The organism is Arenibacter algicola (assembly GCF_018860365.1).
Lineage (GTDB): Bacteria > Bacteroidota > Bacteroidia > Flavobacteriales > Flavobacteriaceae > Arenibacter > Arenibacter algicola_B.
The window spans coordinates 1-230,686 of record NZ_JAHKPO010000007.1; the positions used below are offsets into that span (position 1 = coordinate 1).

The following is a 230,686-nucleotide window of genomic DNA, read 5'->3' on the forward strand; positions in this document are numbered from 1 at the left end:
CGTTTCCGATATCGGAATTTGTCCATGGAGAAGGTACCGGAGCACAATCCACCACGACATCCTCATCTACCGTGATGGTAACCGAAGCGGTGTCCTGAAGGCCTTCCGGATCCGTCACCGTAAGGGTAGCGGTAAAGCTGCCTACGGTAGTATAGGTGTAAACCGGGTTGGTAGCAGACGAGGTATCGCCGTTTCCGAAATCCCAAGCATAGACAAGTCCATTTGGATTTTCTGGGTCGCTAGATCCACTGCCGTTAAAGTTCACTTCCAATGGCGCCGTACCGGTCAACGGAGTAGCTGTTGCCACTGCGGTAGGGGCTTCGTTTTCTTCTACGTTGCCAATGACCTGAACATTCTCGTATACTGCATTGGTAAGTACGCCATCGTTATGTGATGTTGTCGCCAGACCTACAAAGATACTTTGTCCCATAGGTATGGAAGCACTTCCGATCTGTAACCAACTTCCATTGGTCTCGGATACGTAAGCTGTGAAGGCATTGCCCGAGCGTACCAACCTGAGGTAATGTGGGAATCCTCCCGGGGCAAGGGCTGGGGCGGTAAAGTTGCCGCTGCCCATATTTGCGCCTTTGGTAGGTCTATGTTGGAAACTGTATCCAGGACCTCCAACACTGTTGGGGTTCGGTGACATGATCATCATCGCCATTGCGGAGTTTGCATCAAGGTCGCTCCTCATCATCACCCCTGCCTTGGCCCAACCGTTGGTCTGTTCCAGGCTCATTAACTGGGCTATGATCTCCCCGTCGCCCTGTAGTTCCTGATAGACATAGTGGAACTCGTCGGCACCGCCAAAGATGTCCGCGCCCGAGGCTTTGACCTCGAAACGACCGTTGTCGAAACAGGCCTCGCCATTGGCGGCAACGTTTCCGATATCGGAATTTGTCCATGGAGAAGGTACCGGAGCACAATCCACCACGACATCCTCATCTACCGTGATGGTAACCGAAGCGGTGTCCTGAAGGCCTTCCGGATCCGTCACCGTAAGGGTAGCGGTAAAGCTGCCTACGGTAGTATAGGTGTAAACCGGGTTGGTAGCAGACGAGGTATCGCCGTTTCCGAAATCCCAAGCATAGACAAGTCCATTTGGGTTTTCTGGGTCGCTAGATCCACTGCCGTTAAAGTTCACTTCCAATGGTGTCGTACCGATCAAAGGAGTAGCTGTTGCCACTGCCGTAGGGGCAATGTTAGGTTCGGCTAGACCAAATATTTCAATAGCTGATAGTTTCGGTTGGTTTACACCATCGGGTGCTGTTGCATCGAAACCTAGATTCAAAATACCGTCTTCAACTACAACATCAAAGGTTCGGGTTGTAATGGTCTGTGGACCTACGGCCGCATTGATATCAAAATCGTCCAATATGGTGCTGCCTTCCATGACCACATCGAAAATTCGTTGGGCCGTTCCTAAGGTACCGCCTCCATTTGCTCCGAAATATATCTCTGCAAAATGAAGCGTTACCCTGTACTCTCCATTGGCAAGCGGTATTTCATAACCAAAGGTCGGTGGTGAGGCACTGCGTTCCGTTTGGTACAAGGCCGGCACCGTAGCACTGGTATTAGTATATGTTTTTCCACCAACAAAGTTCTGGTCAGCAGAGAAGACATTGCCATCATGACTAAGCTCTGGCCCACCGGCGTTGATCCTTAGGACAAAATCTCCGGTTATTGGGTTATCTACCGTAATGGTAAGGGTGGCCGAATCGGTCAATTGTCCTTCATCGGTTACAGTGAGTGTAACGGTATAGACACCATTTGTTGCAAAGGTGTGAGTTGGTGAAACAACGTTGGATATAGGTGTTCCGTCTCCAAAATCCCACAGGTAGGACAAATTGCCCTCGGTATCGGACGAACCGCTACCATCAAAATTCACTTCCATCGGAGCAATCCCGTTTAATACATCTGCCGAAGCAACCGCTATTGGATCTGTATTAATTGGTTCCGTAACATTAATCTCAATTGTCTCGGTATCACTTTCGCCTTCTGCATCGGTAACAGTAAGAGTAACACTGTAAACCCCAGCAGTATCAAAGGTATAAGTTGCTGTTTCAGTGGATGAGGTGGCTTGGTCAATATCAAAGTTCCATAGGTAACTTTCAATACCCTTGTCATCACTTGAGCCGCTTCCGTCGAAACTTACCTCCAATGGTGCCGTACCGGTCAAAGGAGATGCAGTTGCCACTGCCGTAGGGGCAATGTTAGGTTCGGCTAGGCCAAATATTTCAATGGCTGATAGTTTCGGTTGGTTTACACCATCTGGTGCCGTTGCATCGAAACCTAGATTCAAAATACCGTCTTCAACTACAACATCGAAGGTTCGGGTTGTAACGGTCTGTGGACCTACTGCCGCATTGATGTCAAAATCATCCAATATGGTGTTTCCTTCCATGACCACATCGAAAATTCGTTGGGCCGTGCCTAAGGTACCACCTCCATTTGCTCCAAAAAATATCTCTGCAAAATGAAGTGTCACCCTGTACTCGCCGTTGGCAAGCGGTATTTCATAACCGAAAGTGGGCGGTGAGGCACTACGTTCAGTCTGGTACAATGCGGGTACCGTAGCACTGGTATTAGTATATGTTTTTCCACCTGTAAAGTACTGGTCCGCAGTGTAGACGTCCCCATCATAACTAACCTCTGGGCCACCTGCGTTGATCCGCAGTGCAAAGTCCCCAATAACCGGTTCTTGTGTGTCCACTGTTATGGTAGTACTATCTGTCAAAGCTCCTTCATCGGTTACTGTTAGTCTTACAGTATAGATTCCGGATACCGCATAGGTATGTGTTGGAGATACTCCTGTTGCTAGCGGAGTACCATCCCCAAAGTCCCATGCATAGGTAAGATCACCTTCGGCATCATTGGAACCGGCACCATTGAAGTTAAACTGTAATGCAGATGAACCACGGGTAGCGGTAGCCACTGCTACAGGATTGGTGTTAGGTGGTGTTGATACCGTAATGGTTACCGTAGCCGTATTGAACAGACCTTCTGAATCCGTAACACTTAGACTTGCCGTGTAGACCCCTGCAGAGGTATAGGTATGTTCGGCAATCATATCATTTGAATTGGCCGATCCATCTCCAAAGTCCCATAGGTATCCTACAATGTCATTTTTGTCATCCGTAGATCCACTTCCATCGAAGGCTACAACTAAGGCAGCTGGCCCTTCATTAATGTTTGTGGATATTATAGCCAAAGGTGCTTGGTTCTCTTCATTCACGGTAATCAGAACATTTGCTGTTGCGGTAAGCCCTGATTCGTCCTCAATAGTATATGTAAAACTATCCGGACCAAAATAATCGTTATTTGGCGTATACAGTACCTCGGTACCTTCGGAGTTTAATTCCGCTGTTCCGTTTTGAGGAGTATCCACAGAGACTATTAGTATATCCTCTCCATTTGGTTCGGAATCATTGCTGAGTAACTGATCTAGGTTTATCGCCAAATTCTTTTCAGTAACCGCTTCGTCATCTACTGCAACTGGAGGTTCGTTTATGTTCACTACCAGGGTAGTGGATGCTGTAAGTCCGTTGGCATCTTCTGCTTCCAACAAAATTGAGAAGCTTCCAGTGGTACCTAATGGTGCTGTACCTTGCAATACACCAGTAATTGAATTATAGCTCATCCAGGATGGCAAAGCACTTCCATTTGAAGTGGCAGTAAAATCCAATGTGTTTCCAGGATATCCATTGTCAAAATACTGGTTGACATCCACATTGAACAATTCGTCCACATTCACCAAAAGGTCTTCTATAGGTTGTGCGCTGGGTACTCCTTCCGGTCTAATATTGATAAAGTAGAAGGTGTTGTCGTTCCAGTCACAATTGGCTGAACCTGCTCCACATCCTCCCTGAACGAAATCTTGCAATACAATATATTCGTTCGGAATTACATTGCCATTATGGTCGATAACCTTGTAAACCCTTGCTCCTAAAAGATCAGGTCTATTGCCATTTATATTATTGCCGCCGGAAGTCAAGTATCCGGAAACAGCTATCCTAAAGGCGCCAGATATGTTATTGGCAGTGTCATAATTGATGACTCCTCCATTGTTTTTAGGCAATAAAGTCTGATAATAACTGGCATTATGGGAGAAGTTAATTCCACCCACGGTATTGGTTCCGCCAACAGCAACAAACTGGGCGCCGTTGGAACTTGGTCCACCATGTAATGCGGACAATTGTATTCCTATTACCGGTTTGGAAGGATCTGCCTGAACAAAATTGCTGGACAGAATCATATCTCCCTCATAACCTGCATCAATATTAGCTGCAACGGGATAATTGGAGCTTGGATTAGTGGTCTTCGTATTTGGAGGAACAATAGTGCCCTCATCATTTACGATACTCAACATACTGGTTTGGAAACCGAAGGCATCAAACACTTCTTGGGCATTAATTTCATCACCACCTTCTGGTTGTGGGGAATATGCCCCATGTAGGGTTGCCTTATTTTCCAATGCATTATCGGCGTTTGAAACTATTTCAATACTTTCAACGAAAATACCATTTGAGCCGGTGCCCGTTGTACCTATAAAAGTTATATCCAAATCTGCATAACTTCCAGCTGCTATATTTATGGGTAAACTAGCTGAAGTACCTGTAGCATCCAATAATTCGAAGGTATAATCATTGCTATCCGAAAGATTGATTGCGGTAACAACCAAGTCCCCAGTACCGGTATTGTTCAATCGCATCACATTTGCATCATGAACCAAAGCCTGTCCTAGTGAACCTAATCTATGGAAGGTGTAATAATCATCTGCAGGGAACCCTCTGTCCGTACCTGGAACCTTGGTCATGTTTTCAATGGCCAAGAGGGCACCTGTTGGGGTCTCAATGGTGAAGTTGAAGGTTTTTTCGGAAGTATTTCCGTTGTTGTCTTCAGCGCTCACTATCAAAGTGTGGGTACCTTCTGTGGTTATATCCAACGGATCTGTGTAAATCGCCGTAGCATTGCCATCCAACACATATTCCAATCTGGCAATTCCACCGCTATTACTTTCGTCTATAGCCTCTAAACTCACCTGAACACTACCTCTATAGGTATTTGTTGCACTATTGTTTCCATCAAAATTGGCCACAATAGTTGGAGGAATCAAGGAACTATCAAATGGTGCCAGTCGGATATAATTTGGTTTAGCATTCACACCTCCGGTACCTAAGGATAATCTTAGGGTACCGTCTATGACATCTACCAATTTGGTTTCTTCAAAATTGCTATAATCGTCAGGGGCATCATTCTCTTGGTTATAATCAACAATGGTCACTCCGTTCACATCCAACACGTGATTACTGTCGGTAAAATCGGGATCACCAACACTGATATTTACGGAATAGGTGCCATTGGGAACATTTACTACCCAATCAAGCTGCGGGTAAGTGACCGATGAACTATGTCCTATTATGGTAAATGTTTTTAATAAAGCATTGTCATTGCTGCCATTATTTCTATTTCTGGCATTAACACTAGCATCGGCAGGAATAAAAGTGCCTGGATCCACCCATCCAAAGGTCATATCGCCCAAAGATGTGCTTTGGGTACCATATGGCATTCCAATGTCGTCTACATAACCTACTGGTGAAGTCTCAATATCATCAGGATCTTGGAAATTAAATTGATAGGTATAGACCAACTCATTTGTAATTCTTAAACTAACATTTATAACGGCATCCAGATAGTTTGGTGCTGTAGCGGTTATTGTTGCTTCATATGTTCCTAATGCCAGTCCTGTTGCATCAATTCCTAAATCGAACGGAGAATTAAGTTCGAAATCAGTTGGAAGCACAACCCAATCTTCGGAAGCTGTCAAATTGATTTGTCCGGCTGTAACCCCACCATTTCCAAAAAGTGTTAACTGTTGTGCCGGCACATCTTCTTGATTTCTGGAAGCGACAAAATCTATGTTCTGCTCATCAAAATTCAATACCAAGGTGCCATCCTCGAAAGGAAATACATTGTCTATAATAAACATGTAATCTTGATAATCACCATTAGTAGCGTCTTCAAAAGTAATTAGATAGCTGTTTTCAATAGGGTTGCCTTCCCGATCTGTCATCGGGTATATTCTTGTTCTGTGGGCTATCCCAGTGTTAATGGCATCTTCTGTATAGTTAAACCTTCCGAAAGTTTCAGATTCTACGTAGAAACCAAAAACGGCACCTTCTGGGTCAAAAGACGAATCTCCGGATCCAACTGGCGGGAACAAGGTCTGAGCATTGGCAAGTCCGCTAGCCAAAATTCCGATTTCATGGTGGGTAACGCCGCCATTATTGGTATACCAACCGAACGGTAATTCCTCTTGGGGAGAGTAACGACCTACCGGTGTTACGTTTACAGGGCCATCGCCTGCCTTTACCCATAATTCTACCTCTACTTCGTCACCTACCGGATCTGGATTGGTAGAGCTTGATAGAGATGGCCAACCTACATTGATACCAATACCCAAAGCATCCACTACATCTTGTAGTGCAGGCTCCTGTCCGCCTTCAAATCCTGCTTTTTTCAAGCCATGAAGACCTACCTCAAAAGTTGGGTTTACAGCATCATTGCTTACAATGGTCAAACTTGCTTGTTGATATCCTAAATTGGAACCATTCAAATCTGGGGCAAAGGTTACCGTGTAATCCTGATTTTCGCCTGGATTCAATGATATAGCCCCTGAAGGAACAACATTCTCGAACTGATCAGCATATGCACCAGTGATACTCGCACTGGAAATATTTAATACTGCATTACCGTCATTAGTAATAGTAACCACCTTGGTATCTGTGTTACTGCCTTCGTTATTAACGGTCATCTCGAAAATCAATTCGTCCGGTGTAGCCGCAATTTCAGGTCCTAAGACGGCAGGAACTGTTGCCCTCAATAGGGTTAGTTTTGGTGTTCCATTGTTATCCCTATCGTATTCCGAGATATACATGTTACCTGTTCGAGGATCTTCCACTACGTCCAAAGGATCATCAAAACCACCAAGCCCGGTTACATCTCCATTTGTATTGGCTATATCCCCATTTGGTTTAGGCTGCATTACCAACAAATCATCTTGACCGCTAAAACGAACTACCATTAACAGGCCTTTTAGTTTTCCGCCAAAGGCATTACTTTGATATTCAATGGCCCCATTTGGAGACTTATTTTTTCCAAAGTCGTATGCAGGCTCCCTGTAGTTAGGATCGGGCCCTAGATTATCTGGATATTTGGCAACATCGGTATATGATGTCTCTTCTTGTCCTGGCAATCCACTATAAGGAGCGCCACCGTGATTTAATACGAATTCTCCCCTATATGGATTTGGATGACCGTGGTATGAACCTCCTTGCGTTTTAAACAGCCAGTCTTTCTGTGTTTCTCCACCGTTCAATGCCGGAGCAAACGGAATAGTAGTCAGCCCATCAATACGCCTTGCCAAGTCATAGTTGGCCGTAGACGGCGAGTTTGGCGAGTTGTTATTGTTACCTGCCGTTCCGTTTGTAGGAATGTATAACCAACCATTTGAATGCCAAACCAAGTCATAGGCGTTACGTATACCCGTGGCATAGATGGTCAAAGGAGAGTTGGTGGCATAAGGATTGTAAGATCCGTCGCTCATGGTTAGGCTCGCAGATGACGCACTATTGATTATTCCAATATTGTCAGTAGTAAAAGCGCTTAAAGGAAGTGTTGACGGCATTTTATTGAAATCAACTTTTAAGACCGCTGCCGATAGCAATCTTTCTGGTCGGTTCACCCAGTTGGGATCCGGTTCACCACCTGCGGAATTACTTCCTTGGTTTATATATAAATTTCCTTGTGGGTCGAAGACAATACTGTTTGTTAAATGATCTTTACCAGATCTTGGTAAGTGAATGATCAAATCCTCCACGTTGGAAAGTGTTGGTCCGGTAAGTTTGGACAAGATGCCATCCCATTCCGGACCATCTGTAATAGACGCTGCACTATGCGTAACGTAAGCAATTAAATTGTCGGCAGTAGAGGCTGGGTCAAAGACCAGGCCAATAATCAATCTGTCGTTATTATTTCTAGGACCGGATACTGGATGTGCTGCGCCTTGTAGTTGCGGAGATAGTATTTCCAAATTCTCCAAGGTACCATCCGTTGCCATATCCCATCTATAGATCTTACCATCCGAATTAAAGTTGCCAATGGTACTTGCATATAGTTTACCATCGGGTCCTATTACAAGACTGGAGAAACGTTGATTAGTGGTGCCTTCGCCCAATAGGGGGCCTCCTTCTACTTTAAAGAATTCTACACCTGTTAAATCCAAGTTTACAACCACATCTTCATCACCTGTTGTGAATTGGGATTCAAACGGCATAAATGGCAAACGATCATTGATATCGCCGACTACATTTGCCTCAATGTTACTAGTAAGTCGGAAAGTATATGTGGTGAAGGTTTTAAGGCTGCTTAAAGGTGTTAGCGTTATTGCATCCCCACCTCCTGTGTCATTTGAATTTGAAGGAACCAATACCTCTCCGGCGTTTGTTACTTCGTAAAGATTTATGTTTCCGGCCAAAGTGGCTTTATCAAGCTCGTAGCCCACAGGGGTTACCACCTCAACATTGATCTGAAAGTCCGTTATGGCCACATTGTTACTGTTGTTCGCTGGCGTAACATTGGCGAAGAACGGTTGTGTTATTGTACCATCTTGGGTTATGGTCAAAGAGTTGATCTTGGTATTGAAACCACCAGATGCATCTATGGTCAATCGGCCGTCTGTTACGGTTACCGTAGCGGAACCAGAAGTAAATCTGGTAGATGCGCCTACCGCGCCTGTTGGAGAATAGCGATCAATAGCATTTATTCCTTCAATATTAATGGAATGGAAAGGTTCAGTACCTTCCTGACCATCTATATTAGGATCTCCAACCCCTACGGTTACATTGTAATTTCCGTTTGGTACCTCAATTTCCCATATACCTTCGGTTAAAACTCCGGTTGATCCTCCTACATTGCCATATTGCATGTGCAATAGCGTATTTCTTAAAATATCAACATTGGTAACATTTCTGTTTCTTACATTTTGTGATAAATCCAAAGGAGTAAGTCCATTCGTTGTCAACCATCCGTAACTGTAGGTGTTGCCTCGATCTCCAAAGCCCAGTCCAGAATCCACCAAATAACCTGTTGGAGGAACATCTTCCGGTAGGGAGAAGTTAATATTGATCGGTTCAAAGGCGACTGGAATATTATCAGGAGTAATGGCAAAATCGGATATCGTATATACAACTTCCGTTGCTGCAGCTTCACGTCTTTTGGTAGCAAAAACACCAGCAAAACTTAAGTTGTCATAAGCAGTGTTGCCATTGACATATACATTGGGCAAGGGCAATGACCCTAACTCTAGCTCAGCACCTCCGTTCAAGGAATAGAAGGCCGCAAGTTCATTATTGTCAATGTCTACATATAATCGAAGTTGCACGGTGCTCGCATTTAAATTGGGCACTACGTCTATCACTTGATCTACATTATTGGAAACTGCATTTACCTCTGATCGCAATTCTATTTGTGAAGCGCCATTGGCAATCAGTTTAACAAAATTATCTTCATTCAGACCGAACCAAATACCTGCCTGCTCCGAGTTATTGGTGCTATCGGTATAAGGATTTATTATTGTAGTTGTGATACTGAAATTGCCATAATCGTCAGCATCTATTCCCACTCCAAGAGTATTGATTTGTGAATTTACCTCCGTACTTGATGAATTGGAGGAGAAGGCAATTCCCTTATTGGCCGTTAGCAATAAATTACCATTTGAGAAATTTATTTGCCCAGGCTCAAATCCAGGTACGTTGGCATTAAACACTGCCCCATCTTCTGCCAGTCTTGCAGAAGGATTATCTACCATAGTAAAGCCGGTATTGGCCAAGCCACCTTCGGCGCCATCAAAATCCAAGGAGAATGGAAGTGCTGCTTCCAGCTCGATACAGTCCAAGGTACTTATAGGGGAACATGCCACAACAGGTGTACCGCCAACTGGACGAATATTTCTTGCTATAACCACGATATCCTGATAGTCGAATCCTGAGATATGTTCTTCTGTGGCTATAATGTATGCGTTGCTCTCGCCGGGAAGTTCGTACACCCGTACATGATGTGGAATAGCTCCGGTGAAGGTATTTAAGGCATCTTCACTGAACAATTGTCGATTGTTGAAGGCAGGCCATCTGCTGTAGAAGCCAAAACTTTCTACGCCCGGATCGAATTCGGCAACGCCTGTAATAGGAGCATTTAAGGTCTGTCCATTACTTGTAGGCGAATTTGTAACCGTAAACAGTTCGTTCGTAGAAGCGGCATTTCCGCTATTGTACCATCCAAAGGCAACAACCGGATTGCTGGTAGTAGGGCCATAAACGCTCAATAATTCCAAGGTTACCGGAGCATCAATGGCACGCTCGAATTGCTGTAGGGCCACTTCATCCCCCAATAAATCATTATAAGTTGATCCATTTGGCAGGTCTATAAGGTTTGTTGCCGTATTGGTGTCACCAACGTTTACCGTTCCTGCTCCCAAATGCGTATCCAATATCCATTGTAACGAAGGTTCGTTATTGCCACCGGTTCCAGTTTTTCCCAAACCATTTAGGGATATAACTACAGGTTCAGCATTAGTACCTGTAATGGTTAACTGTGCAACCTTAGGCCCATTGGAGGTGGGTGTAAACAATACATCAAAAGAAGCTGAGTTCTGTGAATTTATACTGGAAGGCATGCCAACAACAGTAAATTCACCAGCATTGGCACCTGTCAATTCAGCTTGTATATTGGTCAAGGAAGCATTCCCTAAATTGGAGAATAGCACCTCTTGCGTAAACGTACCCGAGTTGGCTATGGCATCACCGATAACTTCATCGGTATTTAAAACGATAAGTGGTGTTGGTGCGGCCTGGTTGCTCGGTTTCAATAATACGATTTCATTTCGGGCATAGTCAGATACATAGATGTTTCCATTTGAAACATCCTCTACTAGATCTAAAGGATCTGTAAATCCGGTAAATCCTGGTATACCTGCCTTATAGGTTAAAATATCACCGTTTGGACCATCTGGCACCAATGCTATGATGTCGCTGCTGCCACTATATCTCACAACCAATAGGGCACCCTGCAGGTTGCCATTTTCGGCATTACTCCTATATTCAATGACACCGTTGGGTGATTTGTTAAATTCGAAGTCAAATGCAGCTCCACGATAGTTGATGTCTGCTTCCACACCGTTATATGCACTATTATTTACATCGGCATCACCTCTGTTTAGCACAAATTGTCCCAATAAAGGGTTGGGGTGTCCGTAAAAGCCTAAGCTAGAATTAGGGTCCACTCTGAACAACCAATCCCTTTGAACATTGTTGCCATTGGAAGAAGGAATTACAGGATAAAGAGGATTGCTATGGTCATAAAAAGTACCATCCGGTCTTCTTGTTCCATTGATCGATGCAGGGGCATTACTTCCCCCTGCTGTACCATTGGTAGGGATGTATAATTGGCCATTGCTATGCCATACCAAATCGTAGGCATTTCGAATACCAGTTGCAAATAACGTTAATGGCGCATTAACATAAAATGGATTATAAGTTCCATCATCTGCAAAAGTTTGACCATCTTCAGTATAGGTTGCAACTGTAGAAGTCAGGGTAGGGGAATTAACATTAACATTGTTAATCGCCACAGGGTCCATAGTAGTTTTTACATTTAAAGGCCATTGACTTTCGGGAAGTTTGTCTAGGTCCAGACGTAATGCGGCACCGGAAAGAAGACGTTCCTTTCTATTTCCCCAGGCATTGTCCGGTGCTCCTGCGGCACTATTGCTTCCTTGATTAAAATAGATAACCCTAGGTTCTCCATCTTTGAAGTCCATGCTGTTTGTTAAGTGGTCCTTTTTAGATCTTGGTAAATTGGTCAGGATAAGATCGTGAACTTCAAGATTGGCTCCTGTTAAACGGGAAAGATTTCCATCCCAGGCAGGGGCATTGTTCAAACCACCGGAATCGTGGGTTATATAGGCAATTAAATTATTGGCTGTTGCAGCGGGGTCAAACGTAAGACCAACGGTTGTACGACTACTATAATTACCTTGTGCGGCACTCTTCCAGGTATTTAAAATTTCTTTGTTGGCCAAGGTGCCATCTGTATTGATACTCCATCGGTGAATGTCACCGTTTATTACCAGACCATATAGTTTTCCGTCAGGGCCTATGGTCAATGTGGAATATCCAGCACCATTAGCACCACCATTATTGGCTACTGCGCCAGCATTTGTAAAGGCCACGTTGTCAAGGTCCGTTACAGGACCGGTATTTCCACTGCCTGTTGTAAAGGAGGATGTGAAGAATTCAAAAGGTTCCCCTACTAGATCCAAAACGCCATCGATTACAAGGACATAGGTGGTATTGGCTTCCAAAGGTTGGTTTGGCGCTAAGTTGATGGCATCTCCGCCCCCTGTACCATTAACACTGGCTCCAATAGGAGTTGTGTTTCCTTGTTTGAACAATTTAACGGTAGTGGTGGTAATCGTTGTATTGTCCACACCAGCATTTCCTTCATTGTCAAAATTTGGAAGGAAGAGCTCGTTAGCTGAAATTGTTGGTGTTACGGAAACATTTATGGCTCCGTCGGATGGGGTTACACCGGCCACTCGTGGTGTTTGTATAGCCGTTGTTGTCGAGACAATCTGAATACTATTTATTTTGGTATTGTGCCCTCCGTTTAGGGGGTCAATGGTCAATCTGCCGTCGGTAACATTGACTGTTGCACTTCCGGAAGTAAAACGAGTACTGCTGCCTATGGCTCCTGTTGGGATATAATTATCTACCAAATTTACACCTTCGGCATTTATCCGGTGTGCGGGAATATTTGCAGCAGGATTATCTACAGTAGGGTCACCTACGAATACGGTTACCAAATAACTACCATTTGGTACTTCAATTTCCCATTTGGCATCTGGTAAATATCCATTGGCAGCATTTGTTGATACATTGCCATATTGCAGATGTATCAAGGTGTTGTTAAGATCACTTACTCCAGTAATTTCTCTGTTTCTACCATTTTTGGTAAGATCTGCCGGGGCAGAGGTATTGGCATCCAACCATCCGTAACTATAACCGTTGCCCCTATCGGCGTAGGCATCACCGGCATCTTTCTCGTAACCCGAAGGGGCTGCGGAGGCCGCATCCGAAAAATTAACATTAACGGCAAAGTTATTTATGGGCTCCGTTATTTCCAGATTAATCGTCATTTCGGCGTTGGAATAGCCCATATCCGGTTGGTCAACAGCAAATAGTGTGGTGCTGTAGTTCCCTACTGGAAGATTGGGAAGGATACCCAATTCTAAAGTTCCCAACTGCGGGTCGGTGGGTAAAACCAACCATCCACCAGCATCGGGGTCATCTGAGAGCGTAATAGTTGGGTTGCCTGAATTTGCCGTAACTGTAACTGTCTGTGGGGCAATGTTTTCACCAACTGCACCGGAGAAATTAAGTACTGGTGTATCAAAAGTCAATGCAAGTGCAGGTTGCTCGGCATCAATTTCAAATGCTTTAAATAGAACTGTTATTGACTGATCAACTGCAGCATTGCGATGTGTTGTAAATATTCCGGCGAAATTTAAAGTTTCCGAAGGATTAGCTGTATCGTATGAAGTACCTGCAAAGTAGTTGGCCGGAACAGGAAAGAAATCTACTCCCTCTTCGGAAACCAAGATTTCGTTACCGCCCTCAAGCGTATAGTATCCTTTCACCGTATTGTTCACAGGATCCAATTCCATTCTCAAGGTAATCTCTCCAGTGTTGGAGGCTATATTAGGGGTATCTAGTTCCAAAAATGCCGTTTGTGTGGTATTTTGGTCCATATTCTCTACCTGTAACTGTACTTTTTTGGTAGTAGAAGTGCCTGTTTTTATAAGGGCCAATTTAATATAATGGTCCTCGTCTAGGCCGAACCAAATACCAGCCTGTTGGGCGCCATTCCCCGTACTGCCTGAAAAATCCGGATTTTCCAAAGTTGATGAAATACTAAAAGTAGTAGTGGGGGTGGTTATACCTACTCCTAAGGCGTTCATTTGAGAATTGGTATTTGCACTACTTGGCGTTCCTTGGGAAGCCAACTGGCTATAAAAGATACCTTTGGTACTCGTTAGGGCCAAGCCTGAATTACTCTGAGAAATGAGGCTTGGTGCATAACCCAATACATTGGGATCTGCAATTGCCACATCTTCCGATAATCTCTCACTAGGTTCCAAGACCATGGTCATACCAGATTGTGATAGATTGCCATTGTCCGTTGTAAAGTCAAGTGACAACGGTAGCGTGGTTTCAATTTGGTCACATGGCAAAGTACTAAGTGGACTACAGGGAAGCACTTCTACTGTATCGGTGACATCAATGGTAATAATTGCAGAATTAGTATTGGTGCCATCGCTTACTTCAACGGTCAAGACATATTGTGGTGTTGTGTCATAGTCAAGTGCCGTTAATAGTGTAATCTCTCCGCTGATACCATCAATGGCGAACTCTCCACCATCATTACCTGCTGTAATGGAATATGTAAAGGAGCCATCGTCCGTTGCTACAACGGTACCGACTACGCTATTTAGCGCTGCATCCTCAGCTACTGCAAAATTCTGGTCAACGATTACCGGCGGATTGTTCTCTTCTGAAACTGAGAAATAATCAAATGCGGTGTCAAAGCTTGCACCATTCCTATAGGTAGTATAAACTCCGGCAAAGCTTGCAGAACCATTTTCTATACTTAACTGTTTGCCGTCCAAGTATGCTTGGGGAAGGACAAGATTATTATAGTTGGTCTTGGTGAGCTGAACAAATGCGCCATTGTCAATGGCATAATAGGCGGTCAGGGTTGATGCTATAGGGTCAATTAACAATCTTAATGTAACATCATTACCGGATACTCCTGCATTGGACAATGCAATTTGATCTGGTGAAGTACCTCCGTTTAGGGAAACTCCTCCAATTTCACGACGCATTTCAATATTGTCACCGTTCACATTCAGTTTTACGAAATTTTCATCGTCGATACCAAACCAGATTCCTGCCTGTGCCGAACCACCCCCTGTAGCGATACCTAATAATTTGGTCTCTATAGTCAATGGTGTATTAATATTCTGCAATCCAACTCCCAAGGTATTCACTTGGGCATTGTTATCTACATAGGCAATCCCTTTAGAGGAGGTTAGCACTAGATTGGAATTGACAATATTTAGCTTTGAAGGCTCATAACCATTTATATCCGAGGTGCTGATAGGTAAATCTTCAGTAAGTCTATTTCCTGAATGAGGATCTGCCATAGTAAAGCCGGTACCATTTCCATTGTTGTCTATCAATCCTCCTTCAGAACCGTCAAATGCCAGGTTCAAGGGCAATGTTGTTACAATTTGATCACAAGGTAGGGTACTCAGTGGATTACAAGGTTCTATTTCAATTACATCCGAAATGTCTATTGTTACAATAGCGTCATCAGTTAGCTCCCCGTCAGAGACTTCTACTGTCAACAAATACTGATTGGTAGTCTCAAAATCAAGTGAGGTCAAAACCGTGATTTCCCCGGTTGTCTCGTTAATTCCAAATACTGCACTTTCATTACCAGCGCTTATGCTGTAAACTAGGGTGCCATCGTCTGTTGCAATAACCGTTCCCACAACAGTATTTAAAGTGGCATCCTCTGCTACCGAAAAAGTCTGATTATCTACAACGGGCGTTCCGTTGGCAGGGGAAGCTTCGGTGATAGTTACTTCCCAAACTTGGGTAGTGGTTTCATCCTCTGCGGTAACCGTATAATTTATTGGAGTGCTGAAATCCTGTGAGATATCAGATAGTGGTGATATGGTAGCACCGTCGGACAAGGTTATCGTAGGCGTTAAGGTTAGACCTGTACCGTTAGGAACTTCAAGAGTCACTGTATGGTTATCAGTGTCAATGTTTGCTGTTGCAGTATCTTCAGTTAATACAAAGGTTAGAATATCTGTCTCGATTGATCTTGGATCTGTTGTTTGCGAGATAACTGCAGAATTGATTTTAGTATTATTGGCCAGAGGATTATCTGCATCAATAGTCAACTTGCCATCCAATACTTGCACCACAACGGTTCCAGTAGTAAAACGTCCAAGGTCACCATTTGGCAAATCGGAATCTACATCATATATATCAATGGCAGTTGTTCCCTCCACGCTTATAAAATGGTCTGGGGTCTCATTTAGGTTGCCATCTTGATTTGGATCTCCAACACTAATGGCAACTTCGTACCAACCGTTGGGTACTTCAATTTCCCAAACACCTTCATTGGCTCTGTTACCTGTCCAACTTCCAATGTCGTTACCTTGAAAATGGACCAGGGTCTGCTGTGATAAATCCAATCCAGGATATGAACCACGATTACGGCCAACGCCATTGCTCGGTGTTGTCAGGTCTATTGGCTGGCCATCGGATAGTTTGATCCAACCATAGGTAAGACCGCCTTCATTGGCGCCATAGGGTAATCCATAATCTTTAACATACCCCGTGGGTGGAGTTGTAGCGGCATCCTGAAAATTCACTCTATAGGGAAAGGAAGTAACAACCAATGGCGCTTCCACCGTCACCTCTTGAATTGCAGCGGAACTCGTAAGACCCTGGTCATCCGTTACCGTTAAAGATATTGTGTATGTGCCCGCAGTGGGATATTCATAGGACAGGGTTGCACCATTTGCGGTGTCACCATTTCCAAAATCCCAATCATAGGCAGCAATAGAACCATCGTCCTGAGAGGCAGTAGCATCCAAATCAACGGTTAAATCCGAAATAGAAGTAGTGAAACTTGCATTTGGCACATTGTTCATTAATTCGGTGACTACCTCTGAATAATCAGTGCTCAAGCGAATAGGACCAATTTTCCCTGTATTGTTGGGTGAAGTGGAACCGATAAAGATACGTCCCAATTTCGGCGTTCCGGAAGTGGAGTGATCTGTTGTTGCCGTAAGCCATGAATTGTCACCTTCCGTTAGGGTAGGAGACAAAGTATATTGGTATGTTATGGTCCCTATGCCATCCCATACACCTCTTACAACAAATTGTAATAATTGGTCTTCATTAAGCACTTGCTCGCCGGCGTTGGAATTTGCACCACCTAAACCTAATCTAGCTTTTATATTTCCGTCGTATCTACCTATAATCTGTCGGATCCATTGGTCGCCCGGTGCATCGTCGTCTACTCGTATAGCGACACGGACCCTATTTAAATTTCCAGTTCCTATTTCGGAGAACTTAAAATAGGTTCCAAAATAGAAAGGAACATTGGCAATAAGGTCGGCAGGATTATTTACAAGGGTTAAATAATCTATCGTAGTGTTCAGATTTTCTATATTCAAGGAGTGGGTGGTGCCACTTGTAAGACCTTCTGCTACAACAGGGGCATCGGGCAGCTCAACACCGCTGGTATTATTGACCTCAGGAGTCCAGGCTCCACCAGAAACGACTTTAAGATTGCCTGGAGTGTATGTGAAATTCTCGATATAGGAAAAAGAGGTGGTCGGGGCTTCAAATTCATCCACCACAGTAATGGAAATATCTTGGGTAATTGAAAGACTTCCTGAGTCCGTAACAGTTACCTGTATATCGTATACATTATCGGCATTGGAGTCTGCTGGCACCTCAAAATCGGGTGCTATTACGAATGTAACTACTCCAGTACTCGCATCAATATCAAATTGTCCATCATCATTACCTCCACTAAAGGAAAAAGTCAGGCCTGAGCCTTCTGAATCGTTATCGTCAGTGGCATCCACATCAATAGCCGCTGTCTGATTTTCTGCAACCTCTATGGTATTCGCTGTTGTTATTTGAGGTGCTGCGTTGAGAGGCGCAGCCTCGGTCACTGTCACTGCCCATAGCTGGGATGTGCCATCCTGGGCCGTTACAGTGTAATCAGCTGGGTTCGTGAAATCATTGGACACACCCGTATCAGGATTTATCGTTGCATTATCTGAAATAGTTATGGTTGGGACAAGGTCGGTAATATCAGTGCCGTTGTTTACTTCGATGGTCACAGTATAGTTGCCTGCGTCAATAGTGGCGTCACCGGTTTGTTCCGCCAAGGCGAAAGTCAATATGTCGTTCTCGTTACTTTGTACCGCTGGCAATATTTCAATAGCCTGTACTATAGCTTTATTGGTAGATGCTAAAAAATCTATATTCAGTTCGCCATCCAGCACTTCTACTTCAAAACTCAATAGAGCCAAAGTCCCTTGGCCGTAGGTAGCAAAAAGATCTAAGTCGTCTACAACGGTGTTCCCTTCTATAGAAACATCAAAAACCCTTGCGCCAGCGGTATCAAAGTAATTCTCTAAACTATGAATAGCTATAGTGTAGTTGCCATTGGCAATGGGAAAATTATAACTAAATTCCGTGCCGAACCTCCTAGGATGGTAGAGCTCGGTATGACCGCCTGCGACGGTATAGGGCGTATTGGATGTTTCAGTAGGCTGTGTCTCCACTAAATAACCCGGAGTCTCCGCGATATATAGATCCGAATCTTTCGTATAGTCTTGTCCAAAAACGTTCATGCGGAAAGGTGCCGTAATTTCTGAAACGGTAACAGCCGTTGCCGTTAAATCAGCATCTAATTCTGCGGGGATAAAACCCTTGGCTGTGGCAATTATTTTGTTATTTCTGGTATCGCCTACTGCCAAGTTGGTAGCGTCTATTGCGAAATCAAAAAGGCCTATAGTATTGGTCGTGGGAATAGTCAGCCAATCATTGGATCCTGTGATATTCTTATCAACGGCATTTATATTGTCATTGATTGTTAAGCTAATATTGGTTGCTCCAGCACCGGAAAGCGTACTGGAAAAAGTGCTTGAAGTACCAGCTTCTAAAGCTTCGCTAATGGAGTTTGGTGAGAAAGTAAGAACACCATTTACAGGAGTCCCCGTACTTTCAACTACATCAATATGTGTAATCTTGGAGTTAAAGCCCCCAACACCGTTCATTGTCATAAATCCATCGGTCACTTCAACAATCATGGTTTCAACCACTGTTTGACCTGGATTGGGGACAAAAGCGGGAATAATAGTATAACCCTCAATGGTGGCACTATGTCTACTGTCAATATTATTTACATCTTTATCACCTAGACCGATGGTAACTGCATAGGTGCCATTGGGAATTTCAAGTTCCCAAATTACTTCATTGCCTCTAGGTTGTCCTGCCCAGGATTGGTTGCCACCTGTATTGGACATGATATTATCACCTTGAAAGTGCATTAAGGTTCCTTCTAATTTTTCTTGGTCCGAAGCTCCAGAATAAGTTGTGGTTATTCTATTTCTGCCTGCACCTCCAGTTGCCCCGGAACCACCATTGTTGGCAGCTTCGTTGGATATGTCTGCCGGCGTAGTCCCATCGGAAGCCAGTTTCCAGCCATATTCATAGTTTTCCGTGCCTATGGTAACACTAGAATTCCCAAATGCTTTACCATAATCTGCGAGGTAACCGGCAGGTGGTGTTGTAAAACTTGGATTGTTTTGAAAGTTAATATGCGCTATGAAAGGAGTGATGTCTTCCGTCACAGAAAATGAATTGTATGAAATATCCATAGAGCCTCCCGTAGCCCTTCTGGTAGAGGTCATTATTCCGGCAAATGTTAGATTATTTGTGCCTATATTGTTATCGTGATCAATTCCATTGAGAAATGAATCTGGAGCTGTTAAAACATCGGTTCCCGACTGCGCCACTTGAATTTCGCTACCACCGTCCAAACTGTAAAATCCCCTTACCGAATTATCGGAGGGGTCAATGGAAATACGAAAACTTATTTGTGATACTCCGCTTGTATTAAAGTTGCCCGTATTTAATTCCGTTATAATCAAATTCGCAGCATTATTGGGGTCGGTCTGTTCCAGTGCAAACTGAATCTTTTGCTGGGTAGCATTTGCTTTTACCACGACCAACTTGGCAAAATTATTTTCATTTAATCCAAACCATATTCCTGCCTGTTGTGAACCGTTAGTAGCTGTACCATTAAGACTACCTGTAAAATTTGGCTGATCAATGACTGCTGAAATATCGATGACGTTGGAAGCGGCTTGAAACCCTACCCCAAGGGCATTGATCTGGGAATTTGTAAAGGTGCTGTTTGGAGATCCGGAAAGTTGACTGTAATTTATTCCGTTGGTGGCAGTAACGTTTAGAACCCCACTGGAAAGGGAAAGATTCTGGGCTACCAGACCGGGAACATCGTCATCATTAATGGCCTCGTCTCCAGTTAATACAGTGGAAGGTGGATCGACCATTGTGAAACCGGTAGACAGAATACCTCCTTGGTTTCCATTAAAATTTAAATTTACTGGCAGAGTAACTCCCACCTCGTTACAATCCAATGTGCTTAGATCGGAGCAAGGAGTTTGACTAAATGCGAGTAAGGAAAAAAGAAAAAGAATAGGGAGTAGGGTAATTTTTCTCATAATACGGCGTAAAAGAAATTGATTGAATATGGTGTTGGAATATATATAGGCGAAATGAAGACTATCCTGGGATCGGAGTCTTAATTCGGAACTAAAAAAGCGTACGGAAAAACATGGAGCAAAGTCCATGGAAAGCAGTTTGTATAATTTTCTGCTAAAGTAATTTCTAATCATTCAAAATGGTTTGGTTATTAAAACCAAAGCATTCTCGAGGCTAATTCATATTCGCATGTGGGGTATGCGATATAAATATTTTTTTGCGGGGGGAACTTTTAATCCTGAGGACCAAAAGCGCTATTAATATTTTTGACAAGTATATAAAAATCATTTTAACATCTTGCCTAAAGAGTCTTGCTAATCACCCAATTCTTGGTAAAATTCGTTGAGTTGTACACTAATTGGGATAAACTTATCGCAGTCTATTTATATTTTTTTTGTTTAATAAAGGAAAGGTCTTTTGAAATTATATTTATGTCAGCTTAATCGATAAATAAGAGTAGGAAAATAATACATATTTTATAATAATTAGTAATCATTAATATTAGAATTTAAGAAATATAGAGAACTTCCAATCCAAACATAGAGTTGAAATTATTGTTACAATTTTATGTGATTTCATTTAGATGTCGATAAATTTTACGCTTTCCAAAATGGGAAAGAGAGATTTATGTCAGTTAATTTAAATGGTCGATCCTATCTAGCGCACATGAGTTGACTCAATGGTCGAGTATAAAGGCCTTGCCTGCCAAATTGGATAGTTCCCCCGAATACCTTTTCAGCAAGCTGGCCAATATGCGTTTAATATGTGGTTAATTGTACATCAATGGTACATTGCAATCTAGACAATTAGGCAGCCCTTTATCATAATTTCATTGGGCAAACATATATTGATAAAAAGAAAGTCCCTTGCGGTTTTCCGCAAGGGATTGAATTCTGTTCCCGGAGGTTTGGAATTTTGTTTTATCATATTCTATAATGCATCAATTAGCCCGTTAGAATCAATTGCTTTTAATGGGGTTGGATGCGGAATAAGAGTGCATTCCCAACAAGTTTTGCTTCGGGCCTACCCGGTTATCAAAGAATACAAAATTCTCCAAACAGTTGGCCAGACCAATAAGGGTTTTAGGTTTTGTGCTAATACGGTATTGGAATCATCCACTAAAAATAATTTGAAGTCACTTAATTATTTGAACAAATTTCATTAGCTTAGGAGGTGTAGATCAGTATGGGAATCAACTATTTATGTTATTAGGATAAAAGATTACATGTAACTTCTAATAGCAACAAAAAGGGACATGTAAATCGTAAAATAACCCGTGGAATTTTAATTACACTTAACAATAGATTTAACTTTCTGGGTACCGAATAGGAAATATAAAGAAATGGCAGTTCTCCTCCGCTTAAAAAAGGTTCTATTTATGTTACTGTTTTCGGGCATTATGATGCAATGCACGAAAAACCTACCACCTGGAGATCCCGATAATGGGGGATTAGTACTGCCTGAAGGTTTTGAGGCGGTAGTGGTGGTGGACAGTATAGGACCCGCTAGGCATCTTGCTATAAATGACAATGGTGATGTTTATATAAAAATGCGATTTGCCCATGAGGACGGTGAGAATATTGGTCTGCGTGATACTAATAATGACGGAAAAGCGGACGAAATAGAGCGGTTTGGGGTATTTGATCAGCGTGGATATTACGCTACAGGGATGCGGATCAATAAGGATTATTTATACTATAGCACAGCAAGTACGGTATATAGGCAAAAGCTGACAAGGGGCAAGTTGGTACCTGAAAGTGAGCCAGAGGTTATGCTTACGGATGATTATCAAAATTCCCCTTTTGGTTATTCCCACATTGCCAAACCACTAACTTTTGATGATAACGGCCATATGTATGTCCCCTTTGGCTCTCCTGGTGATGTTTGCCAATCAAAAGAACAGAATAGAATGCCCGGGGCATTGGGTCAGGATCCATGTCCAGAGCTGGAATGGCATGCCGGGATATGGCAATTTGACGCCAATAAGCCGGGGCAGACACAAAAGGATGGATACCGCTATGCTACCGGAATTAGGAGTGTTGTGGGGATGGATTGGAATCCTTACGACAATACCTTGTATGTCCTACAACATGGACGTGACAACCTGAACCGTAACTGGCCCGAATACTATTCCCCATGGCAAAGTGCTATGTTGCCATCAGAAGAATTTCTGAGGGTCAAAGAGGGGACCAATGCTGGTTGGCCTTACTACTATTACGATCATATGCAGGGCAAAAAATTACTTAATCCCGAATATGGAGGGGATGGCAAAAAGGAAGGTGATGGGGCAAAATACGAGCAGCCCATAATTGGTTTCCCAGGTCATTGGGCACCCAATGACCTACATTTCTATCAGGGAGACCAATTCCCTGAGCATTATAAAAATGGCGCTTTTATAGCCTTTCATGGTTCAACCATCAGAGCGCCTTTTCCCCAAGCTGGCTATTTTATTGGTTTTGTCCCTTTTAAAAATGGGCAAGCTGGTGAGTGGGAAGTTTTTGCCGATGGTTTTACACAGGTCGATAAAATTGTTGATACAGACGATGCAGGATACAGGCCTATGGGTATTGCCATGGGACCCGATGGGTCATTGTATATAAGCGAAAGTGAACATGGTAAAATTTGGCGGGTAATGTACAAAGGGGACAAGAAGAATTTTGGTAAGGACCAACTTGCACAAATGGAAAAGCTCAAAAACTTACCGCATATCAAAACTCCGGATGAGATTAAGGATGATCTTACCCCGCTCAGGGCAGAAGCGGGAGCAATATTGTATAACAAATACTGTGGATCTTGTCATATGGCCAATGGTATGGGAGATGGCAGTAGGTTTCCGCCTATCGCTGGTTCCGAATGGGTCAAAGGGGACCAAAAAAGGCTTATAGATGTTGTATTGAGTGGATTAAGTGGGCCTATTGAAGTAAATGGCAAGGCCTTTGACGGCGTTATGCCACCAGTAGACTATTTGGAAGATGAAGAAATAGCCCAGATCCTAACCTATATTAGGAAGGAATTTGGCGATAATTCCCCTCCCGTTGGATCCTACTATGTAAAAGAGGGCAGATACTATGCAAGGAAGAAAAAGGAGGCATTAAAGAGTGGTATTTAGATGCCTTGGCAATTAAGCCCTCGCCTGTGAGATGATTTTTAGTTTGAAATTTTGGTGTCGTAAATTCTGCCTCAATCCTGTTTTTCCTGAATTTTTTATTGTATTCAATTTTTGTTATATGGCGTATTCAAGATCATAAAAGCTATTAGTTATTAAAGGTTTATAATTGGTTCTGGTATATATCCCTAGCTTGGATTAACTTTAGTGCCAAACCGATCAGTCTTATAAAATGAACAAAGCCATTTTCTTTCTTTTTCTTATTCCAATTTTGTCAATAGGCCAAAGCACGGACCTAAGATCCAAACCAAATGCAAATCCTATTACAGCTTATATAGATAAGCCTTTTGCTCAGGAATATCATGAGGCATTTATTATTGCCGAAAAAAGTGAAGACTCCAACAATGTTAGGGCCATTCAACCAGATTTGGAGGGAGGCATCTGGATTGCCACCAAAAATGGTATCTACCAAAAAGAAGTCGGTTCCAAGGAATGGAAGATAGTAATTAGCGGAGATAACCAAGGCCCGGCCTATGACGTAGAAATTGATAAAGATCAAAATGTTTGGTTGGCCACCTGGAACGGAGTTTATAGGAGTAGGTCCGGCGACATCCAAAAAATGGAAGGTCCTAAGCCGCCCATTGCCAAACTGCTATCGGCAAAGGAGGGCGTTTATGCCATGGGGCCATATGGAATATGGTTGTACCAAGATAAAAAATGGGTAAAAAGGGATTATAAAACAGCGAGAAGTATTCGCACCGTGTTGTCCGACAATAACGGCGGACTGTGGATAGGTACAGACGTGGGCCTTTACCACTGTACGGATGAAAAAACTACGGCATATCAGGGAAACGACGATTTAATCAGTGCTTATGTTCGGGGAATGGATTTTGACCAAGAGGGAAATATATGGATAGGGGGCTTGGGGGGAGTTTCCATTAGAAACAAAACTGCAAAAATTGGAGAAAAAACGTCTGAAGATGGGATTGTCAATGCCAATGTAACTGCTGTGGCAAAGGGTCCAGACGGCAGGATATGGGTGGGAACCCAATACGGGATAACCAGATTTGTCCCGGGAGAAAAAGAATATTCCGTTAGATTGGGCAGGCGTTGGTTGGTATCTAACGAGGTGAGGGATATTGCATTCGACCAACAGGGAAATGCATGGGTTGCCACTGCTAATGGAGTAAGTGCCATAAAGAACAGGCAAATGACACTTGAAGGTAAGGCGGACTATTTTTATGATAAATTGATAAGGCGCCATGTCCGCGAACCATGGATAATAGCCCGTTCCAAATTAGCGGTGCCTGGCGATACCACGACCATACAGCCGGAGGACGACGATAATGATGGGGAGTTTACCTCCAATTATCTGGCCATGGAATCCTTTAGGTATGCAACAACCAAAAATCCGGAAGCCAGGGAAAGAGCTGGAAAGGCATTCGATTTCTTACATTTTTTAAGGGAAGTAACGGGTGAAGATGGTTTTTTTGCAAGGACCATAATTCCAGCTTCCTGGGAACAATCCCATGATATGAACCGCACTTACACCGAGCGCGAATTGGCCGAGGAAATTATTGATAATCCCAGACAAAAGCCGGTAGAAAAGCGTTGGCATGTTTCCAAGGATGGCAAATGGAAGTGGAAGGGAGATACCAGTAGCGATGAGATTTCTGGGCACCTATTCGGTTATTATTGTTACTATAGCCTAGTGGCGGATGATAAGGAAAAAAAGCGGGTAGCCGATCATTTCAGCAAAATTATGGACCATTTGATGGAGAACGATTTTAACCTGGTAGATGTGGATGGAACCCATACCAAGTGGGGCGTTTGGTCCCCGAATATTCTGAACCACAATCCCGATTGGGCTCCGGAAAGGGCATTGAACTCTTTGGAGTTGCTAGCTTTCTTAAAGTTTGCCCATCACATTACCAAAAAAGAAAAGTATCAAAAGGAATATTTGAAATTGATAAAGGAAGAAGGGTATTTGGAAAACGCTAAAACCTTGCACAACACCAACCCTTCCTGGGAGACTTATTTTGACATCTTTTTGTCCCTATACATGTATCCAATTTTAATAAACTATGAGGAAGATCCAGCTTTGAAGAGGGAGTATCAAGACCATTTGGAGCAATGGTTCAAGAAGCATAAAAAAGCAAAGAGCCCCATGATCAATTTTACTTACAATCTTCTAACAGGGGGGTCCGATGAGTTGGATAGCTCTATAGGTTTCCTGAAGGACGCTCCCTTGGACTTGGTAGATTGGTATGTTGACAATGCACAAAGGGAAGACCTTAAGGTAGTTCGGCAGCCTATTCTTGAAGAGCTTCAGACAGCCTTGCGCCCACCAAGTGAATACCGAACCATGAGATGGGATCAAAACCCTTATGTTGCGGTCAGCGGCGACCCGTCTCAGGAAAAAGAACCTGTTTATTGGCTGTTACCGTACTGGATGGGACGATATTTAAACTTGATATCGGCGGAAAAGTAAAACTTAAAATAATCCAAAGCATTTGATATAATCCTTAAAAAAGATTCTTTTTTACCAGCTCATAATAACTGGCACTTACAGGAATGACCGCTTTTTCAATCAGCAGATCCCGGCCCTTTAAAGCGTTAACTTTTGCTTTGTTAACGATGTATGATCTATGGACCCTCATGAAACTTTGTGCTGGGAGCTTTTTCTCCAGAGCGCTAAGGCTCTGGTTGCTCATAATCTTTCCCTGTGGGGTGTGATAAATGACATATTCGCTATCGCTCTCAATATATAGAATGGAATCGAACTTAATTTTATGTAGGTCATAGCCCGATTTAACGATTATTGAATCCTCTGCGGCTTCCTGGTCAGTGTCTATTTTTATTTTGTTGACAGCCTTTAAAAAGCGTTCAAAAGTAATTGGCTTTAAGAGATAATCTATGGCATTTAGTTCAAAACCTTCCAAGGCGTATTCCGAGTATGCCGTTGTAAAGATGACCTGAGTTGATGGCGGAATCATTTTTGCAAACTCTGTACCTTTAATTTCGGGCATTTGGATGTCCAGTAGTAACAGATCTATTTTTTGTTCCTTAAGCACTTTTATGGCATCCAAGGGATTTTCGAAGTCGGCCACCAATTCCAAAAAATTCACTTTTGCAATATAGGTTTTGAGGAGGCTTCGGGCCAACTCTTCGTCGTCTACAATTAAACATTTAATGGTTCCCATTCAGATCTATGTGTAGTTGAACTTTAAAAGTAGTTAATTCTTTTTGGATCTTTAAGGTATGCTTTTTTGGGTATAGTATTTCCAATCTTTTCTTTACGTTTTCCAGGCCTATTCCTCCAATTTTGTCTTTTTGCATCGATTCCTTGGGGATGCTGTTTTCAATTTCAAAATTGATGTTTTTATCGTCGGAGAAGATACTTATTTTTAAAAAAGCATCTGTTATCTTTTCCAAATTACCGTGTTTTAGGGCATTTTCAACAAAGGGAATGAATAGCATGGGTGCTACCTGCACAGCATCGTTTTTTATTTGAAATTCAGTTTGTATGGGATAGGTTTTGCTACTTTTTAAGACGTACATGGCCAAATAGTCCTTTATATAGTCGACCTCTTTTCCTAAAGGTACAAACGCTTGTTCACATTCGTACAGAACATAACGCAACATATTGGAAAGGGTACTGATACCTTGTTGGGTCTTGTCCGAATTGGTAACCGAAAGCGCATAAATATTGTTCAGGGAATTGAACAAAAAATGTGGGTTGATCTGCGATTTCAGTAGTTTTAATTCAGTTTGCAAATTTTCATTCCTGTTCCTAATATTTTCTTCCTCCTTCTTTTGGGCAAACAAAAATGTCTCCATAAAAGTGGCTAGTACATAGGCAATGGACAATACCAAAAAATGGATCAAAAATTGGGGTGGAACCCTAGGGCGCATTGCGGGCGGTGGACCTGCCTGGCGAGGTGGTTGACCTGAAATCAGTCCCACAAAAGGTTCAGAAATAATTGATGCGCAAAAAACGATCAAGGCCAAGGAAATCAATATAAATGGTACATACCTTTTTTTGAACAAAAGTGCGGGTGCCGTGTAATAGATCAGAACGGCAATGACCACAATTTGCAAAAGAAAAGAGGGTGCGTTCTTTTTGGCAAAGACTACATCATCTGTCATAAGCAACCAGGCCATGAGCCATACGGCTAGCCATAATACCGTGTGAAAAAGAAATCGTTTTGTTCTGTCCATGGTACAAATTAAAGGAATTAATTTTCATCACAATGCAAAAATAGGCCCTCCGGGCCCTTCTTTATTTATTGTTCACTGGTGTAAACACTTTATTCGCTTAAAACCTGCGATGGTTCACAGAAAGAAGCCATTTGGCATTCAACCATGGGCCATCTTTGTAGTCCAAAGAATGAATTTAAAAAACAATAACAATGAAAAAAATGATAGTAAAATCGGCAATGTTAACAGCAATGGTAACCTTATTTTTTAGCGCTAATCTTAATGCACAACAACCTCAGGGTGGGCAAGGACAAAAAGAGCGGCCTTCCGTAGATCAAATTTTTAAGGAAATGGACAAGGATGAAGACGGAAAATTATCCAAAGAGGAATTGAAAGGCCCTATCAAGGATGATTTCGCCAAGATAGATACGGATGAGGATGGCTACATCACTAAAGAGGAGTTGGAGAAAGCGCCTAAACCTAAAGGACGTAAACGTGAATAGGGAATGAACTTAAGTGTAATTATAAAATTGAAATTATGACGAATAAATTTTCATATTTAATAGTAGGTGCCGTGCTCTTCATGTCCTACCTAAGCTGTAGCAATGATAGTGAGGATACTGCGGACGGCACGGATGATAGTGAAACAGTGGATGAATCTGCTGTGGTAAATGTTGATCCATCTTACTTTTATACGGCAGATGGATCGGTCACGATTACTACTGTACCCTGTACATTGTCAGATGGCACCGAAACGGATTGCTACCAAATTGTTACCTCCAGTTTGGCCGGAGATCACGAAATGGGGCCTTGGTGCCCGGACAATATCGACGACGATGCGGAGGCAGGGGGCATATGGCTGGAAGGCGGGGAAGTTTATGATGTGGATGGTGCCTTTGTTGAAAATTTGGCGACATTTTACGACGATACCAATTGGTTATTATATGATAGCAACGGAGATATTTATGTAACGGATACCGAAGAAGATTGTGAGAATGCCGCCAACCCAAATGTGGGCGCCGAGTATGAGAACTTCTGTGTAGAATGCCTCCCTTCCTATATTACCGATTTAAGTCAAACTTGGGTAATACCAGTAACGCCGGTAATACAGGCTAGTCCAACTTTATTTACTACCGCAGGAGGAGGGCCTCCGGGAGCGGGCAATTCGGCACCTTCGACTCGTGGAGTAGCTTTGAACGGTATTGAATTTTCTGCTCCTGCACCTGTGGATAATATACTTGGGGCATACACCCTTGCCCCTTTTGATGATGCTGGCGGACATATTAATGTACATCAGGGATACCACTACCATGCAGCTACAGGATTCGGGACACAAATAGCGCAGGACGATGGGCATGCAGCTTTGATCGGATACGCCTTGGACGGATTCGGAATATATGCTTTGGAAGATGCCAATGGCGATAGCCCTTCCGACTTGGATGAATTAAGGGGGCATACGGATGATGCTAGAGGGTATCATTACCATGTAGACGCTGCCGGCAATAATAATTTTATAAATGGTTTAAAGGGAGCTTACGTCAATTGAAAGTAATGGTTGGAAAGAGTCTTAATTAGATAGGAAGGCCATTCGAAAAATAGTATGGCCTGTTCCATCTAACCTTTTAAACATAAAAATATAAACAGATGAAAAAATACATGTTACTGCTAGTTGCTTTGGGGTTTTCAATGGCAAGTTTTGCCCACAATCCCAATGTTTCTACCACAATGCTGGTGGAAAAGGGGAATAACAGTTGGGTATTACAGATAAGTGCATCCCTAACCGCTTTTCAACAGGAAGTAAGGACCCATTTTGCTGAAACACCTTATCAATCTCCAGAGGAGTTTCAACAAATGGTGTTGGAGCATATTAAAAACAACCTTCATATCAGCTTCAATGGGGGAGAGGATATTTCTTTCGGGAACGGAGCCGTAAAACTTGGTCATGAAACCATGGTAGTTTTCGAAGTCTTGGATATTCCCACGGATATAAATTCGGTGTTGGTTACAAATACCGCCTTTAAGGACATCCACCAAAATCAGAATGCCCTAATACTTTTAAAGGAAGGATTTAGCAAAGAACATTTTGTTTTGAACAATGCCAACGATCACACCCTCTCGTTGGCGGTAGCTGGAAATGAATTTGTGGAAGTAGGCAAAAATGAGGCTAGTTTTTTTTCGACCGGTATAGGGGTCATTTTATTGGGTGTAGCAGCGATTTTGGTTGTGGGGCTTACTGTGTTGGGGGTAGGTCATGTATTTAACAAGCCCGATAAGTCTAAAAAAGTGCCTCTTACCGTAGTTCGTTGAATTAAATTATTGGGTGCACTAATGGAGATTTAAGGAGATAATAATTAAACAGAAGCAGATGAAAAGAAAAGTAATATCAAAGAGCAATATGCTAAGGCAATCCCTTGGAATTATCGTATTATTTATTGCGTTTCTCGCTTGCGGTGATGATAGTTCGGAATATGATGAAATTGAAGACGAAGAGGTAGCCGATGCTGTAATTCAAGAATCTTTTTTTAATTCCACTTCCCTGATTTCCTATACCAAGGTGGATTGTACCTTGGAGGACGGATCTACGGGCGACTGCTATAAATTGGTATTTTCCAGCAATCCAGTGGAAGATGGACCATATTGCCCAGAGACCATAGATGATATAGGGGGCTTGGGGATTTATGATGGTGCCACAGATCCTGGTTTTCAGGTGTTGAAGGCCACCTTGTTCAATGCGATGGAAGCGGATGGCTATGATATTATTGACGATGAGGGCAACATCAATATAGATGATTTTGCTTCTGGTCCTGCCGACCCTGATTTGGCATATTGTTTGGAAGCGGCTCCCGATAATGATCTTCAGCTTACCTTCCTGATTCCGGCAACCCCAAAATTGGGATCCACAAATGATGTTATTGGTACTATAGACCTGGTTGGTGTTTCACTCGATGGAGTTCCCATCAATGGTGCCCCACCTTCTGTTGCCAATCCAGGAAGGGAAAAAGCAGGAAATATTCCTTCCTTGGATCCTTGCGGAGGTCATAATGACCCGGCTGGTTATTATCATTGGCATTTTGTGGCAGAGACCATGAACCTAGTGCTGGACGCTTATAATATAACCGATGTATCCTGTACCTTGATAGACCAAGTTTCCGGAACCCAGTTAATTGGTTTTGCCAAGGATGGTTTTCCCATCTATGCCTATGAGGTAGAACCATCGGATTTGGATGATTGTGGGGGCAGAACTTCCAGTACCACGGAATACCCGGATGGTGTATATCATTATGTTGCCAGTAATACGGATGCTCCCAATGTTCCAAAATGCCTTAAAGGTGTAGCGGCAAGTAATAACTTTAGTTACCAATAAAAAGGATGACAAAAAAAATACTGATTTTTTGCATACTGATGGTGCTGTCCTCCAAAATGACACTTGCCCATAACCCATTGTCGGCCATGTATTATTTCGAGGTAAAAGGCGAGTTGGGGATATTGAATGTTAGCCTTAGTCAGGCTGGCCTGCAAGAGGCCTTGCTAAAACACTATTCAGGAACCGATTTCAGTCTATTGACGGAGGTGGACTACAAGCAATTGGCGGTGGATTATATAAAGGAGAATTTCCATTTGACTGTAAATGGCGATCCAATCTACTTGGAGAATGGAGGGTTGAAGCTGGGAAACCATCAAACGGATCTAAAATTTATAAGCTCCGAATTGCCCAAGGAGTTCAATAATCTTGATGTTGCCATAAATGCCTTTAGGGAAAATGACCATCATCAAACTATTTTCTCATGGTCATTAAATGACATTACGGACAAGCTTATTCTAAAGGAAGACAACGAATACAGGGCCTCAGTGGTATTTAAGAACAATAAAATGGTTGTCCAAAATAGGAGAATCAATACCAATTACTTGTGGTTCATCGCCATTGTTCCATTTTTTATAGTGGGTAGAAAGCTGCTGTTGTCACCTAAGCTGAATCAAAAGAAGTTGGAATAGCAGTCATTAATGGAATGTATTAGATATTCAATCCTAAAAAAACATCAAGACTATGAGATTATGGAAAAACATATGGGACCAGTTCAAGATTGCGGGTAATGAACCCAATCTCTGGTGGGCCTTTATTGTTTCCTGTGTTGTAATAGTACTGGCAGTATTGGTTATTTATAAAATGATCAAACCCGTAAAATAGCCTAAACCCATTAGGCTTAAAATTGGTTTACCGATCAATGCCCATTATTGACTTAAAAGAGTGGGCAGTTCATGGATTTGCAGATTTTGATGCTGCCTGATTTACGAGATTTGTCATAACACAAACACAGAATAAACAGAAGTAATAACGAAAACCCCCTAAATTAAAAGACATGAAAAAAGAAGTAAAAGTGAATAAAAGTATCATGACAATAGCAATGGGTGTGACCTTGCTTTTAACTACCCTAATTGCCTGTAGTGCAGATAGTGCTTCCGATGAGGATACTGAAGAAACTGTTGTAACCGAATTGCACGCTGCATTTTCAGCCTTTAATTCCGATGCCACCACTATTTATTTGGATGGGTCCAATGTAGTAATAGAAACTACTGGTTTGCCCAACCATGAAACGGTTTATTGGGGAGAAGGAAATTCCCTATATAAGGAGGAACCCGATGTGGATAGAACGCCAAGCATCATGTCCAGTAACAACAATGCTACTACCATTGTGGTGGATGCAACCCCTAATTTAACGGGAAGTACAGTATCCACTCAATTGAATACTATAGGCATTGCCGTAAGCGGGGCCTCCATTTTTAACGATCAAGAAGGAGGCGGCCCATTAAACCAGGCAGCGGCAAGTTTGGACTGGACAGGTGCCCATATTGGTCCTGGTGTTTATCACTACCACTTGGAGCCCAAAGCCTTCACCGATGATGATGAGAATCTAGTAGGGATACTCTTAGATGGGGTTTTTCTCTACGGTAGAAAATGTACTTCCACCGGGACCTACCCAACAGATTTGGATGCTTCGGGCGGACATACTACGGCTACCCAATATACAGATGGCGAAGAGGAGTACCACTATCACATCATCAATGAATTGTATTCAACAACAGGATCTTATTTGGCCTTTGCCGGTCCATATCAGGGATACTAAAAAAAAGGACTATGCGACCATTACTTTTATTAATTGTTACTGCCTTATCCCTTATAAACTGTAAAGACGCCACTGATATAAAAAGCGAGGAGGGGAAGGCTATTGTAATCTCCAATGTTGAGGTATCCAAACAGGATTTGGTTCTTAACCAAATTGAAGGGAAATGGTATTATAAAAACCAGCCTTACAATGGGTATTCGGTGAAATTTCATGCCAATGATACCTTGGCGGAAAGACTAGGGTTTCTTAATGGTAAAAGGGAAGGTATTGCAAGAAGATGGTCCGAAAATGGAGTGCTTAGGGTAGAATCTACCTATCATCAAAACAAATTGGTAGGAGTGTATAAAAGCTGGTGGGAAAATGGGGTGTTGGCAGAAGAATCCCATTACGTTAATGGCCTTAAGCAGGGTGAAGAAAAACAATGGTATGCCACCGGACAATTGTCCAAAGTTAGGCAAATGGCAGAAGGGAAGGAAGAAGGATTGCAAAAGGCCTGGCTGCCCAATGGGAAATTATATGTTAATTATGAAGCCAAAAACGGACGCATTTTTGGAATGCTAAGGGCTAATTCATGTTATAAATTGGAAGATGAAGTTGTTGTTAGGGATTAAGAATAAGGGGTTGGTGTTGGTTTGTTGGTTGGCATTTTTTACTAGTTGCAAGAATCAAGTAAAAAAGGAGACTGTTGAAGTAGTGGAGACCAGTAGGGTGGAATATCTTCCCTACTACAGCGATGAATCCTTTACGCCATATTGGTTAACCCCAAATAGTGAAGAGGAAAAGAGTTTCCATAAAATTCCGGATTTCAGTTTGGTAAATCAATTGGGGGATACGGTATCCCAAAATACATTTGATGATAAGATATATGTTGCGGATTTCTTTTTTACCACTTGTCCTGGTATTTGTTTAAAAATGACGGGTAATATGGTAAAAGTGCAGGAGGCATTTAAGGACGATCCAGAAGTATTATTGTTGTCACATTCGGTAACTCCCTCTATAGATTCTGTCCCCATACTTAAGAATTATGCCGAAAAAAATGGAGTAATGGATAATAAATGGCATTTGGTTACAGGGGATAAAACGGAAATTTACAACCTGGGAAGAAATCAATATTTTGTAGAAAACGATTTGGGGGTGCCAAAGGATATAAACGACTTTTTGCACACAGAAAACTTCTTATTGGTAGATAAAAACAAACATATTAGGGGTATTTATAATGGGTTGAACAGGGCATCCATAGCCCAACTAATTACAGATATCAAAGCCTTAAAACTGGAGTAGTTGCTATGCGTTTATTTGCGAAAATTCGACGGGGTTTCATAATTTCCGGCAAATTCAAAAACTATCTGTTATATGCCTTTGGAGAAATATTCCTAATTGTTATAGGTATCCTGATCGCGTGGAAAATCAACGATCTAAATGAAATCAGGAAAAATCGGATAGTGGAGATGAAAATCTATCATAGCCTGTATGAAGAATTGAATACAAATTTGAAAGTTCTTAATGAGGGCATTGTTAAGTACTCTGGCAATATTAACAGATTGGAAGCTACCATGAGCTACATTGGCCTGGCTCCCGAACAAATTACGCCAGGGGCCAAGGATACTATAGTGCACATTAATTATGCTCCAATGGTCTTGTTGGACGGGGCCTTAAATTCTGTTATCAATACTTCTAAATTTGAAATTATTGAAAGCGATTCGTTAAAAACCCTTATAGCCAATTATCCCACTGAAATTGCTGAATTTAAGATTACAGACTCAAAGATTAATGATATAGTGGTAAATCATTTGCAGCCGGTATTGGAAAAACATCTTGCCTTAGTAGATATACTTCCACAGGAAAACCCAAAATTTAATAACCTCCGGGACTTTGGACAAGTTTCCAATTATTACACATTATTGAATACAAAAGAATATCAGAACGCGTTGGTAGATAGATTGATACAAACTGAAAATCTTTTGACCCAGGCCAAAAAATTAAGGAATCGGACCCAGGTTATGGGCATAAAATTACGCCAGGAGCTGGGGTATCCTGAAGAATATTTACAATAGAATTTCATTGTGGACCAGTACGAATTAGTGCTATAATCGAGCTGTGTTTAATGGAGCCAGTTTAAGCTACTTCGGAAAGCAAAGATTTTGTTGGTGATTATGTAGGTTCCCATTAAGATAAGGGGAGATATTCCTCTTAGTTAGTTTAGTTAGATTTAATAGGGAGGTAGTTCCTCCCTTTTTTTATTCATTTGATACTAAATCTAAAAAAAAAATCAGGAAGTTATTTCAATCCAATTCAGGTTGTTTTAGCGTTTCAACCATTACCCTTGATCATAAAATGAAGTCCAGAAGGCATAAGCCCTCTAGGAAATAGCCTTCAAAAACAGCATAATTATGCCAATAATCAATGCTAGAAGCTATCTTTTATTTTTAAAAGTTAATTTTACAGATATTAAGTTTTAAAATAACTAAAACATGATGAAAATGAAATTCTTTGTAGCTGTTCTTGGTTCTGCACTATTATTAACAATCTCCAGTTGTAAGAATAAGACTGAAGAAAAAACAGTGGTCCAGTCGGAAAGACCCAATATTCTTTTTATAATGTCCGATGACCATACCGCTCAGGCTTGGGGGATTTATGGGGGCATACTCAAGGATTATGTGCATAATCCGAATATTAAACGGTTGGCTGCAGAGGGTTGCGTTTTGGAGAATTGTTTAGTTTCCAATTCCATTTGTACTCCCAGTAGGGCAACGATCCTCACCGGTCAATACAGTCACATTAATGGGGTTACCACCTTGGGGGCGGGCCTATCCCCAAACCACAATAATATAGCAAAAGAGCTGCAAAAGGGTGGTTATGCCACATCTGTTATAGGGAAATGGCATTTAAAACAGGAGCCGGCAGGGTTTGATTATTATGCCGTATTGCCAGGGCAGGGGGATTATTGGAACCCAAGATTGAAAACAGCGGATAACTGGGAAGACTACTACGGTGGAGGTAAAGTAGTGGAAGGTTTCAGTACGGATATCATTGCCGATAAAACCATGGAGTGGATAGAAAACAGGGACAAATCCAAACCCTTTATGGCCATGTGCCATTTTAAGGCTACTCACGAACCCTATGATTACCCTGAACGCTTTAGTCATCTATATCGCGATGAGGAAATTCCTGTTCCCGATTCTTTTTATGATCAAGGAGCGGAAACTACAGGCCGGGTATTTAAAGGACAATCCATAGATAACCTTCAAAAGCGCTATTTGGCTGCCACTGCCGATCCGGAATTGAGAAAAGATTATATGGCCTATCCGGAATTGCCTTTTTCGGTTGAAGGTCTTAGCGCAGATGAGGCAAGAATGAAAACCTATCAGAAATTTGTAAAGGATTTCATGCGCTGCGGAGCTGCCATTGATGACAATATAGGCAGGTTGTTGGATTATTTGGAAAAATCTGGATTGGCAGAAAACACCATAGTTATTTACACGGCTGATCAGGGTTATTTCTTAGGGGAACACGGTTGGTTCGACAAGCGTTTGATCTATGAGGAATCCATTCATATGCCATTTGTCATAAGATACCCAAAAGAGATTCCCGCTCGGACCCGTAATGCCGATATCATTGAAAATGCCGATTTCTCGGCCCTGTTTGCGGATTATGCCGGTATAGAGTATCCGGAAACCATGCAAGGCCATAGTTTTCGGGAGAACTTAAAAGGAAATACCCCTGCAGATTGGCGCAAGTATGGCTACTATAGGTATTGGGACCATAGCAAAGACCGACCTGGCCATTTTGGAATTAGGGGAGAGCGTTACAAGCTCGCATTTTATTATGGAAACGGACTCAAAGTAAATGAGTATACCAAAGAAGAACAACCAGATAAATATTGGGAATTCTTTGATTTGGAACAGGATCCCAAGGAACTTCGAAACGCCTATGATAATCCTAAATACAAGGATATCATCAAAGAAATGAAAGAGGAGATATTAAGGCAAAGGGAAGCCTTGGGGGATACCGATTCGGATAATCCGGAAATACATCAAATTATCGCTGACCATTGGGAAAGTTAGGAATACAAGGGTGCACTAAATAAGAATTGAGCAATAATGATCAGAAGTTAAACGGATGCAAAGAAGAAATATACTTACCTTATTTTTTGTCCTGTTCTTACTAATTGAAGGGACAAAGGCCCAGGAAAAATTAAAATTGTCCTATATACAACCTGCTACAGAATGGACAGAAGCGTTACCAGTGGGCAACGGTAGTCTTGGGGCTATGATCTATGGAGGTGTTTCACTAGAGCATATTCAATTTAATGAAGAAACGCTTTGGCGTGGACAACCCCACGATTATTCCAACAAAGATGCTGGAGATTATTTAAATGAAATACGGCAGTTGCTTACAGAAGGTAAACAAATGGAGGCCCAAAAATTGGCACAGCAAGAGTTTATGAGCGAACCCTTACAGCAAGTGCATTATCAACCATTTGGTGATATTTATATCGATTTCAAAAACCATGATAACTACACCAATTATAAGCGCGAACTCAATTTAAATAATGCCATTGGTTCGGTATCCTATACCGTTGAAGGTGTAGAATATAAGCGTGAGGTATTGTCCAGTTTTCCGGATCAGATTATTGCGGTAAACCTAACTTCCAGTAAATCCAAAGCCCTTAATTTCGATTTGTGGTTAGATGCTATTCATGAAGATAAAGCGGTGAAGACCAATGGTTCTACTCAAACCCTGGAAGTTAAGGTTAAAGATGGCGCTTTAAGAGGGGTAGCTACCCTAAGGGTTGAAACAAACGGTACCATAAAAACGGTGGGAGGGAAACTTCAAATCTCCAAGGCCTCAAAAGCCACGATCTATTTAACCGCTGCTACAAATTATATTGATTTTGAAGTCGTTTCAGGGGAGCCTGAAAAAATGGTGCCTGAAATATTGACTAAAGTTGCTAGTACAAATTTCAAAGCGGTAAAAGAAAAGCATATTTCAGATTACCAATCCTTATACAACCGATTTGAAATTAGTTTTGGGGATAACGGAAAATCCAAAAATCCGACCGATCAACGCATTTCCGATTTTAGCAGCGATCCAAACGATCCGCAACTGGTAGCCTTGTATGTAGCATATGCGAGATATCTAACCCTTGCCAGTAGTCGTCCAGGAACAAAGCCAGCAACACTTCAAGGTATTTGGAATGATAAATTAACACCCCCATGGTTTAGTAGTTATACCACGAACATTAATTTGGAAATGAATTACTGGCCGGTGGAAATGTACAATTTAAGTGAATGCCATGAACCATTATTCGATTTAATTGAAGACCTTTCTATTACTGGAGCCAAAGTGGCCAAAGCACACTACAATGCCGAGGGTTGGATTGCACACCACAATATTGATATTTGGCGTGGTGCAGCTCCGGTAAACGCATCGCACCACGGTATTTGGTTGGGTGGAGCGGCTTGGTTAAGTACCCACATTTGGGAGCATTATCTCTTCACCCAAGATAAAGACTTTTTACAAGAGAAGTACCCGTTAATGCGAAGTGCCGCCTTGTTTTACAGTCAGTTTTTATACGAAGACCCCAACACGGGTTATTTAATTAGTTCACCATCCAACTCCCCGGAAATTGGTGGTTTGGTGGCGGGCCCAACCATGGACCATCAGTTGATCAGGGCACTGTTTAGAAGTACTATTGAAGCTTCAGAAATTTTAAATACAGATCAGGAATTTGCTTCAACCCTGGAGCCTATGATTGCTAAAATTGCTCCAAACCAAATAGGAAAGCATGGACAATTACAGGAATGGTTGGAAGATAAGGATGACCCGGAAAATCATCACCGTCATGTTTCACATCTTTGGGCGGTGCACCCGGGGAATGAAATTAATTATGAGGACACGCCAGATTTAATGGAGGCGGCAAAGCAGTCCTTGGAATATAGAGGTGACAATGGCACCGGCTGGAGTTTGGCCTGGAAAATTAATTTTTGGTCTCGATTTAGAGATGGCGACCATGCTTACAAGCTATTGCATAAACTTCTAAGTCCTGCCGAAGGTGCGGATGGAAAAGAAGGTGGAGGTTCGTACCCCAATCTGTTTGATGCACATCCACCATTTCAAATTGATGGAAATTTTGGAGGTGCCTCCGGTATTTTGGAAATGATATTACAAAGCCATTTGGATAAAATTGAATTATTGCCAGCGTTGCCGACAGCCCTACCAGAAGGACGTGTTTCGGGTATTGTGGCCAGAGGAGGGTTTGAATTGTCTTTTTCTTGGAAAAAAAGTCAATTGATAGGCGTTTCGGTACTTTCAAAAAGTGGCATGCCATGTGTTTTAAAATACAAGGATAACACTATTGAATTTGAAACTGAAGCAGGAAGAACCTATCATTTTGATGGTTTGTTGAACAAAAAATAGAACAATATAATGTATAGAATAAAATTGATGGCGATTATTATTACGGCATTTTTAAGTTGTAAAACAGTATTGGTTGCCCAAAATAAAAATTCCAAACCAAACATAATCATTGTCTTTACTGACGATCAAGGGTATCAGGACGTAGGCGTTTTTGGTTCGCCCCTGATTAAAACCCCAAACCTTGATCAGATGGCTGGAAACGGTATGAAGTTTACCGATTTTTATTCGGCTTCACCCGTGTGTTCCCCATCAAGAGCGGCACTGTTAACGGGGGCTTACCCAACTCGGGTTGGGGTTCCTAAAGTGCTATGGCCAAACTTACCAGGTGGATTACCAAATGAGGAATTGACTATAGCCGATATGCTTAAAACCCAAAACTACGCTACAGCTTGTATTGGGAAATGGCATTTAGGGGATAAGGATCAATATATGCCAACTGCTCAAGGCTTCGATATGTATTATGGTATTCCATATAGCAACGATATGTCTGTATATCCTAAAGCCAAAGTCTCAGAAAACGTTTTGTACAGAGAGGGCATGACCGTCGATAGTTTGAGACAGGAAAAATGGAGAGGAGGCGTCGTGCCATTAACAGAACAAAATGAAATTATTGAATACCCCGTAGATCAATCGACATTAACACAGCGCTACACAAAAAAAGCTTTGGAGTTTATTGAGGAGAATAAAAAAGAACCGTTCTTCTTATATCTAGCGCATTCAATGCCCCATATTCCATTACATGCTTCCGCAGAATTTAAAGGGAAAAGCGCACGAGGTTTATACGGCGATGTCATTGAAGAGATAGATTGGAGCATGGGCCAAATTTTAAAGACTTTGGAAGCCTTGGATTTGGATGAAAATACCCTGGTGATTTTTACATCGGACAATGGTCCATGGAATCTCAAGAATGGTCATGGGGGATCTGCCCTACCCTTAAGAGGGTTTAAATTTGAGACCTATGAAGGCGGAATGCGGGTTCCCATGATCGCCCAATGGAAAGGAGCCATACCTGCTGGGACCGTTTGTTCCGAAATAGCCTCCACCATAGATTTATTGCCCACTATCGCCCATTTGACGGATAGCGATATGCCAGAGGAAAAAGTGGACGGAAAAAATATTTGGCCGTTATTGGCGGGAAAGAAAAAGGCTTCGCCACATAAGAAAGAGGGGTTCTATTATTACTCGGGCGAAACAGCGGAAGCTGTTCGAAAGGGAGATTGGAAACTAAGGAGGAAAGAAGGGGAAATAGAACTTTTCAATCTGGCCGAGGATATATCCGAAAGTGACAACTTAGCCGAAACCCATCCTAAAATAGTACAAAAGCTGATCAAGATGCTGGATGATTTTGACACCGAATTAAAAGCGGACAATAATAGGTACCAGTAAAGGAACATTTAAGGAAAGTGGTTAGGTACTGGTTGGGATGGTTCATATTGATCTGAAGCTTTCTTAGGGAGCTTCATTGACCCAATGCATTAGGAACTAAACATTCAGAAAAAAACGGAACTAAAACTTCATAGTTAAATAACAATCGTGAGATGAAACGACTGGATTTTTTAAAAAAAGCTGGTGCGGCCAGCGTTGGCTTAGCATTGCTCCCGCATGTAGTTTCCTGCGGAACCAATAAAAATATGGCCGAAACTGCCTGGTCCGGGTTAAGGGCACAGGACGGACCCGTATTTTCCTATGTACATCCAAAAAAAGGTGTGCCAAATGTCTTGCTCTACGGGGATTCGATTTCAATTGGTTATACCACCACGGTTAGGGAAGAACTGGCCGGGAAAGCCTCGGTTTTTAGAATTTTCAGCAATGGTATTTCTAGCCACGACTTTATTCCCAAAATGGAGAAACTTGAGCAAACTATGTTTAAACCGCATTTAAAGGGGGGTTGGGATTTTGAATGGGACGTGATTCATTTCAACGTTGGACTTCATGATATAAAGTACATGAGCAGTAAAGGAATGGATAAAGAAAATGGAAAGATCGTTTCCACTGTGGCGACCTACCAAGAAAACATGAAGGCCATATGTGAATACCTGAATGACCATTCTCCAAATGCAAAATTAATATTTGCCACTACGACCCCCGTTCCCGAAAATGCCAACGGGCGTTACGCCGGTGATGCCAAAAAATATAATGAAGCCGCTTTGGAGGTATTAAAGGACTACCCTTCGGTTATTATAAATGATTTATATGGGTATACCCTGCCCAGTCATGAAAAATGGATGGTAAAACCAGGTAACGTACATTATAATAAACTTGGAACAACGGAACAAGGAAAGAAAGTAGTCGAAGTAATCCTTGAACAACTAAACCAATAGTTAAATGTCTAAATATTTCACTTATATACTGTTTTTTTTATTAATAGGGTTCAACCTTCAAGTAGTAGCCCAAAACTATCATTTTGTACCACAACCTGAGTCGGTTTCCTTTACAGATGATGCATTTGTTTTGGACAAGAATACCAAAGTGGTGGTGCCCAAAAAGTTTCAAGGGGTTCTTATTCCATATTTAGCGGAAAAATTCCATAAGGATCTAGGGCTTAACCTTACCTATTCTTACCGAAATCCTGAGGTGGGGGAAAAGCATATTTTATTTAGGTTGGATAAAAGGTTGTCGGTAAGGGATGAGGGCTATTTGCTAGAGGTGCAACCAGCATCCATTGTGGTGACCGCCAAAGATTACGGAGGACTTTTTAATGGATTTCAGACCTTGCGCCAAACCTTCCCGTTGGAAAATTCCGGAACGGTCAAAGTGCTGGGTATGACGGTCAAGGACAACCCCAGATTTGGTTGGCGTGGCATTATGTTGGATGTTTCCAGACATTTTCAACCTAAAGAATTTATCTTAAAACATATAGATGTTCTTTCTTCCTATAAGGTGAACAAGTTCCATTGGCATCTGACCGATGACCAAGGGTGGCGTATCGAAATAAAAAAGTACCCAAACCTTACTGAAAAAGGAGCTTGGCGTGCCGATAGAACTGGCGTAAGCTGGTGGCAACGTGAGGAAGCAACGGCCGAAGAACCAAAAACGGTTGGGGGTTTTTATACCCAAGAAGACATTAAGGAAGTCATTGCTTACGCAAAAGTGCGCAATGTTGAGGTTATCCCGGAAATAGACATCCCTGGCCACAGCAAGGCCCTGGTAGCATCTTATCCCCACTTGTTTTGCTATGATGAATCCGATGCCAATTTTGAAGTTGCCGTAGGGGGCAAGGCGCCCGATAATGCCGTCTGCGCAGGTAAGGACACTACATATGAATTTTTGGAAGGGGTAATAGAGGAGGTTGCCGCACTGTTCCCATCAAAATACCTGCATATTGGTGGTGATGAGTGCAATAAAACCAATTGGAAAAAATGTCCGTATTGCCAAGGGGTAAAAACAGAAAACAACTTAAAGGACGAAGAGGAGCTACAGAGTTATTTTATACAAAAGGTGCATAAGATCGTAAAGGCCCAAAATAAGACCATGATAGGTTGGGATGAGATTTTAAGTGGGCAGGGCGCTCCTGGAGCAACCATTATGGCATGGAGAAGAGGAGGGCACAACCCTCAGATTACGGCGCCGAAAAATGGTTATCCCACCATAATGACGTCTTATAAATATATGTACCTCAGTCAGGTTCAAGGCCCCACTCAAATGGAGCCCGAAGGGCCAAAGGTGGTATTGCCCTTGTCCAAAGTATACGCTCATGAGCCCATTCCGGAAGAATTGACACCCGAGGAGGTAAATAGGGTTCTTGGTAATGAAGCCTGTTTGTGGGGAGAATTTACGCCCACTCAGGAACATTGTGAATATATGCTGTACCCACGGGCATTGGCCAGTGCAGAGGTGTCATGGAGTGATCCCAATGTTAAGGATTGGAAGCGATTTCAAACCGCTCTGGAAGATTCCCAATTTAAAAGACTGGACCGGGAACAGGTGAATTATGCCAAAAGTATGTACACGGTCTATGCTTCATATGCCCTAGATGAATTAAAAAGTGAGGCTTATGTGTATTTAAATACAGAAACTGTTGGGTATGATATATTTTATACCACCGATGGGGAAGACCCCACAACGGCTTCCGTTAAGTACAAGGGCAATTTTATTGCGCCTCCCAAAACCCTTGTTAAAGCTGGACTGTTTAATAAGGAAGGAAGACTATTGGGGAGCGTAACAGAAATCAGATTAAAATAAAATTTTCAAATTATCACCAATTGATTTTGTAAATGGCAAAAGCTTAAGAAGCTATTTTAAAAATAAGGGGAGGTATTGACTTACTAATAAAATAATAATGTTAAAAAGAAGAATTGCACTACGTAACTTATGTTCTACCCTGTTGGTGTTGTCGCTGTTTTCATGTTCGTCCTCCAAGGAAAACCAAGTATCGGGACCCGATCCGGTAGACTATATAGATCCCATTATCGGCGCGATTACTTATGGGGAAAAGACCAAGGATGCCCATGGATTTGGCAAGACATTCCCTGGGGCCGCTACGCCTTTTGGATTGGTTCAGCTTAGCCCTGATACGTTTACGGGAGGCGATAATGGATCTGGCTATTCCTATGAGCACAAGACTATGGAGGGATTTAGTTTTACCCATATGAGCGGGGTGGGTTGGTTTGGTGACCTAGGTAATTTTTTGGTTACCCCAACAACGGGAAAACTCCAGACCAATAGAGGGGTTCCTGAAAATCCTGAAGGAGGATATCGTTCCCGTTATTCACATGATACGGAGGTGACCAAGGCAGGGTATTATGCGGTAACCCTGGATGACTATAAGGTTAAGGCAGAACTGACAGCGGCACCTAGAGCAGGAATTATTCGGTTTACCTTTCCTGAAAACGATAGTTCCAGAATTCAGATCGATTTGTCGCGCAGGGTGGGGGGGACTTCAACGGAACAGTATATAAAAGTAGTAAACGAAAATACCATTGAGGGGTGGATGAAATGTCCACCAGAAGGTGGTGGCTGGGGTGGAGGAGATGGAAATGCCGATTATGTGGTGTACTTTTATTGTCAGTTTAGTAAGCCACTTAAGGATTATGGAATTTGGAGTGCCAAAATTCCGGATGTTCCCAGGAAAATGAAATTCATCAGACAGGATGATTACCAATTGGCGGTGAAGAATGCTGAAATATTACCATCCAAAGAGGAGTTGCAGGGAAAGCATTTAGGGTTTTATACCAACTTCAACACCAAGGAAGGGGAGCAAGTGTTGGTAAAAAGCGGTATTTCTTTTGTAAGTGCAGCCGGTGCCAAGGAAAACTTGGAACACGATATAGCTCATTGGGATTTTGATAGGACACATGAGGAGGCTAGAAATAGTTGGAACAAGGCTATTAAGAATGTTGTGGTTTCCGGAGGGACTGAGGGTGAAAAGACTATTTTTTATACCGCGCTATACCATACCATGATAGATCCCAGGACGTTTTCGGATGTGAATGGGAATTATATTGGTGCCGATAAGAAAATTCACCAAACCTCCAATTTTACCTATAGGACAATATTTAGTGGCTGGGATGTTTTTAGGTCGCAATTTCCTCTGCAGACAATTATCAACCCTAAGCTAGTGAACGACGAAATTAATTCCTTGCTACAAATGGCCGAGTTAAGCGGTAGGGATTATTTGCCACGTTGGGAAATGCTCAATTCCTATTCGGGGTGTATGTTGGGGAACCCTGCGGTCTCGGTCATTGTGGATGCCTATGAAAAAGGAATTCGCAACTATGATATTGAAAAGGCCTTTGCCTATTCAAAAAATACGGTTGATAATACGGGAAATGGAGAGTTGGGATATACCCATGGCAATATCTCCAAAACCTTGGAATATGCCTATTCTGATTGGGCCTTGGGTACCATGGCCAACTCATTGGGCAAAGGGGAAATAGCCCAGGAATACCTTGCAAAAAGTAAAAATTACCGCAACATCTGGAATGATGAAGTAAATTGGTTCCGGGCAAAGGATAGTATAGGCAACTGGTTGGAATGGAAGGGCAAAACGGTACATGGACAGGGCTGTATAGAGAGCAATCCTTTTCAACAAGGTTGGTTTGTTCCCCATGACATAGAGGGCTTAGGGACCTTGATGGGAGGGGAAGATGCCTATAGGGAGGAGCTGATATCCTTCTTTGAGAATACGCCTGAGGATTTTTTATGGAATGATTATTACAACCATCCCAATGAACCGGTGCACCATGTGCCCTTTATGCTCAATACTGCCGGCGTACCCCACCTGACCCAAAAATGGACCAGGAAGATATGTAACGATGCCTATGGGACGGATGCCTATGGTCTATGCGGTAATGAGGATGTGGGACAAATGTCGGCTTGGTACGTATTGGCCTCTATAGGAATTCACCCTATTAGTCCTGGGGATAATAAATACCAAATTACCAGCCCAGTTTTCAATGAAATTGAAATACAATTGGATCCCGATTATTATTCGGGCAAGAAATTCAGAATTCTAGCGAACAACAACTCCAGCATAAATATTTATATACAAGCCATGACCTTAAATGGCAGGCCCTTGGACAGGTTTTGGATTACCCATCAGGAAATAACCGAAGGTGGGGTCTTGGAAATGCAAATGGGGCCTGAGCCGGTAATTCATTCAATCAACTAGAAACATTAAATGCATAAACTAGTTATTTCTTTTGTTGTTAATATAGGCTTATTACAATCCCAAAAATGCAAAGAATTGTGTCTTATGACTTTCTCCTATAGGAATACGGGTGTCGTTAATTACAATCCGGTTCCTTTGTATGGTCTTGATCACGTTGACGTTGACTACGAAAGATTTATGTACTCTTATAAACTGGTAATTGGGTAGTTTTTCCATAAGATCCTTAAAGCTTAAAAGGGTTAAGATAGTCTTGTTGGTACCAGCAATATGAATCTTTAAATAATCCTTGAGACCTTGAATATATTCTATATCATCCAAGTTTATTTTGACATTCTCGTGTTCGGATTTTACGAAAATAAATTTTTGGTTATCGTTGTTTCCTCCAAAGGAAGGAAAAATATTGCCCTCCGTTGGTTTTACCTTTTGCGCCAAAATTTCTTTGGTCCGTGAGATGGCCTTTATAAATCTGTGGTAAGGGATCGGCTTCACCAAGTAGTCAACTGCGTTAAGCTCAAAACCTTCCACGGCATATTGGGTATAGGCTGTGGTAAAAACAAATAAAGGCCTGTTTTCCAGAGCGTTTATAAATTCCAGACCACTTATTTGGGGCATTTCAATGTCACAAAATATAACATCAACTTTTTTTTCCTTAATAACCGTAATGGCATCCAAAGGATTGGTAAATGTGCCAACTACTTCGGTAAAGTCTATTTTTTTGCAATAGTCTGCCAAAACATCTATAGCCAGGGGCTCATCATCAATGATTATGCAATTCATAGTTTTTTAAATTTAAAGTTAAATTTACCTCATAGGTCTTTCCGTCGTCATTAATCAGCAATACATGGGAATGTGGATATAAATAGTTCAATCTATTTTTTACGTTTTCAAGACCCACTCCACTACTTTTTGTTTTTGCCTTAAAAGATCCTATAATGTTGACTACCTGTAGATGTATTGACTCCTGGTTTACCAAAAGGTTTATTTTAACAAAGGTTTTTCCATTATAATCGGTGCCATATTTAAACGCGTTTTCAATAAAGGAGATAAACAAAAGTGGCGGTACAAATTTTCCTCTTTCCTCTCCCGATATTTTTAGAGTAACATCCTCGCTATTGGATAGTCGGAGTCGCTGCAAAGCCACATAACTTTTTATGTATTCCAGTTCTTTGCCCAATGGCACTAATTTTTTGTCCGCCTCGTAAAGCATATACCTCATAAGTTCGGACAGATTAATAACTGCTTCTGAGGTGTCCGGGGATTGTTTTACCGAAAGCGAATAGATGGTATTTAAGGAATTAAAAAGAAAATGGGGGTTCAATTGGGTCTTTAAAAATTGAAGTTCCGATTGTATTTTTTCCTTTTCTACCAATTTTCTCAGGTCCTCGTTTTTCTGCCATTCCGTATAGACCTTTAGCATGGTGCTGAAAATATAGGGCACGGCAAAGATTACGGTGGTCATTAAAAAAAAGCGGAATGCCCCTGGACCACCATCGCCGTGTTGTCGCATACGTACGGCCCTACGGGGAAGCTCATCGGGAGGAGATGGAGGGAAAGCAATATTTGTATAAAAGCCTACTGCCAAAAGCAGTAAAACCGAAAGTACAATATAGTACCACATACGGTCTTTGAGCAATAATTTTGGTACCAGGTAATAATAATTGAGGTAGAAGAGTGCCATGGCCAAGAGTAATTTTGCCAATAGACTATAGGGTAAGGACCTGGAACCAGTCAAAAAAGGATAAGACAGTAAGCCGTATAGCATGAACCATAATAGTGCGTGAACAAGCCATTGTGGAATATTTTTCTTATCAAGTACCATGCACTTTTTTAGTAAAGGTTAAATTCTGGAATCTGTAATTCTTTTAGTTCGGAAATTGTTAATATAGGGCTTTCTTTTTTTAATAATTTACTGATAACCTTATTGGCGGTACGTTCTGCATCCTCGGTGGTTGAAAACGGTCTTTTTCCTTCTAAAATAGGAATATACTCCTGTTTTATAAGGACTCTGTCCTCTAGGTCTATTTGATATCCGTAGCCATCACCTACCGGGAATATTTCGGATTGCAGTGGGATTTTACTTTTTGTGGTGCTAAAGGAGTAATCTGTGAACCTCAAAAACAAAAAACCCGTTGCTACCGCTATAAAAACATATGCTACTAGAATTCTTTTCATTTATTTATAATTTTAAAAGAGCTATGCCAAACAGCATAGCTCTTTTTGCTAATCAATAAGTAAACATAATCAAAATCACTAATCTTCGTCGTCGTACTCGTCATAAGGGAAAAATTGCTCCAAATCATCCAAATACAGACTTCCTGTGCGGCCTAGGCCTATAAATGCCTTTGCGTTATTGGAGAATACCACCGCATCCTGTCTGGATGTTCTCTCAAAATCTGTTTTGGATTCCCAAGTATCGGTACTAGGATCATATTCCCAAATAGATTGTAAGGTGCCCCCATAAGTTCCAGTGGCTATATATCCATAATCGTTTAAGGTAAAGCCTACGGCATTGCTTCGAACAATGGAGTAATCATCTTCTTCGTCTAGATCCAATTTCTGGGTCCAACTTTCTGTTGCCGAATCAAAAGCCCAAAAGTCATCCAAATAAATACCATTGGATACACCGGTTCCCATATATACATAATCCCCTATGGTAAAGGTAATCGCGGCCCTTCTTTTGTCACCGCCAAAGCCAACCAACTCGTGCCAGCTATCGGTAGTGGGATCGTATTTCCAAAAATCCTTCCTGTCGTTGTCACCGTCAAAGCCGGTACCGAAATAACCATAGCCATTTATTCCAAAGGCCACGGCACTTCTCCTTGGGGTAGATGGGAACGTTGCAATTTCGGTCCATGCATTGGTGGTTGGATCATAGGAATAAAAATCCGCCAATTCATCCAGGCCGTCATAACCAGAACCTATATATCCCTTGTCATTGATGGTAAAACCTACAGCGGCATTCCTTGCTGATCCCGGGAAGTCTGCTTTTTGGGACCAATAATCACCATCCATATCATAGGACCAAAAGGAGGTTAGATAATCATCCCCATCATAACCTACACCACTGTATCCTATATTTCCAATAGTGAAGTAGGCGCTGCCACTACGTGGACTCCCATCAAATACAGATTGGTCTATCCAGTTTCCCAAATCCTCATCTTCATCGTCATTAGAGCAACTAGCCATTAAGCAAAGTGTTACGCTGGCCATCGTTAACATTTTAATGTGGTTTACCCTTCCCTTCATGTTATAAATGTATTTCATTAGTTAATTTTTTTTCAAAACTAGATGGCGAACATGGTGTTTGAAACTTAAATAGATAAAGTCACCTATTTAACATATGAAAACGGCTATTTTATCTACCAATCGTAGACCCTATTTAATAGTTGAAATCCCCTATTTGGTCTTATAAGTTAGTGGATTGGTCTATTGAGGTTTCCGAGCTAGGGAAACGCATATACTTTTGGCATCAAATAATGAACGAATGAGAAAACTCCTTGGACTTATAGCATTGCCGATATTATTGGTTTCATGTAGTGAGGATACTATTAATGATTCTGATTTTGTGGCTGGCGGGACATTTACCAACAGTAATATACGGGTGGTGCAAATAGATACCATGAACGTGGAGACCTACACCATGAAGTTTGATAGTCTTGTAACTTCACAAGCCACCCGCATGCTGATAGGGAAATATATGGACCCCGTTTTTGGGGCCGTAAAAAGTTCGAGTTATGCGGAATTGTTGCCCAATAGCTATTTTATCGATTCCGACGCGGAATATGACAGCATCGGCTTCTTTCTTAAATATGACAATTACTACTATAATGACACCCTTAAAAGCAACACCATCCATATTAAGGAGTTAAGTGAAATATTATATCCGGCAGATGGGAGCAATTTCTACAATACCAGCGAGGTAGGGTTTTTAGAGGACAATTTAGGGTCAATAACCTATACCCCAAGACCCTTGGGAACAGATTCGTTATATATAAAATTGAGCGACACTTTAGGGCTTGGTCTTTTCGATCAGTTACAACAAAAAGATATTACAAGCACAGAGGAATTTAAGAATTACTTTCATGGGATTACATTTCAACCGGGCGAAGACGACGATGGGTCTATTGTAGGTTTTGATTTTTCTACCAGTGTAATGAGAATGTATTATAGCATTCCCGGAGGGGAAAGTAGGACACAATTTACTGCAGATTTTACCATAAACACGACCAGTAGTCCAATTCCATTCTTTAACCAGATGTCTGTGGTTGAAACCAACGAATATTTAAAGACACTAACAGATAAGGAAGTTGTTCTCAATAGTTCCGAATCGGATAACCAAAGTTTTGTGCAATCCGGTATTGGATACACCACCAAAATAGAATTTACGAATCTAAAAACGCTGTTCGATATTCAGGGACAGGGTACCTTGTTGAATGCTGTTCTTAAAATTAAACCAGTTGCCGGATCTTATAGTGATGAACTGGCTTTAAGGGATAATTTATCGGTTTATATAGTAGATCAAAACAACGATTTAACGGAGCAATTGGTGGGAACGGATAATGCAGCGGTACAAGCCACGTTAAACCTTGATGGTCAAGAATTTAACGACATTTATTATGAAATACCCCTGACTACCTATATAGAAGGAATATTGTCCACAGAAAGGGATGCCGACTATGCAATTATTCTTTTGCCAGAGAATTACAACAGCACTGTAGACCGTTTTATTTTAATGGGAAAAGAAGGCTCTGACCAAGGTGTAAAATTGGAACTTACCTATGCAATATATGATGAAGATGAATAAATTACCTTTTTTAGCCCTATTTCTAACACTTTTATCCGCAATTCCTGTTTTGGGCCAATCCGAGGGACTCACAAGTTCCCCTTATTCCCTATATGGCCTCGGTGTAATAAATCAGACCAGTATTGGGCGGACCAATGGGATGGGGTATTCTGGGATAGCATTGAAATCGGATACGGAAATTAATAATTTAAATCCTGCCAATTTCGCATTGACACCCCAAAATTCATTTTTTTATGATGTAGGTATAAGGGGGAAATACAACGATTATAGCAACAGGATAAACAAGGAATCCAAAACCACGTTCAACTTTTCCAATTTGGCCCTTGCCTTCCGCATAGCCGAAAGACTGGGAGCAGGTATTGCACTTGTTCCATATACCGATGTTGGTTATACCCTGATAGGAGTAAAAACCAATATTGAAGGATCTGAAGAATCCTTTGAAAGTAATGTAAGTGGACTTGGGGGAATGAGCGATCTTAAGCTCAACCTTGGGTATGGAATTACTGATAATTTGAGATTTGGAGCCAGTTTTTCCATATTATTTGGAAAAATTGAAGAGGAGGAATCCTTTCAGGTTTACAGTAGTGCCCTTATCTCCACAGAGGATACCAATTACAGCGGTGCCCGAGTTGGTCTTGGACTGCAATATGACCTCACAAATAAAATCACCATTGGAAGTACGGTGCAACTTCCAACGAGCCTAAAGGGTAGTGTAAGGCGCTCTGTAATTAAAAGTCTGAACGGGGTTGAAATAGATGTGGAAGAGGATGAAAGTGATACTGTTTCCGATTTCAATATGCCCTTGGAACTGGGCGTCGGGCTAAGTACCAACTTTCTAAAATCCTTTACCCTAAATGCCGATTATAAAAAGAATTACTGGAGTGATACCGAACAGACCGAGAATATAGGAACATACGTTGATCAGGATATCTATGCGGTTGGTTTGGAATTTGTAAGAAATGCTGCCAGTTATAAATTTAACCAGCGTATTCGATATAGAACCGGGTTCAATTATGACACCGGGTATTTGTCCATTAACGACGAAAAAATAGAAGGCTATAATTTTACCGCCGGTATTGGTCTGCCCATTGGTAGGGGGAATAATTCCATGCTAAATTTATCTTATTCCTATGGATCCACAGGATTAATAGAAAATATACTCGTCAAGGAAAATTACCATGTACTAACCTTGAATTTAAGTTTGGAGGACCTGTGGTTTAAAAAACGTAAGACCAATTAATACCAGGTCATTATGAAATTTATTCAAGACATTGAAATGCAATGGAAGAACAAACCCCGCTTTTTGGCGGGGTTTCTGTTTTATACTGTGGTCCTAAGTTTGGTTTCATCAAGGGGCCTAAGGCCAACCCCGAACCTAAATGTTATTCTTTGAGAAACTTGGAAGGGGGATTACAACCCCACAGATTTCGAAGTAAAAAAAATCAATCCAAACTATTTTTGGCAATGTAATCCAAAAATTCAGGTTTATAATTTTCCGAAACCGTAATACGTTGGTTTCCAATTATGATCTGACTGCGTTCTATAACATCTATGGCTTGTAAGGAAACAATGAAAGAGCGATGTACACGCATAAATTTATCCTTTGGAAGTTCTGCTTCCAAGCTTTTGAGATTCATTAAGGTTAAGATGGCCTTAGGCTGACCTTTAAGCCAAATTTTGATATAGTCTTTCAAGCCCTCAAAATATAGCACCTCTTCCAGGTTGATCTTTAGTTGCTTGTATTCAGATTTAACGTACAGGAACTTTTTGTCGGCAGAAGTAGCTTCTTTGCCGCTTCCCTTCACCAGGGCAAACCAATCTTTGGCCTTGGTAGCAGCGATCAAAAACTCCTCGTAGTCGAAGGGCTTTAACAAATAGTCCAAAGCTTCAACCTTATAACCTTCAAGGGCATACTCACTAAAGGCTGTAGTAAAGATGACACGGGTTCTTTTCGGGATTAGTTTGGATAACCCAATCCCTGTAAGATCTGGCATTTGTATATCCAAAAAAAGAAGATCAACTTCCTCGTTTTCCAAGAATCTCAAAGCCTCTATAGCACTGTCGCATTTAGTTTTGAGCTCCAGGAACGGAGTTTTTTGAACGTACCCCTCTATGAGTTGCAATGCCATGGGCTCATCGTCTACAACAATACAGCTTATCTTATTCGAGTTCATTTCAATTAGATTTCAAGCGTTAACACAGCGGTAAAGATTTCGTCCTTAACTTGATAAACAAAGCTATGGCTATCCGGATATAACAATTGCAGTCTTTTTCTTAGGTTTTCCAAGCCAATGCCAGAACCGCTTTTATCCGAATCGCTTTTGGGTAGATTCTGGTTCTTTGCGGTAAAGACAAGAAAGGTATCCGTTATTTCCATCTTAAAGGACAATGAGGCCTCACTACTGGCAGGTATACCATGTTTAAAGGCGTTCTCTACCAAGGTAATAAATAATAATGGTACTACTTTTATGTTTTGTGGAACTGTGGGAAAGGAATACGATATAGTAATCTTATCGGAAAATCTAAGTTTCATAAGTTCTATATACTGCGTCATAAAATCAATTTCCTTTTGCAGGGCTACTTTCTCGGTATCTGTATCGTAGAGAAGATACCGCATTAGTTTGCCCAAACTGTGGATAGTTTTTTTTGCAGTTGCAGGGGAACTATCTACCAAGGCATAAATATTGTTGAGGGAGTTAAAGAAGAAATGTGGCTGCAATTGATATTTTAAGTGCTGTATCTCTGCCTGCAACTTTATAGTCTGTGCCTCTTTGCGTTCGTTCTCGGATTTGTACCAGCGTTCTGTGGTTTTTAGGGCTACTGAAAATACAATGGGCACCATAGATGCGATCATGTCCACATAAAAAAATAAATTTTTCGGGGGCCCTTTATCGTTGCTACGATTAGGGATTAGCTGGTCCATTAAAAAGCCCTTAAGTTCATGGTTGGTAAAAACAAAAAAGGCAATTAAACCAGAATTGATCAATATGAACGGCAAAATTTCATTCTTAAAAAGAAATCTATCTATAAGATAAAGATAATTGAAGTAAAAAATAATTGCATAAAAACACAGCGGAATCCATGAGTGTATTAAGGTCCGATTAAAGATTTGTTCCTGATCTTGTCCCACAGAAAGCAAATAGGGTAGACCAATTAATATCGCCCACGTTAAAAGGTGGAGTAAAGGGATTAAATTCTTTTTTTTATTCAGTATCATCTACTTTGTTCTTATTCATATCGCAATGCAGTAATCGGGTCTAGAGCTGCAGCCTTTCTTGCCGGATACCATCCAAAAAATATTCCAGTAACGGCGCAAACGGCAAAGGAAATTATGATGGAGTATAATGCAACGTTGGTGGGCCAATGTAAGAATTTTTCAATAAATACGGTCGAACCAAGGCCTAGGATTACCCCTAAAAGTCCCCCTGTGATGCTTATTAAAATGGCTTCGATTAAAAATTGCATCAATATATCGGAACCTTTGCCGCCCACTGCCATTCGCAGACCTATTTCTTTTGTACGTTCTTTTACGGATACATACATGATATTCATGATGCCAATACCTCCGATCAACAAAGAAATTCCTGCAACCGCAACTAAAAGAATAGTAAGCATTTCACTGGTTGCACTAAATGTGGAAATTAATTCTTCCATAGAACGCACGTTAAAATCATCATCTTGATTATCTGTCAATTTATGTTGTGACCGTAAAATTTCTGATACTTGGGTTACGGCATCCGGCGCATCCTCCTCACTAATGGCAGAGGCAATGACCTGATTTAAATGATCAATGGCCAAAATACGCTTTTGAACCGTGGTATACGGGGCAATAACCACATCATCTTGATCTTGGCCAAAGGTGTTTTCCCCTTTTTCTTCCAATACCCCGATTACTTTAAACGGAATACTGTTAAAGCGGATCATTTTACCAACTGGGTCCTCCCCATCCGGGAATACATTATCTACAACGGTCTGGCCTATCAAAACTACTTTGGAGGCCGATTGTACTTCTGCATCGGTAAACATACTGCCGCTTTGTAGATCGATCATCTTAATATTTAGATAGTCGGGATTTACACCATAAATAGTAGAAGGCCAGTTGTTGGAACCATTAATAACTTGTCCGCCCCCATTTACCACTGGAGTTATATAAGTTAGTAGATCTGCCTGTTGCTTAATAGCCTTATAGTCGTTAAGAGTTAAAGATTCCATGACGCTACGTTCCTGTCTTACCCCTCCTCGCATATCTGCACCTGGTCTAATGGTTATCATATTAGATCCCATACTGGAAATGGTACTGCGAATACTGTCCTTGGAACCTTCTCCAATAGCGAGCATTGCGATTACGGACGCCACTCCTATGATAATGCCTAGCATGGTAAGCAGGGTTCTCATTTTGTTAAGAATGATAGCCTTAAATGCAATTTTAAATAAATTTAATAGTCTCATAATTAATGGTCTTCTATGGGTAATGAAGCCAATTCAGTTGCTGCTGATTGGATCTTTGCATTTAAATTGTCCTTGATAATATTCCCATCCTTTAGGATTATGGTTCTATTGCTAAAAGAGGCAATATCCGGTTCGTGTGTTACAAAGGTGATGGTAATGCCTTGCTTGTTCAATTCCTGAAATAGGGACATAATTTCATAAGAGGTCCGGGTGTCCAGATTACCTGTAGCTTCATCAGCCAGAATCATCACGGGGTTGTTCACCAAAGACCTGGCAATGGCTACCCGCTGTTGTTGTCCCCCGGAAAGCTGCGATGGGGTATGTTGCATACGATCTGCCAAGCCAACTTTTTTCAAAGCTTTTATGGCGCGTTCCCTCCGTTCTTCCGTGGATACCTTACTGTTGTACAAAAGAGGAAGTTCTACGTTCTCCAATGCCGAGGTCCTGGCTAGCAGATTATAGGATTGGAAAATAAATCCAATTTTTTCATTTCTAATGGTCGCCAGGGCGTTTTTGTCCAGATCTTTTACTTTTAGGCCATCTATCTCATAGGTTCCCGAAGTGGGTTGGTCCAGGCAGCCCAAAATATTCAATAAGGTACTTTTGCCAGAACCACTAGATCCCATTATGGTAACAAATTCACCTTCTTTGATGGAAAACGAAATGCCCTTCAATGCGTGGACGGTTTCGTTGCCCATGGTAAACTCGCGCTTCAGATCTTCAATTTTGATAATCTCTTTACTCATGGCTACTTATTTTTTTTTGTTGGCTCCCGGGGGTTTTGGCATAAACGGACTTTCGCCAGCGCCTTCGGGCCCTGAAAGTTCTTGGTTGCTGTCAGATTTTAAACTATATACCAGCTGATCACCATCATCAATGCCACTTAATATCTGTACGTTTACCCCGTCACTGGCTCCCAAAGTGACCTTTTTAGGTGAAATGGCCCCGTTTTCTCCAAGTACCCAAACCCTACTGCTATTTTCATCCTCGGGCCTAGCTTGTCCTTTATTTTCACCTTCTGGTCTTGGCTGTCCTTTTGGTGGTTCAACGGTTATATTTTGTTGCTCATTATAGGCCATCATCACTGGGGGCGTAGGTTTAAAATTAATGGCTTTGGCTTCGGCAGTCAAGACGTCCTTCAACTCTAAAGTGTATATGGAAATGGTGGCAGTAAGTCCAGGTTTTAATTTTAGATCTGGATTATCCGCTTTTATGACTACCGTGTAGGTAACTACGTTTGAAGTTACTGTTGGATCCAAACGTATTTGGGTTACGGTTCCTTCAAAAGTTTGCCCTAAATAGGCATCTACGGTAAAGGTTACCCTTTGTCCATCTTTTACTCCACCTATATCCGCCTCATCAACATCTGCCTCTACCTGCATTTCCCTTAAATCTTGGGCAATGGTAAATAGGGTTGGGGTACTAAAGCTTGCCGCTACCGTTTGTCCTTCGTCTATAGCTCTGGAAAGTACAACACCATCTATGGGTGAATAAATATCGGCATAGCTTAGATTGGTTCTGGCCCTTTCAAGGTCGGATAAGCGTTGGGTCACCGTGCCTTTTGCCGTTTCAAAATTATATTGGGAGTCATCAAAATCCGACTTACTGATCACCTGATTGTCATAAAGTGTCTTTTGTCGGTCGTAGATGGTCTGCATATAGTTCCTTTGGCTCACTGCGTTATCATAGGCTGCCTGTGCCTGGGTAAGTGCAGCCCGTAGGTTTGTTTTATCCAATTCTGCGATGAGTTGTCCTTCGGTGACCACACTGTTGTAATCCACATATATTTTTTCCACTACACCAGAGACTTGTGTACCTACTTCCACTTGGGTAATAGGTTCTACGGTACCTGTTGCCGTAACCAATGTGGTAACGTCCCCTTTTTTGGCCGCAATGGTCTTGGCTTCTATTACAGCACTGTTATCGTCTTTTATAAAGCTGTATGCTGCAATAGCTAGTATTACTGATGCAAGGCTGCCTAATATGATTCTTTTTTTATTTTTCATTAGATTAGATTTTAATGTCATTTCCCTGATAAAATTGAAGTAATTGGTTGTATAGCAGGCTAAGGTATTTGGCCTGGATATAATTTTGTTCCGTATTGGTATAGGTGTTCTGGCTTAAGATGAGGTCCGTAGTACTCAGAGCTCCCAATTCATATTGTTTCTGTGCCAGCCTGAAGGATTCTTTTGCCGCATTTCTGGCGATATCTGCCGCTTCCATTTCACTTTGGGAGGTAATGGCATTTTGCCAGGCTGTTTCTATTTTTTTGTATAGGTCTTTTTCTTCCTGCGCCAGTTCCAATTTGGCCATATCAATATTTATTTTGGCCGTTTGTACCTCAGATTTGGTCTTGTTTCTGTTAAAAATGGGGACGTTTAGGGATAACCCCAATCTTTGGTTGAAATTCAGGTCCAATTGATCGGTAAAATTATAATCCTGGGTGGAGGTGTAGCCAGAACCTAAGCTCCCCGTTAAGGATAAAGTGGGCAGGTAGCCTCCTTTGGCAATGTCCAAGTCTTTTTCGGAAAGGGAAACATTAATCTTGCCTGCATTTATTTCCGGAAGATTTTCCAAGGCTTCGGAATAGACTTCATTTAGGTCCGGGACAAGGTCCAGGATAATTTCATCTGCATCCGCAATCTCAAAATTAGTGTTGGGGGGCAATTCCAATTGTTGTTTTAACGATAAAAGCTGCAGCGCATAATCGTTTTTTGTATTTATAAGAAGGTACCGGTTTGTGGCGGTTTGCGACTGGGCATCGGTATATTCCTTTATGGCGATGGAACCGGCATCCAACCTGGCCTTGGCCCTCTCTTCTTCCTTTTGCGATACCGCAAGGTTATTTTCGGCGATCAGTATATTCTCTTTTGCATATAGCAATTGAATATAACTTTCTGTAATGCTCAGAGTTATATTGTTCTTGGCCTCTTCTTCATAAAGTGCATATTGATCAATAAGCAGCTTTCCCTGTTTTATTTGATTGTTGATCTGGTTCCCTTGGAAAAGGGTTAGCTGGGAGTTCAATCCCAGGCTGGTGGAATTGATCTGTTGGGAAACGAAATCGCTTGTAATGGGGTCTATGGAATTTCCGTTCGTGAAATTCTGGGAGGCATTGCCATTTAAATTGGGCAATCTTAAAGACTTTGTTGCCAGATAGCTGGCTTCCGTAATGTTCTTGGATAATTCGGCTTGTTTTACACTTATGTTGTTCTCTAGTGCGTAGTTAATACACGCTTCCAAAGTCCAAATTTTCTGGACAGAATCGATCTGTGTTTGACCTTGTGCAAACTGAACTACAAAAAGGATTGTTAGTAGGATATATTTTTTCATGGATTTTAACCTTTCAAATGAAAATTCATATCAAATCTCCCACTAAGGACACCTAGAAATAAATGAAATAGATTGATACGGGGATTCCCTATACCAATCGCCATATTTTATCGATGAATTTTTTGGGCAAAGGGACTCACCTGTCAAATTCTTTGTGGGTGAACAATGGTGGAAGAAATCTAAAATGGAGTATTGCAGACATTAAAAAATAAGCTGGGAATTTGTGTCGATGCTTGTTTTGCCTCAGAGATATATTTTAAAGATGAAAATAATTAACGTATTTTTCGGGAATAGTGGAATTTATAGAACAATCCCTGGTTTCATTTTGATGTATACAGGCCCCATAGAGGAATAAAAATCGGTGATGTTGAAGAGGGTTGTACCACAAATTCCCTTTACGATAATCCGATTAAATAAAAAGCAATTAAAGCACTATAACAAATATGGGGCTACCCGAAAATTTTATCAGTTGTGATTGGGGCACGTCCAATTTTAGGCTCCGTTTGGTGGATTCCCATTCATTGAAGGTGCTTTCCGAAATCAGGACGGATCTTGGAATTAAAAAGTGTTACCAACTATTTACAGCGCAAAGTGAACGGTCGCAAGAATCCTTTTTTGCCGATTATTTGTTGGAGCAGTTGGAAAAGTTGGATTTAGAGGGAGTGGAAAACTGCCATTTGGTGGCTTCCGGAATGCTGTCCTCTTCCATAGGGATGCAGGAATTGGAGTACTGTCAATTTCCCATTGCCTTTGGTGGTGAAGACCTAATAAGCAAAAGGCTTTCAATCAGTAATAAATTGGACCTGCTTTTAGTTTCCGGGGCAAGAACAAATAGCGATGTAATGCGAGGGGAGGAGATCCAGGCTATTGGACTTTCGGATTACCTGCCCAAGAAAGACAAGGGGGTTCTGTTGTTGCCTGGTACCCATAGTAAACATATCCATTTTGATGCTGGGAGATTTATGGATTTTACCACCTACATGACAGGTGAATTATTTGAGGTTATAGGGAAGCACACTATTTTGTCGGCTTCCCTGGAGGAATCGCCATGGAGCCCTTTAAATAAGGATATTTTTCTGAAAGGGGTACAAAAAGGAGTTGACAACCAACAGATGGCCTCGCTTTTTTCCATTAGGGCAAATAGTTTAATACATAAAACCTCCGCTAAGGAAAACTATTATTATTTATCGGGATTGTTAATAGGAGCGGAGCTAGGCCATTTGAAAAAAAAGAGCGAAACCGTGTACCTTGCAGTTACCGGAATACAGAACGAATTGTACCAATTGGCTTTGAAATCATTTATACCCGAGGCCCGAATCGTTTGTTTTGAGCCGCAAATTATAGAAACGGCCCTACTGGTTGGTCAGCGAAAAATTTTAGAATCACATGTCAAATAAAGAATCATTTTCCTGGGAACTTTACAATAGGGCACCCATTGTGGGTATTGTAAGAGGAGTATCCATGGATGTTATGCGGGATATTGCCAAGGCATATCTCAAGGCGGGGCTGCACACCATTGAAATAACTATGAATACCGCTGGGGCCACCGAAATAATTTCAAAACTAAGGAGCGAATTCAATGACCTCAATGTGGGTGCGGGTACGGTCTGTAATATGGAAGACTACGACAGGGCCGTGGCGGCAGGTGCCCAGTTTATTGTAACTCCGATCATAGATGAAGCGGTAATCAAGGGTGCTGTAGCCCAAGGGATACCGATTTTTCCGGGGGGTTATTCTCCAACTGAAATTTACAGAGCGTGGAGCTTAGGGGCATCTGCGGTAAAGATATTCCCGGCCTCTCAACTTGGGGTTCAATTTATAAAGGACATCTCGGCCCCACTTAACGAAATTAAGCTTTTACCTACTGGGGGAGTTTCTTTGGAAAATATCAAATCCTTTTTTGAGGCTGGTGTTGTGGGCGTAGGTATGGGCAGTTCACTCTTCGACAAAAAGTTGATTCAGGAGAGAGATTTTGAAGGACTTTCGGATCATTTTTCCAAAGTAAAAGCCGAAGTAAAGGGCTTTTAAATTCAAATAAATATATTTAACAAAATCAATTCCATTTTTATCATGAAACGACCTTCAAATTATTTAATGATTATTATTCTATTGGGGCTAGTGATCGGGTGTAAAGATCATCCCAAAAAAGCCAATTTGGCGAGCGGACAACAACAACAAATTCAAAACGAGGGACTAAAACTCTTGGTCGGTACTTTTGCCGAAGGGGATGATCAAGGCATTTATCAGCTCGACTTTAATACAGAAACGGGGGAGCTTACCAATAGTCGGCATGTAGCCAAAGAGAATAAGCCAGGCTATTTATACCTTTCAAAAGATGGGGAGAGGGTCTATTCTTCGAACGGAACAAAACCGGGGAGTGTATCGGCATTCCAATGGAACCAAGATAAAACAGCCCTGACCAGAGTGGCCAACCTTCCCAGTATAGGGGATGGAGCCTGTTATGTTGGGGTAAATTCCGATGAAAATCTTCTTGCTGCAGCAAATTATAGTTCGGGAGGTATCGTACTATATCCCATTGACAAAAAGGGGGTTATGTTAGATGAACCACAAGAGATACAACATACAGGAAGTGGTCCGCATCCCAACCAAAATTCGGCCCATGCACACTGTGTACAATTTTCCCAAAACGGAAAATTTTTATATGCCGTAGATCTAGGGATAGATCAGATTTTAACGTATCCAATAAATTCGGAAAGGAAATTGGGTAAGGCGGAAGTAGGGCTGCAAATGGATCCCGGAGATGGCCCCAGACATCTTATTTTCCACCCAACGGATAACAAGGTGTTTATTATCAATGAACTGTCCAGTACTGTTGTGTCGGCCACCGTGGATGAAGAGACCGGAGTTTTTACAAAAATCGATAAAAAGAGTACGCTCCCAGAGGATTACCAAGGACCAAATGCCTGTGCCGATATACATATTAGCAACAATGGGAAATTCCTGTATGCTTCCAATAGGGGGCATAATAGTATAGCTATTTATTCGATATCTGATAGCGGAGATTTAAAACCTCTGGCCATAGAACCTGTGCAAGGGGATTGGCCTCGAAATTTTACCCTATCACCCGATGGAAAATTTTTATTGGTGGCCAACCAGAAATCAGATAATATCACAGTTTTTAAAGTTGATGATAAGACAGGACTCCTTGAATTTACAGGAAATGAAATATCTATTTCACAACCTGTATGTTTAAAGTTCTAGATAAACAATCTATCTATTATGACCAACCACAAACCAAAATCGACCAACTTTTTAATCCTTCTATTATCAATATTTACATTATCCTGCTCCTCAAAAAAAGAAACTAAAAATGAAGAAGGGGAGCGCCCAAATATTGTATTGATCATTGCTGACGATATGGCCTGGGACGATAGCGGGGCCTATGGCCATCCAAATATACGTACCCCAAATATTGATAAACTTGCTGAGGAGGGAATGCGTTTTGATCAGGCCTATCTTACGGCCAGTTCATGTAGTCCTAGTAGGACAAGTATTATTACCGGACTCTATCCCCATAATACTAATGCAGAACAATTACATTGGCCCCTGACACCGGATAAGATAACTTTCGTGGAAAAGCTCAAAGCCTCTGGCTACTGGACAGCCCAGGCCGGCAAGTGGCATATGGGGGATGCCATTAAGGATCGATTCGATGAGGTCTATGATGTAGGTACCTCTGGCTTTCAATTGGCACCTGATGGTACTAAGGCCAAACAAAAAGGTGACGGCAGTGGTTGTGAAAATTGGGTTCCCGTGCTGCAGGCACGGCCAAAAGACAAACCTTTTTTTCTTTGGCTGGCCGCTGTTGATCCGCACCGACCCTATACTGATAATATTGTGGAGCATCCACAGACCATTGAAGATGTGATTGTACCTCCATATATGCCGGATACAGAAAATGTGCGAAAAAACTTTGTGTACTATTATAATGAAATTTTAAGGTTGGATGACTATGTCGGTAAGGTAGTGGAGGAGTTGGGTAGTCAAGGGATTTCCGAAAATACCATGATTCTTTTTATTAGCGATAATGGGAGACCTTTTCCAAGAGACAAGACAACCCTGTACGACGGTGGTATAAAAACGCCATGGATAGTAAAATGGCCCCAAAAAGTAAAACCTAAGTCGGTCTGTAATAACCTGGTAAGTGCTGTGGATATTGCCCCTACATTTCTAAAGTTGGCTGGGTTGGAAAGCCTTCCCTCCTTTGAAGGACAGGATTTTTCCGATTTGTTGACCAATCCGGAAGCAAAAATAAGGGATATGGTCTATGCCGAAGATCATTGGCACGACTACGAGGATTACACTAGGGCCATAAGGACAAAAAAGTTAAAATACATACGTAATTTTTATCCGGACCTTCCAAATACACCTTCGGCGGATGCCTTTGTCAGCGGCACATTTACCGATATGCTCAAAATGAAGGAAAAGGGAGAGCTCACTGAAGCACAATTGGCCTGCTTTATTATTCCACGCCCAAACGAAGAGTTGTATGATATGGTCAAGGATCCATACGAACTCAATAATTTGGCTGGAAACGCCGATTATCAGGAAAATTTGGAGGCCATGCGTTCAGAAATGAAAAAAATTAGACGACTTACACAAGATAGTTTGCCAGCTTTTAGGACTCCGGATGAATTTGATAGGGAAACAGGTAAATCAAATTCATTTAGGCGACGTCCACGCCCTTCCAAAAAGGAAATGGAAAAAATTATTTTGGAAACAGCTCAGCCCAATAAAAAGGGATGAATTAATGCTAAACTCGGCAATTAAATATGTCAGCATCTCCTAATCCATAAACCTTGCGATTAAAATAAATTTTACATGTAAATTTTACATTTAATAAAATTTTGTATATTTAGCTGATATATTGGTAATTAAACATGTTTAAGTTTATGTAATTCTTAATTCATAATGGAGAAAGAGCATTTAAGTTTGACAGATTTTCGCTTCCTACAATTTAGGGAAGGAGATCGCCGTGCTTTCGAATATTATTTTAAAGAATATTACAATAGTATTGTTGGGTTTGGAACTCAGTTTATAGGGGATAAGGACAAAGCTAGAAGCGTTGCACAAGACGCTTTTATCAAGCTATGGGAGAACCGGGAAAAAGTGCAAAAAATTAATGGAATCCCATCCTTTTTGTATCAGTCTGTAAAAACGGATTGTTTAAACCTAATTAGGCACCATAAGGTTGTACGGAAGTACAAATCCAGACAATTGCAGGAAAGGGAGAGCAACTTGCATACTGAAATTTTGAACTCCTTGAATTTTGATTCCGTAACCTTTTCGGAATTGGAAAATCTTATTGAAAAGTCAATTGAGGAATTACCGGACAAATGCAAGCAGGTATTTTTGAAAAAGCGATTTGAAAATAAGAAGAATAAAGAGATTGCTCAAGAATTGGGAATTACCATCAAAGCTGTTGAAGCCAACATAACACGGGCTACGAAATTCCTTAAATTGAGAATTGCAAACTACGTAATCATTACTTTTTTTTATGCTTTTTTGCATTTTTGATAAAAAAAATTAAAAATCAATGTAGGGTAAAGTACTTCTAAGGTGTACTTAATTGGAACGCAAAATTCCAGTTAATGGATTACGATTTAATTTCTAAGTATCTTTCAGGAAATGCCACGGAAGAGGAAGTCGCATTGATCTTTCAATGGATAGACGATTCCCCCGCGAATAAAAAGGCTTTTATACAATTCAAAAAAACCTGGGCCTTTAAAGCAAAGAGCGATGAAGATTGCGAAATGGCTTGGCAGGAACTGGAATCAAAACTGGACAACAATAAGTCGAAACCTAGGTTTTCAGGATTCATAAAGTATGCCGCTATCTTGGTACTTGTTGTGGGCATAGGGTATTTCTTTACCCAACAAAAATTAAGTTCTGATCTGCCGGTCATTGATAAGAACGCCATTACCTTGGAATTGGGCAATGGAAATATTCAGATAATAACCGAGAAAGAGCAAAGTGCCATACTTGACAAGAACGGAAAGGTGGTTGGGAAGCAGCAGGGAAGTGTTTTATCCTATAAGGATGTTGCCAATGAGGTTGTTTCTGCAGCACCTATTTACAACGAATTGACCATACCCTATGGAAAAACCTTTAAGTTGATTTTGTCCGATGGCACAGTAGTACATTTAAATGCAGGTAGTTCCATAAAATATCCAGTAAAATTTATAGAAGGTACAAAAAGGGAAGTATTTCTTCATGGGGAAGCCTTTTTTGATGTCACCAAAGATGCAGACCATCCTTTTGTAGTAAATGTAAATGATTTAAATGTTAGGGTTTTGGGAACAAAATTCAATGTTTCTTCCTATCCTGAGGAGGAAAATGTCAGCACCGTCCTTATTGAGGGGTCTGTGGCACTGCACGGGAAGGACAACGATTTTAATTCGGCAAATACAGTTTTATTGGAACCTGGATATAAAGGGGAATGGAATCAAAAATCAAAAGAAACATCCATAACAGAGGTGGATACAAAAATGTATACCAGCTGGGTGGAAGGAAGAATGATCTTCAGAAATACCCCATTTAAAATCATCAGAAAGAAACTGGAAAGGCACTACAATGTCTCTATTAAAAACAATAATAAAATTCTGGAGGAGAAGACCTATAATGCGGTTTTTGATGTTGAAAGTATAGACCAGGTGTTGCGAACTTTAAATGAAATTTATTCTATTGAGTACATCATTGATCAAAATGAAATAGTAATTAATTAATCTTAAAACAATTAAATATGAAGTGAATTTTTAGAGTCTAGGACACAATCTACTTTATAAAAAAAAACCAGAAAATGCTTGCGACATTTTCTGGCAGATTAAAGTGATTAAAATTTTTATTAACCACCAAACGTATTACTAAATTATGAAAAAATTTAACAAACCACGGAATCGTAATGGTTGTCCATGGCGATTCGATTTGAAAATGAAATTAACAACCCTATTTTTATTAGTTGCACTTTTTCAAGTTAATGCAAGTACCTATTCCCAAAGCACAAAAATAGACTTGAATCTTAACAATGTTAAGGTGTTTGACGTTCTCAATGAAATTGAATCCCAGACGGAATTTAAGTTCTTTGTGGACACCAAAGAAGTGGATTTGGAAAGAATGGTTTCCATAAAAGTGAAAAGGGAAACTATTGCCAAGATATTGGAGAAAGTGTTTAAGGGAACCAATATTGTTTATAAGGTTTTGGACAAACAAATAGCCTTAAAACCTGGGGTTAAAGAAGATAATGTTGACCAAAGTAGCACGCAGGAAATGGGATTGCAGCAACCTACCATTTCAGGTACTGTTGTGGACGATACCGGGACGCCATTGCCAGGGGCAAATATTGTGGAAAAAGGAACCACGAATGGGGTAACAGCCGATTTTGACGGTAATTTTTCTATTGAGGTAGCAGATGCCAACGCCACGTTGGTAGTTTCCTATATTGGATTTTCCACTATTGAAGTACCTTTAGATGGGCAAACCAGCCTTAGTATTACCCTTCAAGAAAGTGCGGCAGGATTGGATGAGGTTGTCGTAGTAGGTTATGGAACCCAGAAGAAGATCAACGTAATTGGCTCCATATCACAAGTATCTTCCAAGGACATTGAAAATAGGCCTGTAACACAGGCGTCCCAAGCAATAACGGGGCAGATGCCGGGAGTTACGGTAATACAAAGATCGGGAAGACCCGGACAAAGTGGAGGGGAGATCCGCGTTAGGGGAGTTGGTTCATTTGGAGCTGATGCCAATGCCCTTGTTTTGATAGATGGCATAGCAGGTACCATGAATGATATTAATCCAGACGACATTGCTTCCATCTCCGTTCTTAAGGACGCTTCTTCGGCAGCTATCTATGGTGCCAGATCTGCCAATGGGGTAATTTTAATTACTACTAAAAGCGGCAGTAACAAGAAATTTTCAGTTAGCTACAATAGCTATATTGGTGTTAACGAAGCCACTGAACTTCCCGAATTTGCCAACTCTTGGGAGTATGCGGAAATGTACAATATAGCTTCAGGGAGTACTAGTTTTACTGCTGATGACATTGACAGATACAGGGCGCAAAACGATCCTGATAATTATCCCAATACAAGGTTCTTGGAAGATCTGTTTTCTAGAAATGGAATTCAGACCTCCCACACCCTTACCGTAAATGGTGGTGATGAAAACAACAAGTACTATGTATCTGCAGGTATTTTGGATCAACAGGGGATAGTACCTAAGAATAGCTTTAACCGCTATAACTTTCGTATGAATCTCAATAATAAGTTGGGCGAAAAATTTGAATTGAACTCTAGATTTTTTGGAGCCTTGGAAGAACGAAAAGAGCCACAGGCCACGGCAAATAAAGGAGGTGGATTTTTAGATCAACTTGTTCAAAATGCAGTGCGTTATCCGGCAACTTTCTTGGGCCGGGATTCCCAGGGCAATTACGGAATAGGACCGGAAAGTGGAGGAACTCCAGTTGCTTGGTTGGATTCCAAGTCCTATTTGACCAATCCTACAACTAGGGTCGGGGTAAATGTAAAATTGGACTGGAAGCCTAATGATGATTTGGTCTTTTCCGCTATTGGAGGTTATAATTTTACGCTTTATGAGGAGCGCTCCTATCTGGGATCCCAAAGACTTAATGAGGATGTGTTTTTAGGTCAATCGTATTTAAATCAACAGAGCAACAAAACTATTTTTAAGACCATGCAGTTTACCGGGGAGTATTCCAAGGAATTTGGGTCGCACGATTTTAGCTTATTGGCTGGATATTCCTTTGAAAATGAAGAGCTATCCCTTTTCAATGGTTACCGTCAAGATTTTGCGAGCAATGACTATACTGTAATGGATCTTGGAAGTGCCGAAAATCAGCAATCTGGGGGCTATGACGCGGAATGGGCCTTGCAATCCTTTTTCTCCCGTCTTAAATACAGTATAGACCAAAAATATCTTTTTGAGGCTACTATGCGGTATGACGGATCATCGCGTTTTCCGGAGAATAATAAATATGCATTTTTTCCCTCTGCGGCTGTGGGATGGCGTATTTCCCAAGAAGACTTTATGCAAGGGGTATCTTGGATGTCCAATTTAAAAGCAAAGGCTTCATGGGGTATATTAGGAAACCAAAATATAGGTAATTATCCTTATCAAACGGTTTTGGCCTCAGGAAGGGATTATTCCTTGGGAGGTGGACTTGCAACTGGGGCAGCATATGCCAATTATAAGGATGCCAATATTAAATGGGAATCCACTGAAACTATTGACATAGGAATCGAATCCGGTTTTTTTGACGGACAGCTAACTTTTAATGCTACCTATTTCAATAGAAACACAACAGATGTACTATTTAAGCCTTCTGCAAGTGTATCCTCGGTCTTAGGAGTTGGTATAAGTGAGACCAATACCGGAGAAGTTAAAAATACGGGATGGGAATTTGACTTGGGCCATCGTGGAAAAGCTGGAGATTTTGGATATTCCATCAACGCTAATTTTTCGATCATCAATAATGAGGTTGTTACCTTGGGACTTGGTAATGTAGAGCAGCCCAATGGGTTTGTAGGAAATGGTTCCGACTTGTTTATAGGCTATCCCATGCAAATGTACTACGGCTATAAAGCCGATGGTGTGTTTTTAAATGATGGTGAGGTAGATAGCTGGCCAGATATGTCAGCGGTAAATCCTACCGCACAGGCAGGTGATTTTAGATATAAGGATATCAGTGGACCGGACGGGGTTCCGGATGGTAAGGTAGATCCTACTTATGACCGGACCTATTTGGGAAGCCGTATCCCTAAATATACTTTTGGAGCTAATCTAGGCTTTAACTATAAAAACTTCGACCTATCCGTTTTATTACAAGGAACGGCAGGGGTAAAAGGCCAATTGGACGGTTATGCCGGTTATGCTTTCTTTAATCTAGGGAATATTCAAACTTGGCAAATGGACGGTAGGTTCGATCCCGACAGCCCAGTCCGTTATCCAGATTATCCTAGACTGGAAGTATTGACCAATAGCGGATCGGCCAATACGGAAACATCGGACTTTTGGGTCATCAATTCTGGGTATTTGCGTATTAAGAATATTCAGATGGGATATAATTTTCCTGATGCGGTCAATGAAATTCTAGGGATAGATAATTTAAGATGTTATTTGGGCGCGGAGAATTTGCATTCCTTTAATTCCTATAGAAAGGGATGGGACCCAGAAATAACTGGGGGCGGAGCATATTATCCCATATTAACTACCTACACTTTTGGTATAAACCTAAAATTTTAAGATCATGATCAAAATATATAACAAACATTCATCTAAATCAAGGGTTCTGGGATTACTTCTTCTAGGAATTGTCTCCTTGGGAACAGTAATTTCCTGCGATAAGGAATTGGAACAATTTCCCAGTAACGCCTTTGCGGCCGATAATTTCTGGACTTCGGAGTCCAATGCCAACATTGCGCTGACAGGAGCCTACAGAGGGGCCGTGGAATATAGTACACAGGTTGTGCCTTCGGATTGGTGGACCTATTGTGGCATTGTGTTTATGGAATTTGCTACGGACAACGCCTATGATCGAAGAGGTGATAATTCCACCCAGAACCGATTGACAAATGGTACTTTGCTACCAAATAACAACGTTGTTAACGGATATTGGCAAGGGTCTTATAAGCGTATCGCCATTTGCAATGATTTCCTGGAAAATATTGAAAAAGTAGATATGGAACAGGCTAAGATTGATAGAATGAAGGCCGAAGTACAGTTTCTAAGGGCTACACAGTATTTTTATCTATCACAGTTTTGGGGTAGCGCTCCTTTAGTTACGGCTACTTTAACACCTGATGAGGCCAATAACGTGGATAAGGCCTCTAAAACGGAATTGGTGACATTTGTTGAGAATGAGCTTAAGGCTGCTGCAGCAGCACTTCCGGCATTCGGCGATTTAAAAGCAGGGGAAGCTGGTAGGGCCAGTAAACAGGCAGCATTGGCTTTTTTAGGGAGATTGTATCTCGGGGAGAAGAGATTTCCTGAAGCTTCTGTAGCATACAAACAGATTATAGATATGGGCGATAATATTATTGATCCAGATTATAGCTCACTTTTTATTCCTTCCAATGAAAATAGCAGTGAAAACATTTTTAGTTCCCAATATTTTGGTGGTCAGGCAGGTAATTCATTACCCCAGCACGCCTATCCGGCAGTTGCTTCGGGCTGGCATATCGTAAACCCTTTGGGTAGTCTTGCCGATGCCTATGGTTTTAATGATGGTACCCCTTTGTCCTATGATGACCCTAGATTTGACTATAACGACATGGGTGCAAACAGGGATCCAAGATTTAGGTACAATTTTATTTGGGATGGTGCTACGTTTGCTGGCAGGACCTATGATTGTAATCCGGATTCAACTGGTTCGGTAGATCAATTGACCTATTCCAAGCAGGCTACCAGGACAGGATATGGTTTAAGAAAATTCTTTGACGAGTCGTTCAGCGGTAACCTAAGGACCGATTATGGTGGCAATATTCCTATTATCAGGTATGCCGAAGTATTGTTGAGCTATTTGGAGGCCGAACTCGAAGCGGGTAATGCCATTACCCAACAATTGTTGGATGAAACTATCAATGCCGTTAGGGGTAGGGAGTCCGTAGGGTTGCCGGCTATTATGGAAACCAATGCGGATGCTCTTAGACCACTATTAAGAAACGAGCGAAGAATTGAGTTGGCTTTGGAAGGGCAACGTTTGTGGGATATCTTTAGATGGGGAATTGGAGATGAAGTGTTAGTGGGAGATTTCTGGGGTGCACCATTCCCAAACTCCACCTTATATCCAACCACATCAAAAAAAATAGATCCACAGTCTAGGTGGTATGTTACCACCAAGAATTTCCGGGAAGGTGTAGATGATGTATGGCCGATTCCAGAATCGGAAATCAATGTAAATCCTAAGTTAGGTAATTAATACTATTGCTAAAATGGTTTTAAAGAGAAGAAATTTTATTCAAAAAGTAGGGTTGGCAATTCCAATAATTGCCAACCCTTTCTCCAATATATTCGCCCAAAGTGGTGTGTTGGATAATGAGCTAAAAAGTAGTTCTGGAAAATCCATTGCCTTTAATTTTGAAAATTTAAATGAGAGAGTTTGGATTGGAAAGGATTTTTGGAGTATTCCCATGGAAGATTGGGAAATTGGAAATAAAAGGCTGGAGTTTAAAGGGACTATGCGAAATGCCCGTCTTCATCTATTGACTTATGTGCTTAAAAAGGACATGGGAGATTTTCGCATTAAAAGTAGAATTGGGATTTTAAAAAATAATAATGACAAAGGGAGTGTCGGTTTTTCTACCGGAATAAAGGATGCTACCGATCCAAAGAGTGTAAAAGCGGCCTGTTATTTTGGTGAAGGATTATCTACAGGTATTTCCTTGGAAGGCAAATTGTTTGTGGCCGACAAAGAAGCTGAGCTTCCGGAAAATTTCAATTTTAGCGATTTTACTCTGGAATTGGGGGTGTCACCAAAAAATGGAGATTACGAATGTACCTTGATCGCTGTGGACAAGGATGATCGTAAAGCGGAATTGGCATATCGCCACGCCGGAGAGATCGAAGGCCTGGTGGCTTTGGAACAGAACATGAACGAAAAGGAGGGGAGTACCTTCTGGTCTCGGTCAATTGCCCTTGATGGCACAAAGGTTGAATATGTCCCCGATAACAGTTTTGGACCTATCCTATGGGCCATGTACACGCTTTCAAAAGGGAAGCTTAAATTAACGGCGCAACTACCTCCTGTAAGCAACAGAGATTCACAAAAGGTGGAGCTTCAATTTTTTAAGAAGGGTAAATGGGTCAAGGAAGAAAAAGGCGAAATTGATCCTGTATCCTACAGTACTATTTTTTCAATAGAAAATTGGGATTCAGCCCAAGATACACCTTATCGTTTGGTCTATTCCATAGACAAGGAAAAGCATTATTATAAAGGCGCTATAAGACAAGAGCCAAATGACCGGCCACTGCGATTTGGAGGTTTAACCTGTCAGGAATGGGCAGGATATCCATATCGTCCCTTGGTGGAGAATCTTGAAAAATCCAACCCGGATATGCTTTATTTTTCGGGGGATCAATTGTACGAGGGCAATGGAGGATATCCTATAAAAAGACAGCCAGAGGACAGCGCAATTCTAAACTATTTGGGAAAATGGTATATGTTTGGTTGGGCTTTTGGAAATATTATGCGCGACCGGCCTACAATCTGCACGCCCGATGACCACGATGTTTATCAAGGCAATCTTTGGGGAGAAGGAGGTGAAGGCATTTCATTTGAAGCTTGGGAAAAGGTAAGGGATGCCCATGGCGGACTTGTGCAGACACCCAATATGGTCAATGTGGTTTTTCGCACCCAATGTGGTCACCTTCCAGATCCTTATGACCCATCACCTTTACCATCAGGGATTACCAATTGGTTTACCCAAATGGTTTACGGGAAGGTTAGTTTCGCTATTGTGAGTGATAGATTATTTAAATCCGGTCCAGAGATGCTTAGGAGTGGGGAAGGTAGGATAGATCATCTTACTGCCCCGGCCAAACCGGAAGAACTTGATTCAAATGACCTGGATTTCATTGGAAATCGACAAATGGAGTTTTTGAATGGCTGGATCGAAGATTGGCAGGGAGCGAATATGAAGGTGCTGTTAAGTCAGACTTTATTTTCCAATGTAGGTACCCATCATGGTCCCAAAAAGCAATTCTTATTTGGTGATTTGGACTCGGGAGGTTGGCCAAAATCGAAACGGGATGAGGTAATACGGACCATTAGAAAAGCTTCTGTTTTTCATATCAACGGAGATCAGCACCTGCCTTTTATGGTACAATATAGTGTTGATGAAGTACGGGATGGGGGCTGGACCTTCTGTACCCCGGCCATTTCAACGGGTTACCCAAGATGGGGACAGCCAGATTCGGTCAATGTACCTTTTACGGATAGACCAGCACATGGGCTGCCCAATACGGGTAGCTATCGAGATGGATTTGGAAATACTAATTATATCTATGCCGTTGGGAATCCGACAGATGATTTTGACCTAGAGAAAAACAGATATTTGAAAGCACAGAAAAAGGCATCCGGTTTTGGGATAATTACTTTTGATACCGGAGCAAGGACTATAAAAATGGAAGCAATTCGATTTTTGGCAGACCTTGATGTGGATTCCGAAGACAATACCTACCCGGGATGGCCATTGACCATTGCCCAAGATGACAACGATGGCAGAAGGGCCTTGGGCTACCTGCCTAGATTACAGCTTAAGGAATCTAACCAAGTTGTTAGGATTATTAATGAAGAGACCAATGAAATGGTAAAATCGTTGAGGGTTAAAGGAAAGGAATTTGTGCCAGAAGTATACTCTTTGGCCAAATATACCTTGATCATAGGGGAAGGGCAAAATGAAAAAGTCATTAAATCGGTTGCAATAAGTACGGACCCAAAGGAGGTTATGAAGGTCTAGGGCAATTGAATAAAATATAAGTAAAGGTGCGAATCAAAAATATATGGGTTGTACCTTACTAGCTTATAAATCCAAAATCATTAAAATTAACTAAATAGAAAAATGAAGATTATTAAAAGGAATTTGTTCCATACCGCCATAATTGTGTTGCTTTTGGTGGGATGTAAATCCAAGGAAGAGAAAGTAGTCGCTACTGATGAAACTGCTAAAAAGCCCAATATTGTATTTATTTATATGGATGATCTTGGGTATGGCGATATGAGTGCCTATGGGGCAACGGAAATCAGTACCCCTAATATGGATGCATTGGCAACGGGCGGTGTACAATTTACAAATGGTTATGCCTCCTCAGCTACTTGTACGCCAAGTAGGTATGCCATATTAACAGGTAGGTATCCCTGGCGTAATAAAGATGCCAAAATATTGCCAGGAACAGCTCCTTTGATAATTGATACGGCACAAATAACAGTGCCCAAAATGTTGCAGGGGGAAGGTTATGCCACCGGTATTGTGGGTAAATGGCATTTGGGACTTGGTAGCGGAAATGTGAATTGGAATGAAAGGGTGTCACCTGGCCCCAATGAAGTTGGTTTTGATTATTCCTATATTCTTGCTGCAACCCAGGATAGGGTGCCAACGGTGTATATTGCCGACGGTCACGTAGACGGTTTGGATCCAAATGACCCCATTGAAGTTAGCTACGAGAAAAATTTTGAAGGGGAACCCACGGGATTGGACAATCCTGAACTGACTACTATGAAATGGCATCACGGTCATAACAACAGTATAGTGAATGGAGTTCCAAGAATTGGCTTTATGAAGGGTGGGGAGTCTGCTAAATGGAGCGATGTTGATATGGCGGACCATTTTTTGGCCAAAGCCCAACAGTATGTAAAAGAGCATAAAAACAAACCTTTCTTTTTGTACTATGCCTTGCAACAGCCACATGTACCACGTACACCGCACCCGCGTTTTGCCGGAAAATCTGGAATGGGTCCAAGAGGGGATGTTATTTTGGAGGCCGATTGGATGATAGGGGAGTTTATGAAAACCCTGGAAGATGAAGGAATCCTTGAGAATACATTAATTGTCTTCTCAAGTGATAACGGCCCAGTAGTCAACGATGGTTATTATGACGACTCCGAAGAAAAATTGGGCAATCATACCCCAGCAGGAATTTTAAGAGGAGGTAAATATAGTTTGTTCGATGCTGGTACCAGGGTTCCATTTATTACCTATTGGAAAGGTACAATAGCCCCAGGTAAATCTGATGCCTTGGTATGTCAGTTAGACTTGCTTACTTCAATGGCCGCTTTGGTTGGAAGTGATAAGACAGGTGAGGATAGTGAGAATCTTTTGGATGCATTTATGGGTAAATCCAAGGACGGAAGGGAAGAGTTGGTATTGGAAGCAACCTCCAGAACAGCCTTTAGAAAAGGTAATTGGGCTATGATTCCTCCATATAAAGGACCAGCGATAAACAAAATGGTGAACATTGAGTTGGGTAATGCTGAAGAGTATCAATTATATAATCTGGAAAACGATCCAAGTCAAAAGGAAAATCTGGCTAAATCCAATCCTGAAAAACTTCAGGAATTAATTGCGGACTTTGAAAAAATCAGAGGCAATTCAAATGACGGAATCCAAGACTTGGAACTCAAATAAGGTGTGTTAATTACCCATAGCCAAGAAGAAAGAATTGAATCTTGATATATGAAAAAATCTGCCTTACATACCTTGTTGATCGGATGCTTGTTCCTGACTCTGGTAGCGAACGCTCAAAAAAGTAAGGAAAGGCCCAATATCCTGTTTTGCATTGCAGACGATGCATCCATGAAGAGTTTTGGAGCCTATGGGGATACTTTTATCCATACGCCTTCTATAGACAGCCTGGCCAAAGAAGGGGTTGTTTTTAATAATGCGTATAACGGCAATCCAAAATGTTCCCCGGCACGGGCCTGTATTCTTACAGGAAAATACAGTTGGCAACTCAAGGAGGCGGCGGATCACAATGGCCGTTTTCCTTCCGAGTTCAAGACCTATCCGCAATTATTGGCAAATGAGGGGTATAATGTAGGTTTTTCTGGTAAAGGATGGGGTCCTGGGGTGTATGATACTGCCGATAATCCGGCCGGACCGGAATACAACAGTATAAAAATAACACCCCCGTATGAGAATATAAGTAATATAGATTATGCCGCCAACTTTGGTGCATTTTTGAACGAAAAGGGAGAGGAAAAACCTTTCTGTTTTTGGTTGGGAGCCAAGGAGCCCCATAGGGCCTATGAACTGGATTCTTGGAAAAAGGCAGGGCGTGAATTGAAAGAAGCAGTTGTGCCCCCCTTTTATCCGGATAACGACATAGTTCGTGGAGACCTATTGGATTATGCCAATGAGGTGGAATGGTACGATACCCAAGTGGGTAAGGCCATACAAATATTGAGGGAAAAAGGTTTGTTGGAAAATACCATGATTGTGGTTACCTCAGATCATGGGATGCCATTCCCTAGGGTAAAAGGACAAATATACGAGGAAGGCTTTCACATTCCATTGATCTTTTATTGGAAGGGTAAAATCTACCCTGGTCGTACCGTCAACGATTTTGTGAGTTTTTCCGATTTGGCACCAACATTTATGGAAGTAGTGGGGGCTCTACCACATCGGCAAATGACTGGAGGAAGTCTTATAAAACAGTTACTCTCTCCAAAATCTGGACAAATAGACCCTTCCCGTGATCATGTATTATTGGGCAAGGAACGTCATGATGTTGGTCGGTCCAATGAGGACGGGACAGATTTGGCCTATCCCGTCCGTGCCATTCGGAATGATTCGTTACTCTACGTTCATAATATAAAACCAAAAAGATGGCCTGTTGGAAATCCCGAATACGGGTTTTTAAACTGCGATGGATCCCCAACCAAAACTTATCTTACAGATTTAAAACCTGGGGATAAGGAATACTTCTTTTTTGAGATGAATTTTGATAAAAGGCCGGAGCATGAGTTGTATAACATTCAAGAAGATCCACATTGTATCAATAATTTGGCCGATCTTCCCGAATATGCTGTGCAAATAAAAAAACTCCGCACTCAAATGGAAACAGAGCTTATAGCTCAGGGAGACCCACGAACCTTAGGTAATGGCGATATTTTTGATAATTATATCTACTACGGAAAGCGGTTGGATTATAAAACAGGGGAGCGTATATCTCCTTTGAATTATGTGAAGCAGGATGAATAATTTAGCACAGTTAAAGATATTGCTATGTCCCTATTCACACCAATGCTGCTGGTTCTCCCTGAATTAGGTCAGAACCTACTATTGCATAAGCCCAATGTGGTTTTGATTTACAACCGGATAGCGAGCGGAAGAAATTATGACTCTTGTTTATTCTATTTAAAACGATAATATATGAATTTTAGGCTAATTATTATATCCGCTTGTTTTGGTTTATTGTTGACGGGCTGTAATGAGAAAAAGGAAACACAGGCAGCCTCACAGAAGCAGGTAGAGAGGCCCAATATAATACTCTTTGTTGCTGATGACCATGGAACCGATGCCCTCGGGGCATACGGGAATAAGGTAATAAAAACCCCGAATCTGGATAAATTGGCCTCTGAAGGTGTACGTTTCAACAACGCCTATTGTACCACTGCCAGCTGTGCTGCCAGTAGATCGGTAATTCTTACCGGACTCTATGGCCATGCCACCGGTTCTTATGGTCATGTACACGACTATCATCATTTTAGCACCTATGACATCGTAAAATCCCTGCCCGTGCTGCTTGAAAAAGAAGGGTATACCACGGCTAGGATAGGAAAATATCACGTGGCTCCGGAATCCGTGTACCATTTTGAACAAGAGTTGAAGGCCGACCCTAGAAGTACCGTGGCCATGGCAGAAGAATGCAAAGATGTTTTGACATCCGACAAACCATTTTTTTTGTATTTCTGTACAGATGATCCGCATAGGGCAAATTCTACAGATCCCGAACAATGGGATGCCCCAAACAGTTTTGGGAACAAGTTGGAAGGCTATCCAGGGGTAGAGACTATTGTTTACGATCCGGCTGAGGTTGTGGTTCCGGATTTTTTGCCGGATACTAATGAAAGTAGGGAAGAAATTGCCCAGTACTACCAAAGTGTTTCCAGAATAGATCAGGGTTTTGGTAAGTTGATGCAGATGCTTCAGGAGTCGGGCAAGGCAGACAACACTATAGTTATTTATATATCTGATAATGGCATGGCATTTCCTGGTGCCAAAACCACCTTATATGAGCCAGGGATGAAACTGCCCTGTATTATTAAGGACCCTTTCTCCAAGTTGAAGAATACCACTTCGGATGCTATGATTTCTTGGGTAGACCTTACACCTACCATTTTGGACATGGCGCAAGTGGAAACAAAAGGATACTCGTTTCATGGGCGTTCTTTTAAAGAGGTATTGGATATTAAGGAACCTGAAGGCTGGGATGAAATATACGCCTCCCACACCTTTCATGAAATCACCATGTATTACCCCATGCGCGTGGTGCGGGACAAAAATTACAAGCTTATAAGGAACATAGCATGGCGATCGGAATATCCCTTTGCATCGGACTTATGGGCGGCTTCTACATGGCAGGAGGTATATAGAAACAAAAAAGAGTATTTCGGTAAAAGAAAGGTACAAGATTACCTGTTTCGCCCTGAATTTGAATTATTCGATTTGGAAAAAGATCCCGATGAAATAGTGAACCTGGCCAACGACCCCAATTATAAGGAAGTAATGGATGAAATGATAAAAAAAATGAAAGCCTTTCAAATTAAAACCCGTGATCCCTGGCTAATTACTTGGGATCATGATAACTCTCTCCAGGGCACAGGGGTAAATTTATAGAGTAACAATAAGTTCAAATCGCAATTAATAACTATAAGCTTCTCACATGTAGTCTTAATCTTTTTACTAGAAGTGAACTGGCAAAGGCTTATGACTGTTTAACCTGAGCAAAAAGGCAATAATTAGATTGTTAGTTTAGCCATAGGGAACATTTCTGATAGTGCATTGTAAAAGAAACAGAAATTAAGGAGAAACAAAGGTTTTAAAATAAGGAAATGAGAAAATTTCAACTATTAAATAGAAGTCCAAAAAATTACAAAATTGTGATGCTACTTGTCATTTCCCTTTTGTGTGGGACTGGTTTTTCACAATCGGAGGGGCTACTTTCGGAAAATGTAGTGTTCACAACTGAAATAGCCGAGGACGCTTCCCCAGCTGTTTTGGCCAGAATTCGTCAGGCAAAGGAATATCCCATTTCCAAAATTAAATTTGAAAAGGGAACCTATCATTTCTATCCGGACAAGGCCTTCGAAAAATTTACCCGTATTTCCAATCATGACGATGTGTTGGCGAAGACTGCCATGCCTATATTTGGGATGCAGGGCTTGACCATTAATGGCCAAGGTTCTACTTTTATCTTTCACGGGAGAATGATTCCATTTCTAATTGAGGATTCAAAAAATATTACCATTACGAATGTTACTGTCGACTGGGCAGTGCCTTTTCATAGTGAGGGACTAATAGTGGCCAATGATGTGAACAACAATTCCTTTGACATGGAGCTTTCAGAGGAGTATCCTTATGAGATTAGAAATGGTCAGTTGATTTTTGTAAAGGAGTATTACGAGCATAACTTGGGACAGTCCATTCTTTTTGATCCCGCCCGGAATGCCATCGCCTTTAATACCGAAGTTTATACACCAATATCCGCCACACGCAACTCTAGTGTTCAGCACAATCTTGATAAAATAAAATATAAGTATAAGACCGATCCCCGTTCCAAGGTGGAAAAAGTCCGTGGAAAAGAGGATAATTTAAGGGTAGAGGAAGTTAAGCCGGGTACTGTCCGTATTTTTAATCACAAACAGAAATTGCCCCCCGTGGGAATGGTTTTGGTCTGCAAGGGCGATCAGAGTCTAAACCGCCTGGCACCTGCCTTTCGGATTACGGGAACAGAAGGCTTTAATGCAAAAAATGTGAATGTCCACCATGCAGGAGGAATGGGGTTGATTGCAGAGAATTCATCAGACCTCATTTTGGACAGCTTTAATGTTACTCCTTCCCAGGGAAGAATGGTCTCTACCACAGCCGATGCTACCCATTTTGTTGGTTGTAGGGGCAAAGTGGTACTAAAAAATTGCACGTTTAACAATCAGTTGGACGATGCCACTAATGTCCATGGCACCTATCAGGAAGTGATGGATGTCATAGGTAAAAACAGCATCGGTGTCCGTATGGGACATGCCCAGCAACAAGGATTTACTATAGGGCGTGCCAACGATACTATTGGACTGGTGAGATTGGCGACTTCCTTTTTTCCGTATGATTATCTTACCCTAAAAAGTACAGAATATATAAACGGTAGGTACCAGATAATAAGCTTTAACGAAGATCTGCCAGCGGGGCTAAAGGTTGGCGATTTAATTGAAAATGTAGAGGGCTATCCAGAACTATTGGTGCAAAATTGTAATATTAGCCGTAATCGAGCTAGGGGACTTCTTATTTCCAATCCAAAGAAAACAGTTATTGAAAATAATTATTTTAGTACAGAAATGGAAGCCATTCTTATTCCTGTGGAAAGCAGTCATTGGTTTGAATCTGGTAATGCTGCCAACCTTATTATTAGGAATAATACTTTTCAGGACAATCAGCACAGCGGATTTAATAGGGGGGTAATTCGTTTTGTTACCGATAATGAAAATCACAATATAGCATTCAAAAATATTGAAATAACGAATAACCAGTTTCATCAATTCGACAATCTTATTTTGGAGATTTCGAATGTTGATGGATTGTTGTTTCAAGGGAATACGATAACCAATTCTGGCAGCTTCCCCATACTGTACCCCGATAATCCCGCCATTACGGTAAAAGCATCAAAAAATATCGTGTTCAAGAAAAACAAATATATGGGCAAGGCGAAACAAATACTATTGAAAGACGAATTGCTTCACAACCTTAAATTTAAATAACAACCAAATAATTTATAGACAATGTTTTACTTTAAAATAAGAAATCGCTACTCATTACCAATTGTTGTTTTAATGATAATGGGATTAGGCGGGAAAATAGCTTATGCCCAAGAGGCTGGGGCTATGGCCAATGATCAAAAACCAAACATTATATTTATCCTTACCGATGATTTGGGATATGGCGATGTGGGGGTATTTTTTCAAAATCAAAGACAGAAGATCAACGACCGCAGTGAACCTTGGGTCTTGACGCCCAATCTGGATAAAATGGCTTCTGAGGGCGCATTAATGCCCCATCACTATTCAGCTGCACCGGTTTGTGCCCCTTCTAGGGCTTCCTTATTGTCCGGTTTAAGTCAAGGACATGCCAATGTTAGGAATAATCAGTTCGACAAGGCCTTGGCGGATAACCACACCATGGGCAACGTACTTCAGAAATTGGGCTATACTACTGCCGCCATTGGAAAATGGGGTCTAATGGGTTCCAATAAATGGTCCGAAGATGGAGATAGTTGGCCTGCTCATCCCATAGATCGTGGGTTCGACTACTATTACGGCTATATGCGGCATAGGGATGGACACGAGCATTATCCCAAGGAAGGTCTTTATAGGGGAGCAAAGGAAGTCTATGAAAATAAAACAGAAGTAAGTAAGGATCTGGACAAGTGTTATACCGGAGACCTATGGACCGCCGTGGCCAAAAAATGGATTGTAGAACAAACAAAAGGTAAAGGGGGAAAACAACCCTTCTTTATGTATTTGGCCTTTGATACTCCACATGCCGTTTTAGAACTGCCCACCCAGGCCTATCCCGATGGGGGAGGATTAAATGGTGGGTTGCAATGGACAGGGAAGCCTGGTCAAATGATCAACACGGCTTCGGGAACCATAGATTCCTGGGTACATCCAGATTATAGCGACGCTACCTATGATCATGACAACAATGAAACTACGCCAGAAGTGGCCTGGCCCATTGTCTATAAGCGATATGCCACGACTACCCGGAGAATCGATGATCAGGTAGGTGATATTTTAAAGCTATTATCCGATTTAAATATCGATCAAAACACCTTGGTGGTATTTAGTTCTGACAATGGGCCCTCCATTGAATCATACCTGGACAATGAGCCCTATAAGGCCAATTTTTTTAACAGTTTTGGTCCGTTTGATGGAATTAAAAGGGATGTCCTGGAAGGGGGGGAGCGATTGCCCACTATTGCCAAATGGCCGGCACGGATCAAGGCTGGGCACGTGGTTGAATCGCCTTCAGTATCCTATGACTGGTTGCCGACTTTTACTGCTGCAGCGGGTACTCCTGCACCTGTAAATACTAACGGAGTTTCCTTGCTACCGTCCTTGACGGGAAAAGGGGACCAACAACAGAGTCTTATCTATGTGGAATATACCCAAGGTAACCATACACCAAATTATGACGAATTTGCACCCAATAATCGCGGTAGACTGAGGAAGGAAATGCAGATGATGCGAATCGGGGACCTGGTCGGACTCCGATATGATATTAAAAATGCCGATGATGATTTTGAAATATACAATGTTATCAACGATACACAACAGGCTAATAATTTAGCGGGTAATGGCAATATGAGAGAGTTACAGCAAACTTTTAAAGAAAGAGTACTGCAGGTGCGTATGCCAGATACTACCGCCCAAAGGCCATATGACAATGCCCCTATAGCTGCAAGTTCTGGGGAAGGACTGATCAACGGACTTAGTTGGAAAGCCTACCAAAATTCGGCTCCTTGGTTGCCGCAATTAAATTTGTTGCCGGCTACTGCAATGGGTAAAGTTACATCCCTTGATCCAGCAGGAATAAAGTTGAATAAAGGGGAGTTGTTACTTTTTGAGGGATACATTAATATTCCTGTGAATGGAGAATATACTTTCTCCATGAAGTCCGAAACTAAAGGTTTTTTAAAAATTCATGGGGCAAGTGTTATTGATGCGGATTATGGATATGAAGCTGGCACAATAAGAGAAGGGAGCATTACCCTTAAAGCAGGTTATCACCCTATTAAGATTTACTGTGGTAGAAATTCTAAGAGTCCCAACACTCCCGAATTAAGCTGGGAAGGTCCAACTTTTTCGAGAACCAAAGTCCCTGAAAATGCATATTTCACCAAGTAAAAAAAATATAGGCAATAAATAACCTAAAACTCATTTCCTATGAAAAATAGATTGGCATTGTTCTCTCTAATGTTGTTTGCCTTTTCCATGGTTGCACAAGAGCGTCCCAATATTATTTGGCTTATGGCAGAAGACATGAGTTTGGATCTGGAATGCTATGGTATGAAAGGAGTGAAAACGCCCAACCTAAATAGAATGGCCGAGGAGGGTGTGCGATTTGATAATTGCTTTGTTACCAATCCCATCTGTTCACCAAGTCGGTCGGCGATGCTCACCGGTACACACCAGTTAAAGATCAATGCCCACCACCATCGAAGCAATCGAGATGTACCCCTTAATGAAAATTATAAACCTTTTACCTTTTGGTTACGCAAAGCGGGATATACCACTATCCTTGGCCATCACGGGGTTATGGGTAAAGGGCGTAAAATAGATGCCAATTTTAAGCACGAAGCTTTAGGGCCTTGGGACGGAAAGACCCAATTTGGAATTTTTGATAAATACGATGAGTTTGAGAAAAAGGATGAGCCATTTTTTGCCCAGATTCAGTTATTGGCTAGCCATAGGGGCGATTGGTGGAACAAAGTTAGGGAGGAATCCAAGCACCCTGTAGATCCCGAGGAGGTGGAATTGCCCGCTTTTATGGCAGATGACCCTGTAATTAGACTGGATTGGGCCAAATACCTGGATCAGATAGAATACCTGGACAACGAAGTGGGCATGATCTTTAAGGAATTGGAGGAAAAGGATATGGCGGATAACACCGTGGTTATTTTTATAGGGGATAATGGCCGTTGTAATATCCGTGGAAAGGGGTATCTGCATGATCCGGGCCTGCATATTCCCTTTATTGTGTATTACCCCAAGGGGATAGAAGGAGGCCAAATCCGAAAAGATGTGGTAAGCGCGACTGATATTACAGCCACTGTATTGGATTTTGCAAAGGTGAAAGTACCGGATTACATGACCGGAAAGCCCGTGTTTGATAAGAAATTTGATAGGGACTATGTATAAGCTGCAAGAGACCTTTGGGACGAAGTGGAGGAAAAGTCAAGGGCGCTTACTTCGGGCAACTGGAAATACATCAGAAATGATAGACCTGAAATTCCCTTCGATGCACATCAGGCTTATTTGGAGTTTTATCGGCCAGCAGTCCATGTTATGCGCCGGTTAAAGGAGGAAGGCAAACTAAGTGAGCACGAAAGTATTTTCTTTGAACCGCATAAACAGCCCGAAGAATTATATAATTTAGTGGAGGACCCACAGGAATTGAACAATCTTGTGAATAAGCCTGAGTGTGCCAAATTATTGAAAGATCTTAGAAAAATGATCGTTCAATATGATAAAAAAATGAAGCCGGTAAGCAATATCTATCACCCTGTACATGCCAATGCCGTAGATTTATTGGAATGGGTTAAAAAGGATAGACCCGAACTGTACCAGCAAATGTTGGATGGTGTTGAAATAGGTTTTCAGACCCTTTCCAAGGAATATAAGGGTGTGAAATAGGCGAACGGGCGCAAGGTTTTAGAAAAGCGCAGGTTTCAACTTAGGGCCTAAAATCTACAAGCTTTTATGTAAGAGATTGCATTAAAATTTAGAACCAAATCCATAAATGGTTAATTTTGCACATGAATAACGCCAAGGTTTTAATGAATTTGAAATTCCAAGTTTTAATTTTTAGTTTAATCTTTTTTTTGGGCCTTCCAAAGTTGGAGGCGCAGACCCAAGCTCATGACACCATCAGTACTTGGGAAATGTTGGGGTATGACGGGGCAAGTGCCTTTGGAGGGTTAAAACATGCCTACTCCAGACCTTTTCATTGGGAAAAGGACGATTTTATAACCGCAGGCGCTATTATCTTGGGAACCGGGGCGCTGTATGCCTTTGATGAAGACAGCTCCGAGTGGTTTCGGAATCAGGAAGAGGACGTTCCTGGGGTATTAAAGGAGGCCGGCTATTACCTAGGAAAACCACTTTATAACTACTCCATCAACGGCGGGGTGTATTTAATTGGGCTTTTTACGAAGAATGAAAAATGGAGAAAAACAGGGGTGCTCCTAATTTCCTCGGCCACTACGGTAGGATTACTTCAATCTGTGAGTAAAACTTTTGTTGGGCGGGCCAGGCCTATAGCCAATGTGGGAAAAGGAAGCTTTAAGCCATTTAGCAATGAAGCTGCCTATCACAGCTTTCCCTCGGGGCACACTATATTGGCATTTACTACATTTTATGCCATAGGCAAGCAATTTAAAAATCCATGGGCCAAAGGTGGGTTTTACGCTTTGGGGCTTCTTTCTCCCGTTACAAGACTTTGGAGCGGTGCCCATTGGCTAACAGATGTAGCCTTGAGTGTAGCTGTAAGTGTAGTGGTGGTAGATTCAATAGATAAATACCTTAATAAGGAGCGGTATCCCGGGATTATGTCAAAGGACAAAATTAGCTGGAGACTTCAAGTTGGGCCTGGAACCATAGGCCTAAGAGGGACTTTTTAGTTTTTTAAAAAGTGAGTTCTTTTTTTAATGAAAATATAGTGTTTGTGGGTTTTGTATATTACCATTTATTTCAACACCAACTTTAATCTGCCAAGTAAATAATATGAAGTTTATAAAACAGTTTTTTTATGGCCTATCCTTATTAGTGATAGTGATTTTTAGCGTAATGTGTAAAGACGAAAAGAAAAAGGAAGTGACCCAAAAGATTGAAAAAGTGAGTATTGAAAAAAACGAATTTGGGACTACGCCAGATGGTGGGAAGGTAGACCGCTATACCCTTAAAAATAGTTCAGGAATGACGGTGGATATAATAACCTATGGTGGAATTATTACTTCCATCAAAGTTCCAAACAAAGAGGGTGTTTCGGAAGATGTGGTTTTAGGGTACGATAACCTTGGACAATACCTAGAAAGTAGCCCGTATTTTGGTGCAATTATTGGTAGATATGGAAACAGGATAGCCAAAGGAAAATTTTCTTTGGACGGAATGGAATATAGTTTGGCCGTTAATAATGGAGAAAACCATCTGCATGGAGGTATTAAGGGTTTTGATAAAGTGATCTGGGAGGCATCCGAGGAAACGGGCGAAAATTATGCAGCCTTAAAATTGGTTTATTTGAGCAAGGATATGGAAGAAGGCTATCCCGGGAGCTTGAATACCACGGTTACATACACGCTTAAGGAGGACAATTCTTTGGATATGGCCTATGAGGCAACCACAGATAAGAAAACAATAGTAAACCTTACCAATCACAGTTATTTTAATCTTTCAGGGGATTTTTCCAAAACTGTTCTTGATCAGGTCCTTAGTTTGAATGCGGATAAATATCTTCCGGTAGACAATACCTTGATCCCCACAGGGGAAATTGCTGATGTGGAAAACACTCCGTTCAATTTTAGAGAACCAACACCCATCGGAAGCAGGATCGAGGCGGACGATGATCAATTGAAGAAGGGCGGCGGTTATGATCACTGCTGGGTTTTAAACGGTCAGGACAAAGGACATCGATTGATTGGAACGGTCTATGATCCAGGAAGTGGCCGGGTTTTGGAAGTGTTCACCACTGAACCAGGGGTACAGTTTTATTCTGGTAATTTTCTGGATGGCACCCTTCCTGCCAAGCAGGGGGGAACCTATAAAAAAAGAAGTGGCTTTTGTTTGGAGACCCAGCATTATCCAGATTCACCCAATCAATTGGATTTTCCATCGGTGGTTCTAAATCCTGGAGAAAAGTATAGCTCAAAAACCACCTTTAAATTCTCTACTAAATAAGGGAAACATAGCCTTTAAGGCTGTGGTCATTTCCTATTGTATGGGGTTTTTCACATCCAATCCCTTCATTTTTACGTAAATAGGTGTTGTGTATTCAATTTTATTTTAAAAAAATCGTTATACGTAGTAACCCCAATCTACTAAATGAGGAACGATTGAAAAAATCAATACACACGGCATATATTATATTGATGGTTGCAATTACCGTAGTAGCCACGATTTACTTATTTTACACGGGTTATAGTTACTACAACACCTCTTTGGAGGAACGGTTTTATCATCCCCGCCATGATTGGTTTAAACCAAGTGGTATCTATGGTCAAGGTCTGGGTATTCTTGGAACCTTTATGATAGTTTTTGGGGTAGGGATTTATATAGCTAGGAAGCGTTATAATTTTTTGGCAAAACAAATACGGCTAAAATATCTATTGGAGTTCCATATTTTTCTTTGCACTTTAGGTCCCATATTAATATTGTTTCATACCGCCTTTAAGTTTGGAGGCATAGTCTCCGTTGCTTTTTGGAGTATGGTGGCTGTTGTTTTGAGTGGCGTTATTGGCCGATTTATTTATAACCAGATTCCTAAGACCATAGAGGGCAGGATAATGAGCATGACCGAAGTCCAGGAAATGAAAACCGATATGGCGGTAGTACTACATCAAAAATTTCACCTGGAATCGAATACTATAGAGATCGTCACCAATTTGATCAGTGAAGAAAATACCCAGGATAAGACCAAAAATTTTAGCTATTTGCGTAGGGTGCTTAGCCGAAAGGACCTGCCCAAATCAGAAAGAAATGCCATTTTAAAAATGGTAAAACATGAAATAAAGCTATCTAAAAAAATTGCCAGATTACAGACGATGCAAAAACTGTTCAAATACTGGCATGTAGTTCACATGCCATTTGCGTTGATCATGCTTATTATTGTCGTGATCCACGTGGCGGTAACCCTGGCCTTTGGCTATAAATGGATTTTCTGATGGAAGAGGTAATGTTGGAACAAATAGTGGTTTATGGGGCTGTATTTTTACTTTGCGGCATTATTATCCTGTTCTACCTTCGGCGGAAAAAGGGGAAATCGGCTGTAACAGAAAAAAAAGTGGAGGTGGCCAAGGAAGAAGGTCTTTTCGAGCCCATTTCGTTATATCCACACATTGATCTTAATCTCTGCATTGGCAGTGGGGCATGTATCACGGCCTGTCCTGAGAAGGACATTTTAGGCATAGTAGATGGGGTGGCTACCGTTATAAATACCTCCAATTGTGTAGGTCACGGAGCTTGTTTCCATGCTTGTCCCGTTGAAGCAATTACCTTAAGGATAGGAACAGAATCTAGGGGAGTGGAATTGCCACATGTCAGTGAGGATTATGAAACCAACATTAAGGGAATGTATATTGCAGGGGAATTAGGTGGGATGGGCCTGATTAAGAATAGTGTGGAACAAGGCCAACAGGCCATGAAGAATATTGCAAGTACAAAAAAACCATCTAAGGAAAATATTTTGGATGTTGTGATAATAGGTGCTGGACCGGCAGGGATCTCGGCCGCACTTGAAGCAAAAAAACAATGCCTTAGTGCCATTACTTTAGAGCAAGATTCATTGGGAGGGACGGTGTATACCTTTCCGAGATCCAAAATTGTTATGACGGCGCCTATGGACCTTCCCCTTTATGGTAAAGTCAAGCTATATGACACTTCGAAGGATGAACTTTTACAACTTTGGAAAAAAGTAATCAAGGAGTACGACTTGCAAATATTGGAAAATACGAAGGTAGAAAGAATAGTTCCTATAGAAAACGAGACTTTCAAGATAATAACCAACACTGGACAGGAGTACATTTGTAACCAAGTATTGTTATCCATAGGAAGAAGGGGTACCCCAAGAAAGTTGGGAATCCCAGGTGAAGATTCGCAAAACGTTGCCTACCGCTTGTTGGAACCAGAGAATATATCAGGAAAAAAAATTATGGTTGTTGGTGGTGGGGACTCCGCAATAGAGTCCGCTTTATTGCTTAAAGAGGCCAATGAAGTAGTTCTTTCCTATAGAAAAGACCAATTTGCTAGACTCAAACCAAAAAATAAGGAAAAAATAAAGAATTCTATAGAAGATAAATCAATTGATGTAATTTTTAATTCTAACTTAGTATCTATAAGCGCCAAAAGCGTGCTGTTAACTTCTTCAGAGAGCAGCGAAAGCAAGGAAATTGAAAATGACCTTGTCTATATATTTGCAGGCGGGGAATTACCTACCAAATTTTTACAGGATGTAGGTATTAAAGTGGCCAAACGATTTGGTCACATTATGAAAAAACACAAATAGATGTTTTGCATGGCATATTAAAACATATTATTCTTCTGGCATTTTTGTCATTTACTTGTGGATATGGGCAAATATCCCCTGGTGATCTTTCACAATCCCATGCCAAATTGGAAGGGATGACCAACTGTACACTTTGTCATGAACTTGGCAATAAGGTTTCTGATAAAAAATGTTTGGAATGTCATAAGGATATCCAATCCCTAATCAATAAAAAAAGCGGTTATCATGCAAATGCAGATGTAATTAAGCAAGACTGCTTTGAATGTCATAGTGAACATCATGGACGTAAATTCGACATGGTGCGTTTTAATGAAGATGCCTTTGATCATGACCTTACAGGATACGAATTGGAAGGAAAGCATGAGTCGGTAGATTGTAAAAAATGTCATGTTTCGGAAAACATTGCGGATAAGGAATTACAAAAGCGCGCAAAAACATTTCTCGGATTGGATGAAAAATGTCTCTCCTGCCATGAGGATTATCATCAGAATACTTTATCGAATACCTGTGTGGATTGCCACAATATGGAAGCCTTTAAACCTGCGCCAAAATTTGATCATGACAAGGCCGATTTCCAGTTAAAGGGAGAGCATATAAATGTGGATTGCATAGAATGCCATAAAATGACCACTAAGAATGGTCAGGAATTTCGGGAATTTACGGATATCCCCTTTGCCAATTGCGTTTCATGCCATGAAGACCCTCACAAGGGGCAATTGGAAGGTGCCTGTGTACAATGTCATACCGAAACTGCGTTCAGTGACTTTAAGGGGCTAGGTAATTTTGACCACAACAAAACGGACTTCACTTTAAACGGTAAACATAAGGACATTGACTGTTTTAGCTGTCATTCATCAACAAGCGAACCACTCCGTGTTTTTCAGGATAGGAAGAATATCGATGAAAACAACTGTGTAAAATGTCATAAGGATGAACACGATGGTAAATTTGGTACGGATTGCGTAAAATGCCATCGTGAAAGTAGCTTTTTGTCCCTGCGTTCCATGGATTTCTTTGACCATACCAAAACAGATTACCCATTGGAGGGCGAACATGTACAGGTAGATTGTAAGGAATGCCATAAAAAGCGATTTACAACTCCCATAGATTTCTCGGCATGCAATAATTGTCATAAGGATTATCATAGGGGAGAATTTATGGCAAATGGCGTTTCCCCGGATTGTGTGGAATGCCATGTTCTGGAACAAGGCTTTGATTATAGCCTTTTCACTTTAGAGGAACACCAAAAGACCAATTTTCCATTGGAAGGAGCACACACTGCAACTCCTTGTTTTGCCTGCCATGTTAGCGAAAAAGATAAACGCTGGACATTCCGTAACATGGGTTCCGAATGCGTAGATTGCCATACGGATGTTCATGAGGGCTACATTAGTGAGAAATTCTATCCGGATAATGAATGTGCCATGTGCCATGTTAATGATGCTTGGACATCGGTTGATTTTGATCATAACAAAACCGATTGGCCATTAACCGGAAAACATACCGAAGTAAGTTGTAGAGAGTGTCATTTCAACGAATTAAGTGATATTAAAACACCTAGGGAACAAAAATTCGCTACCTTGGAAACAGACTGTGTTACCTGTCATGAAAATGTACACGGCGATACCTTTAGTGTTGATGGAATAACGAATTGTTCCGAGTGTCATGTAACGAACAGTTGGTTCCCAAAACGCTTTAACCACGATTTAACGAACTTTCCTTTAGAGGGACAACACGCCAAAATTGCTTGTAACTCCTGTCATGAAGTTGCCAATGCAAAAGGTGAAATTGAAGTAGTGTACAAAATACAAAAGTTCAGATGTATAGACTGTCACTTGCAATAATTGTATTTCTAGGTTTTTGGCCCCTGTTTGCCCAATCTCCCCATGGTGAGGAGTTAAGGATGGATTGTGCAAAATGCCATAATCCTTCAAGTTGGACCATCAATTATCGAACCGTCCAATTTGACCATGACAAGACAGATTTTCAATTGGAGGGAACCCATGCCTTAACCGATTGTAAACTTTGCCATTCCTCATTAGTATTTAGTGAGGCCCCAATGGATTGTGCTTCTTGCCATGTGGACATACATAGTCAATCTGTAGGCAATGATTGCGTTCGCTGTCATACTTCCGAGACTTGGTTGGTAGATAATATTCCGGAATTGCACGAAGAAAACGGTTTCCCTTTAATTGGTTCCCACAGTAATTTAAGTTGTGTGGAATGCCATACATCCGAGACTACTTTGCGTTTTGATCGCGTAGGCAATGAGTGTATTAGTTGCCATAGGGATGATTACGCTGCTACCCAGAGCCCGAATCACGAAACTGGAGGATTTTCTACCAATTGTATTGAATGTCATAGTCCTCTAGGATTTGGTTGGGATTCGGAAAGTATAAACCACGACTTTTTCCCATTGACACAAGGCCATGATATACAGGATTGCGCCCAATGCCATACCACAGGGAATTATTCCGATGCCTCTCCGGATTGCGTGTCTTGTCACCAAGATGAATATGCAGGTACCCAAAATCCAAATCACGGTACTTCAGGCTTTTCCACGGACTGTGTTTCCTGCCACACTACTAATCCAGGATGGACGCCAGCGGTAATAAACCACGACTTTTTCCCATTGACACAAGGCCATGATATACAGGATTGTGCCCAATGCCATACCACGACCAACTATGCTGATGCCTCTCCGGATTGCGTTTCCTGCCACCAAGATGATTATGCAGGAACCCAAAACCCCAATCACGGTACTTCAGGCTTTTCCACGGACTGTGTTTCCTGCCATAGCACCAATCCAGGATGGACGCCAGCGGTAATAAATCACGACTTTTTCCCATTGGCACAAGGCCATGATTTGCAGGATTGTACCCAGTGCCATACCACGGCCAACTATGCGGATGCGTCACCGGATTGTGTTTCCTGTCACCAAGATGATTATGCGGGTACACAAAATCCAAATCACGGTACATCAGGCTTTTCTACAGACTGTGTTTCCTGCCATACTACCAATCCAGGATGGACGCCAGCGGTAATAAACCACGACTTTTTCCCATTGACACAAGGCCATGATTTACAGGATTGCGCCCAGTGTCATACCACGGCAAATTATGCGGATGCGTCGCCGGATTGTGTTTCCTGCCACCAAGATGATTATGACCAAACCAATAATCCAAACCATATTGCGGCTAATTTTCCAACGGATTGCGTTGCTTGCCACACAACAAACCCAAATTGGACACCAGCGACCTTTGATCACGACGCGCAATATTTTCCCATATATACGGGAAAACATAGAGAAGGAGAAGCATGGGACAATTGTGTAGAATGCCATGCAAATCCAGCCAGTTATGCAGATTTCACATGTTTCACTTGCCATTCCAGACCAGATATGGATGATAAGCATTCCGAAATGAATGGTTATGCCTACGTGAGCAGTGTTTGCCTACAATGCCATCCCGATGGTACTAAGGATTAATTATGAACTTTAAATATAGTTTAATACTAGGATTTATAATATTGACCTACAGCGGCTATGGGCAAGACAATGATGAAATACTTACTGGACAGATTTCATTTTTAACTTCCAATAACATATATGTACAATTTGATACTACCTCCAAGATCAGCCCTGGTGATACCCTACATTTATCCAATACCAATTCCGCTTGTCTATTATTGAAAAGTAAATCTTCAAGTTCTTGCGTGTGTTCAATTATCAATGATTGTGAAATAAAAAAAGGGGACAAGGTATATTTTAATTATTCCAATAAAGTAGAGGCTCAGCCCATTGAGAAACCCGTTGCTAAAACAGTATCCTTAGAGCGAGAACAAAACGTTGAGGAAGTGGAACCCTTGTATACGGAAAAAATAAGGGGAAGGCTATCCGCATCTACTTATAGCACTATATCCAGTGACAGGGAGGATAGACACAGGGCTATGTCCAGTTTTTCCATAAATGCCAATCATATTAATGATTCCAAATTTTCCTTTAATTCCTATTTAAATTATAGATACATTTTAGATAATTCAGAAAGTTCAAGCCTTCAAAAAAATAGTATTCTTCGGGTTTATAACTTGGGTCTTATCTATGACATAACTCCTACATTGTCCGCCACTATTGGTAGAAATATTAACCCTAAAATATCATCTGTGGGTGCCATTGATGGTCTGCAGGTGGAGAAATACTTTGGTAAGAATAATTATGCCGGAGCCATTTTAGGCTTTAGGCCCGACATTTATGATTATGGGTTTAATTCTAATTTGCTTCAATTTGGAGGTTATGTGGGAAAGGCTCTCAATAAGGAAAATCTCTACATGCAGACTACCATGGGATTTATAGAACAGCGCAATGGGGGTGAAACGGATAGACGTTATGCCTATTTTCAACATTCGAGCACTTTCTCAAAAAACCTTAACCTTTTTTCCTCATTAGAGGTTGATCTATACAGGAAGTTAAATGACGAAACGAGTTATGGTTTTCAGCTTACCAATTTATATGTTGCTGCCAGATATAGGTTTAATAGAAAGATAAATATGATGCTTTCTTATGATTCCAGGAAGCGGATATTATACTATGAAACCTATCAAACGGAAATTGAACGATTATTGGACGATGATATAGCCAGACAGGGTATACGCGCTCGACTTAATATAAGGCCGTTTAAAAACATATTGGCGGGGGCAAGTTATAGCAAAAGGTTCCAGAATGATTCTGAGAACAAATCGGATAATATTTATGGTTATTTAACTTTGTCAAGAATACCTGAAGTTGGCGGAAGATTATCCCTTACCTTTAATATGAATAGTTCCAATTATTTGGATAGTAAAATTGCTTCTGTTAGGCATTCAAGGGAATTTTTCAACGGTAGGTTAAATGCAGACCTGTACTATAGATTGGTATTTTATAATTATACAAGTAGTCCGGAGTCTTTAACGCAAAACTATTTTGGTTCCAGTATGTCTTATAATATAAATCGGAAGTTGCTCTTTAGCCTCTCTGGGGAACTGACTATGTATAATGACGAAAACAATATTAGAATCTATGCTAGGATTGTACAACGCTTTTAAAAATGAATAGAAATGGATACAATGTATAAATATGCTTTACTCACCATAACTCTGTTGGTGATGTTCAGCTGCAATAACGGACCAAAGGTAATAAGCCCCTCAACGGAAGATGGGAACACCCAAACGAAAAGCGGAATTTTTTCAGTTGATCCAGAAACTCAAGTGACCCCCAATAACAATGCTGCAATCAGCAATGATTTTCACAAGGTGGTAGTAAATGAAGTTCTGCCTACCTCAAGGTATGTTTATCTCCGGGTTACGGAAGGCGGGGAGAAATTTTGGATCGCTACCAGAAAACAGGAGGTTGAGAAAGGCGAAGTCTATTTTTACAGAAACGGACTCCTTAAAACTAATTTTGAAAGTAAGGAATATAACAAGGTATTCGATACCATATATTTAATTTCTAATTTGGTGGCGGAAGATCATGCCAAACATGTTGGTAATTTGCCGCCCAATACTGCCAAAACAGTTAAGACAAATACGCAGAAAGAGGACATACCCACACATACTAACAAAGTAGTGGAACACAAGGGTACTCTTAAAATAGCAGAACTGGTCAAAGATTTTAAAAAGTATGAAGGACATACGGTTCAAATAAGTGGTAAATGTGTAAAATCCAATGCAAATATTATGGGGCGAAATTGGATACATATCCAAGACGGCAGCAAAAACGATTTTGATCTGGTGGTAACCTCCAATACCTTTGTTCCTGAGGGTGAAGTGGTCACTTTCCGCGCAGTTGTGGGACTTAATAGGGATTTTGGTGCAGGTTATAAATATGACCTCATTTTAGAAAATGGAACCTTGGTTCAATAGGCAGTTATCCCTAAGAAATAATCTTGAATTTTCGCTTTTTAAAATAGGCTATAGTACTAATTATGACAATTGAAACAACCACAATGTATACCCATTGGGGTATGGGGACCGGATCTCCTGTGGCATAGGAATGTAGTCCGGACAGGTAATAATTTACTCCATAGTAGGTCATAATTACGGAGGCCATTCCAAAAATTGTAGCTAAATTATACGCAAAGAGCCCAGTTAATTTAGGTATGATTCTCATATGTAAAATAAATGCATAAACCAGTATTGTTACCAATGCCCAGGTTTCTTTAGCATCCCATCCCCAGTATCGTCCCCATGATTCGTTGGCCCAAACGCCACCCAAATAGGTGCCAATACTCACCATGAACAAACCGCCAACCAAGGTCAGCTCACTAATGTAGGTCATTTCTTGTACGATGCGCTTTATTCTTATTTTATTGGACTCCCTTAGGAATATCATCAATATTAAATTGATCAATCCAATAATTGCGCCCAGCATCAGGAATCCGTAACTACCGGCCTCCAAGGATACGTGTATAGTTAGCCAATAAGATTTTAAAACGGGAACCAAAGGGGTAATCTCGGGATCCAGAAAACTCAGGGTAGAAACAAAAAGTATGGTCGCAGCAAGCACCATTGTTGCTGCCAAACCACCAAACGATTTTCTGGTAAAAAGTATTCCGGCCAAGGTTGAGGTCCAGGCAATATATATCATGGATTCATAACCATTGCTCCAAGGGGCCCGGCCCGAAACGTACCATCTCAATCCAAGGCCAATGGTATGAAGGACAAAGCCTAAAACGATTAAAGAAAATAAAACGAGATATATTTTTTTTAATTGAATGTTCGGTTTGAAAACGGATAGGAACAAAAAGAACAATAGCGCAATCCCCAATATGATATACAAGCCTGCCAAACGTGTAAATACATTCATTTTATTGAGTAGTATTTCGGCTTTAATTTTTGTTGTGGATGGTAAAACAGCACCTCCATTTTTATTTTGGTACTCCTTTAACTCTTGTAAAAGATGTCCAGCTTGGGAGTAGTCGTTGGTTGTAACTGCTTTTTGTAGTGCAGCGGTGTAGGCACTAAAAAATTTGTCGGCCACGCTGTCGTGATTATGACCGTCATGATTGGAATGTGCATGGGAAGAAGTTGAAACCCAAGTATTGTTGGGGTCATTTGGGATGGGGACCAATTTAAGAAGACTGCCGGAAAATACCATGCTCAGGATATTGACCTTTTCATCTATTTTTAAAAGCTCCTTTTCATAGACTCCCCGATCTATGTTATCCAAACCATATACCCTCCTCACTTCATCATGCAGCTTGTATTCCCCATTGGTGGCAAAAAAATCTTTATAGGATGCGTATTTCCCACCAACGCTTAATTTCTTTTTAATGTCATTGTGCTCTCCCAATTTTAATACCGGCGCCCCATACCATTCCTGTTTGTTTATGAACATACTCAGAATAATCTGATCGGCGCTCAGCCCAAACAGGCTTTCCTTTCTGGCCAATTTCCGCATTATTTCACGTGAGAGGGTATGCATAGGTTTCATTCGGCCTTTAAAATCCTGAACGGCAAGTTTGCTAAAGGCATCAGCGTGTTCAATATTTACGGCGTGAGCTGCATAAGCTTTGTTTTCTGTTGATTGGGCAAATGAAAATGTAGAAGTTAAAAACAGGGCTATTACAAAAGTGGCGCTCTTGGCCCTTAATTTTTTAATTTTTTGGCTTACTTGATAAAATCGCGTTTTCCTACTGAAAAGCGTCCAAATCATTCCAATGGTCAATAGGGCATATCCCAAGTAAGAAATCCATGTGCCCCAAAAATCACTATTTACACTTAAATAGGTGCCCTTTTCATCCTTGTCAAAAGAGGACTGAAAAAACCGAAAGCCGTCGTAGTCAAGAATGTTGTTCATGAAAATTCTATAGTCGAAGGTTTCATTTTTTCTTTTGTCTATTAGGGTAACTTCACTGGCGTAGGAAGAGGCACTATTGGTACCTGGGTATTTTTCTAGGATAAATTCGTTCAACTTTATCTGAAAGGGTAATGTTGTTTCCTTGGATCCATAAGAAATGGATAAGCTTAAATCATCAAAATTCAGCACTTCCGGTCTTCCTTCCATTCCCCTACTTCCGTAAATGTAAACAGGGGTTGTATTACCATTTACAGTAACATCCATCAAAAGTGCGGTAAGGCTTTCGTTTCTCACCTTAGGGTCTTCGGACTCGATTCGCACAACTCCACTTTTGCTAAAGTCGGAAAAAACAAAACTGTTTACCCCATCAGTGTAAAGGGAACGCAGTATTAACGGTCTATAGGATCCAGAGGGATATATTGTGTCCCTCTTTTGAGTTGCCATTACAGTTTGTGTTAAGGTTTTGCTAGAGCTAAATACCAGCGAATCCTTTCGATATATAATGTTTATAGCGTCGGCTAAAGGTGTTTCCTTGAAGTTGTAAATTACATTGCCTATACGCTTGGTTTGTCCGGCTGTGATAAAATATTCTTCCCGACCATTGGATCCGGCAATAACAATTTTTAATGTTGGTTTTCCTTCAATGCTTTCGCTCAGCACTTGTTTGGGGTTGGCAATAAACTCCTTTACTTTGAAATCTATCAATGCGTTGTCTACCAAATAGGATTCATGCCAAGCGTTGTTGCCCAAGGCTGCAAATAGTACAGGCTCATCAAAATTGTAGGTCTGATTGTTTTTGTTTACTACAAATTTTAAATGAGTATTTGATGATAGGAAAGTATTTGCAGTGTTGTTTTCTCGTATGTGCATTACACCCTCATAACCAAAATACCGCGTAACACCCGCTCCTATCAAAATGATAATTATTGCTCCATGAAATAGAAGAAGGGACCATTTCTTTTGCGGAATCATGCGAAACCTAAAAATATTTGTGATTATGGTTATTCCAAATAAAGCGAGAAGAAGTTCAAACCACCACGATTTAAAAATAAGTTTTTGGGCGGCGCTGGTCCCATAATCATTTTCAATAAAGGTAGCTAGGCCTATGGCGGCTGCAAAAAGAATCAAATAAAGTCCAGCTGCCTTGGTATTGAAGAAAGGAGTGAGCAACTTTTCAATTTTTACAATAACGTTTTTCATTGAATATGTGTCGGGGCATATCAAAGTTAAACTAATTATTTTAAAAATATGGAAACCAATGAGTTGGTCGAACGCCTAACGGATTAAAGTAAAAAAAATCAATGTAACCAATAAATTATCTTTGGGGTAACCTACCTTGGTAAATCCCTAATGCTATGGTCTTAATTGATTATTTGATGTTGTTTTGGGTTGGTCAATGGCTTATTTGCCAACGGTAGAACTGCTTAATAAAATTACCTTGAAGTTTCAGTGAATTGATGAGGTCCTGACCATATTAGGGTCACTTTTTAGGATGGAGATTTAGGCTATATGCCAATAATGTAATTAGCTTTATTTATTAAATAGGGTTGATTTAGGGAATAAAAAGGAAATAAAAAGGGGAAGTGCATAAAGGCATTCTTCCCCTTTAATAATTATTTAATAGGTCCTTCTTTTAACTATTTTGTAGGTAATTAACGCTAAGGCTACAAGTAGACAAAACACAATAGAAATGAAAGGGTTATTGTCTATAAGCTTTACGATTGGGGCTACTATTTCCATAACATATAATGATTTCTGATTATCTAACAATTAGAGCAACTATCAACGATTTTTTTACTTAGATATTTTATCTGTACAAAGGTTGCTCCAAAACTTCTTAAATAAATTGCAAAACACTCCAAAACTTTGTTAAAACTGATTGGAATGCTACTGAAATATAGTTGGTGCAACAATTCCTTGGTAATAGTATGGGCAATTAAAAAGCGCTGAGGTGTTGTCTTGTTGTGCTGTTATCGGCCTCTTTGGAAATACAAAAAAGGGGCATTTAAAACACCCCTTTTTTAATAAATTGGTACTAGGTACTAAAGATTTGCCTTTGTTACTTAAAACACAAACCTCAGGAACAGCTCATTGGTGTTCTTGGCACTAGCCAGTTCACTTCTGGTACTTACCTCATAGGCAAATCCTAGGGTAAGTCGTTTCTGGATACTCAGGTTAACCAGGCCCGCAAAGGCCGAGTCGGTCCTGTAACTTGCCCCCAGTTCAAAGTCGTTGTTAAAGGAGAGCATGGTATTGAAATCGACCGACAACGGTGCCCCGCTTACTTGACGTAACATGGCCGAAGGTTTCAACATTAGGTTGCCGTTGTTGCCAAGGGGCAGATCATAGCCCACTGTGGCGTAAAGGTGGGGCTTGGCCACGGTGGCCGTGGCCGTACCGTTGCTGTTCTCCGCTCTGTCCGTGCTCAGCATCCTGGGCATGGCCAAAGAAAGGAACAGCGCCTCCCGTTTAAAGAGGATTCCCGCCCCTATATTGGGGTTGAAATCGGAGATCGATGTTATGCTGGGATCCGACTGAATATTATAGGTCTCCAGGCCAGCCGTATTTACGGAATAGGAATTACCGCCCGCCTTTAGCCCTAGGTACAGTTCCATTTTTTCTGACAACTGGAGTTTGTAGGAGTAGTCGATTCCAATAAAGGTCTGGCTCTCCACAAAGGTCTTGTCGTTCATTACGGATACCCCAAGGCCGGTCTTTTTTCCCAGTCGGGTGCCAAAGGAGACCACTATGGTCCTTGGCGCCTCTTCCACTCCCGTCCATTGTTGGCGGAAGCTGGAAGTAATGGCCGTCTTCCCCTCTGGGGAGACATAGGCTGGATTATAGGCGTTCATATGGTAACGATAATTGGTCAATAGCCCTTCCTGTTGGGCGAACAAGCTGCCCCCCGCTATAAAAATTAGGCCTAAAATAATTTTATTTAATATCTTCATTTTATTGATTTCTTTTACTGTAAATAATAGTTTGGTTAATGTGAAGTGATATATAGCCATCCGTCCTGGTCTACTTTGCCATCACCCTCATAATCGATCTGGAAGTAATAGGAGCTTGCATCCGGAAGTTTAGCTCCAAGGTCTTTGTAATGGCCATCCCACGTATTCTGGTAGTTCTTGGCCGAGAACACCTCCTTGCCCCAACTGTTAAATACACGAACAATGTTATTGGGGTAGTTCTCTAATCCGTAGATCGTCCAGGTATCGTTTATACCGTCCCCATTGGGAGTAAAGGCCTGGGATATTTTCACCGCATTTTCTTCAACCTCATCAATATCGCCCCCTGAGGTTTCACCGCCCACAGTTTCATCTTCGTCAGCTTCTTTTTGACTATCGGAACAACCTTCTGCATCCACGGTTTCTCCGGCCGGGGTGTCTGAACAATTATCCTCGGTATCGGCAACGCCGTCCCCGTCATCATCGGCATCGGCATTGTTGCCCGTGCCATCCCCATCGGTATCGGTATCCTCATTGGCATCCAATGGGAAAGCGTCCTCGGTATCCGGGGTACCGTCGTTGTCATCATCGGTATCTTCCCCATCTGCAGTACCGTCACCGTCCGTATCCTTTTGGCTATCGGCACATCCGTTGGCATCCACGGCCTCGTCTTCCGGGGAATCCGGGCATTGGTCCTGGGCATCGCTAACCCCGTCAAAATCAGTATCCTTTTGACTGTCCGAACAGCCTTCCGCATCTACTTCTTCTCCTAACGGAGTTTCAGGACAATTATCCTGGTCATCGGCCACGCCGTCACCATCGGTATCTTTTTGACTTGCAGAACAACCTTTTGCGTCAACTATCTCACCCGTTGGTGTAACTGGACACATATCCATAGCATCGTTCACACCATCGTCATCATCATCGGTGTCGGCATTATCACCCGTACCATCGCCATCGGTGTCGGTATCCTCGTTTGCATCCAATGGGAAAGCGTCTTCCGCATCCGGGGTACCGTCATTGTCATTATCGGTGTCCGCATTGTCACCCGTACCATCACCATCGGTATCGGTATCTTCATTTTCGTCCAATGGGAAAGCATCTTCCGAATCCGGGGTGCCATCATTATCGGTATCTTTTTGGGAATCGGAACAGCCATTGGCATCTACGGTTTCACCTGCAGGGGTGTCTGCACAGTTATCCATATCATCTGACACACCGTCTTCATCCGAATCGACAATGATACAGCTTAGACCAGCATCTGTAATCGTCCAACCATAGGTGTCAATTAAAGATTGTCTTGCTGTTGCTCCTTCACAGTAGATACTATTACCGCCTTCGAATGTGATTCCTGTTGGTATTTGTGTTTCCCCTGCGGCTGTATCTAAAGTGTTCCAGCCTATTAAGGTGTTGTCGTAATTCTCCTGTGATAAGCTAGTGGCATCGAACATTTCCTCCATATTCGTTACATTACTAATATCCCAACTACCTAAATCTTGGTCAAAAGCGGTTGTCCCTTGAAACAATCTGGACATATTCGTTACATTGCTTACATCCCAACCACTGATGTCTTGATCAAAAGCTACAGCATTAGAAAACAAACCACGCATGTTAGTCGCATTACTAACATCCCAACCACTAATATTTTGGTTAAAAACAGTTGTTCGTGAGAACATATAATTCATCTCAGAAACATTACCGACATCCCAATCGCTAATATCTTGATTAAAAGCATCAGTGCTATAAAACATAGACGACATATCGGTCACGTTGCTCACATTCCAACCACTAATATCTCCATTAAATTTAGTAGCCCTATTGAACATGGATTCCATGTTAGTTACATTACTTACATCCCAGCCGTCAATATTTTGTTTAAATCCTGATGCCTCTTGAAACATATAACTCATATTGGTCACATTGCTCACTTCCCAACCGCTGATATCTTGGTCAAAATTTGAAGCACCGCTGAACATAGATTCCATATTGGTTACACTGCTTACATTCCATCCAGCAATATTTTGATTAAAAGCTGTTGCATTAGAAAACATAAAAGCCATATCGGGCACATTGCTCATTTCCCAACCGCTAATATCCTGATTAAAAACTGCTGCCTCATTAAACATGGCACGCATATTATTCACATTACTTACATTCCATCTACCAATGTCTTGATTAAAAGCTGTTGCTCCGTTAAACATAGCAGGCATGTTGGTTACATTGCTTACATCCCAATCACTGATATCCTGATTAAAAACTGTTGCATTTTGGAACATATAACCCATATCGGTCACATTGCTCACATCCCAATCACTGATATCTCCATTAAATTTAGAGGCGTAGGAGAACATACTATTCATATTATTAACCAAAGAAAGATCTGGCACATCATTGGCATTATATTCTAAATTTGAACAATTTATAAAACTACCGGACATACTTTTCCATTGTTGCGTTCCCCATTGTTCTATGGATACTATTTCTTGTGACCCGTTAGTTTTCGCGAAATTAATTTGTGGGAAGGTACCCGTAATAGTTACAGTATAAATGCCCTGTTCAGCATAAGTATGACTTACATCACCATTATAAGTTGTATTATCCTCAGAACCATCACCCCAGTCTACTGTATAATTATAATAAAACGATGAGCTTGTAGGAATTGTAATCGATTGGTTCGGGTTATCCGTTTTCCAAGTGGTAATAAAAGGTAAAGAACAATCCTCGCCACCATCGGTAATGGTCCAGCCATGCGTAACTTCTAAATTTTGTCTTGCAGTTGCTCCTGAACAATATATACTATTACCACCATTAAAAGTAATATCTGTTGGTATTTGGGTCTCTCCTGCAGCGGTATCCAATGTGTTCCAGCCAATTAGGGTGTCGTCATAATTTGCAGTGGAAAGTCCTGCATTATTGAACATATCGTACATCCCGGTAACTTGGCCAATATCCCAAGTACTTAAATCCTGATCAAAAGAAGTTGCTCCTTGAAACATTCCTTGACCTATTCGAAACCCTGGTGGCATCATAGATTCCTCTACAGACCCCATATTTAAAACATTACTAACATCCCAACCACTTATGTCCTGGTTAAAGGCTGTTGCGTCCGCAAACATGCCACCCATTCCTAATACATGACTTACATCCCAATTGCCAATATTTTGGTTAAAAGCAGTTGCTCCTTCAAACATTCCCCTAGATGCCATTGCCATCCCCATGTATGGATCTAAATAAGTCCCCATAATTGTTACGTTACTTACATCCCAATTACCGATATCCTGGTTAAAGGAAATAGCATCTGCGAACATACCGGACATATCCTCTACTTTCGAGACATCCCAATTTCCGATATCTTGATTAAAACTGTTTGCACCATTAAACATATCTTCCATTTCTTCAACATTCGCTACATCCCAATTACCTATATCTTGGTTAAATTCATAAGCGTGTGTAAACATGTTGGACATGTTGGTAACATTACTGACGTTCCAGCTGCTAATATTTCCATCAAAAACGATAGCAGAATGAAACATAGTTTGCATATTAGTCACCTGGGATACATCCCAACCATTGAGGTCCTGATTAAAAGCAGAGGCCCCAGTAAACATTCTGTACATATTGGTCACATTGCCCACATTCCAAGAACTTATATCCCCATTAAAGGCTTTGGCCTGACTAAACATACTGCTCATATCGGTTACCTGAGAAAGATTAGGAACATCAATCGCATTGACCTGAACATTGGAGCAGTAATAAAAACTCTGTTCCATAGATTGCCAAATTTGGTCTCCCCATTGTTCTACAGAAAGTATCTTGTCATGATCTGAGTAATAAATGAATTTTAAATGCGGAAAATCCCCGCTGATACTTACCATATAAGTGCCTGCAGTTGCATAGGTATGGGTGGCATCACCCGTATACACGTTAGTATCGGTACTGCCATCGCCCCAATCTACAGTATAGGCAAAAGTGCCATTACCGGTAGGAATGGTAATTTGGTTGTCATTGGATTCTCCATCATTATCCGTTTTCCAGGTGGTGATGAACTCATCTTGTGCCTGCAGAAAGCCGAAGCTTAACAAAGCTAATAGGATAAGCAGGGGGTTTTTAAGATTCTTTTTCATAAAATAATTAATTGGTTTTGGATTAATCTGTACATACTGTATTGATTATACATTTTACTTAGAAAAACACTCATGTTATTTTCGCTCGATTTAGAACGGAGCATAAAAGAGAATGATATATATGGGACTTGGCGAATATGTGCCAACATCCGATTTGGACCCAAAAATCAACCTATAAAAGGAAAGAAAAGAAAGAGGTTTCTTACAATTCAAAACATTGTAAACAAGTAATTTAAATGCCTTTACAACCACTTGTAAAAAAGCAATACTTTGATAAAACCTTGCATTAAATATTCACCCATAAATATGTGTCCAAATCGGATTTGGATACATAAAAATGTAAATGAGCGTCAAAAATAGACAGGTTAACGGGGTTATTTTACACTCTAGACTCCGAAGGTCTTGGTGATAATTTTATTAATTGGGCAATGAGGTCTCGACTGCGCTCGCCCTGACAAACCTCGACTGCGCACGACCTGACAGACCCAAACCAAGCCCGACCTGATAAACCCCCACAGTAGCACGTTTGAAAAACCTTCTACAGGCATATCCCAAACACATTTATTACCAAAAAGATGAGCAAGGGCTTTTATCGACTATTAGAGCTAAATTCGGTTACGTTCAGGGTGGTAACTTTTTTAAAAGTCTTACTAAAAGAACTTCTATTGGCAAAGCCACATTGCTGTGCAAGGGCTTCCATGGTATTCCTATCAAGGTAGCCGAGATTGATCAATGCTTTGGCGTTATCTATGCGTACTTTGTTCCTGTAGGCTGAAAAGCTATGACCATGGTGCTGGTTCAGGAAATAGGATAAATGGTGTGGGGGAATTTCCATGGCCTTGGCGCATTGGGTAAGATCAAAATCCTTATTTAAAAACAGGCCTTCTTTTTGTAACTCTTTCAGTTTCTCATCTAAGGCGTCAACATCCAACCCAAATTTAAAATCCTCATCTTTTTTTAAAGATGGGTCTATGGCCGATTTATTTTTTTTGGTTCTTGGGTAGCCTTGTAAGATGGAGGGAAAATAAATGGGTATTATACCTATGGCAAATAGCACTACATAAAATACAAAGTTGACGGCTCGTAAAATTGGTCCGGTAGAACCTAAGAAATTAACCTTCAACAATTTTTCAAATGCGAACATTGTCGCCAATAAGGACATTATTAGAAATAAGACAAATAAAGAAATCGTCCAGAAAATTAATTTTCTATCTTTCTCTTTATACAAGTTTCGAATAAAATTAATCATTAAAGGCAATAAGCTGAGCAGTGACAAAAATTGCCATAAAAAACGCATGGCATAATGTTGGTTTATATTAAAAATTCCATACTGGACAGCAAGTCTTTCCCCTGGTTTTAAATTCGCATTATTAATGATGGTGTCATATACCTCCTGCGGCTTGGAATAAACATTCAACACATCAATAAAACCAATGATAAAGGGGGCAAATAAAATTAGATACCTCCAACGCCAAACAAAATCATCTTTGATAAGACTTACAAAATAAAAAAATATAGGTACGGCTATTAAATTATAAATGGGCAAGGGCCAAACATAAAACCAACGGAACTTTAAAAGTAGTCCGGATTCAATAATGTAGGTTTGAAATGTATAAATAGAGAATATGATATAAAATGCCCCTAAGAAGAAAGCGGAATTTCTATTAACGGATTTTCTGGTAAAAAATGAAATTGCCAATACCAACCCGAAAACAGCTAAGATTAAGAAAAAATTTTGCAAAATGTAAGGTATTACTTGTGTATTACAGTATTGGGCAAATTTAATTCTTTAAACCAAAAATAGACAATAAGTAGAATAGAATTAAGGATAAAAAACAATTTAATACCAATGGATTCTTTATAATTCGGTTTCTAATGGAACCCTGTATTTATCTCCAATTCCGTTATAAACCTTCCTTAAATTTGCTTTGACCCCAAAAAAACATACCAAATCAATCTATGTGTTGACCACTTCTATCAATTTTGTGCCAACGGGCAATAGCCTTCTTCCAATTTTTGGGCATCTGTTAAAACTAAATTGAAGCGGCTAAAGATGTTATTGGAAATGTTGGATAAAACTAATTCAGCCCTTAATGACCAGTTATTTTTGGTTTTTAAAAGAAGGGGAGTAAAAACCAATTGTCTCCAGATCTTTGTCTTTGGACCAGTTTTTAGTTTTAGGGACTTTACCCTAGGGTTGTTGGAATACCTGAATAGGGATTACTAATTGAGCAACCTATTTCCTTTGTCCTTTTTCATGACTTTGGAAACCAATTTAAATAGGCGCGATTTAAGTTCCCTGTATTGAACAGAGTACCTCGCCATTTCAGAATTCAATTCCCAATGGGTTTCCGTATATGCTTTTTCCATTTTCAACTGATCTATTTGATCCAGCATTATTTCCAATTGGTTCTCATGGGCTTGGACTTTTTTCATCAGTACGATTACCTCTTTTTCGGCAGTGGCGATGGCTCCTATGATTTCCTTACTTTCGTTGAACACGGCCGTATCCGTCAACTGTAAGGTGTATGATTTTACCAAATCATTTAAGAACAGTTGTTCATCCCTAATAAATTTTAATTCCGACATCCATTTTAGACTAGCCTCGTGCATTTCGTTGGGGTCCAGCCATTCAATCATTCTCTTTTTATTAATTGCAGCGCTCATAATGTTGTGTTTTAGATTAAATACATGACTCTTTAGGTTTTGATGTTCCCAATATTTGCCAGCTTAATTTGTGATGCCAAAAGCTGGGAATGGATAAAAATGGTCGGTAGTTGTAAATTTTATACCTGCAACCTTAAAGTTAGTAAATTGAAAAGCGCAGGTAAATGATTTTGGTCATTTTTAGGGATTGATCTTAACTTTTTTCTTACTTGTCAATGGACTTCCTTATTACCCGTGTCTTGGAAAGGTTTTGACTGTTATTTTTGTTGGTGATGCACAAGAAGAGAATAAAATATCCTTAACTTTTATATTCTCTTTCTAATCAAGAACTGTGGTTAATTAGTGGAAAATCAATAAATTAGATTGATTTTGAGCAGTATTAACAAATTCTTACCGTTTCATATTTTAGGGCAAAGGGTAAGTATTTTTAATTTTGGCGTACTAATGATAAAAAATCCCAAGTAATAAGTAATGGGTATTATTTGGAATACTTAAATCAACAACAGGATGAAATACCTTTCAAGATTTAAATTTCTCCCCTTTTACGCTATTTCCTTACTTCCGATGTGGGCTCTATATAGGGTCTCGGATTTAATGTATTTTTTAGTATATCACGTTGTTGGCTACCGAAAAAAGGTTGTATTCAATAACTTAAGGAATTCTTTTCCCTCTAAGAATGATGATGAAATAAAACAAATAGCCAAAGATTTTTACAGGCATTTCTGCGATATTGTTTTGGAATCCTTTAAAAGGTTGACAATAGGGGAGAAGGCTATAAAAAAACGTTTGCTCATTAAGAACCCGGAGTTGATCCAGCAATATGTGAATGAGGATAGAAGTATTCTCATGTATACAGGTCATCAGGGCAATTGGGAATGGTTGGTTTTTTTGCCATTGATGTTTCCCTATAGTTCAAATACGTTTTACAAACCTATCAAAAACAAATATTTTGAGGAGTTGTTCAAAAATATGCGGGAAAGGTTTGGTGTAAATTGTGTGGAATCGGACAAGGGATTTAGGACCATTATAGACAATCATCAAAGGAAGGTGCTTACCTTAAATTGTATGATCGGCGATCAAAGTCCAACTAAAAAGAGTTCCAAATACTGGTATAATTTTTTAAATCAGGAAACCGCCTTTTTTGTCGGTGCCGATAAAATTGCCAAAAAAACAGATCAGGTAGTTCTTTTTCCGTTCTTCAAAAAACTAAAAAGGGGTTATTATGAATTGGAATTTCGAATTATAGAGGATCACCCACAAATAAGAAACAATTTTGAAATTTTGGAGAAATACGCCCAACAATTGGAACAGGCCATTGTTAGTGCACCCGAGTTGTGGTTGTGGAGCCATAGACGATGGAAGTTGAAAAGGGAGGACTTTCCGGTTGTAGATAAATTGGAATATGTTACTAAATAAAGAAGGTGTACAGCCCTTGGATAGACCTCCTAATTACAAATTGAAGTTTTATTAAAAAATTATTGTTATTCGTACATATCATCTAAATCGGCATGGTGCAGCTCTACAAAAAAATCTGCAATACCGTCTGTCACTGCCCTAAAGTAGTTTGCTCCATTTTCCGGGCTGGCCATTTTAGGATTTCCTACACCAGTATCCTTTGTTACCGCAGTCCATTTACGTTGAGCGGAAACCCAACCCTCTTTTAATCCATTTATTTTGAAAGTTTTGGCGTTTCCATCTCCAGCTTGGTCCAAAGGCAATACCAAATCTGGGGTTAAGTGCATTACTACGGCTGTTTCCAATTCCCCGGCATGATCGCCTGGTTCGGTAAAAAATTGGGACCCATCTTTTACCTGCCACCAATTTAGGGAGCAAACAAAGACAGTGGGATATATTATGCTCAGTTCTCTAATAATCTGCTTGAAATTATTGCCTCCGTGTCCGTTTACGATAACTAATTTGTGAATACTATTGGCTTCCAGGACCTGAACCAAATCTTTTAATACTGCCATTTGAGTACTTGGATTCATGTTTATACACAGATCAACATCCATTTGTCCAGTATTGACCCCAAAAGGAATATTGGGCAGGACTATTACCTTCGCCTCTTTGGACCAGGCCTTTTTAGCAGCTTCAATGGCAGCATTTTCAGCTAAGATATTATCAGTTCCATAGGGTAAATGGTAGTTGTGGGCCTCAGTAGCACCCCATGGCAATATGGCCACAGTATATTCCTCTGTCTTTACATTTTTCCAATTGGTTTCGGCAAGTACGTAGGGTCTTGGATCAGACTTCATAATAAGGTTACTAAAGGTTTGATGAGTATTTTAACATTGAACTTATTGCTTTATTTTCCGGAATATAATTTTGGAAAGAACTTGCCTTCCATTTTATTGCCTTTGGGTACTCTGGGAACTCCTGCCAAAAGTTCATCGTCCGTATTGCTAACCGTGCCATCGGCAAACACATTAAGTACGAACGCCCGCCTACTTCTTTCCGACTTGTTTTCATAGGAGCCGTGTACCATAAGTGGATGATGAAATGTTGCATAGCCTTTTTTTAATTCGATGGGGGTGGGCTTAAATTGCTCTTTTTGTTCCGGGCTAAGATATTTCATTAGCCCGTCCATATCACCTGCCAATGAAGGCGCATCCAAAAGACCCCATTTATGGCTTTTGGGGATATAGTGAAGGCAGCCATTTTCTGTGGTGGCATCATCCAATCCCGTCCAGCAGGTAAGGTGTTGCATGGCTATTGTCCTGGTCCAATAGGAGTAGTCTTGGTGCCAAGCTACTACACCACCGTGAAGAGCAGGTTTACAGAATAATTGGTCGTGCCAAAACCTAACTGATTTGTTTTCCAATAATTGATGTGCGGCCATAGTAAAAGCTGGATTCCACAATACATCATGAAACCCGGGGGTTATCCGCCAATGTCCTAGGGAATGGAATAAAACTGAGTTTGGGTCTTGGGATTCGTTACTGTGAAATTCATAGAACAAATCATGTGCAGGATGATCTGGATCCATTATTTCTGCCAATTCCCGGTTTAACAAATCTACCTGCCATTCTTCCAAAAGTTTTATGCCGGAAACATAGCCGAATTCGTGAAAGTGGGCCAGCTGTTCATCGGATAATTTGTATTGTTCCCATTCCTCAGCTGTTTTGGGCTGTTGAAACATATCCGAGACAGGACTATGCCTATCTGCTAAATCTTTTATTGCTGACATAAATACGGATTTTAAATGTTATTTATTCGGTTTTTTGTATGTGTCTTTTCCATCGGTCAACCAATTCAATGAAAAGCTTACAAAGGCATTTTCGGTATGGTCGTCCTTTTCAAAAAACAGACCAATATCGCCATTGTCCATAATGGTCATAGAGGAATAGGCGGAATCACCCTCATAAATCGTTTTACCCTCGGACCAGGTTTTGCCCTCGTCATAACTTATTCTAACAGTCATGTTAACACGATCTTTATCACTTTTGGCATTGGAGAATAACAATCTATTTTTGTTATAACCATCTGCCTTGGCAGTAAAGCGAATAATACTGGCGTTGCATCCGGGATCGATCAAAAAAGGTTCCTCAATTGTTTTCCAGGATTTGCCTTCGTCCTGGGACCTGTGGATATGGCGAATACCAGTGTTGTTTGACCTTGAATTTACCATCCAGCTGCCATCAGCAAGTTCCACTATTTTGGATTCATCTGCGGGGAAAAGTGGGGTATCTCTAAAAAACCAAGTTTTACCATGGTCATTACTGCCAAAAACACGTAGCCCGTTATTTAGATTTACCATGCAGTGGAGAAGGGCACCAGATCTGGTCTGTATGCCACGACCGGAGGTGATAAACTTAAAATCGTTGTGCCATTCCTCTTTCGTAATTTGAGGGGTAATATCTTCCGGCTGGCTCCAGGTCTTTCCGTTGTCCTTACTCTTTATAACATGTAAGTAATATACGTCTTTCTCATTGTTCAAATCCATAAAATTGTAAAACAGAAATATTTCCTTGGTGATATTGTCCACGATCATAGAGGGGTCGGAAGCTGATTTTCCTGGTGGGAAATCTACTATTTTTTCTATTTCCGACCAGGTTTTACCGTTATCGGAACTTCTTCGAATCACAATATTGATATCCTTGCTCCATTTTAAATCGCCACAGGATGGTACCCGTTCATCAATGGCCGCAATAAGGTCGCCGTTGGCAGCGGTGGCCAAGGCAGGAATACGGTAGCAAGAGACATTGGGGTTATTGGAGGAGTTAAATAAATCCAGGTAATTTAATACTCCGTCTGCAATTTGGAAGTTTTTGTTCTGCCCAAATAAAGTAGCGACCATAAGAAGGAATATAATAGTGGATGTTTTTTTCATGAGTGGAATCACTTTTTTTCGTGCAATATTAAATGGCTAAATAAATTATCATTTAAAGATATTTTGAAAATATCACATTTGCTAATAAGGTTATTGCATATTCGTTTTTTTAAGTTCTCTGGGTAGATCAAAGGTTCTTCATAGGGTCTGCGCATACGGGTTTGTTTAAAAATCAGTTTCCCCACAACCTTTTTTGCTGCTTTTACAACAAAAATGTGGTCTGTTTTAAGGAAGACCCTAGATTTATGCCAACCAACAAAAACCAACATTTATGAAAAAAGTACTTGCAACCTTTGTTTTGGCACTTTTAAGTCTAGGCTTGTATGCCCAACAAGGAATGAAACTAGGAATCCATGGCGGTCTGCCATTGGATGAATTCCAGGATCAACTTAGCCTAGTTGCGGGAGTGGACCTTGGGTATCGCTGGGGTCTAAGCGAAATTGTAGACCTAGGGGTAATGGTAGGTTTCGTAAATGGATTTCCGGAGAAATATGATAGGGACCTCTTTGCCGAGGATCTGCCCAACATCCAATTTGTGCCCCTCGCCGCTTCGGTCAGATTTTGGACATCCAATTCGTTCTCTATTGGGGGAGATGTTGGTCAGGCTATAGGAATTAACGACGGCAATGACGGCGGATTATATTATAGGCCAACCATAGGTTATTTAATGGGGGCCCAGACAGAAGTGAATATTTCCTATACCGGGATAGCGTTGGATGGTGCTACTTGGTCCACCCTTACCCTAGGGGTGCTATACACTTTCGATTTTTAAAAGGCTTGTCTTAATAGGTAGGTCAAGGGGGTCAATATTCATTCTGAATACCTTATTGGTTATCCACTAGGGGTATTGTTTTGCCCAGATACTAAATAGAATTATTCCCCAATGCTCCCACTCAATTGGTTTGAGCCTTTTTACATTTCACCAAAACAACATGGTCAATACACTATAATGTTAAGTTAGGGTTACCGTGCCAAAAAAGTGAATACAAGTTACCGCAAAGGAATTGCAACCAGCCTGCTTCTTTGGGAAACATCACCATAAGAGCCCTAGAATGAACCACATGTGGTAAAAATTTAAATTTTTGACCGTATCTACTGTGCAAATCCATTTCTTTCCAATACCTATATATGTTGATTTTAAAAATGTTCTTGCAACAAAACCAGGCCGTTGTTATTAAAACGTAAAGCCAAGGTAAAATCATAAAACAGCTTCATTTTCGTACTTGCATTTATATAGTTTTGCCCCGATTAACCAAATAGCAATAATTAATCGGTAAAGATTTTTTGGGTCTTTTGTGTTTGGCTATTGTGAATTACTTTTTCTAGGTTAGAAAGGAAGAAGATCAAAAATGCAGCAATAGTTTGGAAATTTACTTTGTACTTGGATTCGAGGCCTTGATTAGAAGGACTAACCGGTACGGAAATTGTATCTGGGAATATGGTAATCATAACTGTAAGAAATTTCTGCCCAACTAGCAACATGCAAACCTTTGCATTGCTTTTGAAGCCTTAAAAATTCCGATATCGTTAATTTAGTGTTAAATTGGTTATGACAAAACTAATTTAAACCGTAAAAATATGAAGAAACTGAAATTTCTGATGTTTGTCTTTGCGATAAGCACAGCTATGACATCATGGGCACAGACTACCGTTAGTGGTACGGTGTCCGATGAGCAAAATGTTCCTTTGCCAGGAGCCACAGTGCTGGAAAAAGGAACTAAGAATGGAACAACGACAGACTTTGATGGTAATTTTACCATACAAGTGTCGGATGCAAACGCAGTACTTGCGGTGTCTTTTTTAGGATATGCTACCAATGAGATTCCTCTAAACGGGCAAACCAATGTGAGTGTAGCCTTGCAGGAAGACTCATCATTGTTGGACGAAGTAGTAGTAGTAGGTTACGGCGTTCAAAAGAAATCTGACGTAACCGGATCTATCGCTTCCGTTAAAAGTGAAGATTTTAATAAAGGAGTAGTGGCCAATCCCGGTCAGCTTTTGCAAGGTAAAGTCTCGGGTGTCAATGTAACTTCCGTAAGTGGGGAGCCCGGGGCATCACAGAACATTATTATCCGTGGATTGGGAAGTTTGCGATCAGGGACTACACCACTATTTGTCATAGATGGCTTTGTAATAGATAATAGTGGTACAGGAGTTGCCTCAAATCCACTAAACTTCATCAATCCTCAGGATATTGCCTCAATGGATGTTTTAAAAGATGCTTCGGCTGCTGCCATTTACGGAGCACGGGCCGCCAATGGAGTTATCGTTATTACGACTAAAAAAGGAAGGGATGGTAAATCTGAAATGAACTTATCCGTTTCTACAGCAATGGCCACCTTGAGCAATAAAATGGACGTCTTCAGTGCCGATGAATTTAGACAGCAGGTTCCTGCTGTAGGAGGAGTTTTATTGGATGGAGGTGCCAATACGGATTGGCAGGATGAATTAACTAGAACAGCCATTTCAAAGAATGTTAACTTTGCCATGAGTGGTGGGGCTGCAGATAAGTTTTCCTATTATGTCTCCACTGGGGTAGACGATCAAAAAGGGATTTTTAATACCAGTTCCTTAAAACGATACTCAGGAAGGGTTAATCTGACCCAGAAAGCACTGGACGGACGTTTTAATGTTGACTTAAATCTAACGGCTTCAAGAACAGTGAATGATAGGCCTAATATAGGTGATATGACGGTGGATATGCTTCAGTTGAACCCTACTATACCTGTTTATACAAATGGAGAGCCTACCTTGTTCGATGACAGATTAAATCCCATTGTCCGTAACCAGATTTATAGTGATGTTTCCAATAGTAACCGTATCTTGGCCAATATTGCTCCTTCCTTGGAAATTTTCGATGGGCTGACGTATAGGGCCAATCTCGGGGTAGATTACTCGGCAACGGATAGGGATGTTCAGACAAATCCGTATCCTATATTGGAAAGTTTGGTAGAGGGTACGCTTAGCTCATATTACACCAACAATAGGAACTCGCTGATAGAGAACACCTTAACTTACACCTATAATGAAGGTGTTCATAATTTTACCTTGTTGGCAGGACATTCCTATCAAGAAATTTATGTTCAGCAAAAACGATTCGATCTTAGAGGCTTCGCTACGAATGATATAGATCCTAAATTTCAGGATCAGATTAGTAGCCAGGAGAACCCAACGAGCCTGAACAGTTATGCATATAAGAATGAACTTCAGTCTTTCTTTGGTAGGCTTAATTATGGCTATGCGGACAAATATCTGTTAACAGCTACCATGCGTGCCGATGGTTCTTCAAAATTTGGTGCCAACAACAAATATGGATATTTCCCATCTGTAGCATTGGGCTGGAATATTAGCAAGGAAGATATACTGGCGGATAGCGATGTTGTCAACAATTTAAAGCTTCGTGCTAGTTGGGGACAAACGGGTAACCAGGAAGGAATTGATAATAAAGTAAGTCTGGCAAGTTATATAGACAGTAAGGCGGATAATGATACCTACCCTCTTGATCCAAATGCTAGTACCATAGATGATTATCCTTTTGGTACGGTTCCAGCCCGAACGGCCAACCCTGATCTTAAATGGGAAGTTTCTACACAGACTAACATTGGATTGGATTTTGGTTTTTTCAATAGTAAGTTGACCGGTACCTTGGATTATTTTCACAAAGTTACCAGTGATGTGGTACTGTTGGCCAATAGAATAGACCCCATACAGCCTACACCAAAAATCTGGACCAACATTCCGGATATGGAAATTATAAATTCCGGAATTGAATTTGCCTTGGATTATAGAATAATGCTCGCGGAGGATTTTATGTTTAATTTGGGAGGTAATATGAGTTTTACGGACAATACAGTTGAAAACTCCCAATTTGAGGTGATTACTACTGGTGCTGCCCAAGGAGCAGGGCAAACAGGAGCCACTATTAATGGGTATCTCAACAACGAACCTGTAGGTGCGTTCTATATGAAAGAATTTATGGGTATTGGTTCTGATGGCCTAAATCAATACAGGGATGTTAACGGTGATGGAGAAATTTTGGATAATGACCGTATAGTGGTGGGGAGTGCCCTCCCGGATTTCATCTATGCTTTCTATTTTAAATTCAACTATAAAGATTTTGACCTTGGCCTTAACTTTAATGGAGTTTCTGGCAACAAAATCTATAACCACACGGCCATGTCCCTATTTTCAAAAGGACAGTTGAGTAGAAATTTGAACGCCACGGATTTTGCAGTAGAATTCGCAAACGAGGACAACAGCAACTCTAATGAAGTGTCTACCCGCTATTTAGAGGATGGTAGTTTCCTTCGCTTAAACAATGCAACCTTAGGGTATAACTTAAAACCGCAAAAACTTGGTTTAGGAGATTTGATAAGTAATGTCCGTTTTACATTAACAGGCCAGAACTTATTTGTGGTTACTGATTATTCCGGATTTGATCCCGAGATCAACACCGGAAGTACTATAGACGGTATTCAAACTTTTGGGATAGACCGCTTCACTTACCCATCTCCAAGAACATTGCTTTTTGGCTTAAACGTATCATTCTAATAAAAAAAATGCTTAGTAATGAAAAATAAACTTATAATAACAATATTGGTGTATTGTTCCTTGTTGAACTGGAACTGTACGGACCTAAAAGAGGAATTATTCGATGAAACCCTTACGGGTGCACAAGCCGAAGTAATTAGTGGAGCCATTGCACCTGCCTACGGTTATGTTTCATGGACATGGAGACATACCAATTACTACGGACTTCAGCTTATTTCCTCGGATGAGGCCATTCTTCCTTACCGAGGCGGAACCGACTGGTTTGATGGGGGTAAATTTTTGGCCACACATTCGCACACCTACACCCCGAGTAATGATTTGATTTCCAGTAGCTGGAACGAACTTACTACTAATATTTCCAGAACATTGGCGGCCATTGAGGTGTTAACGCCATTGGCGGATGAAGGCAATATGGAAGCCGCTGGAGCCTTGTACGAAATGAAAGCGCTTAGGGCCTACTTAAACTTGTTGATGTTGGATAGTTGGGGAATGGTGTTAAAAAAGGAAGCATCCAATCAACTTTCAGAAGTGTTAAGGACCCAGGACGCCATAGATTATATACAAAATGAATTGTTGTCCGTGGTAGATGTCATTAATACAGATAAAGGACCGGGAAGGATGACACAGGCCGCAGTTTGGGGCTTTTTGGCAAGGTTACACCTCAATGCAGCTGTGTACAGGGATCCTTATGGCACGCCAAACTTTACGGATGCGGATATGGATAAGGTTATCGAGTACACCAATAACATTATCAATTCTGGGGACTTTGCATTGTCGCCTGAATATTTTGACCTTTTCAATGACGATAACAATAGTAACTCCGAGCTCATATTTGCCTTGGATCAACGAGGGGTGTTGAAAAATGAGGAGAGCCGTTGGTCTTATTGGTCTATAGCCGGATCCGTATGGGGAAGATTGGAATATCCTAGCTCCGATGGTACAGATGGTCCCGCAATAACCTCGGATTTTTATCAGACTTGGGTAGAAGCCTATGGTGCTGTGGATCCTGCCGAGGCGGATGCTAGATTCTATCAGCAAAACCAACAGATTCCAGCAGAGTTAATGGATTTAACAGGGCTTTCGCCTTTGAATGATGAAGATCATTATTATTGTGCTGATGTAGCCACTTATGAAATGAACCGCGGTATATTGCGCGGAATACAATGGGGTCCCAGAAAGGATTCCGGTGGTTCGTTTTTTACTTGCGACGGTGGGGTAAGGATCTATCCTGTGAAACAAATAAAAGGAAATGGTCCTGATAGGGATGTAGGTTATGTTAATCATACCGAAGAAATTAATTTTACCAATGAAGGTTCGTTGCACAATACGGGATATCGTGTTTCCAAATATCAATTTAGTAGAACTTCCAACAACGCCAATAATTTTAGCAGTATAGATCTTGTAATGATGCGATTGGGGGAAATATACTTGATGCGCGCAGAAGCAAAATTGAGGAAAAATGATGCTGCTGGAGCCTTAACTGATGTGAACTTTGTGAGGACCTCAAGAACATCGCGCCCAGATCAAACTCCCGAGGCTTTAACTTCTATTGATTTGGATACTATGTTCCGTGAGCGTGGTTTTGAATTGTACTGGGAAGGCTTTAGAAGGGGCGATCAAATACGGTTTGGTAAATACGAGGATTCTTGGACTGAAAAGACAGATTCCGATGTAAACAAGCGATTGTTTCCAATACCACAGAGTGCAGTGGATGCAGCTTCAGGTATTGATGGTTTTCTTCAGCAAAACCCTGGTTATTAGTGAAATAAATTAGAACAGGCTTTAAATTGAGGCGGACAAATATTTGTCCGCCCCAATTCTTTATGGGACTTGGCAGTTCATCTATTTAGTTATAAAAATTAGGATTCAGTGCTCCTTTTTAATAGTGCTTCCATCTATCTTTCTGCTTTATTTATCTTGAGTTCCACTCACCTGGTCCATATAGAAATTTTGTTGTATTTTGTCTTGAATGTTCAATTCCATAATTTGTTATTATAATTAAAGTAGGTTGGGGTCCAAAGAGACTGCATTTTATAATGAATGTGAATATGATAAGGGAAGTAAGGATTGTAAATAGGGGCTTATTATGAGGAAGGGGCGCGTTACAATTACAGATATAGCAAGAGAGCTCAAAATAGCTCCCTCTACAGTATCTAGGGCCTTGAACGATCATCCTGCTATAAAAAAAGAGACTAAGGATGCGGTTAAGGCACTGGCGGAAGCATTAGATTATCAGCCCAATCTTTTGGCATTGAACCTGCTGCAAAAAAAATCCAATACCATTGGGGTGATAGTGCCAGAGATTACCGGCCACTTTTTTTCCGCAATAATTACCGGGATTCAGGACGTAATTGTTGATTCGGAATACAATATCATGATTTGCCTGTCCAACGAATCCTATGAGGAGGAGCTGACCATTGTAAAGCGCTTATCAAAAATCCAGATAGATGGGGTCTTGGTGGCGCCCTCATCCGAGACCAAGAATTTTGATCATTTCCGTAGGCTTCAAAAAAGCGGTATTCCCGTGGTGGTTTTTGATAGGGACTGTCCAGGTTTGGAAGCCGATAAAGTATTGGTAAATGATTATTTTGGGGCATTCCAGGCTGTGGAGTACCTCATTGGCACGGGTTGTAAGAACATAGCGCACCTAGGAGGTCCTTTAAATCTTAGTACTACAGAACAAAGGCTTCAGGGCTATTTGGATGCTCTTGACAAAAATAAGGTTCCCATAAATAGTGATTTTATTGTACATGTTCCGGGGTTTTCCCATAAAGACGCTGTAAAGGCCACAAAAAAATTATTGGAATTGAAAGATCGGCCGGACGCCATATTCGCCTACAATGATAAAATTGCCATTTCGGCCATGCACATCGCCAAAAAAATGGGTTTGAAAATACCCGATGAGGTCTCCGTCATAGGGTTCGATGATGAGCCTCATTCGTCTTTTATTACGCCCTCTTTGTCTACCGTTTGGCAGCCGGTTTATAGTATGGGAATGCTCTCTGCCAGAATTTTGTTAAGTCATTTGAACAACAAGAATTCCATACTCGAGTTTCGAAAAGAAGTCTTTAAACCAGAACTCGTTATAAGGGCATCTTCCAAAGTAAATTAAGTGATACTCCCTTAGTCGAATATTTCTTTAATTGTGCAAACCTTTGCATTGACTTTTAATATGATATTCTTCGAAACATCAATTATTTATTGTTATTTGTATAAAATATTAAGGCTATAAATAATTATATCTAAATTTTGCATGCAAATTTCGCCCAAAAGTTTATTTGAACACTGTTATGGTAAATATGCCATTGCAGCCGTCAATGTTTTTACCATGGAACAGGTTCACGGACTTTTTAGCTCCGGGGAAAAGGCCAATGCACCATTTATGGTGCAAATTACACCGGCAGCACGGAATTACGCCCATCCTGAAATGCTTATGGCCATGATTACCGCGGCCTCCAAAATATATCCCAAAGTGGTCTATTCCGTTCATATGGACCATGGGAACGAGGAACATGCTTTTAATGCGATACAATCCAATGATTATGACTCTATAATGATCGATGCTTCCCATGATAGTTTTAATGGGAATGTAAAAAGGACAAGAGCGGTGGTGGTGGAGGCCCATAAAAAAAATATTGTTGTTGAGGCGGAACTGGGAGTACTGAGTGGGGTGGAAGATGATCTGTCCGTGGACGAAAAACACGCAAAATATACCCAGCCGTCAGAAGTTCAGGAATTTGTAGAATTAACAGGGTGTGATAGTTTGGCGGTGGCAGTGGGCACCAGTCATGGAGCTTATAAGTTTTCTGGTGGAGACGGTATTCAGTTTAAAATATTGGAAGAGATTCAAAGAAGATTGCCCAAATTCCCTATAGTGCTGCACGGCGGCTCTGCCGTTAATTTAGAGGAAATAGACCGGATAAACAAGGCTGGAGGGCATTTGAATGAAGGTGCCTCCGGGGTTTCGCCGGAAGAGATTGTCAAATCCATTGCCTATGGAGTTTGTAAAATCAATATCGCCACAGATACCAGACTATTGTGGACTAGGGTGCATAGAGAGTTTTTTAGGGATACTCCAGAGCTGTTCGACCCCGTAATTCCAGGGAAGACCTATATGGCGGAGTACGAAAAATTTATGCTGGAAAAGTTCGATCTCTTGGGCGCCACTGGGAAAGTAAGCGACATGAAATTTTAAAATTAAAAATTATGGAACATAAGTCACATTTGCAGATAAAACCAAAATCCAAAACAGGGGTATACCATCAAATTACACCGGCATCTGCCAACTGGGAATATCTCAATTTTGAGGCAAGGTTAATGAACAAGGGGGAAACTTGGCAACACGATACCAAGGATAATGAAATGGTCATAGTGCTGTTAAGCGGCAATTTTAAGGTGGAAAGCGATAAGGGAAACTGGGAAACAAAAAATGGCAGAAGGGATGTTTTTAGCGGGGTGGCCCATACCCTTTACCTCTCACGCAATAGCAAATTCACTTTAACGGCAATGAGTGATACCTTGGATATTGGATATGGTTGGTGCAAGGTAGATGAAGATTTTCCTGCAAAATTTGTAACTCCAGAGGATACGCCCGTGGTTATTTTTGGTGGTGACAATGCTACCCGACAGTTCAATGATCTGGTGCCACCAGGTTTTGGTTGTAGCAAAATAGTGGTGCGTGAGGTATATACCCCTTCAGGCAATTGGAGTTCCTTTCCGGCCCATAAACATGATGAGCGCATAGTAGATGCAGACGGTACGGTTTTGGAGCCAATACAGGAGGAAACGTATTTCTATAAATTTCAAAAACCGGAGGCTTATGCCATACAGCAGGTCTATACCAAGGATAGATCCCTGGACGAGATAGTAAGACCTAGACATAATGATGTGGTGATGATACCCAAGGGTTTTCATCCCGTAGTAGCGGAACACGGATTTCATTGCTACTACCTTAATTTCTTGGCCGGCACGGACCAATGCTTGGCCAATACCACAGACCCGGACCATGAATGGATCTATGATTCCTGGACATCAAAAGATAAACGATTGCCCTTGGTAACGGCGGAAATGAATAAACAATAATTTAAAATGAGCGATAAAAAGTTTGATGTAATCACGTTTGGAAGATCTAGTATTGATCTTTATTCACAGAATATTGGTTCGCCATTTAATGATATTAAAGGGTTTGATGCCTTTGTGGGAGGATCTCCGCTCAATATAGCCGTGGGATGTGCAAGATTGGGGGTCAATGCCAGTCTTTTAACTGCGGTAGGTAATGACAAGGTTGGTGAGTTTATTCTAAACTTCTTGAATGGGGAGGGAGTAAACACACATTGTATTCCCGTAAAAAATGGGACTAGGAGTAGTGCGGTTGTCCTGGGAATAGAACCTCCTGATAAATTTCCCTTGGTGTATTACAGGGATAATGCGGCCGATAGTCAGGTGGATATCGATGACGTGGACAAAGCCAATATTCCGGATTATAAAATATTGTTGATCAACGGTACTGCGCTAAATGTAGAACCTACTAGGAGTGCTACTTTTTATGCCACTGAAATCGCTAATAGAAATGATGTCGACGTAGTTCTCGATCTGGATTTTAGAGCGGACCAATGGCACGATTACAGGGCTTTTGGCTTAACCGTTAGAGCTATTTTGCCCAGGGTTAAAATGGCCATTGGCACGGAAGAGGAGATTCTTGCCGCCACCCTTATCGATTCCTCACAGGTGACCATTAAGGAACAACAGATTTCCGCTCCGGAAATCAAAGGGGATATAGATGTATCTATTAAGCAATTGCTATCCTCTGGCATAGAGACATTGATCGTGAAGCGAGGGGAGAAGGGCGCCAGCATATACCAAAAGGATGGTTCCAGGGAAGATGTTCCCGGGTTTCCCGTTGAGGTTTTGAATGTGCTGGGTGCAGGTGATGCCTTTGCCAGCGGATTCCTATATGGAATACTACAAGGGTGGGATTTGAAAAAGGCATGCCGAATGGGTAATGCCAGTGGTGCGCAAGTGGTTACTAAAAAGGGTTGTGCCAACTTTATGCCAACCTTGGAAGAATCCATGGACTTTATAAAGCAGAAGGGCGGATTTTAATTTTATAAGCGATGAAAAGCCCATTAACGGCTTTATCAAGCCAACCGATATGTTCTCAGGGCATTCCTTCTGACCTATTAAAACAAATAAAGAAGAACAGATGAAAACAAAAAGACTTACGGTGGCCCAGGCCACAATTGAATATCTTAAGAACCAATATGTAGAGCGCGATGGCGTTCAGAATAAATTTTTTGCCGGTTGTTTGGGAATTTTGGGGCATGGAAATGTTGCGGGAATAGGACAGGCATTGCATCAAAATCTCGACTTCCCATTTTACGTGGCTAGGAATGAACAGGGAATGGTGCATACGGCAGCGGCATTTGCACGAGTAAAGAATAGGTTGCAAACCTTCGTCTGTACTTCGTCCATTGGTCCGGGAGCTACCAATATGCTCACCGGTGCTGCAGCGGCCACCATTAATAGGATACCGGTCCTTTTGATTCCTGGGGATATATTTGCTACCAGACAGGTTGCCCCGGTATTGCAGCAATTGGAATCTAACGTAACCCAGGATATATCGGTCAATGATTGCTTTAAGCCCGTTTCCAAATATTGGGATAGGATCAATAGACCGGAACAACTTATCACCTCCTTGCCAGAGGTTATGCGGGTACTCACCTCCCAAGCCGAAACAGGAACGGTTACCTTGTGCATTCCACAGGATGTTCAGGCGGAAGCCTTCGATTTTCCGGTAGAGATGTTTCAGAAGCGTGTTTGGAATATAGGGAGAACTATGCCAGATCAAACGCTATTGGCAAGGGCAATTGAGCAAATCAAAATAAGTAAAAGACCAATAATCATTGCGGGTGGTGGTGCTATTTATAGCGATGCAACGGCAATATTAAAAAAATTGGTCAATAGAACGGGGATACCTGTGGCCGAAACCTTTGCGGGGAAGGGATCGTTGGATTATAACGAACCGCAGAACCTTGGAGCGGCTGGGGTAACAGGAACACCTGGGGCCATTGAGATAGCCAAGGAGGCCGACCTGGTCATAGGGGTAGGTACAAGATATAGCGATTTTACGACCATCTCCAAATCCGCATTTCAAGATCCCAATGTCCGTTTTATCAATATAAATATTACGGAATTCGATTCCTTCAAGCATGGGGCACTTCCCCTGGTAGGCGATGCCAAGGCCATATTGGAAACCTTGGATAAGGAGCTGTCCAATTTTAAAGTAAGCCCGGATTATCGTGAAAAAGTAGAAAACTTTAATAAGAGCTGGGATCAATTTGTAGCGGATATCTATGCCGAAAAGAATGAAGTGCCGGCATTTCAAGGGGAAGTGATCGGAGCTGTAAATTCATTTTCCAACCCAGAGGATATAGTCCTTTGTGCTGCAGGTAGCCTACCTGGAGACCTTCATAAATTGTGGCGTACCCGAAACCCAAAAGGCTTCCATCTGGAATATGGTTATTCCTGCATGGGTTATGAGATTGCCGGAGGTTTGGGTGCTAAAATGGCCCGTCCGGATAGCGAGATATATGTAATGGTTGGTGATGGAAGTTACCTAATGATGTCCCAAGAGATAGTAACATCGATCCAAGAAAAACAGAAAATGACCATTATTCTTTTGAACAATGATGGTTATTCCAGTATAGGAAGCTTGTCCAGTTCTCTAGGTAGCGAAGGATTTGGGACATACTACCGTTACAGGAATGAGGAGACCGATCAATTGGACGGAGGATTGTTGCCCATAGATTATGCGGCCAATGCAGCAAGTATGGGTGCCCATGTTATAAAGGCCTCCAATGCAGAGGAATTAAATGCCGCCCTTAAAAAGGCAAAAACCATAGACAGGACCACGGTAATCTACATTGAGGTGGATCGTAAAAAAGCGGTTCCCGGATTTGCCTGGTGGGATGTGGCCGTAGCCGAAGTATCCGAGAAGGATGCTGTGAAGAGTTCATTGAAAACCTCTCTGGAAAACAAAAAGACCCAGAAATACTATTTATAGACCATAACCAACCAGCCTTATGAACTCTGATCTCATCATCATTTTAACTTCATTCCTGATTTTTACGGGAGGAGTTGCCTTTTTTACTTGGTACAGTCTTAGAAAAACGAATCTAACCTCGTCCGACGGTTATTTCCTTGGAGGTAGAAGTCTAACGGGAATAGTCATTGCAGGTTCCATGTTGCTGACCAATATTTCCTCGGAACACCTTATAGGGATGAACGGTAATTCCTATGTTAATGGTTTTATTGTTATAGCTTGGGAAGTTACTTCCTCTATTGCGCTGGTAATTGCGGCCATTTTCTTTGTTCCCAAATATTTAAAAATGGGATTGACCACCATACCCCAGTTTTTGGAAAGTAGGTTTGATGGCATGACAAGGACCATGGTGGCTGCCATCCTAATATTTTCATTTGTGGTTACCCTTTTGCCCATAGTCCTATATTCTGGTGCCATCGGCATTGAAAGCTTGTTTGGGGTTTCCGAGGCTCTAGGGGTCAGTAAATCCGAAGGATTATGGATCACAGTGGTCATTATTGGGGTCATAGGGTCTATATATGCCATCTTTGGAGGCTTAAAGGCTGTGGCCTATTCCGATACCATTAATGGCTTTGGACTTTTATTGGGAGGTTTGTTGATACCAATATTGGCGTTGATGGCCATAGGAGATAACAACATCTGGGACGGATTGGTGAAGGTATATGATTATGCCCCGGAGAAATTCAATGTGGTAGGGGCAAGGGATTCCGTATTACCCTTCGAAGTGCTTTTTACGGGCCTGATCATTAATCAGCTCTATTTCTGGGGAATGAACCAGACAATCATCCAAAGGGCCTTGGGGGCGAAAAATTTGAAGGAGGCCCAAAAGGGACTTTTAATAACGGGTCTTTTTAAGATCTTGATTCCCTTAATAATTGTGCTGCCCGGGGTAATTTGTTACTATTATTTTCAGGATACCTACTTTGACCAACAGGACACGGTTTATCCACAATTGGTCAAAAAGGTTTTACCTGTTTGGTTGATAGGCTTTTTTGCTGCCGTAATCATGGGAGCGGTATTGAGTACCTTTAATTCGGTATTGAATTCGGTGGCCACCTTGTTCAGTATGGATATTTATAAGAAGCACATTGCAAAAAATGTCAGTGATACCAAACTGGTAAAGATTGGAAAAGTTACTTCCGCAGTATTGGCGGTAGCGGCCATCTTCGCAGCTCCCATGGTGGCCAATGCCTCGGACGGACTGTATCAATTGCTGCAAGAACTTAACGGAATATTTTTTATTCCTATTGCCTCCATTTTATTGGCAGGGTTCTTTATGAAAAAAGTCTCGGCAACCGGGGCTAAAGTGGCCCTAATATTTGGGCTCTGTTTTTATATTTTTATGACTTGGGGCTACACTAGCCACGGTATCCATTTTGTACATCTATGGGGCATAGAATTCGTGCTGAATGTAGCTATAATGTATTCGGTGTCCTATTTCTATCCCAACAAGAACTTGTATGAAATTACCGATGTTGGCGCTGTAAACCTAAAAGCTTGGAAATACACTGTTCCCATGTCCATTGGACTGTGCGCCGTTACTGTATTAATATATGTTTTGCTCTGGAACAACCAGTAGCAATACCATGATCAAAATTATTAAATAATTAAAAAATGGAAATTCTAAAAAATTATATCGATGGAGCTTGGACACCAAGCACATCCAAAGAAACAATAGATATTGTAAACCCTGCTACCCAGGAAATCTTGGCCAAGGTGCCTTATGGAAAGGGTACCCAAAAAGATATTGATTTGGCGGTAGCTTCAGCGTCCAAAGCATATCAAGAATGGAGTAAGGTTCCGGTGCTTAAAAGGGTTCAAGTGCTATATCGGTTAAAGTCCCTAATGGAGGAAAATACCGAGGTACTTGCCGAAATTATTACCAAGGAATCTGGTAAAACCTATGGGGAATCCGTAGGGGAAATTCAAAGAGCAATCGAAAATATTGAGGTAGCCTGTGGAACGCCTATGTTAATGGCGGGAGATGTTATTGAGGATATTGCTACGGGAATAGACGAGATGATGATCAGGCAGCCTATAGGCGTGGCAGCTTGTATAACCCCGTTCAACTTTCCCAGTATGATTGTTTTTTGGTTCTTGCCCTATGCCATTGCAACGGGTAATGCCTTTGTGGTAAAACCTTCCGAAAAGGTGCCCATGACCATGATGAAGATTTTTGAGTTCATAGATCAGTTGGATATACCCAAAGGGTTGGTCAGCTTGGTGCACGGAGGCAAGGATTCTGTGGATGCCATTTTGGAACACCCTACTATTAAAGCAGTCAGTTTTGTTGGTAGTACTCCGGTGGCCAGGTATATATATTCCAAGGGCACGGCCAATGGAAAGAGGGTACAGGCACAGGGTGGGGCCAAAAACCCGGTAGTGATCCTGCCCGATGCGGATATTGAAATGTCCACAAGAATAATCGCGGATTCCGTTTATGGATGTGCGGGCCAAAGATGTTTGGCCGCTTCTACGATTATCACTGTGGATGACCAAAAAAGACAGATAAAGGATGCTCTCTATGAAACCGTTAAATCCAGAACTACCGGTTACGGTTTGGACAGGGAGGTTAATATGGGGCCTGTAATTACTCCTGAAAGTAAGGCGAGAATAACTGGATTGATACAAAAAGGAATAGATGAAGGTGCCAAAATACTATTGGACGGTCGAAATGCTTCCATTGCGGGCTATGAAAAAGGAAACTTCCTAAACCCTACTATTTTGGAGAACGTAGCCTTGGACAAGGAACTTATTAGGACGGAGATTTTTGGCCCCGTGATGAGTCTTATATCCATGAAAAATATAGATGACGCCCTAAAGTTTGTCAATAGTGGGAATTACGGAAATATGGCCTGTTTATTTACCGGTAGCGGTGCCAATGCCAGAAGGTTTAGAAATGAGGCCGATGCCGGAAATATTGGAATCAATATAGGGGTGGCGGCCCCTATGGCCCAATTCCCCTTTAGTGGTTGGAAGGATAGCTTTTTTGGTGACCTGCACGGTCAGGGCAAACATGCTATAGAATTCTTTACACAGACCAAGGTAATTATAGAAAGATGGCCGAATATTTGGTCAAGAAAATTTTAATCGGATTATAAAATGATGAAAATCGCAAATGCTCCATGCTCATGGGGCGCCTTGGAATTTGACCTGGAGGAAAAATCCGAAGAGATAGGTTTTGAACAGGTTCTGGATGAAATAAAGGAAACTGGATATATTGGTACCGAATTGGGCGACTGGGGCTATATGCCCACCACGCCCAGCCTACTAAAGGTGGAATTGGACAAAAGACATTTGGATCTTTTGGGAGCCTTTGTTCCTGTTGCTTTGGCTCAGGAGTCCAACCATGATGCAGGGGTGATCTCCGCCTTAAAAGTAGCGGAGCTTATGTTCAATGCCGGCTACAAAAATTCCTTTATTGTATTGGCAGATGATAATGGTGCCATACCGGAACGTACCAAAAATGCGGGGAGAATTACAGCGGCAATGGGACTCACGGAAGAACAGTGGAAAGTATATGCCGCGGGTGCAGAAAAGATAGCGAAGGCAGTGAAGGATGCCTATGGCATAAGAACAGTGTTCCACCACCATTGTGCGGGATATGTAGAAACCCCTGAGGAAATAGATAAGCTTATGTCCTTGACCGATCCGGATTTATTGGGATTGTGTTTGGATATGGGGCATTATGCCTTTGGAGGAGGTGATCCCGTAAAGGCCCTGAAAAAGTATGGCAAAAGAATATGGCATGTCCATTTTAAGGATTATAGTCCAGAAGCCGCCAAAGCTTCACGGGAGGTAAACGGGGATTATTTTGATGCCATTAGACGTGGGGTGTTTTGTGAGTTGGGGAAAGGTGCGGTAGATTTTCAGGCTATTGTAAAATTGTTGGAAGAAATGAAATATAATGATTGGATCGTTGTTGAACAGGATATTTTACCAGGCATGGGAAACCCAAAAATATGTGCACAGGCCAATAGGGACTATATAAAATCCTTGGGGCTTTAGTTAATTGAATATTGAGAAAACTATCATTAAGAAATATAAAACGATGACAAAAGTTAAATTCGCCGTAGCAGGATTGGGAAGGATAGGGAAGATCCATTTGGAAAACCTGCTTCAGATGGACCATGTGGAAGTGGTAGCCGTAATGGATCCTATGGAAGAATGTCGGAAATATGCGCAGGAAAAGAAGATACCTCATATCACGGATACCTTTGAGCAGTTATTGGCTATTGCCCCCTTCGATTCTGTGGTCATCTGTTCCCCAACCGATACCCATGCCGATTATGTTGAGATGGCGGCCAAAGCGGGTATCCATGTTTTTTGCGAAAAACCGTTGGATCTATCTATGCAACGCGTTGTTGAGGTTTTAAAAGTGGTCAAAGAAGCCAATATTAAATTGATGTTGGGTTTTAATCGCCGGTTCGATAAGGAGTTTAGAAAAGTTCATGATTTGGTAAAGCAGGGTGCCGTAGGGCAGCCCCACTTGGTGAAAATTACAAGTCGGGACCCAGGAGCACCACCGGTAAGCTATATTAAACAATCCGGAGGTCTCTTTTTGGATATGACCATACACGATTTTGATATGGCCAGATTTGTAGTAGGTAAGGAAGTTCAGGAGGTCTATGCCAAAGGGGCAGTTCTTGTGGATCCTGCTATTGGCGAGGCCGGGGATATAGACACTGCAGTGGTTACCTTGACCTATACGGACGGTACCATGGCCGTTATAGACAATAGTAGGGAAGCTGCTTATGGCTATGACCAAAGAATAGAGGTGTTCGGATCCAAGGGAATGGCACAGGCAGACAATAATTATGAAGATTCACATCGTCTTTATACCAACAAGGGAATCCTAGGGGCACTACCCCTGCATTTCTTTTTGGAAAGGTATGCGGCAGCTTATAAATCCGAAATGGCCAGTTATGTGGCAAGTCTAAAAAATGGTGATGCCATGGCGGTAGACGGCACCGATGGATTACGGTCACTGCAAATTGGACTAGCTGCCATAAAATCATTAAAGGAAAAAAGACCCGTAAAAATTGCAGAAATAGGCAATTAGGTTCCGAAAAATTAAGAAAATCTAAAATCAATTTTTATAGGCTGAGTAAAAAAAATTGATTCTTGGTTAAATTGTAATTTTTTGTTAAATTGGGATGAATTTGTATTTATCAAGAATTGGGATGCTGCTGGGCAAGGGAAACGAATTGGATGCATTACCTATAAATTTAGAATGATCGGGATGGTGAAGAGGAAAGTTTAGATGGGTCCCTAGGCCATTTTAATAGGAAGAAGATGCTTTCTAGGTTGGTAAATTCATAGAACCGGAATTTAAACCCATTTATAAGTTGAAAAAAGGTCAGCCTAATATCAACAATGAGCTTTTTCTTTCCCTTTTGGAAAAGGGTGAGAAGTGCGCATTTGAGACCTTGTTCAGACTCTACTATACCAAACTCGTACAAATTGCAAAAGGATATCTAGTCTACCAACAGGAAGCCGAAAGTATAGTACAGAACGTATTTCTTAAAATATGGGAAAATAAAGAATCTCTGGGCGAAGTGTCCAATATTAATAATTATTTATATACCATGACCAAGAATTTGTGCCTGGACCAACTAAGGCACGAAAAGGTTAAAAGGAACTACATAGATAACAGTTATCGCCTAAAATCTCAAATTCAGTATAAATTTATTCAGGATGAGGCGGCCTCCCTGTTACTTGAAAATGAATTGGAAAGCAAAATAATTCAGAGCATAGAATTATTACCTGAAAAATGTAAAAATATTTTCAAAAAGAGCCGACTAGAGGGATTGAAGCATGGTGAAATAGCTGTGCAGATGGGCATTTCACACAAAACGGTAGATAACCATATTGCCACTGCCCTGAGGCATATGAGGTTTCATTTAAGGGAATTTATCTCAATTTCCCAATAAATTTATTATTCAGCACTAGGTGTAAATCTTTTTTGAATCGTCTATAAATGGTAACACATGACGATGCTGGATCAAAAAATATATAAATACTTAAGGGGTACTGCAACTTCAAAGGAGGAAAAGGAAGTTCAGGACTGGATTGTTTCTTCAGATCAAAATGCAGAAAGATTCTTTGAGATCAAGGCCAAATATGTGGCCTCCACCTTGGGTGATACGGATGTAGATTTAGATGCTTCTTACCATGGCATTTTCAATACCAATAATCCTACTTCCAGAAATAGAGGTCGCATTCCAGGAACAATTTTGAAATCTGCTGCTGTTTTAGCAATTCTTGTAGGGCTAGGTTTTATATTTAGGGATGTCATTATAGATTCCCGTACGGCACCAATTATTCCAGGGGATGCCATTATATTACAATTGGAAAATGGGAATATTGAGGTAATTTCTGAAGGTGGGGCTACTAAGGTGGTAGATACAGAAGGTAATGTATTGGGGGCACAACAAGGGTCACAATTAATCTATAAAAACAATGGGACTTCAAAAGAGGAGTTGATCTACAATACGCTCACGGTTCCCTATGGCAAAAGATTTGACTTATTGCTTTCCGATGGTACAGAGGTAACTCTTAATTCAGGAACATCCCTCAAGTATCCAGTACAGTTCTTAAAAACAAAAAACAGGCAGGTTTTTCTGGATGGGGAAGCTTTTTTTAATGTAGCTAAGGACTCGGTAAATCCATTTATAGTCAATACTAATGAACTTAATGTACGTGTACTGGGGACAAAATTTAATTTATCCTCCTATCCGGAAGATCAATTTGTCAATACTACGCTTTTAGAGGGGTCGGTTTCGGTTTACAATGAACGGGACACTTTTGATTCTTCCAATGCTTTTTTGCTGGAACCTGGCTTTAAGGCAGAATGGAATAAAAACAATAAACAAATTTTAGTAGAAGAAGCAGATATTGCTATGCATACCGATTGGTTGAATGGGAAAATCATATTGAGGCATGTGCCTTTTAAGAATATTGTGAAAAAATTGGAACGGCACTATAATGTGGATATCGTGAACAATAATCCCGAACTTAATGACGAATTGTTTACGGCAAGTTTTGACGTTGAAAGCATTGATCAAGTGTTTAAAACCTTCAACGTCACCTACGAAATGGAATACAAGATCAACGACAGACAAATAATTATCAACTAACTAACTAAACAAAACAATAGCCAATGAATTAGACTTTCCAAAATTTGAACAGATCACAATATTTTTTTAACACTTAAATTATAAGGTGTAAAAGCAAAAAAAAAATCGGAAAGTGCGCCAACACTCCCCGATAGAACGTGATTAAATTAATTAACCACTTAAAAAACACTGCAAAAATATGAAAAACCTAATTAGGCTGGGGAGGGAATCCCATTTTCAGCTACAATATGATTTGAAAATGAAGCTAACTACATTGTTGCTATTGATTGTTTCGTTTTTTCAAATTCATGCTAACGAAACTTATGGTCAAAAGACCAAAGTTACCTTGAACCTCAAAAATGTAAGCGTAGAAAGTGTATTGAACAAAATTGAGTCGCTTACAGAATTCAAATTCATGTATAATGATAAGGAGGTAGATTATAAAAAAATTGTCTCTGTGAGCGCTGATAAAGAATTGGTAACTACAATTCTAGATAGAATTTTTTCTAAGATGCACATTACCTATGAGGTATTGGATAAACAGATAGTGCTTAGGCCGGAAAAAAATATTCCCCCTTTAACTAGGGAGGAAGAAAAAAAGGTGGAGCTGTATCAGCCGTTTAAGGTAAATGGTACTATTTTGGACAGCGATGGTAGTCCTTTGCCTGGGGCGAACGTATTGGAAAAAGGAACTACCAACGGTACCCAGTCCGATTTTGACGGTAATTTTTCCTTAGATGTAAATGGGCCAAACGCAGTTCTGGTCGTTTCATACATAGGGTTTACTACCACGGAAAAGTCACTAAATGGGCAAACCAATGTCTCCATTGCCTTGGAAGAGAGTGCTACAGGTCTAAGTGAAGTAGTAGTAACCGCCTTGGGTATTAAGAGGGAAAAGAAGTCCTTGGGATATGCGTCCCAGGAGCTTGATGGAGACCAGGTATCCGCGGCTAGGGAACCCAATCTTTTAAATGGCATTTCAGGAAAAGTGGCCGGTCTACAGATTACCAACAGCCCCTCGGGCCTGGGAGGTTCTGCCAGGGTATCTATAAGGGGTGATGCTTCCTTGAACATCAATGGCAACTCCCCTTTGTTTATTGTGGATGGTACTCCTATTAGCAATGAAATTGTAGGTTCCAGCGGTTCTGGAACACAGGATGTGGATTACGGAAATGGGGCTTCCGAAATAAATCCTGAGAACATAGAATCCATCAACGTGTTAAAAGGTCCTGCCGCCGCGGCACTTTATGGGGCCAGGGCTGCTAACGGAGCCATTATTATAACCACTAAAAAGGGATATACCAAAAAAGGCCAATTGGGAGTTAGCATCAATTCTGGAATTACAATGGAAAGTGTTTTGTTATTGCCAGATTGGCAAAACGAATACGGTCAAGGTAACAACCAGCAGTTTGCATTTGTTGATGGAAGTGGAAGTGGTATCGCCGATGGTGTTGACGAAAGTTGGGGGCCAAGATTGGACACTGGGCTAATGATCCCACAGTTTGATTCACCTAGGGCCGATGGAACAAGGGGAGGAGACTACCTGGTGAGCGATTCGCCAATTACCCCTACACCATGGGTGTCCATGCCGGACAATACCTTGGATTTCTTTAATACGGGATACACAAAGACCAATAGCATTGCCATTTCCAAATCTGGAGACTTGGGCAATATCAGGTTCTCCTACCAAAATTTGGATCAGGAGGGCATAGTACCCAATACGGACCTAAGGCGAAATAGCTTTAATTTGAATACAGGCCTTAACCTGACCGATAAATTAACGATCAATACCAATGTAAATTATATAAAATCCGATAGTGACAATAGGCCATCCCTAAGCTATGGTACGGAAAGTATCATGTATCTCTTTATTTGGTACGGAAGGCAATTGAATACCAATAGTATGAGGGATTATTGGATGCCCGGCAGGGAAAATCTTCAGCAGTTCAACTATAATTACAATTATCACGACAACCCTTTCTTCAACGTATATGAGAATACCAATTCACAGAACAAGGACAGGGTATATGGAAATATTAGTGCCAATTACACCATAAACGATAATTGGAGTTTAATGGTAAGGACCGGGAGGGATTTTTATCGAGATCTAAGGACCAAGAAAAGAGCGTTTAGTACCCAGCGTTTCCCTCTAGGTTATTATAGGGAGGACAATGTATTTTTTGAAGAATCCAATACGGATTTCCTTTTGTCCTATGATAAGACCTTCAACGAAAAATGGAACGTAAATATATCTGCCGGTGGCAACCAATTTCGTCAGAAACAGGAGTATACACAGACAGTTGCCCCGCAGTTGATCAATCCCGGCGTGTATTCCTTTAATAACACCAGAAGACCGCTGGAGGTATATACCAACAACGAACAGAAGAGGATAAACAGTCTCTATGGTTTTGCCAGGTTTGCCTATGACAATTTGCTTTTCTTGGATGTAACGGGACGTAACGATTGGTCCAGTACACTGCCTACGGATAATAATTCATATTTCTACCCTTCGGTTACCTTGAGTGCCATAGCTAGCGATATTTTTAAAATGCCGGAATTTGTGTCCTTTGCAAAATTAAGGGCGGCATATGCCGAGGTGGGTAATGATACGGACCCTTATAAGTTGTCCAGTTTCTTTACCAATGAAACACCTTTTGGGGATAATCCAATTTTAACGGAATCCTCTTTGATCCCCAATGCCGATTTAAAACCTGAGATTACATCATCCTATGAGATTGGTGCCGATATCCGTTTGTTCCAAAGTAGGCTGAATTTGGATGCTACCTATTACGATGGGCGTACCAAGAACCAGATCATACCTATAAGCACGGATATTTCCAGTGGATATACCAGTAAGTTGATCAACGCGGGTGAAGTAAGGAATTATGGGTTCGAGGCCATGTTGAACGTTGTTCCCGTGAGGACGGAAAATTTCAGTTGGAACACTATGTTCAACTATTCCAGAAACAGAAGTGAGGTTACCGATCTGGGAGGTATAGATTATACGCTTACAGAAAGGAACAGTGTTTTTATCCAAGCTAGGGAAGGCGGTTCCATCAGTGCTATTTATGGAAGGGGATTCCAACGCGTAGAAGATGAGAACAGTCAGTATTATGGCCAAATGATCGTAAATAACAGTGGTATCCCCATTAGGACGGACGATTTGGTGTATCAGGGCGATTATGCCCCTGATTATACCTTGGGAATACTCAACAGTTTTAAGTATAAATCTTTGGATTTTGGATTTATGTTCGATATAAGACAAGGGGGAATAGTAGTATCCAGGACCAAAACGATAGGATCCACTTCTGGGCAATTAAAGGAAACTTTGGAAGGAAGGGAAACTGGAATCGTTGCAGAAGGGGTATTGGAGACATCTCCTGGGGTATATACGCCCAACACCATAAACGTGGATGTTAGGACCTACAATAACCGCTACTATGAGCGGGATAATGTAGAGGCGGCCAAATATGATGCTTCATATACCAAATTGCGCGAAGTAACTTTGGGCTATAGTCTTTCCAAGAAAATTATAGATAAGCTTCCCATAAGTAAGGCAAGATTATCCCTGACAGGTAGAAATTTGGCACTTTGGACGGACAACCCTCATTTTGATCCGGAAACGGTCTCGGTTGCTGGTGGTACCCTGCAGCCCGGTATAGAGAATATGTCCTATCCCAGTACCAAAACATACACTCTGAATTTACAAATCGATTTTTAATTGCATAAAAGATGAAAAACATACATATATCAAAAAAGGGTTTCTTCGTGATGTTTCTTTTGGCAGCTTTCATGGGTTGTACGGAAGACTTTGAGGAAATAAATCAAAACCCCAACTTTCCCGAGCAGGCTTCCTCGGAACTGCTTTTGCCCGGGGTTTTAAGACAAATGGCCTATAACTGGGGTAACCAAGGATGGGAAGAAGGCTTTACAGTAGTTCAATATGGAGCTCGACTGCAGTTTACCTCCGGGGATATATACCAGTGGTCCCCGACCGACAATCCATACAACGATGCCTATGACGGGCTGCGCGATATTGAGAATATTATTCGTGATACCAGGGAAAATCCGGATCGCCAGAATTACTATGGCGTTGGGCTGATCGTTAAATCGTGGATCTATTCCTATCTAACGGATTCTTATGGCGATGTCCCCTACACGGATGCTGTAAAGGGGATCAGCGATGATAATATTACACCCGAGTTTACGCCTCAACAGGAAATTTATGACGGATTATTGGCCGACCTAAAAGCCGCCAACACCGCATTGACAGGTACTCAAAATATATCCGGGGATATATTGTACGGTGGTGATGTATTGAAATGGAGGAAGTTTGCCAATTCGCTCAGGCTTCGTCTCTTAATGAGGATAAGTGATGTGGATCAATCCAAAGCTACCGCCGGTATGGTGGAGATTATGGGAGATCCAACAACCTATCCCATATTTGAGAGCAATGGGGATGCAGCATTATTGCAGTGGAATTCCGATAATCCACAACCCAAATATAATACCCGATCCGGTAGTTTTGATGAGGTTAGGTTGAGCCTTACCTTGGAGACCAGATTGAAGGATCTAAATGATAGAAGACTTATCGTTTTTGCACAGCCTACTTCCAATTCCGGAAAAGGAATCTATTCCGACAATTTGGATGATTACGTAGGTATGCCCAACGGTTTGGACGATGAGGCGGCCTTAGGGTACAGCCCCACCGGAAACCCCAATGAGGTAGGGTCCAATTTTATCTCCAGAATAGGGATTTTATTGGCGTGCAGGGCCTGTAACGTGGAGCTTGCTTCACCAACAGCTTCCCAGACGATCATAATGGATTATTCAGAGCTTCAGTTTATCCTGGCCGAGGCTAGGGAAAGAAATTTCATAACTGTAGGCGATGCCGCCACTTACTATGAAAATGGTATAAGAGCTTCCTTTTCGTATTATTTGGATAGGATAATTGCTGGGGGATGGAACGAGATTGCTGCCGACCTACAAGCTTTTGACCTGGATGCCTATATTGCACAAACGGCAGTGGCCTATACAGGAACAACCGCTGAAAAGCTGGAAAAAGTAGCCTTGCAAAAATGGATAGCCCTCTTTTATACCGGTTTTGAAGCCTGGTCCGATTGGAGACGTACCGGAATGCCGGAAGTAATACCTGGTCCTGATGCTGTAAATGATAAAAAGGTCCCGGTGAGGTTTCAGTATCCAAATGCTGTGAAATCAACAAATAATGCCAACTATCAGCAGGCCGTTACCCGTATGGGGGGAGACGATTTAAATACCCTACTTTGGTGGGATGTTGCCAGTAATAATTAAATGTTCAATTAATATAAACTTATTATGAATCTTACGGACCATGGGGATTCCTCCCCATGGTCTTTTTATTGACAATATTAATCCTTCAAGTTTAAAAGGTGATATTTTTCTTATTTCATGGTATATTAGTTACCAACTTAGAAGTGTATAATCAAACCAAAAACCAAGAGAATAGATATGAGCAAAGGCGTTAAGTACAAGAAAATGGACAAATCCTATTTTGAATCCAGGGAACTTAAACGCCATGCAGGTGTTTGGTCCTTGTGGGCTTTGGGTGTAGGAGCCGTGATATCGGGACATTTTTCCGGATGGAACCTCGGTTTGGCATCTGGGGGATGGGGCGGTATGTTCGTTGCTACCTGTATTGTAGCCGTAATGTACATTGGACTTACCCAGAGCGTTGCAGAAATGTCTCCAGCCTTGCCGCATACCGGTGGTGCTTATTCTTTTGCCAGATCGGCCATGGGGCCTTGGGGCGGATTTTTTACTGGTTTGGTAGAGAATTTGGAATTTATACTTACTCCGGCCGTAATCGTTTTTTTTCTTAGTAATTATATGCAGGGTATTTTTGAGACGGCACCAGAAATGTTGCCTTTTTGGTGGTTCGGATTTTATACGGTCTTCACCCTTTTGAATATTGTGGGGGTAGAGTTATCTTTTCGTTTTACAGTGGCCTTAACTTTATTGGCTTTGGGATGTTTGGGCATATTTTGGGTGTCTTCTATTGGAAGTGCCGATTTTATGACTTATGCCTTGGATATAAAGGCGGGCGCCGACGGAAGTGCAGAACATTTGGAAGGAGGAGGAGGTTCCCTTTTCCCAATGGGATGGGAAGGGGCGCTTAAAGCAATGCCCTTTGCTGTGTGGTTGTTTTTGGCTATTGAACAGTTGCCCTTGGCAGCTGAAGAATCCGTTGATCCCAAAAAAGATATGCCCAAGGGATTGACTTATGGCATCATCACCTTGATTATTTCGGCCTTTTTAATCCTTTGGCTAAATGCCTCCATACCTTTGGGGTCCTATGCACTTTCACAGTCTGGAGAACCTTTATTGGACGGATTTAAGGTGTTGTATGGGGATAATATAGCCAAGCTCTTGGCCTTGGTAGCCTCCATTGGCCTGTTGGCTTCTTTTCATACCATAATTTTTGCGTTTGGCAGACAGATTTATTCCTTGTCCAGGGCCGGATATTTCCCTGTAATATTGTCCTTGACCCATAGCAAAAGAAAAACGCCCTATACCGCATTGATTCTTGGCTCTCTCATTGGTTTTACGGTTTTAATGGTTACCAAATTTTTAGCCGGTAATGAAAGTGAGGTATTTATTGGGGGTGCTTTATTGAACATCGCTGTTTTTAGTGCCATGCTCTCCTATATTTTACAATGTGGTTCCTTTTTGTTGCTAAGGAAGAATAAGCCTGGTCTTGAAAGACCCTATGTTAGCCCGTTTGGAAAACTAGGTGCTTGGTCCACTATTTTCTTGGCCAGTGTAATCATATATTTTCAGTTACAGGATCAGTCGTATAGAACGGCAGTATTTATATCCATTGGGTATTTGATCATTGGGTTGGTGTACTTTGGGCTACAAGGTAGGCATCGATTGATACTCTCTCCAGAAGAAGAGTTTGCCTTGGAACACGATGCAAAAAAAGCAAACGTAAAAAACTAAATTTTATAGCTAGAGGTGGGCATTATTCAATAATTTTATGGAGGATTTTTATTTAGGGATGGGAGTTGTGGAAACAGGAAGATGTATCAACGGGCTATAATGTTGAATCTTGGAATAAGAATAGAATAATCAACCAGAAAGTAGTCAAGTGAAACCTTACGTTCCATTAAGAGGTTTTCATTGGGCCAATAGAAAACAATAATAATAAACCTATGAAAAAGGAAGTACCAAAAATGACCATAGAATCGGTCAAAAGTTATATACAGGAACATCAAATTGAAAATATAAAGTTGGCCGTTGTTGATGTCGATGGCGTTCTCCGCGGGAAATACGTAAATTCCAAAAAGTTCCTATCCGCTTTGGACAAGGGATTTGGTTTTTGTAGTGTAATCTTTGGTTGGGACTCCAATGATGTATTATATAAGAATGATTCCTTTACTGGCTGGGCAGACGGTTTTACCGATGCCAATGCTACAATAGATGCCTCCAGTATGAGAATGTTGCCAACGGAAGACTTCAAGTCCGTTATTTTTTTGGTGGATTTTTCCGAGAGTAGTGCTGCTAGTGTTTGTCCAAGATCTATACTGCGCAAAACCTTGGAAAGATTGGGGAAGTTAGGGCTTAAGGCAAGTGCCTCTTTTGAATTCGAGTTTTTCCTTTTTAATGAATCCCCTAAATCCGTTCGCGATAAGAACTATCATAATCTGGAGCCGATGACCCCAGGTAATTTTGGATATTCCATATTGCGAAGTTCTACCCATGCCAATTTTTATCATGAAATAATGGAACTCTCCAAGGAGATGGAAATGCCTTTGGAAGGACTGCATACAGAGACTGGTGCAGGGGTACTGGAAGGGGCGCTTGAATATTCCGAAGCGTTAAGGGCGGCCGATAATGGAGCATTGTTTAAAAATTTCGTAAAGGTTTGGGCACAACAAAACAATTTGATGGCTTGCTTTATGGCCAAATGGTCTTCCAGTTATCCCGGTCAATCCGGCCATATTCATATTTCTTTGCAAAATACTGATGGTACATCTGCCTTCTACGATAAAAATAAGGCAAATGGCATGTCCGATGTGATGCGCTGGTTTATTGGAGGACAGCAAAAGTTAATGCCCGAATTTTTGGCCATGGTGGCCTCTACATGTAACAGTTATACGCGACTCATCCCGGGTTTTTGGGCTCCTACGGCGGCCTCATGGGGTTTAGATAATAGAACCTGTGCCCTTAGGGCCATCCCTGGTTCCGAAAAGTCACAAAGAGTGGAATACAGGGTGTCTGCAGCCGATATTAATCCCCATTTGGCACTGGCAGCCGCTATTGGTTCGGGATTGTGGGGCATAGAGAATAAAATTGAACCTACAAAAGGAGTTGAAGGAAACGCTTACGATGTAGACTTCTCCCAGGAACTTCAGTTGCCCAGGACATTATCACATGCTGCTGAGAAATTTAAGAATTCAAAAATTGCACGGGACCTGTTTGGTGATATATTTGTGGATCACTATGCGTATACCCGACTATGGGAAGATCAACAACAACTTGGAGCTATAACCGACTGGCAATTAAAACGTTATTTCGAAATAATTTAAAAAAATGATAAATACCATATCACCTATAGACGGCACTATTTATTATACTGCCGAAGAACATGGCCCAAAGGATATTGAAAGGGCCCTACATTTGGCTGAAAGTGCTTTTCCACTTTGGTCCAATCTTTCTATTGCCGAGCGAGCTAAATATATAACGGCCTTCGTGGATGCCATTGTTCAGGATAAAAATGATATTGCCCTAGAAATTACCTGGCAAATGGGGAGACCATTGGGTCAATCCCCTGGAGAAATAAAGGGTTTTGGAGATCGCGCCCATTATATGATCGGAGTGGCGGAAGAGGCTTTGGGCGACTATAAAGTTGTAGATGCCGAGAATCCGGATAAAAGATGGGTAGAGCGTGTTCCAATCGGGGTTGTTAGTGTGTTGAGCCCATGGAACTATCCTTTCTTGACCTCTGTAAATGCTATTGTTCCGGCTTTAATGGCAGGAAACGTGGTAATTTTAAAGCATTCGTTTCAAACCCCATTGGTGGCGGAACGTTATGCCAAGGCAGCTGCCAAGGCCGGATTGCCAAAAGGCGTTTTTCAAATACTGCACCTGAACCATAAAAATACAGGCCAATTAATTGCGGATAGCCGTATAGACGGGGTGTACTTTACAGGCTCCGTGCAGGGTGGAGTAGCCGTTCAAAATTCATTGCAGAACAAGTTTATTCCCTGTGGTTTGGAATTGGGAGGAAAAGATCCCGCCTATGTAATGGCCGATGCCAATTTGGAGAATAGTGTAGAAAATTTGGTAGATGGAGCATTCTTTAATAGCGGTCAATCTTGTTGCGGTATCGAAAGAATTTATGTTCATGAAACCCTTTACGACAAGTTTGTAGATGGATTTGTAGCGCTTACAAAGCAGTACAAGTTAGGGAATCCTTTGGATGCCGGGACCAATTTGGGGCCTATGGTAAAGACCGATGCGGCCAATTACGTAAGAAAACAAATAGAGCAGGCCTTGGGTAAAGGGGCAAAATCCTTGGTGCCGGAGTCTTTGTTCTCATCATCCAAAAAAGATACCCCTTATTTATCCCCTCATGTGCTGGTGAATGTGGATCATACTATGGACGTAATGACCGAGGAAAGCTTTGGACCTGTAGTAGGGATAATGAAGGTTAAGAGCGATGAAGAAGCATTGCGATTGATGAATGATTCCCAATATGGACTTACCGCTTCCCTGTGGGCAAATGATATGGATAAGGCTATTGATTTGGGGAGGAAAATAGAGACTGGTACCGTATTCATGAACCGTTGCGATTATTTGGATCCTGCCTTGGCTTGGACGGGTGTTAAAAATTCCGGTAAGGGCGTTACATTATCAAAAATTGGATACGACCATGTTACCCGGGTTAAATCATTCAATTTTAGAAAAGGGAAATAAAATTTATAAATCAATTTATTGAATTAAAAAATAAGAATTAATGCAATTAGCAAATACAAATTGGAATTATCCTACCACCATCTGGTTTGGAAATGGTAGAATAAATGAAATCTCACAGGCATGCCAAAAATTGGGGATCAAGAATCCTTTATTTGTTACTGACGAGGGCTTGGTGAAATTGAATATTGTTGAAAATACCATAAACATCTTAAAAAAGGATGGGTTAAATTTTACGGTATACAGTGATGTGCAAGGAAATCCTACCGAGAAGAATGTTGTTGACGGAGTGGCCCATTATGTAAAACATAAACATGATGGAGTTATAGCCTTTGGAGGTGGTTCTGCCATTGATGCGGCCAAGACCATCGCATTTATGTCCGGACAGACCAGGTCTCTTTGGGATTTTGAAGATGTGGGCGATAATTGGAGTTATGCCGATCCTGCCGGAATTGCTCCCATTATAGCTGTCCCCACTACTGCCGGCACAGGGTCGGAGGTAGGTAGGGCATCGGTGATTCTGGATGAAAAATTGCATACCAAGAAAATCATTTTTCACCCAAAAATGTTACCGGCAATAGTGATATCCGATCCCGAACTTACTTTGGGCCTGCCACCACATATTACGGCTTGGACCGGAGTAGATGCCATGGTGCATGCCATTGAGGCCTATTGTGCTCCAGGGTATCATCCTATGGCCGATGGTATCGCCATTGAAGCCATCCGCATTATTGCCAAGTATTTGCCAATAGCCGTTAAGGACGGAAAAAATTTGGAGGCTAGGGGGCAAATGCTGGTAGCTGCCTCTATGGGGGCAACGGCCTTTCAAAAAGGATTGGGTTCCGTGCATTCCGTGGCCCATCAATTGGGAGCCATTTACAATAAGCAACACGGTTTGTTAAATGCTATAATATTGCCATATGCCTTAAAACAGAATAAGGCGGCTATTGAGGATAGAATGGTGCATTTAAGTAAAGTCCTTGGATTGGAAAAGGAAGGTACCGATGCTATTATCGATTATATAATCGGTCTGAGAAAAGAATTGAATATTCCGCATACATTGAAAGATATAGACATTAATACTGATAACGCGAAAGAAATAGGGGAAATGGCTTTTAAAGATCCCTCGACACCTTCCAACGCAAAACCTGTTAACGCAAAGGATTTGGAGCAACTTTTTAGAGTAGCGGTAACTGGAGATATAAATGGACTGTAAGCGTGAAACTGTTAATTGTAGAAGGAAATAACGAACAAACACGCCTGCAAAGGGGGGCTTTTGGGATAAAGCCATATCATCTAATGTTCCAAGAAATGCTGAGGGGCTTGGTCCCAAAGGTACAGACAGATTTTGCCTTTCCGGCCGATGGGGCAAGTGAATTGCCTACAGCTGCACAATTGGAAAAATATGATGGGGTATTGTGGACAGGCAGCTCCCTTAGTGTCCTTGATGATATCCCTGATGTTCAACAGCAATTAAATTTTGCCTCTGAGGTTTTCAAGAGCGGTGTACCGTTTTACGGCAGCTGCTGGGGCATGCAGATAGCTACTGTAGTAGCTGGGGGCAAGGTGGCACTTAGCAAGAACGGCTTGGAGTTTGGAATCTCCGAACCAATTGATCTTACCCCGCTGGGAAGGAAAAGTCCGTTAACTTCCCACCGTCAAAAGACGTATTCAGCACTGTGTATTCATTATGATGAAGTAGCAAAGGTGCCCGAAAACGCCATTGTTTTAGCCAGTAATTCCCATTCCAAGGTGCAGGCCATGACATTCGACTTTAAAAAAGGTTCATTTTTTGGGGTGCAATATCATCCTGAATTCAATCCTTCGGACATGGCATTGATAGGCTTGTTTTTATCAGAAAAATTGGTCAAAAGCGGTGCTTTTAAATCTTTGGAGGAAGTAAAGGAATTCGCCTTATCATTAAAGGAACAGAAAGGAATTCCACCGGAGATTTGCGATTACCAACTCCATACCCAAGAAATAATGGCTTGGTTAAAGTTAATAGCTGGAAAACAATAGGAAGAACTTTTATAAAATTAATAAACGGATGGATTTTAATTATTAATCCATCCGTTTATTTTGTTTTGGACTCATAGCCAAGTCTCCAAATTAACTATACTCCTTTTTTAGTTGTTTTTAAAAGCACTGGTATTGGGGCTTTTCCCCATTTCAAATTCAAGGACATTGCCATTCATTATCTGGGTATAGGTGATAAAGGGTTCGTCCAATACCTTTCCGTCCAATTTCAGGGATTGAATGTACATGTTCTCTTCGGAGAGGTTGTTGGTTTTTATTTTAAATGATTTTAGTTCTCCGTTCTTGCGTAAGCTAAGGGTGAGTTCTGGAAATTGAGGTGCCCCAATGGCGAATATTTCTGTACCTGGGGTAACTGGGTAAAATCCCATAACCCCAAAAACGTACCAAGCTGACATTTGTCCGCAATCATCGTTTCCGTTGATTCCTAGAGGGTGATTTCTATAATTAATGGTAGAGGTGTGCTTGCGGATAAGCTCTTGGGTTTTCCAAGGTTGCCCTGCATAGTTGAATAGGTAGGCATAATGATGTCCGGGCTCATTATCATGTCGGTAATGTTGCCCATCAAAATTTTCATTTAATTTGGCGGCAAACTTTTCCTTCCCGCCAAAGAGTTCGATGCTTCCTTCAATATCGTGCATGGCGCCAAATAAATAGGTCCATCTCCCACCTTCCGTAAACCCTTCCTGTTCGTTTTTGTCCCAATCGCCATTAAATAGTCGGGCATTAAGGAACCCCGTTTCCTTGTTGTAAAGGTTTTTGTAGTTTTTGCTCCATCCCATTAATCGCTCATAATCTTCAATTTTACCCATGTCCTTGGCCATTTGGGCAATGCTATAGTCGTCTATTCCAAACTCGATGGTCCGTGTTACGGATTCCCGTGTCTTATCTGCCGCAACATATCCTAAGGAATGATAGTAGGTGAGTCCGCCCCTTGCTTCGTAGAGAGTACCCTCATCCCTATCCCCCCAAGGTTTTTCGGTGTCCCTATAAGGTGGGTGCATGGCATTTTTTCTAACGGCTTCATAGGCTAGATCCAGATCGTAATCCCGAAATCCCTTTACGTAGGCATCTGCAATTACGGCATCGGCATGGGTGCCGGTCATTATATTGGTATAGGTAGGATTGGGCCATTTTGGCAACCAACCTCCCTCTTGGTACATCTGTAATAAGGATTGTATCATAGGGCTAACCCGTTCTGGCTGTGTAAAATGCAGTAGGGGGTGCAGGGCCCTAAATGTATCCCAAAGGGAGTAGTCGTTATAAGAAACCCCTTCATGGACCTTATCGTCAAACGGACTGTAATAGCGGCCGTACTCTGAAAACTCCCTAGGGAACAACATGGTGTGGAACAAGGCGGTATAGAAAATGTTTTTTTGATCTTCCGTAGTTCCATTTGCTTTAATCCTGGAAAGATTTTCTTGCCAAATATCCCGGGTGTTTTCTACCACTTTGTTAAAATCCCAATCTGGTATTTCCTTGGATAAGTTTTCACGGGCTTGATCCAAGCTTATAAAGGAAGTGGCAATTTTGACTTTGACCTTTTCATTTTTTTCCGTTTTAAAACTAATGTATCCGCCCATTCTGGCTCCTGTCTGCTCCTTGCCCATTTCTATGATATCGGGCTCCGTTCTAAAGGAATTCCAAGTTCCAAATCGCTCAAAGGGTTTATCAAATTGAATTATAAAATAACCTTTAAAGTTTTTGAGTTCAGGACCTAAATGGGAAGACATCCTCTCAGGATTGTAACCAGTAATTTCTCTTTTATTTTCATCTATTTTGATATACCCGTGAAACGCCTTTTTGTTCTCGGTAATATTAATACCTTGGATAATGATATGGGATTCATCGGACTTGGGAAAGGTGAATTGAAAGATGCCACAGCGGGAGGCAGCTGCTATTTCCCCTTTTATTTTTCGACTTTTATCACCCATGGAAACACTGTAATAATTAGGTTTGGATATTTCATCCTTATGGGTAAAGGGCAAGGCCCTGTCTTTGGGAAGTAGTTTTAATTTCCCTACTTGAGGCATAACGGACACGTAGCCATAATCGCCCATCCACACCGTAGGTTGGTGAGTGGCCAAAAATCCCTGAATGGTATTGTCTTCATAAAAGTATGGCATTTCACTGATCTTATTTTCCCGTGTCTGTGCCACAAAATTGGTCATTGCAAAAGGGGTCCCCACGCAGGGCATGGTGCCTCCACCATCCCTGCCTTCCATAAAGCCGGCTGATGGGGTTCCAATCAGTGGATTTACATAGTCAACCTCCATTTTGTTTTGGGCGGATAAAACTGTTATCCATAATAGTGGAAGGAGGGAGTACAAGAATTTCTTATTCGTTTTCATGTAAAAGATAAATACGCTTAAACTTTTGGATAATCATAAATAATTATTGCGGAAGGGGCTAATCAAAAAAACAATAAAATATTGATAATGCGAAAGATAGGGAAATATTAATTATGCAAAGGTTTGCATGATTAGCCATTTTATAGGTGCGGGAATAGAGCGCATTGGATAGTTAAAGGCACACACAAGGAAGATCTTAATATGTTGATTATTTTAGGGTGTTGGAGTTTAATTTGGCCCAAACTAAAAAGAGCCTTGCCGGTCAGGCAAAGCTCTTTTACGAGAACACTATATGAAAATGAAAAAATTACTTTTTTATTATTACAATGTAAATGTACCTTGTTACCCTGCGTTGTGAAAATTATTGTTGTCAAGTCAACTGATTATGAGGTGTCCCTATTAAATTTTGATGTTTGGCACATAATTCCTCCTTCAAATCTAAAAATATGCCGATATTTAATGTTTGAAATTCATGTTCCCAAATTAAGGGAGGATGTTTATGTAGAATGTAATTAAAGACGTATGCTTCAATCAGAGAGATTAGACGAATTTAAAAAATCAGTCCAGAACAAGTTCAATATTTATAATAGCTTGTTTCTTAATTTGCCATACCAAAATATTGAAAATGTTGGGATGCTGATTCCATTATTGTTAGATCAGGCCGAAAAGGGGTTGAAATCCGGGAAAAATCCACAGGAAATTTTAGACGCTTTCTTTCAAAACTATGCCAAGATAGATTCGGAAAAGGATAGGATAGATTTTATGTTCCGGATTATTCAGTACGTGGAAAGACAGGTGGTGTTGTATGACAGTGTTGAGGATGCGGCTTTCCCAAAGCTTCAGAAACACAGTAGTTCCCTGACTATTGGGGATTATTTTCAGTTAGTGGACAAAAATAAAAGTTGGGACCAGATTTCGGAAAAATTGTCCACCTTTAGTGCACGTATCGTTTTAACGGCGCACCCTACCCAATTTTATACCCCTGCTGTATTGGATATCATTAGTAATTTAAGGAGTCTTATTTTGGAAAACAAGATCAATGACATTGATCTTGTGCTTCAACAATTGGGACTAACCTCCTTGATCAATGCTAAAAAGCCTACTCCATTGGATGAAGCCAAAAATATAATATACATTTTACGAAATGTTTATTATGATGCTGTTGGGGACCTTTATGCTTACATCAAGGATAATATTGGCGATATGGATTTTAATAATCACAACATCATGAAACTTGGGTTTTGGCCCGGTGGGGATAGGGATGGAAACCCTTTTGTAACTTCCAGTATTACCAAGGATGTGGCCGACGAGCTACGTATTACCCTAATGAAATGTTATTATCACGATGTAAAAAACTTACAGCAAAAATTAACTTTTAGGGAACTTCAAGATGTAATTTCCAATTTAAGGGGGCGCTTGTACAATACCATGTTCGATGCCACCAAAGTGTTGCGCTACGATGAAATTATAGAACCCCTTCTTGAAATTAGGTCGATATTGATTAATAAATACCACAAGTTATACCTAAAGGATTTAGATCATCTTATAGACAAGGTTAAGATCTTCAGGACACATTTTGCCACTTTGGATATTAGGCAGGACCATAGCGTTCATACCCAGGTTGTAGAGGCTATTCTAAAGGCCAACGGACTAATTTCAGAAAGTATAGGGGAATTGGATAGGCAGGAATTAATAGATATTTTAATCCATAAGGATATAGATCTGCAAGTCCAGAATTATGAGGAGGATATTGTTAAGGAAACCATTCAAAATATTCTACAATTAAGGGGAATTCAGGAGAAAAATGGTGAGGAGGGTTGTAACCGATATGTTATTAGTAATTCCGAGAGCGTTTTTTCTGTACTTTTTGTTTACGGACTATTTAGATGGTGTGGTTGGGATTCGGATAAAATTACCTTCGATATTATTCCTTTGTTCGAAACCATGAGAGGCATGGAAAGTTCTGAAAATACAATGAACGAATTGTTTGACCTTCCAGAGTATAAAAAGCATCTGGCCCAACGCCATAATAAGCAAACCATAATGCTCGGATTTTCAGATGGCACCAAGGACGGTGGATATGTGAAAGCAAATTGGGAAATCTTTAAAACAAAGGAAAAATTGTCTGCCGTATGCGATCAAAATAATATAAAGGCTATCTTTTTTGACGGGCGTGGCGGACCTCCGGCCCGAGGAGGAGGAAAAACACATAGATTTTATGCTGCACAGACCAAGGATATTGCCAATAATGAAATTCAATTAACCATTCAGGGCCAGACCATAACCAGTACTTATGGCACTAAGGAGCAGTTTATTCATAATTCTGAGCAATTATTAACGGCCGGACTTTCCAATAACTTTTTTGGTAAGGAAAATGTTATTTCCAAGGAATCAAGACAATTATTGGAGGAGTTGTCCGATCTGAGTTTCGAGAAATACGATGCTTTAAAGAATCATGATAAGTTTATTGCATATTTGGAAAACAAGAGTACTTTAAAATACTACCAAAAGGCAAATATAGGAAGTAGGCCAGGTAAAAGAGGCCATAAGAAAAAATTGGAACTCACAGACTTGAGGGCCATTTCCTTTGTAGGTTCATGGAGCCAGCTTAAACAGAATGTCCCGGGTTATTTTGGAATTGGAACGGCTATAAAGATTTTAAAGGACCAAGGAAAATTGGAGGATATAAAAAAATTATTCAAAGAAGTTCCGTTGTTTAAAGCATTGATGCTTAATAGTATGATGTCTTTGGCCAAGTGTTATTTTGAACTGACCAGCTATATGAAGGATGATGAGGAATATGGTGAATTCTGGAACATCCTATATGAGGAATATTTGCTTTCCAAAGAAATGCTGTTACTTATTTCTGAATCCAAGATCTTAATGGAGAAAGAGTCGGTTTCACGTGAATCGGTTAAAATAAGGGAAAACATAGTGTTGCCTTTATTGGTAATCCAACAATTTGCCCTTCAGCAATTGAGTAGGGAATCGGAATATAAAGAATTGTATGAGAAAATAGTAATTAGGTCTTTGTACGGTAACATTAACGCAAGTAGGAATTCTGCTTAATGTTAAGAATACAAAGTATAGTCTAAATGGCCATAAAAAAGGATATGCCAACATTGTTGGAACTAACCTATCCTTTTTTGTGGCCATCTTATTATTGACGGTTGGTGAAAATTTAATGGATTTTATTTAGTAATATTAGTAGATCGATATAATTTATCAATTTTGAAATCGTTTTAGAGTTAACGGTTTCATTGTTTATATTTGACTATATTGGTATAAGCACAATAATAGCATTGATCCAATACCGATTGGGAATTCTGTTACGATTACAAGGTACTCCCCCCTCTCCTTTCAAGTAGCATTTTAATGTATATAATAAAGCGCCTTACCATTCTGTGCGTTATTAGCTTTAGTGGGAATTGAAATAATTCATTGGATTTCTACGTAATATATAAATTGCAATTCCATCTCCCATAGAATGGTTGGGGAATGCACGTTTTATTTTAAGGAGTATTTTATGCCAAAAAACAACATTACTGCACTAAAAAATACATTTAACGATCTATTAAAAAAGGAAGATGATTTTTTCAATTTTGCAGGAGAAAGTTTAATGGATGGTTTATGGTGCTGGAATTTAGCACATCCTGAAAGGAGCTTTATCAGTAGTAAATTTTCCCAATTGCTCGGTTATACTTCAGGCTCAAATGCTGCCATTGAAATAGATTTTTTATCCTTGGTTCATGTAGGGGATTTAGATCGGGTCCAAAGTGCTTGCCAAGGCCTTATAACCAATTCCCAGAATAAACCACTGAACATAGATGTAAGATTCATCCATGTGGACGGACATTATATTTGGTTAAACCTCAGGGGCAGCCTGGTTGCTGACGAATCCCAAGATTGCCAAGGTCTTATTGGTGCAGCCCTATGTATAGATAGGTACATGGAGAGCGAAAAACAATTACAGATCAACAAGGATTATTACGAAAATGTAATTAAGGGCGCCAATATAGGGGTCTGGGAAGGTAATCTTGTCACAGGTAACGTTATATGTAATGAAAGATGGGCAGATATGTTCGGATATACCTTGGCCGAGCTGGAACCATTAACCTATGGTACCTTTTTAAATATGGTTCATCCAGAAGATGTAGGGAATATAGATATTTCCTTGGAAAATCATGTTAAAGAAAGTGGTATTTACGAGGTAGAATTTAGAATGCAACATAAAATGGGGCATTGGGTTTGGGTGCTAAGTCGTGGAGAGGTAACTAAATACGGTGCAGATGGCCTTCCTGAAGTCGTTTCGGGCATACATTACGATATAAGTAATCGTAAAGTCAATGAAATTTTGTTGGAGAAGTACAAGAATCTCTTTGAACGGTCAAGTGAAGCAGCAAAAATCGGATATTGGGAAGTTGATCAAGAGGAAGAAACTGTTTTTTGGAGTAAGGTTGCCAATCAAATTCACGGGGTATCCGAGGAATTTAGTCCAACACTGGAAAAAGGATTGGAGTTTTATATGGAAGGCGAGCATAGGGATCGTTTAAAGTTAATTGTGGATAAGGCGCTTACAGAGCCCATGGAGTTTGATGAGCAATTACAACTAAAAACGCAAAACGGTCACTTAAAATGGGTGAGGGTAATAGGGGTCTCCGAACATAGGGGCAATGAGCGAGCAAAGTTGTACGGACTTATCCAGGATATTGATGAAATTAAAAAAGTCCAATTGGAGATTAGATTTCGGGAGGAGCAGTTTAGGCAAACCTTTAATCATTCTGCCATGGGCATGGCCTTGGTAAATAATGAAAATAAATTATTAAGGGCAAACAAAAGTTTATGTAATATTTTCGGTTACACCGAGGAAGAAATGCAAAAGTTAGACCTTGCTGACATGGCGCATCCCGAGGACTTAAAATTGAACAGAAAGTATATAGAAGAATTATTTCAGGGCAAGCATAAAAATATAAAATTAGATCACAGGTTTATACATAAAGACGGTACTGTTATTTGGGCCAACATATCTATGTCTGCTATTCATAACGATCAAGGGCAGGTAATACATTATGTTTCCCAAGTGCAGGATATTACGGAGCGTAAGCAAAATGAATTGTTGCTGGCCCATAATGCCCAGGTAATGCAGCGCATCAACGATGCAGTGCGTATAGGAATTTGGGAGCTTGATTTGGGTACAAATAATGTTTATTGGAGTCCTACCATAAAAAGTATGGTAGGGGTTCCAGAAGATTATAAACCTACTTTAGAGGAAGTTTATCCTTTTTTTCAGAAAGGGGAGCATAGGGAAATCCTAATAGAGGCTTTAAGTAGGGCCGTTGAACAGGGAGAGGGATTTGATCTTGAACTAAAGGTGGTTACTACTTCCCAAAGGATATTTTGGTCCAGAACGATAGGAATTCCGGAAATGGTGGATGGGGTATGTAACAGATTATATGGTTTTTTTCAGGATATTGACGAAAAGACAAGGGCCACAAAGGATTTAGCCGTCAAGGAAGAGGAAATGAGGCAAACCTTTGAACATGCCCAGCACGGTATGGCCTTTATCGATTTAAATGGGAACCTACAGAAATCCAACCGCAGTCTTAGCCGTATTATTGGCTATTCTGAGGCAGAATTGCGCAAACTAACCTTGGTAAATATTACTTATCCAGACGATTACGCAAAATCCCAGGCCTTAATGTTCGAGGTATGGGACCAGAAAAGGGACTCTTTCAGTGTAGAAAAGCGGTTTATTCATAAGAATGGTGATATTATTTGGGTTAATCACTCTTTATCAGCCATTAAAAACGATAAGGGGGAATATATACACCTATTGTCCCAGGTTGAGGACATTACCGATCGTAAGAAAAGCGAATTACTACTTATAGAAAATAAAAACCTCTTGGAGCGTTCCCATGAAATAGGGAAGATAGGTTCATGGGTGTATTTACCTCAGGAGAATAAGGTGACCTGGAGTGAGAATCTCATAAAAATGTTGGAGGCCGATAACTATAAACCACATAATCTGGAATTCTCAATTGCCAATTACGCCCTTAAAAAGGACCAGGATCGAATTGCGAAAATTATGCATTTGGCGGTAGTGGAGGGCAAAAGTTTCGATTTTGAAGTTGAAATTTTAAGTAAGTCAAAAGGAATATTTTGGACACGTAATATCGGAGTGCCAGAATTTAAAGATGGGAAATGCATCCGGATATCTGGGCTTATGCAGGATATTGACCATGAAAAGCGATTAAAATTGGAGCTTGCTTTTAGTGAGGAAATGTTTAGAACAACTTTTGAGCATGCAGCCATAGGAATGGTTGTCATAGATTTAGAGGGAAGATTGCGAAAGGCCAATCCAAAAATCTGTGAGATATTGGGTTATGGGGAAGAGGAGATTCTTGAAAAATCAATATCGGATTTTGTGCACCCAGAGGATGTGGAAACCGCTAAAGTAATGTTTGAAAGGACCGTTGCTACAAATAGTGGATTTAAAATGGAGAAGCGCTGCAGGCATAGGAACGGAAATTATATTTGGATTTTTGAGGCAGTAGCTGCTGTAAAGAGTGACAGGGGTGAACTCATGCATTTCGTGGCCCAAATCCAAGATATTTCTGATAAAAAACAAATGACCGAAAATCTAACCGAGCACAACAACCGCCTTACGAATTTTGCACATATCGTTTCCCATAACTTAAGATCGCATACCAGTAATATTTCCATGCTCTTGGATCTGGCATTGCAAGATGATCCCAAAGTACTTGAAAATGAATACTGCCGTAATATTAAGGTCGTTTCGGATAATATGAACGAAACTATTCATCAGCTTAGTGAGATTGTGGAGATAAATTCTCAGGTGAGTTCAACCTTAACCTCTCAAAACCTATTAAAAAGGGTTCAGAAAGCCATGAAGACTGTTGATCCATTGGTTAAGAAAAACGGTGCTAAAATCTATTTGGAGGTTGCAGCCGATATTAATGTAATGGCAGTACATGCCTATTTGGAGAGTATTATTCTAAATATGATTACCAACGCTATAAAATATAGATCTCCAGAAAGACTGCCAGAGTTGAAAATTTCCAGTGGAGTAAAAGGGGAATATGCTTTTTTAAGTTTTGAGGATAATGGCCTTGGGATCGATTTGGACCGGCATGGCTCCAAGCTTTTCGGCATGTACAAAACATTTCACAGTCACCCGGAAGCACGTGGCATCGGACTCTTTATCAGTAAGAATCAGATCGAAGCTATGGGAGGTAAGATCGAGGTTGAAAGTGAGTTAAATAAGGGTACCAAATTCACCGCATATTTTCGAATTGCTTTATAGTGTATAATCTTGCGGTTAGTGATTCTAATAGGATATAAAGCTGTTTTGTATACTTTAAACAATTTGTTAATAAACATTAGAGGTCCTATTTGGGAAAAATAAATTATATTAGTAACCAACAAATTCTATAGGATAACAAGAAATGCATTTTATAAATGCAAGAATAAACAATATTTACAGGAATGACGATTAATACAGTATGCATCATTGATGATGATCCTATTTTTATTTTTGGTTCTAAAATACTTTTAAGGAATAATAGTTTCGCTTCAGATTTTCTAGTCTGTCAAAATGGGAAAGAAGCTTTGGATGTAATAACACCTCTGATTGAATCGGAAGAAGGGTTGCCCGAGGTTATTTTTTTGGATTTGAACATGCCCATAATGGACGGATGGGAGTTTTTGGATGAGTTTGGTAAAATATCCCGGGAAAGGGAGATTAGGATATATATTTTAAGCTCATCTGTAGATTCTAGGGATATGGAGCGCGCCAAAAAATATGACATGGTCAATGGTTTTATAGCCAAGCCCTTGACAGATGTAAAGATCAAGGAATTGGCCCAAGAAATTGAAGGGTAGGGTTTCCTTGTGTTTTCAATTTTATAGTTTTGCTGCACTATTAATAGGCATGGCGCACTTTGCATGCCGTTAACTTTGGCCTTGGAACTTAGGTGTTATAACCCTAATATTCTCCAAATATCATAAAGTATTGTTCGGATAGTCTGTTTTTTGCCAAATATATATTAATCCATTAGTATTTTAAATGCCTCTGTATTAATTTAGTGGCCTTGTCAAAATGTCAGAATACAAACCTCCAATATTAATGAGATTATCATTTTGTTTTTTCCTTTCTCTTTCGCTTATCGTTATTTCATGTAAACCATCTTACCAGGAACCTCAAATTTCCCTTGAGGATTATAGGGTGGAAGAGGGTTTTGAACTGGAGATGGTGGCGTCCGAACCCCTTTTGACAGCACCGGTCGCCATAGATTTCGATTCTAAGGGACGGATTTGGGTAGCTGAAATGGCTGGATTTATGGTCAATTTAGAAGGTGATGGGGAAGATTTGCCTAGTGGATCTATTAAAATCCTTGAGGATCTTGACGAGGACGGAATTATGGACCATGCCAAAACCTTTTTGGATAGTTTGGTTATGCCAAGGGCTTTGGCCCTTGTTTATGGTGGGTTGCTTTATGCAGAATCACCTAATCTTTGGTTTGTTGAAATTGAGAATGATAAACCAGTAAACAGAGTGTTGGTAGATTCCCTTTATGCAACCGTAGGAAATCCTGAACATCAGCCAAATGGTTTAATGATGAATTTGGACAACTGGATCTACAATGCCAAATCTAATTTCAGATACCAACGTAAAGATGGGGTGTGGTATAAGGAACCTACTACCCAGAGAGGGCAGTGGGGTATTTCCCATGATAATTTTGGAAGGCTTTATTACAATAATAATTCCACCCAATTATTGGGCGATCATATACTGCCCAATAGGTTGGTCCGCAATAAATATTTTGTTCCAAGAAAAGGTGTTGATGAAACTTTGACCAAAGATCAACGTGTTTATCCGCTTCATGCTGCCTCAGTGAATAGGGGATATGAAGAGGGGGTTTTAGACCAGGATAGTCTATTGGTTAATGTTACGGCGGCCTGCGGACCATTGGTCTACAGGGGAGGAATGTTCCCGGCTGATTATGATCAAAATGTCTTTGTTTGCGTACCTGAGGCCAATTTGATAAAAAGAAATATCCTATCCTTTTACGGAGATCGTGTTGAGGCCAAACAAGCCTGGCAGGGAAAAGAGTTTTTAGCCTCTACGGACGAAGGTTTCCGGCCAGTAAATTTATCCACTGGGCCGGATGGGAATATGTATGTTGTGGATATGCACCGGGGTGTAATTCAGCATTATGCATTTTTGAGCCCTTATTTAAAGAAAATATCGGCCGAGAAAAAATTGGATACCATATTGGATTATGGAAGGATATTAAGGGTTCGGAGTAAGGATAAGCCGGCACGGGAAATTCCTGACCTGGAGACTTTATCTGCATCCCAAATGTTAGTGTTGCTGAAGGACTCCAACGGTTGGATACGTGATAGGGTTCAGCAATATTTGATTCAAAATAAGGACAAAAGTGTTTTGCCTGAACTCAAAAAAATGGCTTTGGACAATACTGGTCCATTGGCCCAATTGCACGCTCTCTATGTCTTAAAAGGCCTTAATGCCCTTTCTTTCGACTTCCTACAAGAGTTGGCTCAAAATGGTGGCCCTGAAGCTGCATCTCATGCCATTGTCCTTTTGGAGGAATATGCTTCCGAAAAAAATGTTCCCAAAGCAAAAGTTCTTTTTGCCGAACTATTGAAAAGGAATGAGCCCATGCTGGATTTGTACCTTTCAACAACAATGGGGATTTGGGCCAAATACGATCAGGAAGTGTTTTTCTCTTTTATTTATGATTTGTCGAATAAATACAGTGATAATAAAATATATCAGGAAGCCATTGTTAGTGGATCGGAAGATGTCCTTACGGCTCTTGACTCCCAACTTGGAGATCTTGTAAACCTAAAGGATTCGAACCTTGCCAGTCTAACAACTGAAAGCGTTGAGCGTAAAGGAAACGACAAACCTAATTATATTTATTCAACAAAAATTGCAAGAGCGGATTCCAGGACCAATGGAGCCATCCTGTTCCGTCAAATATGTGCCTCTTGCCATTCGTCCAGTGGGGAAGGTATCCACGGATTGGCACCACCACTTGTGGGGTCTGAGTATATTTCTACACATTTGGAACAATTGGGGCTTATTATTCTTCACGGCCTAAAAGGTCCCCTGAAAATTAAAGGGGAATTGTATGATGAGAACCATCAAATGCCAGGCCTTAAGTATAATAAGAATCTGTCCGATAAGGACATCTCGGATATAATATCCTATGTGACCAATGCATTTTCTGTTAACCCTAAGGGTTTAAAACCGGAAAAAATAAAGGAACTTAGGGAAGTCCAATCAAAAGACGGTATGGAATATACCGAAAAGGAATTATACGAGCAGATCGGAAAATAATTAAGGATAGTTTATCCCTATTCTAGGATAAAGCAGGTAGATTAAGAATTAAAATTAAATTACGGTAGTAAGATGAAGACTTTTATAAATGATGATTTTCTTTTGCAGAGCGATTTTGCTAAAACCTTATATCACAATTATGCAAAGGAATTGCCCATAATTGATTATCACAATCATTTACCTCCCCTAGAAATTGATGGGAACCGGGTTTTTGAAAATATAAGTCAAGCTTGGTTGGCGGGAGATCATTATAAATGGCGTGCCATGCGTGCTTTTGGGATAGATGAACACTTTATAACCGGTAATGCTACGGACAAAGAAAAATTTCTTAAATGGGCCGAAACTGTACCTTATACGGTAAGAAACCCATTGTACCACTGGACTCATTTGGAGCTGCAGCGCTATTTTGGGGTGCAGGAATTGTTGGGGCCTGATAATGCGGAGGAAATATATGAGCGTTGTTCGGCAATACTACAGCAAACATCGCACAATACCGTTGGATTGTTGCAACAACAAAAAGTGGAGTCTTTATGTACTACGGATGAATCTATAGACTCCCTTCAATTTCATAAGAGCATCAAGCAAAAAGGGATTTCGCCAAAAGTTTTTCCAACCTTTCGCCCGGATAAGACATTTGTCATAGAGCAGGGGAGTGCCTATGTTGCTTACATGGAAAAATTGGGTCAGGCCGCCAATATTAGTATTACATCGTACAACGATTTGTTGGCAGCTTTGGAAAACCGAATCGACTATTTTCATGCACAGGGAGGTAGGCTGGCCGATCATGGGTTGGAACAATTGTATTATTTCAGGGAAGGTACCTTTAATGCCGAGAGTATATTTAAAAAAGTAATGGAAGGGAAGGCTATTTCTGAGGAGGAGGTCCAATACTTTAAGGCACAGGTGTTGTTGTTTTTGGGAAGGAGTTATCATAAAAAAGGCTGGGTGCAACAATTCCATATTGGCGCTATTAGGGACAATAACAAAAGGCTATTGTCCAAATTGGGCCCTGATACCGGGTTCGATTCCATAGGTGATTTTTCACAGGCACGTGCATTGAGCGGTTTCTTAAATGAATTGGATGGAACGGATCAATTGGCAAAAACTATAATCTATAACCTTAACCCTGCCGATAACGAAGTCATAGCTACCATGGTAGGTAATTTTAATGACGGAAGCGTTAAAGGAAAGGTGCAGTTCGGTTCGGGATGGTGGTTTCTAGATCAGAAAGACGGAATGGAAAAACAAATGAACACGTTGTCCAATATGGGGCTTTTAAGCTGTTTTGTGGGAATGTTGACCGATTCTAGGAGCTTTTTATCCTTTCCAAGACACGAATATTTTAGAAGGATCTTGTGTAACTTAATAGGTAAGGATGTGGTAAATAGTGAGTTGCCGGCAGATGAAAAGTTGTTAGGAAAAATTGTGTCCGATATATCCTATTACAACGCCAAAAACTTTTTCGATTTTAATAAATAAGACCTTTTAGAAGTGATTGTTTAATGCTACTACTTTTAGCTAGAAACAAAAAATGCGCATCCTTTTAAGATGCGCATTTTTTATTGATGTTATAATATTGATAAGAGTTTGGGTCAAGGTTTTCCTATAGGGCTATCATCGCATTTTAGGTCGCCCACTACGTATTGCATACCGTCCAAAAAGAACTGAAGCAATTCCGGATTGTCCATGCTCTGTGCGTTATGTGAAGGGGAGCTATAGAATACCCTGCCTTTGCCATGTCGTTTTATCCAGGACACGTAGATGGTGTTATCCGTAACTTCTTTACGTACACCTTCCAATTTGTCAGCTTCTATATACAGTAAAGGTCTAAAGTTGTAGTCCGAATAGGCATTGTTGAAAAAATAGGGTTCATCCACGTGGGTAAAGCCCTTCCCTTTAAAGGCCTGTACCATCGGGTGATTGGCATTAACCTCCTTTAGGTGCATTTCTTGTTGTTTTGGATGGTAGTCAAAGCTGCCCCCGGTCATTTTGCTGAATTCCTTGGAATTGTTTTGAACAGTGATAGCACCGTGCATGATCATTAAACCACCGCCCTTTGCAACATAATCCATTAAATTCTTTTCATATTCTGCCGCCATTTTTGCTATGGTGTTGTCATTCAAGGTAGTGTTCTTCTTTATTAGGTCCCAGAACAAGTCACGTTTAGGTCCGGCCGGATTGGAATTATTTAAAATTATGGCATCGTATTGCTTTAGGTTTTTTTTATCAAAACTATCTATGTCGTGGGCAATGGTAATCTCAAATGCTCCCGATTTTCTAGCCAATATTTTCAGCATTTCGTCATTATGTGGAATGGTCCAATGGTAGAATCCGGTGTGCTGTGAAAAAACCAATATTTTCTTTACTTCCGCCTTTACCCTCGGTGCGGATGGAGCCAAAGATTCTATCTTGGCGAGCCATTGGTCATTTATTGGTAATTCTTCTATGCTTTGGGCGAAAATTGTTCCAACAAAAAGGAATGTAATTAATGAGTAAACTGTTTTGTTCATTTTAGATATTTATTAAAGTGTAGATTCTCTTATGATCAATTTATGCCTTAGGGTAATGGAATTTGCAGGATGCAAATCTATGCCCCCGTTTAAATGGCTTATAACGCTTTGTCCGGCCAAAACCCCTAATTCGTAACCTGGGTAATTTATAGTACTAAGGGTAGGGGTGACCAATTCCGAGATAGGGTCATTATTAAATCCAATTATTTTAATATCACCGGGAATTTTATAATTCTCTTTTTTTAATTCTTTAATACAATGGGCGGCAAAAGTGTCGTTGGCTACGAACAGTCCATCAATGGGTATGTTATTATTTTTGATATGCGCAATCACATCTTTAACACTACTTGGGCCAAGATCGGATTCCAGTAAATTGGCCTTGTCAAATTTTAAATTGTGTTTGGCCATAGCTTCTTTAAATCCTTTCAGTCGCTCGGAATAAACGTTACGTTTTAGATTGCCGCTAATATACAGAAGATTTTTGCAGCCCTGTGTTATCAAATGCTCTGTAGCCTCAAATCCGGCCAATTTGTTATCTATTATTATGGTGGAACAATTGGGCAAATTGTGCACCCTATCAATAAAGATAAGTGGTATTTTGTTTCTAATGTAATTTGCAAAATGATCAAAGTCGGTAGTGTCGTAGGCCAAGGATACCAAAAGGGCATCAACTCCACTATCGTAGAGCGTTTTTGCATTTAACTTTTCTTTTTCCATAGATTCCAAAGACTGACTTATAATCAAATTATAGCCGGCCTCATTGGCTATTTTTTCAATCCCCGCAAGAACGGTGGACATGAAAATAGAATTGAGCTTGGGGACAATGACTCCAATGGTATTGGACTTCTGTTTGCTGAGGTTTACTGCAAATTTATTGGTTTTGTAGCCCAGTTCATTGGCTTTTGAAATTACACGATCCTTGGTTTTTTGGCTTATGGATGGATGGTCGTTTAGACTCCTGCTTACGGTTCCGGCCGAAACACCCAGCGTTTTTGCCAGATCGTAAATGGTTATTCTCTTGTCCATATTATTAATTGTTGCACAAACTCTGCAACAATAATACGAATAATATATAATTATTTAATTCAAATCATGAATTAACCATAATAAATACATATTTGCGTATATATATTGGTATTAATTGCACAAAAAGTATTTTTTTGATTTAAAAACATTAAAATATTAACGCAATCGGTTGCGTAATAAGTTGCAATTATTTAGATTTGTCAGGAATGTAATCATGATTTGGGTTTGCAGCCATGACTAATATTCAATAACTAACCAACTTTAAACATTTATGTATGAAAAATTTAATTAAAAAAGTTAGGTGCAGGACGTTATTACTTCTAACGTTTCTCTGTACATTATTATCAATGTCCGCTTATGGACAAGATGGTTTTACCGTTTCGGGAACTGTAGTAGATGAGTTCGGTGTTCCTCTGCCTGGAGCATCCATTATTGAAAAAGGAACAACCAATGGGGTGGTTTCTGATTTTGATGGAAATTTTAGTTTTGAGGTAGCCAGCCAAAATGCCACCTTAACTATTAGTTATATTGGTTTTGAAGAGCAGCAAATACCGATTAATGGTAACGATCAAATTAATGTTACTATGCAATCTACTGCGTCTACCTTGGATGAGGTAGTTCTAGTTGGTTATGGTGCAGTTAAGAAAAAGGATCTAACAGGGGCTATTTCACAAGTTGATGCAGCCGCACTTTCCGACCAATCTACCAACTCAGTGACAGACGTGTTGAGAGGGAATGTGGCTGGTCTTAGTATAGGGCTTTCTGCCTCCCCTAAAGGTACTAGTCAAATCCGAATCCGTGGTAACAATAGTCTTAGTGCGGGTTCAAGTCCTTTGATAGTGGTAGATGGAATGATCTATAATGGTGACCTATCCGATATTGCTCCTTCGGATATCGATAAGCTTGATGTGATGAAAGATGCCAGTTCTGCCGCCGTTTATGGAGCAAGGGGGGCAAGTGGTGTTATTTTGGTGACCACAAAAAGAGGTGCCAGTGATAAGCCTACCATTAATATCAATACTAGTGTGGGAATGGCCTCTGATGCCTATAAGGAGCGACCATATGATGCACAAGGGTATGTGAACTGGAGAACTGAAGTATTCAAAAGTATCAATCCACAGAATACTATAGATAATCCGGGAAGATATGATGATCCCAACAACTTGCCATCTGGTGTAACCTTGGATCAATGGTTGGCCTATGATGGATCTGCTGGAGACCCCACTAGGGCCTGGTTGAACAGAATTGGTTTTCAGGATGTAGAAATAGAAAATTATTTGGCCGGAAATAGTATCAATTGGTACGATAGGATAATGCAGAAAGGTTTTCGAAATGATATCAATACCAGTATCTCCGGAAGAAACGGTGGGTTAAATTATTATTGGTCCATTGGTAGAACCTCCAATGAAGGTATAATTAACGGAGAAAAGTTTGAGGCATTGCGATCGCGATTAAATTTGGATGCTAAGATCACCGATTGGCTGACTGTTGGAATGAATACCCAATTTGCAAAACGTAATGAAGGTTTTATTGCCGCAGACCGTGGTCAAATAGAAAGATCTTCTCCTTGGGGTTCGGAATTCGATGATGAAGGCAATATACGCTTAAGTCCTCAGGACGATAACGGGGCGGGTGCAGTTAACGCATTTTTGGCTCAAAAGTTTAATGATCGTATAGACTTGGACCATACCTTTAATTCTAGGGTGTATGCCAAATTAAAATTGCCATTGGGTTTCTCCTATGAAGTAGGGTATACCAATCGTTTGGAATTTCGGGAATATTACAATCATGCATCTGCAGCTAGCCCACAAAACGTAGTAGGTTCTGCTGAAAGACAGGTGACCAAGATTAACGAATGGCAGTTGGATAACATTTTACGTTGGGACAAGACTATAGATAAGCACTCCTTTAATTTAATGTTTTTGGTGTATGGGGAAAAATATCAAAGTTATTTCACCCGTGCCAGAGCCAATACATTTGAGCCTAGTGATGCCTTGGGCTATAGTGCCTTGGAATTGGGTACCGTGCAAACAGTGGATAGTGAGGATGAAACAAGTACGGGCGATGCAGTAATGACGAGATTGAACTATAATTACGATTCCCGCTACCTTTTAACGATGACCATGCGTAGGGATGGTTACTCGGCCTTTGGAACCAACAATAAGCGAGCATATTTTCCTTCCATAGCAGGTGCTTGGACCATTTCCAATGAATCTTTTTTTAATTCGGAATTTGTTAATTTCCTAAAACTTAGATTGTCTTATGGGGAAAACGGGAATAGGGATATTGGAAGGTTTACTGCATTATCTAGGCTTGGTGCAAACAAATATTTAAATGTGGATGCCGGAGGCAATGTTATTACCGTGCCTACATTCGACAATGGAACCCAGGAAAATACAGAGCTTAGATGGGAGCGTACCAAGGCTACCAATTTAGGGTTGGATTTTAGTTTGGCCAACGGAGTGGTGGAAGGTTCTATTGAGGCTTACCAAAATATTACCAATGATCTTATAGTTACCAGGGAGTTGCCCAATATTATTGGTTTTAACAATGTAACTACCAATTTGGGAGAAATAGAAAATAAAGGTCTCGAATTTACCTTGGCCACCCAAAATTATAACAGGGAGAATTTCCAATGGAATACCAGTTTTAATTTCTCTTTGAACAGGAACAAAATCAGGAAATTATATGGAGATCTTGATGAAAATGGAAATGAATTGGATGACATTACAAATCAGCGTTTTATAGGACAGGCCACTGATGTTATTTGGGGTCAGGAAGCCATAGGTATCTGGCAGACCAATGAAGCTGCCCAAGCTGCTGAGTATGGCGTTTTTCCAGGTGATTGGAAAATAAATGATGTTGATAACAGTGGGGATTTTACCGTGGATGATAATGTTTTCCAGGGACATAGATCACCGCGTTTCAGTTGGGCGATGTCCAATAGATTCACGATGCTAAAGAATTTTGATTTTTCCTTTGAGGTTTATTCCAATTGGGGTCAGAAAAGAGTGTTTAATGAAGCAAAAAACAGAAACGGATTTATAGATAGGACCAACTCCATTCAAACCCCGTTTTGGACACCGGATAATCCAATTAACGATTATGCAAGATTGTTTTCAAGTGATGGTAGTTCTAATTTTGCCATTTGGAGAGATGCTTCATTTATACGTTTAAGTAATATTACCATTGCTTATAGATTTCCAAAACCCCTTCTTGAAAAATTGTCTTTGCAGAGTCTTAGATTATATGCCAACGCTAGAAATGTTGCGGTTTATGCACCTCATTGGGACTTTTACGATCCAGAGCCAACCAACATAGACGGAAGAAATTCCAATGGAAGTACTGATCCAAGTTTGCCTACACCTAGGTTTTTCACCTTTGGAATTGATTTAAGTCTTTAATAAAAAAAATATAACGATGAGAAATATTATATACAACTATAGAAAAGCCTTTTTAAGCTTTACCCTAATTGTGGCCTTTGCCTTTACGGGCTGTGAGGAAGAATTCTTGGATGCAGATCCACAATCGTTCTTCACTCCAAGTAATGCCCTAAATACGCCGGAAGGATTAAATAGCCTTTTGTCACAGGCTATGAGAAACTTAAGAGCAGAGTTTTATGGAGATGGTGCACCAATGATTACAGAGAATATCTTTTCTGAGGTTTCAGTGGAAGGAACAACGGATAAATCAGGTCCTGCCCAGGATTTAAATCTATTGATTTTGCCAGATGCGAACTTGAATAGTGCCAACTTTAACCGAATAGGATGGTTTTGGGAGGAATTCTATAAAGGAATTAAATATGCCAATACCGTTATTGGAAGATTGGATGACGCAGAGTTTGAAAGTGATGCGCAAAAAAATGATATTTTGGGTCGTGCTTTGTTTCATAGAGCTTATAGGTATTATAGGTTGACACAGCAGTTTGGGGATGTTCCCTTAATATTGGAAGAGATTACCTCGGCACGCTTGGATTTTGTTACCACAGCTAGAGAGACCATCCTAAAAAAAATGCAGGAGGACCTCAATCTAGCGGTTCCTATGGTGAACGCAGTTGCCAACAACGGTGATATTAATAAAGATGCAGTTTTGCATCTACTGACAAAAGTTAACCTTGCTCTTGGTGATTTCGATGCCGCTATTACTTCCTCTACCCAAATAATCAATGGGGGTACACATGCACTTACCACGGATAGGTTTGGCATTGATGCAGGTAATGCAGCAAAGGATGTAACTTGGGATTTACATCGAGTGGAAAACAAAAGTATTCCGGGTAACACTGAGGGAATATTGGTTGTTATAGATAGGTTGGGTTATGAGGACAACGGTGACTATGCAGGTGGCACCAGTATTCAAAGACAAGCAGTTCCACTTTGGTGGCGCTTTATTAACACTCCGGATGGCCAGAATGGTATGTCCGATGCCCCAGGGATAGATATTGATCAAGTTACGGCAATAGGTAGGGGTATTGGTAGAAATAGGGGTACACATTATAGTACCAAAGAGATTTGGAAAGATGCAAATAATGACCAACGGCATAAGTTGGGTAATTGGTACGATATGGAAGATTTAGTGTACAATGCACCTAGTCTACAAAGTTCTGGAAACTCTTATTATGGAAAGAATTTGGAGCTTTATTTGCCCAATGGAACTCCACTTTGTTCAGATACTATAAGGAATTGGTATGGCTTTCCACATTATAAATTTTTTGTTCCAGATCCTTTAAATGTAAAACCAGCAGGAGGTCACGGCGATTGGTATGTATATAGGGTTGCGGAAACATATTTGTTAAGGGCCGAGGCTTACTTCTGGAAAGGAAATTTAGGTGCTGCGGCAGATGATATCAATGTTGTGAGAAGAAGGGCGGAGGCAGATGAAATTACTGCTACCGATGTGGATATAGCTTATATCTTGGATGAGCGTGCACGTGAATTGTATTATGAGGAAGGAAGGAAAACTGAACTCACACGCATTGCCTATATTTTTGCTAAGACGGGTAAAGCAGCATATAATGGTAAGACCTATAGTTTGGATAATTTCTCTACCGATAATTTTTGGTATGACCGAATAATGGAGGTTACCGACTTTTACAATAAGGGTGTGAAAACTATTCACGGTGATGAATATACCATGAGTCCTTATCATGTGTTGTGGCCAATCCCTGCTTCGGCAATTAATGCCAATACACAAGGGATAATAAATCAAAACGAAGGATATCCCGGAGCGGAAAATAATATTCCACCCCTGACCACTATCCCTGAATAATATTAGAAGAATTGAGTTAATTAGTTTTTTGTAAATTCCATCCTTTAAACCTATTTAAATGAAGTATGTATTTCTTGGTTATATTTTAATGTTGTTACTTTCATGTAATAACAAAGAAGTGTATAAGTTTGAAATAGCCGAGAAGGATGGAATTACTCAAGCCTCTCCAATTTCTTTAAAAGTTGATACTTTAGGGTTGGGAGATGTGGGCGACCAAAGTAATTTGGCTTTGAAGAATAATGGCAAACAGATACCTTTTCAATTTGATAAGGGTCAAAATAAACTATGGTTTGTTCATTCGCCCAACAATAGCAGTTCTTATGAAATAGTAAAGGAAGAGGTTAAAACCCAGGGCTCGGAAGGAGTGAAAGCGGATAAAAGCAATGGAAACCTTCAATTGTTGAAAGGTTCCGTTCCGTTGCTAACCTATAGATATGGAATGACCTATCCTCCAGAGGGTGTGGATTCCATCTTTCGGAAATCCGGATACCTCCATCCTTTGCTTTCTCCCTCGGGAGATACCCTTAGCCGAATTCAACCTCCGGACCATTACCATCATTATGGCATATGGGGGCCGTGGACACATACCCAGATCGAGGGGGAACGCGTCGACTTTTGGAATTTGGTGGAACGCCAAGGGACGGTCCTATTTAAGGATTTTAATGACACTTATTCTGGGGACGTATATGGGGGCTTCAACGCCCGTCAAGAACATATTAACTTGAAAGCTTCCGAGGATAACCGAATAGCCTTGAACGAAGATTTGGACGTTAAGGTGTGGGACTTGGATCGCCCGGATAGGTATATGGTAGATTACACATCTAATTTTTCTTCCCCCTTAAAGAACGGTATTCTTTTTGAAGCCTATCGCTATGGAGGAGGTTTAGGAATGCGTTTTACGGAACGCTGGCATAAGGATAATTGTTCCGTGCTTACTTCGGAAGGCAACGATCGTCTCACCGCTGATGGTACCAACGCCCGCTGGTGTATGGTAACCGGGGAGTCTGCAGATGGTAAGGGAACCAATGGTGTTTTGTTTTTAAGTTACCCGGAAAATAGGTCCCACCCAGAGCCAATGCGTATATGGCCCATTGATGGAAATGGGGGCAGGGGAGATATGTTTTTCGAATTTTGCCCGATACGTCACCAGGAATGGAAAATTGAGCCCAATGAAGACTACAGTCTAAAATATAGGATGGTGGTTTTTGATGGCGAACTTACGGCTGAGGAAGCGGAATCCTATTGGAAGAGTTTTGCGGAGATGCCCAGAATTGTTAATAATTAAATATGGGGACAGGGGAAATACCCATGTTTTCAACCAAATAATTTGTGAATTAAATTAAAATCAAAAAAGATGCAAAGAAGAAAATTCATTAATAACTCCCTATTGACCACTGCAGCCGTAGTTGGATTTCCAACTATAGTTCCTGCAAGTGTATTTGGCAAGAACGCACCGAGCAATAAGATTAATATTGGGCAAATTGGTTGTGGACGTATTGCCCGCGACCATGATATTCACGATACCATCAGGTTCGACCAATCCCGTTATGTTGCCGTATGTGATCTGGATTCCAATAGGGCAGCCGATGCCAAGGTTTTGGTGGATAAGTTCTACAAGGAGAAAACGGGGAAGGATAAATACATGAATACCAAAATCTACGATGACTATCGTGAAATGTTACTCAATAAGGACATAGATGCCGTGGTTATCAGTACCCCTGACCACTGGCATTCCCAGCCGGCAATGGAAGCGGCATTGGCTGGAAAGGATATATACCTGCAAAAACCTACATCGCTAACCGTGAGGGAAGGTCAACAGTTGCGTGAGGCCGTTCAAAAAACGGGCGTTATACTTCAAGTTGGAACACAGCAAAGAGCCATGCCCCAATTTCGGGTGGCTGCCGAGCTGGTCAGAAATGGTCGTATTGGTAAAATACATACGGTTAAGATCGGACTTCCAGGAGATCCTGCCGGACCGGAAGCACCTGCAATGCCGGTACCTAAAAATTTAAATTTTGATATGTGGTTGGGGTCAACCCCAGAAGTGCCTTATACCGAAATTGGTGTACACCCGCAACAGGGTTATAGTAGGCCAGGTTGGCTTCGCCTAAGAAGTTACGGTGCAGGAATGATCACAGGTTGGGGACAACACCATTATGATTCAGCGGCATGGGGAATGGATACCGAGCTAACGGGGCCAAAATCAGTGGAGGCTTTGGCAGAATTCCCGAAATCGGGTCTGTGGAATGTACATGGCGATTTCTTTGTGAAACACGAATATGACAACGGAATTACGGTCTATACCAGTGGCGGTTATACCAATGGAATACGTTATGAAGGTACCGATGGTTGGATCTTTGTATCCCGAGGTGCTTATACGGCTTCTGCTTCGGATCCGGTAGATCAGGAAAAGAGCAGTAAAGCCCTTAATGCCTCCGATCCTAAAATATTGGAATCGGTAATTGGTGAGAATGAGATCAATTTGGAGAAGATCGATGATCAGCACGGGAACTGGTTGGATTGCATTAAAACGCGTAAGGCACCTATTTCACCCATTGAAAAAGGACATAAGGCCTGTGTAACTTGTCTGATCAGTGATATTGCCATGCAATTCGATAGAAAATTGGAGTGGGACAACGAGAAAGAGATGTTTATTAATGATGACGAAGCCAACGCCATGTTGCACAGGGAACAGAGAAAACCTTACGGGACCGACTTTGTGAAAATTTAGTAAACATGTTGTATATTGAATGATGTAAAAATAATCCCTCCTTTGGTCAAAATAACTTGAGCCAAGGAGGGGTTTGTCATTATTCATAAAAAAAATCAATAAATGAAATATAGTGTATCGACCTTTCTTTTGGTATTGTTTCTTAGCTGTGGTCAAAAAAAAGAAGAAGTGAAAGCAACTGCTGATAGTGCTCCTGACAAGGTAAGTTTAATGACTTTGGATCCAGGGCATTTTCATGCCGCCTTGGTTCAAAAAACAATGTATAATGCAGTAGATTCCACCATTTATGTTTTTGCTCCCGAAGGGCCGGAGGTAAACGATTTTTTGAACAAAATTGAAGCCTACAATTCAAGGTCGGAAAACCCTACCCATTGGAAGGTGAATAGTTATTTCGGGGATGATTATTTGGAAAAAATGATTGCCCAAAAACCTGGCAATGTCATGGTAGTTGCCGGTAAGAACTCCAAAAAGATAGATTATATTTTGGCCGCAGTAAAAGCTGGGTTGAACGTTTATGCGGATAAGCCGTTGGTGATAAATCCGGAAGGTTTCCAGAAACTGGAGGAGGCCTTCAAAATAGCAGAGGAAAAGGGGGTCATGATCTACGATATTATGACCGAGCGTTTTGAGGTTACTACTGGAATGCAAAGGCAGTTTTCCATGTTGCCCGATGTATTTGGCCAAGTGCTGGAAGGAAGCCCTGAGGAACCGGCCATTATTAAGGAAAGTGTGCATCATTTTTTCAAGTACGTTTCAGGACAGCCATTGGTGAGACCGGCATGGTTCTTTGATGTGAATGAAGAGGGTGAAGGAATTGTAGATGTAACTACCCATTTGGTGGATTTAGTGCAATGGGAGCTTTTCCCGGACGAGATTATTAACCGCGCGGACATAGAAATGGTTCATGCAAAGCGTTGGCCAACAATCTTGACGTTGGAAGAGTTTAAAAGGGTTACCGGTTTGGAAACTTACCCGGATTACCTTAAAAAGGATTTGGATGGCGATAAACTTGAGGTGTACTGCAATGGGGAAATGTTGTATAAAATTAAGGGGAAGTATGCCAAGGTTTCTGTGATATGGAATTATGAAGCGCCCGAAGGAACAGGGGATACCCATTATAGTATTATGAGGGGAACTAAAAGTGACCTTATCATTAAACAGGGGGCGGAAGAAAATTATAAGCCTACCTTATATATTAAATCCAAGGGTGGGGAAAATTTTGATAATATCATAGCCGAGGCAATAGAACTGCATATAAACTCGAAATTTGCGGGAACTAAAGCAGAAAAAGTGTCAGAGGATATGTGGAAAATCAATATTCCCGATGAATTTAAAATTGGTCATGAGGCACATTTTGCCCAAGTAACCCAAAATTATTTACGGTATTTGGAAGAGGGTAAATTGCCCACTTGGGAGGTGCCCAATATGATTACCAAGTATTACACAACCATTGAAGGTTATAAAATGGCTAAAAAATAAGACCCTGAAATTTTCATTAAGACGTAAAGGTATTGGCTGAACTAGGCAAATCTTTGCGCAATTGGCCAAGGGTAAATATTGGATATTATGTTTATTATTGTGCCCTTGTGTTATATTTGGGTTTTGTTAAAATAGAATTATAAAAAATAGAATTGATGAGTGAACTTTTTTCGATTGAAAATAAAATTTATGCCCTATCCGGAGCAACTGGAACTTTAGGAGGGTCAATTGCCAAGTATCTTGTAGAAAATGGAGCCAAGGTATTGCTTTTGGGCAGGTCTTTGGATAAGCTGGAGGAAAAGTGTAAGGAATTGAATGCAATTGCTTCCAACAGTGCGCATTTGTTCGTTTTGGATGTGATGGACGAAAAGCAATTAACCGAATTGAAGAATTCTATAATCACCAAGTTTAAGAAGTTGGACGGACTGGTAAATTTGGCAGGAGGAAACATTCCTGGGGCTACTTTAAAACCAGATCAGACGATTTACGATATTGAGCTGGGAGATACCCAAAAAGTAGTGGATATAAATTTGTTCGGTACTGTAATTCCAACTATAGTGTTAAGTGAAATTATGGCCAAACAAGGTTTTGGATCCATAGTAAATATATCTTCCATGGCGGCCAAACAGACTATTTCACGAGTGTTGGGCTATTCCATGGCTAAGGCAGGAGTGGATATTTTCACCAAATGGATGGCCAATGAACTGGCGTCCAAGTTTAGTGACAAGATAAGGGTTAACGCCATTGCACCAGGATTTTTCATCGGAAATCAGAATAGAAGACTGTTGACCAATGAAGATGGATCCTTTACGGACAGGGGAGAAAAAATTATTACCAATACACCTATGGGACGTTTTGGGGATGCCTCCGAACTCAATGGAATGGTACATTATCTGCTAAGTGATGCATCTTCATTTGTAACTGGTACCATTTATGATATCGACGGCGGATTCAGTTCATTTTCCGGAGTATAGTCCATGCAATATTTAAAAAGGACACTTAGGTGGTTCGGGCCCAGTTTTGGAGTGTCCCTAAAGGATATAAAGGAGCTAGGTGTGGAGGGCGTAGTCACGGCATGCCACCAAGTGCCCATTGGAGAGGTTTGGTCTACTGAAGTTATAAGGGGTGTCCAAAAGGAAATAGAGTCCAATGGCTTGGAATGGTCCGTAGTGGAAAGTGTTAATATCCATAGGGCTATTAAATACGGTTTGCCCGAAAGGGACATCTACATTCATAATTATATTGAGACCCTTAAGAATTTGGCAGAGAACAATATTAAGGTGGTCTGCTATAACTTTATGCAATTGATAGATTGGACCCGTACCCATTTAAATTTTGTACTTCCAACCGGGGCTATAAGTTTATTGTACGACCCTGTGGCTATTGCTGCATTTGATTTGTACATCTTGCAAAGGGATAGGGCAGCTGAGGTCTATGGAGATGAAATGGTCAATAAGGCCGAAAAGTATTATAATGCGTTGGGCCAAAAGGGACGTGAGCTACTAAAAAATGCTGTCTTGGCAGGGATGCCTGGTTCCAAGGTGGCCATTCCCCTTTCCGATTTTAGGTCCACCCTTGAAGAAGTCAGTAAGATTGAAAAATCGGTCCTTAGGGAAAATCTGGCATATTTTTTAAAAGCGGTTATTCCCGAGGCCGAAAAGTTGGGTGTAAAAATGGCCCTGCATCCAGATGACCCACCATTTCCTGTTTTTGGTATTCCCCGTATTGCTTCTACCTATGAGGATTTAAAATATATCCTGGATTGTTTTCCTTCCCCAAGTAACGGATTAACCTTTTGTTCAGGTTCTTTGGGAGCAGTAGCTTCCAATGACCTTCTTAAGATTATTAGGGATTTTGGACCTCAAATTCATTTTTTACATCTAAGAAATGTGTCTAGGGAAGAAGACGGTAGTTTTTATGAGGCTGCCCATTTGGATGGGTCCCTGCCTATGCCCAAGATAATGCTGGAGATTGTTAAGGAGCAACTAAGGAGACATGAAAGCGGATTTGGAGAAGTGGCCATTCCTATCAGGCCAGATCACGGACATGTTTTGTTGGATGATAAAGAAAGAAAAGATGAGTTCTACTCTGGATATTCCCTTATTGGGAGAGCCATCGGAATGGCAGAGCTTTATGGGTTGGAAAAAGGCATCAGGGAAATGCTTATAGAAGCTACATAGTGAAAATTTAAAATGAAGAGGAGATAATTAAGGAAGACGCAATTATTTGGCTAGAATTGTAAGGAATTGTTGCTAAAGTTTAAAAAAAGAGTATTTTTAGGCTTTGGAAATAAAATATAAAAGACAATTGCGTTAACGTTAACGTCCAAATTAAAAAATGTATATGCAAGTTTATAAACCCCTAATGAGAAAAGTAGTTATTGCGATTGGTGTTTTGGCATGTTTGGGCTTATATTCTTGTTCAGATATTACAGATCATAAAACCTTATTCTTTGCCCACTCCCTACCAATAACCCATCCGGTCCATAAAGGCATATTGGCCATGCAAGAGGCTCTTCATGAAAAATCGGGAGGTAAGTTGCAGATCAAGATATTTCCCGATGGCCAGTTGGGTACAGAAAGGGAGGTCTTGGAGTTGTTGCAGATAGGCAGTGTGGCCATGACCAAGGTAAGTGCGGCCTCCATGTCCAGTTTTTCACCGGAATATAGGGTATTGGGAGTTCCTTATTTGTTTAGGGACAGTGAACATATGTTTGGGGTATTGGAAGGACCTATAGGAAAGGAACTCCTGGAAGGGGGCAGTGAATATTTGCTACGTGGCCTATGTTTTTACGATGCTGGTAGTAGAAGCTTCTATACCTTGGACGGTTTTATAAAGACACCAGAGGATTTAAAGGGTAAAAAGATTAGGGTAATGAACGACCAAATGGCCGTTAATATGGTAAACGACCTAGGTGGCTCCGCCACTCCCATGGCCTACGGTGAACTATATACCGCCTTGCAACAACGGGTGGTAGATGGTGCGGAGAACAATGTTCCTTCATTTGTGACCTCCAATCACTACGAAGTATGTAAATTTTATACCCTGGACCAACACAGTATGGTGCCAGATGTTGTTGTGGTAGGTACCAAGTTTTGGGATACCTTGAGCGATATAGAAAAGGGTTGGTTACAGGATGCGGCGGACGACAGCGTAAAAAAACAAAAAATATATTGGCAGGAAACGGTAGAGGAAGGAATGGAGATCTTGGAAAAGGCCAATGTGCAGATTTATAATCCTGATAAAAGTCCCTTCGTAGAAAAGACCAAGCCTATTTTGGAGGAATTGAAGAAGGATCCAAAAATGAAGAAAATAATCGACCAAATTAACAATCAATAATGCATACGACGTACAGAATATTGAATAAGGCCATTGAAGGATTGTTGGTACTAATATTTAGTTTATTGGTACTGGACGTGGTTTGGCAGGTAGTTTCCAGATATGTAGTGGGTCAATCCAGCTCCTTTACGGAGGAGTTTGCCAGATTTTCATTGATCTGGTTAACGGTCTTGGGTGCCGCTTATATCAATGGACAAAAGGAAGGACATCTTTCCATGGATTTTTTATTGTCTAAGCTTCCGGCGGACAAACAAAAAAGGAGACATAGGATAATACAGGTAGTGATGGCTGTTTTTGCCTTGGTTATTATGGTTATCGGCGGAGGTAATTTGGTGTACACCACCTTAAAGTTGGGGCAGTTATCCCCTGCTTTACTGGTGCCACTTGGCTATGTTTACGCTATTGTACCTATTTGTGGTCTTATGATCATTTTCTTTTCCATATATCACATTAAAATAACCTTTAACGCCAACAACAATGAGTATTGAAACCATAAGTATCCTAGTATTGTTTATTAGTTTTATGGGCTTGTTGGCCTATGGGGTGCCTGTGGCATATGCCATTGGGATATCTACAACGATTACCTTATTGATCAATATAGCCTATATGCCCGCTACTACCACGGTTAGTCAGAGAATGACAACGGGTATCGATAATTTTGCACTATTGGCCATTCCTTTCTTTATCCTGGCGGGGGAAATTATGAACCGTGGGGGTATTGCCAATCGTTTGATCGATTTTGCAAAATCGCTTATAGGAAGTTTGCCCGGGGGGTTGGCATATGTAAATATAATTTCCGCTATGTTGTTCGGTGCCATTTCAGGTTCGGCTATTGCAGCGGCATCGGCCATTGGGAGTACACTTACGGAAAAGATGGCGAAAGACGGTTATCCCAGGGAATTTAGTGCTGCCGTAAATATTAGTTCATCAACTACCGGTCTTTTAATTCCGCCTAGTAACGTATTAATAATTTTTGCCTTGGCCAGTGGAGGTACGGCTTCGGTAGCGGCATTGTTTATTGCGGGTTATATTCCAGGGATTTTGGTTGGACTTGCCATAATGCTGATGGTATATTTTTACGCCAGAAAAAAAGGTTTGCCAAAGGAAGAAAGGGTAAGTTTTAAAAAGCTGTTTCACGATTTCAAGAATGCCATTTTAAGTTTAACCTTGTTGGTTATTGTAGTTGGTGGAATTGTGGCAGGAATTTTTACCGCCACGGAAGCAGCTGCCATTGCTGTAGTTTATGCAGTTTTACTCGGTTTTGTGAACAAGGAGCTTAAGTTTGCCGATTTTAGGCCAATACTACTCCGCAGTGCCAAAACAACGGCCATTGTAATGTTCCTGATTTCAACGTCTATGGCTATGTCCTGGTTGTTCTCGTTCGAGTCTATTCCGCAGTCATTAACGGGCTTCCTTTTGGAATCTGTAAAAAATCCATTATTGGTACTTCTTTTTATAAATATCACCTTGCTTGTGGTAGGCACGTTTATGGATATGACCCCAGCGGTACTTATCTTTACACCTATATTTTTGCCTGTAGTTATGGCATTGGGGATGCACCCGGTACAATTTGGAATGGTAATCGTTCTCAATTTGTGTATAGGGGTATGTACCCCTCCAGTAGGTACGCTGCTGTTTGTGGGTAGTGGTGTTGCCAAAGTGCCGGTCACAAAGGTCATAAAGCCATTGTTGCCGTTATTGGCGGCTATGACTACCGTATTGTTGATCCTTACCTATGTGCCGGAACTTTCCTTATGGCTGCCTAGAGCTTTTGGGTTGATCGATTAATAATCATACACTTATAAAATTTACAAGTCCCTATTTCTTAAATGAGATAGGGATTTTTTTTTGGGCCTTGTTGGTCTAAAGTTGCTCTAGTTTTAAGGCAAAACAAGGTCAATTTAATATAAGGAATTTAGTGTTTAGCTAACGATAAAATAACTTCAAATTGGCTGTTTTGGTTCGTATTAGATTGATTTTTGTTGGACAATTATACTCCTCCTATTCTTGACTAAATATCATTTATTTTTTGTGAGTAAAATTATCCTATTAGTAAAAAATTTGTACTTTAGTGCAAAATATTTATTCAACGCAAAGTTATTCTTAAACATGAACATTAACGACAGAAGTTACCCAAAGCAAAAGCAGACCATTATTGGAATATGTATGGATGGAACCTCTTATCCATATTATGAAGGCGCCAAAGAAGTGATGCCGAATTTGCAACGTTTTATAAAGGAAGGTTCTATGGGAATGGTGAAAAGTGTTATCCCATCTTTTACCAACCCAAATAACATGGCTATTGTTACTGGAGTTACCCCAAAAGTAAACGGAATTTGCGGAAATTTTTATTGGGATACAGAGCTGCAACAGGAGGTTATGATGAACGACCCAAAGTATTTAAAAGTACCTACAATCCTGTCTGAACTGAGCAAAAATGGAAGAAAGGTTGCAGTAGTGACCGCCAAGGATAAGTTGCGGAAGATGTTGGCCCATAATCTGGACGGCATTTGCTTTTCTGCGGAATTTGCCAATCAGGCTACTTTGGAAGAAAACGGTATTGAAAATGTAGAGGAAGGATTAATGGGCAAGGAAAGACCAGGAATCTATGACCCTTATATTTCTGTTTATTGTATTGAGGCCGGAGCCAAGTTGTTGAAGAGGGAACATTTTGATGTTATGTATCTGACTACAACGGATTTCGTGCAACATAAATATGCCCCTGGAAGTGCTGATGCGAACGATTTTTTATCGAAAATTGACCTTTGGCTGGGTGAGTTGGACAAGTTGGGTGCCATTATTGGTGTAACCGCGGATCATGGAATGCAGGCCAAGACCAATCCGGATGGCAGTCCCAAAGTTCAGTTTATAGAACAACTTCTGGATGCCCAAAATATTAAAACAAGGGTAATTTTGCCTATCACCGATCCCTATGTAGTACATCACGGAGCCTTAGGTGGCTATGGGACTCTGTATTTGGAGGATAAATCACAGTTAAAGGCGGCCAAGGAATATTTGTTGTCCCTTGACGGAATTGAAAAGGTGCTGACCAATAAGGAAGCTGTGGAAGAATTTGAATTACCAGGGGATAGAATAGGAGATTTGGTAGTATTGGCAGATTCTGCTACTACTATTGGAAGAACTCCGGATTGGCACGAACTGGACAAGGTGAAGGAAGGTTTGCGCTCACATGGTGGAGAACACTGTCAAGAGGTGCCAATGATATTCAATAAGAAATTGAACGCCGAATACAGTAATAAATTGGCATCTGGTACCAGTAGGAATTTTGATCTGTTCCACTTTTTGAGTAACGGATTTTCTAATTAAACCATTTAAAAACACTGCTATGATCGAATTTGGAAGTATAATCAATGGAAAACAGGTGAAAAGCGGTGAATGGATCGATATTTATAATCCATTTACCAAGAAACAGGTGGGTAGGGTGTCATCCATAGATACAAAAACTTTGGATAAGGTTTTAACGGATACCAAAAATACCAAGATGACCCTTACGCGCTATGAGCGCTATGATATATTGAATAAAATTGCAAATGCCCTTGAAGAGCGGGTTGATGAGGTTAGCAAAATGATTACCGATGAAACGGGACTTTGTTTAAAGGATACCCGCTATGAAGCCAGTAGGGTTTCCGATGTGCTTCGATTTTCCGCTATGAAGGCATTGGATGATGATTCCCAGGTGTTTCCTTGTGATGTTTCCAAAAACGGAAAACCCAGAAGGATCTACACTACTCGTGTTCCCTTGGGATTGATCAGCTGTATTACGCCGTTCAACCATCCTATGAACCAAGTGGTTCACAAAATAGCTCCCGCAATCGCTACCAACAATACAGTGGTTTTAAAACCTTCTGAAAAAACCCCGCTGTCGGCATATTATTTTGCCCAACTGGCGTTGGACTGTGGTCTGCCACCCAATATGTTAAATGTCATTAATGGTGCCGATGTACAGGCTACAGCTGAAATGATGACCATACATCCGGAAATTACTATGGTCTCATTTACTGGAGGAAGTAAAGTGGGGAAAATAATAGCCTCCAAAGCAGGATATAAAAAATTGGTTTTGGAACTTGGTGGAAGTTCAGCCTTGTTAATTCTCGAAGATGCCGATATAGATGAGGCAGTTGAGGTAACCATGTCCGGAACCTTTAAAAATTCGGCCCAGCGTTGTACGGCCATTAGAAGGATTTTGGTCCATGAGAGTATAGCGGACACTTATGCCGCCAAATTGGCAACTCGAGTAAAAGCCTTAAAGTATGGGGATCCCTATAATGCTGAAAACGATATGGGAACTGTTATTAACGAAGAATCTGCCATGGAAATGGAAGCGCGTGTCCAAAATGCAATAGATAATGGTGCAGTGCTTTTGGCTGGACATAAAAGGGATGGTGCCCTTTATGCCCCTACCGTATTAGACCATGTGCAAAATGCCCATGAAGTGGTTGCAAAAGAGACCTTTGGTCCTGTTGCTCCAATAATACGATTCACAACTTTGGATGAAGCTATAGATATCGCCAATGATACTCCATATGGTTTGTCCGGAGGTGTAGTAAGTAATCACTGGCCATCCATTCAGCGGGTAATTACCGAGTTGGATACGGGCACGGTAAATGTAAACGAAGCACCAAGTTATCGATTGGAATGGACTCCTTTTGGAGGAGTTAAGGATTCCGGCTTGGGGTATAAGGAAGGGGTAATAGAGACCATGAAAGGGTATACCTATGTTAAGACCTATTCCTTGCCTTGGGATATTGCCTAGGGATATATTTAAATTTTTCAATCATTATTTGAGTAAGTATAAATCTTAATCGAAAAAAAATATTACATGCAAATAAAAAGAAATGTGTTGTTGAACCCCGGTCCTGCAACAACTACTGACTCCGTAAAATTGGCTCAGGCAGTTACCGATATTTGCCCTAGGGAAAAAGAGTTCGGAGATCTTATGGAATACTGTGCCACTGAGATTACCAAATTTGTGGGAGACCCTAACGACTATGCCACTGTTTTGTTCGGGGGTTCTGGGACGGCAACGGTAGAGGCTATATTAAGTTCCGTAGTTCCGGACAACGGCCGTATTCTTATAATAGATAATGGTGCCTATGGTAAACGTATGTGCCAGATTACCAAAATATATAAGTTGGATACGGTGGTTTTTGAATCTTCATCCATAGCTCCGATCAATTTAAAGGCTCTTGAAGAAGTTATTAAAGCTGAAAAGGGATTAACGCACTTGGCCATGATACATCATGAAACCACTACGGGTCTCTTGAATGATATTACAGCGGTAGGGAAATTATGTGCCAACCATGATATAAGTTTTATTGTAGACTCCATGAGCGGTTTTGCGGCTATTCCAGTAGACATGAAAGCCATGAATATTGATTATTTGGCGGCCAGCTCCAACAAGAACATACAAGGAATGGCCGGAATAGGATTCGCCATTTGTAATAAAAAGGCATTATTGGCAACAGAATCCATTCCCATGCGGAACCTGTATTTAAACTTATATGCACAGTATGCCTATTTTGAAAAAACACATCAAACTAGATTTACTCCTCCGGTACAAACCTTCTATGCCCTAAAGCAGGCCATTATCGAAACCAAAGAGGAAACTATTGAAAAGCGCTATGCACGGTATGCCAAATCTTGGGAAACATTATTAAGCGGAATAGGGGAGATGGGATTGGAGTATTTAATAGATAGGGAACATCATTCAAAAATAATTACCTCCATTATTGAGCCTAAGAACGATAAATATGATTTTGATGAAATGCACGATTTTTTCTTTGAAAGAGGCTTTACCATTTATCCGGGAAAGGTTAATAACTATGATACGTTCAGGATATCCAATATAGGGCAGATAGATTATACCGATATTCAAAATTTTCTAAAGGTCTTAAAGGAATACCTTGTACAAATAGGTTTTGTAAAAGCTTAATCCGCATTACAGATTATCGTTTGTTAAATGTCTACGATTCTTAATAAAGTTTAATTTAGGTGTAAATTTCAACCATGAGTTTAACCGCAGATCAGAAGTATTGGAGGAAAAGAATTTTTGTTCTCACCTGGCTCGCCTATGCGGGATTTTATTTTGGTAGGAAAAACTTATCGGTTACATGGAGTTCCATGGAGACAGATTTGGGGTTGGACAACTCTGATTATGCTTCTATTATTTTCGTTTACAGTTTGATATATACCATTGGGCAATTTGTTAATGGGTACTTGTCCGATACTTTTGGGCCTAGGAAGGTGGTTACGGTTGGGTTGTTTCTAGCAGCCATAGGAAACTTATTTCTTGGAATGACATTTTCTGCAGGGGTAATTGTTTTTCTGATAGCGGTTAATGGCTATGGGCAATCTACCGGCTGGAGTGGTCTGATCAAGAACATGACCCCTTGGTTCAGGAGGACCGAGCGTGGTATAGTGATGTCCTGGTGGTCTACCTGTTATGTTACTGGTGGCTTTTTGGCTACCATCTTTGCCACCTATGCAGCTTTTGATATGGAGTTCCTTTCGGAACTGGGTTGGAAACGAGGTTTTATTTTTCCCTCCCTTATTCTCTTTGTGATCGCCATTCTCTATCTCTTGTTCACTAGGAACAGCCCACAAGATGTTGGGTTGCCTAAAATAGTCGAAAATAAATATGATTTTGAAGGCGGGGCTAAGGCGGAGAAACTAAAGATATTGGGATTGCTATTAAGGAATAGTTCCCTTTGGATATATTCCAGTTGTTATATGATCCTAAAGATGACCAGATATGCCTTTCTTTTTTGGTTGCCGGTTTATTTGGAAAAAGCGCTGCACTATGATGTCAGTGATGCAGGTTATATGTCATCGGTATATGAGCTGATTGGCTTTTTTGGGGTGATCCTAGCTGGATATAGTTCGGATAAGATCTTTAAATCCAATAGGTTTAGTACGGTATCCCTTATGATGATAGGGTTGGGGCTTGCCTGTCTTGCCCATCCGTATATGGTTCCCTATGGGAAAATAGCGACCATTATCAGTATCGCCTTAATAGGGATAGCCACTTACGGACCGGATTCCCTAATCTGTACGGCTGGTTCTATGGATGTTGGGGGTACAAAGGGTGCTGCAATGGCTGCTGGCATCATCAATGGAATGGGGTCTGTGGGACAGATGTTCTCCGGTTTTATTGTGGTGGCTATCAATGAGTATTACGGCTGGGATAGTCTATTTTACTTTTTTGTTATCATGTCTTTCATAGGTGGGGGATTGGCCGCCATAAAGTGGAATCTTCAAAGTTCGGATTAAACCAAACACGGGTTATATCAACTGTTATTTCCAATATCGTTTTATTCCAAGTACAAAGGAGAATAAAAATGATTTGGCTTCAAATAATATACAATAAGAGAAAAACAATTAAATGGGAAAGACCGATCTAGTGATAATTGGAGGAGGTATATTCGGCTGTGCCATTGCCTATTATTACACCAAAAACAATCCGGAAAAACAAGTAGTGCTCTTGGAGCGCAATGAGTTGAATAATGCTGCTACCAGTAGGGCGGCGGCCCTTATGACCATGGTAAGGTCCAAACGCTCCTATATTCCGCTGACCATTGAGACCTTTAAAGTAGCCAAGGAAATGGAGGAGGAACTAGGGGAAACTTTGGATTTTAAGGTGGTGGGCATGATGCATGTAGCAGCAAGTGAAGCCAAGGTAAGAGATCTGGAAGTGTTAATGGATATTGCAAGGGAATACGATCAGGAAGCCTATTACATCAATAAGGAAGAAGCCAAGGAAAAAGCTCCTTGGTTAGATGTGGAAGAGGCTTTGAAAATAGGGTTCGTCCCTAATGAAGCCTATTGTGACCCCTATATGTTGGGGACTTTTTTTGCAAGATGTGCCAGAAACCGGGGAGCTAAAATTCGTCAAGGGGTAGAGGTAGTTGGTATAATACATGAGGCCGGTACGGTGAAAGGTGTAAAGACTACAGAAGGGGACATCCTTGCAGAGACCGTTGTGGATGCGGCTGGAGTTTGGGCACCCCTGCTTGCTGGCATGGTGGGGGCAGGCCTTCCTATGGCCCCGGTGCGAAGTCAGTATTGGATAACGGAACGCTCCGATCTGTTTCCCGCAAATTCGCCCATGGTCCTTTTGCCGGATGCTCAAGCCTATGCCCGACCTGAAGGTGGGGGGCTGCTGTTTGGGATACGCGAGGGGAAATCGTTGGTTGCTTCCCCAAAAGATGTGCCAAAGGACATAACGGATTTTGTATTTAGTGCCGATGAAGGAATGGACGATCTTTTTGAAAACGGGGAGCGACTTGCGCGATTTTTTCCTGCCTTCTATGATATGGGGATTAAGTATTACGTGGCGGGATTTTCGGGATATACGCCTGATTCCCAATTGGTATTGGGGGCAGTTCCCGGTATAAAGGGTTTTTTGGTAGCTTCAGGGTGTTGCGGGGCGGGTATTTCGGTGGCCGGAGGTGTAGGCCTGGGTATTGCGGAAATGGCTTCCGGTAGGTCAAATCCCATGGATTTTTCAGAGTTTGAAATTTCAAGGTTTGGTGAAATAGACCCCTTTGGGGAAGAATGGCTGAACAAGTGTGCCGCCGCCAGATCCAATAAAGTAAGTGGTTAAACAAACAAGAAAGATTATCATGCAAAAGCAGGAAAAAGGACGTCGTAAGTTTATGGCCAAGATGGGATTGGGAACCTTGGCCTTGGGAATGGGTAATGTTGGGGCTTACGCCTTCGCTCCTAAAAATGAAATCACTAAAAAAAACAAAGTCAATATTGGTTTTATAACCGATGTACACCACGGCTTTTGTGCAGACGGGCTTGAGCGTTTGCAGGTCTTTATAAAAGAGGCATCCTCCCGAAAATTGGATTTTATTATTCAAGGAGGTGATTTTTGCTATGCAACAGAGGAAGCCCAAGAATGTATGGATCTTTGGAACACCTACAAGGGTGAAAAATATCATGTGCTTGGGAACCATGATATGGACAAGGTTACCAAGAAGGAAGCCATGGATTTTTTTGGGATGGAGAGTAATTATTATTCCTTTGATAAGGGCGACTTTCATTTTGTGATAATGGATGGTAATTACATTCTGAAGGAAGGGAAGTATGAGGATTATGGCAATGCCAATTTTTATATTGAACAGCAAAATAGAAGTTTGGTCAACCCGGAACAAATAGCATGGTTAAAGGAGGATTTGGAAAAAACCGATAAACAGACTATAATCATTTCCCATCAGGCCTTTGACGAAATATGGGATGGTTGGTCCTCACCCAGTAGGTTTGCGGTAAGAAAAGTTATTGATGATGCCAATAATAGAACGGATTATCAAAAAGTAATTGCCTGTTTCTGTGGCCACCATCATGTGGACGATCACAGTTATATAAACAATGTGCACTATTTCCAAATGAACAGTGCTTCCTACTTTTACGTAGGGGAAGGATATGGTTCTGATGGAAGTAGGGCCATGTACAAGGATTCCATTTTTGCCTTTTTAACCTTGGATCCTTCTGGTCAAATTTCAATTGAAGGTCGTCAAAGTCAATTTGTGAAACCTACCCCATTGGAAAAAGGCCACCCCGATGCCCCAAGACTATCGGCATCCATAAGTGATAGAAATGTAGATTTTAAACAAAAAGGATAGCAAAAGAGCAAGTCCTATTATTGCAAAAGGCACATTTTTCCATTATAGTCTTGATATTGTGCGCTTTAAATGATTGGTGGTTGATTTTGTAGAAAAAAGGGTATATTCAAGTAGATTAAAATCCAATCGACGTTCCGAGTATTAAATCCCCTTTAAATCATGCTGTGGTTTTTAGTATTTTTCTATTAAAATAAATGTCTATTTTTGCTGTAATAACGTCTTTGCAGCAAGTTCTTTGCCAGCACATGACCAATAATGGATAAATGGATGACATTCTTATAAATATTGGGCGGCAATTAAAATTGGCCCGCCAAAAAAGAGATTTGACCTTGCAGCAAGTAGCCAAAAGAACCGGTGTTAGTGCCGGGCTTATTTCTAAAATTGAGAATTTAAGAACCACCCCATCTCTCCCAGTACTTTTAAAAATAATGCAGACCCTGAGTATAGATTTGTCCGAGTTGGACCTGTCCTCCAATGTAACTGGGGATTATATAGTTATCAAAAACGGAACAGGGACCAAGGAAGATCGTGAAGATTCCGTTAATCTGGAATATACCCATTTATTGTCCAGCCCTTCTTCGGACAGTAGTATTAGGGTGTATATTGTTAATGTTGCTGCTGGAGCTTATCGGAAGCCTATCTCTACCAATGCCAATGAATTGATATATGTGTTGGGAGGCAAGGTAAACTACTTACTCAAGAAAGATAAGGTGCTTATTGAAAAGGGAGATCTTCTTTATTTTGATGGGTCTATACCCCATGGAGTGTCCAATGAATTTAATGAGGAGGCTATCATGTTGAAAATTTACTTTTTACATTAAGGAAGGGTAAATCCATAGCCCTATTTATTATTACTTGCCGGTTCTTCTATGCAAGGATAGGACTGTTTCATACATCTAACCCATTACAGGGTCAATTTACTACAATTGATATTATTTGAAAGGGTGGACTGGCATGGTTCATTCTTGCCAATTCTTATGGGCAGACACCATTTTGTCAGGTTTTGCAATAATTTATTCTACGCTTGAAGGCCTTGAAGCAAAAATTTTCCAATCCAGATTAAAAATCGAATTGCAACAATAGTATAGGCTAAGGGCAATGTATAGGTTTTGTCTATGTTAAAATCATATCAACAGTTAAACTCGATATGGAATACTGGGGTATCGCATGGTTATTGTGCAAATGGGGTTGTAAATTAAAGTATTAACTTAAAAACAATACATGAAAGTATTAGTAATTGGGGCGGGGAACATGGGATTGACCTACGCGGAGTCCATGTCAAAATCAAAATTGTTAAAGAAAAGAAATTTAATGATCTTGGACAGTTCCCAGGAAAAGACCTTGTCCTTAAAAAAGATTTTACATTTTGAAGTACATGAAAATTTGGAGGATTGCGTACCCAAGGCAGATTTAATTTTCATTGCGGTTAAGCCGTTTCATAGCGAGGATTTATTTAAGAAGATGAAAAACCTCGTCAATGAGGGGCAAATCGTTATTTCAATAATGGCCGGAGTAACAATAAAGTCGATGCAAGACCAGCTTGGGCTTCAAAAAATTGTCCGTGCTATGCCAAATTTACCTGCTCAGATTGGGAAAGGGGTAACTTCATATACGGCTTCCAAGGAAGTTTCAAGGATAGAATTATTGACCATAGAAAATTTATTGGACACGACTGGGAAATCAATTTTGGTAAGCTCGGAAAAATTCATTGATGCCTCCACAGGTATTTCTGGTAGCGGCCCGGCTTATGTTTTCTATTTTATGCAGAGTATGATGGAAGCTGCCTTAAAAATGGGATTTTCGGCCAATGACAGCAAGATGTTGGTAAGCCACACTTTTGAAGGAGCGGTAGACCTATTCAATCAATCCGATCTTTCTCCCAATTCGTGGATGGATAAAGTAGCATCTAAAGGAGGGACAACCAGGGCAGCATTGGATTCCATGGAAGATAACAATGTAAAGGAACTTATAAAGGAAGCAGCCTATTCCGCTTTTAATAGAGCAGTAGAGCTGGGAAAGGAAAAATAAGATATGTATAAACAGAGAGTAGTTATAAAAGTGGGTACCAATGTAATGACCAACAAGGACAATAGGATCGTTAAGCCTGTTCTTGATCATTTGGTACAACAGATAGCAGAATTGTACGAACGCAATATAATGTCGGTTTTGGTTTCGTCGGGATCGGTTATTGCCGGCATGGAAGTGATGGGGGAGAGCCAGATTACGGACAAGGCCACCAGGCGACAAGTGTATTCGGCCATTGGCCAGCCTAGGATGATGCGCCACTACTACAATATATTTCAAGATTACGGAATGAAGTGTGCCCAAGTGCTGGCAACCAAAAGGGATTTTAACCCTGGAAACCACCGCGATAATATGATTAATTGTTATGAAGGCCTATTGGCAGAAGGTGTAGTGCCAATTGCCAATGAGGATGACGCTGTTTCCTTGACCAACTCCATGTTCTCGGACAACGATGAGTTGGCCAGTCTGGTTGCGGAACTTACCAAAGCCGATAAATTGATCATCCTTACGGATACGGATGGCTTATTTACAGGACATCCAGATGATAAGGATACCGAGGTAATAAAGAATGTGAGCGTAGACCAGAACGTGGAGAAATATATAAAGACCATAGACAAAGGTGAAGCAGAAGGTAGAGGGGGTATGGGCTCTAAGTTGAATATCGCGAAGCAGACCGCCTCCAAGAATATCCCGACATATATTGCCAATGGTAAAAGAAAACGTGTTATTCTGGATATTGTGGAAGGGAAGAGCGTGGGTACCAAGATTACGGTATAACATAAGCTAACGAAAAATAAAACAAATGAAATTATTAAATACGGATATTAAAAATAAGGTGTTGCGATCCATGATTCGGATTTTGGATAGCAAAAGGAAAGAAATAATAACGGCCAATCAGAAAGATTTGGATCTTTTTGATAAAACGGACAGGGCGATGTACGATAGACTCATCGTAGATGATAAAAAGGTGGACGGAATGATTGCAGCTATCCAAGAGGTGCTACAGCAAGAAGATCCAGTGGGTAAAATAAAATCGGAACAGGCCCTGGAAAATGGATTGAAAATTGAAAACAAGACAGCGCCTTTTGGGACCATAATGATTATTTATGAATCCAGGCCTGATGTTACCATAGAAGCCGCTGTTTTGGCCTTCAAAGCCAATAATAAAATTTTGTTGAAGGGAGGAAAGGAAGCTGTACACAGTAATGTTGAATTGGAGAAATGTTGGCACTTGGCGCTAAAGGAAAATGGTTTGGATACCCAATGGATCCAACTGCTGCATATGAATAGGGAGGAGACCCAGGAGTTTTTGAGGAATCCTACCGAAAAGTTGGACTTGATTGTCCCTCGTGGCGGGGAACGCTTGATTGCGTTTGTAAAGGAGCATGCCAAATGTGCGGTATTGGTCAGTGGAAGGGGAAATAATTTCCTTTTTGTGGACAAGGACGCGGATTGGGCACAAAGCTTAGAGGTAATCCTAAATGCGAAGACCCAAAAGATCTCGGCCTGTAATGCGCTGGATAAAATCCTGGTTGACGTTAATATTGATAATTATTCCGACAAGATAAAGGAGCTCAATACTATCTTAAATGGTCAGGGAGTTTCAGTTGTCGTGGATAGCAAAGTTGCCGAGGTGCTATCTGAAAATAGCGTTGTGGAAGACGAGTCTATATGGTATGAAGAATTCCTGGCCATGAAATGTGTTGTTGGAGCGGTAGATGATTTGGAATCGGCGGTTCAAAAGATCAACAACTATTCCGGAGGGCATTCCGCAACCATCATGACCAAGAATAAGGAGCTGGCCATGGAATTCATGGATCAGGTGGATAGTGCCGCAGTATATCACAATGCCTCTACCAGATTTACCGATGGCGGACAAATGGGCGTTGGTGCGGAACTGGCCATCAGTACGGATAAACTGCACCATAGAGGTCCACTGGGACTGGAGCAGTTGGTAACCAATAAATATTACGTTTATGGGGACGGGCAAGTAAGAATGTCCTAATTATTCCATAACCCCTAAAAGGGTATATATATCGATGCGGCGGTCCTAAAGCAATTTCTTGCTTGTATAAAGGTCCGCCGCTTTTGATTTGTAGAAGGTTACATGTTCTATAATAGTTTCACTAATATTGCCTATTTTTCATTGGAAAGTGAAAAAGGAAAATCCTCGCTTTTGGTTCCCCTGGCTTTGTTTGGCGTGTCCGTCATTTCAAAATCCAAAACGGCCCCTTGCATCAATTCCTTATGGCTCAACCAGTTTTTGGAATAGGTCTTTCCATTTAAGGTCAGTGTATTTACATATTTGTTGGATGCACTATTTTTAGGAGCATTGATGCTAATTTCCTTCCCGTTTTCCAAAACAAGAGTTGTTTTTTGGAACAATGGGGTCCCCAATACATATTGATCTGTTCCCGGGCAAACCGGATAGAACCCCATGGCCGAGAATACATACCAGGCAGAGGTTTGTCCGTTGTCCTCATCGCCACAATATCCGTCAGGTGCCGGGGTATACATCCTATCCATGGTTTCCCTTACCCAATATTGGGTCTTCCAAGGTTGTCCTGCAAAATTATATAAATAGGGCATGTGTTGAATTGGTTGATTGCCATGGGCATATTGCCCCATATTGGCTACCTGCATTTCCCGTATTTCATGGATTACAAAGCCGTAATAACTCTCGTCAAAAACTGGTGGTAATGAAAATACTTCATCCAACTTGGCGGCAAAGGCTTCATTGCCGCCCATTAGGTTTGCCAAGCCTTGGATGTCGTGAAAAACGGACCAGGTGTAATGCCAGCTATTGCCTTCGGTAAAGGCATCTCCCCATTTAAAGGGATTAAAGGGGGCCATAAATTCGCCGTTCTTATTCTTGCCACGCATTAATTTAGTCTCTGGGTCGAACAGGTTTTTATAGTTCAGACTTCGTTTTTTATATAGGTTGATTTCTTTTTTAGGTTTGTTCAAGGCTTTTGCCAACTGATAAATGGTGAAATCGTCATAGGCATATTCCAAGGTTCTGGCTGCATTTTCATTGATGTCCACGTCATAGGGGACATAGCCAAGTTTGTTGTAATAATCCACTCCGGCGCGTCCTACTGCTGTTAAGGGGCCTGCATTATTGGCGCCATGGATGAGGGCCTCGTACAATGTGGCAATGTCATAATTTTGGTCGATTCCATTTTTTAAGTAGGCATCCGCTACAACGGAAGCGGAATTGTTTCCTACCATGACGTTTCTTAGGCCGGGACTTCCCCATTCCGGTAACCAGCCACCCTCTTTATAGGCATTGGCAAGACCTTCTTGTATCTGGGAGTTGAGTTCGGGGTACATTAGGTTCAGAAAGGGGAAAAGGGCCCTAAAAGTATCCCAAAATCCAGTGTCGGTAAACATATAACCCGGCAATACTTCACCGTTGTATGGGCTGTAATGCACCACTTTTCCGTTAGCATCATATTCGAAGAATTTTCTTGGGAAAAGTAATGATCTATACAGACAGGAGTAAAAGGTCCTGAATTGATCTACACTGCCGCCTTCTACCTTGATTCTTCCCAGCTCCTTGTTCCAAGCTGCCCTTCCCTTCTGTTTTATAGCGTCAAAATCATCGGTACCAAGCTCTTTTAAATTCAATTCAGCCTGATCATAGCCAATAAAAGAGGAAGCTACTTTGGCAATAATGACCTCGCCTCTCCTTGACTTAAAGCTTACAATGGCACCTCCGTGGTCCGTTTCAATCTCCAGACCATCCAATAGTTGCTCCCCGCTAAAAGTCTTGGTGGTTTCGAAGTCCTTATCAAAGACCATCACAAAGTAGTTTTTAAAATTTTCCGGAACCCCGCCACTGTTCTTGGTGGTATATCCTATTATTTTTCGCTCGCTTGGAATAATTTTCACATAGGAGCCTTTGTCCAAGGCATCGAGTACCACATGTGAATTTTCATTTTCAGGAAAGGTGAACCTGAACATTGCAGCTCTTTCCGTGGGGGTAATTTCGGTGGTAATATCATGGTCGGCCAAATAAACACTATAGTAATGAGGCTTTACGATCTCTGATTTATGCGAATACCAACTGGCCCTGTCGTCTTCTGTGAAGCGTAATTTTCCAGTAAGTGGCATAATGGCAAATTGACCATAATCGTTCATCCATGGGGAGGGTTGGTGGGTTTGTTTAAAGCCCCTTAATTTATCTGCAGCGTAGGTGTATGCCCAACCATCACCCATTTTTCCCGTTTGTGGAGTCCAAAAGTTCATTCCCCAGGGCATGGCTATGGCCGGGTAGGTATTTCCGTTGGACATGCTGGGTTTGGAATCTGTGCCAACCAATGGGTTGACATAATCTACTGGTTCTTGTGCACTTGTGGTACAGGTAAGCAATAGCAAAAGGGATAAGGTTAGATTTTTCAAGTTGATGTAATTGGTCATAATAGAGTTGTTGAGCAGTGATGTTGCCAGTGGTACATTTCTTTAAGAAACAAAACCAATGGCATCGTTTAAAGTTAGTTTAGAATTGCGAATATCGAAATTAGCACTTTTGACCATGGCAATAAAAAATATACACACGATTTTCTATGGAATTAACAAAAACAGCTAGGTGTATCGCAAAATCTATCCAAAATGAAAGAGGGTCAAGCATTTTGTGTCTTATCTTTGAATGGATTGCTTTTTTATTGGAAAAAGCAATTATTGTAGGTGCATGTGTATTGGATTAAAACAAGAGGCAATATGGAAAGGAATGAATTATACCCTGTTTTTTTAAAAGTATCCCAGCTAAATATCCTTATAGTAGGCGGAGGTAACGTTGGTCTGGAAAAACTGACTTTTATGCTTAAATCCAGCCCACACGCCCAAGTAGAAATGGTGGCACCGGAATTTTTACCTCAAACATTGGAACTTGCCAAAAAACATCAAGTAAAAATAACCAAGGATTGGTACAATAAAACGTACTTGGAAGGGCGTCATATGGTTATTGCAACCACTGATAAGGTGGCTGTAAACGAACAGGTATATCACGATTGCCGGGAAAGGCATATCCTAGTTAACGTAGCCGATAACCCACCTTTTTGTGATTTTTACATGGGAGGGATTGTCACCAAGGGCAATGTAAAGGTGGCCATCTCCACCAATGGTAAATCGCCCACTACCGCTAAGCGCCTGCGACAGTTTTTTGAAGATGTAATTCCAGAGAATATAGATGATCTGGTAAAAAATTTAAACGAATTCCGGAAAACTATAAAAGGTGACTTCGAGGAAAAGGTGGAAACCTTGAACGAGTTTACCAAAGGTTTGGTGAGCAAGAAAGAGAAGTAATCCAATCAATAGCTTTTCATGCTGTATGCCATCCTAAAGAAGGATTAAAGCCTTCTGCAATCCCAAATTCTACGAAAGCGTTTTCGAAAAATTATAATTATTCACGAAAAACATATAACCACTTAATATACAGGTAGTTGTATGTTAAATTCTCGGTACATTTCATAATTTGCCCAACCTTGCTTGTGGGGTCATTATGGGGCAATATGCAGGCGATGATATAGATTTTAATATATTTGATTGGATCTTCATAAATTTTCATATTGAGAATTTATCCTCTAAAATATTGAGACATATGTATTATTTGGGATTGGATATTGGCAGCTCTTCAATTAAGGTGGCTTTGGTAGAGGTGGCTACTGGAAAAAGTATTGGGGTAGTACAGGAGCCGGAAACGGAAATGGAGATGCTCGCTGTGAAAAATGGCTGGGCAGAACAAGATCCCAAAGAATGGTGGGGTTATGTCTGTAGCGGCATTAAAAAAATAAAACAAAAGTACGGTGTAGAGGAAAATCAAATAAAGGGAGTAGGTATTGCCTATCAGATGCATGGATTGGTATTGGTGGACAAGCAGGGAGAGCCGGTAAGGAAATCCATTATTTGGTGCGATAGCCGTGCGGTGGAAATAGGACGGAAGGCCTATGGCGACATTGGCGAGGACATCTGTAAGGCCCATTTATTGAATTCGCCGGCAAATTTTACGGCTTCTAAATTAAAATGGGTAAAGGAAAACGAACCAGAGCTTTATAAGACGGCAGACAAGCTAATGCTTCCGGGAGATTATATTGCCTTTCGTTTTTCCAATATTATCAATACCACTATTTCAGGATTGTCCGAGGGAATTCTTTGGGATTTCAAGGAAGATTCGGTGGCAGATCTGCTCCTTGGGCATTATGGTATTCCCAAGTCCTTTATTCCGGATATTGTGGATACTTTTGGACTTCAATCCGAAGTGGATGCCAAAGGGGCCCAAGAAAGTGGCTTGGCAGTTGGCACGCCCATACTATATAGAGCGGGTGATCAGCCTAACAATGCTTTGTCCCTAAATGTATTTAATCCCGGAGAGGTAGCGGCAACAGGCGGTACGTCAGGGGTAGTGTACGCTGTTACCGATAATCTTTCTGGTAAGGAGAGTACTAGGGTGAACAATTTTGCACACGTCAACTATACCCAAAAAACTCCTAGAGTTGGTAAATTATTAAACATCAATGGAGCTGGAATTCAATACCGTTGGCTGTTGAATAATTTGGATGTGGACTCTTATGAGGAAATGAATACTTTGGCTTCCGAAATTTCAGTAGGCTCGGACGGGGTATGTTTAATTCCTTTCGGTAACGGAGCGGAGCGGATGTTGAATAATAGGGAGGTAGGGACCAGATTGGTCAACATCAACCTTAATAATCATACCAAGGCACATGTTTGTAGGGCGGCTTTGGAAGGGATAGCCTTTTCCTTTGTCTATGGCATGGAAATCCTCAAATCGGACGGCATATCCATTGAGGTAATGCGTGCCGGGAATGATAATTTGTTCAGGTCGGAAATTTTCTCCAATACCGTAGCAACACTAGTATCACAGGAAATTGAAATTTACAATACCACAGGGGCAATTGGCGCTGCACGTGCCGCTGGAATTCAAGATGGGGGATTTGAAAAATTTGGAACTTATATAACCAATAACGACCATGTTAAGACTTTTAAACCTTTGAAGGATAAAAGTGCTTATCAAAAGGCGTATGAGAATTGGAAAAAGGAATTGGAACTAATCATTAAATAATAAATAAGAGATGGCAATAATTGGAAACAAGGAATATTTTAAGGGAATAGGCGATATTAAATTTGAGGGCAAGGAATCTGATAATCCTATGGCATTCAAATATTACAATCCAGACCAAGTGGTTGCTGGGAAAACCATGCGCGAGCATTTTAAGTTTGCCATAGCATATTGGCATACCTTCTGCGGGCAGGGAGCAGATCCGTTCGGTCCCGGTACCCAGAATTTTGCTTGGGACCAGTCTCTGGACCCCGTGCAGGCAGCCAAGGACAAGGCAGATGCGGCTTTTGAGTTTATCAGTAAAATGGGCTTTGATTATTTTTGTTTCCATGATTTTGATCTTATACAGGAAGGAGCCACTTTTGCGGAATCTGAGAAAAGATTGTCAATAATTACTGATTACCTTAAGGAAAAAAAGGCCGACTCAGGAATTAAATTATTGTGGGGAACCGCTAATTGTTTCTCCAATCCACGTTATATGAACGGGGCTGCTACCAACCCTGATTTTAATGTAGTGGCAAGGGCAGGGGGCCAGATAAAATTGGCCTTGGATGCTACTATTGCCCTTGGTGGCGAGAATTATGTTTTCTGGGGGGGAAGGGAAGGTTATATGTCTCTTTTAAATACCGATATGGGCCGCGAATTGGACCATATGGCCCAATTCTTGGGAATGGCAAGGGATTATGCAAGAGCCCAAGGATTTAAAGGTACCTTTTTTATAGAGCCCAAGCCTATGGAACCTTCCAAGCATCAATACGACTTTGATACCGCAACTGCTATAGGATTTCTTCGTGAATACGGGTTGGAGAAAGACTTTAAAATAAACATAGAGGTGAATCACGCCACCTTGGCCCAGCATACTTTTCAACATGAATTGGCAGTGGCGGCCAAAGCCGGAATGTTGGGTAGTATAGATGCCAATAGGGGGGATTACCAAAATGGATGGGATACCGATCAGTTCCCAAACAATATTCAAGAAACTACCGAGGCAATGTTGGTATTCCTTAAAGCAGGCGGACTGCAAGGTGGTGGTGTAAACTTTGATGCCAAAATAAGAAGGAATTCTACGGATTTGGATGATGTTTTCCATGCCCATATAGGAGGAGCAGATACCTTTGCTCGTGCTTTGCTTACTGCCGATAGAATTATTTCTTCCTCTGCCTATGAGAAGATGCTTGCGGAAAGATATAGTTCTTTCGATTCAGGAAAAGGGAAGGACTTTGAGAATGGTAAATTGAATCTGGAAGCCCTTTACAAAATAGCCCAGGAAAATGGGGAATTGAAGTTGCAGAGCGGAAAACAGGAGCTGTTCGAGAACATCATCAATCAATACATATAACAAGCATAAATAGTTTTAAGAAATTGGGCAATTGACCTAGGGTAATCTAAAGATTTTTTCAAAAAATCTTTTAAAAATATTCTAAACGGAGTTATTTTACCGAAATTCGGGATAAGATGATTCTATGAAAAAAATAACCCTAAAGGAGATTGCCCAATATTTTGGTGTTTCCATATCAACGGTTTCCAAGGCTATCAACGATAGTCATGAAATTAGTGATGGACTAAAGGCTAAAATACAGCAGTTTGCCAAGGATAATAAGTACAGGCCAAACAAAGTGGCCCTTAGTTTATTGCAGCGTAAAACAAAGACCATAGGGGTTGTGGTGCCCAATATTCTCAATTATTTTTTTACACAGGTATTTTCAGGGATTGAAAAAGTAGCTAACGAACGCGGGTATATTTTACTTAGCTGTATCAGCGATGAATCCTATGAAAAGGAAGTTGCAACACTTGAATTTCTAGGCGGGGGTACTGTGGATGGATTAATTGTGTCCATGGCAGAGGAAACACAGTTTAAGAACAAACTGGATCATTTTCAGAATATCCTGGACGAACAGATTCCCTTGGTTATGTTCGATCGGGTTTCGGATGAAATCCTATGTGACAAGGTAGTGGTGGATGATTTTGAGGCCGGTTATAAAACCACCAAATATTTTATAAATCTCGGTTGCAGGACGGTTGCCCTGGTTACTGCTATTGACCATTCCAGCGTGGGGAAACTGCGGGTGGAAGGATATAGGAAAGCATTGGAAGAGGCTAATATTCCCTTTGATGATAAATTAATATTAAGGGTAGGCAAGGAGGACGATATGGAAGTTCTGGTGACTTTTTTATTAAATTATAAGTCTATAGATGGTATAATGGCTTTGGATGAAATTACAGCGGTAGAGGTTTTGAAATTGATAAAGTCTAGGGGATATAGAGTACCAGAAGACATTTCCGTTATAGGGTTTACCAATGGCAAATTATCTCGCTACGTAAGTCCGGCACTTACTGCAGTGAGTCAGCACGGTACTTATATAGGGGAAACTGCGGCCAAGGTCCTTATTGAAAGGATAGAGAGCAAGGAATATATGGATTGCACCACCAAGGTGATTAAAACCAGCCTAATCGTTAGGGATTCCACCAAGAGGGTTTAAACTTTACCGATACCAAAAAAAATTAAACCTTAGGTGTTAGCCCTTTTTTTACTACTTGGTTCATATACCCTATTTCTTGAAGGGCTTTATTGGTGAAATCGAACAAGCTTAAACAGCGGTCCAAATTTTGGTTTTCGTAAGATACCTTGTAATAGATATTGTCGTTCAGGTAGTCTGTAAGGGCCCTTAAACCGTGGATGAAGGGCATAAATACAGCTCCCCAAGGCAGAAGGTCAATTTCTTCTTTGTATAAAAAAGGGCCGTTACTCTCCAAGCCCTTTATGAAGGCTTCGAACAAAGGTCTTTCAAAAGTAATCTTGTCGTGATCCTGTTCGTCTTCGGCAGCGGTATTTGCAACGGTTCTTATGGCATCGCCAAAATCAAAATAAAAATATCCCTTCATAATGGTGTCCAGATCTATAAGACAAAGGGCCTTATTGTCTTCTTTGGAGAATAGGATATTGTTTAATTTGGTGTCATTGTGGCAAACCCGTAATGGCAACTTGGAATTGTCCAAAATTTTCAGTTTTTCCAAGGTTTCCTTGGCAAAAACTATGGCCTTTTTGGCAGTTTCCAATTTTTCTGTTTTCGCGGATAGAAGGGATTCCTCAAATTGATTTTCCCTTAACGGCAGATTATGGAATTGTGGAATGGTATCCACAAAATTGTCCAAGGGAGCCTCTGCCAGAAGTTGATGAAATTTTCCTACCACCCTACCGGCCTCGAATGCAATGTCCGTATCCGTGGCATTGTCATAGGCCGTGGTGTTGTTGAGATAGGTCATCAACCTCCAATATCCTGTTTTTTCATCCTTAAAATAGGAATTGTCCGATTCCGTTTTTAAGAGTTCAATGGCCGTGTAATTTTGGTCCTGTAAATGTTGGAATGCGTTGGCGATATTGCCCATTAGCCCATGTACATCCTTAAAGACATTGTGGTTTACCCTTTGAAGAATGTACAATGGATAATGATTGTCCAGGACCAAATAAGTGTCATTGATATAACCCTGGTTTATTCCTTGGAACTCATAGGTTTTCCTATCTATGGAGAAGTTTTTCAACAACTCGTTAAGCTCAACATTTTTATTTTCAATCATGGATAAGCTATTCTAAACATTGTCCCATAGAGGTGAGGTGTACCCATTATTGTCTGTCATTCTCTGTAATTCTGAAACTGCCACGTCCTTATCGCTGGCATAGGTAACCCCAAACCATTGACTTGCGGAAGGAATTACATCTACATCTATCAGATTTTTTGCAATCATTTCCTTTATGGCGAAGGGAAGATAAATTTCCCCTTTGGCATGGTTCTCCTTGTTTCCGATAAAGTCCTTGAGGTACTCTGTAATAAATGGAAATATAGAAGGCTGACATACCCAGAAGTTCATGCTGACCAATTCTTCCCCGGTAAATTTGGTGCCTGAATCCGTATCTATAATCACATTATCTTGGGCCTCTATTTTAGTATGTTCGTTTATGGAGGTTAGTTTTCCATTCTCTGACTTACAGACACCTCTTGAAACTGAACCGTGTTCCGATAAGGTGTTTTTTAGAATGTAGGCAATAAGACCAAAAGTCTCTTTGTTCCCATTGTTTTTAATGAAAGTGGCTGCACTTTCAAAGGCATTTTTTCCGTAATAATCATCCGCATTAATAATGGCGAATGGTCTATCAATTACATTTCTAGCGGTCCATACTGCATGTGCCGTGCCCCATGGTTTTGCTCTTTCACCTGTAAAGGTTACCCCTTCCGGAAGATCGTTTACTTCCTGGGCCAAAACATCCAGTTTAATATTTTTTGGCAATCTGCTGGATAAGTGCTCTTTCAAAAAATCTACATTTTCTTTTTTTGTAATGGCAACTACATGGTCAAAACCATTTTTCAGGGCGTCATAGATACTAAATTCCATTAGGAACTCGTCTTTAGGACCCAAATCATCAAATTGTTTAAGTTTGCCATATCGGCTACCACTTCCGGCCGCCATTAAAAGTAATGTCATAATTGGTTATTTTTAAGTTTACAAAAATATAGTTTTTATCATAAAGGGGCTTCTAGAACGGATTATTTAAAAAATTAGTTTCTAATTGTACTGTTTTTAACGATTATTTAAATTAAGGCAGGCTTCAAATCCTTGAGAAGAATGATTATTTCGGCAATTAAATGGTCTGGAATCGTGGGACTTAGTTTATGGATGATAGTGAAACCTGATAAGTGTCATATTTTTAAAGTCCGTGTCATGCTACTTTTGTGGCTATTGCAAACAACAATAGCTTATGACCAATTTAGTTCAAAAATACAATATCCCCGGTCCCAGATATACCAGCTACCCTACGGTTCCCTATTGGGATCTGGAATCTTTTTCTGGCCGTCAATGGCAAAATACCTTAATCAAGAATTTTAATGAAAGTAACGAAGAGGAGGGCATAAGTCTATATATCCATTTGCCTTTTTGCGAAAGCCTCTGTACCTTTTGTGGATGTCATAAAAGAATTACCAAGCGGCATGAAGTTGAAAATCCGTATATCAGCGATGTGTTGAAGGAGTGGAAACTTTATTGTGATCTATTTGAAACAAAACCAAGGATAAAGGAGCTTCATCTGGGGGGTGGAACCCCTACTTTCTTCTCGCCGGAAAATTTGACAAGGCTTATCAACGGTATTTTTACCTCGGCCACCCGTGCAGAGAATTACGAGTTTAGTTTTGAAGGACATCCAAATAACACCACCAAAGAACATCTAAAGGCTCTTTATGATGTCGGGTTTAGACGGGTAAGTTATGGGGTTCAGGATTATAACAAGAAGGTTCAGCTTGCCATTCATAGGCTGCAACCTTTTGAAAATGTAAAAAATGTTACCCAAGGGGCCAGGGAAATAGGATATACTTCCGTAGGCCATGATATTATTTTTGGTTTGCCCTTCCAAACGAAGGAAGATGTTGCCGAAACTATTTTAAAGACCAAGGAATTAATGCCAGATCGATTGGCCTTCTATAGTTATGCACATGTTCCTTGGTTAAAAGGTAATGGACAAAGAGGGTATAAGGATTCGGATTTGCCAACGGCGGAGGAGAAGCGGGAGCAGTATGAGATGGGCAAGACATTGTTGGCTGAAGTGGGCTATTCGGAAATAGGAATGGATCATTTTTCACTAAAGACAGACTCGCTATTCAAGGCTATGGAGAACGGAACCTTACATAGGAATTTTATGGGCTATACCGCCTCTAAGACCAGAGTAATGGTAGGTTTGGGAATTTCCAGTATAAGTGATAGTTGGGATAGCTTTGCGCAAAATGTAAAAAGCCTGGAAGAGTATCATCACCTAGTGGAAAGTAACATTATTCCTATTTATAGAGGTCATATTTTAACCGAAGAAGACAGGGTTATTCGCAGGCATATCTTAAATTTAATGTGTAAATTTAGGACGAGCTGGGTGAATGAAAATGAAAGGTTTGACGAATTGGATGAGGTCAAGGACAAACTAAAGGAAATGGCTTTGGATGGTTTGGTGGAAATTGTTTCCAATGGTATTTATGTTACCGAAAAAGGAAGGCCTTTTGTACGCAATGTGTGTATGGCGTTCGATTTGTTCCTGCATCGCAAGGCACCGGATACTAGATTGTTTTCGATGACTATTTAGTTGTGCTGGACTATTTTTTAAACTCTTGATAATAAAATCAGTAAAAATAAATCTATGAAAAAAATTATTGTACCTGTCGATTTTTCAGAACAATCTGAAAATGCCCTTAAAACGGCCGCTTCCATTGCTACAAAATACGGATCCGAGATTTTTGTCCTGCATATGCTGGAATTGTCGGAGGCCCTTGTTTCCTCCAATGAGCAGGCGCACTATGAGCAAGCCGTGTTCTTAATAAAATTGGCAGAAAAAAGGTTTGAAACATTTTTGGAAAAGCCATATCTAAAGGGAATCAAGATTACCCCTATAGTTAAGCATCATAAAGTGTATAGCGAAGTTAACGCGGTAGCAGAAAAGCATCAGGCAGATCTAATTGTTATGGGGTCTCAGGGGGCCGACGGAATCAAAGAAATTTTTGTGGGTTCCAATGCGGAGAAAATGGTCAGAAATTCCAATGTTCCCGTTTTGGTCATCAAAGACTATATTGAGGGTTTTGAGGTAAAGAGATTTGTTTTTGCCTGTGATTTTGAGGAAGAAAATCTAGAAGCCTTTCAAAGGGCCAAGAAATTGGCGGATAAGCTGGCTGCTGAATTGATTTTGGTAAATATAAATACTCCAGGAGATAATTTTCTGAGCACTAAGGATGCTTTTAAGAAAATTAATAGGTTCCTGCATTTGGCCAAGGCGAGTTTGGAAGTCGAGATTTATAACGACTATAGTGTAGAGAGGGGAATACTTGCTTTTAGTGAAAGCAGGAATGCCGATTTAATAGGATTGCCCACTCATGGTAGAAAGGGGTTGACCCATTTCCTAATGGGAAGTATAGGGGAAGATGTGACCAATCATTCCAAAATACCCGTTATCACTTTTAAAATTTAGAGGACTAGGAAATCAATAAGGCCAGGAACCCAACCTGGCCATCATAGTCCATGCCGAGGATTGGTTAAACTGCTTGTAGTACGTAATGTTTAAATTGTTATATTTGAGATACATGGGGTCTAGCATCACGGTTCAATTCCCATGATACTCGATATGAAAATTAACTACTTCATTTTTCTATGTGCTGCTTTTATTTTCAATTCAGTAAAAGCACAAGAAGATATTCTGCTTAAGGATTACGAGCCAGTATCCATTTATAATACCCCTAATACCAAGGTCTCCAAAGCTAAGTTTCCTGTGGTGGATTTTCATTCGCATCCCTATCCAAAATCGGAACAGGAAATAAGCGATTGGGTGAAGACAATGGACCGGGCAGGGATTGCAAAATCTATTATACTCACTTATCAGACAGGGAAGTCCTTTGACAATATCGTTAATCTTTATTCCAAATACGGGGACCGTTTTGAGCTTTGGTGCGGCTTCGATTTTACCGGTTATGAAGAAAAAGGCTGGTGCAAGCGCGCGGTAAAGGAATTGGAAAGATGTTTTAGGATGGGAGCAAAAGGCGTTGGTGAATTGGGCGATAAGGGTTTTGGGTTTTTTTACTCTAAGCCAACACCGGCAAAAGGAATGCATGCCGATGATAAGAGGATGAAACCATTATGGGAAAAATGTGGTGAATTGGGCATGCCGGTGAGTTTTCATGTGGCTGATCCCATGTGGATGTACGAACCAATGGATGTCCATAATGATGGGCTGATGAATGCATACAAATGGAGAATAGATACAACAAGGGAAGGGCTATTAACGCATGCAGAACTAATTACTACCTTGGAAAATGCGGTTAGGGAAAATCCAAAAACCACTTTTATTGCCTGTCACTTTGCTAATTGTAGTTATGATCTGGATATTTTGGGGAGACTTTTGGATAAATATGATAATATGTACGCTGATATTTCTGCCAGATATGCGGAAACGGCGGCAGTTCCACGTTATACGAAACGTTTTTATGAAAAGTATCAGGATAAATTGGTCTATGGTACCGATATGGGAACCGACCCGGAAATGTACGAATTAACCTTTCGTATTCTGGAAAGCGAGGATGAACATTTTTATGACCGGAATATATCTTCCTATCATTGGTCGTTTAACGGGTTGGGTCTTAGCGATGAGGTTTTGAAGAAAGTATATAGCGAAAATGCCAAGAAAATCCTGGACTAGGCAATATTGCCTTTTATCTTAAATGCAGTTATTTTTGGAGCATGGGGAAAAGAGTCCTAATTTCTTCATCAGTGGGCTGCTTGCCGTACTCACATATTTCAAAACCCTCTATATGTTTGGCGCTGGAAGCTTTTGTCCCGTACCATTTTTCAGCACATTTAAGGAGGGCCTCCTTGGGAGGTTGTGATCGCCAATTGGCCAACATTTCCAATCTGCCCTTATCATCCTTGGGCACTTTGTCCAAATTTCCTGCTGTCCAGGGAAGCCATTCAAAGAATTGTGATTTGTGTGCCGACATGGCATACACTTTTTGATCAAAAACAGCATCGATAATTACGGCGATATCGGGTTCGAACGGACTGGGTTTTTGAAAACTATCTTCCGAGTAAAGGAAAACAGGATTTTTTTGGAGCGGTGGCACTTCCGGGGCTACATTGGGAACTATTACCATATAGGCGGCGTCCTGTACCAAAACCCCTGTATACCTATGGTCCGGATGATAGTCATTGGGTCTAGGGGCAATGACCACATCGGCATTCCATTTTCTAATTTCACGTATCACCTTTAGTCGATTTTCCAAAGTAGGCATCAATTCCCCATCATGGTTGTCCAATACCGTATATTCCACCCCAAACCTTTTACCAGCTTCCTTGGCCTCTGCAATTCTTATTTTGGCAAGTTCCCCACCGCCCATGGCATAATGACCGGCATCACCGTTGGTCAAGGAAACAAACTTTACATTGTGGCCCATCTTGGCGAGTAAAATAGCCGTACCCCCGGTGTCGATATCGCAATCATCGGGATGTGCGCCAAAAACGATGACGTTTATTTTTTCGTTCTGTGAAAATAATACCGTCCAATTTAAAAGGAGATAACATAGAAGTATGATTTTCTTCATTGGAGTATGTTTGTGGTTGGGTGAATATGCACTATGCAAAAATTGATTGGGCATGCTTACTAAAGCTAGAACCCTATGTACCTGAAATTTACATTATTTTTAGCTACACTACAAGTTTAAAAGGCTGGCGGAAAGGAGAATTAATGACATTCCAAGGTGCTGTCAACAACCTCCATGACAGGTTCGGGAGAAATATAGGGGATACCAAGTCCCATTCCCCTTAAAATAAATAGCAGTCCTACGAGGATTACAAAAACCGGGATCAATCGCTGAACCGATTTTTTTGCCGAGCCTTTTAACATACTGCCAAAATAGACGGCAGTGGTCATTAAAGGTATGGTGCCTAGTCCAAATAGGGTCATGAACAATGCGCCAAGCCAGGGGTTGGCAGTGGCAATACTGCCAAAAAGGGCCATATAAACCAATCCACAGGGCAGTAATCCGTTTAGGAAGCCAATGGTGAGAAAGGTGTCCGGACTCTTTCTTTGTAATTCCTTGCCAAGTCGACTTTTTATTTTAGTCAAGAAGGAATAAATGGGTTTGGAGAAATTGTATTTGCCAAAGGTTTTATAAGGAATAAGGATTACAACAATCATCAGGACTCCGATGATAATGGAAAGTCTTTGCTGTAGGCCAAAGACATAAAGTCCTTTGCCCAAAAATCCAAAAATAAGACCTATTAGACTGTAGGAGGTAAGCCTGCCCATATGGTAAAGAAAGACCTGAAATAATTTTTTGGCCGGTTTGTTATGATCTACCGGTAACATAAAGGCAATAGGGCCGCACATTCCAACACAGTGGAAGCTTCCCATTAGACCCAAAATTACGGCAGATAACAACATAGTTATAGGTATTGACCTTAATAGTGTTTACACACTTTATTTGTATTGGCGATAGGTTATTTTTTTCTTAAACAAATAGGCTTCACCATTGTATTCCCAGGATACTTTAATGTCCCAGCGACCATCCAACAAACGATTGTCAGGTATGAGCAAATAGTCTTGGGATAGACTTACAGGTAAGTCAAAATCCAAGTGCTTGTTAGATGGTCTGTATAGGGACACTGTGCCTTTGATATTTTCTATACTCAAGTTGTTAGGGAAGACCACTTTTATACCTTTATCGGTTGTTTCCAATGTTAGGTCTACTTCTTTGGTACGCGAATTATTTTCTGCATCAATTTCATCCTGATATCCCAATTCCGCTCCATAGTAATTCTCTGTTACCAAATCGTGATTGGCTTTATTATCCATGCTCATTCGAACAACAAAAAACAGTATAAAACTTATAAACCCTATAAAGGCTAGTACAATTCCGGTTCCCCAATTAATTTTCATGGCTTTTTTATTTAGTTTCGATTTCCTTTACATTGGAAAATCTATTCGTTTTTTAGGTGTTTCACCTATCTTCTTTAATTTACTTATAGCTTCTGGGGCCTAAAAATCTGGCCGTAGCCGTTTCAATTAATTTATCCCCACTATAGACTCCGATACTCAATTTGTTCTTGTCACCTTCCAAAGCCGAATTGTTTATTTCTACAAATAGGGTGCCTTCCGCCAATCCTTGTGCGGGTACCGTAAAAAGTTCATGCCTAACCAGGTTGATGGTCCCTTTGTGCGATATCAGCTTAAAGCTTACGTTGGGTATATCCTTGGTGGTTTTGTTTACCAATTTATACGTATAAACGTTGCTGATGATATTGTCTTCCTTATGCTCGTACAGTTGACCTGGTAGCCTTAAGATATTTGCTTCCACCTCATTTCTTAAAAACAGCATTCCGATCAAGATTCCGGTAAGAATTACAAGTACCGCAGTATAACCTTTTAGTCGGGGTGTAAACTTGAACTTGGACTTTTTCTCAATATTGTCTTCGCTGGCATACCGGATAAGTCCCTTGGGAAGGTTTACCTTTTCCATTATGGTGTCGCACTCATCAATACAAGCTGTACAGTTGACACATTCCAACTGGGTTCCGTTTCTTATATCTATACCTGTTGGGCAGACGTTTACGCATTGAAAACAGTCAATACAGTCACCATGTCCAAGAGCTTCCCTGTCTTCTCCTTTTCTAAACTTTTTTCTTCCGTTTTCAGCCTCTCCACGCTTATGGTCGTAGGCAACAACAATAGACTTATTGTCCAGAAGTACGCCTTGCATCCTTCCATAGGGGCAAGCTATGATACATACTTGCTCTCTGAACCAGGCAAACACAAAATAGAATACCGCAGTAAAAATTAAAAGTGAAACCAGGGTACTTACATGTTGTAATGGGCCATCGGTGATATATTCTATCAATCGGTCACTACCTATTAAATAGGCCAGGAATACATTGGCTATTAAAAAGGAAATGAAGAAAAATACAATCAGTTTTAGGGCACGTTTCCTGATTTTCTCTGCGTTCCAAGGCTGTTTGCTAAGACGTATTTGGGCACCTCGGTCCCCATCGATCCAAAATTCGATCCTTCTGAATACCATTTCCATAAAGATCGTTTGGGGGCACATCCAGCCACAAAAAATTCGCCCAAAGGCAACTGTAAATAGCGCTATGAATATTACCCCGATGATCATGGAAATTACAAAAAGATGAAAATCCTGTGGCCAAAAAGGAAACCCAAAAATATTGAAACGCCTTTCCAGAACATTGAACATTAGAAACTGGTTCCCGTTCACTTTTACGAAGGGAGCAAGAAATAGAAATGCCAAAAGAACATAACTTACATACTTGCGATATTCATAAAACTTGCCACTTGGCTTTTTTGGAAATATCCATGCCCTTTTCCCCTCCTCATTAATTGTTCCTATGGAGTCTCTAAAATTGTCCTGGTCCTGTGCCATTTCTTTGTTCTACTTTATTGTAATTATGGGCAAGCGTAAAAATGTTCCCAATAAGGTTTTAAGTGTCTACTCTCCAGTCCAGATTTCGCCTTCTGCAGCCTTTGGATTGGCAGGTGTCTTGCCGTTTATTTCCGAGAGAATAAAACTGGCTACCTGGGCTATTTCGGCAGGCTTAAGGGTTTGTTTCCAGGCTATCATTCCCTTTCCATCCCTTCCACCTTCTGAAATGGTATGGAAAACGTTTTTCACCCCACCTCCCAAGATCCAATATTCGTCGGTAAGATTTGGTCCAATACCGCCACCTCCGTCCGGCATATGGCAAGCTACACAATTGGCACTGTATATTGCCCCACCAGCCTTAATATCGGAGGCTTCGGTCAATAGTTCTACCGTGTTGGCATCTACCAGGCCTTTTGCTGTTTTTTTATAGGCTTCAATAGCTATTTGGGCCTCGGCCACTTCCTGTTCATATTCCATGTTCTGGGTGTAATCATTAAATACGTGGAAACGGGCCAGGTAAACCACACCGAAAATTATGGTGGCATAGAACATATACACCCACCAAGGTGGAAGATTGTTGTCCAATTCACGGATACCGTCATAATTGTGGTCCAGGATAATTTCCTTTTCTTCCTCAACAGGTTTGTTTCCGGTCATTTTTTTCCAGAATTCCTTACCCCATTTCCACTCCCATTGCTTGGATTTGGTTTCTAAATAGCGCTTTTGTGCTTCAGGTGATAATGTTTGGAACATTACGTTTTCCACTGATTTAAGAATCAATTCAATTCCCACCAATATGAACAACACCACCAACATAAACACGAGGGTTATGGGATATTCAATAAATGCGGGTTTGTCCCCGGAGTCAATAAAATACTCCATCAATCCGAAGATTAGGAAAAAGATTAGTGGGACTCTTATCCACCAAGGTGACATATTTCTCATAACGATTCTTCTTTAGGTTGGTTTTCTTCTGTTTCTAATGGTATTTGGCTAACTTCTTTTATATGTTCTTTAGAGGCAGTAAATACCCACCAGAAAAGAATGGTAAAAAACAAAAAGAAGATTAACAGTGATATCATGGGATAGGTGGCAACGCCATCTATGCTTTCCATATAACCTTTTACAAATTTTAGCATGACTTATTTGTTTTGTGAAATTATTTCGTCCGTTTCCTTTATTTTTATATCTGTTCCCAGACGTTGTAGATAGGCTATCATGGCTACAATTTCCCTATCCTTCATTTCTATGAATTCTTCCCCGTTTTCTGCGGCATATTTTTTGTCTTCCTCATACCCTTTGGCGAAATCCGGATCTGAGTATAGATTTTTTTCTATTTTGGTTGCTTGCTCAAGCATAGCTTGTTCGGCGTTCGCAATCTCCTCCTCGGAATAAGGAACTCCTAGGGTAACCATGGTCTCCATTTTTGTCTTAATGTTACTTCTGTCATGCCTATTGCGCACCAACCATGAATAGGAGGGCATAATAGAGCCTGAAGAGGTACTTTGTGGGTCATACATATGGTTCAAGTGCCAATTGTCCGAATATTTCCCACCAACCCTTAATAAATCTGGTCCGGTACGCTTACTTCCCCATAGGAAAGGATGGTCATATACATATTCTCCAGCTTTGGAGTACTCGCCATAGCGCTCTACCTCACTTCGGAAAGGTCTTACCATTTGGGAATGACAGCCAACACAGCCCTCCCGTATATAAAGATCTCTCCCCTCCAATTCTAGAGGAGTATAGGGTTTAACACTTGTAATTGTCGGTATGTTCGATTTTACCAGAATAGTGGGTACAATCTGGATAATTCCCCCGATCAGAATGGCAATGGTAGCCAAAATGGTTAATTGTATGGGCTTGCGCTCTAACCAAGTGTGGAAAGTTTCTCCAGCGGTTCTTTTCTTGGATACGGTGGTCAATGCGGCCGCTTCTGCCAGTTCATCCTCAACATTTGTACCCTGCTTAATGGTAACAACTACGTTGTAGATCATGACAATTGCTCCAATAATGTACATGGTGCCACCAATGGCCCTCATCCAGTACATGGGGATAATTTCATTTACAGTCTCCAAAAAGTTACCATAGGCCAAGGTGCCATCTGGGTTAAATTCTTTCCACATTAAAGCCTGGGTAAAACCAGCAACATACATGGGAAGTGCGTAAAGTATGATTCCTAATGTGCCGATCCAGAAATGGAAATTGGCCATGGGAAGGGAGTGCAATCTGGTCTTGAACATTTTAGGAACCAACCAGTAGATCATCCCGAAAGTCAAGAATCCGTTCCATGCCAAGGCTCCTACGTGTACGTGCGCAATAATCCAATCGCTAAAATGCGCTATGGCATTTACATTTTTAAGGGAAAGCATTGGACCTTCAAAAGTGGCCATACCGTAACCGGTAATGGCGACAACCATAAATTTCAAAACCGGGTCTGTCCTTACCTTGTCCCAAGCTCCACGTAAAGTCAAAAGTCCATTGATCATACCTCCCCAGGATGGTGCGATCAGCATTATAGAAAAGGCTACCCCTAAATTTTGGGCCCATTCCGGTAAAGTGGAATATAGTAAGTGGTGAGGTCCGGCCCAGATGTAGATAAATATCAAGGACCAAAAGTGTACAATCGATAATCGATAGGAATATACAGGCCTATTGGCTGCTTTGGGTACAAAGTAGTACATTAATCCCAAGAAAGGTGTGGTAAGGAAGAAGGCAACTGCGTTGTGCCCGTACCACCACTGTACCAGTGCATCCTGTACCCCGGCATATACCGAGTAACTTTTAAACGCACTAACCGGTAGGGCAAGACTATTAAAGATATGAAGTACTGCAACTGTTACAAATGTGGCCAGGTAGAACCAAATGGCCACGTATAAATGGCGCTGTCTTCTCTTTAGCATTGTCCCGATAAGGTTCCAGCCAAAGGCTACCCAGACCACCGCAATGGCTAAATCTATAGGCCATTCCAGCTCAGCATATTCCTTTGATGAGGAGTAACCCAAGGGTAGGGTAATTGCCGCTGCTACTATGATAGCTTGCCATCCCCAGAAATTAAAATTACTTAGGGCATCGCTAAACATTCTCGCCTTTAACAAACGCTGGGTAGAATAATAAACGCCGGCAAAAATGGCATTTCCCACAAAGGCAAAAATAACCGCGTTGGTGTGTAAAGGTCTTAAACGGCCAAAACTCAACCAGGATATCCCATCGGTTAAATTTGGAAAAAGAAACATAAAGGCAAGTAATAAACCTACCGACATTCCTACAATTCCCCAAAACATAGTTGCATAAAGGAATTTTTTTACGATTTTGTTATCGTAATAAAACTGTTGTACTTCCATAATTACAATTTTTGACTTTCACTTTTTTGGTTAGATATTTCTTCGGTCTTCTCGGAAGAACTTTTTACAAGTTCATCTTCAAAGAGCATACGAACGGATGGGGTATAGGAATCATCATATTGACCACTCTTGGTAGCAATAATAAAAGCCGCAAAAAAAATGACGGCTACAACAATACTCAATGTCAACAATAAATAAATAACACTCATACCTACCTGAATTAGGGCGTAAAACTAAACATGGGGGTAATGGAATAATATGACATTTATCAGCTTTTGAAAAAATATTACAAGTTCTTCTCCCCAAGAACGTTTTAAAAGTAGCCTCCTTTCAAATATCCTAATTATTAATGTAAAATACTCATTCGAAACTTTAAAAAAATAAAGGTTTCAATTAAGATTGTGCAGGACACTAGTAATAGGGATTCATCTAAAATAATGTTCTTCTACCCATAATAATTCAATTTAGTCATGGATTTATGGGAAAGATTTTTAGTTTTGCCGCTACTTTGTTGAAAATCCGGTAAACCTTAACTGGTTTTTCTTCCCTAGGGGTTAATTATAAATTTTAACGGAATTGAATATGTTTAAAAAGGCAGGATTTATTTTATTTTCAAGTTTTATATTTTTTAGTTGTAAGCATAGTGAGGCCCCATGCACACCAAGTACAGAGGTAGTAAATTATCCTTCTGCCGATTCTTTGGCCCAGGTTCTGAATTGGCCCGAAGATTTGGATATTACTGGATTTTCAGGTCCCGACCTAACACCAAGTCCGGCCTGTATGGCTGTAGCGGCTACCGGGGAGGTTTTTGTTGGGGTAGATATGATGGGTTCCCTTGGGAAAGAGATGAACAAAGGGTTTATAAAACGTTTGGTAGATTGTAACCACGACGGAATAATGGATTCCTATACCGAATTTGCGCAGGTGGATAACCCGAGGGGCATCTTGGCCATTGGGGATCAGGTATTTGTTTTGCATACTACTTTTTCGCCCGAGACAGGGAAGGCCTTTAATATGGACTTGGTGGTATTTGAAGATAAGGACAAGGATGGAGTGGCCGATGGCCCAGCAAAGGTCTTAATAAAGAATTTGAGCAATTCCAAATACCTGGCGGATAGAGGAACAGATCATGCAACCAACGGTATACAGATGGGTATAGATGGATGGATATACATTGCCGTGGGCGACTTCGGTTTTCACAATGCCACGGATCGTGATGGAACACAATTGACCATGTTGGGCGGTGGTGTATTGCGTGTACGTCCGGACGGAACGGAAATGGAAGTGTATACCCATGGGTTACGCAATATATACGACGTGGCCATTGATCCTTTTATGAATATTTACACCAGGGGCAATACCAATGATGGTGGTGGCTGGAACATAAGATTTATTCACCAGATACAATCAGGGGAATATGGTTACCCTGTGCTGTTCAAGCATTTTACGGAAGAGATCCTTCCCGCCTTGGTAGATGTTGGTGGTGGCTCCGGAACAGGGTCCCTTTATATGAACGACAACCGTTGGCCTGAAAAGTACAATAATGTTCCCATGATGGCAGATTGGGGTAGAAGCTATCTTTATTTCCATAGGCTTACTGAAAATAAGGCCAGTTTTATACAGGATGAGGAAGAGTTTATCCAACTGCCGCAAATAACCGATGTGGATGTGGATGCAGCAGGTGCTATGTACCTTTCGGCTTGGGATGGTGCCGGATATTCCGGAAGTCCGGATAAAGGATATGTGGTCAGGGTTTTGCCTGAAGACTATAATTACGAACCATTCCCCAATTTAGAGGATTTTTATTGGACAGGTAGTTTGGTAGATTTATTAAAGGCAGATAATGCCAAGACTCGCTTAAGTGCCCAATACGAATTGATAAGGAGAGGGAAAGGGGCCGATAAAGTATGGAAGTTGGCAAAAGACAGTTCTTTGTCATTGGAGGTACGTGCCGCAGCTATATTCACTTTTGCCCAATTGGCCAGGGAAGGTGGAATTGACCGTCTGGTTACATTATCGGAAGACCCACAAGTTCAAGAATTTGCCTTGAGGGCCTTATCGGACCGTTTGGGTACCATTGAAAAAGTACCTACAGAACCATTTGTCAATGCACTGAAATCCGACTCAGATAGAGTAAAGGCGGCAGCTATTGTTGGTTTGGGAAGATTGGGTAAAAAGGAAGTGGCCAATGTTTTATTGGAGATTCCGGTTCCAAATTCCTTTAAAGCCCCCGAAATGGGCACCGAAGGACCTCATGCAAGGCCAAATGCCGAAATTATAGTTCCGCACTTGGCCGTTAAGGCATTGGTTAAATTAAATGCTGTGGACGCCTGCGTCAGTGCTTTAAATACCGATCAGCGGGAAATGGCACTTTGGGCAATGCGATATATGCATAGCCCTAAGGTTGTTGATGGAATGATAAAGGCATATGAAAATACGGAAGATGCCGTTTTCAAGAATAAAATAATCAATACATTGGCGCGTATTTACCACAAAGAGGCGCCTTATGATACTTCCTGGTGGTGGAGCACCCGTCCAGATACCCATGGCCCTTACTATAAAACGGTAGAATGGGATTACACCCCGGTAATACGTTCATTTTTAAAAGGGGAATGGGAAAAGTCTTCGGAAGATGAAAAGGAACTGTACGCAGAATTGAACAGTAAGTACCGATTGGCGATTGATGATTTTGGTACCGTGGAAATTACAGCTCCCAAGGAAGATATGCCAGCGGTAGACCTTGAAAAGATCAAAAATAAGAAAGGACAGATCGGGGAGGCTTCCATTGAGGATATCATGATCGCTTTGAAAAAGATTAAGGGTGATCCGGAAAAAGGAAAGGAAATATTTAAGACCCAGGCTTGTTTTACCTGTCACAGTGTATCCTCTGGGGAAGTAATGAAGGGTCCTTTTATGGGGCAAATAGGTTCTATAATGAACAGGGAGCAGATCGCTGAGTCTATCTTGAAGCCGAATGCCTCTATTTCCCAAGGATTTTCAACGGTTCAGATACAGACTAATGGAGGCGATAATTATGTAGGGTTTGTAACCCAGGAATCCGCCACCGATCTCACCATAAGAAATATTGCAGGTACGGCAACCCAACTTAAGAAATCCGATATCGCTGAAAGAAAGGAGTTGGAGACCTCTATGATGCCCTCTGGTCTGGTGAATGCACTCAGTTATGAAGAAATGGCTTCTTTGGTAGCGTATTTGGAGCAACAGAAATAGGGGAGGGGTCTTTCCTAGATCTAAATTAATTGAGATCTTAAATAACAAAAGGCAACTGTTGCAAAACAGTTGCCTTTTGTTTAATCGTATATTTTGATCAACTTCAAAAAGTTATTCTACGGATGATTGTTTCCTGCCTAGTTTTCTTCCCAGAAGGTTTGTTGCAACGGTGGTGAATATTACAATACTGATGGAACTTAATGGCATTAGGATGGCCGCAATAACTGGCTGTAATTGTCCAGTTACCGCAAAATACAATCCCACAAGGTTGTACATTAAGGAAAGTGCGAAACTTAGTTTTATGATCTTAATAGCTTTTCTTGAGGCCAGAATATACTGGTAAAGGGATTTAAAATTTTTAGCATCCAGTATACCGTCACAGGCAGGAGAAAAAACATTTACGTTTTCCGAAATGGCTATGCCAACATTACTTTGTGCCAGAGCTCCGGCATCATTTAGTCCGTCCCCAACCATCATTACCTTTTTGTTTTGGTCCTGGAGCGACTTTATAAATTGCAGCTTATTGTCCGGTTTTTGATTAAAATATAGCGGTGTTCCCTTAGGTAACAATTTGGTAAGGTTAGCTCTTTCCCCTGCGTTATCCCCTGATAAGATTGCCAATTCCAGGTCGCGAGACATTGTTTTAAAGGTTTCCTCGACCCCGTCCCGGTATTGGTTCTGAAAAATAAAACAGCCCTTGTATTCGTCGTTGGAGCTCAAGTGGACAGAGGTGCTGTCCTTATTGTTTATGTTGGTGTTGCCAACAAATGCGGCAGAGCCAATTTTAACACTGTCCGTAACGGTCGAGCCTTTGATTCCCTGGCCCAAATATTCCTCGTATTCCTCAAGGGTCACAATGTTTTGTTCCGCCAACATATCATAAAGCTTTCTGCTCAATGGGTGATTGGAGGAGCGCAGGGTGTTTTTTAATAAGGACTCCTCTTCACTGGTCAGTTCCAGACCTTCATAGTAGACATTTCCCTTTTCAGCCGTGGTAATGGTGCCTGTTTTGTCGAATATAGCGGTATCTATCTGTGCCAATTGTTCTATGGTCTGGGTGTCCCTTAAGTAAAATCCGTGGCGGCCAAAAATTCGCAACATATTGCCCAAGGTAAAAGGGGCCGCCAGGGCAATGGCACAAGGACAGGCAATTATGAGCACCGCGGTAAAGACATTTATAGTTTTACTGGGGTCTATTATTAACCAAATTATGGCAGAGACGAAAGCGATGGTAAGGACGGCAATGGTAAATCTTTTGCCAATGCTGTCCGTTAAGGTTTGAAAGCTTCCCGATTTGTCCTGTTGGAAGACGGCGTTGCTCCATAGTTGTGTAAGATAGCTTTGGGAAACAGATTTTATAGCTTCAATTTCTATGGCACTACTTATCTGTCTTCCACCGGCATACACTTTGTCGCCAGAATTCTTGTCCACCGGTTCCGATTCGCCCGTCACAAAACTGTAATCTATCTTGGCATTTCCGTTGATCAGGATGGCATCCACAGGGATTAATTCCCCATTTCTTATAAGGAGCCTATCTCCGGCTTTAATGTCATATACCTGAGTGTTCTCTTCCGTATTTTTACTTGTGATTCTTGTAACGGCAATAGGAAAGTAGGATTTGTAATCCCGTTCAAAAGATAGATAGGAATATGTTTTTTGTTGAAAGAATTTACCTAAAAGTAAAAAGAAGACCAATCCCGTAAGGCTGTCAAAAAAACCCGACCCCCAATCGAAAATTATTTCGACGGTGCTCCGAAGGAATAAAACCAAAATGCCCAGGGCAATTGGGATATCTATATTTAAGAATCTAGATCTTAGTCCCTTGTATGCCGAAATAAAATAATCTTGGGCTGCATAGAAAACCACTGGTAAGGAAAAGGCAAACATTAGCCATCTAAAAATCCCTTTAAATTGTTCCAGCCAAAATTCCCCTACCTCAAAATATTCGGGGAAGGAAAGAAACATAACGTTTCCGAAGGCAAAGCCGGCAATACCTAATTTATAGGACAAGCTGCGGTCCGTTCCCTTTTTGGTCTTGTCATAATCGTCCAAGGAAATATAAGGTTCATAACCAATTCTGGACATTAGCACCACCAGTTCTTTAAGTGAAACTTTTTTGGAGTTAAAAGTGACCCTCACTGTCTTTTTGGGAAAGTCTACTTGGGAACTGTTTATGCCCTTGTTCAGTTTGTTTAGGTTTTCCAATATCCAAATACAGGAACTGCAATGTATATGGGGAATGTAAAGATTTATTATCTGGGTGCCGTTATCGTTGAACTCTATAAGTTTTTCTACTATGTTTTGCGATTCAAGAAAGTCATATTTGCCTTCCACTTCCTTAGGCGAGGCACCTGCTGCGGACTGTAGGTCATAATAGTAGGAAAGGTCGTTGTTGGAGAAAATCTCATAAACGGTTTTACATCCAACACAACAAAAATTTTTGTCGTTATGATTTATGGGATTGTTCCCGCAATCGTCACCACAATGATAGCACGTTGCCTTATCCATAGATTATTTGCTTAATACCTGCATGCAAAGATGCTCATGATTGCTATTTGAAAACATGATATTTGTCAGTTTTTTCTCTGCTAATAACCTTTAAATTTGCCGTATCAGGTAATTTTTTAGTTATGGGCAGATGTGAAAATTGTATAATACGTCAATTCAATTCCTTACGGGCAATGAGCAAGGAAGAACTGAAGCGGGTTTCAGATACCAAAACTACCAAATTAGTAAAAAAAGGTGAAACCATTTTTGGCGAAGGAGAAAAGCTCAATGGTGTTTTTTGTGTAAGGGATGGAGTTTCCAAGTTGTCGAAATTAAGTCCAAACGGGAAGGATCAAATAGTAAAACTGGCGACTAAAGGGGCTGTCTTGGGGCAGCGTTCGGTAATTACCGAAGAAGTGGCCAACTTGAGTGCAATTGCGGTAAATGATATGGAGGTTTGTTTCATTCCCAAGGATGCCATAGTGGATAGCCTCAATAGCAATCCCAATTTTGCTGTGGAAGTATTGAGGCATATAGCACATGATTTAAAAGAAGCCGACGATGTTATTGTAAATATGTCGCAAAAAACCGTAAAGCAAAGGATAGCAGAGGCTTTTATATATTTGGAGGAAAATTTTGGAAAGGATAACAACGGTTATTTGGCCTTGACATTGTCCCGAGAAGATATTGCCAATGTAGTTGGTACGGCTACAGAATCTGCCATACGTATTATTTCAGATTTCAAAAAACTGGGCTTGATAAAAGCTTATGGAAAAAAGGTTGCCATAGCGGACAGAAAGGCCCTCAATGAGGTTGCAAAGGGGAGCTGATCCCCGTGTTTCCGTTTCATCTTTTTCAAATTGAAGTTGGCCTAGCCCGTTTCCCCATATCCCACATGTTTATGCGCTTTGTTTCTTCCTTTTTTTGTGGATAATCAGTTATAATTACCATTGCTAAATGGGCTACTGTCGAAGTTTTTTGCGGTTGGATATCAATCTCAAAAGCTGATAAATGTCATAGTTCAGGTTTTTCACTTCCCATAATTTTACCCCATGGTTTTAACCCCTTATCAGGGTTCTTATAAAATATAAAATAGTTTGAAAAAGATATTATTACCTACAGATTTTTCTCCCAATGCTTGGAATGCAACCAAATATGCAATTTCCCTCTATAAGCATGAGGAGTGCGAGTTTTATATTTTAAATACATATACTCCTACCATTGCCCACAGTAGATTTATGGCGACAGGCGCTGGCGGCAAGGCATGTGAGGATGTGGTAAAGAATAATTCCGAAAAAGGCTTGGATCAACTATTAAAAAAGATCCAGGAAAAGTACCATAATCCCAAGCATAAGTTTATTGCCATTTCTTCCTTTAGCCTATTGGTAGATGAAATAAAGAATATCATAGAGACCCATCAAATTGGTTTAGTGATTACGGGAACAAAAGGTGCTTCCGGTTTGGAGGAAGTGTTTATGGGTAGCAATACCGTTAGAATAATAAAATCTATAAAGAACTGCCCGGTACTGGCCATTCCCCAACATTTTAAGTTTAAGACTCCTTCCGAAATAGCTTTTGCAACAGATTTTAATAGGTTCTACACGACTTCTGAACTGAGGCCACTATTGGAAATGGCAAAATCCTTTAAGGCAGCTATTAGGATAGTACATGTGCAATACGAGATTAAATCGCTTACAGAAGTCCAGCAATTCAACCTGAATATGTTAAGGAAGTATATTGGTGAGGTAGAGCATTATGTGCATACGGTTTCAGAATTGAATTCGGTTTCCCAGACCTTGGAGGTTTTTGCAGACGAATTGGACATACACTTGCTGGCCATGCTAAATTATCAGCATAGTTATATGGAAAAAATGACACGTGAACCCGTAATTAAACGATTGGCCTTTCATACCCAAATACCCTTATTGGTAATTCCGGAATTGGGTATGGGAACTCCGCCAAATAGCAAAAGAGGACAGGAAATATCGGCCTCTAATTAATTTCACTCCTTAACGGATAATCTTCATAGAAGTCCTTAAAGGTCTTGTCTGTAGTATAATTGTCTTTAAGCACTCTAACGACCATATATACGAGCATTATTTGCCCTAGTACAGTAATGTAAAAAACCCAATTAAATGGAAAGTTCATAGCCGTCATTATGGTCAGGGAAATTAGGACCAAGGTTGTTGCGGCTACCCAGAACATAGCAGTGTTTTTCATCTTTTTTTATTACAAGTTATTCAAAATCAAGGAGGTTTAGTGTTAAATGACTGCTAAATATGTTTGGGACAATTTTTGGTATTTGGATGAAAATTAATAAGATGGATTTGGCCATGAACACATATTCTTAGCCTTCATGATTGGGTTTAGGGGTTTAAAATTTTGGCTTTTAAGGATTTGAAATTATTTTTTGATATTTTAGTGCATTATAGTTGAAATGAAGACATTGGAGAATTATCGAACTTATATTGCGCAGCCTAAATTACTTGTGGCAACAGATTGTATTGTTTTTGGTTTTGATGATGGCGTATTGAAACTTTTGGTTTTTAGGAGAAGAATTGATCCCTTTAAAGGAGAGTGGTCATTAATCGGAAGTTTTGTGGATGCAGAGGAGAGTGTTCCAGATGCTGCCCGCCGTGTTCTTTTGGAGTTTACGGGCTTGGAGAATATTTTTTTGGAGGAACTAAAGGTGTATAGCGATGTAGATAGGGATTCAGGAGCAAGATGTATTTCCATTGCCCAATATGCTTTGATCAGAATTAATGACTATGATAGGGAACAAGTGGAATTGCATGGTGCCAAATGGTTTGCCTTGGAAGATATTCCCCAATTGGTTCTTGATCATAACGTTATGATTGCCGATGCCTTGGATAGATTAAGACAGAAAACTGCCCATAGGCCTATTGGATTTGAACTTCTCCCTGAAAAATTCACCATTCCGCAGCTTCAATCATTATATGAGGCCATTCACCAGACCAAATTGGACGATCGTAATTTTAGAAAGAAATTATTATCCTTCGATTTGCTAATTAAGTTGAACGAGAAGGATAAATCTACCTCAAAAAAAGGTGCTTTTTTGTATAGGTTCGATTACGACAAATACAAAAGGCTGGAGGAATCAGGATTTAATTTTATACTCTAACCTATCTAAAATGGGACCTGTAAGGATTGTCCAAATAAGCTTGCCCAAATAATGAAAATCTAAAAACCTTTACTATCTTTGTCAAGTTGTGTTGTGTCTCAATGCAAATTGAGGCAAGGTTGTTTTTGTCGAACCGTCCTGATGCAAATTTGGACTGACAAGCGCCGATGAAAGGCTTTCCATTTTGGGAGGCTTTTTTTGTTTGCATTCCCCTTAAATTAATGTTTTAAGAGTTTTAATCCTTTCACTCTAATCTTCTACCAAGGCTATTGCAGAACAGTTTATGGATTAAATAGCCACGAAAATCCAACCATTACATCATTATTAATTGAAATTTAATATTTCAGATACTCCTTATTTTATCGTATTTTTAAAAAGGAATCATTAATAAGGATATAACTATGCCCTTGTATCATAAATTAGGAAAAATTCCCCCCAAAAGACATACTATTTTTAAGAAAAAGGACGGCAGTCTCCATTATGAGCAATTGTTTGGAACCATTGGTTTTGACGGTATGTCATCGCTCATGTACCACTTGCATAGACCTACAATGGTAAAGGAAGTAGGAAAGTCCTTCGATGTTTCTCCTAAAGCCATGGTGTCCCATAATATAAAGTCCAGATTGCTCAAAGGTTTCGAAGTGAAGCCCATGAACGATTATTTGGAAAGTAGAACAGTTATGTTGTTTAATTCGGATGTTCATGTCTCGCTGGCGGCACCAAAAAAATCAATGACCGACTATTTCTATAAAAATGCGGATGCCGATGAAATGTTGTTTGTTCACAAAGGCACAGGAGTTTTGAAAACCATGTTGGGAGAAATAAAGTTCGAGTATGGGGATTATCTTATTATTCCCCGTGGAATGATCTACCAGATTAGCTTTGATAGCGAGGAAAATAGGTTGTTGATAGTCGAATCATATCATCCCATTTACACACCAAAAAGATATAGAAACTGGTTTGGACAGCATTTAGAGCATTCGCCATTTTGTGAGCGGGATTTCAAACTGCCGCTGAATTTACAAACCCATGATGAGTTGGGCGATTTTGTGATCAAAGTTAAGAAGCAAGGCCAATTGCACCATTTGGTATATGCTTCCCACCCTTTTGACGTGGTAGGCTGGGATGGTTACAATTATCCCTATGGCTTTTCCATTCATAATTTTGAGCCCATTACCGGGCGTGTTCACCAACCACCTCCAGTGCATCAGACTTTTGAGACTTCGGCCTTCGTGGTCTGCTCCTTCGTTCCGCGCTTGTACGACTATCACCCCCAGTCCATACCTGCTCCTTACAATCATTCCAATATAGATTCAGACGAAGTATTGTATTATGTGGATGGCGACTTTATGAGCAGAAAGAATATAGATAAAGGATATATTTCATTGCATCCAGCAGGGATTCCCCATGGCCCGCATCCGGGTACGTATGAAGCCAGTATTGGAAAATCCAAAACCGAGGAGTTGGCAGTGATGATAGATACCTTTAGGCCCTTGCAACTTACCAAGGCCGCCTTGGATATTGACGATGGCAAGTATTTTCAATCCTGGTTGGAATAAGGCTTCCTTGCTGGGGTGAAAAATAGGATATAAAGGCTTACAATTTTATTGGCTTTGGTGAATTACGAAATGAACAAGTGAGGCGGCCAATTTAGCCGTTTGATGGTCAATATCGTATGTTGGGTTCATTTCAGCTAAATCGAGGCTTATTAATTTTTTTGATGCAATTATAATTTTTAGGCATTCCAGAACAATTTCCGGGGAGAAACCCATTGGGGAAGCGGCACTTACGCCAGGCGCGTAGGCCGAGGAAAAGCCATCCAAATCTATCGTAGTGTAGATATAATCCACTTCCTTGGCAAATTGCGTTATTTTATCTTTTATTTCATTGAAATGAAGGAGGTTGAAGTTTGTTTTTTCAACGTATTGGACGCCTAGGTCCTTTGCTGTGTCATAAAGGATTCTGCTATTGGCATCCTCGCGGATTCCAAAACACATGTATCGGAAATTTGACTGATCCAGTTTACAGTCTTGTGCAATTTGGTAAAAGGGGGTGCCGGAATTATTATTGGTTTGGTTACTTCGTAAATCAAAATGGGCGTCAAAATTAATAATGCCAATGGATTTATTATTGCCTTCCGTGGCAAGATATTTTTTTATTCCGTTATAATGACCATAAGCAATGTCATGACCTCCTCCCAAAAGTATGGGGAAAGCGTTTTGCTTAAGCAATTGGGCGACGGTACGCGACAAAACGGTTTGTGTTTTTTTTAAATCCCCATCCTTACAATCTACGGTTCCCGTATCCAGCAATAAAACGTTTTCTGTTAAATGGTTTGGGAGTTTAGCGAGCTGCTTACGGATGGCGTCGGGGCCCAAAGCTGCGCCAATTCTCCCTTCGTTCCTTTTAACGCCCTCATCGCAGGCATATCCCAATATGGCCCAAGATCGTCCTTTTGTACCAGGGGCTTGCTCGGAATTAAGATCAATGCAAATCACCTTTTCATGAAGATAAAGCTGTTGGCCAGACTTGCGTCCTGTCCAATTTAAAGGGTCTGTTTTAGTATAGGTGTGCATGTTAACTGAATTTTATAGGCTAATGACCTAGTTAACCAATTCATTGTTGCTTTGAGAACTTTGAAAAAAATAGTTGAACAACTTATTCGCTATCCTAGAAAATATCTTTATCAATATTAGTGTTTTTCCCTGGGACAGAAGTAACTGTTCCACAATATATTTTGTGACAAAGTTGAAGGCCCTTATTAGGCTTTTGGCGCATTTATAATGTCGTATTGGATAGCTTGAAGGATAAGTTGGAATCCCAATATAATGGATAGGGTAACGATCATAATGGTTCCTGTAGGGGCAAATGTATTTATGTTGGCGTAATATATCCATTCCGAAATACCAAAAATAAGACCGAACATAAAAAGTGGAAAACCAAATAGCAGATATACCGACCCAATATTAAAATCGTACAAAAAGTATTCTTTTACAATACGTTTTAAGAAAGTACTGGTCAGCCTTGCTCCAAAGACAAAAGGCATTTTCCATATTTTCATGTTGGATTTTTCCTCCCCGTATATGGCGGGCATAGGGACATCCTTAATGGCTGCTTTTTCAAAGTATAGTTGGGACAAAAGAGAGGTTTCAAAATAGTAACGGTTGGCAAGTTTGCTGAAATCCAACTTTCTCAAAACATCGGTTTTAATGGCCAAAAATCCGTTTGTGGGATCAAAGTTGTGCCAATAACCTGTTGCTGATTTAATAAGGAACGATAAGCCTAAATTCCCAATTCTACGAACAATAGGCATGGCTCTTAAGGCTTTTAGGTCCTTAAATCTATTGCCTTTGGCTACATCGCATTTATTGGCAATTAAAGGGTCTAGTAAATTGGGAAGGTAGCTAAGGTCCATCTGGTCATCTGCATCGACCTTGATTATAATTTCTGCACCAATTGCAATGGCCTCTTCAAAACCTCTTTTGGTAGCACCACCGACCCCTAAGTTTATGGTGTTTTCTAAAAAATATAGGGTTGCCTTGGCATGTACAAGTTTTTCCAAATCATCCTTGGGTAATGGGGTTGGACTTTTGTCGTCTACAATTATTACGTACTGTATGTATTCCGGTAATTTGGAAATAACGAGTAATATTTCATTTGAGGCATTGTAATATGGGATTACAACTGCGATTCTCTTGGAGCTATATTTCTGCATTTCCATGGTTGCCGTGTTAATTAAGATTCTTTATTTATTATATCTTTCCCTTCTATTCTTTTAGTTCCCTGCCTGTTGTTTGGCGTAACTTAAATTTCCCTTTGACAACTTAGAGTTCGGATCTAATTTTAGTGCTTCATTACATGCGGTTATTGCCTTCTGGTATTTGTTCAGTTCGTTGTAGGCAGAACAAATGTTGTTATAGGCAATGGCGTTAGGTGATATTGCTATGGATTTCCTTGCAGCTGCAATGCAGGTCTGATATTTTTTTTTCTTGTAATATTCAAGACTAAGATTTATATAATAATTTGATACTTCCTTATCTGATAAATTGGCGGTAACATTGGCGGTACTCTTCTTTTTATCCATAGCATTCTCCAAATTGTTTTTTGCCAATTGATAGGAGGGTTTTAACTCCAATGCCTTTTGGTAGGCCTCTATGGCCTGGTCATAATTCAATAAATAAAAATGGCCTATACCTATATTGTTGTAGGCATCAGCGTATTCAGGTTTTAATTCCAAAGCTTTTCCGGCTGCTCTAATACAATCTTCGTAGTTGCTTGCATTGAAATATTGCAAACTTAAATTTAAATATTTTTCTGGGCTTGGAGCACTGGCTACCTCTTCTTCAAGGGCGGCAAGAATGGATTTTTTGTTCAAGGCAATATCCAAGTATTTTTTAGCGGTGCTATCTTCTGACATTTTTGCCAAAACTTCATTGCTAAAGTTTTTCATATTTTCCCAATCCTCAAGTTTATGAAAGGATTTTAGGATATATTCCCGGGTCTCAAGATAATTGGGAGTAAGATTATTTACCTGAGTGAAATAATCTATGGCCTCTTTAAATTGGTCATTTTGAAATAAATACCGTCCGTAAAAGTATTTGGTTTTATGGTTTGAATCACTTAGTGATAAGGCCTTTTTGAAGTTTTTGTCTGCACTTTCCTTATCGCCTATTGCATTTTTTAAAATACCAAGATTGGTATAAATACTGGAATAATTAGGAGAATATTCCAAGGCTTTATTAAATGATATTTCGGCATTGGCATAATCGGCATCCGCCATAAGGGCAAGTCCATAATTCATATGGCCGCGGCCGTTTTCAGGACTTTTTATGGTAACATCTTTCCAAAGACTACGCTCGTCTTTCCATACTTTATTTCGCTGGTGAATGCCATAGGCATTGGCGGTCAAGAAAAAGATGATAAATAAGGCTACTGAATATTGACCAATATGTGTGTTCAATATTTTCGGAAAATAGGTTTCAAGGATATATTTGCTGCCAAAAACAAAGGCTATTGTTAGGCCCATATAGGGTATAAAACTTCGGTGGTCGTTTAATACTTCTGCAAAAGGAAGAACGGAAGAAGATGGCAGTAGTGAGATGAAAAACCACAACATGCCAAAGGAAAATAATTTGGTTTCCTTTTTATTGGATGCCTTTAATGCCAAATAAGCCAAAAGAGCAATACCAACTATCCCTAATATGGGCCTATAATCCAAAATGGACTCAAAGGCCTTCCAATCAGTGTCGGCGGAAAGGTTATATGGAATAAAATATGTCAAAATATAGTGGCACATTACCAATGGCTGGGTAATTAGATAATTGTACCTATCAGGTCCGCCTGGGGCAAAGGTATCCGGCAACATGCTAAAATAGAACACTAAAAACGCTACGGTCAGTATAAAGGAAGGAAACACCTTGATAAAGGAGCGGATACATTTTTTAAATTCAGTTGCCCTATAGAAGTGTAAAAGGTCTACTTCTTCCTCAAATACTAAAAAATAAAGAAATAATAGCGGCGAAAAAACCAAAGCCATTTCCTTGGAAAAGAAGCCAATAAATGGAAAAATAAGATAAAGATGCCATTTACGCCATTTTCCACCACTTAAAAATGCCACAAATCCTAATAGGACATAAAATCCTGCAATAATTTCCGACCGTTGAATAATATAATTTACCGTTTCCGCATTGGCACATAGTAGGCCAAATGCTGCAGCGACCAGTAGTCCCCAAAATTGGTTGTAGTTGGAAAATTCCAGCCTGTCCAATAGTTTTTTTACAAAAAGACAGAGCGCGGCACAGGTGAATATGAAGAATATAAAAATATGAATATGGAATGCTAAAGGGTCCAAACCATTTCCCAATTTAAAATCTATGGCGTTTTCAAGGGTAGTGTATGGCCGGTAGGTCTGATTGCTAGGGAGAGAACTAAAGGTGGTGGCATCCTTGAAAAATGCTTTTACATCTACCTCTTTAATAGCATTGTTATCTTCTATGGTATGGCTATCGTCAAAATGAAAACCATTTAAGAAATGATTGGAATATGCCAGTATCAGTACAAACAACAATAGGGTGCCTAGTAAAATAAAAACCGGATTTTTAAATGAGTTGTAGTTGTTGCTGTTATAACCGGTAATCCTGTATATAGCCTTGGTGAACTTTGGTATTACTGCAATCATCGAGTTTGGTAATTTTTTTTCTTGGTTTTAGCGGCAAAAAATTACAAACTTCCAAGCCGCTCTTTCATATTTAATAACAACCTATTTTATCCACGGACCTATTAATAATTACTTTATTTCCGTGGCAGAATTAAATTCCAATAATCCTCTTTACTATACTTTTTTAAAAACAAAACATCGGGTGTCAGGGAATATTTGTAAAAATGGGAATAGAAAAAATACGCCAATTTTAGTAACCAATCTCATTAGATACCCTTGTTGGTTATCTTGTTCTATTCTATCGGATATTTCTGATAAATTGATGGTTTTCAATGGAAAGGACTCTACCTGTTCAAAATTGTTGTCCTTGGCCAGCCTCAACAAGGTACGTTTTGTAAAATAGCTTAAGTGCGGGCTGTGAAAATTAAATTGCCACATTCTGTCCAATATGGATTTTACACCAAATCTATAGGCTATTTTGGAAATGAAATAAATTATTCCGTCTTGCTGTGGTAAATTAATGATCAAAAGCCCATCGGATTTTAGCAAGTTATAATTAGCTTTCATTATTCCCTTTAAATCGGGTAAATGCTCCAAAACATCATTATAGGCAATAAAGTCGTACAATAACTGTTCCGAGAGGTCTTGTGGGAAAAAACCATTCTTCACTTGCAGATCTTCCTTTTGGTAGCGGGCATTAAATCGGGTTTCAGGCTCAATTCCCTCACAACTAATATTGTAATCTTTACATACCTCCAGAAACCAGCCATATCCGGGACCTACTTCCAGGCCATGGACTTTGGTTATACCATGCTTTTTGATGGAAGTGATGATATGCTGAAAATTTTCCTTGCGTAAATTGATAAGTGCCTTCTCCCTAGTTTCTTCGTTGAGATCGGAAACTAAAGTTTTATTGAAGGTGGCATCAGGACAAAATTGAAAACCACAATTTGAACATTGATGTACATTAAATTTTAGTTGGTATTGTAATTTGGTTTTGGGATTGTTACAAATAGGACAGGGAATCATTATTTTTATTATGGTTTTTTTACTGATTATTTGCTCCAACAAAAGGAGAAACAATCCCTAATGAAAAACGATATAAGGACTGTTTCGTCCATAAAAATAGATGTTTCCAAGTAAAATATAAAATTTAGGTGAGGTTTTTACTTTAATAGTTGTAACCAGATCCAATATCACGCTAGTGCGACATGGACGATTGACATGTGCCATTGCCAATTGACCAAAATATAATTGATTATTAAAACAATCTTTCCAACAATTCGGCTTCTACCAAATTGGGCAAGGTTACCTTTAATTCCGGAGTACGTGCCATTTCCCGTTTTATGGCAAATATCGCTTCCTTGTTTCTGGCCCAACTTCTTCTGGATATCCCATTGTTTACATCATAAAAGAGCATGTTTTTTAAGCGCCTCGCGGCCTCGTCCGAACCATCCAGGACCAAACCGAAACCACCATTGATGACCTCGCCCCAACCTACACCACCTCCGTTGTGGATGGATACCCAAGTAGCGCCCCTAAAACTATCGCCAATAACATTTTGGATTGCCATATCTGCGGTAAACCTACTTCCGTCATAAATATTGCTGGTTTCCCTAAAGGGCGAATCGGTACCCCCCACGTCATGGTGGTCCCGTCCCAAAACAATGGGTGCACTGATTTTTCCAGAGTTTATAGCAGTGTTGAAGGCCATGGCAATTTTAGCCCTTCCCTCTGCATCTGCATATAAGATGCGGGCCTGAGACCCTACTACCAATTTATTGGATGAAGCTTCCCGGATCCATTTTATATTGTCCTGTATTTGCTGTTGGATCTCGGAGGGTGCATTAGTCCTAATTTCTTCCAAAGTTTGCAATGCAAGATCATCGGTTTTTTGTAAATCCTTAGGGTCTCCAGAAGTACACACCCATCTAAAGGGTCCAAAGCCGTAATCGAAACACAAGGGGCCTAAAATATCCTGTACATAGGAAGGATATCTAAAGTTGATACCATTACTCGCCATGATATCTGCCCCAGCCCTGGATGCTTCCAATAAAAAAGCATTGCCGTAATCAAAAAAATAGGTGCCCTTGGCCGTATGCTTGTTAATGGCCGATACCTGTCTTCTTAATGAAGCTTGAACCCTTTGTTTAAATTCTTCGGGTTTGGTTCTCATAAGAAGGTTGGATTCTTCAAAAGTTAGGCCGGCGGGATAATACCCCCCTGACCATGGATTGTGAAGGGAGGTCTGGTCGGATCCCAAATGAATGAATATGTTTTCCTGGTCAAACCTTTCCCATACGTCAACAATGTTGCCGATGTAGGCCAAGGAAACTACCTCCTCTTTTTGAATGGCCAGTCTGGTTCGTTTTACCAATTGATCCAGGTCTTCCAAAAGCTCATCTACCCAAGCTTGCTGGTATCTTTTTTGTGCAGCATCTTTATTTACCTCAGCACATATGGTAATGCAGCCGGCAATATTTCCGGCCTTGGGCTGGGCTCCGCTCATTCCCCCTAAACCGGAGGTGAGAAATATTTTTCCTTTGGCCGATTTTCCTTTTTGTAAGACCTTTCTAAAGGCGTTCAGGACGGTAATGGTAGTGCCATGAACTATTCCTTGTGGCCCAATATACATATAGGATCCGGCCGTCATTTGTCCGTATTGGGTAACTCCAAGGGCATTATACTTCTCCCAGTCATCCTGTTTGGAGTAGTTGGGGATCATCATCCCGTTAGTTACAACCACTCTAGGGGCTTCTTGGGATGAGGGGAATAGCCCCATGGGATGCCCGGAATAAATGTGCAGGGTTTGTTCGTTGGTCATATTCGCCAAGTACTGCATGGTTAAAAGATATTGGGCCCAATTCTGAAAAACGGCACCGTTGCCTCCATAGGTTATTAGTTCTTCGGGATGTTGTGCTACCTTGGGATCCAAATTGTTTTGGATCATTAGCATAATACTGGCGGCTTCTACGGTTTTTGCAGGATATTGATCAATTGGCCGTGCAAATAGAGGATAATCGGGCTTAAAACGATACATATATATTCTGCCCAGGGTATTCAATTCTTGGGCAAATTCTTTTCCAAGGATTTCGTGCCAATCCGAAGGAAAATAGCGCAAGGCATTGCGTATGGCCAATTTCTTCTCCTCCAGGGTTAGGATATCCTTACGTTTGGGGGCGTTATTGGTATTCTTGGGATAGACTTTTGTTTGGGGCATTACCTTTGGTATGCCTTGGAGTATTTGGTCTTTAAAATTCTCGTCCGTCATCGTTCGCGTCTTTTTTGATTATATATCCATTACCAATTTTCCTTTTTTGCAGACAAGGGAGGGGGGCATCATACCTTGCTGGTAAAGAATTTCTTTGTAATCCTTGGTTGGAAATGCAATAAGATCTGCTAATAATCCAGTTTGTAGTATACCGCGATCCTTTAAGTTCAAAGCCGCAGCTGCCCTAAAAGTAATCCCGGACAATACCTCGGTATTGGTGAGTTTTTCAAAGGAGCCGAGCACGGCTGCCTGAACCAACAAATTACCCATTGGGGCGGAACCTGGGTTCCAATCACTGGCGATGGCCAAGGCTGCTCCGGCATCCAACAATCGGCGGGCAGGGGCATAGTTGCAGCCCAATCCCATAGAGGCGCCCGGCAAGGCGGTGGCCACTACATTGCTTTTGGCCAAAAGCTGAATTTCTTTTTCTGAACTGGCTTCCAGATGATCGGCACTTACTGCCTTATATTTAACCGCCACCCCACTGCCTCCGGTTGAGAATTGGTCGGCGTGTACGGTGATATCGAATCCCATGGCCTTGGCCTTGTCAAAATATGCTGCAATTGAAGCGGGAGAAAACGCCCCTTCTTCCACAAAGGCATCTATCCTATTGGTTAACTGTTCCTTTTTTAGAATTGGAAATAGTGAAGTGCTTATTTCCAAAAGATACTCGGCTGGACCCCCCTTGAAATCTTTTGGCACCATATGTGCCGCCAAACAGGTCGGAATCAGGTGGGACTGGCATTGTTCTTTGGCCAATGCAATGGCCCTTAACATTTTTAGTTCCTCCTGTACCGAAAGTCCGTAGCCGCTTTTCACTTCTATGGTAGTCACTCCATGGGTCAAATGTCTGTCCGCCCTTGTTTTTATACCCTCTATAAGGGAGGAAATTGTGGCTTTTCTTGTCTCGGTAACGGTATCCCAGATTCCACCGCCAGCTTTGGCAATCTCTAGATAGGTATTGCCGGAATTGCGGAGGGCATAGTCCTTGGCCCGGCTTCCTCCAAAGCAAATATGGGTATGGGCATCTATTAAGCCGGGAAGGCATACCATATTGGTTTTAATATGGATGTTTTCAGCATTTAGTCCATTTGCTTCCGCCTGAATTTGGGGATAAGTTCCTATGGCGTGAATTTTTTCATCTACCATAATAATACCCCCATTTTCCAAAATTGGCAATTGCTCGTCCGATAGGGCTCCTTTTAGCGGTAAACCTGCCATGGTCAAGATTTGTTTAAAGGGGCCTATAAGGGTATATTTTTTCATGTTTGTCTAAGGTCTATAGTATGCAGATTGTTGTTGATGGGTTCGCTGTAGTTTAATATTTTTCAAATTCCTCTTCGAATGGACTTTCCATTTTTAGATTGTGGCGTTTCATTGTTTTTTCTACCGAAAGTATTATGGTGCGGTCCTTGATCATTTCGATTCCTTTTTCAATATCATCGGAAAACACCCTGTCTTTATCCGCAAAGGCCACTTTTTTGCGAATAGTTTTGTGGACTTCATCCAACAATACTCCGGATTTCATAGGCTTTCTAAATTCAAAAGCCTGAGCTGCGGTGAGGAGTTCAATGGCCAATATTTTCTCTACATTTTCCAATACCTGAAGGGCCTTTCTGCCGCTGATGGATCCCATGCTTACATGGTCTTCCTGGCCTAGGGAAGTAGGGATGCTATCCGCACTGGCAGGGAAACACAAGCCTTTATTTTCACTGGCCAAAGCCGCAGTAGTGTATTGAAGAATCATATAGCCCGAATTGATTCCGGTATCTTTCATCAACAATTTGGGCACCCCGGGACTGTTGCCTTCCAGGGCCAAATAAATACGGCGGTCCGAGATGTTTCCAAGCTCTGAAGCGGCCAAGCATGCGTAGTCCAGCGCCATTGCCAATGGTTGTCCATGAAAATTGCCCCCACTAATCGTTAATTCCTCATTAATAATGATAGGGTTGTCCGTGACCGAGTTCAATTCTATCTCCAACAATTCCTTCAAATGCAACCAGGCGTTTCTGGAGGCCCCGTGTACTTGGGGAATACATCTTAGGGAATAGGGGTCCTGTACCCGTTCACAATCTATGTGGTCCTGCATAATTTCTGAATCTTCCAATAGGAAACGGATTCTTGAAGCTACATGGCCATTGCCTTTAAAGGGCCGTAGTTTGTGCAACTCATTATAAAATGGTTTTACACTACCCTGTAATCCTTCAATCATCATGGCCCCAATAATGTCGGCATGGGTAAGGCAAGCGTGCATTTTGTCTATGGCCATTACGGCATGGGCAGCAATAAATTGGGTGCCGTTAATTAGGGCCAGGCCTTCTTTTGGACCTAATTCCAAGGGTTCAAGGCCATAAATTCTATGAAGTTGATCTGTGGAGATCAATTTTCTTATATACCTGACTCTTCCCAATCCTATTAGCGGTAAAAATAAATGGGATAAGGGAGCAAGGTCACCGGAAGCTCCTACTGAACCTTGGGAGGGTACTATTGGAATAGCATCATTGTCTATGTGCCATATTATTCGGTCCAGGGTGGCTTCTGCAATGCCGGAAAAACCTTTGGCAAGGGAATGGGCCTTTAGCACGAGCATTAATTTGGCCATTTCGGTTGCGATAGGCTGTCCAATCCCTACACTATGGCTTTGAAGTATATTGTTTTGTAATATTTTGGTTTCGGATTTGGAAATCTTGGTGGTACACAAGGGGCCAAATCCGGTATTGATTCCGTAAACAGGTTTGCCCATTTCCACAATACGTGCCACGACTTCATAACTGGCCCGAATTTTTTTTCTTGCTTTTTCTGAGATTTGTCCTTGGATCGTTCCCCTAGTAAGGCCTAGGGCTAGACCTGCCGTTAAATGATCTTCCCCGAAAAAAAAGATTTTTTTTGAAGTAGTCATAGGATTATTTTTTATCAATATAAATTTATTGATTATGTTTGATAATCACCAATACTATTAATATACACACTTAATAACCATGGGTTATCAATTAGAGCTCAGACATTTCAATTATTTCTTGGCAGTGGCCGAAGAATTGCATTATAGAAAAGCTGCGGAAAAGCTTTGTATTTCACAACCGGGCTTGAGTAGACAGATTAAGCAAATGGAAGAGATTTTGGAGGTGAAGCTTTTTGTTCGGACCAAGAAGAAGGTAAGCCTTACGGCTGCGGGGGAATATCTCAAAAGTGAAATAGAGTTTATCCTGAACCATTTGGAAGTTACCAAAAAGCAGTTGAGGCATATTAGGGATGGTAATTTTGGGGAGGTTCGGATAGGATTTTTGGGCTCGGCCATGCAAGAAGTGATACCCAATCTCCTAATTAAGTTAAAGGATAAATTTCCTGGAATCCAGACCAATTTGGAGGAATTGTCCAACAATGCACAGGTCAATGCCATTTTAAAGGATAAATTGGATATGGGGTTTGTACGCACGGCCAGAGTACCTGAAGGACTGAATATTCAACCGGTCTATACCGACACTTTTTCTGTTGTCTTACCGGAATTATATCCGTTATTGACTAGGGAATTTACGGATGTAGGGCAATTGGCGGCAGAGAATTTTATTTTGTTCGCCCAAGATTATAGTCCGTTGTACTTTGATACAGTTATGAGCATTTGTGAGGATGCCGGTTTTACCCCCAAGGTTTCCCATAAATCGGTACATGCCCAGACCATTTTTAAGCTGGTGGAGAATAAATTGGGGATAGCCATAATACCCACTTCCTTACAGTACGGGTTTCAGATGAAGGTGAAATTTATTGAGCTTAAGAATATTCCACAAAGGGCAGTGCTTTCAGTGTGTTGGAAGGAGGATAACAGGAACCCTGCCTTGCGACATTGTATTAATTTGTTGTTGAAGCAATCAGAATAAGTGATTTAAAAACTTTAGCTTGTAATATTTAAATTGAGAGATTATGATTTTTGATATAATTAAGAGGCGTAGGTCTGTTTTTCCTGCCCAATATAATGATAAACCCATAAGTAAGGAGAACATTGAAAAGGTGTTGGAGGCCGCCAACTTTGCGCCAACCCATAAGAAAACGGAACCTTGGCGTTTTAAAGTACTACAGGGAGAGACAAAGGAAAAGTTGGGTTTGTTTCTGTCTTTGAAGTATATGGAAACCGACCCCAAGCCAAAGCAGTTCAAGGTAGAAAAGTTGATACAAAATCCAAAAAATGCTGCGGTTGTAATAGCCATTTGTATGCAACGCGACCCCCTAGAAAGTTTGCCCGAATGGGAAGAGGTGGCTGCAACGGCCATGGCAGTTCAAAATATGTGGCTTTGTTGTACCGAGATGGGTATAGGTAGCTATTGGAGCTCTCCCGGCCTGATTAAATATATGGACGACTTTTTTGAGCTGAACTCAGGAGAGGTATGCCTAGGATTTTTCTATATGGGCTATTATGACGAAGAAATTCCAGTGGTCAGCAAAGGCCCGTGGCAGGAAAAAGTTACCTGGATGTAATAATCCCGGTTAATTAAAAAAGGGAAATAAGTCCGATTTATATTCCCAAGCTTTATATATAAATAGGCCTAAATAGATTATGGTGACCATAAATTTCAGGAAGGTACCGGTTAAAAAGCCTAAAAAAGAACCAAAGGCGGCCTTTAGGGCCGTTTTTTGATCGGCTTTGTTGATTAGTTCCCCAGCCAAAGCCCCCAAAAAAGGCCAGATTATTATTCCAAAAAATCCAAGAACAGGAAATATTAAGGCTATTAAAAGTCCAATGGTAGTTCCTATCATACCCCATTTGCTTCCCCCGAATTTCTTGGTTCCCCAAACAGGAATAATATAATCCAAGGCAAAAACCATTACTGCAATTGCCAAGGTGAGACCCAGGAAGGTCCAGTCATCGGGAATGGCTTTGGTAAGATAGAGGAGCAGCAGGCCTACCCAACTAATGGGTGTTCCTGGTAATACCGGTAGAAAACTTCCCAATACGCCAACGAACATTAAAATGAACCCGATAATCAACAATGCAATATCCATAGGAATCTTTTGAACGCTTAGTTTGACGAAGATAGGAAGGATTTGTTACATGGATGGGGTAATAAAGGAGAAGCCACATAAGCTTGGTTTTGGCCAGTTTATATTTCAAATTTTGGTTGAGCATCTAGTGCGATTTCTCACCTTCGTTCGAAATGACTGGGTAGTCACTTCGACAGAGTCCCTTTTCGGGACGACGAGAAGTCGCACATATTGGTTTTGGGTGGGATGCATTTTCGTTATTGTTGTTAGGAGTGAATTGCAGAACACAATTCAAGTTCAAGTCCAGCTATCAGTGCGATTTAGCTCATGACATTTTATTTTAGGGGTATTCGTGAACCTTCGGTTTCTCCTCCCTGTCGGTCGTTCAAAATGACAGGGGTGGTCATTATGTTATTATTTGCTTTTCGAATAATTATGAATAATGAACTAAATTTGGGTAACACCAATCCGAGTTTTTAATTGTTTTACAATCATTTTGCATATATAACCACAAATGAACATCGTACAACCCTTTATGTAGGAGTGACCAATAATATACAACGTAGGTTGTCACAGCACTATTTTGATAGCCAAAATGCCAGGAAATCTTTCGCCGGAAAATACAACTGTATTTACTTGGTGTATTACGAAGGTTTTGAATCTCCAAAAGATGCAATTGCACGTGAAAAGGAAATTAAAAAATGGAGGAGGGAAAAGAAGAACAGCCTCATTTCTACTTTTAATCCTAAGTGGGAAACCTTAAACAATCAGATTGTTTAAGGAATTATAGGTCAAGTGTAGTCACTTCCACAGAGTCCCATTTTGGGGTCGACGAGAAGTCGCACATAATGGTTTTGGGCGATACTAGTCAGCAGTTTATATATTGGGAACAAATTTTATGTTCAGGTTTAGCCGCTAGTGCGATTTCTCCCTAGCGGTCGAAATGACTGGGAGTATTCACTTTGACATGAGGCAATTTCAGTGATGATCCAAACCTAAGTTGTCAATTGGAAATTATGTGCTTTTCCAAGGACTTGGGCTTACAATCCCTTCCGTCTCCTCGGCTGCTAGCCGAGAATCCACCTTGTCCTCCCGCGGAAAACGCGGGACAGGCTTATCCAAGGGAAGGAGCTTACGATGATTATACTTATGGTTTTATGTTACACAATGAAATGCTTAGAAAATGCTCCTTCCCCTAATCAGGGGAAGGTGGCTTCGACAAAGGAGAAGGCGGGAATCTATGCCCTACCTATATTCTATCAGGACTATTGGCTTTTCCAAGGACTTGGGCTTACAATCCCTTCCGTCTCCTCGGCTGCTAGCCGAGAATCCACCTTGTCCTCCCGCGGAAAACGCGGGACAGGTTTTGTCCAAGGGAAGGAGCTTACAATGATTATACTTATGGTTTTATGTCACACAATGAAATGCTTAAAAAATGCTCCTTCCCCTAATCAGGGGAAGGTGGCTTCGACAAAGGAGAAGCCGGAAGGGGTGAGAAACGCAGACCATTCCGTGTAATGAAGAGAATGCTTCGTCGCCATACCTCGTCGCAGGCGCAAGAGTCACGCTCGTGCCTACTTAGAATTCAGATTAAAAAAAATCCAGTAAGAGCTTGACGCTCGCAATTGCTTTTAAGATACAATAGCTTCAAAATAATTTTTAACTAAAAAATTAGTTTAAACTAATTTTTTAGTTATATTTGTTATAGCCTTCAACTAAAAAGTTAGTTAAATAGTGGTTGGGGACATGAAAAAATTATAAAATCGACAGATGAAACAGTTGACCAAAGCAGAGGAGGAAGTAATGCAGGTATTATGGCAGTTGCAGAAATGTAATGTGGCCGCAATCATAGATGAATTGCCGGAGCCCAAACCGGCGTACAATACAGTTTCCACCATTGTACGCATCTTGGAGAGCAAAGGTTTTGTAGATCACGAGCAAGAGGGCAGGGGCTATCTTTATTTTCCGCTGATCAAGAAATCGGATTACGGCAACCAGTCCATCAACAAATTGGTGGATGGCTATTTCCAGGGCTCGTTTAAAAGTATGGTATCCTTCTTTATGAAAAAGAACGATATGAGTCTTTCTGAATTGGAATCGATACTCAAGGACATTAAAGAAGAGAAGGAATGATACGGTACATTTTAGAATGCATGGCCTTCCAGCTATTGTTTTTGATAGTTTACGATCTGTTCCTAAAACGGGAGACCTTTTTTCAGTGGAACAGGGTGTACTTGATCGGGACATTTGTGCTTTCCCTATTTCTACCTTGGATAAAAATCGAGGCTTTTAAGACTACGGTATCTCCTGAATATTTTATTTATCCTGAATATCTATGGGGGATGGATA

Annotated in this window: 154 protein-coding genes (1 of these 154 cut by a window edge); 109 read left to right on the plus strand and 45 right to left on the minus strand. The window is 40.9% G+C overall.

All coding sequences use genetic code 11. From position 1 onward, the window contains the following. Positions 1-20,638: PKD domain-containing protein (locus KO529_RS06945; RefSeq protein WP_215947202.1), on the minus strand; the 20,638-nt coding region annotated here is incomplete at its 3' end. Positions 20,639-21,882: 1,244 nt separating this feature from the next. On the opposite strand from KO529_RS06945, the gene KO529_RS06950 reads away from it, so the two are divergent. After that, complete coding sequence (locus tag KO529_RS06950; RefSeq protein ID WP_252734332.1) at positions 21,883-23,613, plus strand: PQQ-dependent sugar dehydrogenase; 1,731 nt, start codon at positions 21,883-21,885, stop codon at positions 23,611-23,613. Positions 23,614-23,842: 229 nt separating this feature from the next. Further along, positions 23,843-26,101 (plus strand): ligand-binding sensor domain-containing protein, encoded by a 2,259-nt coding sequence (locus KO529_RS06955; RefSeq protein ID WP_215947204.1) that lies wholly within the window; start codon positions 23,843-23,845, stop codon positions 26,099-26,101. A 34-nt stretch (positions 26,102-26,135) separates the two neighbouring features. On the opposite strand, the gene KO529_RS06960 is transcribed toward KO529_RS06955, so the two are convergent. Together KO529_RS06960 and KO529_RS06965 are read right to left on the minus strand one after the other, a co-directional pair. Next, the gene (locus KO529_RS06960) at positions 26,136-26,813 is read right to left on the minus strand and encodes a LytR/AlgR family response regulator transcription factor (RefSeq protein ID WP_215947205.1); all 678 of its coding nucleotides are present in this window, start codon (positions 26,811-26,813) and stop codon (positions 26,136-26,138) included. Then, the gene (locus tag KO529_RS06965) at positions 26,800-27,831 is read right to left on the minus strand and encodes a sensor histidine kinase (RefSeq protein ID WP_215947206.1); all 1,032 of its coding nucleotides are present in this window, start codon (positions 27,829-27,831) and stop codon (positions 26,800-26,802) included. The genes KO529_RS06960 and KO529_RS06965 overlap by 14 nt, the downstream gene beginning before the upstream one ends. Before the next feature lie 191 nt (positions 27,832-28,022). Between KO529_RS06965 and KO529_RS06970 the strand changes: the two genes are divergently transcribed. The 16 genes from KO529_RS06970 to KO529_RS07045 all read left to right on the plus strand — a co-directional run bounded on the left by KO529_RS06970 (position 28,023) and on the right by KO529_RS07045 (position 45,963). Further along, entirely contained in the window at positions 28,023-28,313 is a 291-nt protein-coding gene (locus KO529_RS06970; RefSeq protein ID WP_215947207.1) for an EF-hand domain-containing protein, read from the plus strand. A gap of 35 nt (positions 28,314-28,348) precedes the next feature. Next, positions 28,349-29,356 carry a YHYH protein gene (locus KO529_RS06975; RefSeq protein WP_215947208.1) on the plus strand — a complete coding sequence of 336 codons (1,008 nt, stop codon included), beginning with the start codon at positions 28,349-28,351 and terminating at the stop codon, positions 29,354-29,356. 98 nt (positions 29,357-29,454) lie between these two features. After that, positions 29,455-30,117 (plus strand): DUF6702 family protein, encoded by a 663-nt coding sequence (locus tag KO529_RS06980; RefSeq protein ID WP_215947209.1) that lies wholly within the window; start codon positions 29,455-29,457, stop codon positions 30,115-30,117. A gap of 58 nt (positions 30,118-30,175) precedes the next feature. Then, positions 30,176-31,174, plus strand: a complete 999-nt coding sequence (locus KO529_RS06985; RefSeq protein ID WP_252734333.1) for a YHYH protein — start codon at positions 30,176-30,178, stop codon at positions 31,172-31,174. Between the two features lie 5 nt (positions 31,175-31,179). Further along, the gene (locus tag KO529_RS06990) at positions 31,180-31,803 is read left to right on the plus strand and encodes a hypothetical protein (RefSeq protein ID WP_215947210.1); all 624 of its coding nucleotides are present in this window, start codon (positions 31,180-31,182) and stop codon (positions 31,801-31,803) included. 52 nt (positions 31,804-31,855) lie between these two features. Beyond that, positions 31,856-31,996, plus strand: coding sequence for a hypothetical protein (locus KO529_RS06995; RefSeq protein ID WP_215947211.1), 141 nt, complete (start codon positions 31,856-31,858; stop codon positions 31,994-31,996). A 172-nt stretch (positions 31,997-32,168) separates the two neighbouring features. Beyond that, positions 32,169-32,933, plus strand: coding sequence for a YHYH protein (locus tag KO529_RS07000; protein WP_215947212.1), 765 nt, complete (start codon positions 32,169-32,171; stop codon positions 32,931-32,933). Between the two features lie 11 nt (positions 32,934-32,944). After that, positions 32,945-33,544 (plus strand): toxin-antitoxin system YwqK family antitoxin, encoded by a 600-nt coding sequence (locus KO529_RS07005; protein ID WP_215947213.1) that lies wholly within the window; start codon positions 32,945-32,947, stop codon positions 33,542-33,544. Then, positions 33,522-34,214, plus strand: coding sequence for an SCO family protein (locus tag KO529_RS07010; RefSeq protein WP_072863200.1), 693 nt, complete (start codon positions 33,522-33,524; stop codon positions 34,212-34,214). Before KO529_RS07005 ends, KO529_RS07010 begins: the two co-directional genes overlap by 23 nt. Positions 34,215-34,219: 5 nt before the next feature. Then, entirely contained in the window at positions 34,220-34,987 is a 768-nt protein-coding gene (locus KO529_RS07015) for a hypothetical protein (protein WP_215947214.1), read from the plus strand. Between the two features lie 426 nt (positions 34,988-35,413). Continuing rightward, the gene (locus KO529_RS07020) at positions 35,414-36,997 is read left to right on the plus strand and encodes a sulfatase family protein (protein WP_215947215.1); all 1,584 of its coding nucleotides are present in this window, start codon (positions 35,414-35,416) and stop codon (positions 36,995-36,997) included. A 55-nt stretch (positions 36,998-37,052) separates the two neighbouring features. After that, entirely contained in the window at positions 37,053-39,353 is a 2,301-nt protein-coding gene (locus KO529_RS07025) for a glycoside hydrolase family 95 protein (protein ID WP_215947216.1), read from the plus strand. A gap of 9 nt (positions 39,354-39,362) precedes the next feature. Continuing rightward, positions 39,363-40,739 (plus strand): sulfatase family protein, encoded by a 1,377-nt coding sequence (locus KO529_RS07030; RefSeq protein ID WP_215947217.1) that lies wholly within the window; start codon positions 39,363-39,365, stop codon positions 40,737-40,739. 152 nt (positions 40,740-40,891) lie between these two features. Then, on the plus strand, positions 40,892-41,674 hold the full coding sequence (locus KO529_RS07035; protein ID WP_215947218.1) for an SGNH/GDSL hydrolase family protein: 783 nt from the start codon (positions 40,892-40,894) through the stop codon (positions 41,672-41,674). Positions 41,675-41,678: 4 nt separating this feature from the next. Then, complete coding sequence (locus KO529_RS07040; protein ID WP_215947219.1) at positions 41,679-43,535, plus strand: beta-N-acetylhexosaminidase; 1,857 nt, start codon at positions 41,679-41,681, stop codon at positions 43,533-43,535. 97 nt (positions 43,536-43,632) lie between these two features. Next, on the plus strand, positions 43,633-45,963 hold the full coding sequence (locus KO529_RS07045) for a GH92 family glycosyl hydrolase (RefSeq protein ID WP_215947220.1): 2,331 nt from the start codon (positions 43,633-43,635) through the stop codon (positions 45,961-45,963). A 51-nt stretch (positions 45,964-46,014) separates the two neighbouring features. On the opposite strand, the gene KO529_RS07050 is transcribed toward KO529_RS07045, so the two are convergent. The 4 genes from KO529_RS07050 to KO529_RS07065 form a co-directional block, all read right to left on the minus strand. Continuing rightward, on the minus strand, positions 46,015-46,740 hold the full coding sequence (locus tag KO529_RS07050) for a LytR/AlgR family response regulator transcription factor (protein ID WP_215947221.1): 726 nt from the start codon (positions 46,738-46,740) through the stop codon (positions 46,015-46,017). Continuing rightward, complete coding sequence (locus tag KO529_RS07055) at positions 46,721-47,782, minus strand: sensor histidine kinase (protein ID WP_215947222.1); 1,062 nt, start codon at positions 47,780-47,782, stop codon at positions 46,721-46,723. Before KO529_RS07055 ends, KO529_RS07050 begins: the two co-directional genes overlap by 20 nt. Positions 47,783-47,790: 8 nt before the next feature. Further along, positions 47,791-48,135 carry a DUF4907 domain-containing protein gene (locus KO529_RS07060; protein WP_111623861.1) on the minus strand — a complete coding sequence of 115 codons (345 nt, stop codon included), beginning with the start codon at positions 48,133-48,135 and terminating at the stop codon, positions 47,791-47,793. A 78-nt stretch (positions 48,136-48,213) separates the two neighbouring features. Next, positions 48,214-49,227 carry a Kelch repeat-containing protein gene (locus KO529_RS07065; RefSeq protein ID WP_247095580.1) on the minus strand — a complete coding sequence of 338 codons (1,014 nt, stop codon included), beginning with the start codon at positions 49,225-49,227 and terminating at the stop codon, positions 48,214-48,216. A gap of 220 nt (positions 49,228-49,447) precedes the next feature. Here KO529_RS07065 and KO529_RS07070 point away from each other — a divergent pair, with 220 nt between their 5' ends. Next, on the plus strand, positions 49,448-50,767 hold the full coding sequence (locus KO529_RS07070; protein WP_215947223.1) for a DUF4270 family protein: 1,320 nt from the start codon (positions 49,448-49,450) through the stop codon (positions 50,765-50,767). Continuing rightward, positions 50,760-52,007, plus strand: a complete 1,248-nt coding sequence (locus KO529_RS07075; RefSeq protein WP_252734334.1) for an OmpP1/FadL family transporter — start codon at positions 50,760-50,762, stop codon at positions 52,005-52,007. The genes KO529_RS07070 and KO529_RS07075 overlap by 8 nt, the downstream gene beginning before the upstream one ends. Before the next feature lie 202 nt (positions 52,008-52,209). Here the strand turns inward: KO529_RS07075 and KO529_RS07080 are convergent, their stop codons facing one another. From KO529_RS07080 to KO529_RS07105, 6 genes are all read right to left on the minus strand, one after another. After that, positions 52,210-52,941, minus strand: a complete 732-nt coding sequence (locus KO529_RS07080) for a LytR/AlgR family response regulator transcription factor (protein ID WP_215947225.1) — start codon at positions 52,939-52,941, stop codon at positions 52,210-52,212. 5 nt (positions 52,942-52,946) lie between these two features. Next, positions 52,947-53,765 carry a sensor histidine kinase gene (locus KO529_RS07085; protein ID WP_252734335.1) on the minus strand — a complete coding sequence of 273 codons (819 nt, stop codon included), beginning with the start codon at positions 53,763-53,765 and terminating at the stop codon, positions 52,947-52,949. A gap of 230 nt (positions 53,766-53,995) precedes the next feature. Next, the gene (locus tag KO529_RS07090; RefSeq protein ID WP_215947227.1) at positions 53,996-55,216 is read right to left on the minus strand and encodes an ABC transporter permease; all 1,221 of its coding nucleotides are present in this window, start codon (positions 55,214-55,216) and stop codon (positions 53,996-53,998) included. Positions 55,217-55,218: 2 nt separating this feature from the next. Continuing rightward, positions 55,219-55,962 carry an ABC transporter ATP-binding protein gene (locus KO529_RS07095; protein WP_215947228.1) on the minus strand — a complete coding sequence of 248 codons (744 nt, stop codon included), beginning with the start codon at positions 55,960-55,962 and terminating at the stop codon, positions 55,219-55,221. Between the two features lie 6 nt (positions 55,963-55,968). Then, entirely contained in the window at positions 55,969-57,222 is a 1,254-nt protein-coding gene (locus tag KO529_RS07100; RefSeq protein WP_215947229.1) for an efflux RND transporter periplasmic adaptor subunit, read from the minus strand. 4 nt (positions 57,223-57,226) lie between these two features. Next, a complete protein-coding gene (locus tag KO529_RS07105) occupies positions 57,227-58,549 on the minus strand; it encodes a TolC family protein (RefSeq protein WP_215947230.1) in 1,323 nt (440 codons plus the stop codon). 443 nt (positions 58,550-58,992) lie between these two features. Between KO529_RS07105 and KO529_RS07110 the strand changes: the two genes are divergently transcribed. The 24 genes from KO529_RS07110 to KO529_RS07220 all read left to right on the plus strand — a co-directional run bounded on the left by KO529_RS07110 (position 58,993) and on the right by KO529_RS07220 (position 94,185). Further along, positions 58,993-59,946, plus strand: coding sequence for a 2-dehydro-3-deoxygalactonokinase (locus KO529_RS07110; protein WP_215947231.1), 954 nt, complete (start codon positions 58,993-58,995; stop codon positions 59,944-59,946). After that, positions 59,936-60,577 carry a bifunctional 4-hydroxy-2-oxoglutarate aldolase/2-dehydro-3-deoxy-phosphogluconate aldolase gene (locus KO529_RS07115; RefSeq protein WP_215947232.1) on the plus strand — a complete coding sequence of 214 codons (642 nt, stop codon included), beginning with the start codon at positions 59,936-59,938 and terminating at the stop codon, positions 60,575-60,577. Before KO529_RS07110 ends, KO529_RS07115 begins: the two co-directional genes overlap by 11 nt. A gap of 42 nt (positions 60,578-60,619) precedes the next feature. Next, complete coding sequence (locus tag KO529_RS07120) at positions 60,620-61,771, plus strand: lactonase family protein (RefSeq protein WP_215947233.1); 1,152 nt, start codon at positions 60,620-60,622, stop codon at positions 61,769-61,771. Positions 61,772-61,789: 18 nt separating this feature from the next. Beyond that, positions 61,790-63,316 carry a sulfatase family protein gene (locus tag KO529_RS07125; protein ID WP_215947234.1) on the plus strand — a complete coding sequence of 509 codons (1,527 nt, stop codon included), beginning with the start codon at positions 61,790-61,792 and terminating at the stop codon, positions 63,314-63,316. Positions 63,317-63,481: 165 nt separating this feature from the next. Beyond that, a complete protein-coding gene (locus KO529_RS07130; RefSeq protein WP_215947235.1) occupies positions 63,482-64,087 on the plus strand; it encodes an RNA polymerase sigma-70 factor in 606 nt (201 codons plus the stop codon). 74 nt (positions 64,088-64,161) lie between these two features. Continuing rightward, positions 64,162-65,295 (plus strand): FecR family protein, encoded by a 1,134-nt coding sequence (locus tag KO529_RS07135; protein WP_215947236.1) that lies wholly within the window; start codon positions 64,162-64,164, stop codon positions 65,293-65,295. A 145-nt stretch (positions 65,296-65,440) separates the two neighbouring features. Further along, positions 65,441-68,830: a TonB-dependent receptor gene (locus KO529_RS07140; RefSeq protein WP_215947237.1), complete on the plus strand. Its 3,390-nt coding sequence runs from the start codon at positions 65,441-65,443 to the stop codon at positions 68,828-68,830. A 4-nt stretch (positions 68,831-68,834) separates the two neighbouring features. Further along, positions 68,835-70,505 carry a RagB/SusD family nutrient uptake outer membrane protein gene (locus KO529_RS07145; RefSeq protein WP_215947238.1) on the plus strand — a complete coding sequence of 557 codons (1,671 nt, stop codon included), beginning with the start codon at positions 68,835-68,837 and terminating at the stop codon, positions 70,503-70,505. 13 nt (positions 70,506-70,518) lie between these two features. Beyond that, the gene (locus KO529_RS07150) at positions 70,519-73,044 is read left to right on the plus strand and encodes an alkaline phosphatase D family protein (protein WP_215947239.1); all 2,526 of its coding nucleotides are present in this window, start codon (positions 70,519-70,521) and stop codon (positions 73,042-73,044) included. A 102-nt stretch (positions 73,045-73,146) separates the two neighbouring features. Further along, positions 73,147-74,709, plus strand: coding sequence for a sulfatase family protein (locus tag KO529_RS07155; protein ID WP_215947240.1), 1,563 nt, complete (start codon positions 73,147-73,149; stop codon positions 74,707-74,709). A gap of 48 nt (positions 74,710-74,757) precedes the next feature. Continuing rightward, on the plus strand, positions 74,758-76,284 hold the full coding sequence (locus tag KO529_RS07160) for a sulfatase family protein (protein WP_215947241.1): 1,527 nt from the start codon (positions 74,758-74,760) through the stop codon (positions 76,282-76,284). 171 nt (positions 76,285-76,455) lie between these two features. Then, entirely contained in the window at positions 76,456-77,922 is a 1,467-nt protein-coding gene (locus KO529_RS07165) for a sulfatase family protein (RefSeq protein WP_215947242.1), read from the plus strand. Between the two features lie 215 nt (positions 77,923-78,137). Then, a complete protein-coding gene (locus KO529_RS07170; RefSeq protein ID WP_252734336.1) occupies positions 78,138-80,054 on the plus strand; it encodes a right-handed parallel beta-helix repeat-containing protein in 1,917 nt (638 codons plus the stop codon). 72 nt (positions 80,055-80,126) lie between these two features. Beyond that, positions 80,127-82,199: a sulfatase-like hydrolase/transferase gene (locus KO529_RS07175; RefSeq protein WP_215947243.1), complete on the plus strand. Its 2,073-nt coding sequence runs from the start codon at positions 80,127-80,129 to the stop codon at positions 82,197-82,199. Between the two features lie 39 nt (positions 82,200-82,238). Next, entirely contained in the window at positions 82,239-83,213 is a 975-nt protein-coding gene (locus KO529_RS23440) for a sulfatase family protein (protein ID WP_252734337.1), read from the plus strand. 24 nt (positions 83,214-83,237) lie between these two features. Further along, positions 83,238-83,708: a sulfatase/phosphatase domain-containing protein gene (locus KO529_RS23445; protein ID WP_354667769.1), complete on the plus strand. Its 471-nt coding sequence runs from the start codon at positions 83,238-83,240 to the stop codon at positions 83,706-83,708. Positions 83,709-83,851: 143 nt separating this feature from the next. Beyond that, a complete protein-coding gene (locus KO529_RS07185; protein ID WP_215947244.1) occupies positions 83,852-84,694 on the plus strand; it encodes a phosphatase PAP2 family protein in 843 nt (280 codons plus the stop codon). A gap of 103 nt (positions 84,695-84,797) precedes the next feature. After that, positions 84,798-85,967 carry an aldose epimerase family protein gene (locus KO529_RS07190; RefSeq protein ID WP_215947245.1) on the plus strand — a complete coding sequence of 390 codons (1,170 nt, stop codon included), beginning with the start codon at positions 84,798-84,800 and terminating at the stop codon, positions 85,965-85,967. A gap of 155 nt (positions 85,968-86,122) precedes the next feature. After that, positions 86,123-86,950, plus strand: coding sequence for a hypothetical protein (locus tag KO529_RS07195; protein WP_252734338.1), 828 nt, complete (start codon positions 86,123-86,125; stop codon positions 86,948-86,950). Beyond that, positions 86,950-88,290 (plus strand): NAD(P)-binding domain-containing protein, encoded by a 1,341-nt coding sequence (locus KO529_RS07200; protein WP_252734339.1) that lies wholly within the window; start codon positions 86,950-86,952, stop codon positions 88,288-88,290. The genes KO529_RS07195 and KO529_RS07200 overlap by 1 nt, the downstream gene beginning before the upstream one ends. Before the next feature lie 5 nt (positions 88,291-88,295). Further along, entirely contained in the window at positions 88,296-90,134 is a 1,839-nt protein-coding gene (locus tag KO529_RS07205) for a hypothetical protein (RefSeq protein ID WP_215947246.1), read from the plus strand. Then, positions 90,110-91,777 carry a cytochrome c3 family protein gene (locus KO529_RS07210; RefSeq protein ID WP_215947247.1) on the plus strand — a complete coding sequence of 556 codons (1,668 nt, stop codon included), beginning with the start codon at positions 90,110-90,112 and terminating at the stop codon, positions 91,775-91,777. Before KO529_RS07205 ends, KO529_RS07210 begins: the two co-directional genes overlap by 25 nt. Before the next feature lie 2 nt (positions 91,778-91,779). Then, complete coding sequence (locus tag KO529_RS07215; protein ID WP_215947248.1) at positions 91,780-93,369, plus strand: hypothetical protein; 1,590 nt, start codon at positions 91,780-91,782, stop codon at positions 93,367-93,369. 12 nt (positions 93,370-93,381) lie between these two features. After that, a complete protein-coding gene (locus KO529_RS07220; protein WP_215947249.1) occupies positions 93,382-94,185 on the plus strand; it encodes a GW dipeptide domain-containing protein in 804 nt (267 codons plus the stop codon). A gap of 10 nt (positions 94,186-94,195) precedes the next feature. Here KO529_RS07220 and ccsA read toward each other — a convergent pair whose 3' ends face one another. The 5 genes from ccsA to KO529_RS07245 all read right to left on the minus strand — a co-directional run bounded on the left by ccsA (position 94,196) and on the right by KO529_RS07245 (position 105,860). After that, entirely contained in the window at positions 94,196-97,321 is a 3,126-nt protein-coding gene (ccsA, locus tag KO529_RS07225) for a cytochrome c biogenesis protein (protein WP_215947250.1), read from the minus strand. A gap of 863 nt (positions 97,322-98,184) precedes the next feature. Beyond that, complete coding sequence (locus tag KO529_RS07230; RefSeq protein ID WP_215947251.1) at positions 98,185-99,072, minus strand: PorP/SprF family type IX secretion system membrane protein; 888 nt, start codon at positions 99,070-99,072, stop codon at positions 98,185-98,187. Between the two features lie 35 nt (positions 99,073-99,107). Continuing rightward, positions 99,108-103,193 (minus strand): BspA family leucine-rich repeat surface protein, encoded by a 4,086-nt coding sequence (locus KO529_RS07235; RefSeq protein WP_215947252.1) that lies wholly within the window; start codon positions 103,191-103,193, stop codon positions 99,108-99,110. Between the two features lie 589 nt (positions 103,194-103,782). Further along, complete coding sequence (locus tag KO529_RS07240) at positions 103,783-104,934, minus strand: helix-turn-helix domain-containing protein (protein WP_215947253.1); 1,152 nt, start codon at positions 104,932-104,934, stop codon at positions 103,783-103,785. 482 nt (positions 104,935-105,416) lie between these two features. Beyond that, entirely contained in the window at positions 105,417-105,860 is a 444-nt protein-coding gene (locus KO529_RS07245; RefSeq protein ID WP_215947254.1) for a hypothetical protein, read from the minus strand. A gap of 507 nt (positions 105,861-106,367) precedes the next feature. On the opposite strand from KO529_RS07245, the gene KO529_RS07250 reads away from it, so the two are divergent. Next, positions 106,368-107,276, plus strand: a complete 909-nt coding sequence (locus KO529_RS07250; RefSeq protein ID WP_215947255.1) for a lysophospholipid acyltransferase family protein — start codon at positions 106,368-106,370, stop codon at positions 107,274-107,276. Between the two features lie 65 nt (positions 107,277-107,341). Here KO529_RS07250 and KO529_RS07255 read toward each other — a convergent pair whose 3' ends face one another. The 3 genes from KO529_RS07255 to KO529_RS07265 are packed head-to-tail and all read right to left on the minus strand — an operon-like array spanning position 107,342 to position 110,190. Continuing rightward, on the minus strand, positions 107,342-108,115 hold the full coding sequence (locus tag KO529_RS07255; RefSeq protein WP_215947256.1) for a creatininase family protein: 774 nt from the start codon (positions 108,113-108,115) through the stop codon (positions 107,342-107,344). Positions 108,116-108,165: 50 nt separating this feature from the next. Further along, positions 108,166-109,047, minus strand: coding sequence for a phytanoyl-CoA dioxygenase family protein (locus tag KO529_RS07260; RefSeq protein WP_215947257.1), 882 nt, complete (start codon positions 109,045-109,047; stop codon positions 108,166-108,168). A gap of 18 nt (positions 109,048-109,065) precedes the next feature. After that, on the minus strand, positions 109,066-110,190 hold the full coding sequence (locus KO529_RS07265; protein ID WP_215947258.1) for a sialidase family protein: 1,125 nt from the start codon (positions 110,188-110,190) through the stop codon (positions 109,066-109,068). A 271-nt stretch (positions 110,191-110,461) separates the two neighbouring features. Here KO529_RS07265 and KO529_RS07270 point away from each other — a divergent pair, with 271 nt between their 5' ends. From KO529_RS07270 to KO529_RS07370, 21 genes are all read left to right on the plus strand, one after another. Next, complete coding sequence (locus tag KO529_RS07270) at positions 110,462-110,962, plus strand: hypothetical protein (RefSeq protein WP_215947259.1); 501 nt, start codon at positions 110,462-110,464, stop codon at positions 110,960-110,962. Between the two features lie 806 nt (positions 110,963-111,768). Then, positions 111,769-114,741, plus strand: coding sequence for a SusC/RagA family TonB-linked outer membrane protein (locus KO529_RS07275; RefSeq protein ID WP_215947260.1), 2,973 nt, complete (start codon positions 111,769-111,771; stop codon positions 114,739-114,741). A gap of 18 nt (positions 114,742-114,759) precedes the next feature. Then, positions 114,760-116,502 (plus strand): RagB/SusD family nutrient uptake outer membrane protein, encoded by a 1,743-nt coding sequence (locus KO529_RS07280; protein WP_215947261.1) that lies wholly within the window; start codon positions 114,760-114,762, stop codon positions 116,500-116,502. 325 nt (positions 116,503-116,827) lie between these two features. Then, positions 116,828-117,853 (plus strand): LacI family DNA-binding transcriptional regulator, encoded by a 1,026-nt coding sequence (locus KO529_RS07285; RefSeq protein WP_215947262.1) that lies wholly within the window; start codon positions 116,828-116,830, stop codon positions 117,851-117,853. A gap of 141 nt (positions 117,854-117,994) precedes the next feature. Beyond that, entirely contained in the window at positions 117,995-118,936 is a 942-nt protein-coding gene (locus tag KO529_RS07290) for a class II fructose-bisphosphate aldolase (protein ID WP_215947263.1), read from the plus strand. Positions 118,937-118,947: 11 nt separating this feature from the next. After that, on the plus strand, positions 118,948-119,823 hold the full coding sequence (iolB, locus tag KO529_RS07295; protein ID WP_215947264.1) for a 5-deoxy-glucuronate isomerase: 876 nt from the start codon (positions 118,948-118,950) through the stop codon (positions 119,821-119,823). Positions 119,824-119,829: 6 nt separating this feature from the next. Next, positions 119,830-120,843 carry a 5-dehydro-2-deoxygluconokinase gene (gene iolC, locus KO529_RS07300; RefSeq protein ID WP_215947265.1) on the plus strand — a complete coding sequence of 338 codons (1,014 nt, stop codon included), beginning with the start codon at positions 119,830-119,832 and terminating at the stop codon, positions 120,841-120,843. A gap of 100 nt (positions 120,844-120,943) precedes the next feature. Further along, the gene (gene iolD / locus KO529_RS07305; RefSeq protein ID WP_215947266.1) at positions 120,944-122,803 is read left to right on the plus strand and encodes a 3D-(3,5/4)-trihydroxycyclohexane-1,2-dione acylhydrolase (decyclizing); all 1,860 of its coding nucleotides are present in this window, start codon (positions 120,944-120,946) and stop codon (positions 122,801-122,803) included. Between the two features lie 19 nt (positions 122,804-122,822). Then, the gene (locus KO529_RS07310; protein ID WP_247095629.1) at positions 122,823-124,421 is read left to right on the plus strand and encodes a solute:sodium symporter family transporter; all 1,599 of its coding nucleotides are present in this window, start codon (positions 122,823-122,825) and stop codon (positions 124,419-124,421) included. Positions 124,422-124,456: 35 nt separating this feature from the next. Then, a complete protein-coding gene (locus KO529_RS07315) occupies positions 124,457-125,932 on the plus strand; it encodes a CoA-acylating methylmalonate-semialdehyde dehydrogenase (RefSeq protein ID WP_215947267.1) in 1,476 nt (491 codons plus the stop codon). Between the two features lie 12 nt (positions 125,933-125,944). After that, positions 125,945-126,850 (plus strand): sugar phosphate isomerase/epimerase family protein, encoded by a 906-nt coding sequence (locus tag KO529_RS07320; protein WP_215947268.1) that lies wholly within the window; start codon positions 125,945-125,947, stop codon positions 126,848-126,850. Between the two features lie 43 nt (positions 126,851-126,893). Further along, positions 126,894-127,904, plus strand: coding sequence for an inositol 2-dehydrogenase (gene iolG / locus KO529_RS07325; protein WP_215947269.1), 1,011 nt, complete (start codon positions 126,894-126,896; stop codon positions 127,902-127,904). Between the two features lie 286 nt (positions 127,905-128,190). Then, positions 128,191-128,775 (plus strand): RNA polymerase sigma-70 factor, encoded by a 585-nt coding sequence (locus KO529_RS07330; RefSeq protein ID WP_215947270.1) that lies wholly within the window; start codon positions 128,191-128,193, stop codon positions 128,773-128,775. 57 nt (positions 128,776-128,832) lie between these two features. Beyond that, positions 128,833-129,981 carry a FecR family protein gene (locus KO529_RS07335; protein WP_215947271.1) on the plus strand — a complete coding sequence of 383 codons (1,149 nt, stop codon included), beginning with the start codon at positions 128,833-128,835 and terminating at the stop codon, positions 129,979-129,981. A 178-nt stretch (positions 129,982-130,159) separates the two neighbouring features. Continuing rightward, complete coding sequence (locus KO529_RS07340) at positions 130,160-133,681, plus strand: SusC/RagA family TonB-linked outer membrane protein (protein ID WP_252734340.1); 3,522 nt, start codon at positions 130,160-130,162, stop codon at positions 133,679-133,681. A gap of 11 nt (positions 133,682-133,692) precedes the next feature. Then, on the plus strand, positions 133,693-135,273 hold the full coding sequence (locus tag KO529_RS07345) for a SusD/RagB family nutrient-binding outer membrane lipoprotein (protein ID WP_215947272.1): 1,581 nt from the start codon (positions 133,693-133,695) through the stop codon (positions 135,271-135,273). Positions 135,274-135,450: 177 nt separating this feature from the next. Continuing rightward, positions 135,451-136,941 (plus strand): amino acid permease, encoded by a 1,491-nt coding sequence (locus KO529_RS07350; RefSeq protein WP_215947273.1) that lies wholly within the window; start codon positions 135,451-135,453, stop codon positions 136,939-136,941. Between the two features lie 212 nt (positions 136,942-137,153). Beyond that, positions 137,154-138,530: a glutamine synthetase family protein gene (locus tag KO529_RS07355; RefSeq protein WP_215947274.1), complete on the plus strand. Its 1,377-nt coding sequence runs from the start codon at positions 137,154-137,156 to the stop codon at positions 138,528-138,530. A 4-nt stretch (positions 138,531-138,534) separates the two neighbouring features. Next, on the plus strand, positions 138,535-139,920 hold the full coding sequence (locus KO529_RS07360; protein WP_215947275.1) for an aldehyde dehydrogenase family protein: 1,386 nt from the start codon (positions 138,535-138,537) through the stop codon (positions 139,918-139,920). A gap of 40 nt (positions 139,921-139,960) precedes the next feature. Then, the gene (locus tag KO529_RS07365) at positions 139,961-141,133 is read left to right on the plus strand and encodes an iron-containing alcohol dehydrogenase (RefSeq protein WP_215947276.1); all 1,173 of its coding nucleotides are present in this window, start codon (positions 139,961-139,963) and stop codon (positions 141,131-141,133) included. A 2-nt stretch (positions 141,134-141,135) separates the two neighbouring features. Beyond that, positions 141,136-141,936 carry a type 1 glutamine amidotransferase gene (locus KO529_RS07370; protein WP_215947277.1) on the plus strand — a complete coding sequence of 267 codons (801 nt, stop codon included), beginning with the start codon at positions 141,136-141,138 and terminating at the stop codon, positions 141,934-141,936. A gap of 107 nt (positions 141,937-142,043) precedes the next feature. On the opposite strand, the gene KO529_RS07375 is transcribed toward KO529_RS07370, so the two are convergent. After that, complete coding sequence (locus KO529_RS07375) at positions 142,044-144,302, minus strand: GH92 family glycosyl hydrolase (RefSeq protein WP_252734341.1); 2,259 nt, start codon at positions 144,300-144,302, stop codon at positions 142,044-142,046. A 522-nt stretch (positions 144,303-144,824) separates the two neighbouring features. On the opposite strand from KO529_RS07375, the gene KO529_RS07380 reads away from it, so the two are divergent. The 5 genes from KO529_RS07380 to uxaC all read left to right on the plus strand — a co-directional run bounded on the left by KO529_RS07380 (position 144,825) and on the right by uxaC (position 156,168). Then, positions 144,825-147,371 (plus strand): phosphoenolpyruvate carboxylase, encoded by a 2,547-nt coding sequence (locus KO529_RS07380; protein WP_215947278.1) that lies wholly within the window; start codon positions 144,825-144,827, stop codon positions 147,369-147,371. Between the two features lie 457 nt (positions 147,372-147,828). Continuing rightward, the gene (locus KO529_RS07385) at positions 147,829-151,626 is read left to right on the plus strand and encodes a PAS domain S-box protein (protein WP_215947279.1); all 3,798 of its coding nucleotides are present in this window, start codon (positions 147,829-147,831) and stop codon (positions 151,624-151,626) included. Positions 151,627-151,808: 182 nt separating this feature from the next. Next, on the plus strand, positions 151,809-152,204 hold the full coding sequence (locus tag KO529_RS07390; protein ID WP_215947280.1) for a response regulator: 396 nt from the start codon (positions 151,809-151,811) through the stop codon (positions 152,202-152,204). A 244-nt stretch (positions 152,205-152,448) separates the two neighbouring features. After that, a complete protein-coding gene (locus tag KO529_RS07395) occupies positions 152,449-154,689 on the plus strand; it encodes a DUF7133 domain-containing protein (RefSeq protein ID WP_215947281.1) in 2,241 nt (746 codons plus the stop codon). Positions 154,690-154,761: 72 nt separating this feature from the next. Then, positions 154,762-156,168: a glucuronate isomerase gene (gene uxaC / locus KO529_RS07400; RefSeq protein WP_215947282.1), complete on the plus strand. Its 1,407-nt coding sequence runs from the start codon at positions 154,762-154,764 to the stop codon at positions 156,166-156,168. 113 nt (positions 156,169-156,281) lie between these two features. Here the strand turns inward: uxaC and KO529_RS07405 are convergent, their stop codons facing one another. Continuing rightward, a complete protein-coding gene (locus KO529_RS07405; RefSeq protein ID WP_215947283.1) occupies positions 156,282-157,199 on the minus strand; it encodes a ThuA domain-containing protein in 918 nt (305 codons plus the stop codon). Positions 157,200-157,211: 12 nt separating this feature from the next. Then, the gene (locus tag KO529_RS07410) at positions 157,212-158,225 is read right to left on the minus strand and encodes a LacI family DNA-binding transcriptional regulator (protein ID WP_215947284.1); all 1,014 of its coding nucleotides are present in this window, start codon (positions 158,223-158,225) and stop codon (positions 157,212-157,214) included. Positions 158,226-158,500: 275 nt separating this feature from the next. On the opposite strand from KO529_RS07410, the gene KO529_RS07415 reads away from it, so the two are divergent. The 20 genes from KO529_RS07415 (at position 158,501) to KO529_RS07510 (ending at position 184,716) form a co-directional block, all read left to right on the plus strand. Continuing rightward, on the plus strand, positions 158,501-161,629 hold the full coding sequence (locus KO529_RS07415; RefSeq protein ID WP_215947285.1) for a SusC/RagA family TonB-linked outer membrane protein: 3,129 nt from the start codon (positions 158,501-158,503) through the stop codon (positions 161,627-161,629). 16 nt (positions 161,630-161,645) lie between these two features. Beyond that, positions 161,646-163,490 (plus strand): RagB/SusD family nutrient uptake outer membrane protein, encoded by a 1,845-nt coding sequence (locus KO529_RS07420; RefSeq protein ID WP_215947286.1) that lies wholly within the window; start codon positions 161,646-161,648, stop codon positions 163,488-163,490. A 58-nt stretch (positions 163,491-163,548) separates the two neighbouring features. Next, complete coding sequence (locus tag KO529_RS07425; protein WP_215947287.1) at positions 163,549-164,775, plus strand: PmoA family protein; 1,227 nt, start codon at positions 163,549-163,551, stop codon at positions 164,773-164,775. A gap of 69 nt (positions 164,776-164,844) precedes the next feature. Then, positions 164,845-166,221: a Gfo/Idh/MocA family oxidoreductase gene (locus KO529_RS07430; RefSeq protein WP_215947288.1), complete on the plus strand. Its 1,377-nt coding sequence runs from the start codon at positions 164,845-164,847 to the stop codon at positions 166,219-166,221. Between the two features lie 102 nt (positions 166,222-166,323). Beyond that, positions 166,324-167,700 carry a putative oxidoreductase C-terminal domain-containing protein gene (locus KO529_RS07435; protein WP_215947289.1) on the plus strand — a complete coding sequence of 459 codons (1,377 nt, stop codon included), beginning with the start codon at positions 166,324-166,326 and terminating at the stop codon, positions 167,698-167,700. A 155-nt stretch (positions 167,701-167,855) separates the two neighbouring features. Beyond that, positions 167,856-168,674, plus strand: coding sequence for an SDR family oxidoreductase (locus KO529_RS07440; protein ID WP_215947290.1), 819 nt, complete (start codon positions 167,856-167,858; stop codon positions 168,672-168,674). 3 nt (positions 168,675-168,677) lie between these two features. Continuing rightward, positions 168,678-169,880 carry a mannonate dehydratase gene (gene uxuA, locus KO529_RS07445; protein ID WP_215947291.1) on the plus strand — a complete coding sequence of 401 codons (1,203 nt, stop codon included), beginning with the start codon at positions 168,678-168,680 and terminating at the stop codon, positions 169,878-169,880. Positions 169,881-170,064: 184 nt separating this feature from the next. Then, positions 170,065-171,039: a TRAP transporter substrate-binding protein gene (locus KO529_RS07450; protein WP_215947292.1), complete on the plus strand. Its 975-nt coding sequence runs from the start codon at positions 170,065-170,067 to the stop codon at positions 171,037-171,039. Further along, a complete protein-coding gene (locus tag KO529_RS07455) occupies positions 171,039-171,527 on the plus strand; it encodes a TRAP transporter small permease (protein WP_215947293.1) in 489 nt (162 codons plus the stop codon). The genes KO529_RS07450 and KO529_RS07455 overlap by 1 nt, the downstream gene beginning before the upstream one ends. Then, positions 171,517-172,827 carry a TRAP transporter large permease gene (locus tag KO529_RS07460; protein WP_215947294.1) on the plus strand — a complete coding sequence of 437 codons (1,311 nt, stop codon included), beginning with the start codon at positions 171,517-171,519 and terminating at the stop codon, positions 172,825-172,827. Before KO529_RS07455 ends, KO529_RS07460 begins: the two co-directional genes overlap by 11 nt. A 321-nt stretch (positions 172,828-173,148) precedes the next feature. Then, positions 173,149-174,366 (plus strand): phosphonoacetate hydrolase, encoded by a 1,218-nt coding sequence (phnA, locus tag KO529_RS07465; RefSeq protein ID WP_215947295.1) that lies wholly within the window; start codon positions 173,149-173,151, stop codon positions 174,364-174,366. A gap of 19 nt (positions 174,367-174,385) precedes the next feature. Then, positions 174,386-175,813: an aldehyde dehydrogenase family protein gene (locus KO529_RS07470; RefSeq protein WP_215947296.1), complete on the plus strand. Its 1,428-nt coding sequence runs from the start codon at positions 174,386-174,388 to the stop codon at positions 175,811-175,813. 66 nt (positions 175,814-175,879) lie between these two features. Then, on the plus strand, positions 175,880-176,992 hold the full coding sequence (locus tag KO529_RS07475; protein WP_215947297.1) for a 2-aminoethylphosphonate aminotransferase: 1,113 nt from the start codon (positions 175,880-175,882) through the stop codon (positions 176,990-176,992). A gap of 74 nt (positions 176,993-177,066) precedes the next feature. Next, positions 177,067-178,329: an MFS transporter gene (locus tag KO529_RS07480; RefSeq protein WP_215947298.1), complete on the plus strand. Its 1,263-nt coding sequence runs from the start codon at positions 177,067-177,069 to the stop codon at positions 178,327-178,329. A gap of 112 nt (positions 178,330-178,441) precedes the next feature. Next, positions 178,442-179,662: an NAD(P)/FAD-dependent oxidoreductase gene (locus tag KO529_RS07485; RefSeq protein WP_215947299.1), complete on the plus strand. Its 1,221-nt coding sequence runs from the start codon at positions 178,442-178,444 to the stop codon at positions 179,660-179,662. A 19-nt stretch (positions 179,663-179,681) separates the two neighbouring features. After that, a complete protein-coding gene (locus KO529_RS07490) occupies positions 179,682-180,686 on the plus strand; it encodes a metallophosphoesterase family protein (RefSeq protein WP_215947300.1) in 1,005 nt (334 codons plus the stop codon). Positions 180,687-180,949: 263 nt separating this feature from the next. Further along, positions 180,950-181,507, plus strand: coding sequence for a helix-turn-helix domain-containing protein (locus KO529_RS07495; RefSeq protein ID WP_111623794.1), 558 nt, complete (start codon positions 180,950-180,952; stop codon positions 181,505-181,507). A 400-nt stretch (positions 181,508-181,907) separates the two neighbouring features. Then, complete coding sequence (gene proC, locus KO529_RS07500; RefSeq protein ID WP_215947301.1) at positions 181,908-182,714, plus strand: pyrroline-5-carboxylate reductase; 807 nt, start codon at positions 181,908-181,910, stop codon at positions 182,712-182,714. Positions 182,715-182,717: 3 nt separating this feature from the next. Next, entirely contained in the window at positions 182,718-183,488 is a 771-nt protein-coding gene (proB, locus tag KO529_RS07505) for a glutamate 5-kinase (protein ID WP_215947302.1), read from the plus strand. A 25-nt stretch (positions 183,489-183,513) separates the two neighbouring features. Further along, positions 183,514-184,716 carry a glutamate-5-semialdehyde dehydrogenase gene (locus tag KO529_RS07510; protein ID WP_215947303.1) on the plus strand — a complete coding sequence of 401 codons (1,203 nt, stop codon included), beginning with the start codon at positions 183,514-183,516 and terminating at the stop codon, positions 184,714-184,716. Between the two features lie 131 nt (positions 184,717-184,847). Here KO529_RS07510 and KO529_RS07515 read toward each other — a convergent pair whose 3' ends face one another. Then, the gene (locus tag KO529_RS07515; protein WP_215947304.1) at positions 184,848-187,133 is read right to left on the minus strand and encodes a GH92 family glycosyl hydrolase; all 2,286 of its coding nucleotides are present in this window, start codon (positions 187,131-187,133) and stop codon (positions 184,848-184,850) included. A gap of 300 nt (positions 187,134-187,433) precedes the next feature. Between KO529_RS07515 and KO529_RS07520 the strand changes: the two genes are divergently transcribed. The 4 genes from KO529_RS07520 to KO529_RS07535 all read left to right on the plus strand — a co-directional run bounded on the left by KO529_RS07520 (position 187,434) and on the right by KO529_RS07535 (position 192,269). Next, a complete protein-coding gene (locus tag KO529_RS07520) occupies positions 187,434-188,018 on the plus strand; it encodes a precorrin-2 dehydrogenase/sirohydrochlorin ferrochelatase family protein (protein WP_215947305.1) in 585 nt (194 codons plus the stop codon). Between the two features lie 295 nt (positions 188,019-188,313). Next, complete coding sequence (locus KO529_RS07525; RefSeq protein ID WP_215947412.1) at positions 188,314-189,792, plus strand: xylulokinase; 1,479 nt, start codon at positions 188,314-188,316, stop codon at positions 189,790-189,792. Positions 189,793-189,802: 10 nt separating this feature from the next. Continuing rightward, positions 189,803-191,128, plus strand: coding sequence for a xylose isomerase (gene xylA, locus KO529_RS07530; RefSeq protein WP_215947306.1), 1,326 nt, complete (start codon positions 189,803-189,805; stop codon positions 191,126-191,128). A gap of 124 nt (positions 191,129-191,252) precedes the next feature. Beyond that, on the plus strand, positions 191,253-192,269 hold the full coding sequence (locus KO529_RS07535; RefSeq protein ID WP_215947307.1) for a LacI family DNA-binding transcriptional regulator: 1,017 nt from the start codon (positions 191,253-191,255) through the stop codon (positions 192,267-192,269). Positions 192,270-192,291: 22 nt separating this feature from the next. On the opposite strand, the gene KO529_RS07540 is transcribed toward KO529_RS07535, so the two are convergent. Together KO529_RS07540 and KO529_RS07545 are read right to left on the minus strand one after the other, a co-directional pair. Beyond that, positions 192,292-193,365, minus strand: coding sequence for a phosphotransferase enzyme family protein (locus tag KO529_RS07540; RefSeq protein WP_215947308.1), 1,074 nt, complete (start codon positions 193,363-193,365; stop codon positions 192,292-192,294). Between the two features lie 12 nt (positions 193,366-193,377). Further along, positions 193,378-194,268, minus strand: coding sequence for a nucleotidyltransferase family protein (locus tag KO529_RS07545; RefSeq protein ID WP_252734342.1), 891 nt, complete (start codon positions 194,266-194,268; stop codon positions 193,378-193,380). A 274-nt stretch (positions 194,269-194,542) separates the two neighbouring features. On the opposite strand from KO529_RS07545, the gene hemN reads away from it, so the two are divergent. The 3 genes from hemN to KO529_RS07560 all read left to right on the plus strand — a co-directional run bounded on the left by hemN (position 194,543) and on the right by KO529_RS07560 (position 198,001). Continuing rightward, the gene (gene hemN / locus KO529_RS07550; RefSeq protein WP_215947309.1) at positions 194,543-195,904 is read left to right on the plus strand and encodes an oxygen-independent coproporphyrinogen III oxidase; all 1,362 of its coding nucleotides are present in this window, start codon (positions 194,543-194,545) and stop codon (positions 195,902-195,904) included. A 54-nt stretch (positions 195,905-195,958) separates the two neighbouring features. Beyond that, complete coding sequence (locus KO529_RS07555; protein WP_215947310.1) at positions 195,959-196,780, plus strand: universal stress protein; 822 nt, start codon at positions 195,959-195,961, stop codon at positions 196,778-196,780. A gap of 153 nt (positions 196,781-196,933) precedes the next feature. Then, the gene (locus KO529_RS07560) at positions 196,934-198,001 is read left to right on the plus strand and encodes an amidohydrolase family protein (RefSeq protein WP_215947311.1); all 1,068 of its coding nucleotides are present in this window, start codon (positions 196,934-196,936) and stop codon (positions 197,999-198,001) included. Between the two features lie 28 nt (positions 198,002-198,029). On the opposite strand, the gene KO529_RS07565 is transcribed toward KO529_RS07560, so the two are convergent. The 8 genes from KO529_RS07565 to ccoS form a co-directional block, all read right to left on the minus strand. Next, complete coding sequence (locus tag KO529_RS07565; RefSeq protein ID WP_215947312.1) at positions 198,030-198,899, minus strand: PIG-L deacetylase family protein; 870 nt, start codon at positions 198,897-198,899, stop codon at positions 198,030-198,032. Positions 198,900-199,039: 140 nt separating this feature from the next. After that, the gene (locus tag KO529_RS07570) at positions 199,040-199,741 is read right to left on the minus strand and encodes a sulfite exporter TauE/SafE family protein (RefSeq protein WP_215947313.1); all 702 of its coding nucleotides are present in this window, start codon (positions 199,739-199,741) and stop codon (positions 199,040-199,042) included. A 36-nt stretch (positions 199,742-199,777) separates the two neighbouring features. Beyond that, complete coding sequence (locus tag KO529_RS07575; RefSeq protein ID WP_215947314.1) at positions 199,778-200,236, minus strand: FixH family protein; 459 nt, start codon at positions 200,234-200,236, stop codon at positions 199,778-199,780. 79 nt (positions 200,237-200,315) lie between these two features. Continuing rightward, the gene (ccoG, locus tag KO529_RS07580) at positions 200,316-201,734 is read right to left on the minus strand and encodes a cytochrome c oxidase accessory protein CcoG (RefSeq protein ID WP_215947315.1); all 1,419 of its coding nucleotides are present in this window, start codon (positions 201,732-201,734) and stop codon (positions 200,316-200,318) included. 66 nt (positions 201,735-201,800) lie between these two features. Beyond that, positions 201,801-202,679 (minus strand): cbb3-type cytochrome c oxidase N-terminal domain-containing protein, encoded by an 879-nt coding sequence (locus tag KO529_RS07585; RefSeq protein ID WP_215947316.1) that lies wholly within the window; start codon positions 202,677-202,679, stop codon positions 201,801-201,803. Next, complete coding sequence (locus KO529_RS07590; protein WP_072863023.1) at positions 202,676-202,873, minus strand: cytochrome C oxidase subunit IV; 198 nt, start codon at positions 202,871-202,873, stop codon at positions 202,676-202,678. The genes KO529_RS07585 and KO529_RS07590 overlap by 4 nt, the downstream gene beginning before the upstream one ends. Before the next feature lie 3 nt (positions 202,874-202,876). After that, positions 202,877-205,078: a cytochrome-c oxidase, cbb3-type subunit I gene (gene ccoN, locus KO529_RS07595; protein ID WP_215947317.1), complete on the minus strand. Its 2,202-nt coding sequence runs from the start codon at positions 205,076-205,078 to the stop codon at positions 202,877-202,879. 2 nt (positions 205,079-205,080) lie between these two features. After that, a complete protein-coding gene (ccoS, locus tag KO529_RS07600; protein ID WP_215947318.1) occupies positions 205,081-205,287 on the minus strand; it encodes a cbb3-type cytochrome oxidase assembly protein CcoS in 207 nt (68 codons plus the stop codon). Positions 205,288-205,660: 373 nt separating this feature from the next. Between ccoS and KO529_RS07605 the strand changes: the two genes are divergently transcribed. Next, positions 205,661-208,309 (plus strand): DUF7133 domain-containing protein, encoded by a 2,649-nt coding sequence (locus KO529_RS07605; protein ID WP_215947319.1) that lies wholly within the window; start codon positions 205,661-205,663, stop codon positions 208,307-208,309. Between the two features lie 111 nt (positions 208,310-208,420). Here the strand turns inward: KO529_RS07605 and KO529_RS07610 are convergent, their stop codons facing one another. Next, complete coding sequence (locus KO529_RS07610) at positions 208,421-210,817, minus strand: heavy metal translocating P-type ATPase (protein ID WP_215947320.1); 2,397 nt, start codon at positions 210,815-210,817, stop codon at positions 208,421-208,423. A gap of 173 nt (positions 210,818-210,990) precedes the next feature. Here KO529_RS07610 and KO529_RS07615 point away from each other — a divergent pair, with 173 nt between their 5' ends. Further along, on the plus strand, positions 210,991-211,626 hold the full coding sequence (locus KO529_RS07615) for a Crp/Fnr family transcriptional regulator (RefSeq protein ID WP_215947321.1): 636 nt from the start codon (positions 210,991-210,993) through the stop codon (positions 211,624-211,626). Positions 211,627-211,893: 267 nt separating this feature from the next. Then, complete coding sequence (locus KO529_RS07620; protein ID WP_215947322.1) at positions 211,894-212,796, plus strand: universal stress protein; 903 nt, start codon at positions 211,894-211,896, stop codon at positions 212,794-212,796. Here KO529_RS07620 and KO529_RS07625 read toward each other — a convergent pair. After that, positions 212,789-213,016, minus strand: coding sequence for a hypothetical protein (locus KO529_RS07625; protein WP_215947323.1), 228 nt, complete (start codon positions 213,014-213,016; stop codon positions 212,789-212,791). The two genes, KO529_RS07620 and KO529_RS07625, sit on opposite strands and share 8 nt — an antisense overlap. Positions 213,017-213,233: 217 nt before the next feature. Between KO529_RS07625 and KO529_RS07630 the strand changes: the two genes are divergently transcribed. Further along, positions 213,234-213,938 carry an NUDIX hydrolase gene (locus tag KO529_RS07630; RefSeq protein ID WP_215947324.1) on the plus strand — a complete coding sequence of 235 codons (705 nt, stop codon included), beginning with the start codon at positions 213,234-213,236 and terminating at the stop codon, positions 213,936-213,938. 401 nt (positions 213,939-214,339) lie between these two features. Continuing rightward, entirely contained in the window at positions 214,340-215,497 is a 1,158-nt protein-coding gene (locus KO529_RS07635) for a homogentisate 1,2-dioxygenase (RefSeq protein WP_215947325.1), read from the plus strand. Between the two features lie 45 nt (positions 215,498-215,542). Here KO529_RS07635 and hutG read toward each other — a convergent pair whose 3' ends face one another. The 7 genes from hutG to hutH form a co-directional block, all read right to left on the minus strand. Then, complete coding sequence (gene hutG / locus KO529_RS07640) at positions 215,543-216,514, minus strand: formimidoylglutamase (protein ID WP_215947326.1); 972 nt, start codon at positions 216,512-216,514, stop codon at positions 215,543-215,545. A gap of 185 nt (positions 216,515-216,699) precedes the next feature. Then, complete coding sequence (locus tag KO529_RS07645; RefSeq protein ID WP_215947327.1) at positions 216,700-217,659, minus strand: glycosyltransferase family 2 protein; 960 nt, start codon at positions 217,657-217,659, stop codon at positions 216,700-216,702. A gap of 54 nt (positions 217,660-217,713) precedes the next feature. Further along, entirely contained in the window at positions 217,714-220,116 is a 2,403-nt protein-coding gene (locus tag KO529_RS07650) for a tetratricopeptide repeat protein (protein WP_215947328.1), read from the minus strand. Between the two features lie 153 nt (positions 220,117-220,269). Next, positions 220,270-221,124: a class I SAM-dependent methyltransferase gene (locus tag KO529_RS07655; protein WP_215947329.1), complete on the minus strand. Its 855-nt coding sequence runs from the start codon at positions 221,122-221,124 to the stop codon at positions 220,270-220,272. A 232-nt stretch (positions 221,125-221,356) separates the two neighbouring features. Further along, entirely contained in the window at positions 221,357-223,366 is a 2,010-nt protein-coding gene (locus tag KO529_RS07660; RefSeq protein WP_215947330.1) for a urocanate hydratase, read from the minus strand. 18 nt (positions 223,367-223,384) lie between these two features. Further along, positions 223,385-224,632, minus strand: coding sequence for an imidazolonepropionase (gene hutI / locus KO529_RS07665; RefSeq protein ID WP_215947331.1), 1,248 nt, complete (start codon positions 224,630-224,632; stop codon positions 223,385-223,387). 52 nt (positions 224,633-224,684) lie between these two features. Further along, complete coding sequence (hutH, locus tag KO529_RS07670) at positions 224,685-226,265, minus strand: histidine ammonia-lyase (protein ID WP_215947332.1); 1,581 nt, start codon at positions 226,263-226,265, stop codon at positions 224,685-224,687. A 79-nt stretch (positions 226,266-226,344) separates the two neighbouring features. Between hutH and KO529_RS07675 the strand changes: the two genes are divergently transcribed. Then, entirely contained in the window at positions 226,345-227,238 is an 894-nt protein-coding gene (locus KO529_RS07675; RefSeq protein ID WP_215947333.1) for a LysR family transcriptional regulator, read from the plus strand. A gap of 43 nt (positions 227,239-227,281) precedes the next feature. Next, positions 227,282-227,833 (plus strand): nitroreductase family protein, encoded by a 552-nt coding sequence (locus KO529_RS07680; protein ID WP_215947334.1) that lies wholly within the window; start codon positions 227,282-227,284, stop codon positions 227,831-227,833. 9 nt (positions 227,834-227,842) lie between these two features. Here KO529_RS07680 and KO529_RS07685 read toward each other — a convergent pair whose 3' ends face one another. Further along, a complete protein-coding gene (locus KO529_RS07685) occupies positions 227,843-228,358 on the minus strand; it encodes a DUF456 domain-containing protein (RefSeq protein WP_215947335.1) in 516 nt (171 codons plus the stop codon). A gap of 459 nt (positions 228,359-228,817) precedes the next feature. Here KO529_RS07685 and KO529_RS07690 point away from each other — a divergent pair, with 459 nt between their 5' ends. From KO529_RS07690 to KO529_RS07705, 4 genes are all read left to right on the plus strand, one after another. Continuing rightward, positions 228,818-229,117 (plus strand): GIY-YIG nuclease family protein, encoded by a 300-nt coding sequence (locus tag KO529_RS07690; RefSeq protein ID WP_215947336.1) that lies wholly within the window; start codon positions 228,818-228,820, stop codon positions 229,115-229,117. Between the two features lie 387 nt (positions 229,118-229,504). Next, on the plus strand, positions 229,505-229,855 hold the full coding sequence (locus KO529_RS07695) for a hypothetical protein (RefSeq protein ID WP_215947337.1): 351 nt from the start codon (positions 229,505-229,507) through the stop codon (positions 229,853-229,855). A gap of 252 nt (positions 229,856-230,107) precedes the next feature. Then, entirely contained in the window at positions 230,108-230,470 is a 363-nt protein-coding gene (locus KO529_RS07700; RefSeq protein WP_110356990.1) for a BlaI/MecI/CopY family transcriptional regulator, read from the plus strand. Next, a protein-coding gene (locus KO529_RS07705; RefSeq protein WP_215947338.1) for a TonB family protein crosses the window boundary here: on the plus strand, positions 230,467-230,686 show its beginning. The gene runs 1,778 nt beyond the window's last position; 220 of the gene's 1,998 nt are visible here — the first part of the coding sequence; the start codon lies at positions 230,467-230,469; its stop codon lies beyond the right edge, outside the window. Before KO529_RS07700 ends, KO529_RS07705 begins: the two co-directional genes overlap by 4 nt.

Bases quoted from the DNA above. Each gene is read 5' to 3' on its own strand.
- KO529_RS07090 (WP_215947227.1), bottom strand. From the start codon at position 55,216: ATGAGACTATTAAATTTATTTAAAATTGCATTTAAGGCTATCATTCTT.
- KO529_RS07605 (WP_215947319.1), top strand. From the start codon at position 205,661: ATGTTTAAAAAGGCAGGATTTATTTTATTTTCAAGTTTTATATTTTTT.
- KO529_RS07560 (WP_215947311.1), top strand. From the start codon at position 196,934: ATGAAAATTAACTACTTCATTTTTCTATGTGCTGCTTTTATTTTCAAT.
- KO529_RS07565 (WP_215947312.1), bottom strand. From the start codon at position 198,899: ATGAAGAAAATCATACTTCTATGTTATCTCCTTTTAAATTGGACGGTA.
- KO529_RS07250 (WP_215947255.1), top strand. From the start codon at position 106,368: ATGAAATACCTTTCAAGATTTAAATTTCTCCCCTTTTACGCTATTTCC.
- KO529_RS07000 (WP_215947212.1), top strand. From the start codon at position 32,169: ATGAAAAAAGAAGTAAAAGTGAATAAAAGTATCATGACAATAGCAATG.
- KO529_RS07290 (WP_215947263.1), top strand. From the start codon at position 117,995: ATGCAAATTTCGCCCAAAAGTTTATTTGAACACTGTTATGGTAAATAT.
- KO529_RS06960 (WP_215947205.1), bottom strand. From the start codon at position 26,813: ATGGGAACCATTAAATGTTTAATTGTAGACGACGAAGAGTTGGCCCGA.
- KO529_RS07680 (WP_215947334.1), top strand. From the start codon at position 227,282: ATGATTTTTGATATAATTAAGAGGCGTAGGTCTGTTTTTCCTGCCCAA.
- KO529_RS07645 (WP_215947327.1), bottom strand. From the start codon at position 217,659: ATGGAAATGCAGAAATATAGCTCCAAGAGAATCGCAGTTGTAATCCCA.
- phnA (WP_215947295.1), top strand. From the start codon at position 173,149: ATGAACATTAACGACAGAAGTTACCCAAAGCAAAAGCAGACCATTATT.
- KO529_RS06970 (WP_215947207.1), top strand. From the start codon at position 28,023: ATGAAAAAAATGATAGTAAAATCGGCAATGTTAACAGCAATGGTAACC.
- KO529_RS07405 (WP_215947283.1), bottom strand. From the start codon at position 157,199: ATGAACAAAACAGTTTACTCATTAATTACATTCCTTTTTGTTGGAACA.
- hutI (WP_215947331.1), bottom strand. From the start codon at position 224,632: ATGAAAAAATATACCCTTATAGGCCCCTTTAAACAAATCTTGACCATG.
- KO529_RS23440 (WP_252734337.1), top strand. From the start codon at position 82,239: ATGAAAAATAGATTGGCATTGTTCTCTCTAATGTTGTTTGCCTTTTCC.
- KO529_RS07590 (WP_072863023.1), bottom strand. From the start codon at position 202,873: ATGCTAAAATTTGTAAAAGGTTATATGGAAAGCATAGATGGCGTTGCC.
- KO529_RS07410 (WP_215947284.1), bottom strand. From the start codon at position 158,225: ATGGACAAGAGAATAACCATTTACGATCTGGCAAAAACGCTGGGTGTT.
- KO529_RS07455 (WP_215947293.1), top strand. From the start codon at position 171,039: ATGCATACGACGTACAGAATATTGAATAAGGCCATTGAAGGATTGTTG.
- KO529_RS07360 (WP_215947275.1), top strand. From the start codon at position 138,535: ATGATAAATACCATATCACCTATAGACGGCACTATTTATTATACTGCC.
- KO529_RS07035 (WP_215947218.1), top strand. From the start codon at position 40,892: ATGAAACGACTGGATTTTTTAAAAAAAGCTGGTGCGGCCAGCGTTGGC.
- KO529_RS06950 (WP_252734332.1), top strand. From the start codon at position 21,883: ATGTTACTGTTTTCGGGCATTATGATGCAATGCACGAAAAACCTACCA.
- ccsA (WP_215947250.1), bottom strand. From the start codon at position 97,321: ATGAAAAACGTTATTGTAAAAATTGAAAAGTTGCTCACTCCTTTCTTC.
- KO529_RS06955 (WP_215947204.1), top strand. From the start codon at position 23,843: ATGAACAAAGCCATTTTCTTTCTTTTTCTTATTCCAATTTTGTCAATA.
- KO529_RS07350 (WP_215947273.1), top strand. From the start codon at position 135,451: ATGAGCAAAGGCGTTAAGTACAAGAAAATGGACAAATCCTATTTTGAA.
- KO529_RS07005 (WP_215947213.1), top strand. From the start codon at position 32,945: ATGCGACCATTACTTTTATTAATTGTTACTGCCTTATCCCTTATAAAC.
- iolB (WP_215947264.1), top strand. From the start codon at position 118,948: ATGGAACATAAGTCACATTTGCAGATAAAACCAAAATCCAAAACAGGG.
- KO529_RS07480 (WP_215947298.1), top strand. From the start codon at position 177,067: ATGAGTTTAACCGCAGATCAGAAGTATTGGAGGAAAAGAATTTTTGTT.
- KO529_RS07615 (WP_215947321.1), top strand. From the start codon at position 210,991: ATGAGCAAGGAAGAACTGAAGCGGGTTTCAGATACCAAAACTACCAAA.
- KO529_RS07145 (WP_215947238.1), top strand. From the start codon at position 68,835: ATGATCAAAATATATAACAAACATTCATCTAAATCAAGGGTTCTGGGA.
- proC (WP_215947301.1), top strand. From the start codon at position 181,908: ATGAAAGTATTAGTAATTGGGGCGGGGAACATGGGATTGACCTACGCG.
- KO529_RS07430 (WP_215947288.1), top strand. From the start codon at position 164,845: ATGCAAAGAAGAAAATTCATTAATAACTCCCTATTGACCACTGCAGCC.
- iolC (WP_215947265.1), top strand. From the start codon at position 119,830: ATGAGCGATAAAAAGTTTGATGTAATCACGTTTGGAAGATCTAGTATT.
- KO529_RS07230 (WP_215947251.1), bottom strand. From the start codon at position 99,072: ATGAAGATATTAAATAAAATTATTTTAGGCCTAATTTTTATAGCGGGG.
- KO529_RS07155 (WP_215947240.1), top strand. From the start codon at position 73,147: ATGAAGATTATTAAAAGGAATTTGTTCCATACCGCCATAATTGTGTTG.
- KO529_RS07220 (WP_215947249.1), top strand. From the start codon at position 93,382: ATGGATACAATGTATAAATATGCTTTACTCACCATAACTCTGTTGGTG.
- KO529_RS07135 (WP_215947236.1), top strand. From the start codon at position 64,162: ATGGATTACGATTTAATTTCTAAGTATCTTTCAGGAAATGCCACGGAA.
- KO529_RS07215 (WP_215947248.1), top strand. From the start codon at position 91,780: ATGAACTTTAAATATAGTTTAATACTAGGATTTATAATATTGACCTAC.
- KO529_RS07460 (WP_215947294.1), top strand. From the start codon at position 171,517: ATGAGTATTGAAACCATAAGTATCCTAGTATTGTTTATTAGTTTTATG.
- KO529_RS07630 (WP_215947324.1), top strand. From the start codon at position 213,234: ATGAAGACATTGGAGAATTATCGAACTTATATTGCGCAGCCTAAATTA.
- KO529_RS07235 (WP_215947252.1), bottom strand. From the start codon at position 103,193: ATGAAAAAGAATCTTAAAAACCCCCTGCTTATCCTATTAGCTTTGTTA.
- KO529_RS07575 (WP_215947314.1), bottom strand. From the start codon at position 200,236: ATGAAAATTAATTGGGGAACCGGAATTGTACTAGCCTTTATAGGGTTT.
- KO529_RS07695 (WP_215947337.1), top strand. From the start codon at position 229,505: ATGAAATGCTTAGAAAATGCTCCTTCCCCTAATCAGGGGAAGGTGGCT.
- KO529_RS07160 (WP_215947241.1), top strand. From the start codon at position 74,758: ATGAAAAAATCTGCCTTACATACCTTGTTGATCGGATGCTTGTTCCTG.
- KO529_RS07420 (WP_215947286.1), top strand. From the start codon at position 161,646: ATGAGAAATATTATATACAACTATAGAAAAGCCTTTTTAAGCTTTACC.
- KO529_RS07015 (WP_215947214.1), top strand. From the start codon at position 34,220: ATGCGTTTATTTGCGAAAATTCGACGGGGTTTCATAATTTCCGGCAAA.
- KO529_RS07100 (WP_215947229.1), bottom strand. From the start codon at position 57,222: ATGAAAAATAAAAAAAGAATCATATTAGGCAGCCTTGCATCAGTAATA.
- KO529_RS07310 (WP_247095629.1), top strand. From the start codon at position 122,823: ATGAACTCTGATCTCATCATCATTTTAACTTCATTCCTGATTTTTACG.
- ccoS (WP_215947318.1), bottom strand. From the start codon at position 205,287: ATGAGTGTTATTTATTTATTGTTGACATTGAGTATTGTTGTAGCCGTC.
- KO529_RS07040 (WP_215947219.1), top strand. From the start codon at position 41,679: ATGTCTAAATATTTCACTTATATACTGTTTTTTTTATTAATAGGGTTC.
- KO529_RS06965 (WP_215947206.1), bottom strand. From the start codon at position 27,831: ATGGACAGAACAAAACGATTTCTTTTTCACACGGTATTATGGCTAGCC.
- KO529_RS07345 (WP_215947272.1), top strand. From the start codon at position 133,693: ATGAAAAACATACATATATCAAAAAAGGGTTTCTTCGTGATGTTTCTT.
- KO529_RS07075 (WP_252734334.1), top strand. From the start codon at position 50,760: ATGAATAAATTACCTTTTTTAGCCCTATTTCTAACACTTTTATCCGCA.
- KO529_RS07675 (WP_215947333.1), top strand. From the start codon at position 226,345: ATGGGTTATCAATTAGAGCTCAGACATTTCAATTATTTCTTGGCAGTG.
- KO529_RS07535 (WP_215947307.1), top strand. From the start codon at position 191,253: ATGAAAAAAATAACCCTAAAGGAGATTGCCCAATATTTTGGTGTTTCC.
- KO529_RS07105 (WP_215947230.1), bottom strand. From the start codon at position 58,549: ATGAAAAAATATATCCTACTAACAATCCTTTTTGTAGTTCAGTTTGCA.
- hemN (WP_215947309.1), top strand. From the start codon at position 194,543: ATGACCAATTTAGTTCAAAAATACAATATCCCCGGTCCCAGATATACC.
- iolG (WP_215947269.1), top strand. From the start codon at position 126,894: ATGACAAAAGTTAAATTCGCCGTAGCAGGATTGGGAAGGATAGGGAAG.
- KO529_RS07380 (WP_215947278.1), top strand. From the start codon at position 144,825: ATGCTTCAATCAGAGAGATTAGACGAATTTAAAAAATCAGTCCAGAAC.
- KO529_RS07050 (WP_215947221.1), bottom strand. From the start codon at position 46,740: ATGAATTGCATAATCATTGATGATGAGCCCCTGGCTATAGATGTTTTG.
- KO529_RS07440 (WP_215947290.1), top strand. From the start codon at position 167,856: ATGAGTGAACTTTTTTCGATTGAAAATAAAATTTATGCCCTATCCGGA.
- iolD (WP_215947266.1), top strand. From the start codon at position 120,944: ATGAAAACAAAAAGACTTACGGTGGCCCAGGCCACAATTGAATATCTT.
- KO529_RS07030 (WP_215947217.1), top strand. From the start codon at position 39,363: ATGTATAGAATAAAATTGATGGCGATTATTATTACGGCATTTTTAAGT.
- KO529_RS07080 (WP_215947225.1), bottom strand. From the start codon at position 52,941: ATGAACTCGAATAAGATAAGCTGTATTGTTGTAGACGATGAGCCCATG.
- ccoN (WP_215947317.1), bottom strand. From the start codon at position 205,078: ATGGAAGTACAACAGTTTTATTACGATAACAAAATCGTAAAAAAATTC.
- KO529_RS06975 (WP_215947208.1), top strand. From the start codon at position 28,349: ATGACGAATAAATTTTCATATTTAATAGTAGGTGCCGTGCTCTTCATG.
- KO529_RS07070 (WP_215947223.1), top strand. From the start codon at position 49,448: ATGAGAAAACTCCTTGGACTTATAGCATTGCCGATATTATTGGTTTCA.
- KO529_RS07585 (WP_215947316.1), bottom strand. From the start codon at position 202,679: ATGAGAAATATGTCACCTTGGTGGATAAGAGTCCCACTAATCTTTTTC.
- KO529_RS06980 (WP_215947209.1), top strand. From the start codon at position 29,455: ATGAAAAAATACATGTTACTGCTAGTTGCTTTGGGGTTTTCAATGGCA.
- KO529_RS07525 (WP_215947412.1), top strand. From the start codon at position 188,314: ATGTATTATTTGGGATTGGATATTGGCAGCTCTTCAATTAAGGTGGCT.
- KO529_RS06985 (WP_252734333.1), top strand. From the start codon at position 30,176: ATGAAAAGAAAAGTAATATCAAAGAGCAATATGCTAAGGCAATCCCTT.
- KO529_RS07150 (WP_215947239.1), top strand. From the start codon at position 70,519: ATGGTTTTAAAGAGAAGAAATTTTATTCAAAAAGTAGGGTTGGCAATT.
- KO529_RS07425 (WP_215947287.1), top strand. From the start codon at position 163,549: ATGAAGTATGTATTTCTTGGTTATATTTTAATGTTGTTACTTTCATGT.
- KO529_RS07685 (WP_215947335.1), bottom strand. From the start codon at position 228,358: ATGGATATTGCATTGTTGATTATCGGGTTCATTTTAATGTTCGTTGGC.
- KO529_RS07365 (WP_215947276.1), top strand. From the start codon at position 139,961: ATGCAATTAGCAAATACAAATTGGAATTATCCTACCACCATCTGGTTT.
- KO529_RS07025 (WP_215947216.1), top strand. From the start codon at position 37,053: ATGCAAAGAAGAAATATACTTACCTTATTTTTTGTCCTGTTCTTACTA.
- KO529_RS07275 (WP_215947260.1), top strand. From the start codon at position 111,769: ATGAAGAAACTGAAATTTCTGATGTTTGTCTTTGCGATAAGCACAGCT.
- KO529_RS06990 (WP_215947210.1), top strand. From the start codon at position 31,180: ATGACAAAAAAAATACTGATTTTTTGCATACTGATGGTGCTGTCCTCC.
- KO529_RS07060 (WP_111623861.1), bottom strand. From the start codon at position 48,135: ATGAAAAGAATTCTAGTAGCATATGTTTTTATAGCGGTAGCAACGGGT.
- hutH (WP_215947332.1), bottom strand. From the start codon at position 226,265: ATGACTACTTCAAAAAAAATCTTTTTTTTCGGGGAAGATCATTTAACG.
- KO529_RS07495 (WP_111623794.1), top strand. From the start codon at position 180,950: ATGGATGACATTCTTATAAATATTGGGCGGCAATTAAAATTGGCCCGC.
- KO529_RS07320 (WP_215947268.1), top strand. From the start codon at position 125,945: ATGATGAAAATCGCAAATGCTCCATGCTCATGGGGCGCCTTGGAATTT.
- KO529_RS07185 (WP_215947244.1), top strand. From the start codon at position 83,852: ATGAATTTGAAATTCCAAGTTTTAATTTTTAGTTTAATCTTTTTTTTG.
- hutG (WP_215947326.1), bottom strand. From the start codon at position 216,514: ATGCACACCTATACTAAAACAGACCCTTTAAATTGGACAGGACGCAAG.
- KO529_RS07375 (WP_252734341.1), bottom strand. From the start codon at position 144,302: ATGAAAACGAATAAGAAATTCTTGTACTCCCTCCTTCCACTATTATGG.
- KO529_RS07510 (WP_215947303.1), top strand. From the start codon at position 183,514: ATGAAATTATTAAATACGGATATTAAAAATAAGGTGTTGCGATCCATG.
- KO529_RS07625 (WP_215947323.1), bottom strand. From the start codon at position 213,016: ATGAAAAACACTGCTATGTTCTGGGTAGCCGCAACAACCTTGGTCCTA.
- KO529_RS07540 (WP_215947308.1), bottom strand. From the start codon at position 193,365: ATGATTGAAAATAAAAATGTTGAGCTTAACGAGTTGTTGAAAAACTTC.
- KO529_RS07545 (WP_252734342.1), bottom strand. From the start codon at position 194,268: ATGACATTACTTTTAATGGCGGCCGGAAGTGGTAGCCGATATGGCAAA.
- KO529_RS07110 (WP_215947231.1), top strand. From the start codon at position 58,993: ATGGGGCTACCCGAAAATTTTATCAGTTGTGATTGGGGCACGTCCAAT.
- ccoG (WP_215947315.1), bottom strand. From the start codon at position 201,734: ATGGCACAGGACCAGGACAATTTTAGAGACTCCATAGGAACAATTAAT.
- KO529_RS07340 (WP_252734340.1), top strand. From the start codon at position 130,160: ATGAAAAACCTAATTAGGCTGGGGAGGGAATCCCATTTTCAGCTACAA.
- KO529_RS07095 (WP_215947228.1), bottom strand. From the start codon at position 55,962: ATGAGTAAAGAGATTATCAAAATTGAAGATCTGAAGCGCGAGTTTACC.
- KO529_RS07485 (WP_215947299.1), top strand. From the start codon at position 178,442: ATGGGAAAGACCGATCTAGTGATAATTGGAGGAGGTATATTCGGCTGT.
- KO529_RS07450 (WP_215947292.1), top strand. From the start codon at position 170,065: ATGAGAAAAGTAGTTATTGCGATTGGTGTTTTGGCATGTTTGGGCTTA.
- KO529_RS07140 (WP_215947237.1), top strand. From the start codon at position 65,441: ATGAAAAAATTTAACAAACCACGGAATCGTAATGGTTGTCCATGGCGA.
- KO529_RS07470 (WP_215947296.1), top strand. From the start codon at position 174,386: ATGATCGAATTTGGAAGTATAATCAATGGAAAACAGGTGAAAAGCGGT.
- KO529_RS07660 (WP_215947330.1), bottom strand. From the start codon at position 223,366: ATGACGGACGAGAATTTTAAAGACCAAATACTCCAAGGCATACCAAAG.
- KO529_RS07700 (WP_110356990.1), top strand. From the start codon at position 230,108: ATGAAACAGTTGACCAAAGCAGAGGAGGAAGTAATGCAGGTATTATGG.
- KO529_RS07190 (WP_215947245.1), top strand. From the start codon at position 84,798: ATGAAGTTTATAAAACAGTTTTTTTATGGCCTATCCTTATTAGTGATA.
- KO529_RS07270 (WP_215947259.1), top strand. From the start codon at position 110,462: ATGAAAAAAGTACTTGCAACCTTTGTTTTGGCACTTTTAAGTCTAGGC.
- KO529_RS07520 (WP_215947305.1), top strand. From the start codon at position 187,434: ATGGAAAGGAATGAATTATACCCTGTTTTTTTAAAAGTATCCCAGCTA.
- KO529_RS07165 (WP_215947242.1), top strand. From the start codon at position 76,456: ATGAATTTTAGGCTAATTATTATATCCGCTTGTTTTGGTTTATTGTTG.
- KO529_RS07115 (WP_215947232.1), top strand. From the start codon at position 59,936: ATGTCAAATAAAGAATCATTTTCCTGGGAACTTTACAATAGGGCACCC.
- KO529_RS07610 (WP_215947320.1), bottom strand. From the start codon at position 210,817: ATGGATAAGGCAACGTGCTATCATTGTGGTGACGATTGCGGGAACAAT.
- KO529_RS07125 (WP_215947234.1), top strand. From the start codon at position 61,790: ATGACCAACCACAAACCAAAATCGACCAACTTTTTAATCCTTCTATTA.
- uxuA (WP_215947291.1), top strand. From the start codon at position 168,678: ATGCAATATTTAAAAAGGACACTTAGGTGGTTCGGGCCCAGTTTTGGA.
- KO529_RS07055 (WP_215947222.1), bottom strand. From the start codon at position 47,782: ATGGTACTTGATAAGAAAAATATTCCACAATGGCTTGTTCACGCACTA.
- KO529_RS07570 (WP_215947313.1), bottom strand. From the start codon at position 199,741: ATGTTGTTATCTGCCGTAATTTTGGGTCTAATGGGAAGCTTCCACTGT.
- KO529_RS07255 (WP_215947256.1), bottom strand. From the start codon at position 108,115: ATGAAGTCTGATCCAAGACCCTACGTACTTGCCGAAACCAATTGGAAA.
- xylA (WP_215947306.1), top strand. From the start codon at position 189,803: ATGGCAATAATTGGAAACAAGGAATATTTTAAGGGAATAGGCGATATT.
- KO529_RS07555 (WP_215947310.1), top strand. From the start codon at position 195,959: ATGAAAAAAATTATTGTACCTGTCGATTTTTCAGAACAATCTGAAAAT.
- KO529_RS07175 (WP_215947243.1), top strand. From the start codon at position 80,127: ATGATAATGGGATTAGGCGGGAAAATAGCTTATGCCCAAGAGGCTGGG.
- KO529_RS07020 (WP_215947215.1), top strand. From the start codon at position 35,414: ATGAAATTCTTTGTAGCTGTTCTTGGTTCTGCACTATTATTAACAATC.
- KO529_RS07280 (WP_215947261.1), top strand. From the start codon at position 114,760: ATGAAAAATAAACTTATAATAACAATATTGGTGTATTGTTCCTTGTTG.
- KO529_RS07170 (WP_252734336.1), top strand. From the start codon at position 78,138: ATGAGAAAATTTCAACTATTAAATAGAAGTCCAAAAAATTACAAAATT.
- KO529_RS07010 (WP_072863200.1), top strand. From the start codon at position 33,522: ATGAAGTTGTTGTTAGGGATTAAGAATAAGGGGTTGGTGTTGGTTTGT.
- KO529_RS07285 (WP_215947262.1), top strand. From the start codon at position 116,828: ATGAGGAAGGGGCGCGTTACAATTACAGATATAGCAAGAGAGCTCAAA.
- KO529_RS07120 (WP_215947233.1), top strand. From the start codon at position 60,620: ATGAAACGACCTTCAAATTATTTAATGATTATTATTCTATTGGGGCTA.
- KO529_RS07385 (WP_215947279.1), top strand. From the start codon at position 147,829: ATGCCAAAAAACAACATTACTGCACTAAAAAATACATTTAACGATCTA.
- KO529_RS07435 (WP_215947289.1), top strand. From the start codon at position 166,324: ATGAAATATAGTGTATCGACCTTTCTTTTGGTATTGTTTCTTAGCTGT.
- KO529_RS07210 (WP_215947247.1), top strand. From the start codon at position 90,110: ATGTATAGACTGTCACTTGCAATAATTGTATTTCTAGGTTTTTGGCCC.
- KO529_RS07355 (WP_215947274.1), top strand. From the start codon at position 137,154: ATGAAAAAGGAAGTACCAAAAATGACCATAGAATCGGTCAAAAGTTAT.
- KO529_RS07130 (WP_215947235.1), top strand. From the start codon at position 63,482: ATGGAGAAAGAGCATTTAAGTTTGACAGATTTTCGCTTCCTACAATTT.
- KO529_RS07475 (WP_215947297.1), top strand. From the start codon at position 175,880: ATGCAAATAAAAAGAAATGTGTTGTTGAACCCCGGTCCTGCAACAACT.
- KO529_RS07490 (WP_215947300.1), top strand. From the start codon at position 179,682: ATGCAAAAGCAGGAAAAAGGACGTCGTAAGTTTATGGCCAAGATGGGA.
- KO529_RS07635 (WP_215947325.1), top strand. From the start codon at position 214,340: ATGCCCTTGTATCATAAATTAGGAAAAATTCCCCCCAAAAGACATACT.
- KO529_RS07335 (WP_215947271.1), top strand. From the start codon at position 128,833: ATGACGATGCTGGATCAAAAAATATATAAATACTTAAGGGGTACTGCA.
- KO529_RS07415 (WP_215947285.1), top strand. From the start codon at position 158,501: ATGAAAAATTTAATTAAAAAAGTTAGGTGCAGGACGTTATTACTTCTA.
- KO529_RS06995 (WP_215947211.1), top strand. From the start codon at position 31,856: ATGAGATTATGGAAAAACATATGGGACCAGTTCAAGATTGCGGGTAAT.
- KO529_RS07515 (WP_215947304.1), bottom strand. From the start codon at position 187,133: ATGACCAATTACATCAACTTGAAAAATCTAACCTTATCCCTTTTGCTA.
- KO529_RS07065 (WP_247095580.1), bottom strand. From the start codon at position 49,227: ATGAAATACATTTATAACATGAAGGGAAGGGTAAACCACATTAAAATG.
- KO529_RS07265 (WP_215947258.1), bottom strand. From the start codon at position 110,190: ATGAAAAAAACATCCACTATTATATTCCTTCTTATGGTCGCTACTTTA.
- KO529_RS07200 (WP_252734339.1), top strand. From the start codon at position 86,950: ATGGAAGAGGTAATGTTGGAACAAATAGTGGTTTATGGGGCTGTATTT.
- KO529_RS07315 (WP_215947267.1), top strand. From the start codon at position 124,457: ATGGAAATTCTAAAAAATTATATCGATGGAGCTTGGACACCAAGCACA.
- uxaC (WP_215947282.1), top strand. From the start codon at position 154,762: ATGAAGACTTTTATAAATGATGATTTTCTTTTGCAGAGCGATTTTGCT.
- KO529_RS07650 (WP_215947328.1), bottom strand. From the start codon at position 220,116: ATGATTGCAGTAATACCAAAGTTCACCAAGGCTATATACAGGATTACC.
- KO529_RS07245 (WP_215947254.1), bottom strand. From the start codon at position 105,860: ATGAGCGCTGCAATTAATAAAAAGAGAATGATTGAATGGCTGGACCCC.
- proB (WP_215947302.1), top strand. From the start codon at position 182,718: ATGTATAAACAGAGAGTAGTTATAAAAGTGGGTACCAATGTAATGACC.
- KO529_RS07390 (WP_215947280.1), top strand. From the start codon at position 151,809: ATGACGATTAATACAGTATGCATCATTGATGATGATCCTATTTTTATT.
- KO529_RS07395 (WP_215947281.1), top strand. From the start codon at position 152,449: ATGAGATTATCATTTTGTTTTTTCCTTTCTCTTTCGCTTATCGTTATT.
- KO529_RS07045 (WP_215947220.1), top strand. From the start codon at position 43,633: ATGTTAAAAAGAAGAATTGCACTACGTAACTTATGTTCTACCCTGTTG.
- KO529_RS07260 (WP_215947257.1), bottom strand. From the start codon at position 109,047: ATGTCAGCAATAAAAGATTTAGCAGATAGGCATAGTCCTGTCTCGGAT.
- KO529_RS07655 (WP_215947329.1), bottom strand. From the start codon at position 221,124: ATGATTCCCTGTCCTATTTGTAACAATCCCAAAACCAAATTACAATAC.